Genomic DNA, 225,244 nt, shown 5'->3' on the forward strand with positions numbered 1-225,244 from the left:
CGGGCTGCACACGGCCCCGGGCGCCGCGCTCCCGGCCGTACGCCTGGAGAACGGTACGCTGCACGGTGAGTTGACCGGCGTCGCGGATGCCGCCGCGGCCGACGTCCTGCTCGTCCCGGCCGACGACGGCGGCCTGTACGCCGTGGCCGCCGACGCGGTGACCATCACCCCGCAGATCTCCCTGGACCCGACCCGGCCGCTCGCCACCCTCACCCTCGACGGCGCCCCCGGCCGCCGCGTCGGCGAGGCCGGACCCGCCGTGCGCCGGGCTCTGCGCGCCGCCGCCGGACTGCTCGCCTCCGAGCAACTGGGCCTCGCCGACTGGGCGTTGACCGAGACCGTGCGCTACCTGAAGGAGCGCAAGCAGTTCAACCGGCCGGTCGGCGGCTTCCAGGCGCTCAAGCACCGGCTCGCCCAGCTGTGGCTGGAGGTCGTGAACCTCCGGGCCGCGGCCCGGGCCGCGGCCGACGCGCTTGCCTCCGGCGAGGACACCGACGTCTCGGTCGCCGTCGCACAGGCGTACGCGGCGCCCGCCGCGGTCCACGCCGCCGAGGAGGCCGTGCAACTGCACGGCGGGATCGGCATGACCTGGGAACACCCGGCCCATCTGTACCTGAAGCGGGCCAAGGCCGACTCGATCGCCTACGGCACCGCGGGCGCGCACCGCTCGGCGCTGGCCGGACTGGTCGATCTTCAGGGGCCACTGAGTTAGCTGTCCTTCCCGGCGACCACAAGTGAACAGAGGGCGAACTCCCTTTCGGATGGGGCCTGTTGGCTGTGTGCGGAACGCATACTCCCTTCGGTCCCATCCGGTCCCTCAAGGGAGGCAGAGCATGGCCCTCACCACCCGTCGCAGAGCCCTCACCACCCTCGGCGCCGCCCTCGCCGGCGCGGTCGCCCTGCCCGCCGGCCAGGCCTGGGCGGGCGGCGGCCACCGCGGCCCGCGCCCGCTGTGGAACGCCCACGCACACAACGACTACGAGCACCCGCGTCCCCTGTTCGACGCCCTCGACCACCGCTTCGGCAGCGTCGAGGCCGACATCTTCCTCGTCGGCGACCAGCTCCTCGTCGCGCACGAGGCCGGCGAGCTGGACCCGAAGCGCACCCTCGAATCCCTCTACCTCGAACCGCTCTGCGCGGTCGTGAAGGCCAACCAGGGCTCCGTGTACCGCGGTTGGCGCCGACCGGTGCAGCTGCTCATCGACATCAAGACCGAGGGCTCCTCGACCTACGTCGAGCTCGACCGCCATCTGTGCCGCTACCCGCACCTGTTCACCACCTACGCGAACGGCCGCGTCCACCCCGGTCCGCTCACCGCCGTCATCTCCGGCGACCGTGCGGCCCGTATCCCCATGGAGGCCCAGACCGAGCGCCGCGCCTTCTACGACGGGCGGCTCGCTGATCTCGGCAGCGCGGCCCCGGCCTCCTTCATCTCGCTGATCAGCGACAACTGGACCAACAACTTCACCTGGCTGGGCAACGGGCCGTTCCCGGACGCCGAGCGGCAGAAACTGCGCGCCATCACCGCGCAGGCCCACGCGCGCGGCCAGCAGGTCCGGTTCTGGGCCACGCCCGACCTCGCAGGTCCGGCCCGGGACGCGCTGTGGACGGAACTGCTCGCGGGCGGCGTCGACTACCTCAACACCGACGACCTCGCCGGCCTGGAGGCCTTCCTCGACGCCCACCCCTCCGCGTAACACCACACGATCGGAGGACACGTCAGCCGCCCGGACGAACCCCCCGCTACGCCACACTTGCGGCCGAACGCCGCTCATGGGGCGTGGCGGAGGAGGTTCCCGATGGCCGTTTCCATCTCTGTGGTGCTGCTGCTCGTGATCATTGCCGTGATCTTCATGCGCCAAGGCGCGCTGAAGCTCTCGCACGCCCTGGTCTGCATGCTGCTCGGCTTCTACCTGGCCGGCACGAGCATGGCGCCCACCATCAGCAGCGGGCTCACCGCGACCGCCGACCTGGTGAGCGGTCTGCGGCCCTGAGGCCGGACGGCCGGGTCAGCCGTCCGAGAAGACGCCGATGCCGTTCGGTACGGGGCGCTCGGCGCCGCCGCTCGGGTGGTTGCGGACCGACACCGTGCTCGCGCCGGGCTCGCGGGTGACCATTTCCGTCGAGCCGCCGCCGTCCAGGCTGAATGCGTCGTACGACCCCAACTTCCGCATCACCGAGGCGACTTCGGCGATCGTAAGACCGCTGCGGTAGTCGGGGGCGCCGTCCGTGGCGAGGAGCAGCAGCCTGCGCCCGTCGTCGCTGAAGCCGACGGCGGTGCGCACCGCCGAGACCCGGTTGTCGAGCCCCGCGAGCGGCTGCCCCTTGCTCAGCACCGGATAACCGCCGAGCGCGAACCGGTACGGCACCGTCGACGCCGAGGCCGGCATCCGGTGCCATACCGTCACCCGGTCGCCCTTGGAGAGCTTTCGCAGCTGCCGGGCGCCCGCGTCACGGCCGAGCAGTACCGTGGTGCCCTTGGCGATCGGGCCGCTGCCCGGACGGCCGGAGGCGGACACGACCCGGCCGTCGCGGACGGTCACCTCGTAGGTGTCGTGGTCGCAGCCCGCGGCGCGGTCGGTGTCCGTGCCGCAGACGGCGCGGGCCCGCGAGACGCTGCCCCAGGCCCGGGTGAAGGCGCCGACGGAGTTCTCCGGCAGCGCGAACTGATTGAGGCCCCGCAGCGGCAGCCTCCCCTCCGGGGTGTGGACCGAGCCGGCGAGGCTGAGCCGGTCCAGGCGGGCCCGCCGGTCCTCGCCCACCCCGAAGACGTCCTCGGCGGTGGTGCCGGGCGGCAGTGCGGGACCGAAGCGCTGGCCGTCCGGCACGGCGGCCTTCAGGATCCGGCCGTGCGCGATCTCCGGACCGTCGGTCGCACCGGTGGCCTCGACGCCGGGGTGCTGGGCCTCGCTGATGTCGAAGAAGTCCCCGTTGACGCCCGCGACGGCGCCCGCCGCGGCGGCCATCCCGGAGACCGTCGCCCGGGCCGCGACCGCGCCCGGGTACAGCAGGTCCAGGTGCACACGCCGGTCGGTCAGGTCGACGGTGACCACATGGGCGTGCGTCAACCCCTTGGCCGCCGGGAGGTCGAACTGCCGGTAGCTGACCCCCGGCGCGATCCGCTTTCCCTCCGGTACGGCACTGGCCGGCGCCACCCCGGTCAGGGTCGCGCCGGCCAGCACACCGAAGGCCGTGAGAGCTGTGAGGAGCGATCTGCCCGTGGCCGGTCGCCGCTGACGTCGTGTCACCGTACCCCCTGATGTCTCGTCAATGTTCCGAGGACTCAGGGGCAGTGCAGCAGACGCGGGGGAACCGGCGGGGTGCCTAGGCGTCGACTACGCGAGAACGGGTGAGAAATCGCACCCCCTCGGGTGCCTCCAGCGAGAATCCGCTTCCCCGTCCTGGTACGACGTCCACGATCAGCCGGGTGTGGCTCCAGGCCGCGTACTGGCTGCGTGACATCCAGAAGGTCACCGGCTCGTCGACGCCGTCCACGTCCAGCTCGGCCAGCAGCACGTCCGAGCCGCCGGTGCGGAACTCGCCGTCCGGGTAGCACATGGGCGCGCTGCCGTCGCAGCAGCCGCCGGACTGGTGGAACATCAGCGGACCGTGCTCGGCACGCAGCCGGCGCACCAGCTCGGCGGCCTGCGGGGTGAGTTCGACGCGGGGGACTTCCTCTTCCATGGTCACCGTCCTGGAGAGCGGGGGCGTCGGCCGCGCTCCAGTCTCACGGCTGGTCGGCCGGGCGTCCAGCGCGCACCCTGTCGCACATCAGCAGGGCGTACGCGCCTGCGGACACCACCAGACCCACCGGGAGGGCGAGGTCGATGCCGCCCAGAGCGGCGGCCACCGGACCGGTGTAGACGGTGTCGACGCAGAGGGCGGAGGCGGCGACACCCAGCCCGAGGGCCAGCGCGCCGGACCATGCCGCGCTCGGCCCGGTGCTCGACGGCATCCCCGCCCTCCTCGACCTGTTCGACGCGCACTCGCTGCTGGCCAGCCGGCGGGCGCTGGAGCCGGCCGGCGTCGACGGGCCGCGCGAGTTCGCGCAGGGCTCCGAGATCGTCTGCGACGCCGAGGGCCGGCCCACCGGCCTGCTCCTGGAGGACGCGGCCTGCGAACTCGTCGAGGCCGTCGCCCCCCGGCTCACCGAGGCCGAGGTGCGGGAGCGGACCGCCGAGGTGCTGCGCGCCGTGGCCGCCGCCGGCCTCACCGGCGGGCACGCCATGGACGCGAACGGCGACAGCCTCGCCGTCTACGGCGCGCTGGAGGCCGAGGACGCGCTGCCGCTGCGGCTGCGGATCGCCCCCTGGTGCCGCCCGGAGGCCGACGACGACGCCGTGGCCGACCTCGTCCGGCAGCAGGGCACCGGCGGCGGGCTGTGGCGGGTGGCCGGCGTGAAGCTGTTCATGGACGGCACCATCGACAACGGCACCGCCTGGCTGGAGGCCCCCGACTGCCACGGCGAGTCCACGCACGCCTTCTGGCCCGACCCGCAGCGCTGCACCGAGGTGATCGGCGCGCTCCACCGGGCCGGCGTGCCCACCGCCACCCACGCGATCGGCGACGCGGCCGTACGCCATGTGCTCGACTCCGTCGAGAAGGCCCGCGCCGAGCACCCGCAGGCCGTCCGCCACCGGGTCGAGCACATCGAGACCGTGCCCGACGACACCGTACGGCGCTTCGCGGCACTCGGGGTGGCCGCCTCCATGCAGCCCACCCACTGCTGCGAGTTCACCCGGTCCGACCACACCGACAACTGGTCGCACCGGCTCGGCGAGGAGCGCGCCGCGCGCGCCTTCCGCTGCCGTGACCTGTGGGAGGCCGGAGCCCGGGTCGTCCTCGGCTCCGACTGGCCGATCGCGCCGTACCCGCCGCTCGAGGTGATGGCCGGCGCCCGGCACCGCCGCCCCGCCGACCTCTCCCGGCCGCCGCACGGCCCGGAGCAGGGCCTCACCGCCCTGCAGGCGCTCCAGGGCTTGATCGTCAACCCCGCCTGGGCCGCCGGGGAGGAGGACCTCGCGGGCCGGATCGCCGTCGGTCACCGCGCCGACCTCACCGTCCTGGCCGAGAACCCGCTTCAGGTGTCCGACACCGACCTGGCCGGACTGCCGATCCTGCTGACGGCGGTGGCCGGGCGGGTCACCTTCCGGGTGGCCCAGCTGTAACGCTGAGGCAGAGCAGCGGAGTTGGGCCGCCCTACCTGGCCTGACATACCGTCAGGGCTGCTTCTTGTGGTGGATGAACTCCACCCCGTTGATGATGACGCTGCCGCCCACCGGGCACCGGCCCCGATCCCGGTGGCCGTCCTTGCCGGGCTTCCGGCAGACGATGGACAGCCGCTCCACCGTGCCCCGGTCGTCGGCCCTGTCCGGGCGGATCTCGACCGAGCCCTCGCCGGTGGGGTCGAGGGCGTAGGTGACCAGGCTCCGCCTGCCCGCGAGCGTGACGGGCCCCAGCTCGCGGACGGCCCAGGCGCCGTCGGCGGCCTCGGGATACTGGGCCGTCAGCCAGCCCCGCATCGTCGGACGGTTGCGGCGCAGCCAGCGGCGCAGGTACAGGCCGGTCGGGACGGCGAACAGGAGGAGCAACGCGCCGCTCGCCGTGGGCAGCAGCCAGAACGGGATGCCGACCGAGCCCGTTCCGGCCACGCCGGTCGAGGCCGTGTTCAGACGCGGCGGGATGGTGCGCAGGCCGATAGCGGCGAGGTTCTGCGCCCAGGGCGTGCCCGTCCTGGCGTGCACCGAGAGCTGTCCGCTCAGCCGCACGGACGCCCTGCCCAGCCGGTACTTGTCGGCCTTCCAGCTGAGTTCGACGGTGACGTGGGCGGTGGCCCCGGGTTTCAGGTCCAGCTCCGTGGTGTCCGCCTTGGCCTTGATCGGGACCGGCGCGTCCGTGACCGTGAAGGCCACACCCGAGAGGTGCACGGGAACCCGGTGCAGCGTCGACCGCAGCGTGAGGGTGACCTCGGCCTTCTCGTCCCAGGGGGACAGCCGGGGCGCCCGCCGCGGCCAGCTCGCGATGACCCGGCCCGCGCGGTCCGGGGCGAGGGCGGCCAGCGCCGCGTACCGGAGCACGTCGTCGGCCAGTTGGGCGAGGTCGGGGTGGACGGCGGGGCTCCACGGAGCCGTGGCGACGGCCCCGGGGAAGGCGCTCTCCAGGAATCCCGACTGCCGTGCGCGGGTGTCGGCGCCGGCCGCCAGCGGATACGCGTGCACGGTGAGGGCGGTGTGCGCGGCCAGCTCCCCGGCCCGGCGGCGCAGTTTTGCCGACGGCTCCTCGCCGCCGGGGTCCCCGTACCCGAGGACGGCGAGCGCGGTGCGCGCGGGACGGTCGTCCTCCAGGCTGGTCAGCGCCGCGTCCAGCGCGGTGGCGAGGTCGATCCTGTCGTCCCCGGGCCCGGGCATCGCCAGCGAGCCCAGGTCCGCCCGGCCCAGCGGGCTGATCGTACGGCGGACCCGGTGGTCGAAGACGATCACGGTGATGTCGTCGGGCTTCGCGACCGCGTCAAGCAGGGTGCCGAGCTGGTCCCGGGTTTCGGCGAGCCGGGAGCCGTCGAGCGCCCCGGTGTCGAGCAGGACGACGTACCGCGTACGGATCCCGGTGACGCCGACCGCCTTGTAGAACTGTGCCGGGGTCAGCGGCTGGTCCCGGGCCTGCGCCGACGGCGCCGGGAGCGACAGGACGGCCAGCAGGGCGAGGAGGGCGGCCAGGGAGGACAGCAGGGCGGCCCTGATCGGTCTCATGGGCGGTGACCTTCGGTGTCGTGCGGATCGGGCTGCCAGGGGCGGCGTCCGTCCTGGGCGGCGCGCCGGGCCCTCAGTTCGGTGAGGCCGCGCAGCCAGCCCGAGGGGAATCCTGGGCGGCGCCGCGTCGCGACGGCCCGCGCCAGCTCGGGGTCGAGGCGGCGCAGGCGCCGCAGCAGCCAGTGGTTGCGGGGGACGGCGGCGATCAGGGCGAGGCCGACCTGATCGCGGTGCTCGAACAGTTCGGGCCGGTCCCACAGGTTCAGGAAGCCGGCCCAGTAGCGGGCGCCCTCCCGGTCGGGACTCGTCCGCGCGGCCCAGACGGGGGCGACGCCGAGCAGCGGGGACAGGACGTCGAGTCCGGCGCGGTTGGCCGGGTCCGCGGGGGCGAGCCCGCCGACGGTGTCGCGGAGGGCGGCATGTGCGGAGCCGGGCCGGGCGGTCGCCAGAAGCAGTAGGGGCCGCCAGGCGCCGTACAGGACCAGGTCGATCGTGCCGGTGCGTCCGGCGGTGCGCACCAGCGTGGGCAACGCCTCGTCCCCGCAGTGCCGTTGCACGTCGTCCAGCCAGGAGGGCGGGACGGGGCCCGCCCGTTCGGGCAGCAGCGCCCCGAACGCCTTCAGCCAGTCGGGGGCCGGAGCCCGTCCGGAGGTGCAGAGCCAGGCGAGCCAGTGCTCCAACGGTGCCCTGGGATGGGGGAGTTGCTGACGCAGCACCTGGTGGACGACAGCGGGGCGGGTCACCACGGTGCGGTGGAGTTCCGGGCAGGCGCCCGGCGCGGGCGGGCGCAGCGTGGTCAGCAGGGCTGCCTGCGTGCCCGGGGCGCGGTCCGGGGGGCAGTGTCTGAGGACGTCGTCGACATAGGAGTCCGCCTGCCGCAGCCGCTGGGCGACCTCCAGGTAGCTGCGTGCCAACTGGGCGCTGCCCGAGGCGAGTTCGGCACCGGCACCGGCGACGACGGCCTCCCTGGCCTCGGTCCAGCGGCGCGCGAGCTGCTCCGGGGAGGCCGCCTTCGCTTGGGTGAGCAGCGCCGCGCGAGCGGCCCTCCGGTGCTCCGGCGCGGCGAGCACGTCCACCGCGGCGAGCAGGCTCCGCTCGTCGTTCAGCTCCAACGGACCGGTCTCCCGGGCAAGTTGTGCGAGCAACGGGCCCGGTTCGCCGTGCCGCCGGTGCGCGTCGCGCAGCGCGGACAGATAGACGTCCCCGAGGGTGCCACGGCCGGGCTCGGGCCGGTCGGACCAGAGCACGTGCTGCTGGTGCGACTTGCCGACCCACTCGCCGAAGAAGAGCCGTACGTCGTGATCGGCGAGGTTGTCCGCCCAGGTGCTGGCCCTGAGGCTGGCCCGCGCCCCGTACGGCAGCAGCGCCACGATCGCGTCGAGGCAGTCGATGCGCTCGGCCAGCGGCAGCGCCCCCGCGCCGATGAGCGCGACCGGGCCGTCGAGCAGCAGGGCGGCGACGGCGGCGTACCAGTCGAAGCCGCGCGGGTCGGTGGCCAGGCGGTCGGCCAGGGCACGGGGGTCGAGGGCCGGAAGGTCCAGCGGGACGGCGTCGGCCGAGGGCAGCGGGAGCCCGATGGGGGCCACCTGGTCGTACAGGCCCCGGTAGCTGACGGCTGGGCCGGCGGCCTCCAGGAAGGGGAAGGTGAAGTAGCGGGTGGTGGTGATGCGCCTGCCGACCTCGTCCAGTTCCGGGGACCACTCCTTGACGGCGATGCCCGTCCAGTGCCCCTCGTCCGCGCCGCCGGACACGTCGAACGTCACCCAGGGCAGCGCGTCGGCCGCTTCGGCGCCCCCGCCCTGCGGGGTGCCCGGCGTCGCCTCGCGGATCAGGCGGTCGAACCGGGCGTCCTCGGCACGGTCCCGGCTGGAGCCGAGGATGTGGTAGTCGTGCCGCCGCTCGGGGAGTTTGCCGTGGAGCGCCCATTCCGCGTGGACCGTGGTCATGTGCCCCCCGCCGGTCCGTCGCCCCGGGCCGCTCCGGCCTCGGCCGGGTGGTACTGGGGCACCATGCGCTGCAGGGCGATGAAGGGCTCCAGCACGTTCACCGGGCGGATGCCGCTGCGGATTCCCCCCAGGGCATCGGTGTTGACGAAGTCGGACGAGCGGAACACCCCGTCGGGGCCGACGTGGAAGCCGATGGCGGAGGTGACGAAGTACCGGGTGCGCGCGGGGTCGAAGTGGTTCTCGATCAGATCGCACACGCGGCGTCCGGCGTTGCCGGCGAAGTGACGGGCGGCCCAGTGCAGGAAGTCCCGGGCGTGTTCGTCCTTCACACGCGGGAAGCGGTACCGGTCGTCACCCTGCGTGCCCCAGCGCGCCGCGCGGGCGGCCAGGAACACCTGGGGTGCGTCGAACTTGGTCACGCAGACCGCCAGGCAGTGCGGGAGATAGCGGCCGGTGACCCGGCCCGTCTCCTCCAGATGGGTGGTCAGACGCTGGATGAGCCCGAAGAGGTAGTCGGCGCTCGCGTGCGACGCCGCGTCTATGGGGTCGAAGAGATAGACCAGCGCGTCGGACTCGGCGAGGCGGGCGACGACCGGGTTGTCCGGGGCCACGCTCCGGTCGTGGAAGAACTCGCCGGGGACGTCCTGGACCTCCACGACGAAGTCGACGGTCCGGTTCACCGGGTGGCTCTGGCCGCCGGTGAACCGGAACCGCAGGGGTTGGCCGACCGCCTCGGTGGCGGACGGGAACTGACCGTCGTTCATCAGTCCGGTCTTGTGCCGCACCAGGAACTGCTCGGAGACACGGTCCGTGCCGCTGATCCGCCAAGTCCCGTACTCCGCCTGGGTGTCACCCACGACGTGCGCCAACGCGGCGAGGAGGGTCGTCTTGCCGCTGGCGGGAGCGCCCCACAGACCGATGCGCACCGGGGCGGACTGCTGCTCGTCCACGACCGGTTCCGGCTCCGCGGGTGCCGGTTCGGTGAGCACGTCCTCGCTGCGGGGGCGCGGAAGTGCGCGCGGGGACGATGAAGGGGCGGGCGCGGCCGACGGTTCGGGGGCCTGGGCCGGGACGGGTTCCGGTACGGGGGCAGGGGGCGCGGCCGGCTCTGGTAAGGGGGCCTGGGCGGGGGAGGGTTCCGGTGCGGGCGGGGGCGGGGGCGGCGGCGGGGCGTACCCGCGATTGCGGGCCAGGGCCACCTTGCCGCCCATGTTGAGGCTGCGGATCCGCGGGAGAGGCCGGTTCTTGGCCCGGAGCTGCTTGTAGGTGTGCGCGTACACGGTTTCGAGGTCGAGGAGCGCGGGCCCTTCCTCGATGCCGTCCCTGAGGAGAGTGATCAACTCGCCGGTGAACGCGGTGAAGTCCTCACCGGGCTCGGCCTTCGCCTTCTTCGTCTCGGCGACCGACGTCAGCAGGCAGGCACCGTCGATACGGGAGTGGTCGGCCAGCTGCTCCGCGACCGACTGGCCCCCGCTCATCCAGCCCTCCATCGCCCGCCCGCTCCAGCAGCAGTCGAGGATGACGACCTTGTGCCGGGCCCGCACCTCCGGTTCCAGGATCTCCCGGCGCACCCAGGCGAACGGCAGCGAGGTGGACTGGACGCGGTAGCTGTCGGAGCCGACCAGGGAGAGGTGCAGGTCGTTGTCCTGCGGATCGAGCAGGCCGTGACCGGCGTAGTAGACGAGGAGCGTGTCGGTGGCGCGCCGGGCCACGTTCGTGAGCATGTCCAGGACCCGGTTGGGGTTGTCCGGCTGCGGCACGGTCAGGCAGTGGCTCGGCGGCAGTCCCCATACATCGGGCGCGCACAGCAGATCGGCGAGCCCGGTCAGGTTCTTCTCGACGGCGGGCAGGGACTCCAGGGAGTTGTACCGGTGGACGCCGACGAGCAGGGCGTACGACTGCTGCGGATCGGCGAGCGTGGGCGTGCTCATGGACGGCCCGAGGCGTCCGGCCCCTCGGGCGCGTCGCTCAGGGCCGCGATCACGGCCCGTGCCGTCTCGGGATCGTCGCCGCTGACGGTCACCGTCACGGTGGTTCCGGCGCGCTGGATGCGCACCTCGGGGGCGCGCCGCCGGGTGTCCCGCCAGGTGCCGATGGCGACCAGCAGATTGCCCAGCGCCACCGCGTCGCCGAGCACGATGTTCAGCACCTCCAGCGCGCCGCTCATCTCCCCGGTGGGCCCGTCGGTGACGCGCTCGCCCAGTTCGAGGGTGGCGTGGTGGGTGACGTCCGGGTCCTGGATCAGCCAGCGGTGGAGCGAGGTGAGCTCGTCCGGGCTGCCGTCGCCGGCAACCGTCAGCGAGAGTTCCATGGTGCGTCCCCCGATTGGTGCGCCAAGTGCCAACTGCCGGCAGTAGGCGCCAATTGACGATGCGTAGGCAGATTGTGCAGCAGACGTATCGGCTCGCGCGACCGCTTCGCCCGATTCAGAACCGGACGGTCATGTCCACCGTGACGTCGTCACCCGCCGACAGGCCCTGCGGCCCGCGCACGGCGCTCTTGAGCGGCAGCAGATAGCTGCCGTCCTTGGGGAACAACGAGGTCGTGAAGGCGGTCCGGCCGATCCGGGCCTCGACGGGGATCACGCCCCAGCCGTAGCTGGCCGCCGCGGCGACCTGGCGGATGTCGTCGCACTCCGACTCCGGCAGAGGCACGAAGTAATACGGCGCCGGGCCCCGCCATTCGATCACGCGGCCGGTGAAGACGAGGTCCATGAGGCAGTCCGATCATCGAGGGGGTCCGGGGCGCGCTCAGCGTAGCGCCGGGGGATCGGGGGCCTGTTGGCGGGCGGTTTCGCGGCCGGCGGGCGATGCTGGGGAGCGAGCAGCCCTACGACGAGGCCAGGAGGCACGGCCGGTGATCGCCGTCGACCCGACGAACAGCGCCTCGGTCCTGGCCGCCTTCGGGGCCCTGGGGGTCCTGGTCGTGATCTTCGCCGAGTCGGGCCTCCTGGTCGTCGGCTTCTTCCTGCCCGGCGACGCCCTGCTCTTCCCGGCCGGTGTGCTGTGCGCGGGGAGCGTGCACCGGGCGCCGCGGCTGGAGCTGTGGCAGGTGCTGCTGTGCGCGGCCGTCGGCGCGGTGGCCGGCGGACAGGTGGGCTTCCTACTGGGCCGGCACGGCGGGCGGGCCCTGCTGGCGCGCACCTCCAGCCGGCGCGTGAAGGGGGCGGCGGTGCGCGCGGAGGAACTGCTGGCCCGCTACGGCTACGGCAAGGCTCTGGTCATCGGCCGCTTCGTGCCGCTGCTGCGGACCGTCCTGCACCCGGTGGCCGGTGTCCTCAGGGTACCTATGCGCACCTTCACCGTCTGGCAGACCGTGGGCGGCCTGCTGTGGACGCAGAGCCTGGTGCTGGCCGGCTACACGCTCGGTGCGTCCGTGCCGGGAATCGACGACTATCTGCTGCCGCTGGTCGCGGTGGTCGTGCTCCTCTTCTTCCTGCCCCTGCTGATCGAGGCTCGCCGATCGCGTCGCGAACGACGTAGATTTGGATCATGACTGACGACTGGCGGAAGGACCGGATCGGGGCCGCGCTGCGCGGTGAGAACCCGACCGTGCTGCGGCGGCTCGACTCCGGGTTCGCGGCGATCGGGGACGTTCAGTTCCTGCCGGGATACTCGGTGCTCCTCGTGGACGAGCCCGGTGTGGAACGCCTGTCCGATCTGCCGAAGGCCAAGCGGGCGGCGTTTCTCGCCGACATGGACCGGCTCGGCGAAGCGGTCGAGCGGGCCTGCCGGAGGCTGGACCCGGGATTCCGGCGGGTCAACCTGGAGATCCTGGGAAACACGGAACCGGTGCTGCACGCTCACGTCTGGCCGCGGTACGAGTGGGAGCCGGCCGACCTGGTGGGCCTGCCGGTGTGGCTCTACCCGCGCGACCGGTGGAGCGAGGAGCGGTTCCGGCTCGGCCCGGACCACGATGAGCTGCGAGCCGCGATCGGCGGCGAACTGGACCGGTTGCGCGCGGAGGCCTGACGGCCGGGGTCAGCGGCTTGGCGGACAGCGAAATCCAGAGGGCAGTCGAGGAATTCTCCGGTCCGGGCCACGACGACTCCGCGGTGCACCACCATGTCCCTTTGCGGCATGTCCACGACGGCCTGGGGCAGGCACTCGCCCCGCACGAGGACGAAGTCGGCCGGCGAACCGGCCCCGAAGTCGGCGTGCGGGAGGCCCATGACGTCCGCGCCCCCGTCGGCGACGACGCGGTAGCAGTCCGTCAGCTCCTCGTCGAGCCGTACGTCCGTCACCCACCCGAGCAGATGCGCTGTCGCCGAAGAGGGTGCGCAGGGCGACGGCCCTGCTGTCGCGCACGTGCAGCAGCGTGCTGGCCGCCGCGGCGTCCGCGTCGCCGACGGCGATGTGCCGGTACATCTCGGCGTGCTGGGCCCGCATGTGGGCGGGCTCCGCGTGCAGTCCGAACAGCAGCCGCAGGTGCCGGCTCAGCTGCTCCATCGTGCGCGCGAGCAGCGGGTTGCCCGCCATGGCGACGACGCCTTCGTGGAACGCCGTGTGCGCGGCCACCTCGCGCGTTCCCTCGTCCGCCGCTGCCGCCGACTCGGCCTGGCGCAGCGTCGCCTCCAGTGCGGCGAGCCCCTCGGGGTCGCCCGCCGCCGCGGCCCGCGCCGCGAGCCGCGAGGCCTGGACGGCCAGGGGCTCCCACACCTCGTACAGATGCTCCACGTCGGTGCGCTCCAGGCGCCGTACGCGTACGCCGCTGTGCGGGAGCAGTTCGAGCAGCCCCTCGGCGACCAGCGCGCGCAGCGCCTCGCGCACCGGTACGCGGGACATGCTCAGCTCCTCGGCGACCTCCCGCTCGACGAGGCGGGCGCCCTGCGTGTACCGCCGGTCGACGATGCGCTGGAGGACCTCCTCGTGCGCCCGCGCGCTGAGCGAGGCCGAGGCGGCCGAGCGGGTCCTGCCTGTGTCCGTCCTCTTCCGGCCCTCGCCCGGTCCGGGTCGAGAATACGACGGTCACCGTGCCCGTCTCGTCGGGCACGGTGACCGTGTTCTCACCTGCGTCAGGCGGCCGGTTCGGTCGCCTTCTCGGGGGCGGTGGCGGTGGCGGCGGCCGGGGCGGCAGCCGTCACCGTCGCCGTACGCGGACCGTGCCCGCCGCGCAGGCCGAAGCCGCTGATGACCGCGCAGAGGGCGAAGGCGGCGGCTCCGATCCAGAAGGTGAGGGTGAACCCGGATTCCGCGGGCAGTGCCGGGACGCCGGCAGGCAGGTGCTCGATGGTCTTCGAAGCCAGGATCGTGGTGACGATGGCGCTGCCGATGGCGCTGCCGGTGGAGCGGGAGATGGAGTTGATGCCGTTGGCGATGCCGCTCTGGTGGTGCGGGACGCTCGCCATGATGATGGCGGGCATGGCGGCGTAGCCGAAGCTGACGGCCGCGCCGACGACGATGCCGGCGCCGATCACCGAGGCGGTGTGGCCGTGGTCGAGCGCGAGCCAGCCGAAGCCCACGGCGCCGAGCGCGGCGGCCAGGGTCAGGGCCGTGCGCGGGCCGCGGTGGCGGACCAACTGGCCGCCGATGGGGGAGGCGAGCAGCGAGACGATCGCGCCGGGCAGCAGGAACTGCACGGAGGCGCGCAGGATGGACGCGTCGAAGCCGTAGCCGGTGAGGGCCTTGGGCATCTGGACGAGGTAGGAGATGCCGAGGAAGTTCGCGAACATGCCGAAGCCGACGAGGATGCCGGCCAGGTTGGCCATGAGCACCGGCCGGTGGACGAACATCCGCATGTCGACGAGGGGTTCGCGGACCTTCAGCTCGGTGACGACCCAGACGGCCGTCATGACCGCCGCGCCCGCGAAGCAGCCGAGCGTGCGGGCGGAGGTCCAGCCCCACTCGTGGCCCTGCGAGATCGGCAGCAGGAGCAGCAGGAGGGTGATGCCGAGGGTCAGCGCACCGAGGAAGTCGGTACGGCCGCCGGTCTTGTGGCGGGTCGCGGGGACCAGGAAGACCACCGCGAGCAGGGCGAGCGCGGCCAGGCCGGTGGCCATCCAGAAGGCGCTGCGGTAGTCGGCGTCGTGGCCCGAGGTGAGCAGGCCGGTGGCGACGAGCGCGAGGCCGCTGCCGAAGGCGAGGGTGCCGCTGACGAGCGACATGGCGCCGGGCAGCTTCTCGGGGCGGACCTCCTCGCGCAGCACGGACAGGGCCAGCGGGAAGATCGCCGTGGCGGATCCCTCCAGGACACGGCCCAGGATCAGCAGCGGAAGCGAGTGCGCGAGGGCGGCGATGACGGAGCCGACGACCATGACGCCGAGCACGCCCACGAGGGTGGGCTTCTTGCCGTGCTGGTCGCCGAAGCGGCCGAGCAGCGGGGTGAAGACGGCGGCGGAGAGCAGCGTGGCGGTGGTCACCCAGCTCACGTTGGCGGTCGAGGTGCCGAGGTCGGCGCGGATCAGGCCGAGGATCGGGACCGGCAGGGTCTGCATCATCGACACGACCATCGCGGCGAGGCTCAGCGCGAAGACGATGACGGTCTCACGTCTGCGACCGTCGGCGGGCGGAGGGGTGGGCTGGCTCATGAAAGGAGAAACCTTCTCGGTGCTTCAGGACGTAGATGTTTCATGTCATCAAGTACTCCGACCGACAGTAGACGAGATACTTAAGATGGTCAAACAAACAATTGAGGCCATGAAGCATCTTGTACGCTCGAGCCATGAGCACCACGGCCCCCGAGACCCCCACCAAGCTCCGGCTGCTGGAGCTGCTCGCCGCCATCGGTACGGCCCAGTGGCGTGACTTCGCCGCCGCGGCGGCCCACCACGGCCTGACGCCCACGCAGGCGAAGGTCCTCGCTCAGCTCGACCGCCCGCTGCCGATGCGCGCCCTCGCCACCCTGCTGGTGTGCGACGCGTCGAACGTCACCGGGATCGTGGACCGTCTGGAGGCCCGCGAGCTGGTGCGCCGCGAGCCCGACCCCGTGGACCGCCGGGTCAAGAACGTGGTGGCGACGGACCGCGGCCGGGAGCTGGTTCGCCGCGTCCGGGAAGAGATGCAGGCGAGCCACGGTGCGCTGGACACGCTCGACGCGGACGAGAGCGCGACTCTGTACGCCCTGCTGGAACGCCTGCGCCCGGGTCTCGGTGCCGGCACCCGGTCTGCTTCTCCGGCGCGCCCGCCCGGACGGTGAAGGCCGCGGTCCGACGTCCGCCTACGGTTCGCCGCTCCTATCAACCCGGAATGACGGGTAGGCATGAGAAGCCGTTGATGACAGGAGAAAGGCCATCTATGTTCGACGACCTGGACGTCCGCGAGCTGTCCCGGCGCTCGGGAGTCAAGTGGAGCCGAGTCGAGCCGGACGTGCTTCCGGCATGGATCGCGGAGATGGACTTCCCGCCCGCCCCGAGCGTGCGTGAGGCCTTGCTGCGGTGCGTGGACAACGACCTCGGCTATCCCTCCTGGGACGGAGGGGCTGTGGGAACCCCCCTGCGGGCCGCGTTCGCCGACCGCATGCGAGAACGCCACGGCTGGGTCCTCGACCCTTCTCACGTAAGGGAGTTCACCGACATCAACCAGGGCCTCCAGGCCGTGCTGTCCGTCGCCACGCGGCCGGGGGACGGTGTCGTGGTGCACACGCCCACCTACCCGCCGTTCCTGGAGACGATCGCGAGCATGGGGCGCCGCCTCCACTCGGTGCCGTACACGCCGGACGAGGACAGCTGGACGTTCGACGCCGAGCGCCTGGACCGGGAACTGCGGGAGCGGCCCGCCCGGGTGCTGCTGCTGGTCAACCCGCACAATCCGACGGGACGTGCGCTGCGCCGCGAAGAACTGGAGGCGCTGGCGGGGCTCGCGCTCCGCCACGACCTGCTGGTCATCGCGGACGAGATCCACTCCGAACTCGTCCACGCCCCCCACCGGCACCTCCCGTTCGCCTCGCTCTCGGCCGAGGTGGCCGCGCGCACGGTGACCCTGACCTCGGCCACGAAGGCGTTCAACGTGCCGGGGGTGCGCTGCTCCGTCGCCCATGTCGGCGCGACCGAGGTGCGCGAGGCGCTGGCGAACCCGAGCCACCTGTACGGCGAGCCGAACACCTTCGGCGTCGCGGCCACCCTGGCCGCCTGGCGGGAAGGGGAGGACTGGCTGTCCCAGCTGAGGCCGGTCCTGGCGCGCAACGCCGAACTCGTGCGCGAGGAACTGCCTCCCGGTGTGCGCTACCGGGTCCCGCAGGCCACGTTCCTCGCCTGGCTCGACTGCCGCGAACTGGGACTGGACACCGACCCGCACACCTTCTTCCTGGACAAGGCCCGGGTCCTGCTCAACGACGGCCGCGCGTTCGGACCGGGCGGCGAGGGCTTCGTACGGCTCAACTTCGCGACGTCGCAGGACATTCTGCGGGAGATACTGGGCCGGATCCGGGGAGCCTTGGAGTGAGAGGTCCCGGGGCGTGATGGCGATGCCCTGGACCGAGAATGGTCCGGAACCCCTTTACGGAATCGCTCGCTGAGCCTTCTGCCTCCCTCCGGCGTGACCACGCCGGAGGGAGGCTCGTCGCCGAGGGACCGCGCCGGCTCGGTGGCGTACAGGTCGACGGCCGATTCTGTGAGGTCCGCCAGGTTGCCCGCGGTGTATCGCCCCCGCCGCCAGCCCGTTCCCGGCAGCGGGATGAGCTGCTGACCGAGATCCGCGCGCTGCCCGGGCTCGGTCAGGCGGCGGGCTTGCCGGGCTGGTCGTGGGTGGAGCAGTGGATTCCGCCGCCGCCGGAGGCGATGGTGTCGATCTGCACCTGGACGATGTCCCGCTTGGGGAAGTGTTCCTGGAGGATGGCCTTCGCCCGGGCGTCCGCCTTCCGGTCGCCGAACCTGGGCAGGAAGACGGCGTCGTTGGCGATGTAGAAGTTGGCGTAGGTGGACACGAAGTCGTCGCCCTCGCCGGTGATCTTGTCGAGGTCGGGCTGCGGCAGGTCGATGATCTCGAAGCGTCGGCCCCGCGCGTCGGTCGCCTTGCTGAGCACCGAACGGGCCTGGTCGGACGAACGGGACCAGGAGTCCGGGGGAGTGCCGGGGAACGCCTGGTCGAGGAGGACCACGCCCGGCGCGGTGAACCGTACGAGGCTGTCCACGTGCGCGTCGGTGATGTCCTCGCCGCGGACACCCGCCAGCCAGATCACCTTCTCCACACCGAGGGTCTCGATGAGCTCGTCCTCGATCTGGTCCCGGCTCTTTCCGCGGTTGCGGTTGTCGTTGACGATCGAGCTCTCGGTGATGAGGAGGGTGCCCTCGCCGTCGGTCTCGAAGGAGCCGCCCTCGGCGACGAGCGGCGCCTGTACGCGGGGGATGCCGTACTTGCCGAGCAGCTTGCGACCCACCTGGGCGTCGTTGGCGTGCTCCTGCCTGTTGCCCCAGCCGCTGAAGTTGAAGTCGACGCCGACGACCTCGCCGCCCTCCTCGACGAAGACGGGGACGGTGTCGCGGGCCCACAGGTCGTCGACGGCGAGCGGGATGACCTCGACCTGCGATCCGCACGCCCGCTGGGCCGCCGCCTGTTGGTCGGGGCGGGCCGGCATCACGACCGCCTCGTACTCCCCGACGGCTCGTGCGATGCGGGCGATGTCCTTCCGTACGTAGGGCAGTTCGTCCTCCCAGACGGAGGCGAGGGCGGGCCAGCACATGAACGTACGGGTGTGGCTCTCCCACTCGGCGCCGAAGCGGCGCTCGCCGTCCGACGCCGCGCTGCGGGCGGAGGAGCTGTTCGTGCCACCGCTCACGGACTCCTCGGGACCGCAGGCGGTGGCGCCGAGGGCAAGGGCGCCGCCGATTCCGGCGAAGGCGCGCAGGGCGGTGCGGCGGGAGGGGGGAAAGTGGGACACGGTGTGCTCCGATCGTGTACTGGCGAGGCTATCCGGCGGTGGCGGCGGGCGGATCGCGGTGACGCTCGGCGGCGGAATCGCGGGCCTTGGCTTCACGGGTATGTCGGCCGTACGGACGGCTGAGTGGAGGCGTGAGCGGGGATGGCCGTGGACGCCACTGTGACACTGACCGAATTTTCAGTCAAATCGCTGGGCCACCGTGAGGCACGCCGTCGCGCAGCCGTACCCCCTCGACCTCCGCCGCGATCGCGCCCCGCATCAGCTCGCAGGCGTGGTCGACCGGCAGTACCCCGATGAGCCACCGGATGCTCAGGCCTTCCAGAAGGACGATGAGCCGCTCGGCCGCGGCGACGAGGGCCTTGTCAGGGGCGGTGGGGGCGACCTGGCCCAGGAGATCCGCGATCTCCCCGGCCCATTCGAGGCCCGCCCGTGCCAGCTCCTCCCGCAGCTCCGGTTCGAAGACGGCGCTGGCCCGCAGCTCGCCCCATGCCGTGCTGTTCTCGCGCACCTCCGGGGTGTCCTGGAGCTCGAGCAGCAGCCTGCGTTCGAGCTCGCGGAGCGGACTCCCGGGTCGCTGTGGGCCGGGTGGCCGGCCGCGGGCGTACCGCTCCGCCCGGTCGCCGATGAACCTCAGTGTGTGGCGCAGCAGGCCCGAGCGGTCGCCGAAGTGGTAGTAGACGAGCGCTTTGGAGACCCGTGCCTCGGCGGCCAGCTCCTCCAGTCGCAGCCCGCGCACCCCGCGGCGTGCGATCACCCGGGCAGCCGCTTCGAGGATCGCCTTCTTCCGGTCCTTCACCCTTTGTCCTCTTTCGCCCGGTACTCATCCATCGGGTCGTGTTGACTGAAACTTTAGTCAGCATGCACGATCGGGCGTAGGGCGTGCCGTGCGCCCATCGGCACAGTCGTCCCTCGCTCCGGCTGTTCGACCAGCCGATCCGTACCGCCGAAAGAGCCGCCCATGCCCACCACCCAGCCGCCCCGGGCTCAGCCGGTCCAACCGCCGCTGTCACCCGACGATCCCCGCGAGATCGGCGGCTACCGAGTCCACGCCCGGCTCGGCTCCGGCGGGATGGGCATCGTCTACCTCGCCCGTACTCCGGGCGGTCGGCCCATCGCCCTGAAGGTGGTCCGCGAGGACTTCGCCGCCGACCCGGAGTTCCGCAGCCGGTTCGCCCAGGAGGTCGCGAACGCACGCCGCATCCACGGCCTGTTCACCGCGCAGGTGGTGGACGCCGGCGTCGACGCCGCCGTCCCCTGGCTCGCCACCGCCTACGTACCGGGTCCTTCGCTCCAGCAGGTCGTCGAGTGGTACGGCCCCCTGCCCACGCGCACCGTGCTCCTGCTCGTAGCCGGGATCGCGGAGGCCCTCCAGGCCATCCATGCGGCGGGTGTGGTGCACCGCGACCTCAAGCCCGCGAACGTCCTCGTCGCCGAGGACGGCCCCCGCGTCATCGACTTCGGCATCGCGCGCGCGGCCGACGCCACCGGGCTCACCGGCACCGGTCTGCGGATCGGCACCGCCGCGTACATGGCGCCGGAGCAGGCGCTCGGGCAGGCCGTGACGCCCGCCACCGACGTCTTCGCGCTCGGTGCTCTCGCCGCCTACGTGGCCGGAGGTGTCCTGCCCTTCGGGGCGGGCCCCGAGTCCGCCGCCCTCTACCGAGTCGTCCACGAGCCGGCCGACCTCTCCCGCGTACCGGAGGAGCTGCGCGAGCTCCTGGGGCACTGTCTGGCCAAGCTGCCCGAGCGGCGACCCACCCCGGCCGAGCTGATCGCCACCGTGCGCGCGCACCCCGCCGTAGGTCCTTCGCCCGAGTTCGGCGAGGGCTGGCTGCCCGGGGCGGTCGGGCGGGAGGTCATGCGTCGGGCATCGGGCCCGTCCGCCCCCGAGCCCACGCTCCTCGACGGGCCGTCCGTGCACCACCGGCCCACACAGGCGTCCGCCCCGTCCGTCGCGCTGCCCGCGGAGCGGGGCGCCTCGGGCGCCGGTGCGCACGGCGGTCCGCCCGTACGGCGGGACCGCCGCAGGAATCGGCGCGGGCGTACGGCCGTGACGGCAGGAGCCGCCGCCCTCCTCGCCGCGCTCATGGCGGCGGCCGGAGCCGTGTACTGGCTGGACGATCCCGGCCGGCGCGGAGCGGAATCGGATGTCGCTTACACGCCGCGCTACGAGGACGTCGAACTGACCGCCCCCGACGACGGCTACGAGTTCGACCTGGATGCCGGGAAGGTGACGCCCGCCGAGACCGCCACGTGGTACCTCGCTCGCGACAAGGGCGAGTTCGTGCTGCCCGAGGACTCCGACGCCTTCATCGCCTCGGGATACGTGCTCAGTCCCGCCGACTGCGAGCGGGGGGTCGACACAGAGCCGGTGACGAGTCTGCCGTTCGACGAGCTGACCGACGAGCGGCCGTTCTGCGTGCGCAGTGCCGACGGCGAGCGGCTCGTCGTGGCGCGTGTGGTCGAGACGACTCCCGACGGCGGCCCGGTCACGGTGGTGCTGAGCCAGTACCGGAGGAACAGGTGAGCCGAGCGGGAGCCGGGTGGCTCTCCGGCGGTGGACGCCGTGGCGATCGCCCCGCCCGGTGGTCCGGATAGGGTTCGTGACATGGCGTCTCGCAGTACTCAGATCCTGGAAGCGGCTGCCCGGGTCATCGCCCGGCGTGGGGTCCGCGGGCTCCGCGTGGAGGAACTGGCCGAGGAGGCCGGAGTCTCCACCGGCCTGATCTACTACCACTTCAAGGACCGCACCGGAATCCTGCGCCACACGCTGGAGTTCATCAACGACCGCGCCGAGCGGTACACCACAGAGCGGGACCCCGACGCGGAACCGCTGGGCCCCCGCGAGGAGCTCGACCAGGTCCTGCTCCTGGAGCTCCAGGACACCCCTGAGGTGCGGGAGAACAGCACGGCCTGGGGTGAGCTGAGGGCGAGCGCCGTCTTCGACCCCGTCCTGCGCGAGGACCTCGCCCGGGCGACTCTGGTGTGGGTACAGGAGGTGGCCGCGCTCATGGGGCAGGTCCACCCCATGGCGCCGGCGGCCCGGCTCGCCTCGGCCGCCGAACGGCTCACCGCTCTGCTCGAGGGCCTGAGCATGCGCTGGCTGAGCGGCGGCCTCGCGATCGACCACGCGCGCACCCTCATGTCGGAGGCCATCGAGGTGGAGCTGGCCCGGCTGCGCCAGTCGTAGGCTCCCGCGGTCCGTTGCCCTGTGGACGTTCACCCGTCCCTGGGCGCGCCCGATCTATTGACTGAAATTTCAGTCAGTGCCACAGTGAGGTCATCGCAGGGCCTCGCCGGTCCGCTCGCACCCGATGTCGAGCCGTTCCCGCGAAAGCCCCCGACTCCCTCGCCCTCTCCCCGCCGCGCTCGCAGGGGAGGAAGGAAACACCCATGTACGTCACGCACGCGAGGCCGGCATGCCGCTGACTCCCACCGAGCGGGACCGCCTGCTGCTCTTCACCGCCGCCGAACTCGCCCGGACCCGCCACGCGCGCGGTCTGCGGCTCAATGTCCCCGAGGCGACCGCGCTCATCGCGGACACCGTCTGCGAGGCCGCCCGCGACGGCTTGCGCCTGGCCGAGGCGATCGAGCGGGGACGCACGGCCCTGGGCCCGGACGATGTGCTGCCCGGCGTCGTCGACGTCGTTACCGAGATCCAGGTCGAAGCCGTCTTCGACGACGGCTCGCGGCTCGCCGTCGTCGCCGAGCCGTTCGGGCCCCTGAACCGGAACGACGGCGCCCCCGGAGCCGTAGTGCCCGGCCCGGACGACCCTGCCGTGCCCGAGCCGCTCGTGACGCTCACCGTGCGCAACACGGCGACGGTCCCGGTCGGCGTGACCTCCCACTTCCACTTCTTCGAGGCCAACCCGCGCCTCGCCTTCGACCGCGCCGCCGCCTACGGCATGCGGCTGGCGGCCCCGGCCGGGTCGTCGACCCGCTTCGACGCGGGCCAGGCCGTCGACGTGGGTCTGGTCCCGATCGGCGGTTCACGCGTCGCCATCGGCTTCGCGGGCCTGGTCGACGGACCTCTCGACGCCCCCGGTGCCAGGGCCCGGGCCCTGGCACGGGCCGCTGCCTGCGGCTATCTCGGTGCTGAGCCGGCCAAGGAGACTTCGGAAGGGGTACGGGCATGAGCAGGCCGAACCGGCACGGCGACCACTGTGCTCCCGGGCGCAGCCGTCACATCGACCCCCACGAGTACGCCGCGGTGCATGGCCCGCGGGCCGGTGACCGGATCAGACTCGGTGACTCCGGGCTCGTCGTCCGCGTGGAGTCCGACTCCCAGAAGCCCGGCGACGAGTTCCTCGCCGGCTTCGCCAAGACCGCCCGCGACGGGCTGCATCTGAAAGCCGCCGCCGTCCGCGAGACCTGTGACGTGGTGATCACCAACGTGCTGGTGATCGACGCGGTGCTGGGCATCCGCAAGGTGTCGATCGGCATCCGCGAGGGCCGGATCCATGCCATCGGCCGGGCCGGCAATCCCGACACCCTCGACGGCGTCGACGTCGTCGTCGGCACGGGGACGACGATGATCCCGGGGGAGGGGCTCATCGCCACCGCCGGAGCCGTCGACACCCACGTCCACCTGCTGTCGCCCCGCATCATGGAGGCCTCGCTCGCCAGCGGCGTCACCACGGTCATCGGCCAGGAGGCAGGCCCGAGTTGGGGTGTGGGCGTGAACTCGCCCTGGGTGCTCGGGCACGCATTCAACGCCTTCGACGCCTGGCCGGTCAACATCGGCTTCCTCGCCCGGGGTTCGTCCTCGGACCCGGCCCCGTTGGTGGAGGCTCTCGCCGAGGGCGGCGCGTCCGGTTTCAAGGTCCACGAGGACATGGGCGCGCACACGCGGGCGTTGGACACGGCGCTGAGGGTGGCCGAGGAGCACGACGTCCAAGTGGCCCTGCACAGTGACGGGTTGAACGAGTGTCTGTCTGTCGAGGACACCCTGAGCGTTCTGGAAGGCCGCACCATCCATGCCTTCCACATCGAGGGCTGCGGCGGCGGACACGTACCCAACGTCCTGAAGATGGCGGGCGTGCCGAACGTCATCGGCTCCTCCACCAATCCGACCCTGCCGTTCGGCCGGGACGCGGTCGCCGAGCACTACGGCATGATCGTCTCCGTCCACGCACTCAAGACCGACCTGCCGGGCGACGCCGCCCTGGCGCGTGACCGGATCAGGGCCGGGACGATGGGCGCGGAGGACGTGCTGCACGACCTGGGCGCGATCGGCATCACCTCCTCCGACGCGCAGGGCATGGGACGTGCGGGGGAGACGATCCGGCGTACGTTCGCCATGGCCGGGAAGATGAAGGCCGAGCTGGGCCCGCTGGAGGACGACGGTCCGGGAGACGACAACGCGCGCGTGCTGCGCTACATGGCCAAGCTCACCATCAACCCGGCGATCGCCCACGGCCTCGCGCACGAGATCGGTTCGATCGAGGTCGGGAAGATGGCCGACATCGTGCTGTGGCGCCCGCCGTTCTTCGGAGCCAAGCCGCAGATGGTCATCAAGAACGGCTTCCCCGCCTATGGAGTGACGGGTGACCCCAACGCGGCCACCGACACCTGTGAACCCCTTGTCCTCGGCCCCCTGTTCGGCGCCCACGGCGCGACCCCGGCAGACCTCTCCGTGGCCTTCGTCAGCCGGGCCGCAGCCGAGTCCGGTTCCTTCGGCCGCCCGTACGACGCGATGGCCACCCGCCGTCGCCGGGTCGCCGTGCGCGGCACCCGCGGCATCGGCCCGGCCGACCTGCTGCTCAACTCGCGCATCGGGGACGTCCAGGTCGACGGCCACAGCGGCCTTGTCACGCTCGACGGGGCGCCTCTGCGTTCCGAGCCGGCGCAGGAGGTCTCCCTGAGCCGCCTCTACTTTCTCTGATCCTCCTGTTTTCTCTGACCCTCCTGGGCTTGCTCGCGCCCTAATTCTTGACTGAAAGTTCAGTCAAGACCATGATCCCTCTCCATCGATCGAGAAGAGACCCCGATGACCGCTTTCCGTATGCCCGCCGAGTGGTCCGAGCACGAGGGCTGCCTGATGGCCTGGCCGACCCGCGTGGACCTGTGGGACGGCGTCCTCGACGCCGTGAAGCGCGAGTACGCCGATGTCGCTCGCGCCATCGCCCGATTCGAGCCCGTCACCATGGTCGCCCCGCCCGGCTTCGGCGACGACGCCCGCGCCCACTGCGGCGATGACGTCACCGTCGTGGAGCTGCCCCTCGACGACTCCTGGTTCCGCGACTCCGCGCCGCTGTTCGTCCTCGACGGCGACGGGCGCCGGGCCGGCGTCGACTTCCGCTTCAACGCCTGGGGCCGCAAGCACCATCCCTACGACTCCGACGACCGCGTCAGCGCCCTGCTCCTGGAGCACCTCGGCGTCGACCGCATCGCCTCCGGCATGATCCTGGAGGGCGGAGCCATCACCGTCGACGGTGAAGGCACCCTCATCACCACCGAGCAGTGCCTCCTCCACCCCAACCGCAACCCGGACCTGACCCGGGAAGAGATCGAGGCCCAGCTGAAGGGGCAGCTCGGCGTCGAAAAGGTGATCTGGCTCCCGTACGGCGGACTGCTCGACACCGAGACCGACGGCCACGTCGACGGCGTCTGCGCCTTCGCCGCCCCCGGCAAGGTCGTCGTCTCCCTGCCCGAGGACCCCGAGCACCCCGACTACGCCCGGATGCGCGCCAACCGTGCCGTCCTGGAGTACTCGACCGACGCCCGGGGGCGTGCCCTGGAGATCGTCGACGTCCCCCAGACCGCCTTCGCCGAGGTCGCGGGCAACCGAGTCGAGGTCTCGTACCTGAACTACTACGTCGCCAACGGCGGAGTCGTCGTCCCGGTCGCCGGAGCCCCCCAGGACCCGGCCGCCCTCGAGGTGATCGCCGCCGCGTACCCCGACCGCAAGGTCGTCGGCGTGCCGGCTCCGGTGATCGCGTACGGCGGCGGCGGTGTCCACTGCATCACCCAGCAGATCCCGGTGGCCCGCCCCGGCGCGTGACCCAGCAGGAAGCCCCTCTGCAGCCCTCCGCCCTGCCGTACCGAAAGAGAGCGCGACGATGAGCACCGCACCACCCCCGCCCCGCGTCCCTGGACGCCGCCCTGGGAGGGCTGCCCTCGCGGCCCTCACCTCGGTCGCCGCCCTCACGGCAGTCACGGCCTGCGCCGGCCCGCCCCGCGGCGGCACCGGTGCCTCGTTCGTGCTCTCGGCCGGTACCCCCAAGCCCAGGGGAGACATCGACTCCTTCACGTGGGCCGTCTACGCCGAGCCGCCCACGCTCGACTACACCATGGCGTTCGACTACCCGCAGAACACCATCCTCTCCAACGTCTGCGAGAGCCTGATGCGCTGGACGCCCGGGCTGACCCTCGAACCCGCACTCGCCGAGAAGGCGACCAACCCCGACCCGACCACCTGGGTGTACGACCTGCGGCGCGGGGTGCGCTTCCACGACGGCCGGACGATGACCGCGGACGACGTCGTCTTCAGCCTCGACCGGCAGCGGGACCCGAAGAACGCTGCCGCCTGGGCGCAGAACTTCCAGAATGTCGCCTCCATCCGGAAGACCGGTCCCCTTCAGGTCACCGTCAAGCTGAAGAAGTCCGACTCGCAGTTCCCCCAGTACATGGCGACCGCCGCGGGCGTCGTCGCCTCCAGGACCGGGGTCACCGCGGCGGGAGCCGACTACGGCACCTCCGGCGGCCTCGCCTGCACCGGCCCGTTCACGCTCGGCGCCTGGCAGAAGGGGCAGTCGCTGGAACTCGACCGGTTCGACGGTTACTGGGGCACCCGCGCCAAGGCCGGGAAGGTCGTCTTCCGCTTCCTCACCGACCCCTCCGCCCGTACCAACGCCCTGCTCACCGGAGAGGCCGACGGGGGCTACCTCATCCCCACCGAGAGCTACGGGCGCCTCAAGGACAGCGGCGTCGGCACCCTTTACTTCGGCGAGGGCCTCAGCACCGTCAACCTCGGCATCACGAACATGAACGGCCCGCTCGGCGACGTACGCGTACGTCAGGCGCTCTCCCTCGCCCTGGACCGCGCCGGATTCGTGCAGGCCGGCCTTGGCGGCGCGGGGACCGCCACCAGCTCCCTCACCGCCCGCGCCGCATGGGCGGGCGCCTCACCCGAGGTCCGCAAGGCAGCGCTCGACGGACTGCCGCCCACGACCCGGAACGTCGAGCGGGCGAGAGCGCTCGTCAAGGAAGCCGGAGCCGCCGGCAAGACCCTCACCGTCGCCACCAGCTCCATCGGCCAGGACGTCTCCCTCCTCGCCACCGCCGTCCAGGCCGCCGGCAGCGAGATCGGGCTCAGGATCACCCTCAGGTCCGTCGCCCCCGACGCCTTCACGGCGCTCTTCACCGACCCAGGGGCGCGCGAGGGCATCGACATGTTCCCGCTCACCTACTACGACTCGATCACCGACCCGCTCGACCTCCTGACCAACTTCAGGACCGGTGCGTACCTCAACTTCGCCGGATACAGCGACAAGCGCTACGACGCACTGGTCGAGCGGGCCACCGCCACGTACGACAAGGACCGCCGCCTGCGCGTCGAGAGCGAACTCCAGCGGCACGCCGCGCAGCGGCTGCCCTGGATCCCGGTCGCGGAGTGGCCGACCGCCCTCTTCCTGAACAAGAGGATCACCGGCGCCCCCACCACGATCGCGTACATGTACTACCCGTGGGCCGCCGGCATCGGCGCCGCGGACGCGGGGAGCACGCCGTGAACGCCGTCGACTTCCTGAGATTCGCCGTACGGCGGGTCGCCGAGATGGCGGCCACCCTCCTTGTCGCCTCGTTCGTCGTCTTCGGTGCCATGTACCTGGCGCCCGGCAGCCCCGCGAGCTTCCTGCTCTCCGGCCGCTCCGCCTCACCCGAGGCGCTGGCCGCCGTCAACGCCCGCTACCACCTCGACGATCCGTTCGCAGCACGGTACCTGCGCTGGCTCGGCGACATGATCCAGGGCGACTTCGGCCGATCCCTCACCTACCGCACCGACGTCTTCCGCCTCCTGGCCGACCGGCTGCCCACCACACTGCTGCTGATCACCATGGCGCTGGCCGTGGTCGTCACCGTCGGCCTGCTGCTCGGCCGGACCGCCGCCGTACGCGGCGGCAGGACCGACTCCGCCGTCCTCCTCGCCACCACCCTCGCCGTCGGCACGCCGTCCTTCGTCGCCGCCGTCCTGCTCCAGGGGCTGTTCGCCGTCAGGCTCGGCTGGTTCCCCAGCAGCGGCGCCGGCGACGGATTCCTCGACAGGGTGTGGCATCTGACCCTGCCCGCGATCGCCCTCGCGCTCTACCTGATCGGCATGCTCGCCCGCGTCACCCGCACCGCCATGCTCGAGGCCCTCGACAGCGAACACGTGACCGTCGCGCGCAGCCGGGGCGTCCCGGAACGCCTGGTCATCCGCCGCCACGTCCTGCGCAACTCGCTCGGGACCGTGCTCACCACCGGCGGCCTGATCGTCTCCACCCTTCTGGTCTGCACGATCCTCGTCGAGACCGCCTTCAGCATCGGCGGCATCGGACAACTCCTCGAACTGTCCACCACCACCAAGGACTTCCCGACCGTCCAGGCCGTCTCCCTGATCATCGTGGCGCTGTTCATGGCCGTGAACCTGATCGTGGACCTCCTGCTGCCCCTGGTCGACCCCCGGATCACCCTCGGAACGAGAGGGGTCGCCGCATGACCGCCGTCCTCACCCGTCGCCCCGGCCTCTCCAGGATCCGAGCCGCCTCGGGCCGTTCACCGCTCAGCCTTGCCTGCCTGGGCTTCGTCGGACTCGTCGTCCTCGCGGCGCTGCTCGCGCCGTGGCTGGCGCCGCACGACCCCAACGCCGTCGACCTCGGCTCCTCGCTCGCCGGGACCTCCGCCGACCACCCGCTCGGCGCCGACACCGCAGGCCGCGACACCCTCTCCCGGCTGCTCCTCGGCGCCCGCACCTCCCTGCTCGGCCCGCTTGGTGTGATTGTCTTCTCCACCCTCGCGGGCGTCGCCGTCGGCACCACCGCGGCCTGGCGCGGCGGCTGGCTGGACTCCGTCCTGTCCCGCTCGACCGAACTCGTCTTCGCCTTCCCCGGGATGCTCCTCGCGATCCTTGTGGTCTCCGTGTACGGGGAGGGCCTGCTCGCCCCCGTCGTCGCGCTGGGTCTCGCGTACCTGCCCTACGTCAGCAGGCTCACCCGCTCGCTCGTCCTGGCGGAACGGGCCCGTCCGTACGTGAGCGCCTACCAGGTCCAGGGCCACTCGGCGCTCCAGATCTGCCTGCGCCACGTCCTGCCGGGCATCGCCCCCGTCGTCCTCGCCCAGTCCACCATCAACTTCGGCTACGCGCTCATGGACCTGGCCGGTCTGTCCTTCCTCGGCCTCGGCGTGCCCCCGCTCACGCCCGACTGGGGCCGCATGGTCTTCGACGGCCAGACCGCCATCCAGCACGGCTACCCGCTCTCCGCGATCCTGCCGTGCGTCCTCGTCGTCCTCACCGTCGTCGCGTTCAACGTGGTCGGAGAGCGCTGGGCCGACCGCGTCGCCAGGAGAGACCGATGACCACAACCGCCTCCCCGCCGCCGGCGCCCACGCTCGACATCCGGGGCCTGCGCCTGACCCTCCCCGGCACCGCCCGCCCCGTCCTCGACGGCGTCGACCTCACCGTCGGCCCGGGCGAGACGGTCGCCCTCGTCGGCGAGTCAGGCTCCGGGAAGTCCCTCACGTCACGCAGCGCGCTGGGTCTGCTGCCGCCCCGCGCCGCCGCCGAAGGCGCCGTTCTGGTCGAGGGCCACGACGTCCGCACCATGGACGCCGACCGGCTGCGCGCCCTGCGCGCGGGCACCGTCTCCATGATCTTCCAGGACCCGCGGGCCACCCTCAACCCGCTCCGCCGCATCGGCGACTTCCTCACCGAGGGCGTCCGCTCGACCGGGACCATGGACGCGCCGACGGCCACCGCCCGCGCCGTGGAGCTCCTCGGGGCCGTCGGCCTCGACGACACCGCCCTCGGGAAGTACCCGAGCCAGGTGTCCGGCGGCATGCTGCAACGCGTCGTGATCGCCGCGGCGCTCATGGGCGACCCCGTACTGCTCCTCGCCGACGAACCGACCACCGCGCTCGACGCCACCACCCAGGCCGAGGTGATCGCCCTCCTCGCCCGGCTCCGCGAGAGCTTCCGTACGGCCCTGCTGTTCGTCACCCACGACCTCGACCTCGCGGCGGCGATCAGCGACCGCGTGTACGTCATGTACGCCGGGCGGATCGCCGAGACCGGCCGCGCCGACGTCCTCTTCGCCCACCCCCGCCACCCGTACACCGCGGCCCTGCTCGCCTCCACACCCCGCCTCACGACCCCGGGCGGCCGGCTCTCCGCCATCCCCGGACAGCCGCCCGACCCGCGCACGCCCCTGACCGGCTGTGCCTTCGCCGCCCGCTGTCCCCTCGCGACCGGGATCTGCCGGGAAGCCGCCCCCGAAGCGCTGCCGGCCCCCGGCCGGCCCGAACACCTCGCCGCCTGCCACCACAGCGAACGGCTCGCGCGGGAAGGAGCGGTCAGCGATGCCTGAACCCCTGCTGCAAGCCGTCGGCCTGAGCCGTGCCTTCGAGGCCGTACGGGCCGTGGACGGCGTGTCGTTCACCCTGCCCGAGGGCGGCTCCCTCGGCATCGTCGGCGGCTCCGGCTCCGGCAAGACCACCACCGCCCGCATCGTGGTCGGCCTGGAGCGGGCCGACGCGGGAGAGGTCCGGATACGGGGCAGGGCTCGGCCCGCCCGGGCACGCGGCCGGCGGCAGCGCCTGGCCAGAGCCCGCGAGGTGCAGATGGTCTTCCAGGACCCCTACCTCTCCCTCGACCCCAGGACCAGCGTCGAACGGGTCCTGCGCGAGACCCTGCGCCTGCACTTCCCCGACCGCGACCCCGAGCCCCGCATCCGCGAACTCCTCGACCAGGTCGGCCTCGGCACCCGCGCCGCCGACGCCCTGCCCCGGCAGCTCTCCGGCGGCCAGCGCCAGCGCGTCGCCATCGCCCGCGCCCTCGCCGTGGAACCGGCCGTCCTCGTCCTCGACGAAGCGGTCGCCGCCCTCGACGTGTCCGTACAGGCCCAGATCCTCAACCTGCTCGCCGACATCCGCGCACAGACCGCGATCGGCTACCTCTTCATCACCCACGACCTCGGCGTGGTCCGGTGCGTCACCGACGAGGTCCTCGTCATGCACCACGGCCGCGTCGTCGAGGCCGGCGCCACCGCCGAGGTGCTCGCCGCGCCTGAGCACCCGTACACCCGGCTGCTCCTGGACTCCGTACCGCGCCCCGGCTGGAACCCGGACCGGATCGCGGAGGCCCGCCGGCAGCTCTCGTCCCCGCAGGCAACCCCCACACAGGAGGCATGAATGACCCGAGGACTGAACCGGCGAGGATTCCTCGCCGCCGCCGGCGCGACCGCCGCCGGCGCCGCCCTCGCCGCGACGACCCAGGACAGGGCCCGCGCCGCCGCGGGCACCTTCCGTGTCCCGGTCGAGGATGTCCGCCACACCCGCACCTGGATGGCCTGGCCGGACAGCACTTCCATATGGGTCGGCAAGCTGAGCGGTGTCCAGGCGGACATCGCCCTGATCGCCCGTACAATCGCCAAGTACGAACCGGTCGTCATGTGCGCCAACTCCGGCAGCGCCGCCAGGGCACGCTCCATGTGCGGCTCGTCGGTCACCGTCATCGACTCCATCCCCGTCGACGACTGCTGGATGCGCGACACCGGCCCCGTCTTCCGCACCGACGGCTACGGCGGCCTCGACGCCGTCGGCCTCAACTTCAACGGCTGGGGCAACAAGCAGACCCACGCCAGTGACGCCCTCGTCGCCGAGCGGATCGCCTCCTACGTCGGCGTCCCGTTCACCTACGCCGACCTCGTCGGGGAAGGCGGCGCCATCGAACAGGACGGCGCCGGAACCCTGATGGCCACCCGCAGCAGTCTGGTGAACCGCAACCGCAACCCCGGAGTGTCCGAGAGCCGGCTGGAAACCGCGATGTGCGACGCCTACGGCGCCACCAAGGTCATCTGGTTCGACGGCGTCTACGGCCAGGACATCACCGACGACCACGTCGACGCCACGTCCCGCTTCCTCGCCCCCGGCGAGGCCCTCGTCCAGATGCCCCTCTCCACCGACACCGACGCCTTCGCGCGCGACGCCCGCCAGCAGTACGGCATCCTGTCCGCCTCGACGACCGCCACGGGCCGGGCCATGGACGTGATGCGCCTCCAGGGCGCGGACTACAACAAGATCCGCTCCACCAACCGGAACTTCCTCGCCTCCTACGCCAACTTCTACCTCTGCAACGGCGCCGTCATCAGCGCCCAGTTCGGCGACACGACGGCGGACGAGGCGGCGAAGGCGACCCTGGCCCGCCTCTACCCGGACCGCGTCATCGAGCAGTTGAACATCGACCGCCTCGGCACGGGCGGCGGCGGCATCCACTGCGTCACCCAGCAGCAGCCCGCCGTGTGAGCAAGGGTGCCTGGAGAGAGCAACGTCCTTTCCAGGCACCCGACTCCGTCGAGGCGGGCAACCCTCAGCCCCGGATGCGGCTGATGCACTCCCTCAGAAATAAACACGTTCCAACCGTTCTCCTCAAAGCTCAACGTTTCTAGACTCCTGGCTGTTCGCGCTCGCTCATCTCTGTGAGGAGTAACGTTCATGCCCTTCAGGCCGCACCGCAGACGCGGACGCGCCGCCGTCGTCGCCCTCGCCGCCTGCACTCTCGCCGCCTCGGGACTGCTCGGCGCTCCGGCGCAGGCGGACGCCCCGGCGAAGGCACCACGTCCGGCCGTCTCATCGCCCGTGCCGGACATGTCGGAGCCGCACAAGGTCTCCTACGACGCGCACTCCATGACCATCGACGGCAAGCCGCTGTACATCTGGTCGGGCGAGTTCCACTACTGGCGTCTGCCCAGTCCGGACGCCTGGCGCGATGTCCTGCAGAAGATGAAGGCGGGCGGCTACAACGCCACCTCCATCTACTTCGACTGGGGCTTCCACTCCGCCAAGCCGGGCTCGTACGACTTCACCGGTGTGCGCGATGTCGACCGCCTGCTCGACATAGCCGCCGAGGTGGGCATCTACGTCATCGCCAGGCCCGGCCCCTATATCAACGCCGAGACCGACGGCGGGGGCTTCCCCGGCTACCTCACCACGCAGAAGGGGAAGGCGCGCTCCACGGCGCCGGACTACCTCAAGGCCGCCGACGAGTGGCTGTCCAGGATCGACCCGATCATCGCCCGCCACCAGCTCACCGAGGGCAAGGGGTCGGTGATCGCCTACCAGGTCGAGAACGAGTACTACGACGACAGCGAGGACGGGCACGCCTACATACGCCACCTCGCGGACCAGGCACGCGCCCACGGCATCACGGTGCCGCTGACCGGCAACCACAATGGCACGTTCGCCCAGGAACTCGATATCGACGGTAGCGACTCCTACCCGCAGGGCTTCAACTGCTCCCACCCCGACACCTGGCACAGGCTGCCGGACTTCTCGAGCGCCAAGAGACCGGACGAGCCCCTGTTCCTGGCCGAATTCCAGGGCGGATCCTTCGACCCCTGGGGCGGCCCCGGCTACGACAAGTGCCGGGAACTGACGAACGGTGAGTTCGACAAGGCCTCGTACGAGAACAACATCGCGTCCGGCGCCACCATGCAGAACTTCTACATGGCGTACGGCGGCACGTCCTGGGGCTGGCTGCCCTCGCCGGAGAACGTCTACAGCTCCTACGACTACGGCTCCCCGATCAGCGAGAACCGTCAGCTCACGGAGAAGTACCTGGTCAACAAGAGGCTCGGGTACTTCGTCCAGGCGGTGACCCCGCTCACCGACACCGAGCCGTACACCGCCGGCGCACCGGACAACACCGCGATCTCACGGCGCGACCGGCGCAACCCCGACACCGGCACCACGTTCACGGTCGTCCGCCACAAGGACGTCAACAACAAGGCCAAGGACACCATGCACCTGGCCCTCGGCTCGTACCCCTCCGTGCCGCAGGAGCCGGGGACCGCGCTGACCATCGACGCCCGCGACACCAAGATGCTCGTCGCCGACTACGCGATGGACCACCAGCAGCTGCGCTACTCGACCTCCGAGATCATGACGCACGGCACCTTCGGCGACCGTGACGTGGCACTGCTCTACGGCCGCCACGGCGAGGACGGCGAGAGCGTGCTGCACTACGACGCACGCCCGGAGGTCACCGTCCTCAGCGGCTCCGTCGAGCAGCACTGGGACTCCGACAAGGGAGACCTGCGCCTGAACTACCACCACGACGGTCTCGCCCAGGTCCTCGTCACCCCCGTGCACGGCACCCCGGTGCTGCTGCTCCTCGCCGACGACGCCACGGCCGACACGTACTGGCGGCTCGACACCCCCGAAGGACCGGTGCTGGCCTCCGGGCCGGAGCTGCTGCGCACTGCCGACTACGAGGACGGCGTGCTCCGGCTGACCGGTGACACCGACAAGGCGGCGAAGCTGCGGGTGCTCACGGGAACCCCGGCCACCTCGGTCACCTGGAACGGCAAGCCCGCCACCGGAGCGCTGGATTCCACCGGTGCCGCCCTGGACGGGCCGAAGCCCGTCCAGCTGCCGCAGATCGGGAGCTGGAAGTTCCAGAAGGAGACTCCCGAGGCGCAGCCCGGCTTCGACGACGCCGCCTGGCGCGCCGCGGACGGACCCTCGCCGGCAGCGGACCACTACGGCTTCCACACCGGCTCCGTCTGGTACCGCGGCCACTTCACGGCCACCGGTGACGAGAAGTCGGTGCGGCTCAACGTCTCCACCGGCAGGGCCGGTTCCTACCTCGTCTGGCTGGGCGGCCGTTTCCTGGGCAGCAGCCGTGCCGGGGAGCACACCTTCACCATTCCGAGCGGGGTCCTGAAGCCCGGCAAGGACAACGTCCTGGCGGTGCTCGCCGCAGACATGGCGCACCATGAGGACTGGTCCGCCGACGATGCTCACAAGGAACCCCGGGGTCTGACCGCAGCCGCTCTGATCGGCTCCGAACGGCAGATCGGATGGCGTCTGCAGGGGGCACTCGGCGGCGAGGACCTCGCCGACCCGGTGCGCGGACCGCTCAACACGGGCGGCCTGTACGGTGAACGCCACGGCATGCACCTGCCCGGCTACCCCGACTCCGGCTGGCAGAACACGGCGCTGCCCCATACCGACGACACCGCGGGAGTCTCCTGGTACCGCACTCACGTCGACCTCGACCTGCCCGCCGGGCAGGACGTGCCGATGGGGCTGCGGATCGACGACGACACCAAGCGTCACTACCGCGCCATGATCTACGTCAACGGCTGGATGGCCGGGCTCTACGTCAACGACCTCGGACCGCAGAAGTCCTTCCCGGTCCAGCCGGGAATGCTCAGGACGAACGGCCGTAACACCATCGCCGTCGCCGTGATCAACGAGGACGGCCAGGGCGGTGGACTCGGCAGGATCTCCCTGGAGTCCTACGGCAACCACACCACGCCCCTGCGCTACACCGATCTCGACTCCCCGTCCTACGCGCAGGTACCCCATCGCGACACCGTGGCGAGCGCGGACGTCCTGATCACCGCGCCCGACACTCTCACCCGCGGCGGCACCGGGAAGGTCACGGCCTCGTTCACCCCGCGTGCTTCGGCCGCCCATGACGCGACGCTCGCGCTGCGGCTGCCGCAGGGGTGGAAGGCAGAGCCGGACGCTTCGCAGAAGCTGGGTACCGTGCCCGCGGGCCAGACAGTGACGCGAACCTGGGAAATCACCGCTCCCACCGAGGCCGGCACACCGTGGACGACGGCGTTCTCCGCCACCGCGTCGTACACCTCCCGCGGACGGGAGTCCTCGGCGAGCGCGCCCGCGACGGTCCTCACGCCCCCCGCGCCGCCCAAGGCCGGGACGGACGAGGTGAGTTCGCTGGAATTCGATGCCGTCAACGGCTGGGGCCCGGTCGAGCGGAACACGTCGAACGGCGAGCAGGAGGCAGGCGACGGCAGGCCCATCACCATCGCCGGCACGACGTACGACACCGGCCTCGGCGTGCACGCGGACAGCACGGTGACCGTCTACCTGGGCGGATCGTGCACCCGCTTCACCGGTGTCGCCGGGGTGGACGACGAGATGGGGGGCGCCGGCAGCGTCGCCTTCTCCGTGCTGGCCGACGGCAAGGAACTGTTCACCACCGATGTCGTCAGGGGCCACCAGGCGGGAGTGCCCGTGGACGTGGACATCACCGGGGCGCGTGTCCTGGAGCTGCATGTCTCGAACGGCGGCGACGGCTACGGCGCCGACCACGCCGACTGGGCACGGGCCAGGGTGACCTGCGGCTGAGCATCTCCTGGTAGGCACAGTACGGGCGCCGGGCCGGCGGCTGCTACCCCCGCTCGCACGGGGGTGGCAGCCGCACGGTGACTTCAGGCGGCCAGCGCGGCGAGGACGGACTGCATCAGCGGCACCAGGTCGTCAGTTTCCGCAGCGGCCAGGGAGTCGAGTGCGCCTGCGTTCCGTGCCAGCAGCACACCCACGAACGCGGCGGCGGCCAGCTCTGCGCGCAGGCGGGGCTGGTCGACGCCCTCGCGAGTGAAGCGATCGTGCAGGGGGTCCACCAGACGAGCCTGAAGTTGGGCGCGGGCGGCCTGCTGGGCCACCGGGTCGTCGTGAGGCTGGACGGCGGACCGGAAGATCGGGCCTGTCCCGCGTCGGCCCACGCGGTCGAACAGGGTGCGCAGGCGATCCGCATCGAGCAGGTCGGGCGGGGCGTCGGTGCCGGTCTCGACCTGCAGCGCGGCGATGTACAGGCCGCTCTTGCCGCCGAAGTAGCGGGCGATGAGTGCCGGGTCGACGCCGGCTCGCTCGCCGATGTCGCGGATGGTGGTCCGCTCGTAGCCGCGCTCGGCGAAAAGCGCTCCGGCCGCCGTCAGGAGCAGCTCGCGGCTGCGGGCGGCATCCCGGGGGCGGTGCCGTGCGGGGCTCATCGGGTGACCTTCCTGGATTCGTCCGCGCCCACCCGTCGGGACGGAGAGACGGCGACCGGTTTCGACACGGCTGCGCGCTCGGCGTCGCCGATCCGGGGGCGTCCGGGCCGCAGCACCAGGATGGCCAGGATTGTCACAGCCCACACAGCGCACGAGAGCAACGCAGCCTCATGGTAGCCGCCGATCTCGGGCAACCGGTGCCCGGCAGCGGTGTGCGCCTGCAGCACGGTGGCGCTCAGCACGCTGCCGGTGGAGAAACCGACGTAGCGCAGCACCTGGTTGAAGCTCATCGCACTGCCCGTCTCGTGGGCGGGGACGCAGGTGGTGATCATGCCGGGCAACACGGCGAAGAGCAGGCCGACGCCGAAGCCGGCCACACCCATCACCCCGAAGAGCTCCCAGAGTTGGTCATGCGCGAGTGCGAAGCTCGCCACAGCGGCCAGGCCGACCAGGCACCCCACGGTAAGCACCAGAGCGGGCGACACCCGGCGGGCGAGCAGCGGAGCCGCGCGCCCGGCCGCGACGCAGGCGAGCGAGAACGGCAGCAGTACCAGTCCGGCAACCACGACCGAGGCCCCGAAGCCGTAGCCGGCGCCGGCCGGCGTCTGTACGAACCGCGTGACCAGCGACATGAGCAGGTACATCCCCACGCCGGCGGCCAGCCCGGTCGCGTTCGCGATCAGCATGGTGCGGTCCCGTACCAGCCGCAGATCCACCAGTGGGTGCTGCGTGCGCAGCTCGTGCCTGATCCACAAAGCCGCGAGCAACAACGCCGCTGCGGCCAGCGCGACAAGCTGCACCGATGCCCAGCCCCAGACTTCGCCCTCGCTCAACGTGAGCTGCAGCCCCGCCAGCGCGGCGCCGAGCAGCAGCGCGCCGGGGAGATCCAGCCGCGCCCGGGCGCGGCGCGGCGCCTGCGGCAGGACGACGGCCGCGCACACCAACACCAGTGCGGCGGCCGCCGCACCGAACCAGAACCCGCCCCGGACGCCGAAGGACTGCGCGATCAGCCCGGTGACCGGGTAGCCCAGCCCGACGCCGGCGACGGTGGTGATGGACAGCATCGCCACCGCGGGGCGGGCCCGCCCCGCGGGGAGAGCGTCGCGGGCCGTGGCGATGGCGAGCGGGGTCAGCCCGAGCCCCACCCCCTGCATCGCCCGCCCGGCGATCAGCCAGACGAATCCCAGCGGCAGCGCCGCCAGGACGCTGCCGGTCAGCACTGTGCCCAGGGCGCCGAGAATCACCCGGCGTCGGTGTGGACCGTCGCCCAGGCGGCCCATCGCCGGGGTCGCCACGGCGCCCACCAGCAGCGTCACAGTCAGCGACCACTGGGCATCGCTCAGAGAGACGTGGTCGGCGGCCGCGATCGTGGGCACCAGCGGCGCTCCCAGACTGCTGACGACGGCGACCAGCATGCCCAGGCACGTCAACACCGGGACCAGTGCCCGCGCCCGCCATGACTGCATCTCTTCGACCAGCAGCATCGCCCGCAGATCTCCTCTATGTCATCATGTGATGTCTTCAGATGATGACATAGGCCGCTGCCCGGATGCGAGGGCGGTGGGTGGGCTGCGGCTGATGGCCCGGGGCCAGGACCGGTGCCGCACGACGAGGACTACCCGACAGGCCAAAGCCGCCGAGGCAGCCTGGAGCGCAACGATGCGTCCAGGCAACCCGGCTTCAGGCTCTAGAAGAAGCCAAGTTTCTGAGGGCTGTAAGAACAAAGAATGTTCTTCGTCTGCTGATAGTGGTCCAGCATCATCTTGTGCGTCTCGCGGCCGATCCCGGACTGCTTGTAGCCGCCGAACGCCGCGTGCGCGGGGTAGGCGTGGTAGCAGTTGGTCCAGACGCGGCCCGCCTGGATCGCTCGGCCCGCGCGGTACGCGGTGGTCGCGTCCCGGGTCCACACGCCCGCGCCGAGGCCGTACAGCGTGTCGTTGGCGATCTTGATCGCGTCGGCGAAGTCGTCGAAGGAGGTCACCGAGACGACCGGGCCGAAGATCTCCTCCTGGAAGATCCGCATGCGGTTGTCGCCCTCGAAGATGGTCGGCTGGACGTAGTAGCCGCCCTTCAACTCGCCGTCGTACTCGACGCGTTCACCACCGGTCAGGACCTTCGCGCCCTCCTGGCGGCCGATGTCCAGGTAGGAAAGGATCTTCTCCAGCTGGTCGTTGGAGGCCTGCGCGCCGATCATCGTGTCGGTGTCGAGCGGGTGCCCCGGCTTGATCAGACGGGTGCGGGCGACCGCCGCCTCGAGGAACTCGGCGTAGTTGCCGCGCTGGATCAGCGCCCGGGACGGGCAGGTGCACACCTCGCCCTGGTTGAGCGCGAACATCGTGAAGCCTTCGAGGGCCTTGTCGCGGAAGTCGTCGTCGTGCGCCCACACGTCGTCGAAGAAGATGTTCGGGGACTTGCCGCCCAGTTCCAGCGTGACCGGCTTGATGTTCTCCGAGGCGTACTGCATGATCAACCGCCCGGTAGTGGTCTCCCCGGTGAACGCGACCTTCGCCACCCGCGGGCTGGAGGCCAGCGGCTTGCCCGCCTCCACACCGAAGCCGTTGACGATGTTCACCACGCCCGGCGGCAGCAGGTCCGCGATCAGGCTCATCCAGTAGTGGATGGACGCCGGCGTCTGCTCGGCGGGCTTGAGGATCACGGCGTTGCCCGCGGCCAGGGCGGGCGCCAGCTTCCACGCCGCCATCAGGATCGGGAAGTTCCACGGGATGATCTGCGCGACGACCCCAAGCGGCTCATGGAAGTGGTACGCCACCGTGTCGTCGTCGATCTCGCTCAGCGACCCCTCCTGCGCCCGGACTGCCCCCGCGAAGTAGCGGAAGTGGTCGATCGCCAGCGGGATGTCGGCGGCCAGCGTCTCCCGTACCGGCTTGCCGTTCTCCCAGCTCTCGGCCACCGCGAGGGATTCGAGGTGCGCCTCCATCCGGTCCGCGATCTTCAGCAGGACGTCGGAGCGCTCCGTCACCGAGGTACGGCCCCACCCGGGGGCCGCCGCGTGCGCCGCGTCCAGTGCTCGCTCGACGTCCTCCGCGGTGCCGCGCGCGATCTCGGTGAACGGCTGCCCGTTGACCGGCGACGGATTCTCGAAGTACTGCCCGCGGACCGGCGGCACGTACTCGCCGCCGATGAAGTGGTCGTAGCGCGCCTGGTAGGAGACGATCGCGCCCTCCGTGCCGGGCGCCGCGTAACGGGTCATGCTGGTCTGCCTCCCGGTGAAGCGCTGCCCGCCGTTGGGCAGCTCCCGGCGCGAGGCTAGGCGAGCGGACGTTGCAAGTACGTTGCGCCACGCGTCCGCAGCGATTTCCGGCGGGCCGGTACGGTCAGTTCGGCCTCCAGCGCCGCCAGCCGGGTTCTGACCGGTGCCGTGGGCCGCACCGCCGCGAGCGCCCGCCACACCTCGACGTCGTCCTCGCCCCAGGGCGCGTGCGCCCAGTCCGCCAGCAGGTCCGGATCGCGGTGGGCGATCAGCGCCGCCCGCAGGCCGTCGGCGAGACTCCGCCGCAGCCGTACCACCGCCGGGGCCTCTGAACCCGGCAGCAGCGGTCCGCTGTACGCCTCGGCAGCCGCCATGAGCGCGCCCACCTTCAGCCTCCGCTCCACCACGGTCGCGTCGCAGTCGACCGGGGCCGTCAGCCGGTACGGCCGTGAGGCGAGCAGCCCCGGTCCCAACAGTCGTCGCAGCCGGGCCAGCTCGGCGCGCAGCGTCACCGGCGTCACCGACTCCTGCGCGTACAGCGCGCACAGCAGCTCGTCGCCGGTCAGCCCCTCCGGATGACGGGTCAGGAGGACGAGGATCTCGCTGTGCCGGCGGCTGAGCCTGATCCGGCGTCCCTCCAGGCGCAGTTCCGCCTCGGCCCGACCCAGCGCGCTCAGCAGGCGGCTGTCCTCGGCGGGGCGCGGCGGGGCGAGCAGCGCGAGCTGCGACTCGGCGGCCCGCGCCACCGCCTGCACGAACCCCAGGCTGTGCGGGTGCGCCAGCCGGTCCCCGCCGGTGATGTCGACAGCGCCGAGGACCCGGCCGGTGCGCGGATCGTGGACCGGTGCCGCCGCACAGGTCCACGGCTGCACCCGGCGTATGAAGTGCTCCGCCGCGAACACCTGCACCGGCCGGTCCACGGCGACCGCCGTGCCCGGCGCGTTGGTGCCGACCGCGCTCTCCGCCCAGCGCGCCCCCGGCACGAAATTCATCCCGTCCGCCCGGCGCCGGGTCGCGGAGTGCCCCTCGACCCACAGCAGTCTGCCGTGCACGTCGCACATCGCGAGCAGATGCTCGCCGTCGGATGCGAACGTGCCCATCAGCTCCCTGACCAGCGGCATCACCCGGGCCAGCGGGTGCTCCGCGCGGTAGGTGCCGAGGTCGCTGTCCGACAGCTCCACGTTCGCCGTGCCGTCCGGCCCGACCCCGGCCCGCGCGCTGCGCCGCCACGACTCCGCCACCACCGACCGCACCGGGCGCGGCACCGTGCCCACCGTGGTGAACGTCTCGTGCGCCCGGCGCAGTACCCGGACCCGCTCGGCTGGGTCGGCACCCGGCTCCAGGGCCACCCACGGATCGGTCAACTCACCCTCCCCGGACGGTGGAACAACGCTGTCATGGCCGCGATACGGCGGTGACACGCCGGCCACCATCGTCACTCGCGGTGTTCGTGCGGACAACCGGTCGGACGTTCGACTAGGCGAAATTGACCAGTCTGATGTAGCGGACCCAGTCCCAGTTCGGGCCGGGATCCGTGTGGTCGGTGCCGGGCACCTGGTAGTGGCCGATGATGTGCTCCCTGTCTTTCGGGATCCCGTATTTGGCGCAGATCGCTGCGGTCAGCTTTGCGGACTGTTCGTAGAGGGCGTTGGTGAAGTAGGCGGGCTGGTCCACCCAGCCCTCGTGCTCGATGCCGATGCTGCGTGTGTTGTAGTCCCAGTTCCCGGCGTGCCAGGCGATGTCGGCCTCGCGCACGCACTGTGCGACATGACCGTCCGCCGAGCGGACCACATAGTGCGCGGACACCTGCTTCGCCGGATTCTGGAAGACGTCCAGCGTGTTGGCGTACGTCTCCTGCGTGACGTGGATGATCACCCGGTCGATGGCGTAACTGCCGGGGCGGCTGGACGCCGTGTAGTCGGAGGTGCTCGCCGGCTGCCATTCGGCCGGCGGGTAGTCGGCTGACTGGACCTGCGCACCGGCACGGGCCTCGGGAAGCAGCGCGTAGGGGACGGCGGCGAGGGCCGTGCCCTGCAGGAGCCGTCGTCGGCTCAGGTGGGGTCTTGCCCGGTCCTTGTCCATCGGCGGTGCCTTTCGGGAGGGATGGGGGTTGTCTCGGGTGGGTCAGGGCCGTGGGGCCCGTGCTGTCTCGCGCAGCAGGGTGTGCATGCCTCGGTCATGTCTCCCGCGCGGGCAGCCATGCCACTCCTTGCGGGGCTTGGCCACGCACGTGCAGTGGGTGTCGCACACGATGGCCAACGGTGATTCGACCGCCGGGGTTGCGAACTGGTACACCTCCAGCGCAGTGAACCTGCATGCGGCCCCCCGACAGGTGTCGGCCGAGTGTCACTCGATGTGTGCGATTCCCCTCGTTTCCAGCGCACTTCACCGGCACGACGGCCCGGCGATCGCGCCTCGTGTGCATCACGGTACGGCGTGTGCGGGTCGGGTAGAAGGATGCCGCCGTGGTTGCGTGGACAAGCCGCGCACTGTGGAAAACTCGGCCACCCGATCGAGTGAGTCCCCTACGGCAACAGGCCGTTGGGGCCCACCGCGCTCAACGGCCTTGGCGCGTGCGCGTCAGGCTTGCCCCGCCACCGCCGCCGGGTCGTCCAGAACCGCCCGCACTACCGAGTGCGCCGCGCCGAGCAGCGGGCCTTCCGGGCCCAGCCGGGAGACCGACACCGGGCACGGCGGTCCTGCCGTACGGCCCGTCAACTCGGCCTCCAGCGACGGCAGAAGCCAGGGCGAGAGGCCGGCGAGCGCGCCACCGAGGACGACCGACTCCGGGTCGAGCAGATTGACCGCTCCGGTCAGGGCGATGCCGAGCGCCGTACCGGCGTCCCGCAGGGCTTCCCGGACAGCCTCGTCGCCCGCTTCGGCACGCTCCGCGAGCAGACCGACCAGATCCTCGCGCGGTGCGAGCCCGGCGGCACGCAGCACTGCCTCCTCACCGGCGTACTGCTCCAGGCACCCGCGCCCGCCGCACGGGCACGGCGGGCCGTCCGGGCGCACCGGCACATGGCCCAGCTCACCCGCGAAGCCCCGCGTGCCGCGCAGCAGTTGCCCGTCCACCACTACCGCGGCACCGATGCCGATCTCGGCCGACACATGCAGGAAGTCGCGCGGGGTGCTCTCGCCGAGCCACAGCTCGGCCAGGGCGCCGAAGTTGGCCTCGTTGTCCACGGTCAGCGGCAGACCGTCCGGCAGCAGCGCGCCCAGGTCGGTGTCGTGCCAGTCGAGGTTCGGGGCGCGCACGACCGTACGGCCGTCCCGCGCCACCAGCCCGGGCACGGCGACCGCGAGCCCGGCGGGCCACAGCCCCTCCCGCTCCGCCTCCGCGACGACCCGGCGCACCAGCGCCGTCAGCTCCTCGATGACCGGGCCGGGAGCGCGGCCTCGGTTGGCACCGTGCCGCACGGCCCGTGCGCGCACCGTACCGCGCAGGTCGACCGCGCACACCGCGAGATGGTCGACGCCGACCTCCGCGCCGATCCCGGCCGGGCCACGCCCGCTCACCGCGAGCGCCGACCCGGGACGGCCCACCCGACCGGGCCGCTCGGGCCCCAGCTCCTCCAGCAGCCCCCAGCGGATCAGCTCGTCCACCAGGGTCGACACCGCGGCGCGCGTCAGCCCGATGTGCGAGGCGACCGCGGCCCGCGAGAGCGGACCCTCGGCACCGACGGCGTGCATCACCCGGGCCAGGTTGCGCCGGCGCATGCCCTGCTGGGTGTCCGGCAGGGCGCGGCCGGCACCCGACGGCCGGGTCTGGTGCAGCGGTGCGGTCATGCCTCCGTCAATCCTCGGTGTCCGCCGCTCAGCTCTGTCTGCGCGGCTGGGGATTCGTGCCCCGCTCCAGCAGCGGGGCCGCGTCGGAGAGTACCCCGGTGATCCGGGCCAGCGTCTCCTCGTCCCGCTCCACCGCCTCCAGCACCGGGCCCGCGGCCGTCTTCCAGCGCCGGGCCACCGCCGCGGGATCCTCGCCGGTCAGCAGGCCCGCCGCCTGCGCCGCGGCACCGAGGGCGACCAGTTCCTGGGCCTCCGGTACCTGCACCGGCCGCCCCGACAGCCGCCGCACGGTCTCCTGCCAGGCCCTGCCACGGGCTCCGCCGCCGATCAGCAGCAGCGGGGTGCTGCGGTCCGCGTCCGCGTCGAGTACCAGGTCGAGGGCGCCGAGCAGCGAGTGCACCGCGCCGTCGTAGGCGGCCTGCAGCAGCTGACCGGCCGTGGTGTCGTGGCGCAGCCCGTGCAGCAGACCGGAGGCGTTCGGCAGGTTCGGCGTGCGCTCGCCGTCCAGGTACGGCAGCAGGGTGACGGAGGCGCCGGGCTCGACGGCCTCGCGGTCCAGGCCCAGCAGAGCCGCCACCCGGTCGACGGCGAGCGTGCAGTTGAGGGTGCAGGCCAGCGGCAGCCAGTCCCGGTGCGCGTCGGCGAAGCCCGCCACCGTGCCCGTCGGGTCGGCCGGACGGTGCTTCGAGACGGCGTAGACGGTGCCCGAGGTGCCGAGGCTGAGCACCGCAGTGCCCGGCCGCAGGCCGAGTCCCAGTGCCGCCGCCGCGTTGTCGCCGGTGCCGGGCGCCACCAGGGTGCCCTTGGAGAACGGCAGATCGTGGCTGTCGCGCACCGTGCCCGCCACCTCGCCGGGCCGCACCACCCGCGGCAGCAGCGCCGGGTCGAGTCCGATGTGCGCGAGGATCTCCGCGTCGTACGACTCCGTCGCGGAGGCCCACCAGCCGGTGCCGGAGACGTCGCCGCGGTCCGTCGTGCCCTGCCCGGTGAGGCGTTCGGTGAGGTAGTCGTGGGGGAGCCGCACCGCCTTGGTCGCGCGGACCGCCTCCGGCTCGTGCTCGGCCAGCCACGCCCACTTCGTCACCGTGAACGACGCCCCGGGCACACTGCCGGTCCGCTCCGCCCAGGCCTTCGGGCCGCCCAGCTCCTCGACCAGACGGCGGGCCTGGGGCGCCGAACGGACGTCGTTCCACAGCAGCGCCGGCCGCACCGGCTCGCCGTGCTCGTCCAGGGTGACCAGACCGTGCTGCTGGCCGCCGACCGACACCGCCGCCGCCTCGTGCGCCGCGTCGCCGCACTGGCGCAGCGCCTCGCACAGTGCGTTCCACCACTGACGCGGATCGCTCTCCCGGCCGGCCCCCGTGGACACGGTGTGCGGCGCCTGGCCGCTCGCCACGACCTGCCCCGTGGAGGCGTCGACGACCAGCACCTTCGTGGACTGCGTGGACGAGTCCACACCGACGACGAGCGGACCCTCGGCTGCTGACATCGGGCTCTCCCTCTCACAGACACGTTGCCGTCAAGGACACCTTCCCTCTTCCCAGAGGTGCGTCCGCATACTAATTTGTAAACGGCCATGACGAAATAGTCGTACGCAGCAAGGAGCCGCGGCATGAGCTACCAGCCCACCCCCGATGACAGGTTCACCTTCGGCCTGTGGACCGTCGGCTGGCAGGGAAGGGACCCCTTCGGCGACGCGACCCGCCGCGCCCTCGACCCGGTCGAGACGGTGCGCCGTCTGGCCGAGCTGGGTGCCTACGGCGTGACCTTCCACGACGACGACCTGATCCCCTTCGGGTCCTCGGACACCGAGCGCGAGTCGCACGTCAAGCGCTTCCGCCAGGCTCTCGACGCGACCGGCATGACCGTCCCCATGGCCACCACCAACCTCTTCACGCACCCCGTCTTCAAGGACGGCGCGTTCACCGCCAACGACCGCGACGTGCGCCGCTACGCGCTGCGCAAGACGATCCGCAACATCGACCTCGCGGTCGAACTGGGCGCGAAGACCTATGTCGCCTGGGGAGGCCGCGAGGGCGCGGAATCAGGCGCCGCCAAGGACGTACGCGTCGCCCTCGACCGCATGAAGGAGGCCTTCGACCTGCTCGGCGAGTACGTCACCGCCCAGGGCTACGACCTCCGCTTCGCCATCGAGCCGAAGCCGAACGAGCCGCGCGGCGACATCCTGCTGCCCACCGTCGGCCATGCGCTCGCCTTCATCGAGCGCCTGGAGCGGCCGGAGCTGTACGGCGTCAACCCCGAGGTGGGTCACGAACAGATGGCCGGGCTGAACTTCCCGCACGGCATCGCGCAGGCCCTGTGGGCGGGCAAGCTCTTCCACATCGACCTCAACGGCCAGTCCGGCATCAAGTACGACCAGGACCTGCGGTTCGGCGCCGGCGATCTGCGGGCGGCGTTCTGGCTGGTCGACCTTCTGGAGAGCGCCGGTTACGAGGGTCCGCGCCACTTCGACTTCAAGCCCCCGCGGACCGAGGACCTGGACGGTGTGTGGGCGTCGGCGGCGGGCTGTATGCGCAACTACCTGATCCTGAAGGAGCGTTCGGCCGCCTTCCGCGCCGACCCGGAGGTCCGGGAGGCGCTGCGCGCCGCACGCCTGGACCAGCTCGCCCTGCCGACGGCGGCCGACGGCCTGCAGGCGCTGCTGGCCGACCGCGCGGCGTTCGAGGACTTCGACGTGGAGGCGGCCGGCGCGCGCGGGATGGGCTTCGAACGACTCGACCAGCTGGCCATGGATCATGTGCTGGGAGCGCGGGGCTGAGTGTCCCCCGCGCGCGTGGGAGAGCGGCTTGGGCATGGACCCAAGCCGCTCTCCTCGGCGCTCAGACAGCCGGATCAATCGCCCTGACGGGCGGTTTCACGGGTTCACAGGTCCTCGGGCAGCCGGACGTACACCAGCGTCGTCTTGATGCCGCTGTCCACCAGCCGGCCCTGGGCGTCGAATGCGCCCGGGCCGTCGGTCATCCCGAAGTCGTTGTCATTGATGACAGCCAGCGTGTCGTCGTCCACGCGCGCGACGCCCTCGATCTTCCCCGGCACCCCTTCCACCTGGCCCAGGTCGACGACGAGCCGCTTGGCCAGTACGGGGACGCCTGCGGCAGCCGGGTCGTCCAGCTGCTCCAGCGACGGCGAGGTCGTGTCGTCGTCCCAGGGGCCGCCGAGGATGCCGGAGCCGCGTCCCAGGCGTACAAGCTGCAGCCGAGCCGTCTTGTCGGTGCGCTCCTCCACCAGCAGCCGGTCGCCGCCCACGGCCACCACGGACGAGATCTTCAGCTCCGAGGTGTCGTTCGTGCTCGGGTCGACCACGTTCACCGGGTCGAACCGGTAGGCGTACTCGGCGGTGACGGCCTTCTCCCTCGGCGAGAAGCGAAGGAGACGCGTGTTGCGCGAGGCGTCCCCGGCGCCCGCGTCCGGCAGCGAGAGCGGGCTCTGCAACGCCAGCACCAGATCGCCGCCGGGAAGCTGCGCCAGCCCCTCGAAGCCGCGATTGGTCTTGCGGTGCAGCAGGACCGACGGCAGGGCCTCCACCACCGGGTAGTCGGCACCGGTGAGGTTCAGTCCCTCGGGCACATAGCGGGTGAGCACCGTCCCGCGCGCGGAGACGTGAACGAGCGAGGGACCGTACTCGTCCGCGAGCCAGAACGTCCCGTCCTCGGCGCGCACGATGCCCTCGGTGTCAAGGCCGTTCGGGTTGTACGAGAGCGCCGTCCCGGCGTCGTACGTGTACGGCGCCTCGTCGCGGCCCTTCTGGTCGGGCAGCCCGGTGACGGCCTTACCGGAGGACGTGGTCAGAGGGATCGCGTCGATGACCTGGACGCTGTCCCCGCAGACCCGGATCTTCACGATCGCGGGGTCGAATCCGGGCACCGGGAACGTCCGGCGCTTCTTGCCGTCCACCTTGATCTGCCCGTTGGGCCCGCGGTCGGTCACCGTCCAGTACTCGCCCTTGCGGCCGGCCGGGTAGATGTCGCTGCCGATGGCACCGAGGTCGATTCCGTGGTCGTCGTCCACGCTGCCCGGCAGCAGCGCGTTGCTGAAGGCATCGAGCGGGATGTCACCGAGGGTCGCGGTGCGGACGACACGGGCGTCCTCGGACGGTGCCGCCGCGGCCGTTCCCGCCACCACGAGGGCGGCGGCCAGGGCGAGCGGCAGGCCCGTGGCGACGGAACGGTGGACACGGCGTCGGCCGGTGACGTGCGAGGGCATCGGGCCTCCTGGGACCAAGTTCGCTGACTGCGCACACATTTGGGCCCCAGGAGGAATGCTGTGCGACGGTGCGGTGAACAATCGCCGTCCGTCGCCGGTCGGGTGTGCCGATGTTGTGTTGACGGCCTGTCAGGGGCCGCCCACCGTAGGCGCGGTGCTGGTGCTGGTGTCGGTTTCGGTGTCGAACCGTGCCGTCGTCAGTGCTGTCGCCGGGTCCCGGTCCGCGCCACCGGCCGGAACGAAGCAGCCGTCCTCTTCCCGGAAAGGCCACCAGCGGCCGTCCCGGTCGAGGCGCAGCTGAACCCCTTCGCCAGGAAGCGTCCACCGGTTGCCGCTCGCACGGAACGACGGCTGCTCGTCCGCCTCCCAGGCCGCGCCGAGCGCGTCACGCGCGCGTGCGAGTGCCGGACCCTCCACCTGCCATTCCTCGTCGAGCACGGCCAGCGCCGCCGCGCCTCCGGCACGCCACGCGCGGACCGCCGTGGCCAGCCCGTCACGGCCTCGCCCCGACCCATCGGCGAGCCGCTCGATGACGGGGGCGGGCGCCGCTCCGTCGGCCAGGCGGACGGCGTCCTGATCAGTATCCTGAGCAGCCGTCACATGCGCGCCGCCGCGCCCCTCCTGGCCGTCGTCGCGGAGAGCCTGCGCGAGCATCCGGTACGCCTGTGCGGCCGTTCGGCCGGCCAGGTACTCCAGCGCCGCGGGGTCGATCCCGGGCGCCGGTGCCGCCCCGGCGTCGTAGGCCGGCGGTCCGCCGGGTGCGTCAGAAAGGTCCGGCAGAGCAGGCAGCGGCGGCAGGATGTCCGAGGCCGACCAGACCTCGGCGGCGTCGACACCCACACTCCCACCTTCGGTCCCGGCCTCGGAGGGCTCGTCCCGGGGCGTGCTCCGCAGGTGCAGCTCCTCCAGGAAGGTGCCCTTGCCCCGGCCACGCAGCAACAGCAGCACGAACGGATCCTCGTCCAGGAGCCGGGCGACCTGGTGGCAGAGGGCTGCGGTGTGTCCGCAGTGGTCCCAGGTGCCGCAGTCGCACTCGGGCTCCAGCTCGCCCAAGCCCGGCAGCAGGTCGATCCCGCGCACAGCCGCGTCCTCGACCAGGTGCGGGGGCACCTCCCGGTCGAGGAGCGCAGCCAGGTGCCCGGCCTGCTCCACGGCCAGGTCCAGAAACCGGACCCACTCCTCCTGGGACAGTTCCGACACCAGGACGTCCGCGCGATGGGCCGCGCCGTCGCGGTCACGCACGACGGCCGTGACCCGGCCGGGCCGTACGGTCACCGCACCCACGCCGCCCGCGCGCGCGAGCCGGCGCCCCACCCTGACCGCTTCCGCGTCCAACGCCGCCTCCTCCAGGGCCCGCAGCCAGGCGCGACCCCACCAGCTCTGTGCGAAACCACGCCCCCGCGCGGGCGGGAGCGCGGCGAACGTGCGCTCGTCCTCAGGGCTGTGTGCGTGGTCGTAGCGGCTCATCGCGCCTCCCCGTGCAGTTCCACCAGTGCGGCCAGTTCGGCGTCCGTCAGCTCCGTCACAGCGGCCTCGCCGGAGCCGAGCACCGCCTCGGCCAGTCCCCGCTTGCGGTCCAGCATCTCCGCGATGCGGTCCTCCAGGGTTCCCTCGGCGATCAGCCGGTGCACCTGCACCGGCCTGGTCTGACCGATGCGGTACGCGCGGTCGGTGGCCTGCGCCTCGACCGCCGGGTTCCACCAGCGGTCGTAGTGCACGACGTGCTCCGCCCGGGTGAGGTTCAGCCCCGTCCCCGCGGCCTTCAGGGACAGCAGGAACACCGGCACCTCGCCGTCCTGGAACCGCTGCACCAGCGTTTCGCGCGCGGCGACCGGGGTTCCGCCGTGCAGCAGTAGCGATGACACCCCGCGGGCCGTCAGATGCCGTTCCAGGAGGCGTGCCATCCGCACGTACTGGGTGAAGACGAGCACACCGGCGCCCTCCGCGAGGATGGTGTCGAGGAGTTCGTCCAGCAGCTCCAGCTTCCCCGAGCGTCCGACCAGCCGCGCATCGTCCTCCTTGAGGAACTGCGCCGGGTGGTTGCAGATCTGCTTCAGACCGGTCAGCAACTGCACGATCAGACCCCGGCGCGCCATGTCGTCGGCATCCGCGATGCGTTCCATGGTCTCGCGGACCAACGCCTCGTACAGGCCCGTCTGTTCGCGCGTCAGCTCCACCGGATGATCGGTCTCGGTCTTCGGCGGCAGCTCGGGTGCGATCCCCGGGTCGGACTTGCGGCGCCGCAGCAGGAACGGCCGGACGAGGCGCGTGAGCCGCTCCGCGGCGGCCGGGTCCCCGCCCTCGGCCGGCTGCGCGTACCGCGCGCGGAAGGCACCGAGGCGGCCCAGCAGACCCGGCGTCGTCCAGTCGAGGATCGCCCACAGTTCGGTGAGGTTGTTCTCCACGGGAGTGCCGGTGAGCGCCACGCGCGCGCGTGTGCCGAGGGAACGCAGCGCCCGCGCGGTCGCCGAGTACGGGTTCTTCACGTGCTGCGCCTCGTCGGCGACGACCATGCCCCAGCGCACCCCGGCGAGCCGCTCGGCGTCCAGGCGCATCGTGCCGTACGTGGTCAGGACGAACTCTCCGTCCGCCACGGCACCGAGGCGGCGTCCCGGCCCGTGGAACCTGCGCACCCGCACTCCGGGGGCGAACTTCTCGATCTCCCTCTGCCAGTTGCCGAGCAGGGAGGCCGGGCAGACGACGAGCGTGGGACCGGCGGCCGAGGCGTCGGTCTGCCGGTGCAGGTGCAGCGAGATCAGCGTGACCGTCTTGCCGAGTCCCATGTCGTCGGCCAGGCAGCAGCCGAGACCGAGGGCCGTCGTCCGGGCCAGCCAGTCGAGGCCGCGCAGCTGGTAGTCCCGCAGCGTGGCCGCCAGGCCCGGCGGCGGTCCGACGGTCCGTGCCGGATCGGGATCCGTGAGCTGCGTCCGCAACTGTGCCAGCCACCCGGTGGGCCGTACGTCGACCCGCCGGCCGTCGACCTCGGCGGAGCCCGTCAGAGCCGCGGCCAGCGCCTCGACCGGGGCGACCGACCGGTCCTGCCGGGCGCGGGCGCGCTGCGCCTCCTGAGGGTCCACCAGCACCCATTGGTCGTGCAGCCGCACCAGGGGACGCTTGGACTCGGCCAAGCGGTCCAGCTCCGCCCGCGACAGCTCTCGGCCGCCGAGGGCGAACCACCAGCGGAACGTGACCGAGGAGTCCGCCGAGAGCAGCGACGGGGTTGGCGAGGCACCCGCGCGGGCGGTCGCACCGTCGTCCAGCGGGCCGACGGACGCGGAGGCGGTCAGGTCGCGGGACAGCTCCTTGGGCCAGTGCACGTCCGCGCCCGCCGCGGCCAGCGCCCGCGCGCCTTCGCCGAGGAGTTCGGTGATCTCGTCGTCGGCCAGGTCGACAGCGTCCGGGACAGCGGCTGTGAGCAAGGGCGACAGCGGCGGCCAGGCGCGGGCCGCGCGGCGCAGCGCCAGCAGCGCGTCGGCACGCGCGCGCGGGCCGAACTCCTCGTGCCTGGCTTCCGCTCCTGCCCACAGCTCCGCGGCGTCCATGACGTCCGCCGTCCCCCTCACGCCGTGCACCTGAAGCACCGCGCGGAACCGCAAGGACGCGGTGTCCTCGGCTCCGGCGTCCTGGAGACCTGGCGCCTCCACGCGCAGCGACAGCCGTACGCCCGCGTCGTGACCGGCGGCGATGTCGTCGGCCCAGGCCCGCTGACCGGGCAGGTGCTGCGGCTCAGGTGCCGCGTACGCGGGACCGCCGGTCACCAGCGGCGCGGCGGGGGAGCGGGGGAGTGCGTCGGCCACCGCGTCCAGGAAGTCGCGCAACAGCCTCTCGGGGTCGGGGAGCCTGGGCGGTCCGGGTGTGGCGACCGGTACGGCGTGCGCCTCCGGGGGCATGGCGGCGGCGAGTTCACGGAGCAGCTCTGTGTCGTGCGTGGACAGCGGCCCCACCCGCCACGCGTCGTGGTCACCCGGGGAGAGGCCGGGCAGGAGCAGGCCGCGTGCCAGGAAGTGCAGCGCCAGCAGGCCGGCCGTGCCCCAGAAGGCGATCGCCCGGTGAGCCTGCGAGTCCGCACGCGCGCGCGTGAGGAGCGGCAGAGCGGCACGCATCGGAAGCGACAGGGCAGGCACCCGTACGCGCTCGACGCCCCCGCCCTGCGCGGGTGCGACCGCCTCCAGCTCCGTCACGGAGCCTTGCGCGACGGCCGGGAGGGCTTCGCCGTCCGGACGCCAGAAGGCCATCCGGCCCGCACGGGCGGGGTCGGACGGGACGAACACGGCACAGCAGTGGGCCAGTTCGGACGGGTCGGAGGGTGGTGCCGGGGAGATTCGCTGCACAGCTCTGGGCACTCCTCAAATTTGACTACTCGGCTGGGTGGCCGAGGCTACAGCACGCCGAGGGCGAGCCATCGTGGTTATCGGGTGACTCGGGCCACTTCACAATCCGTTCGAAGCGTGGTCATGGTTGACCTGAACGGACAGGGGCCACTGGCCAGTAAGGAGCCCGTCTCAGGGATGTCTCAGGGTCTGAAGGCGGAACCGCCGCGAATGCGGGGCCGTTCTCAGATCAGAGAGCGGCAGTGGCCGTGAAGGAGGCGACGCTCATGTCGAAGTACGCGAAGATCGCCGCCGGTGGTGTGGCGGTCGGGATCGTCCTGTTGCTGATAGGGCTGCCCTGGTGGGTGGCATTCCTGATCGTGGTTGGAGTGCCGACGGCCGCGTACCTGACGCTGGACCCCTCGCAGCGGCGCAGGCTCCGCCGGGTCGGACGCAAGGAACTGGGCCGCTGAGAGCAGGGTGACGCCCGGCACGGGCCGTCAAGCGGTTGCGGGTGCCCGCGCGCCGGGCCGCCGGGGGCCGCGCCTCCGTCAGGGGCGCGGCCCGCACGGACTCAGATCGGCCGCACGGCCATCTTGTCGAGCGCTTCCAGGAGGCCCGGCAGTTCGGGACCCCTGCCCACGGGCAGGACCTCGCCGGGTTCCTCGTCGAGCAGGACGAACGCGATGTCGTCGGTGCGGGCCACCATCGACCAGCCGGGGCCGTCGGCGCGCAGCGTCCGCGCGTCGCCCGGCGCGAACGACGAGCGAACCCGGCCGACCGGCGGCGGCGTGTCGACGTAGGCACGTGCCTCCGTCAGCACACGCCGGACGCCCTGATGGCCACCGCTGCCCGGTGTGCTCTCGGAATCCTCCGGCGCGCTCGCGGCGGGCTCCGCCTGTGCTCCCGGCGTGGAGAACTCGGCGTCGTTGATCTGCTCCCGCCACGTAGCCCACTGCAGCGCGATCTCGTCCGCCCCGAGGCGCCGCTGCGCCGGGCCCCAGGAACTGGTGTCGGGCGGGCTCAGCGGCCGCCCCTCCGCCACTTCGGGCGCGGGGTCGTGCGGCGCGGGCACACCGGGGGCTGCGACGGCGACCGCCAGAGGCCAGCCCGGCAGGGCGGTCACGACCGCGCGCTCGTCCGGTGACAGCTCGTACTCCATGCCGCAGTCCCAGGACGCGATCGCCACGGCGACCAGCGAGACGTCGTCGATGACGACCGTCCAGCGAGCCCCCTCGCCGTCCTGGCCCAGCACCAAGCCGTACCCGTCGGCGTGGGGCGCGAGGCCCAGTGCCGCACAGGCCTCCGGATAGTCGTCGCCCAGCACGCTCGGAAACTGTGCCGGCGTCAGCAGTACCGCCGTGAGCACATACAGCGCATCGTCCGCGGCGGCGACGGCCTCATCGTCCGTTCCGGCCATCCCTGCCTCCCAGTGGTTCGGCCAACGGCGCGCACCCTAATGCGAGCGGAAGCCGCTTGTCACGACTCCGCACACTACCCGGACCTGCAGGTTTCCACCTGGACAGGGGCGAAACGACCTCGGTCTGCACGGGTCCTCCTCAGGTCGCGGGAAGCCCGGGCAGCTCACGGGCCACCGCTGTGCGCGCGCCGCCCTTCCCCCGCACGGGGATCGTCGCTGGTCGCTCGTCTGCCGCTGCTCAGCGTAGAGTTGGAGTTTCGGCGGCAGTAAGGGGGACGACACGTTGAAGCGCTTTGAGCGGCTCGAGCAGATCCGCCGGATGGACCCGGTGGCAGATTCACTGGAGATCTATCGGCTCAGCGCCACCTTCGAGTTCCCCTGGGACTACACGCGCGCCCTGGAACTGGCCCTGTACCGCACCTACGCCGTGCCGAGTATCGGGCGGCTGCTCGCGCAGACGGCGGAGATGACCGGGCGCACCCAGAAGCGTTACGACGACACCGCGCTGCTGCTCGACGCCGTCGTGGAGCACGGGTTCGCGTCGGAGCAGGGGCGGACCGCGATCCGTCGCATCAACCAGATGCACCGCAGCTATGACATCAGCGACGACGACATGCGGTACGTGCTGAGCACGTTCGTCGTGACGCCCAGGCGCTGGATCGACACCTACGGCTGGCGGCGCATGTCCCGGCATGAGGTGATCGCCGCCACCGAGCACTACCGCACGCTCGGCCGCCATATGGGCATCCCGGACATCCCCGAGACCTACGAGGAGTTCGAGGCACTTCTCGACGCCTACGAAGAGGAGAACTTCGGATGGGACGAGCAGGCGCGGGGGGTCTCCGACGCCACGCTCGACCTCATGGTGTCCTGGTACCCGCGTCCCCTGGCGCCGCTGCTGCGCACGGCCACACTCTCCCTGCTCGACGAGTCGCTGCTGCGCGCGTTCCGCTACCCGGCACCCCCGGCCACCACCTCCGCCCTCGTGCGCCGCGCCGTGCGGACGCGCGGCAGGCTGGTCCGGCTGCTGCCACCGCGCCGCACACCGCACTTCGCCCGCCAGAACTGGGAGATCAAGGGCTACCCGAACGGCTACCGGGTGGCCGATCTGGGCACCCGTCCGGTCCCCGGACTCCGCGGCTGCCCGGTTCGGCACCAGGGCGCCTCAGCCGCCGACGCCTCCTTCGAGTGAGGTGAGAGTGTCACGCAGCCAGGCCAGTTCGGCCCGGCTCGTGGCACGCGCGATGGTGAGGACGCCGCGCCGGAAGGGATCGTCCAGCTCCTCGGCGCGCAGGGGCCGGCCGCCGTCGTAGAAGAAGCTCGCCGGCTCCTCCAGGAAGGCCAGCCGACGCCGCAGTACGGCCGCCTGGGCGGCAGGATCCTCCAGGTGGCGCAGGAACGCGAGCAGCGTGAACCAGTGGTTCTCGTCGGTGATCTCGCGCTGCGCGGGCTCGGCGAGGCGGCGCCGCAACTCCCGCCTGCCCTGCTCGGTGAGGGTCAGGACGTGTCGCGGCGCGGCCACGGCGCCGGGTTCGGTGGTCCGGGCCAGCAGGCCCGCCTTCTCCAGCCGCTTGATGGCCGGGTACAGCGTGCTCTCGGCGACGGGTCGTACGTGGCCGGTGAGTGCGGCGATGTGCCTGCGCAGGACGTAGCCGTGTAGCGGTGCGTCGTACAGGAAGCCGAGGATGGCGAGTTCCAGCATGCCCGCATTCTCTCCCGGGACCGCGGTATCTCGGTGCATCTATATTTCGCTTCAGCTATACATCGCTCCCGAGGTATCTTGGGGCCGCCGTGAACGCCACGTCACCGCAGGCATCAGGAGGGCACGTTGCTGCAGGCCGAATTCGACGGCAGGGGAAGCCGGATCCGCTGGACCGAGGTACCGGGCGCGGAGCCCGTGCGTGTGTATCTGCACGGGCTCGGATCGATGTCCGCCGTCTATCACGCGCACATCGCGGCCCGCCCCGAACTGGCCGGCCGCCGCAGTCTGTTCGTGGACCTGCCCGGGCACGGCATCAGTGACCGGCCACAGCACTTCGGTTACACGCTGGAGGAGCACGCCGACGCCGCGGCGGTCGCCTTGGACGAGGCGGGAGTCACCGGCGCCGAGCTGATCGCGCACAGCATGGGCGGCGCCGTCGCCATCGTGCTCGCCCACCGGCGGCCCGACCTCGTCACCCGGCTGGTCCTCACCGAGGCCAACCTCGACGCGTGCCCGCCGCCGACCGCGGGCAGCAGCGGCATCGCCGCCTACGAAGAGGACGAGTTCGCCGAAAGCGCGTACGCGCGCGTGCTGGAGGCCGTCGGGCCGCTGTGGGCGGCCACGATGCGGCTTGCCGATCCGCGTGCCCTGCACCGCAGCGCCGTCGGTCTGCGGCGCGGCTCGGACCCCGTGATGCGCACGATCCTGGAGGGCCTGTCCGTCGACCGCCTCTATCTGCAGGGCGAGGACAGCGGCGAACTCCCAGGCAAGGAGCGCCTGGAGGCCGCCGGGGTGCGCGTGGTGACGGTCCCGGGCGCCGGGCACAACGTCATGTTCGACAATCCCGATGCCTTCGTGGCGGCCGTCGCCGGGCGGGAGTGACCCGGCCCGCTCGTCAGTCCTCGCGCACCGCGAGCGCGAGAAAACGGGCGTCCTCATCCACGTACGACGTCATGCGCCACCCGGAACGGGCCAGCAGCGGGCCGAGATTGGCCTCGGCCCGCAGGTCGTCCGGGGTGATCTGCCGCCCCTGACGCGCCGCCAGGGCTGCCCGGCCGATGGGATGGAACAGGGCGAGCATGCCACCCGGCCGCACCACGCGGGCCAGCTCCCGCAGGTTCTCCGCCGGTTGCGGCAGGTGTGAGATCAGTCCCGCGCCGAACACGGCGTCCAACGACCCCGACCGCAGCGGCAGCGCCGCGACGTCGGCGAGCAGCAGCTGCCCGTCGCGGTCCCTGCCCGCCCGCACGGCGGCCTGGAGCATCGCCGGGGTGAGGTCGGCGCCCACCACCACTCCGGAGGGCCCCACGGCGGCACGCAGTGGCGGCAGTGCCCGTCCCGTGCCACAGCCCGCGTCGAGCACGCGGTCGCCCGCCCTGAGTCCCAGGTCGTCGACGGCAGCCGCGTAGGCAGGGCCGTCGTCGGGGAACCTGCTGTCCCAGTCGGCCGCCCGCGCGGTGAAGAACTCCTGCACGTGTGTGTGGTCATCACTCATGTACCGCATGATCCCTCACCGGCATGAGGGACATTCCTGTGCGCATGTTCGAGCGGGACGCGATCGTTCTGTCGCATCTGCGCGTCATATTCCAACGTGTTTCGAAATACGCCTTCTTTGTGTGCCCTGTACCCCTAGCGTCCCGGGACCATGGGACACGTGGACCACGCGGGCGGCCAGTGGTGCGATGACGAAGCCGGACCCCTGGTGCGCCCGTACGCCATGACCGGCGGGCGGAGCCGGCCGGGACACACCGGGGTGTGCTTCGACCTCGTCGCATTCGTCACCCTCGACCCGGCCGCACCGGGGCTCTGCGAGGAAACCGCACTCGGCCCCGAACATCACAGGCTGATCGAACTGTGCCGCCAGGAGACGCAGTCCGTCGCCGAGCTGGCCGCGGACACGAAGCTCCCTGTCGGAGCGGTCAGGGTGCTCCTGGGCGACCTCGTGGAACTGGGCTGCGTGACTGTCAGCCGCCCGGTGCCTTCGGCACACCTGCCAGACGCGCGGATTCTGCGTGAGGTCATCGAGGGATTGCGAGCGCTGTAGATGAACCTTCAGAACCCGCCGGGCGAGCGTCACTCCGACACCGGCGACGAGGCGTCTGCCGCCCTGGCGCTGAAGATCGTGGTCGCCGGCGGATTCGGCGTCGGCAAGACGACCCTGGTCGGGGCCGTCAGCGAGATCAGGCCGCTGCGCACGGAGGAACTGCTCAGCGAGGAGGGCCGGTTGGTGGACGGCACGGACGGCGTGGCGCACAAGGTCACCACGAGCGTCGCCATGGACTTCGGACGCATCACCCTCCGCTCCGGGCTCTCCCTCTACCTTTTCGGCACACCGGGGCAGGAACGTTTCTGGTTCCTGTGGGACGAACTGTCGCAGGGAGCGCTCGGCGCTGTGGTGCTCGCGGACACCCGGCGGCTGGAGGACTGCTTCCCGGCGGTCGACTACTTCGAGCACCGGCGTATCCCGTTCGTGGTGGCCGTCAACTGCTTCGCGGGAGTCCACGCGTACGGCGCCCGCGACGTCTCCCAGGCCCTGGTCCTCGACAGGGGCACCCCCGTGGTGCTGTGCGACGCACGTGACCGGGACTCCGGCAAGGAAGTGCTGATCCGGCTCGTCGAGTATGCCGGGCGGACGCACACCGCCCGGCTCCTGGACTCGGCGGGCTGAGGTCCCTCACGCGGCCAGGTCTTTGACCGCCACCACCTTCTCGATGGAGGCGCGGACCAGCAGCTCGCCCGGAACGCCGTTGCGGGCGCCGTACTCGTCCGCGCGGTCCGCGCCCATGTAGCGTGCGGCGATCCGGGTGGCCCAAAGACGCACCTCGTCCAGGTCCTCCGACAGCTGGGCGCGTCCGCTCAGCACCACGAAGTGGAACGGCGGCCGGTCGTCGTCCACGCACAGCGCGATCCGTCCGTCCCGCGCGAGATTGCGCCCCTTCACGGTCTCCTTGCCGGTGTTGAAGACCAATTCGTCCCCGTCCACGAGGAACCAGATCGGGGCCACGTGCGGGCTCCCGTCGGCGCTCACCGTGGACAACTTGCCGGTTCGGGTCCCGTACGAGACGAACGCCCGCCATTCCTCATCGGTCATCTTCTGTGCCATACGCCCATCCTGCTTGCCCGGACGCCGGTCGTGGGGAAGGCTGGCGGGCAGATCCTCCGGTGAGGGGGAGACGTCACACGGGGAGACGGAAATGGCGCAGAACCAGGGACTCGGCTGGCTGCTGGACGACCTGACCCAGCGGGTGCACCATGTGCGGCACGCGCTGGTCCTGTCCAACGACGGGCTGGTCACGGGGGCCAGTACGGGCCTCCGCCGCGAGGACGCCGAGCACTTGGCCGCCGTGGCGTCCGGGCTGCACAGCCTCGCCAAGGGTTCGGGACGCCACTTCGGCGCGGGCCGGGTGCGCCAGACGATGATCGAGTACGACGACGCCGTGCTGTTCGTGACCGCGGCCGGCACCGGCAGCTGTCTGTGCGTGCTCAGCGGCGCGGAGGCGGACATCGGCCAGATCGCCTACGAGATGACCCTGCTCGTCAACCGAGTCGGCGAACACCTCGGCGTGGATGCCCGGCAACCCGAACGCGCTCCCATAACAGACTTCTGACCTGCGTATTTGCCTCGCCCCGCGAAGTTATCCACAGGCTTGCCACGAGATTCGCCGAACCGGCTACGGTTTTTGCACGGCGAGCGCACACGGCGTGAGTCAACCGACTCCACGGGGGAGTACGAACATGTCGGCAAGCACTTTCGACCCATCCCACTCCGTCACATGGGCGGCCGGCCACGCCGCACGTGAACTGGGAATCAAGCGAGGAGAGTTCGACCTCGCGGTCCTGCTCGGCCAGATCCGCACCGTGCCCGACGAGGGCGGAGGCGGGGGCCGCCGCGTTCAACGCGCGGAGATCGACCGGCTGCGCGCCCAGGACGGCTTCCCCGACGCCCTGCGCGAACGGGTGCGCATCGTCGGCACCGCCGAGGGCGCCGCGCTCATGGAGATTCCGGCAGGCAGGTTCACCCGGCTCGCCCGGTTGGGCCTGGTCGTGCCCGTCAAGTTCTACCGCAACCGCTACCGGGCCGTGGTCTGGCTCTATCTGGCCGAAGAACTACGAAACTTCACATCCGGCACCGAGAACGCGCCCCTGCTCAAGGGCCGTACGCCCGAGACGCTGCGCGGGCAGCTGGAAGCCGGAGTGGACCTGCGCGCACGCAACTGGCGGGGACGGCACCGGGGTTTCCTGCTGCGGCAGGCCGAGGACGCGTGGCAACGGGCCGGAGTCCTGGCCGCCTTTCTCGAACCCGTGGAGGTCGCCAATGTCGTCACGGACCCGTACGAGCGCGCCGGGTTGAACCGCTACCGGGCGGCTCCGCCCGCCCACGGCGGGCCAGGATCCCCGTCCGCGCAGCTCGCCGAGCAGATCATGACGGCCGCCGACCCCGACGAGATCGCGTGGCTGCGCAGCGAGCTGGCACAGGCGGTGGAGGAGGCACGGCTCTGTCGCCCCGCTCCGCGCCCGGCCTCTCGGCACAACGGCCCGGCCCCGCACGTGGCCCCACGCCACACCCGCCCCGTGACACACCCGACCACACGGCACGTCGAGCCCCTCCCGCAGTCGGCTCCACAGCCCGTCGCACCCCGGCACCACAAGCCGGAGTCCGGAGGGCCCCAGCGCCATCGCGGCCTGCGGACCTGGCTGCGCCGCAGAAGCCACAGGCCCGCAGAGGTCTGAACACCGGGCGCCCACCCGCTGTACGACCCCGCGCAGGGCGCTGACCGGGTCCGCTACAGCGCCCGGAACAGACCCTCCTGGACGACCGAGACGAGCAGACGACCCTGCAGGTCGTAGATGCGCCCGCGGGCCAGGCCGCGCCCGCCGGTGGCGATCGGGGACTCCTGGTCGTACAGGAACCACTCGTCCGCGCGGAACGGCCGGTGGAACCACATGGCGTGATCCAGCGACGCCAGGTCGAAGCTCCGTGGACCCCACAGCGGTTCGACCGGGATCCGCACCGCGTCCAGGAGCGTCATGTCACTGGCGTAGGTCAGCGCGCACGTGTGCACCAGCGGGTCGTCGCCGAGCGGGCCCACCGCGCGCATCCACACGGCGCTGCGCGGCTCGGCCCCATTGATCTCCTCGGCGTTCCAGCGCAGCCGGTCGACATAACGGATGTCGAAGGGCTGGCGGCGCGCCATCCGCTCCAACTGCTCCGGCAGCGCGCCCAGATGCTTGCGGATCTCCTCGGCCACCGTCGGCAGGGACTCCGGGTCCGGCACCTCACGGGCCGGCGGCAGCTGGTGCTCGAACGGTCCTTCCTCAGGCAGGTGAAAGGAGGCGGTCAGATTGAAGATCGTGCGGCCCTGCTGCACGGCCGTGACCCGGCGCGTAGTGAACGACCGTCCGTCGCGGACCCGCTCCACCTGGTACACGATCGGCACACCCGGCCGGCCCGGGCGCAGGAAGTACGCGTGCAGCGAGTGCACGGGGCGGTCGCCGTCGGTGGTACGCCCGGCGGCGACGAGCGCCTGGCCCGCCACCTGGCCGCCGAAGACCCGCTGCAAGGACTCCTGCGGGCTGCGGCCACGGAAGATGTTGACCTCGATCTGCTCCAGGTCGAGCAGGTCGACCAGTCTCTCGGCCGGGTTCGTCATCGGTGGGTCTCTCCTGTGCTCACAGCTGGCCGACGTCGGTGACGCGGACGACCGCACGGCCCTCGGCGTCGGAGGCCGCCAGGTCGATCTCCGCGCTGATGCCCCAGTCGTGGTCGCCGTTCGGGTCGTCGAAGATCTGGCGGACGCGCCACAGACCGTTCTCCGGCTCCTCCTTGATGACCAGCAGCTTGGGGCCGCGGGCGTCGGGGCCGGTGCCGAGATCCTCGTACTCGTCCCAGTACTTGTCCATCGCCTCGCCCCAGGCGTCGGCGTCCCAGCCGGACTCGGCGTCCATCTCGCCCAGTTCCTCGACCTGGTCCAGGGCCGCCAGCTCCACGCGACGGAACATCGCGTTGCGGACCAGGACCCGGAAGGCGCGCGCGTTGGTGGTGACCGGCTTGACCTCGTCGGCCTTCTCCCGGGCCTCCTCGGCCGTCATCTCCTCCGGGTTGGCCAGTTGCTCCCACTCGTCCAGGAGGCTGGAGTCCACCTGGCGCACCATCTCGCCGAGCCACTCGATCAGATCCTGCAGGTCCTCGGACTTCAGGTCGTCCGGGATGGTGTGGTCGAGGGTCTTGTAGGCGCTGGCGAGGTAGCGCAGCACGATGCCCTCGGTGCGGGCCAGCTCGTAGAAGGACACCAACTCCGTGAAGGACAGCGCCCGCTCGTACATGTCCCGGATGACCGACTTCGGCGACAGCGGATGGTCGCCCACCCAGGGGTGGCTCTTGCGGTAGGTGTTGTACGCGTGGAAGAGCAGCTCTTCCAGCGGCTTCGGGTAGGTGACGTCCTGGAGGCGCTCCATGCGCTCCTCGTACTCGACACCGTCCGCCTTCATCGCGGCGACGGCCTCGCCGCGCGCCTTGTTCTGCTGGGCGACGAGGATCTGCCGCGGGTCGTCCAGCGTGGACTCCACCACGGACACCATGTCCAGGGCGTAGGACGGCGACTCCGGGTCGAGGAGTTCGAACGCGGCGAGGGCGAACGTGGACAGGGGCTGGTTGAGCGCGAAGTCCTGCTGGAGGTCGACCGTGAGCCGGACGATACGGCCCTCGGCGTCCGGCTTGTCGAGCTTCTCCACGATCCCGCCGTCCAGCAGCGAGCGGTAGATCGCGATCGCGCGCCGGATGTGCCGCAGCTGCTGCCTGCGCGGCTCGTGGTTGTCCTCCAGGAGCCGGCGCATCGCCTCGAAGGCGTTGCCCGGCCGGGCGATCACCGACAGCAGCATCGTGTGCGTCACCCGGAAGCGCGAGGTCAGCGGCTCCGGTTCAGAGGTGATGAGCTTGTCGAAGGTGTTCTCCGTCCAGCCGACGAACCCCTCCGGCGCCTTCTTGCGCACCACCTTGCGGCGCTTCTTCGGGTCGTCGCCCGCCTTGGCGAGGGCCTTCTCGTTCTCGATGACGTGCTCGGGCGCCTGCGCGACGACAAGCCCCGCCGTGTCGAAGCCGGCCCGGCCGGCCCGGCCCGCGATCTGGTGGAACTCACGGGCCCGCAGCGTGCGCACCCGGCTGCCGTCGTACTTGGTCAGGGCCGTGAAAAGCACCGTCCGGATGGGCACGTTGACGCCCACGCCGAGCGTGTCCGTGCCGCAGATGACCTTCAGCAGACCGGCCTGCGCCAGCTTCTCCACCAGGCGCCGGTACTTCGGCAGCATGCCGGCGTGGTGGACGCCGATGCCGTGCCGGACGTAACGGGAGAGATTGCGGCCGAACTTGGTGGTGAAACGGAAGTTGCCGATCAGCTCGGCGATCTGGTCCTTCTCCTCCCGCGAGCACATGTTGATGCTCATCAGCGCCTGCGCCCGCTCCACGGCCTGCGCCTGCGTGAAGTGCACGATGTAGACGGGGGCCTGCTTGCTCGCCAGCAGGTCGGTGAGGGTCTCGGTGAGCGGGGTGAGCTGGTACTCGTACGACAGCGGCACCGGGCGGGTCGCCGAGCGGACCACCGAGGTGGGACGGCCGGTGCGGCGGGTGAGGTCCTTCTCGAAGAAGGACACGTCGCCCAGCGTCGCCGACATCAGGATGAACTGCGCCTGAGGGAGTTCCAGCAGCGGGATCTGCCAGGCCCACCCGCGGTCACCCTCCGCGTAGAAGTGGAACTCGTCCATCACGACCTGGCCGACGTCCGCGTCCTTGCCGTCGCGCAGCGCGATCGAGGCCAGCACCTCGGCGGTGCAGCAGATCACCGGCGCATCGGCGTTGACCGAGGCGTCGCCGGTGAGCATGCCGACGTTCTCGGTGCCGAAGAGCTTGCACAGCTCGAAGAACTTCTCCGACACCAGTGCCTTGATCGGGGCTGTGTAGAACGTGACCTCGTCCCGGGCCAGCGCGGCGAAGTGCGCGCCCGCGGCGATCATGCTCTTGCCGGAGCCCGTGGGCGTCGAAACGATCACGTTCGCCCCGGAGACCGCCTCGATCAGTGCCTCCTCCTGGTGGGGATAGAGGGTGAGGCCACGCTCCAGCGCCCACGACTCGAAGGCTTCGTACAGGGCGTCGGGGTCGGCGGTCGGCGGCAGCTGATCGATGAGGGTCACGGACCCATCTTGCCTGGCCTTGTCCCCGAGCGGGGAATCGGCTGTGGATCCGAAGATCACGGCCGCTACGCTGTGTCGCCGACGAAACGTCAGCGCACCGGGTCAACTGGACAGCGGCACACGAGGAATGGGGCGGGAAGCGGCCATGATGGGACCAGCACACTCACTGTCGGGGGCCGCCGCCTGGCTCGGCGTCGGAGCGGCAGCCGCGGCGGCCGGGCACGCGATGCCCTGGCCGGTCCTCCTCGTCGGCGCCCTGATCTGTGCCGGCGCCGCCCTCGCCCCGGATCTGGACCACAAGGCGGCCACCATCTCGCGTGCCTTCGGGCCCGTCTCCCGCTGGCTCTGCGAGATCGTCGACAAGCTGTCGTACGCCGCCTACAAGTCGACCAGGAAGAAGGGCGACCCGCGCCGCTCCGGCGGACACCGCACCCTGACCCACACCTGGCTGTGGGCGGTCCTCATCGGAGCGGGCTGCTCGGCAGCGGCCGTCACCGGTGGCCGGTGGGCGGTGCTGGCGATCCTCTTCGCGCACATGGTGCTCGCGATCGAGGGCCTGCTGTGGCGGGCGGCGCGCGGCTCCAGCAGCGATGTCCTGGTCTGGCTGCTCGCGGCGACCAGCGCGTGGATCCTCGCCGGGGTGCTGGACAAGCCGGGCAACGGCTCCGACTGGCTGTTCACCGCGCCCGGGCAGGAGTACCTGTGGCTGGGGCTGCCGGTCGTGCTGGGTGCGCTGGTGCACGACATCGGGGACGCGCTGACCGTCTCCGGCTGCCCGATCCTGTGGCCGATCCCCGTGGGCCGCAAGCGTTGGTACCCGGTGGGGCCGCCGAAGGCGATGCGGTTCCGGGCGGGCAGCTGGGTCGAGCTGAAGGTCCTGATGCCGGTGTTCATGCTGCTCGGGGGAGTGGGCTGCGCGGCGGCCCTCAACGTGATCTGACCCGCCGCTCGCGGCCGGGATGCACGGGCCGCTGCCGGCGTCGGCCGGGCAGCGCGGGCTGCCGCTCCTGCCCCTGGCCGTGCCCCGGCCGGTCAGGTCGTCTTGCCCGCGTCCGGCCCGCCGTACCGGCGCTCGAAGCGGGCGATGCGGCCCTCGGTGTCGACGGTGCGGGCCTTGCCCGTGTAGAAGGGGTGGCTCTCGGAGGAGATCTCCACGTCGATCACCGGGTAGGTCTGGCCGTCGTCCCACTCGATGGTCTGCTCGCTCTGTGCGGTGGACCGGGTCAGGAAGGCGTATCCGGCGGCGCGGTCGCGGAAGACCACGGCGTGGTAGCCGGGGTGCTTGTCCTGCTGCATGGCGGCTCCTCGCGTGAGGCGGTCGGGCAGGCGGCACCGGCATCCGGTTCAGCGGGTGCGGCCGGAGGCTCGGTGGGTTCAGCCGGAGAGGAAGTCCTCGTCCACGATGTGCATCGCGGCCTCCTCGGCGGACGCGGCGGCGCCGTCGATGCCGACGTCCGTGGCGACGAGGGCACTCTCCTCGTCCTCGTGCGCGCCCTCGTCCGGCGCGACCAGGCGACCGGAACGGAAGTGGCCGACTTCGTTGTCCAGAAGTTCCCCGTCGCTCTTCTGGCAGTCGCCGATGTCGTCGCCGTCGGGCGGAGCGAGGTCGGGCAGCTCTTCGGCGAGCCGCTGGTCCAGTGTCTCCCCGGCCTGGCGTTCGGCCGCCGTCACACCGCTGCGCTCCACCGCCCACGGCCGCTCGGGAGGGGACCAACCCCGGTCGAGGGGGTCGTCGACGCCGTCGTTCTCCAGGGTGTCCTCGACATCGAGTACACCCGAGTCCTCCCGGATCTCGGACGCATCGGGCTGGTAGACGTCGTCTCCCCATCCGTCGGCGTTGTCCACGGGTACCTCCAGGTGGTGAGGACGGCCTCGTACCTCCGCACGGGGAGGCGGGTCGTCAGCACGGTCGCCAGGGGTTGCACGCGCCGCGAACCCAAAGGTTCCCGGGCGTTCCCCGAGCCGGTGCCGCTTTCCAGCCTTCCACCCCGGTTCGGGACTGCGCAACGGCACGGGCCCTGGCCTGGGGCTGCACGCCCGCTCCGGGCCCCGGCGGCGGGTACCGCGCGGGCCGGAGCAGCAGGTACGGCCGGTGCGATGGGTCCGGCCGGTGTGGTGGGCACTGGCCCGCCCCCCGCCGTCACCGCCGCCCGCTCACCCGTGCCAAGAGCGCCACAGGGCTGCGTACGCGGCGTCCGCCGCCACCAGCTCCTCGTGACTGCCCAGCTCGCTGATGCGGCCGTTCTCCACGACGGCGATCACGTCGGCGTCGTGGGCGGTGTGCAGGCGGTGGGCGATGGCGACGACGGTGCGGCCGTCGAGAACGCGGGCCAGGGAGCGTTCCAGGTGGCGTGCCGCGCGCGGGTCGAGCAGCGAGGTCGCCTCGTCCAGGACCAGCGTGTGCGGGTCGGCCAGCACCAGCCGGGCCAGCGCGATCTGCTGGGCCTGCGCCGGGGTGAGCGCCAGTCCGCCGGAGCCGACCTCGGTGTCCAGGCCGTCGTCCAGCGCCCGCGCCCAGCCGTCCGCGTCGACCGCGCCCAGAGCCGCCCACAGCTCGGCGTCGGCCGCGTCGGTGCGGGCCAGCAGGAGGTTGTCGCGCAGGGAGCCGACGAAGACGTGGTGCTCCTGGTTGACGAGGGCGACGTGGGATCGGACGCGTTCCGCCGGCATCCGGGACAGCTCCGCGCCGCCCAGGGTGATCCGGCCGTCCCGGGGCGCGTAGATGCCGGCGAGCAGCCGGCCCAGCGTGGACTTGCCCGCGCCGGACGGGCCGACCAAGGCCATCCGGGTGCCGGGGGCGACCTCGAGGGACACCTCGCGCAGCACGTCGACGCCCTCGCGGTAGCCGAAGTGCACCCGGTCGGCGTGCACGTTCCGTCCGTCGGGCGACAGTGCACCGTCCCCGGCCTCCGGCTCGATGTCCCGCACACCGACCAGGCGGGCCAGCGAGACCTGGGCGACCTGCACCTCGTCGTACCAGCGCAGGATCAGGTTCACCGGCTCGACGAGCATCTGTGCGATCAGCGCGCCCGTCGTCAGCTGTCCGACCCCGATCCAGCCCTGCAGCACGAAGGAGCCGCCCACCATCAGGACCGAGCCGAGCACGAGGGCGTGGACGGCGCTGATCACCGGGAAGAGCACGGACCGCAGCCACAGGGTGTACCGCTCCCAGGCGGTCCACTCCTTGATCCGCCGCTCCGAGAGCGCGATGCGCCGGGCGCCGAGGCGGTGCGCCTCGATGGTGTGGCCGGCGTCCACGGTCTCGGCGAGCGCGGCGGCGACGGCGGCGTATCCGGCGGCCTCGGAGCGGTAGGCGGAGGGCGCCCGCTTGAAGTACCAGCGGCACCCGGCCACCAGCACCGGCACCGCGAGCAGCACGGCGGCGGCCAGCGGCGGCGCCGTCACGACCAGCCCGCCGAGCAGCAGCAGGGCCCACACGACACCGATCGCCAGCTGTGGCACGGCCTCCCGCATGGCGTTGGCGAGCCGGTCGATGTCGGTGGTGATGCGGGAGAGCAGGTCGCCGGTGCCCGCCCGCTCCAGCACGCCGGGCGGCAGCCCCACGGAGCGGACGAGGAAGTCCTCGCGCAGGTCGGCCAGCATCCGCTCGCCGAGCATCGCGCCGCGCAACCGTACCTGCCGGACGAACACCGCCTGCACGGCCAGGGCGAGTACGAACAGCCCGACGGTCAGGCCGAGATGAAGTTCCCGGGCGCCGTCGGAGACCCGTTCGACGAGGCCGCCGAGCAGATAGGGGCCCACCATCGAGGTGACCACGGCGACCGTGTTGACGCCGATGAGGAGCAGGAAGGCCCGGCGGTGCCGGCGGAACAGCTCGGCCACGTAGGCGCGCACGGTGGAGGCCGCGCCGACGGGCAGGGTGGTGGCGGTCGTCGGGGCCGCCGGGTCGTACGCCGGTGGCGCAACGCCGATCATGCGCTCTCCTCCATCTCTTCCAGCTTCTGCGGGGCGCCCACGAGAGCGTCGACCCCGGCCGCATTTCCTTCTGCACTGCTCAGTTCGTCGTCGGTCTCCCGTGTCACCACGGCCCGGTACCGCGGCTCGCCGTCGATCAGTTCGCGGTGCACGCCGACCGCCATGACCTCGCCCCCGTGGACGAGGGCGACCCGGTCCGCGCGGTCCAGCAGCAGGGGAGAGGAGGTGAACACCACCGTCGTCCGCCCCGAGCGCAGCCGCCGCAGCCCGTCCGCGATCCGTGCCTCGGTGTGCGAGTCGACCGCCGAGGTCGGCTCGTCCAGGACCAGCACCTCCGGGTCGGTGATCAGCGACCGGGCCAGCGCGAGCCGCTGCCGCTGGCCGCCCGACAGGGAACGGCCCCGCTCGGTGATGCGGGCGTCCATCGGGTCGGCGGCGTCCAGCGAGCCCTGCACGAGCGCGTCCAGGACGTCGTCGCACTGCGCGGCGGCCAGCGCGTCCGCGGCCGGTACGGCACCGGAGGCGGGCACGTCGAGCAGTTCGCGCAGGGTGCCGGACAACAGCACCGGATCCTTGTCCTGGACAAGGACCGCGGTGCGGGCACTGTCGAGGGGGAGTTCGTCGAGGGGGACGCCGCCGAGCAGCACCGAGGGACCCGGTACGGCGGGGTGGCCGCCCAGCCGTTCCGCGAGCCGTCCGGCCGCGTCCGGGTCGCCACAGACCACCGCGGTGAGCAGACCGCCGGGTGCGAGCAGACCGGTGGCCGGGTCGTACAGGTCCCCGCCCGGAACGTCGGCCTCACGCTCGGGGGAACCGTCGGCGGCCGTGGCCCGCTCCAGGGACAGTACGCGCGCGGTCCGCTTGGCCGAGGGACGTGAGAAGGAGTACGCCATCGCGATCTCCTCGAAGTGCCGCAGCGGGTAGCTGAGGATCATCACCGCGCTGTAGACGGTGACGAGTTCGCCGACCGTGATCCGGCCCTGGCGGGCCAGATGGACGCCGTACCAGACGACCGCGATCAGCAGCAGTCCGGGCAGCAGCACCTGGATGGCCGAGATCAGCGACCACATGCGGGCACTGCGCACGGCCGCGTGCCGTACCTCCTGCGAGGCGCGGCGGTAGCGGTCGAGGAACAGTTCCTCGCCGCCGATGCCGCGCAGCACCCGCAGCCCGGCGACGGTGTCGGAGGCCAGCTCGGTGGCCCGGCCGGCCTTCTCCCGCTGGATGTCGGCGCGGCGCGTCGCCCGGGGCAGCAGCGGCAGCACCGCGAGCGCGACGACGGGCAGGCCCACGGCGACGACCACGCCGAGGGCGGGCTGGTAGACGAGGAGGGCGACACAGACCACGACGACCGTCAGCGCGGCGGCGGTGAACCGGGAGACCGCTTCCACGAACCAGCCGATCTTCTCCACGTCACCGGTGGACACGGCCACCACCTCACCCGCCGCCACCCGCCGCGTCAGGGCAGAGCCCAGATGGGCCGCCTGGCGGGCCAACAGCTGCTGGACGCGGGCGGCGGCCGTGATCCAGTTCGTGACGGCGGTGCGGTGCAGGAAGGTGTCGCCGACGGCGATGCCCGCACCGCACAGCAGCATCAGACCACCCGTCAGGGCGAGGCGGGTGCCGGAGTGGTCGACGACCGCCTGGACGGCGAGGCCCACGCAGAAGGGCATGGAGGAGACGGAGACGAAGTGCAGCAGGCCCCAGGCGAGCGCCTTGAGCTGCCCGCCGAGCTGATTGCGCCCGAGCCACCACAGGAAGCGGGGACCCGAGCGCGTGTCCGGCACGCCCGGGTCGGAATACGGAAGGTCTTGAATCTGCATGACGTCCCAGCGGCTCGTGTCAGGGAAGGGGGAGATGAGGGTTGCGGCGGCAACGGGCCGTGAAAGGTTCGCGTCGCAGAGTGGTGAATCTCAAACGGTTTTTCTCCGGACGTCCGCGAAATCCACTGACTTCCGGCCAGGGCCGACGGAGGGTCATGTCACCCGGCACGGTGAATATCCGGAAGATTGCGTAAGCATCAGCCCGACGCGAGCGGTGTGCTCCCCGACCCGGGCACGAGGCTGCCGTACGACCGGGACGAGGGTGCCTACGCGCCCCCGCACGAGTGGGGTCAGGCACATCTGTACGACTTCGACTACGTCATCGCCGTCGACTGCAACCGCCTCGCGGGCACCCCGCCGCACGGCACCACCCTCGGCCTGCGCCAGCGTGGCTGACCGCCTGGCGGCGTCACTGCCCGTCCGTGCGGCCCTTGTCCGCCGGCGGCGCTCCCGCGGTGGCCGGCGGACCCACCACGTCCACGTCGCTCGCCCGGACGTAGGCGAGCCGGTGGCCGAACTGGATCTCGTAGTACCCCTCCCGGCCGCTGACGAAGGCCCCGGGAGAGTCGTCGTAGGACGACTTGGCGATGTAGGGACTGTCGAGGTGGGACTGCGTGACGTACCGCTGACCCGCCAGGAAGCGGTACGGGAGCGGAGACTCGGGGGTCGGATCCGACATCTCCTCCGGGAGGGCGTCCCGCTCCGGGATCGCACGCCCGAAGACCTTGACCTCGTCCAGACCCTCCTTCGGCGTCACCATCCGGCCGGCCGCACCGACGGCCGTCGGGTGCTTCCTGGGGTTCTTGAACCAGGCCTTCCGGCCCTGGAACCAGATCGCCGTCCAGTCGCCGCCGCGTTCGGCGACCGCGAAGGTCTGGCCGGCGGAGACGCGCGACCCCAGGTCGTTGACGTCATTCGTGGACGCATCGCCGTTCGGCTTGCGGCCCGGGTCCTGGATGAGCGGTGCGTCGTCGAACGGTTCGGTGTGCAGGCGGACGGCGCTGGAACCGTGAGCCGGACACGGCACACCGTCCGCGGCGCACCCCGTGAACTCGGGCTTGTGCTTGGCGAAGTCCGGAAGGATCGTCACCATGTCGCTGTTCGGGCCGGCCGTGGCCCGCAGCGGCGCGCCGAGCAGGTCGAAGTAGTGCCGCCAGTCCCAGAAGGGGCCGGGGTCGTCGTGCATGTCGGGGATGCTGCCGGCGGTCGGGGCCGGCACGTTGTCATGCCCGAAGATGTGCTGCCGGTCGAGCGGAATGCTGTACTTCTTGGCCAGGTAGCGCACGAGGCGCGCCGAGGCCTGGTACATCTGCTCCGTGTACCAGGTGCCCGGCTGTCTGAGAAACCCCTCGTGCTCGATGCCGATCGAACGGGCGTTCATGAATCTGCTGCCGGAGTGCCAGGCCGGGTCCTTGGTTTTGATGTGCTGGGTGACATGGCCGTCGCTGGAGCGGATCGAGTAGTGCCACGACGCCTCCGTCGGATCCTGCACGGTCTGGAACATGCTCTGCAGCGACGCCTCGGTGTCGTGGATGACGATGTACTCGATCCCCTGGTCCTGGGGCCGGTCGGCCAGATCGTGGTTGCCGTACCGGCCGTCGCCGATCTCCTCGTACGCCGCAGCGAGCCAGTCGCAGGACAGCTCGCGCGGGCACTCCACCTCCTTCGACCGTTGCGGACCCTGTGCCATGGCAATGCGTGGCTGCACACCGGGGCTGGGGGGCAGGGTGACGTGCTGCCCTTCGGCGGTGGTCCGGTGGGCTCCCCGCCGGATCACCGCGAAGACGTCGTTCGCGTAGGTCGCCGCTGATGTGGCATCAGGTGTGCCCGGGAAGCGCTCCACCGCCTCCCACCAGTCCCCCGGGTTGGCACTGAGGGGCTTGCCCAGCCGCCGCTGCGTGTCCGCCAGAAGTGCCGCGCCGCCCCGTACGTTGGCGGTGGCGTCGGTCCGCAGGCGCTCGGTCCGCTCCTCGATCAGCTGCGCGGCGCGCCGTAGGTCGGCCGGCGGGTCGGCGCTGCGGTGTGGGGCGTCGGTTTCGGCGTCTTCGTCGCCTGCGGCGGGTGCCCCCGAGGTCGCCTCGCGCTGCCCGGTGTTGCCGCCCTGCAGCGCCGCGGGACCAGGGGCCGGCGCCGGGGTATGGGCCCGGCCGGTGTCCACCAGGTGCATCGGTCCGTAGCCGCCGGCGACGCTGGGGGCGCCCGGATGGGCGTCCCATCGCGACTGCATGTAGGACACGCTCATGAGCACACTGCGCGGCACGTGATACTCCCTCGCGGCCTCCGCGAAGGCGTCCTGCAGACTCGGGTCCCGCCGGGGCTTGTCGCAGCCGGAGAGCGGGGCGATCAGCAGCGGCGCCAGCAGCGCCGCCGACCCGATCACACAGGTCTTCCAGCGACACCCGCGGGCGGACCCGATGACACGTGGGACAGCAGGTCTTCTCATCGCGCGCTCCAATCGTGCTCGTCGCAGCCAGGAGAAAGGCAGCTGGGACCCGGGCGGCCAGGAGAAAGGCAGCCAGGACAGGAGTTGCCGTTCACGTCACCCCCCGTACGTTTCCGGTCCCCGCGCGCCACGGCGCGTCGAGCGTCACCGAGCTGGACCAGCGCCACGGCCCAGGCCACCCGGTCGGCGGCAGCGACTCCGCCTCCCGGGTGGGGCAGCCGCGGGTCGGGCAGTCGCAGGTGGGGCAGTCAGGTGGGGCGGCCGGGCGCGGCCTCACTCCTGCACAGGGTTCACCCGCCAGTCGGGGTGGCCCGGCATGGGCGGGGTGTGCGGCCCGTACAGCCACGACGTCAGGAACGGGTCCAGGTCCTCGCCCGCGACCCGGGACGCGAGGGCGATGAACTCCCGGGTGCCCGCCGCACGGCCCCGGTACGTCGTCACCCAGGAGCGCTCGATCCGGTCGAAGGTCTCCTCGCCCACCTTCTCCCGCAGGGCGTACAGCACCAGCGCCGAGCCGTCGTAGCGCATCACCTTGAACAGGGTCGCTTCGGTGGGCTCGGCGGGCGCCCCGTCGTCGTGACGCCACCGGTCGTGCTGCTCGTACGCGTCTCGCATCGCGTCCTTGAGACTGACGCCGTCGTGCTCCTCGGAGTACAGACGCTCGTAGAAGCGGGCGTGTCCCTCGCTCAGCCACAGGTCGGACCAGCGCCGGATGGCGATGCTGTCACCCGTCCACTGGTGGGCCAGCTCGTGCACGAGATTGCGCTCGGCGTCGACCCGGCCGCCCAGCAGGTCGTCCTTCGGTACGACGGACAGCGACTGCGTCTCCAGCGCCACCGGCAGGTCGGTGTCCCCGACCAGCACGCCGTAGCGGTGGAACGGGTACGGGCCGAGCCGCCGTTGCAGCCAGTCCAGGTGCTCCGTGGTGAGCGAGCGGTATGCCTCGGTGTCCCCGACCAGCCCGTCCGGCACCACGTCCCGGACGGGCAGCCCGCGCGGGCCGTGGCGGTCGCGGAACGTGAACCTGCCGATCGCCAGCTGCACCAGCTGCGCGGCGATCGGCTGTTCGGAGTCGTACGTCCACCGGGTGCGTCCGCCGGGTCGCCGGACGGTGCCGACGAGTCGGCCGTTGGCCACCGCGCTGAGGCCCGCGGGGGTGGTGATGTGGAAGGTGACCGGCGCCCGCAGACTCGGGTGGTCGTTCGCCGGGAAGATCATTTTGGCGCCGTCGGGCTGGGCGCAGACCACGGTGCCATCGGGCGTGGGCACCCAGCCGTAGTCCTGGATCGCGTCGTGGCGGTGGCGTCGCTGGGTCGGGTCGGCGGTGTAGGCCACGCGCACGGTGAACGCGCTGCCGCGGGGGATAGGCCGGGCGGGAGTCACGACGAGTTCGTCGCCGTCGCGCACCGCGGTGGCCGGTGCCCCGTCGACTGTCACCCGGTGCAGCGTGTTCCCCGCGAAGTCGAGGTCGAAGCGGGACAGGGACTGCGTGGCGGTGGCGCTGATGGTGGCGCCGGCGTCGAAGGGTGTCCGAGGTGCCCGCCAGTCGAAGTCCAGTGTGTAACGGCGCACCGAGTAGCCGCCGTTGCCGGCGAGCGGCATCAGGGGGTCGCCGATGCCGCGTGCGCCGGGCGCCGGTGCCGGGCCCGGCACCGGCGAGGCGGTCGAGCCGGGAGCGGGTGAGCCGTGGCCTCCGTCCGGGCGCGGGTCGGAGAGAACGGCGGCACCGGTGAAGGCGAAGGCGACGGCACCGGCGAAGGCGAGGGCCGTGCGCCCGGGTCGGATGCCGACGGTCGTGATCTTCATGACCGCACTATGGCAGTAGAGTGTGCTTATAGCACTAAATGTCCCTACATAGTGCGTCCGCATGGGGCAATCCGGCCGGCGCCCGTGCACTCGATGCCGTGGCTCCATTCGCCCGGCGGCCGTCGTCCGATCTGTCCATTGCGGTGGATGGTCAACTCCCCGTAGAACACCGGCCATGAGAAGACGGATAGTCATGTCCATGCTTGCGGGAGTGACCCTCTTCGCGAGCACGCTCTTCGGTACCGGAGTCGTCGCCGCCCAAGCCGCCGACGTCCCGGCCGAGTTCGGCACCGACTGGCACGACCCGGTCACCGCCGCGCCGCCGGTAGACCGGCCGCACACCAAATCCTGCGAAGTCACCCTCGCCGACGCCCAGTTCCGCGACTTCACCCCCTACCGAGGCTCGTACATGCCGCCCCAGGGCTGCGGCGACCACTGGAGCAAGGTCGTTCTGCAGCTGGACGGCAAGGTGAAGGGCCGTCAGTACGACCGCCTCGGCTATCTGCACGTCGGCGGCGTCGAGATTCTGCGTACCTCCACGCCCGAGCCGTCCCCGGACGGCATCGCCTGGCACGTCGAGAAGGACGTCACCCGCTACAGCGACACCTTCCGCAGTGCCCAGGACGTCGAGATGCTCATCGGGAACGTCGTCAACGACACCTACACCGGCGTCATCGACGTACACGTCACCCTGACCTTCTACGCCGGCCGCCCGGAGACCCCGGCCCCCGACCGCGTCCTGACCCTCGCCGACACGCCCGACGGCACGACCCTCACCACCCCGCGCAACAGCGAGCGCATCGTCGCCGAGGTGTATGCCACCGGATCCGGCGGCGGCTGCGAGGAGTTCTGGTACATGACCGTCGCCGACCCGGCGTCGTACTCCTGCAAGGCCGACCACGGCCCCTACCGCGAGGTACAGATCAAGGTCGACGGCCAACTCGCCGGAATCGCCTCGCCGTTCCCGAACGTGTGGACCGGCGGCTGGTCCGATCCCTTCCTCTGGTACGTCATCCCAGCCCCGGGCGCCTTCGACGTCCGGCCCATCGAGTACGACCTCACGCCCTATGCCGGTTTGCTCGACGACGGCCGCCCGCACCGCGTCGAAGTCTCCGTCGTCGGCGTGCCCGCGGGCCAGGCGGGCTGGAGCGTCCCCGTGAACGTGCTGGTCTGGCAGGATGCGCACCGCGCCCAGGTCACCGGTGCCCTCACCGAGAACAAGGCGACCGACATCGCCAACTCCTCCACCTACACGCCCGGTTCGGAGAACCGCGTGGACACGCGGGCCGGGCACCGGCTCACCGTCGCCGGATACCTCGACACCTCGCACGGCCGCGTGACCACCACGGTCACCCGGACCCTCGCCAACACCTCCGCACACACCTGGACCGACGGCGAGAACACGGACGGACTCGACGCGACCTGGACCGACGACCAGAGAATCACCGTCGGCGGACAGGGGCCCGAGCGGACGACGCGCACGTTGCGGACGTACACGATGAGCGGCGCCACGACGGTCGGCACGGACAACCGGCTCCGCACCGCACTGACCCTCGGCGACCGGGCCGCGGTCGTGCAGCGCCAGGACGGCCGGCGCACCGCGTGGTCGCGGCTCGACGACACCTACAGCGGCGACGCCTCCTTCACGCTGAACGTCCCGCGCGACCAGCGTCACGCGGTCGGCACCTCGACGGAGCGCTACCGCCTGTATGGGACTGACGGCTGCTACGACCACACCCTGGCCACGGCTCAGGGAGTGCTCACCGAGGACCGCAGCCGCTGCTGAGTCCGGCAGACCGGCGCGGTTGTCCGGCTTGAGTGCGGCGCTCTCCGTTGCGTGGGGGGCGCCGCGCGGTTGTCAGCAGCGCTTGGGGACTTCCCCGTCGATCAGCGTGTCCAGCAGCACACCGAGCACCTCGCGCTCCTTTCCGGTCAGGGGCGCGAGTATCTCCTCGGCCGCCGACCGGCGGGCGCCGCGCAGCTCGCGCAGGGTCGCGCGCCCGTCGTCCGTCAGCTCGATCCGGGTCACCCGCCGGTTCGCCGGGTCCGCCACCCGGCGCACCTTGCCGCTCGCCTCCAGCCCGTCGACCAGCGTCGTCACCGCGCGGGGCACCACCTCCAGGCGCTCGGCGAGGTCGGCCATGCGCGGCGGTGAGCCGTAGTGCGCGAGAGTGCGCAGCAGCCGGGACTGGGCGGGCGTGACGCCCAGGTCGCGCTGCTCCAGGTGGTGCTTCTGGATGCGCTGCACCCGGCGGGTCAGCCGCAGCAACTGCTCGGCGAGCAGGCCGTCGGGATCGGGGGTGGTCATGCGGGAACAATATCAGGATGCAGTTCATTGTGAGTATAGGTAACAATGAGCTAAGATCCGTAAGTCATCGTCGGTCGGCCTCCGCGCCGGCGCCCGTTCACCACCGTAGGAGCCCATGCATCCCGACCGAGAACCCTCCTGGACCCCGCCTGCCGACGCCAAGGAACAGCCCCGGCAGGTGCGCCGCATCCTGAAGCTCTTCCGCCCCTACCGCGGGCGGCTCGCGATCGTCGGCCTGCTGGTCGGCGCCGCCTCGCTGGTCTCCGTGGCCACGCCGTTCCTGCTCAAGGAGACGCTCGACGTCGCGATTCCCGACGGCCGCACCGGCCTGCTGAGCCTGCTCGCGCTCGGCATGATCCTCAGCGCCGTCCTGACCAGCGTCTTCGGTGTGCTCCAGACGCTGATCTCGACCACCGTCGGCCAGCGTGTCATGCACGACCTGCGCACCGCCGTCTACGGCCGCCTGCAGCGCATGTCGCTCGCCTTCTTCACCCGCACCCGCACCGGCGAGGTGCAGTCCCGCATCGCCAACGACATCGGCGGCATGCAGGCCACCGTGACCTCCACCGCCACCTCCCTCGTCTCCAACGTCACCAGCGTCGTCGCCACGATCGTCGCGATGGTCGCCCTCGACTGGCGGCTCACGATCGTCTCGCTGGTCCTGCTGCCGGTGTTCGTGTGGATCAGCCGCCGGGTCGGCAACGAGCGCAAGAAGATAACCACTCAGCGCCAGAAGCAGATGGCCGCGATGGCCGCCACGGTCACCGAGTCGCTCTCGGTCAGCGGCATCCTGCTCGGCCGCACCATGGGCCGTTCCGACTCGCTCACCGCGTCCTTCGCCGAGGAGTCCGAGCGCCTGGTCGACCTCGAGGTGAGGGCGAACATGGCCGGCCGCTGGCGCATGGCCGTGATCACCATCGTCATGGCCGCGATGCCCGCCGTCATCTACTGGACCGCGGGCATCGCCCTCCAGCTCGGCGGTCCGCAGGTCTCCCTCGGCACGATCGTCGCCTTCGTCTCGCTCCAGCAGGGCCTGTTCCGCCCGGCCGTGAGCCTGCTCGCGACCGGCGTCCAGATCCAGACGTCGCTCGCGCTCTTCCAGCGCATCTTCGAGTACCTCGACCTGCCGATCGACATCACCGAGCGCGCCGAGCCCGTCCACCTCGACCAGGTCAAGGGCGAAGTCCGCTTCGAGGGCGTGGAGTTCCGCTACGAGACGGACGGCGAGGGTGGCAAGGACGGCGGCGGCGCCGCGGTCCGGCCCGTCCTCGACGGCATCGACGTCACCGTCCCTGCCGGCGGAAGCCTCGCGATCGTCGGCCCGACCGGCGCGGGCAAGTCCACGCTCGGCTATCTGGTGCCCCGCCTCTACGACGTCACCGGCGGCCGGGTCACCCTGGACGGCGTCGACGTCCGCGACCTCGACTTCGACACCCTCGCCCGCGCGGTCGGCGTCGTCTCCCAGGAGACGTACCTCTTCCACGCCTCGATCGCCGACAACCTCCGCTTCGCCAAGCCCGACGCCACCGACGAGGAACTGGAGGAGGCGGCACGGGCCGCCCAGATCCACGACCACATAGCGGGGCTGCCCGACGGCTACGACACCGTCGTCGGCGAGCGTGGTCACCGTTTCTCCGGCGGCGAGAAGCAGCGCCTGGCGATAGCCCGCACGATCCTGCGTGATCCGCCCGTGCTCATCCTCGACGAGGCGACCAGTGCGTTGGACACCCGCACGGAGGCCGCCGTGCAGCAGGCCATCGACGCGCTGTCGGCCAACCGGACGACCATCACCATCGCACACCGCCTGTCCACCGTCCGGGGCGCCGACCAGATCGTGGTCCTGGACTCCGGACGGGTCGCCGAACGCGGCTCGCACGAGGAACTGCTGGAACTGGACGGGCGGTACGCGGCCCTGGTGCGCCGGGACGCGCAACTGGAGCCGACCAGCTGAAGAGGGCCGACGAAGCGGTAGATGTATCAGATATGCCGGGTTTGTGAGGATATGCGTATTACCGTTCCCGCATGCTGACGAACACTCCGCCACGGAGCACGATTCGACTGACACGCCGGGGCAAGCTCGTCCTCGTCGTGGCCGGCGCCGTCCTGGCCGGCACCGCCGTGGCGGTGCCGCTGCTGACCCTGGGAGGCGGCGGCGACGAGGCGGTGCCGCCCGCCGCGCTCGTCATCCCCGAGGGCTGGCGTGCGAGCCAGATCTACGACGCCGTCGACAAGGCCCTCAAGCTGCCCCCGGGCAGCGCCCGCAAGTCCATCGGCAAGGCCGGCCTGAAACTGCCGAACGACGCCTCGGGCAACCCGGAGGGCTATCTCTTCCCGGCAACGTATCCGCTGCAGAAGGGCGTGACTCCCGAGTCGCTGCTGCGCTTCATGGTCGACACCGCCAACGAGAACTTCAACGGGGCACCGGTCGCGGCGGGAGCCCAGCGCAACTCCCTGAACGTCTATCAGGCCGTCACCATCGCCAGCATCGTCCAGGCCGAGGCCGCCACGAAGGCCGACATGGGGAAGGTGGCCCGGGTCGTCTTCAACCGGCTGGAGCGCGGCATGCCGCTCCAGATGGACTCCACCATCAACTACGTGCTGAACCGCAGCACGGTCCGCACCAGCGCGGACGAAACCCACATCGAGAGCCCCTACAACTCCTACCAGCGCATGGGTCTGCCGCCCACACCCATCGGCAACCCCGGCGCGGAGGCGATGCGCGCCGTGATCAATCCGCCGCCGGGCGACTGGCTGTACTTCGTCACGGTCAAGCCCGGCGACACCCGCTTCACCTCCGACTACGCGACGCACATGCGCAACGTGGCCGAGTTCAACGCCCTGCACCAGAGCGGCGGGCAGTCGCAGGGCACGAGCCAGAGCCCGCACACCGCGCAGAACTCCGCGCACATTCGGGCGCCGCAGGGCTCGCGCGTCCGCTGAGCCGACGGGGCGTCACGCGGCGACGGGTTGCTCGTCGGCCAGCAGCCGCCTGATGTCCCGTACGGCCGCGCGCCCGGCCCGGTTGGCACCGATGGTGCTGGCCGAGGGACCGTAGCCGACGAGGTGGATACGCGGATCGGCGACCGCGCGGGTCCCCTCGACGCGGATCCCGCCGCCCGGCTCGCGCAGCCGCATCGGCGTCAGATGGTCCAGCGCGGCCCGGAAACCGGTCGCCCAGAGGATGACATCGGCGTCGACGCGACGACCGTCGGCCCATTCCACGCCGTCCGGTGTGATCCGGTCGAACATCGGCTGTCGGTCCAGAACCCCGTCCGCCAGCCCCTGCCGGATGGCGTCGTTGAGCGGCAGCCCGGTGACCGAGACCACACTCCTGGGCGGCAGCCCCTGCCGTACGCGTTCCTCCACCAGCGCGACCGAGGCCCGGCCCGCCTCCTGGTCGAACTGCCCCTCGCGGAAGACCGGGGGCCGGCGGGTGACCCAGCTGGTGGCGGCAGCGTACGGGGCGAGCTCCAGCAGGTGCTGGGTGCCCGAGGCCCCGCCGCCCACGACCACGACCCGCTGTCCCGCGAACTCCTCGGGGCCGTTGTACTGCGCGGTGTGCAACTGCCGCCCCCGGAACGTCTCCTGGCCCGGATAACGCGGCCAGAACGGCCGGTCCCAGGTGCCCGTGGCGTTGATCAGCGCCCGCGTCGACCAGATGCCGTCCGAGGTCTCCACGAGCAGCCGCCCGCCGTCCCCCTCACGCACGGCCGTCACGTCCACGGGACGCCGTACCCGCAGGTCGAAGGTGCGCTCGTACCGGTCGAAATACTCGGCGATCACCTCCGCCGACGGCCGGGCCGGGTCGGCGTCCGTAAGTTCCATGCCGGGCAGCGCGTGCATCCCGTGCACCTTGCCGTACGTCAGCGACGGCCACCGGAACTGCCAGGCTCCGCCCGGACCGGGGGAGTGGTCCAGCACCACGAAGTCAGGGTCCGGCTCGAAGCCGGTGCGCCGTAGGTGATAGGCGCTGGACAGACCGGCCTGACCAGCGCCTATGACGACTACCTCGACCTCGCGCGTTTCGTTCACGCTTCTACCAACAGAGGGCTGCGCCGGGATCTTCCCGAGAGGCCGGAGCCTCCCGGGAGTCAGCGCCCGCCCGTCGCGAGCAGCGGAACCCCCGCCCGGTCCAGCAGCCCGCGTGCCGCCAGTTCGGGGATCTGGAGAGCACGAGGTGTTCGATGCCGAGCGCGTGGTACTACTCGACCCGGTCGGCGACCTCCGCGTGGCTGCTGACCAGAGCCGTGCCCGCGCCGCCGCGGACCAGGCCGACCCCCGCCGACAGGTTCGGGCAAATCTCCAGCCGGTCCCGCGAGCCCCCCCCCGTGCAGTTCCAGCATCCGCCGCTGACCCTCCGACTCGCTGCGGCCGAGCGTGGCCTGCGCGGCGGCGACGGTGTCGGCGTCGAGGTCGTCGAGCAGCCGGTCCGCTGTCGCCCAGGCCCCGACGGGGGAGTCCCGGTTGATCGTGTGCAGCCGGATGCCGAAGCGGACCGTCCGGCCCACCCGCTCTTCAGACGGTTTCGGCTGCCGTGTCGACGCCGAGCCTTTCGAGCAGTCCGGCGCGGAGTGCGGCGAACCGGGGGTCGGAGAGACCACGCGGCCGGTCGACGTCGATGCGCTGTTCGTGGGCGATACGGCCGCTGTCCATCACCAGGACGCGGTCGGCGAGCAGTACGGCCTCCTCGACGTCGTGCGTGCCGAGCAGGACGGCGCGGCCCCGGCGCCGCCACAACTCCCCGGCCAGCCGCTGGGCCTTGATCCGGGTGAGTGCGTCCAGGGCGCCGAACGGCTCGTCCAGCAACAGGAGATCGGGCCCCGGCACCACGGCGCTGGCCAGGGAGGCGCGCTGGGACTCGCCGCCGGAGAGGGTCCTCGTCCAGGCGTCGGCGCGGTGCCCGAGGCCGACTTCTTCCAACTCCTGCTGAACGCAACATGCGGCCGAAACCAGCCAGATGGGCACGGCCGGGGTCAACGGTGTCTCGCAGCGGACTTCTCGTCTCAGCAGCCGGCTGTGCCGCCGCATGTGAATCGTGCTGTATGGGTCAGGATGGGGGCATGCCCGATGCCTTCACCACCCGCATGCTGCACATCACCTCCGGTTCCCGGGAACGCGTCGTCGACCTCACCGGTGACTGCGAGGACTTCCTGCGCGAGGCGGCGGCCGGCCGCGACGGTCTGCTGAACGTGTTCGTCCCGCACGCGACCGCCGGAATCGCCATCATCGAGACCGGCTCCGGCAGCGACGACGACCTCCTCGCCACCCTGCACACCCTGCTCCCCGCCGACGACCGCTGGCAGCACCGCCACGGCAGCCCCGGCCACGGCCGCGACCACGTCCTCCCGGCGATCGTGCCCCCGCACGCCACTCTGCCGGTCATCGGCGGCCGACTGGAACTGGGCACCTGGCAGTCGGTGTGCCTGGTGGACACCAATAAGGACAATGCCAACCGTCAGGTTCGACTGAGCTTCATGGCCTGAGCAAGATCACCCTGGATGGGCCGCCAAATCTCCGTACCTTGCGTGCTCGAAACGGAGAAGTCTTGCGCGGTACGGACCTGAACATGATCGAACGCCCCTACGACGGATGCGGAAAGTGCCTGCTAGGAGTGCGGCGGCTGTCGCGGATGAAGCTCGCCACGTCGTCTCCGGAACGGCAGCGCGAGGACGTGCTTACCCCCGCGGCCTCCGTCGGGGGCCACATCATCGGCTGGGCCGACGACTGGGAGCTGTCGGGCGCGACCGACCCGATGACCCGGCCGAAGTCGGGCCCTTGGCTTCGCGATGAGAGGGGCCTCTACGACGGGTTGGTGGCTGCGCCGTGGACCGGCTCGGCCGCAACGTCGTGGACTGCCTCAACACCGGCTACAAGATGCGGGACGAGGGGAAGCTGCTCGTCACCTACGGCCATGACGGTCCGTCGGACCTGAACGATCAGGTGGACGAGAACCGCTTCACTATGGGGGCCTGGGGGGCGCAGATGGAGCTTCGTGCCATCCAGCGCCGAAACCGCAACGCTACGGAGAAGACGCGGGCAGCGGGACGCCCGAAGGGGAAGGCAGCGATCGGGCCAGATGGCGCAGCCGGGCCGTGTCCGCAGCCGTGGGGGCCCTGACGGGGCGGCCCGGCTGCCTTTCCGGCGCGTTCGCCGCCCGCGCCTTCTCGGGCATGAGGGCCCCCGGTGAAGCGATCTTCGATAGCCCCCGTCAGGGGGTTGGCGTTGCGAGCTCGCGTCTCTAACGTATAGCGGAACATGAGCCCCGCTCACATTAAAGGATCCATGCGATGACCATGGTTCAACCTCAGCACCGCAGACTCAGATCCCTCACGGTGGCGTCACTGCTCCTCGCCGTGATGGCCTTGGTGCTCGGTCCGAAGCCCAGCTCCGCGGCGGAGTCCAACTGGTGGGATCCGTCCGCGCGGCCCGCGCCCGACTCGCAGATCAACGTCACCGGTGAGCCCTTCAAGGGCACCGACGCCCAGGGGCGCGTCAGGGGCTTCATCGATGCCCACGACCACATCATGTCCAACGAGGGCTTCGGTGGCCGGCTGATCTGCGGCAAGCCGTTCTCGGAGCAGGGCGTCGCCGACGCGCTCAAGGACTGCCCCGAGCACTACCCCGACGGCTCGCTCGCCATCTTCGACTTCATCACCAAGGGCGGCGACGGCCGGCACGACCCGGTCGGCTGGCCCACGTTCAAGGACTGGCCCGCCCACGACTCGCTGACCCACCAGCAGAACTACTACGCCTGGATCGAGCGGGCATGGCGCGGCGGCCAGCGGGTGCTGGTCAACGACCTGGTCACCAACGGCGTGATCTGCTCGGTCTACTTCTTCAAGGACCGCAGCTGCGACGAGATGACCGCCATTCGTCTCGAGGCGAAGAAGACGTACGACATGCAGGCCTTCATCGACAAGATGTACGGCGGTCCGGGCAAGGGCTGGTTCCGGATCGTGACGGACAGCGCGCAGGCCCGAGAGGTCATCGAGCAGGGCAAGTTGGCCGTCGTTCTGGGCGTCGAGACCTCGGAGCCGTTCGGCTGCAAGCAGATCCTGGACATCGCGCAGTGCAGCAAGGAGGACATCGACCAGGGCCTGGACGAGCTGTACAAGCTGGGCGTGCGCAGCATGTTCCTGTGTCACAAGTTCGACAACGCCCTGTGCGGGGTGCGCTTCGACTCCGGCGCCCTCGGTACGGCCATCAACGTGGGCCAGTTCCTGTCGACCGGCACGTTCTGGAAGACGGAGACCTGCCGGGGCCCGCAGCACGACAACCCCATCGGCAACGCGGTGGCACCGCAGGCGCAGAAGCAGCTCCCGAAGGGCGTGGCCGTCCCCTCGTACGCCTCGGGCGCGCAGTGCAACACGCGCGGGCTGACCGACCTGGGTGCGTACGCGGTGCGCGGCATGATGAAACGCCACATGATGCTGGAGATCGACCACATGAGCGTCAAGGCCGCGGATCAGGCCTTCGACATCCTCGAGTCCGAGTCGTACCCGGGCGTCATCTCCTCGCACAGCTGGATGGACCTGGGCTGGACCGAACGGCTCTACAAGCTCGGCGGGTTCGCCGCCCAGTACATGAGCGGCTCCGAGGCGTTCAGCGCGGAGGCCAGACGCACGGAGGCGCTGCGCGAGAAGTACAAGGTCGGCTACGGCTACGGCACCGACATGAACGGTGTCGGAGGCTGGCCGGGCCCACGGGGCGGGGACACCCCGAACCCGGTGAAGTACCCCTTCCGCAGCACGGACGGCGGCTCGGTGATCGACAAGCAGACCACCGGCGACCGCACATGGGACTTCAACACCGACGGCGCCGCGCACTACGGCATGGTCCCCGACTGGATCGAGGACATCCGGATCGTCGGCGGCCAGCGGGTCGTGGACGACCTCTTCTCCGGCGCCGAGTCCTACCTTCGCACTTGGGGCAACACCGAGAGGCACAAGGCCGGGGAGAACCTTGCCTCGGGCGCAGCCGCCACGGCGTCCTCGTCGGAGTGGTGGAACCCGTTCGTCAGCTTCGCGCCCGGCAAGGCGGTGGACGGCGACACGGGCACCCGCTGGGCCAGCGAGTGGAACGACGACCAGTGGCTGCGGATCGATCTCGGATCCGCGAGGCCGGTCGGGCGCGTCACCCTCGACTGGGAGACGGCCTACGCGAAGTCGTACCGCGTCGAGCTGTCGGAAGACGGCACGAACTGGAAGACGGTGTGGTCCACAGCCTCCGGTGACGGCGGCCTGGACACGGCACGATTCGCCGGAACTCAGGCGCGCTACGTACGGATCAAGGGGCTGGAGCGCGGCACCCAGTGGGGCTACTCACTTCGCGAGGTCGGCGTCTACGCCGACTGAGGCACCGGTGAGGCGGTGTCCAGGGCCCGGGCCTGCCGGATCGGCTCTCCTGACCCGGCCGGCCCCTCCTGAGTACTCCTGGCACCTCTTAGGCCTTCCGGCTGGACGCCGACGACGTCCCCCGGCACGTGCACCGGAGTCGGCCGCTGACCCTGGAGCAGGCCGTCGTGATCGCGACCGACCTGCCCACCGAGGACCCCGGGGGTGAGGAGTACGTGGTCGAGGGCGGCCTGCGCTTCGGGGCGCCGTCGCTGACCGTCCGGTTCGACGACGGTGTCCGCGGCTTCGAGTGGGGTTCGGCTCGCACGCAGTCGAGGGTGACCTGCTCACGCTCTCCTTCACCGACGGTGTCCGCTCCCTCGGTCTCGACCTGCACTACCGGCTCCGGGACGGCCATGACCAGTCGCTGCGGTCGTGCTCGGCAGTCGGGGGGCTACAGCGCGCTGTTCCTCTGCTCCGCGGCCATGTCCGCACTGGGCGCGGCATTGGTCTGGAAGGTCAAAAGCGTCCGTCAGAGCTCAGCCGGGCGCTGGACCACAAACTGGTTGTCAGTCATTGGAGCCGGTCGTTCAGATAGCCGTTGAGGACTCGTTTGCACTCGGCGATCAGCTGGGGGTCGCCCTGCGGATCGGTGCGGAAGGCCAGTTTCAGCACGCTGTCCGCGCACTCCAGGGCCACCCGCACAGCGATCTCGAGTTCGGCGTTGTCCTGGACACCGGTCAGGGAGGCGGTCAGTGAGCGCAGCCGTCCGGCGACCGCGGTGTTGTTGTCCAGGGCCGGCTCCAGGATGTGGTCCTGTCCCGCCGCGCCGAAGTCGACCACGCCGAAACCGGTGATCGTCCGGCGCATGGCGACGAACTCGTCGACGGTCACATCCACGAGGCCCGGGATGCCGTCGGGCGCCTCGTGCTCCAGCCGGTCCGAGACCCGCTCCAGGAAGGACTCCAGATTGCGGGCGGCGAGCGCGCCGATCAGCCCCTCCCTGTCGGAGAAGAACTGGTAGAGGGTTCCGATGGGCACCTCGGCTCTGCGTGCAACCTCTTTGGTGGTCAGCGCGGCATAGCCGACCTCGTCCAGGAGTTCGGCGCAGGCGTCCAGCAGTCGTTCGAAGCGTTCGGCGCTGCGCTTCTGGACCGGCAGCCGACGCAGCGTCCCAGCGGTGCGGTCTTGATTCACGCTTCCATCATCCCATCGGGCGACTAACATGAGCACTACTCATGTTTTAGGGTTTGAGCCGCCCGCCGAGCACACGCGGATCCCGTACGCGGCCGAGGTGGCCGGCGCCGTCCGTCTCCTCCACGCCGCTCCTGCTCCTGTCCATGTGCCCTGTCCGCCGCTCATGCGCCGCGCTCCCGCTCCCGCCCAGTGTCGGCATGTCCCGCCCGCGGCGCGATTCGGGGCGGTCAGGCGCGAGGGGCGCCCCGTGATCCGGGAGGCGCAGCGCGTCGGCGTCAGGACCGGGTCCCCGGGTCGGTGTACCGCAGCAGGGCGCCCACGCCCTCGTACAGCATCAGCTCGCTCTCCGGCACGACGACCAGCTCGGCACGGGTGCCGACGAGGGCCCGGACGAGGGCCTCGTCGGCGCGTTCCTCGCGCGGGGCCCGCACGCCGAAGGACATCAGCTCCGCCTCGGTCAGGGCGAGCTGAGTGGGCTGGGAGCCCGCCCAGAGCCGCAGCGAAGACTCTGGCGGTCGGTTCAGCAGCAGTGCCGCGACCTGGCCACGTTGGAGGGCCGCGACGGTGGCGGCCAGCCCTTCCGTCATGGGTCCGTCCAGAGCACGCCGGCCGATGAAGGCGTCCACGAGTTCCCGGTCGTGCGCGGCCATGCGGCCGCGGAAGACGCCGTCGAGCTGCGGCTCCAACAGGGCGCGTCCGGTGTCGGTGGGAGTCCGGCCGCCCACGCGTACGACCTTGTCCCGCAGGGTGTGCGGCAGGCGGCGGATCAGTACGTTGCACGCCCACTCGTCCCCGCCCACCACGACGGCGTCGGCATGGGCGCGCCGCGCCCGTTCGTCCAACCGGTGACCGAGCCGGAGGGAGGCGTGGTGCCAGGTCGCCACCGCGACCCTGCGGTGCAGCCGCTCACCCGGGGTGACGGTGGACGTGGGCCAGGTGCCGGTCTCCGCCTCCAGAGTTACCCAGCCGTGGGTCTCGGCGGTCGGAAGGCCGCCGTAGTGGACGACTACGGCCATGTAGGGGATCTCCGGAAGGTGCTGGGTGACCAGGGGCATCGCGTCCGGCAGGGTGCTGTAGCGCGCGGAGTCGTGCTCGGGCGGCCTGGGAAGCTCCCCATCCAGGACGAGCGCGCCGTGGGCGGCGAAGATGACCTGACCGTGCACCCCCGGCACCTCTGTGTCGGCGCCGACCGCCTCCTCCAGTACGTTCAGCAGCGCCCGGTCCGAGCCCTGACGGGACAGACTCTCGCGCAGCCGTCGCCAGCGCAGCGCGATCGCCCGCTCGGGATGCTCGACGTTTCGGGAGGTGTCCAGGTACACGGAGGCGAACGGGCCCGGCTCCGTGTAGAGGGGTTCAAGGAACGACAACTTCATCGCCACTCCTCGTCGATGGTCTCCCTTCCCTTTAATGATGCGCGCCCCGGGGGCGATGGAGCTCGACGAGCGCAAAGCGGTGCGGAGGGTGGCGGCGACGGCCTATCGGTAGGGTCGGGGTTGTCTTAGCGGAGGTTGGCGGACACCAATAAGGACAATGCCAACCGTCAGGTTCGACTGAGCTTCATGGCCTGAGCCGGATCGTCCTGGATGTGGCCGCCAAAGCTCCGTACCTTGCGTGCTCGAAACGGAGAAGTCCTGCGCGGTACGGACCTGAACTTGATCGAATGCCCCTACGACGCTGCGGGGCCGGAGCGGCACCGCGCGGACGTGCTCACCGCCGCCGCATCCGTCAACGGCCACATCATCGGCTGGGCCGACGACCGGACGGAGGCGTGGGGCGCGCATATGGAACTGCGCGCCATCCAGCGCCGCAACCGCAACGTTACGGAGAAGACGCGGGCAGCGGGACGCCCGAAGGGCGCTAGAGGCGCTGCTCGCATGTGACGCCCGAGTGCTCGCTGTTCACGTCGTCGCCCCGATTCGGCGACCGAGCGCCGCTCAAAGGTACCCGGTTTGGAAGATCTCGTACGCGGATTCCGGCTGGCCTGCGAGGCTGCTGACCTGCGGGAGAGCGGCTGTTTCGCTCCGGTTCCCCGTGGCTCCCCGCTCAGCACCAGTCGATCGGGCACGCATGGGGCACGACGGTTCGACGCTTCCAAGGACACCGCGGCCTTCCGAGCCCATCGCGTCCGACCTCTGAGCCGCCTATGCTCGATCTGGTGATCAACTTGGGGGACGCGCGGAAGGCCCGTCTGTGGGAACAGCTGACGGGCTTTGCCGCACTCAGCGATGAGGAGTTGGACGACATCCTCGGGCATGTCAGGCACCGCATTGAGACTGCTCGGGAGAAGAGCGTGGACGTGCCTGAGGACCTGTTCGAGCGGGTGGAACGGCTGGGCGCCCGGCGTGGATGGCCACCAATGCGCTGATCTGAGCCCTGCCGCTGACCACAGGTCGGTTAAGCAGCTTTGGGCTGGAGTTGCCACGGGGCGAGAGATCGCGGCCCGTAGGCCTTCGGGGCGCCGGGTCTCAGGCCTGTGGCCTCATCCTTACCAGGTCGATCACGGGCAACTGTCGACGTCGACCAACCGGCCCGGCGCCTAGGTCGATCGTCCACTGAGGTCCGGCCTTGCTCGTCGCTGTTCGCGCTTGTTGCTGTCAGCCGTTGATGTCAGCCGCCGCAGGCCTTCTTGACAAGCGCTGCTTGCCCTGGCTTGCAGCACCGATGATGGCCCTTCGGCTACTCGTAGACGACGGCCGCGCTGAGCGCCCGCGCAAAAAACGTCCAGTCGCCTTCCGGTGGCATCTCTTCGCCGAGGTACCGGTACGAGCCGGGCGAATCCCTGATCCACGCGGCGAGCGCACCGAGGTAGTCCTCTACGGTGCGGTTCTCCCACTCCTCGCCCCGTCGGTGAAAGTCGTCGCAGAGGCTGTAGATCATGGCGGCAAGAGACTCCCGCGTCATGACTTCCTTGAAGGGATCGGGCGCATCGCTGGACATGGCTGGACACTAGCGTGTTGGGCAAGCAGGAGTCAGCAGAGTATCGGGGACCAGTTCTTCTGGAAGTGGTGCAGCCAGTCTCCTCAGACAACGGCCCAAGGCTGTTCAGCGACCGCCCCGTACTGTCCAAGCCCCTGCATCGGACACCTCTGCAAGCCCCCCTGAAGGCGCTCGGGCCAAGGCCGTACGACAGCTCGTAGAGCCAGACGAAGAGCGTGTCCGCCTCGCGGCCGAGTTGGAACGGCTGGACACCCACCTTCGCCCCCTGATCCTGGAGGCTGTCGCGGCAGGCGGCCCCTATCGCCACGTTGCCGAACTCACCGGCATCTCCCGTGCGACCGTGGCCCGTTGGGGCAGGAACGCGGAGCAGTGAAATTTAGGCCGCACCCGTCGACGCCGGGCGCGGCCCCGTCCGATTCGAAGGAGTCGAAGCCTTGTCGAATCGATCCGCCCTCATTGTCGCAGAAGAGCCCTGCACGACCTGTTCCGGGACCTGCTTAACCACCGATGGTGGTTCCGTGACCGGGAAGCCTGGAAAGTCCGTCCCCTGTTCCTGCTCTCGTTCACCTCGCGGCCGACGAGCGAAGCCCTCTCCACGCCACCTGAAGCTGCGGCACCCCGAGGGGCACGCGAGGGACACGGCGGACTGATCGAGCCCCGGAAAAGATCAAGGCCAGGCGGAGGATTGATCCTCTGACCTGGCCCTGAGTCATGTGGAGCGGGCGACGGGAATCGAACCCGCGTAGCTGGTTTGGAAGACTGCGTATGCGGATCCGTGCTCACCTGGCGCAATGTTGACCTGCGCGAAGGCAGGCGGCTCGCCGTTGTTCCCAGGCACAGCGCATCAGGCCGTGAAGTTTCTCTTGGTGCAGGCGTCGGTTTCGTCAGTCTCAAGATCCACGGCCACAGCAAGTGGCCAGACGAGTTCTCCAGAGCGCTTGCTCGGCTTCCAGGGGCAGACAGATGGACAGCGCGCCCCTGGTCCGCCATGCTGCCTTGGCGGTGACAGCCGACGCTGACTGCGTTGTGTGAGGGGCGGGGATCGATGGAGCAATCGCAGGTCGAGGCTATGTCGCCGGAGAGCATCCGTTACCGGTTGACGCGCCGCCAGCGCCTGCTGTCTGCGCTGCCCGCCATCGTCGTGATGGTCTTCCAGGTCTTGCTCTGGTTGGACGGGGGACCGTTTGGTCCTGTACTTGTCTCACTGCTCGTGTGGGGTGTCCTGTTGCCCGTGGCGCTGATCGCCTCGCCGCCCTTCGGGGTCACTCTCACGCCGTCGGCGGCCATCGTGCGCAACCTCCGCCGCAGGACCATCCCGTGGTCGAACGTCCAAGCCATCCAGATCGAGCCTCTCTTCGGAAGCCGGACCGTCATGATCTACGAGGCGTGCGGCCGCCGTACCCGCCTGCGGGCGCCGATCACCGGGTTCCTCAGCGGGGATCGCAGCTTCGAGGAGAAGTTCCACACCATCGGTAGGTGGTGGGTGGATCACCGCGGCCCGGACTGGGCTCCTGCCCCGCCGTCGGGGGTGCAGTGGGGTGGCCCACTGGCGTCCGACGGGAACCCTTACGCCCCTCCCGCGTAGTCAGAAGCTGATCCACGCACCCTCCGGGCTGCGGAGTTTCAATGACTGGGGCGAGCCATGGGGCGCCGGTCGGCAACGTTGGCCAACCAGCCGGTCTCCGTTGCCATTCGGCATTGGCCGGCACTGTCCGCATCTGTTGGTGTCAGCCGGTGGTGTCAGCCGACCGACTCCCACTTGACAGATGTCGACGCCTGTCAGCGTTGGTCAGCCTCGGCGGCCCACAAGCGGCCCCGTCAGTTCGGCTCTGGGGAGGCAGAGGCAGGATCGCCCACGCTGTCCACGTCATCCTTGTCGGACTCTGCCCGTATCGTGCACGCAAGCTCTGGATACACAATCGACAAAGGGGAGTGGGATGGACGAGTGGGTCCCCGTTGACTTGATACATCTGTCTGACGGACGAGACGTCTCCCTCGTCCTGCGTGCGGTTGAGGGCCACGAAGCCCGACGCGCCCAGGTTCGAGCCGAGTGCCTGATAACTACGGATTTCGTGAACGCCCGCTTGGAGACCAGCATCTGGCTTGATCACCTCGACGAGTGGGAGGAAGCACTGAGACGCCTCAGTGCTGGTGAAGACGCCAGCTGGCCACAAGGAAGCCGAGGGCTGGAGCTGTACTTTCACCCACACGAAGACGGCTGGCTCTCCATCTCGGTCCACGACCCCGACAGGTTGACTGTGGCCTTGGGACTCCAAGCAACGCCTGAGTGGATTGACGAGCACGAGGCAAACCTTCAGCGCCTACGTGACGCCTGCGGCGAGTCCTGAAGACGTCAGCCCTCCAGTTTGAGGTCTCGGACGGCGCGATGACGACCTCGACATCCGCCGCGTCGCTTGTGAGGACGCGGGACGTGCTCATGGGAGCCAGGGCGAGGATAGTTGCTTGAGGGGTCGTCATTGGTCACCGTCGGCCGGTGTTGAGCGGCCTCGGACGGCCCAGGGACGGCCCCGGCCCACCCCGCTACGATGCAGGTCATGGGGGGCTTCGGTTCTGCACCACTCATACGCGCCTGTTGGCTTTCATGGCTCGCGGTCGAGACCGTCGATCAGGCAGCGGTGGTGAAGGCCCTCGGCTTGACGGAGGTACGGGAGACGAGCTGGGCCGACGGCGTGGAACTCATCGACGAGGTGGCGCACGACGAGGAGGAGCCGTTCACCACCGTTGTGGTTACTCCGCCCATGCGAGGGTGGACCCTGGTCGTCGGACCGTACTTCGGCCTGGCCTATACACAGCGGACGGCGCACGTCACCGACCTGTGCCGAGATGTGAGCGCTCGCTTCGGCAAAGCTCAACTCTTCTTCCACAGTGAGCAGAACGACGGGGAGGCGTGGCTGATCGCCGAACGCGGACGGATCCTGAGGCGTTGGATCAGTGAGTCCCCGGAGCTCGCCTTGGGCGAGCCGTTCGGAGTGGAGCGAAAACTTCTCGATGCCTACGGGATCACGGGCAGGCCCGAGGATCTCGATGCGGACAGCGATCTGGCCGGCGGCTGGGCAGCAACGTGGGGGGATTGCTGGGCCACGACGGTCGCGGAGGAATCCAGCGTCGACCCCACCAGAGCCGCCTCCGACACCGGCTCGATCAGCAGCATGTTGGTGGCAGCCGCTCCGACTCTCGAGTAGGCGCACCGCCTGACAGCGAAGGGGACCACCGCTTTAGGAGTTCGGTCCACGTTCCCTACCCCCGGCCCGGATGACGCGCTTCGATCGCTTCCTCCACCATGGGCTGATCAGCCTTGCCTGCCTCAGGAGGGGTGGGGCGGCGCTGCTGGTGCTGAGGGGACGGGACAGCGCGCACGCGGCTACCGTGGCGCGGACCCTGCTTCGCCTGGAAGTCCGTACGTGTTGGAACACACTCTGGGCTTTGGTTTCCCCCCGGCAAGGGCACGTCGGGTACGACCGTGATCGGTGGCGCCACGTGAAGCACTGGGATGCAAAGCACGCGGCAGAGCAGGTTCGCGCGCTGACTTGGGCGAACGGCCGTGATGAGACCTGGTCGCGCCCGGCTGCTTTCACCATGGCTCCCCGCTGTTTCCCGGTTCCCCTCTCGTTCTGGTGCGGTTGTGGTGCGGTGCCGCATGCGCATCCGGTCGAAGGCACAGAGCAGGAGTGTCCGCGCCTCATGCCATGATCCTCGGGTGCTGCAGATCCCGGGATACGAAGGCGGCCCTCTGGTCGCGGGGAGCGCCTATCTGGACGACCCCTTGTTCTGGCCAGTGCACCTCGGTGCCTGTTTGCGCGGTCAGGACGCACAACGAGCCGCGTTCGGTGCCGACTGGGACGCGGCCATGGAGCTGTGCCGCGTGCTCTACGCCGACCATGAGTGGCCGGTGTTCAGTGTGCCTCTGCGTTCTGGCCACACCGTCTACGTCGTCTACCGCAACTTCGACGGTGACCGAGGGGTGGACTACCTGATACATCACCCGACTTGGCCCGCAGCGGAAACCCTCGCTGTGGACGACGGCCATTTCATGGGGCCCGGCACGGCCTGGCCGGAACTGTTGTCGGCTGCCCGACAGCCGGCGGCCGAGGGCGTTGGCGATATCGACGCCCGACTCCTGCTGCTCTTCCCGACGCTCGGTGATGCGTGGCTGCCCGACGACGCGGCGGCACCCCTCACTGCCGCGCTTGCCGCTCTCACCGTCATCGAAGAGCCCGTCGAAGTAGCGAGGATGCTCCTGGAGAACCAGGGCCAATGGGAGCCTGCACACTGGAGGTTGGCCGACGGCGTCTGGATCAACGACGGCGGGCACTCCTGCCGAAACCCTCGCAACGCCTTCGCGCTGCCCGAAGGGCGCCTGCGGGAGATCAGCAACTCATTGAACGACGAGGAGCGACAGCCGCACCGGGCATCCAACTGAAGCTCTCAAGGCTGTCGACGCTGGTGCGCGGGCCTGTTGGTTTCCTGGTGTTCCCCGTGACTCCCTGCACCACCCGGCACGCATCTGGCACGACCTGTTCGTCCCGAACGAAGAAGTTGTGAGCCCCGCCTCGCCCACAGGTCAGTCAGAAGCTCTCTCGCGAGGTAGGTGTGTGAGTTACGATCAGCAGATCGCGGGCTGTGCTGAGCCGAACTCGGCACCGTCGGAGTACCTGTGCCAATCACCGAGGCCCGGGGCGCAGTAGACGCCGTTGTCTGCCGCGACTTCTGCGCGGGCGCGCCACGTGTTCTCTCCGTTGGTGTAGATGTACGTCCACGGGGAGTAGTAGTCCTGGCTCTGGTTCGCGTACTGCCAAAGGCCCCAGCCCACCGTGCCGTTCCAGCCGAAGGGCCCGGCGAGGACCTGGGCCGAAGGGTGTTTGGCGCGGTATCCAGAGGACCACTGCCAGTGGACACGGACGTTGTGACAGTTGTCGTACTGCTGCTCGACCTGGCCGACGTACTCGTTGTTGATGGTGATGTTCCCGGGCAGCCCGATGTTGATGACCGAGCACGCGGCCGGTGTCACCGAGTTCGAGGTCACTGCCTGCGCCGGGGCCACGGCCAGGCCTGACAGTAACGCCGCAGCCGCGACGGCGACCGCCTCACGCTTACGGATCACGGAATCCCCCTGCCGTCACTGCTGTGGCCCGGCTCCTCGCCGGCGAGTCGGAGGCGTGAGTGCAGTTCGAGGCGGGCCAACAGCGTTTCGGTGGATCTTCCATCGCGAAGAGGACACCCTCTGGCTCTGCCGCCGCCCGGCTGTCCGGGAGTTGGTCGCCGAACGAAGGCACTCCCAGGCCCAGGCCCAGGTACAGGCCAGGGCCCAGACGAGCCCGCCCCCTCAACCGGCCTCACCCGCTCCAGGCCGCCGCGCACAGCGCACGGTCGACCTCGTCGGTGTAGTGGGCCGCGGCCAGCCAGGCGCGGGCGAACCGGTCCGGGTCCGCCGGGAGCAGGCGGCCGAAGGCATCGCGGGAGCGCTCCGCCGCGGCCCCCTGGAGTTCGTCCAGGATGTCCCCCGCCGTGGCGAGACCGTGCTGCCGCAGCCGTCGGGCGTCGGCGGACGTACGGCCGGGGAAGGACAGCATCCGTCGGCCGCCCGAGGCCGCCTGGTGGACGCGGCGGCGCAGCAGGTGCACGGGGGCCTCGTCCGGTGTGGGAACGGCCGGCGCCGCTGCCGGGGAGGCGTGTGCCGCGGGCAGGTCGGCGTGCTGGAGCCGGTCCAGGCCGACGTCGACGCGGGAGCCGGGGTCGGTGGGGTGCTCGGTCGCCAGGAGCAGCGCCCGGGGGTGTGGGCCCGGAGTGAGCCGGGCGACGACCCGGAGCCGGCTGCCGCGAACGGCGGCCAGCAGACGCAGGTTCTCCCGGTGGGGGAGCGCGGGATGGTCGTGGGCGGCGGTCAGCCGCAGTACGACGCCTCCGCAGTCGGACAGAAGACAGTCGCCCGTCGCCTCACGGACCGGGCCCGCGAGGGTGACCTCGAGGAAGAGCAGCTCGTGGCCGCCGCTCAGCGCACGGCCGACCTGCTCGGCGACGGGCTCCCCCCACAGCCGGTCCAACGGCTCCTCGCGCCATCCGGCACCGGACGCGCGGACCGCCCGTACTCCGGCGCCCGCGCCGAGCCGCCCCGCCGGGGAGACGGTGGCCCCCGACACCGCGAGGCCCGCCCGGGACAGTTCCCGGTGGGGCAGGGCGGTGTCGCCGACGCGTACGGCCCGGTCGGCCGCGCCCACCGCCCGTCCGGCACCGCCGGGGGCCACGTCGGACACCTGGTACAGGCGGCCTTCGGCGTCGGCGGCCCAGGTGACGGCCCCCGCGTAACCGCTCGCGGTGAGCACCGGCTCGGAGAACAGGCCGTACAGCCGCAGCGAGCCGTCCGGGAGGTACGGCTGCCGTACGGTGCCGCGCAGCCCGGCGAGTTCAGTGCCTTCGGCACGCGGGATGCGATGGGCCAGGGACAGGACGTCGCGGAGCGCGGCGACGAGGTCGGCGAGCCGGTAGGCCGGGTCGGCCGAGCGGGCCGCGCGCAGTGCGGTGACCGTGGACACGGCCGAGGCGGCGGCCCTGGGCAAGTCCGCGAGCCTGGCGGTGTGCGCGGCGCGCAGCAACTCCGCCTGGAGCACGGCCCCGGATCCGTCCGTGCCGGCTTCGAGCACGGCGGTCGCCGCGGCCTGCAGAGCGCGGGCGGCGGCGAGTTGCCCGGGGGTCGCTGTCTCGGGCTCGGCGACCGCGCTCGCCTCTGCTGAACTGGCAGCCGATTCCCTGGAGTTGGTGGCGTCATCGGCTTCCGCGATCGGTGCCGCCGAGGCCGCCGCCGCGCGATGCAGGCAGTGCGGGGCCAGCAGACAGCCGCACCGGATGGCGTCCGCGCTGGTCACCGCGCCGCCAGGGGCGTGCAGTTCGACGTCCGTGCTGTCGTCGACGGCGATGCGCGCGGTGTCGCCGTCGCGGACGACCGGGCGGTCCGCCAGCTTGGCGACACCCGCGTCCAGCCGCTTGCGCAGGCGAGACGAGAGCGCGGCGACGAGCTCGGCGGTCACGGCCGGGGCGACCGGAGGCAGATCCCCGCATACATGATCCTCGCCCACACGTTCCTCGCCCACACGTTCCTGGCCCACACGTTCCTGGCCCACACGTTCCTGGCCGACACGATCCTCGCTCATGCGATCTTCTCCCCTACCCAACGGGCGAGTTCGAGCGGACTGAGGGCTGCGACCGGCATCCCCGCGGCGACCAACTGGCCCGCGACACCGGTGGCGTACCGGGGGCGGCCGGCGTCGTCCAGGCTCGCGCAGCCCAGCACGTGGCAGCCGGCCCCGACCAGTGCGCGCACCTCGGCTAGCAGCCCGCCGATCGGGTAGCCCTCCTCGAAGTCGCTGACGACCACGACCAGTGTGCGCGCGGGCACGGTGACCAGTTCGCGCGCATGCCGCAGCCCGGCCGCGATGTGGGTGCCGCCGCCGACGCTGACCTCCAGCAGCAGCGACAAGGGATCCTCGACATGGTCGGTCAGGTCGATGACCTCGGTGGAGAAGGCCAGGAAGTGCGTGGACAGGGTGGGCACCCCGGCCAGTACGGAGGCCGTGAGCGCCGCCCAGACCGTGGATGCCTCCATGGATCCCGACACGTCGGTGACCAGGATGAGCCGCCAGTCGGCCACCCGGCGCGCCCGGGTACGGAAGACGGGCCGCTCGGGAACGACCTGGACGGTGCCGTCCGGCAGTCGGCGCGCGGTCGCGAGGTTGGCCCGCAGCGTGCGCGGCAGGTCGAGGCCACCGCCCGGACGCCGGCTGGGGCGCGGCAGCGCGGTGCCGTGCAGAGCCGGGCGCAGCCGGGTGGCCAGCTGCCGGGTGAGCGCGTCCACCAGGCGCCGGACCAGCGGACGCAGCGCCGCCAGCCGTGCCTCCGGCAGCCCGCCCGCGTGTCGGAGCACCGAGCGGAGCAGGTCGACGGAGGGCCGTACGCTGTCCGGATCGAGTGCCTCGAACACGTCCTGCCGGCCCGTCGCGGCGGCTGCCGCCAGCACCTCCTCCCGGATGCCCGGCCCGAACAGCGCCGCCAGTTCCTCGGACCACTCCCGCACCCCGGGGTACGACGCCTCGCGCCCGCCGCCGCGCCCCGCACCGGTGAGATCGCCACGGCTGCCCTCACCGCGCCCGCTGCCGTACAGCTCGTCCAGCGCGGTCGCCAAGGGCCGGGCCCAGGCGGGCAGTTGATCGGTGCGACGGCCCAGCACCAGGCGCCAGCGTTCGGCGGGCGCGAGCCGGTGCTCCGTGCCGGACGAAGGGGCCGCGACCTCGTCTCCCGAGCCCACGGCGTCGGCGCCGGAAGTGAGCGAAGTTTTCGCGGCGTACCCGCGTGCTGCCTCCTCGGCAGACCCGGACGACGGAAGCAGCCCCAACGCCCCGAGGACCTCCCGGGCCGCGAGGTCGGCGCGGGTCCACTCGGCCAGCGCGCCGGGATCGACGGCGCCGGTGTCGCCCAGCCGGCCCGTGCCCAACTGGCCCTCGTCCGGCCGGCCCTTGCCCAGGCGCTCCTCCACGGCGGCCAGGAGCCGCTCGCGGGCGGCCGGACTGAGCGTGTCGAAGCCGCCGCGCAGGGCCGGCAGCCGGTCCAGGAAGTCCCTGTCGGACAGCTGGGACACCCGGTCCAGCAGTGGCTCCAGCGCGGGCGGTGCCGACTCCAACAGGGGCCCGGCCGCCGTCAGCAGACCGGTCAGGCGCGCGGTCAGCGCCGACCGGGACTCGGGGCCGGCGGCGCCGTCCACCCACGAGCCGACCCGGTCGCCGAACTCCTGGGGCTCCTCCTGCCCCAGCAGCACGCGTACGGCCCCGGCGGCCCCGCGCATCAGCGGGGAGCCGTCGGCGGCCAGCCGGGCCAGCGCGTCCGTGAGCCGGATGCCGCCCGACACGTCCGCGCGGTGGGCGAGTTCCAGCAGGGCGTGGGCGTCCGAGGGGTCCTCGGAGCCGGTCAGCCCGTCCACCTGGCGCACGGCCGCGGCGGTGAGCAGCCCGGCGACGGCCGCCGCCCGCTCCGTACGGCTTTCGTCGGCGCCCAGCCCGGCGATGTGCCCGGTCCGCAGCCGGTCCAACAGGGCCAGTCCGGCGAGGAGTTCGGACAGCGTGGCCGAGCCCGGAAGCACCTCGGCGGTGTCGTCCAGCCGCTCGTCGCTGAGGCCGGGCAGACCGCACTCCGCGGCCTCCGCCAACCCCTGCAGGGCCTGTGCCGCCGTGGGCCCGCCGTCGTTCCGCTCCCCGCGCCTCCGCTCACGCAGCAGACCCTCGGCCGCCTGGGCGGGGGTGACCCCGCGGACCCCGGCGGCGGTCAGCATGGCCGCCGTGGCCGGCGTCCAGCGCACCTCCCAGCGGGAGGTCAGTGCCTCGGCGCCGCCCGCACCGGCGACCGCCTTGGGCTCGGCGTACGGCACCCCGCACACCGTCAGGCGGCGCAGCAGGAGTTCGCGGCGGCGGTCCAGATCGGAGCGGAGCGGGTCGAGCCGTAGGTCGCGTGCCATGCCGGGGCCGCCGTCGGCCGGGCCGGGCAGGTTCAGCGCGGCCAACTCGGCCTCCACCGCCGGGGCCAGGCCGCTGCGCGGCGCGTTCGGCGCGGGCCTGCCCGCCCGCGTGCCGACCAGCACCTGCTCCATCGCCCTGGCGACGGCCCGGCCCCGCCCGTACGGCTCGCCCTGTGCCAGCACGGTCTGCACCGCCTCGACCAGCTCGCCCCGGCCCGCCGCGGGCAGCCCCCGCAGCCGGGCCAGATCACCGGCCAGCCGGACGATCTCCCGCGCGTCGGCGGGCCCGGACGGATGGCCCAGTGCCCGCAGCTCCGCACACACCCGTACGGCGGCCCGGGTCAGCGCCTCCGCCAGCGCGGCGGGATCCCCGGCCGCGTCCAGCACCATGTGCTGCCACTCCGGGTCACGGATCCCGGCGGGGTAGCCGGAGCGCTCGTCCAGCAGGGCGTAGGTGTAGGGGATCAGGGAGGTCGTCCACGCCGAGGCGGGCCGGGCACCCGCCGCCTCATCGGCCGGTGCCAGCAGTGCCGGGGCATGGAAGGCGCCGACGAGTACGGCGGCCCGCTCGCCGTCGGCCGTGGCGGCGGCCAGACACGAGCGCATCCAGCGCTCCCGCCGCAGATCCAGCTCCGGCACTCCGCCCGCGGCGACCGTGTCCGCGCGCAGGGCCCACCCCGTGAGCAGCGCGGCCCGCCGCAGCGCCTCCGGCGCGGAACCGGGGGCCGTGGCCTCGACCAGCCGGTCCCACAGGTCGTCACCGGGACGGCCGGTGAGCCGGGAACGGAGCGCGCCGCCGAGTCCGGCCGCGGTGGAATCGCCGGGCAGACCTGAGCCGCCGGACGCCCGCGAGGCCGACACACTGCCCACGTTTGTACCGGGCACGCCCGCGCTTGTACCGGGCACGCCCGCGCTTGTACCGGGCACGCCCGCGCTTGTACCAGGCAGGTCGGAGCCGGGCACCCCCGGCCTGTCGGCGTCGTTGCCGCCCCCCGTCCTGCCGTCCCCCGTACTGCCCTCCCCCGTCCTGCCGTCCTGCCCGCTGGGCCCCGGCGAATCCGCACCCCAGCCCCGGTCCGCCAGCGGCAGATCGCAGGCGATCACCCGCACCCCGTGCCGCGCGGCCCAGCGCACCGCGACCAGTTCCGGGGAGAAGTCGGCGAACGGGTAGAACGCCGGGCCACCGGCCCCGTCGGTGGGCGCGGCGGCGAGGGCGACCGGCGCCCGGGTCTCCTCGTGGGCGAGCCAGGGCAGCCAGTCCTGCAGTTCGGCGGGGAGTTCGACCAACAGCACGTCCGGCTCGGCCGCGTCCAGCAGTGCGGGCACGGCGGCGGCCAGGGACGGCGCGTGGTGCCGTACGCCGATGAGGTAGGGCGCCGCAGGGTCGGTCAGGGCCGCCAGGGCCGCTTCGGGAGAGGCGTGGGGCACGGTCGTCAGCCCTCCAGGACCGTGCGCAGGTCCCACAGGGTGCGCCAGGTGGCGGAGCCCTGCTCGGCACGGCGCCGGACCGGACCGTCCCAGTAGCCGCGCAGCCGTGCCGCGTCCGCCGGGTCGTCCTTGCGTACGACACCGAGGAGATGACCCGGCAGCAGCCCGAGGACATCGCGGTCCCCGGGGAAGTAGGCCGTGGCCAGCCCCAGCGCACCCGCCACGGACACGGCCTCGGCGGTGCTCATCACGGTGGACGGCCGCTCCACCTCCCAGCCCTCCGCCGACCGCCCCTCCCGCAGATCCCGGAAGGCGGTGACCAGGGCCTCCAGTACGGTGTCGTCTACCTGGAAGGGCGCCCCGGCCCGCTCCACCGACGCCCTCGCCTGGCTGCGCACCAGCGCGGTCTCGGCGTCGAGATCGGAAATCGGGCCCACCGTCTCGAAGTTGAAGCGGCGCTTGAGCGCGGCCGACATCTCCGACACACCCTTGTCGCGCAGGTTGGCGGTGGCGATGAGGCTGAAACCGGGTGCCGCGTGTGCCAACGCGTCCTCGCTGCCCGCCAGTTCGGGTATGGCGATCCGCCGCTCCGACAGCAACGACACGAGGGAGTCCTGCACTTCGGGCAGGCAGCGCGTGACCTCCTCGACGCGGGCGACCGCTCCCCGGGTCATCGCGGTGAGCACCGGCGACGGCACGAGCGCCTTCCGACTGGGCCCCTGGGCGAGCAACAGGGCATAGTTCCAGCCGTACTTGAGCTGATCCTCGGTCGTCCCGGCGGTCCCCTGCACGACCAGGCCGCTGGTGCCGCACACGGCCGCCGACAGCAGCTCGGAGAGCATCGACTTGGCGGTGCCCGGCTCGCCGACGAGCAGCAGGCCCCGCTCACCGGCGAGCGTGACGACACACCGCTCGACCAGTGCCCGGTCGCCGACGAACTTGCCCTCCACCACCAGCCGGCGCGGCACTCCGGCAGGGGCCTCCGCCTCGTCGGGCAGCCTCAGCGCCTGGCCGCCGCTGCCCATGACGAACGTGACGACGGCACGGGGCGTGAGCCGCCACGCGGGCGGCCGGGGCCCGGAGTCGTACGCGGCGAGAAACGCCAGCTCGGTGGCGTAACGGTCCTCGGGCGGGACGATCTGCCGGGTTGCGTCGGGGACGAGGACGGTGGTCATCGGGGGGTGCCCTTCGGAGTCGTACGAACAAAGGTCGAGGAAGCGGGGGTCACCGGCGCCGCCCCCTGCGCGTCGCGCGTGTGGTCAGCTCCTCGTACGCCGGGGCGTCGCCCGACCGCACCCGGTCCCAGGCGCGCGTGAACAGCTCGGGCACCGGGAGCAGCGGTATCGCGCGACCGTGGTCGTGCACCGGGTAGAGGCCTTCCTTCCACGTCTCCACCGGCAGCGCGGGCGACTTGAGGTCGCGCCAGCCGCAGGGCAGGAACAACGTCCGCCCGGCGCGCGGCCGTTTGGCCTCCACCACCAGGTCGGTCGCCGCCAGTTCGGCGCGGGCCTTCTTGATGCGGGCGGGCTTCCAGCCGGTCCACTGGGCGCAGTTGCGGTCCGTGGGGTCCGGCAGGGCCAGCAGCTGGAGGTAGAGCGCCGCCGCGTCCTGACCCAGGCCGAGCGTCGTGGCCGCCTCGGAGACGAGCGCGGGTACGGTGACGGTCGGGTCCTGGGCGTACCCCGAAGGTCCCTCGGCGCCGGCCGCGACCGCCCGGGCCAGCTCCTCGCCGAGGAGGGTGCGCAGCGCCCGCAGACCGTGGCCGCGCGCGGGGCCGGTCAGGCCTTCGAGGAGGCCGAACGCGGGGTCGTCGGGGCCGGAGAGCGCGGCCGGCCGGACCAGGACCCCTTCCGTGTCGCGGTACCAGGGACGCAGCGCGATCGCCTCACCGACCCGGGTCAGACCGTGCGCGTCGCCGCCCCCGGTCTCGGGCAGCCCGTACGCCTTGCGGAGTTCCACCGCGGTGGAGTCGCCCTTCTCCGTCCAGTCGACGTCCAGGCTGAGCAGCAGCTCCGGGTCGGTCATCCGGCGGCGCACGGCGGCCAGGCCCTCCGGCAGCCGGGCGCGCAGCGGATGGCCGTACGGCAGGACGTAGGCCAGTGCCGCGAGGGCGTGCACCACGCCCCCCAGTTCGTACCGGCTGGGCACCGCCTCGGGGTCCTTCGGAACGAGCATGCCCTTCTCGTCGGGCCGAAGGACCGTCGTGCGGTTCAGCCACGGCGTGCGGGACGGGTTGAGCACGGTCTCGGCGGCCCCGGCGCCGAAGCCTGCCAGCTCGGCGCCGAGATCCTCGGGCACGCGGACCAACGAGCCGAGCCGTTCGGCCCACACCCGCCCCGCGGCAGCCGTGTCCGGGCCCTCGGTCCACAGTGCGGCCGGGTCGGCCGGCAGCAGCGCGCCGAGCAGCGCCGTCCGCTCCGCAGGGCCGAGGGCGTTGACCCGGGCGGTGCCGAACTCGCACTGCCGGGGCTTCAGCCCCATCGTGGTCAGACCCTCCGCCTCGGGCGAGGGCAGGAGCCCGCCGAGCAGCACGGCGGCCTGGAGGGGGCCGAGTCCGCCACCGGTCGCGGTCACCAGCTCCTCGACGGCCGCGGCCTGCCACGGGGCAGCCCCCTTGCCCCGGATCAGCCGCGCGACCGTGGCCAGGTCCTCGGCCGAGACGGTCGCCGGGTACCGGACCTCCTCGGCCAGCGTGAAGTGGGCGACCGCGCCGAACGCGCCGGACGGGTCGTGATCCAGGGCCAGCCAGTTCAGCGTGCCCCGCTGCCCGTCGACGCTCTTGCAGCCGAGGATCACCACTGTGCGGCCGTCGCGGCGCAGCACCTGCCCGGCGCGCTGCTGCTTGTCGGACCGCTCGCTCAGCACGACCTCCCGGAGCGTGCCGTCGGCCGAGACGAGCGGCCCTTCGGTGAGCGCCTCGAACAGCAGGAGCAGCGGCTCCCGTTGGACATCGGCCAGAGCGGGCGAGGCGGCCCGGTGGGCGAGAGCCCGCAGCGCGCCCAGGACGGGGGTCCACACGACGCCGATCCCGGGAACGGTGTGCTCCTCGCTGCGCCAGCCGTCGCCGAGGGCGCCGAGTCGCTCCAGGCCAGGCAGCGGCTTGCCCTCGGCGGGCCTGCCGGACAGGACGTGGTTCACCGCGCGGATCTGGCGCAGCGCGCTCCACTGCTCCTGCTGCCACCAGCCGTGCACGCCCACGATGCCGTTGAGGGCCGCGAGCACGGTGCGGTCCTCGCCGTGTTCGGGGCGGTAGTCGTCGAACATGTGCACGTTCCGGGGGCGTTGGCGCTCCCGGTCCTGAGGCGCAGTCGCGAACGTCGTGGCCGACTCGCCGATGCGCAGCGCCGAGCGGACCAGCGAGGCGACGCCGGTGATCAGTCGGCCGTCGGTGAGACCCGGCAGGGCGCGGGCCACCGCGCCCACGACGACCTCGTCCGCCGGGGGTACGGCGGCCTTGGCGGCCTTGTCCGACCCGGCGCGTTCGAGCGCCTCCTGGCGTCCGGCCAGCGCGGTCGCGGTGACCCGCAGCACCTCTGCCGCCTGCTCGTCGGTCAGGGCGCGCAGCACGGCCGAGCCCTGCTCGTCGCGCGGGCGCAGGGCATGCCAGAAGGGCAGCGGGGGTACGAGCCGGGTCCCGGCGGCGAACTCGCCCCCGGGGCTGTTCGGCAGCACCCGGCCGAGTTCGCCGTGCGCGGAGGTGTCGTCGTCCGCGAACACCCCCACCTGCCGGAACAGTTGGGTGACGACGGGCTCGGCGCCCCCGGGCAGCCGCAGCGCGCCCAGCGGAACCGCGCCCGCGCGGCTGCCCTGGAAGACCGGCACCGACACCGTCCGCCCGTCGGGCGTCCCGGCGGTCCGGTGCGCCTTGAGGCCCTCGCCCTCCGTGCGCACCCATCGGCCGAGCACCGTACCGTCGGTACCGAACGGGCTGTCCTCCAGGCCCGGTTGCAGGGGCAGCACCTCGCACTGGCCGGGCAGCAGCTCGGCGTCCTCACGAATGCCGGCGCGCAGCAGCGCGGGCAGGGAAGCCCGCCCGTGAGTGCCTGTGGCCGGGTCGTGTTCGAGCCACATCGTCTGCCGTCCCTGCCTGCCCTGACGCCAGTACGTGGTGCCGTCGCCGATGACCGGGCGGGCCGGCGGCAGGACCGTGTCACCGGCGTGCAGGGTGCGGCCACCGGTGGCCCGGCCGCCGCCGGGCAGCGGGATCGACGGAACGACCGGCTCGTGGTCGGACCACCAGAACGGGAGCTGCTCGCCGCCCAGCTCGAACACCTCGGCGGGCCGGGCCGACCAGTAGCCGTGCTGCTTGCTGCCCTGCCGCCACATCACCAGCAACTCCCCGTCCACGTACCGGAACCGGGGGCGCTGCCGGCGGTCCAGCTCCTGGGGCAGGCGCAGGTCGTGGTCGAGGAGCACCTCGCGTGGGCCGACGACGATCGCCCTGCGCCGGCGGGCCAGGATCAGGGCGGGCCAGGACTCGTGGACCGTGAGCGAGTCCTCGGTGCCCTTGCCGACCTCGGCGTCGAGCCGCCGCACCGCCTCGTCCAGGGCGGGCCAGCCCAGCTCGTCCAGGATTCCGGCGCGCAGGGTGCGGCCGAGCAGCGGTGCCGTCTCGCGGCGGGCGACCCGGGCGACCGCGTCCGGATTGACCTCGGAGGCGATCACCCGGAAGGGACGCAGCCGGTCGAGGGCCGTGCGGGCACCGGGCAGCCCCACCGCGCGCGTGACGTCGTCAGCGGCCTCGTCCAGCCACTCGCCGAGCACACCCCGAAGGACGGGGTGCGCGGCGACGGCGGTCAGCAGTTCGCCGCTCCGCTGGTCGCCGCCGACCGTTTCCACGGCCTGGTGCAGCAGGCCCCGAAAGCGCGGGTCGGCCGCGACGGCCGTCAGGTCGCGCACGCCGGCCCGGGTGTCCTTCAGCCAGTGGGCCAGCGGCAGGAACACCCGGACGTCCGCGCCCGGAACGGCCAGCGGGACGCCCTCGGCCACACACAGGTCCAGCAGGTCGAGGTCGGCCCCGGCGTGCCAGCGCCCGGTGAACAGGTCGACCGGACGGACGGCGGCCCGCAGCCGCGCGGCCATGCGCTCGACCAGCGCCAGCGTGGCCGGTGAGCGGCGGGAGAACGAGCCGCCGTGCTTGCGGAAGGACGCCCAGCGGCCCAGCCACTCGCCGGGGTCGACGCCGTACTCGCGCGCCGCCTCCTGGTCGGTCAGCAGCCGCTCGGCCCCGCACTCCGCGAGCAGCGTCAGCCACAACTCGTCGTCCTCGACCTCCCGGCCCAGACCGGCCGGCATGATCTCCAACAGGCGTGCCCGGACGGCCGGCTGACGCTCGGTGAGGACGGGCAGGACCGCGCGGTAGGCGGTCCAGAAGGACGCGGGCGCGCGGACCGCCGCGGGGGAGGCGATCAGGTCGGCGACCAGCGCGCACTCCTCGGTGACCCGGTCCAAACCGGCGGCCTTGATCAGCCCGCGCGCGTCCTGCGGCAGCGAGGCGTACGGCGGCATCCCGGCCGCGCAGCGCTCCACCGTCAGCTGCCGGAACTGCGCCCAGGCGGCGGCCGGGTCGAGCCTGCCGGCCAGGTCCTTCACGTGCTCCTTCAGCGCCTTGACGGTCAGCGCCCCGGCGAAGGCGAACTCCAGGAACACCGCACGCTGCCGCTCTTCGTCCACCGTGAGCGCGTGCACCCGCTCGGCCTCGCGGGCCTTGCCGAAGAACGCGGCGGCGTACGTGGTGTTCTCGTGCTCCAGGAAGACGCGCGCTGCCTGCTCGTAGAACGTCGGCAGGAAGTGCGGCACGGCCCGGCCGAGCTTCTCGCCGAGCGCCTCGAAGCCCTCCTTGGCGCTGCCCGGCTTGGACTTGGCCTGCCGGGCGAGCCGCTCGACGTCCTTGACCAGGGCCAGCGCGTGGTGTCCGTTCGCCGGGTCGTTCACCAGCGCCCACGCCGGGAAGCCCAGCGTCTCCCGGCGCACCTGCCCGACCTGGGGCGTCTGGGGTTCGCGGGCCAGACCCAGGAACTCCAGCGCCAGGTCCTCGGCCTCGCCGAGCGTGCCCGGCACCAGCCGGACCACCTGTCGGCCGTCCAGGGCGGGGTGGGTGTAGCTGCGGACGGTGAGCACATCGGCGTCCTCGCGCGCGGTGCTGCCCGGCGGCAGGACGGCGCCCGCGTCCAGGAGGGCGGCGACGGTGGCCTCGTCGTACCGCGTGGTGTCACTCATGCCGCCCGCTCCTCGTCCTCGATGTCCCGGCCGGCGTACAGCGCCGCCGCCATGCGCATGCCTTCCGACCAGGCGACCGGGCCGACCTGACCGAGCTTCAGGACGCGGCCGTCCGGGCCGGTCCACACCAGCGGGCCGGTCTCGGTCTGCGCGTAGCCGTCGTAGTCACCGATCCACACGCGGGCCTCCACCCCGCGGCCGTCCTCCAGGACGGCACACACGGCGTACCCGCCGCGCACGCGGTAGCCCAGCTGGGTGGCCCGGCCGTGCAGGAAGCGCAGCTCCTTGAAGGAGCCGCCCGCGTACTCCTCCACCTGGGTCGCCTCGGCGTCGAGGCCGGCCGGGCGGTGCCAGACCTCGCGGAAGAGCTGCTGGGCGCGCTGCTCGACGCCCAGTTCCACGGCGAACTCCCGCAGTTCCGCCAGGTCTTCGAGGAGGACCGGGTGCGGGATGCGGACCAGGCCGGGGGTGATGCGGACGGTGTCGCCGTCGAGGTCGACGAGGCCGAGGCCGCGCTCGGAGCCGGCGTCCCGCAGGAAACCGGCGACCTCACCGTCGGCGCCGGTGACCACGAGATCGCGCAGTGCGGCCTGCCAGGCGGGGTCCGGCCACACGCGGGCGACGACGGAGAACGGCACGGGCAGCGAACGGACCATCCACCGCTCGACATCGGCCAGGCACTGCCGCTCGTGCCGCTCCAGCCACTCGACGAGCTGCCTGAGGCCCACGACCGCCGGATCGTCGGCGATCTTCGGCGGCACGGACTTCAGCCGCCGCCCGGCCGCGTTGCGGCACACCACCTTCCCGCCGTCGAGGGCGACCTCGTAGTCGCCCGCCGACACCCACCCCATACGTGCCTCCCCGCACCCGCAGTGATCAAGTGACGGGAACTCTAGGGGGGACCACTGACAACGCCCTCCGGCGACCGGAGGGCGTTGTGGAAAGCCGAAGAGCTGGAAGAAGCTGTAAAGCTGTGGAAAAGCGGAGGATCAGCGCTCGGCGCCCTTGTCCTGCTTCTCCTGCTTCTCCTGCTTCAGGTTCTTGAGCCGCGCCGCTTCCTTGCGGACCTCGGCCTGCGTCGCGCGCTCCTTCTCCAGCCACTCGGGCCGCTCCTGCTTGAGCGTCTCGATCTGCTCGGTGGTCAGCGCCTCGGTGACCCCGCCGCGGGCGAGGCCCGCGATGGACACGCCGAGCTTGGCGGCGACCACCGGACGCGGGTGGGGGCCGTTCGCTCGCAGCTCGCGCAGCCACTCCGGCGGGTTGGCCTGGAGCTCGTTCAGCTCGGCGCGCGAGACCACACCCTCCTGGAACTCGGCAGGGGTGGCGGGGAGGTACACACCCAGCTTCTTCGCCGCGGTCGCGGGCTTCATCGTCTGGGGGCTCTGCTGCGGACTCATGAGGTCAAGGGTATCGGCCGTGTACGGGAGGGCTGACCACGGCCGGTAACCTGGCCTGGTGACAGGCTCGCAGGAAACACCGTCGTTCCGGCTCGCGTACGTCCCCGGAGTGACGCCCGCGAAGTGGGTGCGGATCTGGAACGAGCGGCTGCCAGACACCCCGCTCACCCTCCTCCAGGTCCCTGCCGCCGAGGCGCCCGAGCTGCTGCGCGCGGGCGAGGCCGACGCGGGCTTCGTACGGCTGCCCGTGGACCGTTCGTTCTTCAGCGCCATCCCGCTCTACACCGAGACCACGGTCGTCGTCGTTCCCAAGGACCACGTGATCACGGCGGCGGACGAGGTGACCCTGGACGACCTCGCCGACGAGGTGCTCTTCCACCCGCTGGACGACGTCTTCGACTGGGACAGCCCGCCCGGCGAGCCCGCCTTCGAACGCCCCGCGACGACGGCGGACGCCATCGAGCTGGTGGCGGCGGGCGTCGGCCTCCTGGTCGTCCCGCAGTCGCTGGCCCGCCTGTACCACCGCAAGGACCTGACCTACCGTCCCGTCGTCGACGCCCCCGAGTCGGGCATCGCCCTGTCCTGGCCGGAGGAGGCCACCACCGACCTGGTGGAGGACTTCATCGGCATCGTCCGGGGCCGCACGGTCAACAGCACACGGGGCCGTACGGCGGCGAAGGCGGAGGCCGAGCCCAAGCGGACGCGGCCCGAGCAGGGGGGTGCTCGGCAGAAGCAGGCGCCCGCGAAGCCGACGGGCGGCAAGCCGGCGGGCCAGAAGTCCGCGGGCCGTACCGCCCGGGGCCGCGCGGGCTCCGGGGGCGCGGCCAAGCCGGCCAAGCGGGGGAAGCCGCGCCGGAGGTCGTGACCCGCGGTCCGGCCCCCTCAGGAATCGCGCCGGAGCCTCTCGTCCGAGCCGCCCTCCTCGCAACCCCGTCCGACCGGCACACCGACCCCGGCGGCCTCCGGCTCGGGACGCACGTGGCGCTCCCGTAGATCCGCGATCGCCAGTGTCAGTGCGATCATGATGATCCCCACGGCGGTCAGCAATCCGAGCTGGATCGCCACGGCGGAATGCCCGTGGCTGGCCTGGTGCGCGAAGTACACCGCGCCCACCACGGCGATCCCGGCCGCCGAGCCGACGCGCTGGCCCGTCTGCAGCACTCCGCCGGCCGCACCGGCACGCTTGACGGGGACGCGGGTGAGGGTGAGCGTCGTGTTGGGGGAGACCGTCAGGCCGGAGCCGATCCCCCCGATGAGCAGCGGCAGCGCCGAGGCCCACCCCACGCCGCGCCCGGGCACCAGCTGCACCGCCACGACCACCCCGAGCAGCCCCAGCGCCACCCCGCCGAGACCGATGACGACCAGCTTGCGGCCGAAACGGGTCACGAGCCGGCCCCCGGCGGCTGCGCCGATCGCCGAGGCGGCGGCGAAGGGCAGGACCGTGAGCCCTGCCTCCAGCGCGCTGTAGCCGACCGTGTTCTGCAGGAACAGCGACAGGACGAAGAAGACGGTGGTGAAGCCCGCGAAGTAGGTCAGGCTGATCAGCGCACCGAGCGTGAAGGACCGCAGGGAGAACAGGCGCAGGTCGAGCAGGGGAGCCCGCCCGTGCCGTTCCTCTCGCCGCTCCCACGCCCAGAAGGCGGCCAGCAGCAGTGCGGCCACCGGCAGCAGCGCCCACTTCTCCCGCCCGTGCCACTGCTGCTCCTGCACCAGCGGCAGCATGAGCGCGAGCACGCCGGAGCCGAGGAGCAGCACCCCGAACAGGTCGAACTCCTCCCGCCTGCGGGTCTGCGCCGGGAACCGGGGCAGCAGCCGCAGCCCCGCCACGAACGTGGCCACCCCGAGGGGCAGGTTGACGTAGAACACCCAGCGCCAGCCGTCGCCGGTGCCGAACGCCTCGATGAGCACGCCGCCCACGAGCGGGCCGACCGCCGTGGAGACACCGATGACGCTGCCCAGCAGGCCGAAGGCGCGGGCCCGCTCCCGGTCCTGGAACATCTGCTGGATCAGCCCCGTGGTCTGGGGGGCGATCATCCCCGCCGCCGCTCCCTGGAACAGCCGGAACAGCACCAGCCAGGAGGCGCCGGGGGCGAGTCCGCATGCCGCCGAGGCCACGGTGAACAGGGCGAGCCCGGCGAGGAAGGCCTCGCGCCGCCCGCGCATGTCGCCGAGCCGGCCTGCCGGTACCAGGGCCAGCCCGAAGGTCAGGGAGTAACCGGAGACGACCCATGACAGGTCGGCCCCGCTCGCCTCCAGTCCGCGCTCCATCGACGGCAGCGCCACGTTCACGATCGAGGTGTCCAGCAGCGACATGAAGCCTGCCGTCAGACAGACCCCGAGCGCTTTCCATCGCCGGTCGTCACCGGCCGGCCGGTGCTGGACTGTGGTCATGTGCACACGCTAAGTGGCCTTCGGGGTAGCCGCATTCGCGGACGTGACCGAGGAGTCCCCGGCGGGTCAGCCACCGGACCCCGTGTGGAAGGCGCCGGCGTCAGGTGCGGGTCGCCCGGCCGACGGACTCGACCAGGGGCAGCAGCCGGTACGGGACCCGTTCGCGCAGGGCCACCTCGGTGCGGGTGCGCACCACGCCCGGCAGGCTGATCAGCTTCTGGATCACGTCCTCCAGATGGGCGGCGTCCCGCCCCACCACCCGGGCCAGCAGGTCTCCGCCACCCGTGATCGAGAAGGCCTCCACGATCTCCGGTACGGAGGCCAGCGCGTTCCCGACGTCGTCGAGATGGCCCTGGGTGACCTCGATGTGCACGAACGCCAGGACCGGATGGCCGAGGGCGGCGGGCGACAGGGAGGGGCCCGTGCCGGTGATCACGCCGTCGCGCTCCATGCGGTCCAGCCGGGCCTGGAGCGTGCCGCGGGCGACACCGAGGATCCGGGCGTACTCGCGCACGCTGGTGCGCGGCTGCTCCAGCAGCAGCCGCAGGATGCGGGTGTCGAGTTCATCCACGCTCATGACATCACGACTGTACCAATGGCCCAGCAGCCCCCGCAGCGCGTGTGCCGCCCGACCTGGTCCGTTGGCATTCCGGGGCGCTTCGCTGCGGGAAGCGAGCTGTGCCAATGGCTCAGTGATACGAGCCACGCTTGAGCCAGTGCCCTTTGTGATGCTCTCATGGGGGTGTCGATGGCGCTGCGGGGATCCCGCGGCGCCTTTTCCATGCCGGTCCCATGCCGGTGCTCCAAGGGGAGGGCAGCAGTGCTGAAGAGGGTGTTCGTGGCTCCGGACCCGGGACGGGCGCGGCTGCGCTTCGCCGCGCGGGCCGTCCTCGGCATCGGGCTGGCGGTCATGGTCTGCTTCCTGGCCGGACACTCCCTCGTCGGTGCGGTCACCGGCGGTCTCGCCGCGCTGCTCACCCTGTTCACCGTGGCGGATCCGACCGTGCGTGGCCAGGCGGTGACCACCGCACTGCTGCCCGCCGTCGGCGTTCCTGTGCTCGCCGCCGCGGCCGGACTGCACGACGTTCCCGTGGCGCGGGACCTGGTCTTCCTGGCCGTCGTCGGCGCCGGCGTGTACGCGCGCCGTTGGGGGCCGCGCGGGCACAGCCTCGGCGTGTTCGCCTTCATGACCTACTTCGTCGCCCAGTTCCTGCACGCCACCCCCGAGCGGCTGCCCGAGCTGTACGTCTCCGTCCTGCTGTCCGTGCTCAGCGCCGCGGCGGTGCGCTTCGGCCTGTGGTGCTACGAGCGCCGGCTGCCCGTGCCCTCCGTACCCGCCCCGCCCGCGGGCAGCGGCTTCGCCCGCGTGACCACCCGGCAGGCCGTCCAGGCGACCGCGGGCGCGGGCTTCGCGCTCGTCGTGGGCCAGCTGGTGTCCGGACAGCGCTGGTACTGGGCCGTCGGCGCCACCTGGTGGATCTTCGTCAACACCGCCTCGCGCGGGGAGACCCTCGTGCGCGGCTTCCGCCGGGTCCTCGGCACGATGATCGGCATCTCACTGGGCTTCCTCGTCGCCATCCCCGTGCACGGGGCGCCCGTGCCCAGCGTCGTCCTCGTCGCGGTCGCGGTCTTCGGGATCTTCTACTCGGCCGCCGTCTCCTACACGTGGATGATGCTCTGGGTGACCGTGCTCGCCGAGATGCTCTACGGCCTTCTCGGCGTCCTGAACCCCGGCCTGCTCGCCCTGCGCCTCGCCGAGACCGAAGTGGGCGCGGTGGGTGCCGCGCTCGCCGTGCTGTTCGTGCTGCCGGTCACCACGCACGCCACCACCGACGCCTGGATCCAGCGCGCCCTGCGCTGCGTCCACGCCTGCACCGCGGAGGCCGCGGCCCGCCTCGCCGGCTCGCCCACGGCCGACCCGGCGCCGCTCGTCGCCGAGCTGGAGCTGCTGCTCGGCCGGGTCCGGCTCTCGGTCGCCCCGCTGGTGCACCCGCTCAACCCGATGCTCGGCCGCAAGTGGCGCGCCCGCCGGGTGCTCGATCGGCTCGACGACTGCGCCCGGGAGATCCGCGGCCTGGTCGCCGTCGCCGCCGACCCCGAGGCCTCGCACGACGCCCGCCTCGCCGCCGCCTGCTGGCGTGTGGAGGCCGCCGTCGAGGCGCTCACCCAGGGCCGCCACGTCACCTTCGTCCCGGAGCCGCCCGCCGAGCCCGCCCTGGCCCACCTGCACGGCGTGGAGCGCGCGCTGGCCGACCTGGCCGAGCCGCTGCGGGCGCCGACGGGTTCGCGGCTGGTGGGGGCCTGAGCGGCGGCACTCCGCGCCCTTTGCCGGACGCGGGCCCGGAAAGGGCATGCGGCCAGGTCTCCTGAGCACGAGTGAAGAACCGCCCGCCATCCCCATCCTTGGTCTAGACCGCCGTTGATCGACTGCTACCGTCGGCCCCGGACGGCTCGACCGAGGCCCGACCGAGAGGGGACAGCGGTGGCAGAGGGCGGCAGCCCGGGCAGGCGCCGGGCGTTCATCGGCTCGTTCACCGCGGCGGGCGGACCCGGTGTGGTGACCGCGCACGTCCGGCCGTACGACGGCGCCCTCAGCCTCGTCGCCGCCGTGAACCACCTGCCCGACCCCTCGTATCTCGCCCTGTCGCCGGACGGGGGCACGCTCTACGCGGTCAGCGAGACGGCCGAGGGCGCCGTCGCCGCCTACCGGGTGCACGGTGAGAAGCCGGAACCCGCCGGTCCGCCCGTGCTGGTCGACGGCAGCGGGCCGACCCACCTCAGCGTGTACGCCGGGCACGTCCTGACCGCCAACTACGGCTCCGGCAGCGTCACCGCCGTGCCCCTGCGCTCCGACGGCACGCTCGCCGCCGCCCCCTCCGGGGTGCTCCGGCACACCGGCTCCGGCCTGCACGACCGGCGGCAGCGCGGCCCGCACGCCCACCAGGTGCAGCCCGACCCCAGCGGCCGCTGGGCCGTCAGCGTCGACCTGGGCACGGACTCGGTGCGGGTCTGCACGCTGGACGGCGGCAGCCCGGTACTGCACCGCGAGTTCGCGCTCCGCCCCGGCTCCGGCCCCCGCCACCTGGTCTTCCATCCCGACGGCGCACACGCCTACGTCGTCAACGAACTCACCCCCACGGTCACCGTCTGCCGCTGGGACGCCGTCGGCGGCTCCCTGAAGCCGCTGGCCGAGGTGCCGGTCCTGCCGGGCGCCCCCGCCGGCGACGCCTACCCCTCGGGGATCGTCGTCTCGCCCGACGGCCGCTTCGTGTGGACCGCCACGCGCGGCGAGGACGTCCTGTCCGTGTTCGCCGTCACGGGGGCCCAGGGGGACGGGCTCCGGCTGACCGGCACGGTGCCGTGCGGCGGCCACTGGCCGCGTGCGCTGGCCGGGTACGACGGCTTCCTGTACGCGGCCAACGAACGCTCCGGCGACGTGACCTGGTTCGCCGTGGACGAGACGTCGGGGCTGCCGCGCTACGAGGGTCACGTGGAGGTCCCCGCGGCCTCCTGTGTCGTCTTCGGCTGAGCTGCCCGAACCGGTCGCCCGGGGACGCCGAAGGGCCCGCTCCAGCGGCTGGAGCGGGCCCTTTCTCGTGCGGGTGTACCGGTGCCGCGCCGCGTCAGCGGACGGACGTTCCCTGCGCCTGCGGCGGGGCGATGCCCAGCGCGGTTGTGTACTTGGCGAGGGCGAGCTTGCCGATCGCCGGGTACGCGCCGAGCGCCTCGGCGGTGGCGCAGCCCGCCTCCTCGGCAGCCGCCGCCAGCAGCCCGGGGTCGATCTCCGGGCCGATCAGGTACGGCGCCAGGGCCAGCTGCTGCGAGCCCGAGGAACGCAGCTGCTCGGCGACGGAGGCGATCGAACCCTCCTGGTCCAGGGCCGCCGCCATGACCGGCACGGCCAGGCGCGCGGCGAGCAGCATGCCGGTGATCCCGGCCGCCTGCACGGCCTCCTCGCCGCCCACGGAGGCCAGGATGATGCCGTCCGCGGCGGTGGCCACGGTGAACAGGCGGGCGCGGTCGGCGCGGGCGAGGCTCGCCTCGGACAGGCGCACATGCAGCGCCTCGGCGAGCAGCGGGTGCGGGCCGAGGGCGTCGGTCAGGTCGGCGGCGACCCGGCTGTCCATCACCGACTGGCGGACCTGCCGCAGCAGGGCGCTGTCCGGGCCGGCCAGCAGCGGAACGACGACGGCGACCGGGCCGTCGGGCTCCTTGACGTCGAGGCCGGCGGCCAGGGCCTGCTCGTAGCGGGCGGTGCGCTCCTCGGCGGCGTGCGCCAGCACGGACCGCAGCGAGGGGAACTCGGTGTCGTCCCCGTCCAGGTAACCGATGCGGGCGTCCAGGCCGGGCAGCTCGGAGCGGGCGATGCTCACGACCTCCTCGGCGAGAGCGCGCGTGGCGGTGCTGGGCACGCCGGGCACCGCGAGAACGAGGGCGGGCGCGCCCTCAGGAGCCACCAGCGGTTCCGGGCGGCGGTGCCGTCCGGGCTGGCGGGGTCGCGGCATTCGTACTGGCAGGCCGGACGCGGGCCCAGTGGGGGAGCTCATGGCGCCGCATGTTACTAACTTCCTGGGCTCTGCTGTTCGGGGAGGGTGCAGGTGAGCGGTTTCCGTCCGGTTTTGTCTGATGAGTTACGTACGCGTGACACGTGAGGCAGGCACATGCCGGGCACATCGCCGACACTTGCCTGATACAAGCCGTACGTTGGCCGGATACGTGACGGCAAAGGCGGTCAATCCCCTTTTGTGATGACCGTGTAGAACAGGGACGGTTCACCCGGCAGAGTGAGCCGGCCGGCCGCCAGGTCGGTCGCGATGCGCACCGCGCCGTGCAGAGGGTCTCCTTCGGCCGCAACCCGCCGGGCGTGTGGCAGCCGCGCCGCCAACTCCTTGCCGAGCGGTACGAGGACGGGGTCGCCCAGCTTGAACAGACCACCGGTGAGGGCCACTTCGGGTGCGCCGGAGGCCGGGCACACGGCGGCGGCGGACTCGGCCATGTTGCGGGCCGCTCCGCGCAGGATGCCGGCGGCGACCGGGTCGTGCGCGGCACAGTCGGCCACCCGCGGTGCGAAGGAGGCGAGGACCGCGGGCCGGTCGGAGCGGGGGTAGAGCAGGCCGGGCAGCGTGTGCGCCGGTCCGAACTGCTCGTCCATGCAGGCCAGCAGCGGGCCGGAGCCGCCCTCCCGGCCGTCGTGGGCGCGCAGCGCCGCCTCCAGGCCGGCCCGGCCGATCCAGGCACCGCCGCCGCAGTCGCCCAGCAGGTGTCCCCAGCCGTCCGCCCGCCGCCAACTGGTCAGATCGGTGCCGATCGCGATCAGTCCGGTGCCCGCGGCGAGTACGGCACCGGGGCGCGCCCCCAGGGCGCCGACGTACGCGGTGACGGCGTCGGCGGCGAGCGCCACCCGGCGTACGCCCAGCTCCCGGGCAAGGGCGCCCGGCAGTTCATCGCGCAGGGCGTCGCCCAGGGAGGCGAAACCGGCGGCGCCGATGACGGCCGTGCCCAGCTCGTCCACCCCCGCCTCGGTGGCCAAAGACCTGGCCAGCGGCAGGAGTTGCGCCATCAGATGAACGGGGTCGATCCCGCGCGCACCTGTGCGCACCGGCTCTCCAGTCTCCCGCGCGGCCGACGGCCCCCGACCGACGGCGCCGACGAGGACCCGGAGGCCGGAGCCCCCGGAGTCGACGGCGAGATAACCGGGGACGGTCACGGCAGACGCCACTCCACCGGCTGTCCGCCCTGCTGGATCAGCAGGTCGTTCGCCCGGCTGAACGGACGCGAGCCGAAGAACCCGCGGTCGGCCGACATGGGCGAGGGATGCGCCGACTCCACGGCGGGCAGAGCGCCCAGCAGCGGCCGGAGATTGCGGGCGTCCCGGCCCCACAGGACGGACACGAGCGGCTTGCCACGCCCGGCCAGGGCCCGTATCGCCTGCTCGGTGACCTCCTCCCAGCCCTTGCCGCGATGGGCGCCCGGACTGCGCGGGGCGGTGGTCAGCGCCCTGTTGAGCAGCAGCACACCCTGCTGCGTCCACGGGGTCAGGTCGCCGGTCGACGGCTGGGGCAGGCCCAGGTCGGTGTTCAGCTCGCGGAAGATGTTGATCAGGCTCGGCGGCAGTGGGCGGACCTCGGGCGCGACCGAGAACGAGAGCCCCACCGCGTGGCCCGGAGTCGGGTACGGGTCCTGACCGACGATCAGAACCCGTACGTCGTCGAAGGGTTGTTGGAAGGCCCGCAGGACGTTCGGTCCGGCCGGGAGGTAGGTGCGTCCCGCGGAGATCTCCGCGCGCAGGAAGTCGCCCATCTCGGCGATCCGTCCGGCGACGGGTTCCAGGGCCTTCGCCCAGCCCGGTTCGACGATTTCATGCAAGGGTCGTGGTGCCACGGCCGTCACCCTACTGCCGTACGGCGGCCGGAGATCAACCGGTGGCCAGGACCGGCGTCGCACACCACGCTCTCAGGACGCTCTCAGGCGACCACCGCCGCCCGCACGCACAGCACGTCCGGCAGATGCGCGGCCAGCTGCTGCCAGCTGTCGCCGTCGTCGGCCGAGGCGAACACCTCGCCGTTGCGGTTGCCGAAGTACACCCCGGCCGGATCGGCGTCGTCGGTGCACAGCGCGTCGCGCAGCACCGTGCCGTAATGGTCCTCGGACGGCAGCCCCTTGGACAGTGGCTCCCAGCTCTCGGCCGCGTCCGCCGTGCGGAAGATCCGGCAGCGGTGCCCGGCCGGCACCCGGTCGGCGTCGGCGTTGATCGGGAAGACGTACGCCGTGCCGCCCCGGTGCGGATGCGTGGCGGCGGCGAAGCCGAACGTCGAGGGCAGGCCCGCGCCGATGTCGCTCCAGTGCGCACCCGCGTCGTCGCTGCGGTACACGCCCCAGTGGTTCTGCAGATACAGCCGGTCCGGATCGCCCGCGTCCTTGGCGATCTTGTGCACGCACTGGCCGAACTCCGGGTTCGGGTCGGGCAGGAACACCGCCGACACACCGGAGTTGGACGGCGCCCAGCTCGCGCCGCCGTCAGTGGTGCGGAACACCCCGGCGGCGGAGACGGCCACGGTGACCGCCCGCGGGTCGCGCGCGTCCGTGATCACCGTGTGCAGGCCCTCACCACCGCCGCCCGGCACCCACTGCGAGCGGGTGGGGTGCTCCCACAGCGGCCGTACCAGCTCGAAGCTCTCCCCGCGGTCCTCCGAGCGGTACAGCGCGGCCGGTTCCGTGCCCGCGTACACCACGTCCGGCTCGGCGGCGGCCGGGTGCAGCTGCCAGACCCGCTCCAGCGAAGCTCCGGTGTCCTGCGGGAACTTGACGGCCGGCTGGGCCGGCTCCGTCCAGGTGCGGCCGAGGTCGTCGGAGTGGAACACCGACGGTCCCCAGTGCGCGCTGTCCCCGCCGGCCAGCAGCCGTGGCCGCTCGCCCCGCGTGTCGATCGCGACCGAGTAGACGGCCTGGGCGTTGAAATACGGGCTTTCGTCGAACTCCCAGGCGCCACCGCGCCGCCGCCCGATGAACAGGCCTTTGCGGGTGCCCACGGTGAGCAGTACCTCGGTCATGCCGATCACCTCCGGGACGTCTTTGTCCGGGTAGTCGTCAGATATCGGCCAGTCTGCACCCCGCCACTGACAGTCTCCCCGGTGCGGCACGTTCCCGCAGGTCACAGCGGTGTCGTCGGTCCGTCGCGAAGATCGGCCGGGTCCGTTGCGGGATGTGCCTGCGCGAAGCGGGTGTCTCGTGCGACCGTCGAGGTGACGGCTCGTCGTGAGCAGGGGGGCGGACTTTTCCGTACGGGAGTGCGTCCCGGCCTGTCGGTGTGCTCGTGGGGGAGGATGCCTTGAAGGCGTTCCGTGGTCCGAAGGTGTGGCTGTGGCGCTGGCGGCGCAATCCGCTGAAGCGGCGGGCCGACGTGCTGGAGGGCTGGGTGGTGCTCGGGGTCTGGCTGTTGACCGTCTTGACCGGGGTGCTGGGCGGCTTGGCGGCGGACCGGTCGGTGGAGCACGGGCTGGCCCGGGAACGCGCGACCTGGCGGCCCGCTCCCGCACGCGTGGTGGCGCAGGCCCCCGGCGCGCCCCGCGGGCGCAGCCACGCCCCCGCGGCCGACGGGGTCTGGGCCAGGGTGCGCTGGACCCTGGCCGACGGCTCGGTGCACACCGGCGAGGTCCGTGTCGCGCCCGGCAGCCCGGCCGGCACCCGGGTCACCGTCTGGACCGACCCGCAGGGCCACCTCGTCACCCGCCCGGTCGACGCCTCCGGGGCCGCCTTCCGGGCCGGCCTGATCGGCGTCCTCGTCGGGGTGAGCACCGCCGCCGTCCCCTTCGTCGGCGGCCTGGTCCTGCGCGGCCGGATGGAGCGCCGCCGCCTGGACCGGTGGGAGACGGAATGGGCCCGGTGGGGGCCGCAGTGGAGGCGGATGGTGTAGCGGGCAGCCCTTCCCTACGGCCGGTGAGTCCTTCTCACCGGCCGCTCAGCCTCGGGAACGTCCTAGCCCGACATCACCTCCCGGCACGTCCTCAGCAGTGCCTCGTCCTTCAGGATGTCCTCGCTCCCGTACCCGCCCTCGCGGGCCGTGTGCCGGCGCACGGTGGTCAGTTCCCTTGCCACCAGGTCCCGTAACGGCAGGGCCGCCGGGCCCATGGCGGCCAGGCACCGGGCGATCGGGCCACGGGTGTGCGGGTGCTCCGACCAGGCGGCCCGGAACACGGGGAGCACCGGGCCCGGATCCCCGTCGATGTGCCACAGGGCGCACGCGGCCGATGTGCGCTCCCGCACCCGCAGCCCCGACCGGGCGATCCGGCGCAGCTCCGGCAGAGCAGGGCGCGCGGCGGGCCCGAGCCTGCCCAGGTGCCGCGCGGCCAGGCGGCGGTTCTCCGGTTCCCCCTGCCGTAACTCCCGCAGCAGGACCGGGAGTACGACTGCCGTGTCCCTTTCCGCCGACCACAGCGCGGCCGCCGCGGCGGCGGCGTGGCGGGTGTGCAGCAACTCCCGCAGGCGCGGTATCGCGTGTGCGGTGGCGCCGAGCGCCTCCAGCGTCCTGATCACGTCCGGGACGAGCGCCGCCGAACCGTCCCCTCCTTCGGGCAGCAGCCGCAGTACCTCCGGGACCGCCTCCGTGTCGTGGATGGTCCTGAGCGCCGACAGCAGGGGAGCGGCGAGTTCGGCCGCGGCGGGGGAGGCCGGCGGTATCCGGCCGAGCCGCCGTCGCAACGCGGGGGCGAGCGGGGCCGCGGCCCGGCCCAGGTGGGCGAGTTCGAAGCCCAGGCCGGCGGGGGCCGCCGGGGAGGCCAGGAGTTGGGCCAGGACCGGGACCGCGCGTGGATCACCGGTCCTGGCCAGGGCCTTGAGCGGACCGCCCAGCGTCGGGCAGGTGCGCTCCCAGCGGTGCGTCCACAGATCGGGCCGGTCTCTCACCAGCGCGTACAGGTCGTTCGCGGCCGGTGCGGCCAGGGCGTACAGCTCCGACAGCACCGAAACCGCCGCGTCCCGTAACCGGTCGTGCTCCGACGCCAGTTGGGCACCGGTCAGGGCGACGGGCCTGGTGTAGTCGGCGCGCCACGCGCGGAACAGGCCCGCCGACATCCACACGGCGTTGCACCGGTCCACCGGGTCGGGGCTGGTCAACTGCCCGGTGAGCAGGGCGATCCGGTCGCCGATCCGGTCGCCGAGCGCGGTGTGCAGCGTGCGCAGCAGACGCGAGCCCTGCTCGTCGGAGGGGCGCAGGCGCCGTATCCGCCCCACGAGGGTGTCCGAGTCGGCCCCGTCCGAGGGGTACGGGATGCGGGCGCGCTGGGCGGACCTGTCCCGCAGCAGCCGTACGGCCGTCGGCACCAGGTCGGCCGGGATCCGCCCGGGCGCGGTGAGCGCGAGCTGGCCGAGTGCCGCGAGCCGCGGTGCCGGGGCGTACGGCGGTGCGCTCTGCGCGGTCAGGAGGTCCGCAGCGGCCTCGGCGTGCCCCGGGTGCCGGCGGGCGAACAGGCCGAGGGCGTCGGTGAGGGCGAGCAGGACGCAGTCGTCGCGCTCGGCGTGGAACCTGCGGCGCAGCAGCGCCAGGATCCGTCCGGGCTCGTCCAGGAACCGCACCAGAGCCCCCGCCGCGGCCCGGCGCACTCCCGGGTCGGGGTCCTCGGCGAGGGGCACGAACAGTTCGGCGTCCGCGCACACGGCCGAGCGCGCCTCAGGGTTCCCGCCCGCGCTGTCCGTGCCGATGCTGACCAGAAGTTCGACTATCCCGCCCCGGTCCGGCACCGTCTCGCGCGCCGCGAGCGAGAACAGGAAGGGCACGCAGGCAGGCGTCGCGTCGTACACCTTCCCCTGGTGGTGCAGCGCGCCGTACAGGCCGTCGAGCGCGGTCTCCCGCTCGGCGGCGTCCGCGGAGGCCAGTGCCCGCAGCCATCCGGGCACGTCCTCCGCGCTGCCGTACGCGTGCCGTAGCGAGGCCCAGTCGACCTCGTCGATCCCCGTGAACACGTTGTCCTCCCCCGGGCGAGTGCCACCCTGATCGCGAGTCTGCACCACGGCACTGACAACGATGCGGAATCGTGTGCTGACTGTGTGCGATCCGTCGGCTGTCACCAGCCACGGGCACACCACCGGGGGGAGAGACGGGCGAGAGGCGGGGGAGGCTTCAGTTCCGGTCGGGCAGAGCCCGCTCCAGGATGGCGTCGAGGTTCGTCGCGGCGGGCAGGGTGCCGAACGCGTGGCCCCAGTCACCGCCCAGCCTGCTCGCGCAGAAGGCGTCCGCGACCGGGTGCGGGGCGTGCCGGACCAGCAGCGAGGCCTGGAGGGCGAGGGCCATCCGCTCGACCAACCGCCGCGCGCCCACCTGGTCGGTTTCGGCCAACTGCGCCTTCAGTCCGGCCACGGTCGCGTCCAGCCGGGCGTCCGCGCCGCGCGCGAGGGCGAGTTCGGCGAACAGGGCCTCGGCGGTCTCCGGTTCCCGGCCGAGGGCGCGCAGCACGTCGAGCGCGTTGACGTTGCCCGAGCCCTCCCAGATCGACAGCAGGGGGGCCTCCCGGTAGTGGCGGGGCATGCCGGAGTCCTCGACGTACCCGTTGCCGCCCAGGCACTCCAGCGCCTCGGCGGTGAACGCCGGGCCCCGCTTGGTCACCCAGTACTTGCCGACCGCGGTGGCGATCCGCCGGAACGCCCGCTCCCCGGCGTCCCCGCGTACCGCCCGGTCGGCCGCGCCGGCCAGCCGCAGGGTCAGCGTCGTCGCCGCCTCCGACTCCAGCGCCAGGTCGGCCAGGACGTTGCGCAGGAGCGGCTGGTCGAGGAGCCGCGCGCCGAACGCGCTGCGGTGGCGTGCGTGGTGCCCGGCCTCGACGAGCGTCTTGCGCATCAGCGTGGCCGAGGACATCACACAGTCCAGTCGGGTGCAGTTGACCATCTCGATGATGGTCTTCACGCCCCGACCCTCCGGCCCCACCAGCCACGCCACGGTCCGGTCGAACTCCGGCTCGGAGGAGGCGTTGGACCGGTTGCCGAGCTTGTCCTTCAGCCGCTGGATGCGGAAGGTGTTGCGGCTGCCGTCCGGCAGCACGCGCGGCACCAGGAAGCAGGACAGGCCGCCCGGAGCCTGCGCGAGCACCAGGAAGACGTCGGACATCGGCGCGGAGGTGAACCACTTGTGCCCGCGCAGCGTGTACACACCCGGCTCGCCGGTGGGCGTGGCCTCGGTGGTGTTGGTGCGCACGTCCGAGCCGCCCTGCTTCTCGGTCATGCCCATCCCGGCGATCAGGCCCGGCTTCTCGGCCGGGACGCGCAGCCCCGGTTCGTACACGCGGCTGGTGAGCAGCGGTTCGTACACCTTGGCGAGATCCGGCTGGGCGCGCAGGGCGGGGACGGCGGCGTACGTCATGGACGTCGGGCAGCCGTGCCCGGCCTCGGTGTGCCCCCACACCAGCCCGCCCGCGGTACGGGCCACGTGCGCGCCGGGCCGCTCGTCCGCCCAGGGGGCGCCCGCCAGGCCCTCGGCGACCGCCGTGCGCATCAGGTGGTGCCAGCTGGGGTGGAAGTCGACCTCGTCGATCCGGTTGCCGTAGCGGTCGTGGGTGCGCAGCTCCGGTTCGTGCCGGTTGGCCTGCTCGCCCCACTCCTGTGCCTCCTCGCCGCCGGCCCGCAGACCCAGTCGGCGGATGTCGTCCTCGGCCCAGCCGGCGCCCTCCCGGCGCAGGCCCTCCAGTAGCGCCGGGTCGTCGGAGGCGTCGTACGGCGCCAGGGGCGGGGCCTGATTGGTGACGTCGTGCGTGGCGTGCTGCGGCTGAAGCTGCGACTGCGCGGGTATCGAGACCATACGGCCATGTTGCACTCATCCTGCGGTCGTAGCAATGATGCAACATGAAGGCGCACGTACAGTACGTGCCCATGCGCATGAACGTGTCTGCCGAGCCTGGGGAGGCCGGCCTGCGACCGCTGTCCGCGCGGTCCGTCGTGCTGAGCCTGCTCCTCGGCGCGCATCCGCCGGAGCTTCCGGTGAAGGACCTGGTCCGGCTGGTGGAGCCCTTCGGCGTCGGCGGCTCCACACTGCGGGCCGCCCTGAGCCGGATGGTGGCCGCCGGAGACCTCAGGCGCACGGACGCCGTCTACGGGCTCAGCGACCGGCTGCTGGCCCGGCAGCGCCGCCAGGACGACGCGGTGCGTCCGCGCACGCGCGCGTGGGACGGCGACTGGGAGATGCTGGTGATCACGGCGACGGGCCGCGGCCCCGCAGAACGCGCCGAGCTGCGCGCCCGGTTGGCCGCCCTGCGGCTGGCCGAACTCCGCGAGGGCGTCTGGCTGCGGCCGGCCAACCTCGGCCGGCCGCTGCCGGGCGAACTCCGCCGCGTGGCCAAGACGTACACGGCCCGCCCGGACGAGCCCCCGCAGGACCTGGTCGCCCGCCTGTGGCCGCTCGACGACTGGGCGGCCACCGCCCGGACCCTGCTCGCGCGAGCGGCCGGTGCCCGCCACCCGGCCGACCGCCTCACCGCCTTCGCCGCGGCCGTACGCCACCTGCTCACCGACCCCGTTCTGCCGCCGGAACTCCTGCCCCCCGAATGGCCGGGAGAGGCGCTGCGCACCGCGTACGGCGCGTACCAGCGGGAGTTGGCGGCCTCGGTGGGGCGGCGCGAGCACCTGGGCTGACGTCCCCGGCCGGACGGACCGGGGGTCCCAGGCAGACCGGGGTCCTAGACGGACCGGTGGTACTGGTCCGGCACCCGGATCTCGCCGCCCAGATCCCGTGCCGCATGCCGGGCCCAGGACGGATTGCGCAGCAACTCCCGGCCCAGGAGCACGGCGTCGGCCTCGCCGTTGGCCACGATCTTCTGGGCGTGGTCGGCCTCGGTGATCAGGCCCACCGCGGCCACCGGCAGCGAGGTCTCGGCCTTCACGCGGGCGGCGAACGGGACCTGATACCCGGGACCGGTCGGGATGCGGACGTCGGAGACGTTGCCACCCGTGGACACGTCGAGCAGGTCGACTCCGTGGGCCCGCAGATCGTGGGCGAAGCGGACCGTGTCGTCCGGGGTCCAGCCGCCCTCCTCCAGCCAGTCGGTCGCCGAGATGCGGAAGAACAGCGGCTTGTCGTCGGGCCACACCGCCCGGACAGCGTCGACGACTTCGAGGGCGAACCGGGTGCGGTTGTCGTACGAGCCGCCGTAGGCGTCGGTGCGGTGGTTGGAGTGCGGGGAGAGGAACTCGTTGATCAGATAGCCATGGGCGCCGTGGATCTCGGCGATCTCGAATCCGGCGGCGAGCGCCCGGCGCGCGGCCTCGGCGAACTGGCCGATGACCTCCCGGATCTGATCGATCGTCAATTCGGCGGGCACGGGGTGGAGTTCGTCGAAGGCCGCCGGGCTCGGTGCGAGCGGCTGCCAGCCGTGCGCCTCCGGTCCGACCGGCGCGCCGCCCTTCCAAGGCCGCTCGGTCGAGGCCTTCCGGCCGCCGTGCGCGAGCTGGATCCCGGGCACGGTGCCGTGCGCCGCGAGGAAACGGGTGATCCGGCGGAACGCCTCCGTCTGGGTGTCGTTCCACAACCCGAGGTCGTACGGCGAGATCCGGCCCTCCGGGGAGACCGCCGTGGCCTCCACGATGATCAGCCCGGTGCCGCCCGTGGCGCGCGCCGCGTAGTGCGCGAAGTGCCAGTCGTGCGGGACACCGGCCTGCGGGCCGACCGGCTCGGCCGAGTACTGGCACATCGGAGGCATCCACACCCGGTTCGGGATGGTCACCTCACGCAGGGTGATGGGCTCGAAGAGGGCACTCACGGCGAACTCCATTCGTCACGGGGCCGTAGGTCTGTTCGTACGATAGACCTCGTAGTACGAGAGGTGTCAAACTACGACGGTTCTCGTACAATGCGGGGAGGTGATGAAGAATGGTGGGCGGACGAGGAAAGGGGAGTCGCCGTGACCGAAGTGACAGGCGCCGCCGCGCCCGGCCGCACGCTTCCGCATCCGGAGCGGGCGGAGATCCGGCTGGAGGCCGTGCTGCACGCCCTCTCCGACCCGATGCGGCTGTGCATCGTGCGTGAACTCGCCGTCGACGGCGGTGAGTTGTCCTGCTCGGACTTCGTGCTGCCGGTGACGAAGTCCACCACCACGCACCACTTCCGGGTGCTGCGCGAGAGCGGGGTCATCCGGCAGGTCTACCGCGGCACGGCCAAGATGAACTGCTTGCGCCGGGACGATCTGGACGACCTCTTCCCGGGCCTTCTGGCCAGCCTCCTCACCGCCGCCGACCGCCAGTCCGCCCGCCTCGGCGACGACGGGCAGCCCGGTGTGTGACGCGGTCCGGCCGGTCCGCTAGGCGGGCCGCGCCGCCCCGAGAAGTGCGTCCCAGTCCGCGAGTTTGACCACGCCCCGCCCCAGCCGCGCGCCCAGTTCCGCCTCCGCCCGTTCGATCGCCTGCCAGCCCGTCCACGGCACCGGCTCGACGCCCGCCGCCCGCAGGACCGCGACCGGGTCCTCCGGTACCTGCCGGGAGGCGAGCGCGGGTGCGTCCGCGAGCAGGGCGGTCGCCGTCTCCTTGCCGCAGGGCCGGTTGGTGCCGATGACACCCGTCGGGCCGCGCTTGATCCACCCGGCGACGTACTCGCCCGGGGAGACGACGCCCTCGCGGACGACCCTTCCTTCCAGGTTCGGCACGGTGCCCGTGGCCGGGTCGAACGGCAGCCCCTCCAGCGGCACTCCGCGATAGCCCACCGAGCGCAGCACCAACTGCGCCGGTACGTCCTCGTATTGGCCCGTTCCCGTGACGCCGCCCTGCTCGTCCGGAGCGGTCCGTTCGAACCGTACGGCGCCCACCCGGCCTTTGTCCTCGAGCACTTCCACAGGGCGCAGGAAGAACCGCAGATGGATACGGCGGGGCGCGGCGGCGGTCGGCCGGTCCGCCCAGCCGTGCACGACGTCCACATTGCGGCGCCGCACGGCGGGCAGCGCGGCGAGATCCGTGGTGTCCAGCGCCAACTCGGCCGGATCCACAATGACTTCGGTGTCCGGCAGGACGCCCAGCTCACGCAGCTCCTTGGTCGTGAAGCGGGCCTGCGAGGGGCCGCGCCGACCCACCATGTGCACGTCGGTGACCCCGCTGGCCGTCAGAGTGTCCAGCGCGCCCTGCGGCATGTCCGTCGGGCGCAGCTCCGCGGCGCCCCGGGCCAGCATGCGTGTGACGTCCACCGCCACGTTGCCCACCCCTATGACCACCGCCGAGCGCACCCCGTTCAGGAAGCCGGTGTCGCGCGCGTCCGGATGCGCGCTGTACCAGGACACGAACTCCGTCGCCGACCAGCTGCCCGGCAGATCCTCGCCGGGAATCCCGAGCCGGCGGTCGGTGGCGGCGCCCACGCAGTACACCACCGCGTGGTACATGCTGCGCAGCCGCTCCACGGGCAGCCCGCCGGGGCCGCCCACCAGGACGCCGCCCAGGAATCGCACCCGCTCGTGTTCCAGTACCGTGCGCAGGTTGCCCTGCAGGGATTTGATCTTCTCGTGGTCGGGGGCGACGCCGTACCGCACCAGGCCGTACGGGCACGGCAGCCGGTCCAGGACGTCGACGCGCACGTCCGGGTCCTGCTGGACAAGGCTCTGGGCGGTGTAGCACCCGCTCGGCCCGGAACCGACGACGGCGACACGCAGCACAGCGGTACTCCCTGCCCGGAGGAGGTGGTGTGCGGACGGCTCCAGCATGGCACCACCGGCGCCGCAGCGGCAGAGGCCGGTGGGGTGATCGGGACGCGTGTCCCGTTCGTATGGGACGTGATCGCGCGGTTACGTTGCGTGTGTGCTAGAGGCATCCTTTCTCAATCTCTCCGATCGGCATGCCGAGGACGGCGCGGTGTCCGTCCGGCCCGCGTGGGAGGTGCAGGAGCACGGCGGCGCGACGTCCTGGCTGTATGTCCGGCTGGCCTTCCCCGACGGCGCCTGGGTCGACGTCCTGGCCGTGGTCAGCGAGGGGTGCGTGTCCATCGAGGACATCAAGGCGCAGCCCGCCCTGTCCCTGGCCGACCTGACCGCGCTCGCCGACTGGATCGAGGAGCCGCTGTTCGAGGCGTGCGCTGCGGCGGAGAAGCCGTACGACGACGAGGGGTGCCCGCCCGCGCGGGGTGGCGAGGAGGGCGCCGCCCGCGTGGGACCGCGGCGCGCCCGTCCTGCCTGGCCGCGGGGCATCGACGGATGCCGGCTGGTCGCGGAGGAGTACCGCGCCGCGCAGGAGGAGGGCGGCGACCCGGTCCTCGCGGTGATGTGCGCGACCGGGCACAGCCGGCGCCGGTCCCTCGGGATGATCGCCCAGGCGCGTGACGCCGGATTCCTGACGCCTCGCCATGCACGCGGCTGAGTGCGGGACTTCAATGAATCGGAAACGTGTCCCGGTTTCCGCCGACGCTCAGGGAGCGCTAGGGCGGTCCTCCACCGGACCCTCCGTCGCGAAGAACCGCGACAGGTCCTGTTCCGGCGCCCCGCTGCCCGGATCGCTCCCCGGTGGCATGCCCAGATCCCAGTCGAGCCGGTACCGCTTGAACAGCTCGGCGCGCAGCACCGGAACGGTCATCGGCGCCCCCGGCACCAGCGCCGAGTACACCGCTCCCATCAACAGCGCCCGCAGTATGGGGTAGTCGGCCGCGATGTCCTGGGAGCCGTACCGGGCGACGGTGTCGCTCAGCAGTTCGCCCAGCCGGCGCTGCTCCGGGCACTGCACCAAGCCCTCTGCCTGGAGCAGCCCGGCCATGTGCTGGCGCATCAGCACGGGACGGTCGTGGGCCAGGCCCAGGACGGCGTCGATGGCCCGCGCCATCCGCTCCCGGCCGTCCTCGGTGCGCGGCTCCCGCTCCAGTGCCTCCTCCAGCGTGCGGTGCATCAGCCGGTGCACGGCGGACTGCACCAAGTGGCGCTTGCCGGGGAAGTAGTACGACACCAGCCCCCGCGCCGAGCCCGCCCGGTCGGCGATGTCGCCCAGGGTCGTGGCCTCGAACCCCCGCTCGCCGACGAGTTCGACGGCTGCCTGCAACAGCCGCTCCCGGGAACGTCGCCGCAACTCTTCATTGACCGAGGCGCTTCGCGGGGACATCCTGTAACTCCTGCGTTGACTGGCTGCCAGCCAACTATACTCAACGCGGGGGTCGCTGCCCGTGGGCGCGCGGCCCGCTCGGAGCTGCCGTCCGTCTGGGGCGACGCGGGGGATCGTCTCAGGCGGACGGCCATGTGAAAGGCGTACAGCCGCCAACTGCCGTCAGTCGACGAGGTCCAGCACCGGCAACAGCCCGTCCGGGCGCTGGGTGACCGGCAGATGGTCCACGAAGTGCACCCCACAGCCGAGTGCCGCGGCCCCGCCGTCCGCCACCCTGTTGTCCCCGACCATCAGCACCTGCCGAGGCTCGGCGCCCAGCGCCTCGCACGCGACCGAGAACAGCCGCGGATCCGGCTTCTGCACACCGTGTTCGTACGACAGCACGTAGGCGTCCACGTACGTGTCGAGGCCGTGCTCGCGGAACACCGGGCGCAGGTCCCAGCCGATGTTGCTGACCACACCGACGCCGACCCCGCGCTCGCGCAGCGTGCGCAGCACTTTTTCCGCGTCCGGGTACGGGCTCCAGGCGGCGGGCGACATGTGCCGGTCGTACAGCGTGTCGTGCAGGCCCGGGTCGGGCAGCGGTACCAGGCGGGACAGACCCGTGTAGGCGGCCCGGTGCTGCTCCATGCTCTGGTCCCGCACCGCCCACAGCCCGGTCAGCTCCGCCGGCACCTCGACCGGTTCCGCTCCGCCGGCCAGCGCGCCCGCCACCTCCAAAGCCCTTGCCTTCTCGGCCAGTTCGGGCTCGGGCAGGGTGTACCCGGTCTCGTCCAGCGCGCCACGCAGCCAGGACTCGGTCGACTCGATGCGGAACAGCGTCCCGGAGAAGTCGAACAGCACTCCACGCATCTCTGACATGCCGGGGACTCTACCGGCCGCCGCCGGCGGCTAAGGGCTCAGCCCAGCGCCCGGAGCCCGGGGACGAACGCCACCAGGACCGGGAGTGCCGGCACCAGCGCGGCCACGGCCGTGAGCCGCAGCCGGTGCAGCGCCGGGAGCCGGTCGGGCGGTGTCAGCAACCGGTCCACGCGCTGCGGCACATGCGCCTGCGGGGTCGGGGACGGCCCGAACACCCCGCGCTCCTCGTTGAGTTCGACCAGCGCCAGCGCGGTCGTCAGCCGGCCGAAGCGCCGCGAGGCCGTGTCGTCGGCGGCAAGTTCGACCAGCCGGTGCATCTCGGCCCGGAACGCCGCGAACACCGGCACCTGCGGGAAGCCGTCCGCCAGCGCGTCCGAGCAGTGCAGCAGCCAGTCGTGCCGGGCCTGCGCGTGTCCCTGCTCGTGCGCGAGCAGCGCGTCGAGTTGACGCCCCTTCAGGCGGCGCAGCGCGGCCGTGGTGATGACGAGCTGGGGCGCGGCACCGGGCATCCACCACGCGTCGGGCCGCTCGCCCTCCAGCACCACCAGCCGGCCGCTCACCTGGTCCTCGCCCGGCAACAGCGGTACACGCACGAGGAGTTCGGCCCGCCGCACCCGCCGTCGCCCCCGCGCCCGTACGACCTCGCGCACCAGCATCGCCAGGCTCCACAGCCCGCCGCAGGCGAGCGTCACCGCGGTCGCCGCCGCCCAAGGGCCCGCCGCGCCGAGGGCGTACGCGTCCACCACCGCGTGCGGAGCCGAGGCGAACACATGCCCGCGCACGGCCTGCCAGGCCGCCGCCGCGCTGAGCGTCATCGACAGCGCGCAGCACAGCAGAACGGCCGCCACCACGCACTGCCACGCCCACAGGGCGACGACCGGCTCTCGGTCCGGCCAGTCGGCCCGGGCGAGCCAACGCGGGGCGAGGACGGCGGTCAGGGCGCCGAGCAGCAACAGTGCCACGGGGACCATCATGGGCAGCACCCTATGAGGGCGATGCCGTGAACGGGTACGGTCCATGGCGGTGAAGTGACGGAGACAACGCTCGCGCGTCCTGTCACTCGGCGCGGTCACATCGTCAGCAGCATCGTCACCATGCCGATTCCCATCGACAACCGGCACGCCCGCGCCAGTTCCGGCCGATCCCCCCACCCTACGGCTTCCGCGCCGCCGGCCGTGGCGGCGGCGGGCACCAGGCGGGCGCCGGAGCGCAGCACGTAGCCGGTGAAGTACAGCAGGAGCGCCCCGGTCAGCAGCGGCACCCCGGAACCGCCGTGCGCGTGGTGCGCGGATGCAGCGGAAGCGGGGGAGGCGGCCATGGTGAGCGACATGTAGACCATCGCCGACGCGCCCATCAGGTGGTGGAGATGGTGCCGGTCGCCGCGCACGATCCACAGAGCGTGCAGCGCCGCCATGCCGAACACGGCTGCGTACAGCGGCCAGGCCCAGCCCGGCGGGGTGAACGCCGTGGCGGGCACCGCCATCACGGCCATGCCGAAGCCCATGAGCGCCTCGCCGCCGGCCGACCGGCGCTGCTCCTCGACCCCGCTGCGCATCCGCACCAGGCAGTAGGCCCCGGTCGCCGCGCACAGCGCGACCAGCAGCCAGGCCGCCGACGTCGGTCCGTGCACGCGTACCTCCCCGGCTCGACGGTCGGTCGAGGGAAGCGATGCCCACGGCACGCGGCGCGCACGCGAGCGCAAGGGTGTACACGGGGAGCACTCGACGGAGCGCACCCGGTGAGGGCGGAGGAGGGCCTGAGCGGCGGTCCGGCTCAGCCCTCCTCGCCGGCCTTGTACACCCCGAACGTCGCGCCCTGCGCGTCGCGCAGCACCGCGATGCGCCGACCGCCCGGCATGGAAGCGGGAGGAACGACGACGGAGCCGCCCGCCCCCACCGCGACCTCGGCCGTCGCGTCCACGTCGTCCACCGCGAAGTACGGCATCCAGTGCGCCGGCACATCCTGCGGGAAGCGGTCGCCCATGTCGGCCATACCGCCGAAGTCGTCGCCGCCGATGCCCCACTGCGTGTACCACTGCGAGGCGTTGACGCTCCAGCCGAAGACCGTGGTGTAGAAGTCCCGGGCCCGGTCGGTCTGCCGCGTCGCCAGCTCCACCCAGCCCAGCGTGCCCGGCGCGTTGAACAGCCCGGCGCCCGGGAAGGAGCGCGCCTGCCACAGCTGGAAGGCCGCGCCCGTCGGGTCGAGGGCCACCGCGAAGCGGCCCACGTCGAAGACGTCCATCGGGCCGAGGACCACCGTGCCGCCGGCCTCCTCCACCTTCCGGGCCGCCGCGTCGGCGTCCGGCACCGCGAAGGACACGTTCCACGCCACCGGCTGGGACTCCTGGTACAGCGGGGTCAGCGCGGCCACGGCCGCGTCCCCGAGGTGCGCCATCGTGTAGCCGCCCGCCTCCGGCCGTGGGTCCGTCTCCGGGCGCCAGCCGAACAGTTCGGCGTAGAACCGCTTGGCCCCCTCCAGATCAGTGGTCCCCAGCTCGGTCCAGCAGGGGCCGCCGGTCACCGGCTTGTCGAACTTCATGTCAGCTCCTTCCGAGCCCGGCTGCCGCGCGCGCCAGGGGGCGTCCCAGGGGTGTTCTGATCTCCTTCGCACGCTAGCCGCCGTCACTGACAGCGGCCATCCGGGAAGCGAAGGGGACCCGTCCGGGAAGCGAAGGGACGCATCCGTGATGCATTCGCCGAGCTGTGGCCGACCAGTGTCGCGCTGGTGACGTGGGCGCGATCGAGGAGCCGCAATACGTCGTCAGCGCAGTCGCTCGCCAGACCACCGCCCGCGCATCTCAACTCCCGGCGGTGGTCAAGTCCTCGGGGTGATTCGTACTCGCGATTCCCGCGGGGAGCCGGAAGTTCGAATCCTCCCGTCCCGACCGATCAGCGTCTCCATAGGAATGCGGCGACGCCGGTCACTGTGCTGGACAGGAACGCTACGAACCGCACGGGGATCCGATTAGAAGTGACGCGGAAGCCGCCGATGCGAAGTTCGAAGTAGGGCCTGATACGCGTCGTCTGTGGCATCTGTGTACCTCCCCGCCTGAGGGGCTGGTGATGCGGAGGCCTGCGTATATCGATTCTGCGCCCTGATAGTCCACTACCGACTGCGCGACACAGCCCGCCGCGGAGGAAGGCGCCTGAGCAGTTTTCTGCGGCGCGTGTTTCCGCAGGCCGTCAGACACCCGGGCGGTAGCGGATGGGGTGATCTTGAGGTACCTCGACGACAACAATTCTGAGTCCGTCCGGGTCCTCGATCCACATCTCGACCAGGCCCCACGGCTCCCGCACCGGCGGCCGTACGATCGGCACGCCGTTGCCGCGCAGTTCGTCGTGGGCGGCGGCCACGTCCTCGACCTGCATCCACAGCCGTACGGCGGGCGGGGGCGGGGCCCCGGCGCGTCCCCGTCCCGAGACCTCCAGGAAGCCCCCACCGAGGAAGTACACGGTCCCGCGCTCAGGACCCGTGCCGAACTCACGGTAGACGGACAGGCCCAGCTGCTCGCCGTAGAAGGCCCGGGACCGTTCGGGGTCGGTGGGGGTGAGGAGGGTCCGGCTGCTGAGTACGTGCACCATGGCGGCGGAGCCTAGCGGCAGGGATACCCTCGACCCTGGCTCAGCCACGCCCGAGAATCGGAGACCGCCCATGGAGACCGCCGCCGGACTCAGCTTCCGTGACGCCACCGACGCCGATGTCGACGCCCTGGTGGCCCTGGTCGAGTCGGCGTACCGAGGGGACGCCAGCCGGGCCGGGTGGACCACGGAGGCGGACATCCTGGAGGGGCAGCGCACCGACCCCGAGGGCGTGCTGGAGGTGATCAAGTCGCCGGACAGCAGGCTGCTGACCGTCGAGCGCGACGGCCGGATCGTCGCCTGCTGCCAGCTCGAACACCGCGGCGACCACGCCTACTTCGGCATGTTCGCGGTCAGCCCCACCCTTCAGGGCGCCGGGCTCGGCAAGACCGTGATCGCGGAGGCCGAGCGGCACGCCCGCGAGGCCTGGGGCGCCACCGAGATGCACATGACGGTGATCTCGGTCCGCGACGACCTGATCGCCTGGTACGAGCGCCGCGGCTACCGCCGTACGGGACGGATGACGCCGTTCCCGTACGGCGACGAGCGCTTCGGCATCCCGCGCCGTGCCGACCTGCGGTTCGAGCTGCTGGTCAAGCCGCTGGTCAAGCCGCTGGTGTGACGCTCATGCGGGACACCGGGTGCCGGGTCACGCGGTGAAGCGGGCCGTGCGCTTGATCTCCGGGTAGTCGGTCGTCGCGCCGTCCAGCTGGAGGGCGCGGACCAGCCGCAGGTCGTCCTGTGTGTTGACCACCCAGCCGATGACCCTCAGGTCCGCCCGGCGCGCGTGCTCCACGATCTCCAGGGTCAGCCGGCGGATGTCGAGCACGAGGGTCGCGGCGCCCACCGCCCGCGCGCGCTCCACGACATCCGTGCCGTAGCGGCCGGCGACCAGAGCGGTGCGCACCCCCGGCACCAGCTGGGCGATCTCGGCGATCGCCGCATCGTGGAACGACAGCACCTCGACGCGTGAGACGAGGTCCCGGCGCCGCATGACCTCGGCCAGCGCCCGGGCTGCCGCCACGTCCTTGATCTCGGCCTGCAGCGGCGTCTTCACGGCGTCCAGCACTTCTTCGAACACCGGCACGCGCTCCCCGCGGCCCGCGTCCAGGGCGCGCAGCTCGGCCAGGGTCTTCTCGGCGATCGGACCGGTGCCGTCGGTCGTGCGGTCCACTTCCGCGTCGTGCATGACGACCAGGGCGCCGTCCTTGCTGAGGTGCAGATCGAGTTCGATGACATCGAGGCCGGCCTGCTGCGCGGCGACGAAGGAACGGAGGGTGTTCTCGGGCTCGACACCCATGACCCCGCGATGACCGATGGTAAGGAAGTTCAAGGTTCGACTCGCTTCCGTCGACGGCGGCTCGGCGACGCGCGGACCGGACGACGTCGCCGTCCACGCGGCAAGCTCGCAGCCTAACCGCCGGGTCCGGCGATGAACCCGCACGTGCGCGGGGGATCGCGGCGCGCCGTCGGCGAAACCTGGCCTGGACCCGCTCTCGCATGTCACCCGGGCGTGGGCGCGTCCTCCGCGGGTTGACCGGCCTGAGTCTGGCTGGATCCGATCGGTGCCCGCTTCCGGGCACACAGGCCCGTCTCGCGCCCACTGTAGGCCCGCCTCGGCGACGAAAGTGACCGCCGTCACGGTTTGGCGCAGGAAAAACAGCGGTGACCGAGGCAGCGGACAGAATAATTTCCCGGTCCCCCTCTTGCTGGCTGAAAGGCGCTATGCATACGGTGTCCTTACGCGAGGTTCTCCCGTGGAGGATGGGATATGACGGAAATTCTTGTGCAGGCGGCTACGGAGGGTCAGATTCCTTCCTCGACCAGGGTGGTCGAGCACCCGGCCTGGCCGGTGCTCAAGGATGCCGTGGAGCAGATCCGGCCATGGCAGTCCAAGGACGGGTCGATCGACTTCGACGCCGAGGGCGCCCCGGCCAAGGCCGACGCCGAGGCCGCCGTACGCCGTGTCGCGGACGCGGTCGAGCAGCTCTCCCCGCTGCTCCCGCACGACGTCGCCTACCACGAGGCTCTGGTGAAGGACCTGGGCCGCTGGGCCGAGGGCGGCTTCCAGGTGCCGGACTTCCTCGACTCGCTGCTGGCCTTCCAGCCCGCCGCGAACCGCCAGGACGGCCTGCAGCACCTGGTCGTCTTCCCGATGTACACGCAGAACGGCAACCTCGACCGCAACTTTGAGGCGGTCGTGCTGCGCATGGTCTGGCCGGAGTGGCTGGCCGAGCTGGAGCGCACCCGTTACGACAACCCGCTGTTCTGCGGCATCACCTTCGAGGACTTCACGGCCGGGTACGACACCAACTCCGCCGTCCTGTTCCCGGAGACCATCGCCGTGCGCGAGGCGCCGGAACGATTCTCCTGGGGTGGCATCTTCTGCGACCGCGAGGCCGCCCGCTTCCGCCGGGTGACCGACGCCGCCGTCGACATCCTGGGCCTTGAGCTGCCCGAGGACATCGCCGCGATGGTCCACGACCAGAAGCGCTGCGAAGAGGCCTTCGTCCTGTGGGACATGGTCCACGACCGCACCCACAGCCACGGCGATCTGCCGTTCGACCCGTTCATGATCAAGCAGCGCCAGCCGTTCTGGATGTACGGCCTGGAGGAGCTGCGCTGTGACCTCACCGCCTTCAAGGAGGCCGTGAAGCTTCAGGCGGACGGCGTCCCGCAGGCCCGTGACGTGCAGTACGCGGTGCTCTTCGACCGCATGTTCCGCTTCCCGCTCACCGGCGACCGCAACCGCAACTACGACGGCGTCGGCGGCCAGCTGCTCTTCGCCTACCTGCACAAGCACGACGTCATCCGCTGGACCGACAACAAGCTCTCCATCGACTGGGAGCGCGCCCCGCAGGTCACCAACCAGCTGTGCGCCGAGATCGAGAAGCTGTACCGGGACGGCATCGACCGCCCCAAGCTCGTGCACTGGTTCGCGGGCTACGAGCTCGTCTCCACCTACCTCGCCCCGCACCCCGGCTCCAAGTGGGCCAAGGGTCCCGACGCCCTGGACCTGACCCAGCCGCCGCGCAAGCTCGTGGACGACGTGCTTCCGGACGAGTTTCCGCTGAGCATGTTCTTTGAGGCCCTGTCCAAGAAGCTGAAGAATGTGATCGCCTCCACCAAGGGCATCACGGCTGACAGCGCCGAGCGGCTCGCCGCGTGAGCGACCGCGTCCACAACACGGCTTCGAAGGGGAAGATCATGGGGAACGGGGCCACGGGCAACAATGGGCCTCTCAGCGGCGCGGTGATCGCGGTCGCCGGAGCGGGCGGACCCGCGGGGCGTGCTGCACTCATCCGGCTCGCCGAGGCGGGTGCGACGGTCGTCGGCTCGGACAACAACCCCGAGCGTCTGGCGGAGGCCGTGGACGCGGCCCGCTACGCGCGCGGCGGTGCCACGGTCACGGGTGAGACGGTCGACCTGCTCGACCTCGACTCGACCCGTGCCTGGGCCGAGCGTGTCGAGAAGGAGTACGGCCGCGTCGACGGCGTGGTCCATCTCGTCGGCGGCTGGCGCGGCAGCGCGACCTTCGCCGAGACCGACCTCGCCGACTGGGAGCTGCTGGAGAAGCTGCTCATCCGCACCGTCCAGCACACCTCCCTGGCGTTCTACGACGCCCTGGAGCGCAGCGACCGCGGTCGCTACCTGCTGATCAGCGCGGCCGGCGCCTCCAAGCCCACCGCGGGCAACGCGGCGTACTCCGCCGCCAAGGCCGCGGCCGAGGCCTGGACGCTCGCGATGGCGGACGGCTTCCGCAAGGCGGGCGGCGAGGAGGGCCCCCGCGCGGCGGCTGCCGTCCTGGTGGTGAAGGCGCTGGTGCACGACGCGATGCGCGCCGAACGCCCCAACGCGAAGTTCGCGGGCTTCACGGACGTCAAGGACCTGGCCGAGGCCATCGAGGGCGTGTGGAGCAAGTCCGCCGCCGAAGTGAACGGAAACCGTCTGTGGCTGACCGAGAAGCCGTGAACCCTCCCAAGACCGACGCGCGTCGTCACCACGACCCGCAGGTCCGCGGTTTCGCCAGTGACAACTACGCCGGGGCGCATCCGGAGGTGATGGCCGCCCTGGCCCTGGCCAACGGCGGCCATCAGGTGGCGTACGGCGAGGACGACTACACCGAGAACCTCCAGCGGATCATCCGCAGCCACTTCGGGGCCACCGCGGAGGCCTTCCCGGTCTTCAACGGCACCGGCGCGAACGTCGTCGCGCTCCAGGCGGTCACCGACCGCTGGGGCGCGGTGATCTGCGCCGAGAGCGCGCACATCAACGTCGACGAGGGCGGCGCTCCCGAGCGCATGGGCGGTCTGAAGCTGCTCACCGTGCCCACGCCCGACGGCAAGCTCACGCCCGAGCTGATCGACCGGCAGGCCTGGGGCTGGGAGGACGAGCACCGCGCCATGCCGCAGGTCGTCTCGATCACCCAGAGCACGGAGCTGGGCACGCTCTACACGCCGGACGAGATCCGGGCGATCGTCGAGCACGCCCACGCGCACGGCATGAAGGTGCACCTGGACGGCTCGCGGATATCCAACGCCGCCGCCTCCCTGAACGTGCCCATGCGGACGTTCACCAACGCGGTCGGCGTCGACATCCTCTCCCTGGGCGGGACGAAGAACGGCGCCCTGTTCGGTGAGGCGGTCGTCGTCCTCAACCCGGACGCCGTAGGGCGGATGAAGCACCTGCGGAAGCTGTCGATGCAGCTCGCCTCCAAGATGCGCTTCGTGTCGGTGCAGTTGGAGGCCCTGCTCGCCAGGGACCTGTGGCTGCGCAACGCCCGGCACGCCAACGAGATGGCCCAGCGGCTGGCCGAGGGCGTGCGGGCCGTGCACGGGGTGGAGATCCTCTACCCGGTACAGGCCAACGGCGTCTTCGCCAAGCTTCCGAACGACGTGAGCGAACGGCTGCAGCAGCGGTTCCGGTTCTACTTCTGGGACGAGGCCGCCGGAGTGGTGCGCTGGATGTGCTCCTTCGACACCACGGAGGAGGACGTCGACGCGTTCGTGGCGGCGCTCAAGGAGGAGATGGCGCGCTGACCCCAGCTGATGCATAGGTATGCGGTCATCTGAAAAGTCATTGACCGTCGGGTGATCGCATTCCTATGCTCTGCGGACATGGAGCCGATCCAGAAAACCGCAGACCTTTCGGCATACTTGGCTGCCGACGAGGTCATCGACCACCATCATCCCGTCGTCCGGGAGACGGCCGCCCGCTTGGCCAAGGACGCCGTCGACTCGTATGGGTATGCGCGCGCGGCCTATGAATTCGTGCGCGACACCATCCCGCACTCCCAGGACTCCGGTGACCTCCGTGTCACCTGGCGGGCCTCGGACGTACTGAGCCTGGGCACCGGCATCTGTTACGCCAAGGCCCACGCCCTGGCCGCCCTGCTGCGAGCCGAGGACATCCCGACCGCCCTGTGCTACCAGCGCCTCACGAACGACGACGACGGCGGCAGTCACGCCGTCCACGGGCTGGTCGCCGTGCGCTTCAACGGAGCCTGGCACCGGCAGGACGTGCGCGGCAACAAGCCCGGCATCGACGCCCAGTTCTCCCTGGACGGCGAGCGGCTGGCCTGGATCCCCGACCCGGTGTCCGGTGAGCTGGACTACCCGGACCTGTACGCCGAGCCGCACCCGGTCGTCCTCGGCGCGCTCAAGGCGGCCCCGGACCGGCCGCACCTGTCGAGGACGCTGCCCGACTCCCTCTGACGCTCAACTCGGGGCACCCCGCCTGGCCGTCGCTCCGTCGCACTCGCTAATCTTCCCGGCCATGAGCAACGGGGGAGCAGCGGAAGACGGGACCGCCGGGCAGGACGCCCGCGCGCAGGACACCGGCCGGGACGACGACCGCGCCGACCAGAACGACGCCGGTGCCGAAGCCGGCGGCCAAGAAGGAGCCGAGCCCGGTGGGCCCGGTGGCCGGCTCACCTGGCTTCGGCGGCACCGGCTTCTCGCCTCAGCCGTGGGGCTGGCCCTCGTCGCCGGTGCCGTCGCGGTGCCGCTCGCGCTCACCGGCGACGACTCCTGCAAGGAACTCCCCGCCGCCACACGGGCGTTGGCACCAAACCCGGCGGCGGCCACCCGCGCCCTCGACCCCGGCGACGACATGTCCCGCCTCGACGCGGCGCGCGCACTCCTGCCGACCGGCGAGCTGTGCGGCGACGGCGGCCGGGTGCTCGGTCAGGTGGTGGACGCCGCCACCCGGGCGACAGCCCCGGGCAGGCCCCACACCCTGGCGCAGGCGCGCGCGGTCTACCTCGTCGCCGTGGTGTACGACGAGGGCCATGTGCCGTCCGGTGCGGCGCCGGGACTGGCCCGCATGTTCGCCGGGTACGTCGTCGACACCAATCGCTTCATCGTGCCCGAGGACAATGCGAACACCCCTGCGGTCCCCGGCTCGTTGGCCGCCCCGGACTCGTCGGGGGAGTCCAGCTTCGGCCGTTTCCTCGCCCCCGGCGACGCGCACCCGGACTTCGGCTTCACCTACTCCCGCACGCTGCAGCTCGAAACGGGGCTGCTCTTCCAGCACCTGGCCGAGGACCCCGAGGCGTTCGCGACCCTCTACGACGCGGAGCGGGCCTACTTCGCCTACTACCTGGAGCGGCTGACCCGTCAGGGCGGCGACCCGGACTTCCACGCCGACAAGAAGTGGAAAGAGGACAAGGCCACCATGGGGCCGGACGAAGACCTCGACGACATCGTCCGCCACATCGGCGCGCTCATGGGCGTCAGGGCGAACGGCGCCCGCGACGGCGGCATTTCCGACCTCGGCTCCTTCGACGCGACCGTTCGCAGCCACACCCGGGGCGCCTACCCGGCGGCGCCCCGGCAGCTGACCAGCCGCCCGCCCATGAGTGGCATCGCCGCCCGGCCGGTGAGCGGAGCGCTGCGCGGGGATCCGATGGACGGGCGCCGGCAGCTCTTCACCGTGCTGGACGCCTGGGCCGAGGCCCGCGGCGTTCCGGCCGAGCGGGTGGCGGCCCTGCACCAGTGGCTCGACGACGCGTACGTGAACGGCCTCCGGTACGGGGTGTTCTGACGGACCCGGTCAGCCGTTCAGCCGCAGCCCGGAGCAGCCGCGCCGCCGCACCTGGTCCTCGGCGAAGGCCTGCAGCAGCCGGCGCTTCTCCCGCCGCTCGGCGGCCGGGACCTTCTCGTTGTCTCCGGCGTCGACGGCGAAGTTGGCGGCCTCGCCGTCGCATCGGGCGCTCGCGGTCAGGCTGCGGAGCACGCCGGATTGCGAGACCAGGCGGTTGCTCCAGTCGCCGTACCAGGCGGCGAACAACATGCTCTTCTCGTCCCCGGAGTTGGCGTCGCCGCTCGTGAGATCGCAACGCCCGGCCGGTGCCGCGTCGTTCATCAGCACCTCCACGCTCCACGCGGAGGCCTGGGGCAGTCCCGCGCGGGCCACCCAGCCGCAGGCGGTGCCGGCGGCCTCGGTGACCGGGACCGCCTGCGGTTCGTCCTCGGGGCCCGTCGGTGCGCTGTCGCCCGTCGGCACCGTCAGCGGCTGCGCGCCGCAACCGAGGTGGTCCGAGGCGGAGTTGACCAGCGGGACGACGGTTTCGTACGCGGCGTGCGTGGTGCGCGCGGTGGCGTCGCCGAGGACGGTGTCCACCAGCAGCCTGCGCGGCCGGCCCTCGGCGTCCTTGCCCAGGTCCGGGCAACGCAACAGGAAATGGAGGTCGCCGAAACTGTCCTGGAACCCGGGCAGGCCTCGTGGCAGCGCCCGCAGCCGGGAAAATCCCTTCTCCGGGAAGTCGAACAGGAACTCGCTGTCCTGATCGTCCCGCCGGGTGTAGGCGGCCATCCGCACCACCAGCGTGTAGTCCCCGTGGCCCTCGAAGCGCAGGCTGCAGCCGTAGTCGCCGAGTTCGCGGTGGGACGTCGTCTCCGCCTTCGTGAAGTGACCGCCGCCCTTTGCGAGTTGACGCACCGGACCGGAGGGCAGCACCCCGTCGCAGGCCGTGCGCACCAGCCACCAGTCCTTGACGTACGGAGCGGCGAACCAGCCGCCCAGAGCCAGGACGGCCAGCACCGCAACCGTCACCTTCATCCAGCGCCGCATCGCTCCGCCCCCGTAGCCGCACGCGTCCCCGGAGAGCCGTGCCGCTCTCCCGTTACGAACGCGAACCCTACCGGCCGGTGCGCGCCGGCCGGTTGCGGGGTGCCGGGCCGCGGGGTGTCAGTGCGCCTCGGCCGCGCGCAGCTGCTCCACCGTCGGCGCCGTGCCACCCAGGTGGGAGGGCAGCCACCAGAAGTCCTCCGGGCCCTTGGGGAGACCGGGGTAGGCGCGCTGGGCCGCCTCCAGGAGCTCCTGGACGCGCTCGCGCAGCCGGCGGGTGATCGCGCCGGCGTACTGGTCGCGCGGGGCCTCGACCGGCTCGCCCACGCGGATGGTGATCGGCAGGTGGCTGCGCTTGAAGTTGCGAGGGTGCCCCTTGGTCCACAGCCGCTGCGTGCCCCACACCGCCATCGGGATGAGCGGCACGCCCGCTTCCTGGGCCAGGCGGGCCGCGCCCGACTTGAAGCTCTTCAGGGTGAACGACTGCGAGATCGTGGCCTCCGGGAACACCCCGACGACCTCGCCGGAGCGCAGCGAGTCCAGCGCGTGGGCGTAGGCCGCCTCGCCCTGATTGCGGTCCACCGGGATGTGCTTCATGCCGCGCATCAGCGGCCCGGACACCTTGTGCCGGAAGACGGACTCCTTCGCCATGAAGCGCACCAGACGCTTCTGCGGGAGGGCCGCCAGGCCGTCGAAGATGAAGTCCAGGTAGCTGATGTGATTGCTCACCAGGACGGCGCCGCCCGAGCGCGGGATGTTCTGCGACCCCTGGCAGTCGATCTTCAGGTCCCAGACCTTGAACATCGTCTTGGTGAAAGCGACGACGGGACGGTAGACCAGTTCTGCCATGGGCGGGACGAACCCTTTCTGCTCTGCTCGGGAAAGGGGCTCCCGGCGGGAAAGTTACGCAGCCGTAGGTTTACGGCGTCTCGCAGATCGTGCCCGAAGAATGGACAGGTGGCCAGTCCTGGTGCCTCGCGGCGGCGAGATCCTCGTCACGTCGGCCTAAATTGCGCCAGTGATCTTTAGGCCGTCTTTACGGCGCGCGGAATCATTTCAGTCTCGTGAATCCTTGTGATGAACCGGAGTGTTGTGATGAAACCGGAGTGCTGCACAGGGAGTAGCGCCGGACATGGAGCGGAGCGGGAGAGTGCGGGTGCGCGGGCACGACGACGACAGGCGGTTCGGGGCGGCCGAGCTGGGCGGTGAACTGGGTGAGCGGGCCACCCTCGTGCAGTTCTCCAGCGCCTTCTGCACCCCCTGCCGGGCCACCCGGCGCATCCTCGGCGAGGTGGCCGGAATGGTCCCCGGCGTCGCGCACGTCGAGATCGACGCCGAGGCCCACCTCGACCTCGTACGCGAGCTGGAGATCCTGAAGACGCCCACCGTGCTGGTTCTCGACGCGGTCGGCCGGGTGGTGCGCCGCGCCACCGGACAGCCACGCAAGGCCGACGTCATCGCGGCGCTCGGGGAGGCGGTGTGAGGGAGTCTCAGGAGGCCGTGAGGTATCTCCCGGTCCCCTGAACGACCTTGACTGCACCCACCATCTTTCGCCAGCCTGACCCAATGCCGATCGAACTCCTTCTCTTCGGGCGGGTCCACGTCGACCTGGTCCGCACCGCGAGCGCGCGGTGTCCTGGGTGCTGACCCCCTCCGACCCCGCTCACCGCCCCCCGCAGAAGGACACCCCCGTGACGGCCACGCCCGCCCTCGGCGCCTACCAGCTCGCCTCGCCCGACCTCTTGCGCTCCGCCTTCCGCCGGCACGCCGCCGGGGTCGCGGTGATCACCGCGCGCGGCGACCGGGGTCCGGTCGGCTTCACCGCCACCTCCCTGACCTCGGTCTCCGTCGAGCCCCCGCTCCTCTCCTTCGGCATCAGCACGAGCGCCTCCAGCTGGCCCGCGATCGCCGAGACGGAGCACGTCGGCATCCACGTACTCGGCGAGCACCAGAGCGAGCTGGCCGCCACCTTCGCCCGCAGCGGCGCCGACCGCTTCGGCGCGCCCACCGCCTGGCACGAGGGCCCGGAAGGCGTACCCGTCCTGGAAGACGTACTGGCCTGGCTGGTCTGCCGGATCGTCGGCCGCGTCCCGGCCGGTGACCACCGGATCGTGCTCGCCGAACTGGTCCTCGGCGACCCGACGGGCGCCGGCCGCCCCCTCCTCTATCACCAGGGCCGCTTCAACGGCCTGCGGGATTGATCACGCCCGCTCGCCTCTGCGAAGCCGTCGAGTTCCGGTTACGCTGCGTTGCGAAGGTCACAGTTCAAAGCGCTTGCTTAGCGGGCATGAACTGGGTGTACTGACGAGTAATATTTCGGTCGGAGCGCGCGGACGCCCCAGATCGGGATCGGCCGCTTCAGGCGCCTATGCTGCCTGCAAGAGGCAGCCAGGAAATGACGATGCAGTAGGAGAGCCGGCGTGAGCTTGAGGATCGTTGTCACTGTGAAGTACGTGCCCGACGCCACTGGCGACCGGCACTTCGCCGATGACCTGACCGTCGACCGTGACGACGTGGACGGTCTCCTCTCCGAGCTGGATGAGTACGCGGTCGAGCAGGCGCTGCAGATCGCCGAGAACTCGGACGACGACGTCGAGGTCACCGTCCTGACGGTCGGCCCGGAGGACGCGAAGGACGCGCTGCGCAAGGCGCTGTCCATGGGCGCCGACAAGGCCATTCACGTCGAGGACGACGACCTGCACGGCACGGACGTCATCGGCACCTCGCTGGTGCTGGCCAAGGCCATCGAGAAGGCCGGTTTCGACCTGGTCGTCTCCGGCATGGCCTCCACCGACGGTACCGCCGGTGTGGTCCCCGCGCTGGTCGCCGAGCGTCTCGGTGTCCCGCAGGTCACCCTGCTGTCCGAGGTCTCCGTCGAGGACGGCACGGTCAAGGGCCGCCGCGACGGCGACGCCGCGAGCGAGCAGCTCGAGGCGCAGCTCCCCGCCGTGGTCTCCGTGACCGACCAGTCGGGCGAGGCCCGTTACCCGTCCTTCAAGGGCATCATGGCGGCCAAGAAGAAGCCGGTGGAGTCCTGGGACCTGGAGGACCTGGAGATCGACGCCGAAGAGGTCGGTCTGGACGGCGCGCTCACCAAGGTCGAGGACGCGGCCCCGCGTCCGGCCCGCACGGCCGGCACCATCGTCAAGGACGAGGGCGAGGGCGGCAAGCAGCTCGCTGAGTTCCTCGCGAGCCAGAAGTTCATCTAAGGGCTCGCCCCCGCTGACCGCCCCTCAACTTCGTTACGCAGGAGAGCAATCCCATGGCTGAAGTCCTCGTCTACGTCGACCACGTGGACGGTGCCGTCCGCAAGCCCACCCTGGAGCTGCTGACCCTGGCCCGCCGCCTCGGCGAGCCGGTCGCCGTCGCGCTGGGCAACGGCGCCGCCGACACCGCCGCGACCCTCGCCGAGCACGGCGCGGTCAAGGTCCTCACCCACGAGGCGTCCGAGTACGCCGACTACCTGGTCGTCCCGAAGGTCGACGCCCTCCAGGCCGCCGTCGAGGCCGTCTCCCCGGCCGCCGTGCTGGTCCCGTCCTCCGCCGAGGGTAAGGAGATCGCCGCCCGTCTGGCGCTGCGCATCGGCTCGGGCATCATCACCGACGCCGTCGACCTCGAGGCCGGCGACGAGGGCCCGGTGGCCACCCAGTCGGTGTTCGCCGCGTCCTTCACCACCAAGTCCCGTGTCATCAAGGGCACCCCGGTCATCACGGTCAAGCCGAACTCGGCCGCCGTCGAGGCCGCCCCGGCCGCCGGTGCGGTCGAGGCTCTCGCCGTGACCTTCTCCGACAAGGCGACCGGCACCAAGGTCACCGCCCGCACGCCGCGTGAGTCGACCGGCCGCCCGGAGCTGACCGAGGCCGCGATCGTGGTCTCCGGTGGCCGTGGCGTCAACGGTGCCGAGAACTTCGCGATCATCGAGGCCCTCGCCGACTCCCTCGGTGCGGCCGTCGGCGCCTCGCGTGCCGCGGTGGACGCGGGCTGGTACCCGCACACCAACCAGGTCGGCCAGACCGGTAAGTCGGTCTCGCCGCAGCTGTACGTCGCCAACGGCATCTCCGGCGCCATCCAGCACCGCGCCGGTATGCAGACCTCGAAGACCATCGTGGCCGTCAACAAGGACCCCGAGGCCCCGATCTTCGAGCTGGTCGATTACGGCATCGTCGGCGACCTGTTCGACGTCGTCCCGCAGCTGACCGAGGAGATCAACGCCCGCAAGGGCTGACCCCCTCCACGCCCCTCCATGGCGTACGAGGCCCCCGTGACCGACGCGGTCATGGGGGCCTCGGTGCATTCTGATGGCATCCCGGTGGGTGTTGACCTGCGGGAACCACCCCGGATAACTTCATTCTACGGATTGTTGATTCCGCACAGTGGAAAATTGGAGGGTGTGGGATGGGTCAGCAGGAGAAGGTGGCGACAAGCCTCGCGGGCGCCGTGAGCGAGGAGATCAGCGCCTCCCTCACGCCGGTCGACGCGGAACTGGAGCGCCGCTACCCCGGCGACCCCGGCACCAGGCAGCCCGTCCACACCGTGTACGTACCCGGGGACGTCTTCGCCGCCGACACCATCCGCTCCTGGGGCGACCAGGCCCTCGCGTCCCTCGACGAACACGCCCCGGACGCCGCCTCCTTCGCGGCCGTCCTCGGCCTGTCCGACGACCTCGCCGAGCCCGTGTACTCCCGGGTGCGCGCCAAGCTGGAGCGCGAGCCGGTCGAAGACCTGCGCGTCGACTTCGAGGACGGCTACGGCCCCCGCCCCGACGCCGAGGAGGACGCGGCGGCGGCCCGCGCGGCCCGCCTGATCGCCGAGGCCTACGAGAACGGCACGGCGGCCCCGTACATGGGCATCCGCATGAAGTGCATGGAGGCCGCGGTCCGCGACCGGGGCATCCGCACCCTGGACGTCTTCCTCACCGGCCTGATGGAGGCCGGCGGCCTGCCCGAGGGGCTGGTGCTGACCCTGCCGAAGGTGACGTACCCCGAGCAGGTGAGCGCCTTCGTGCGGCTCCTGGACGCCTTCGAGAAGGCCCACGGGCTCGACGCCGGCCGGCTCGGCTTCGAGATCCAGATCGAGACCAGCCAGTCGATCCTCGCCACCGACGGCACCGCCGCCGTCGCCCGGATGATCCAGGCCGCCGAGGGCCGCGCCACCGGGCTGCACTACGGCACCTTCGACTACAGCGCCTGCCTCGGCGTCTCCGCCGCCTACCAGGCCAGCGACCACCCCGCCGCCGACCACGCCAAGGCGGTCATGCAGGTCGCCGCCGCGGGCACCGGCGTCCGCGTCTCGGACGGCTCCACCAACGTCCTGCCGGTCGGCCCGACCGAGAAGGTCCACGCCGCCTGGCGGCTGCACTACGGCCTCACCCGCCGAGCCCTGGCCCGCGCCTACTACCAGGGCTGGGACATGCACCCCGGCCACATCCCGACCCGCTACGCCGCCGTCTTCGCCTTCTACCGCGAGGGCTTCGAGCAGGCCGCCGGCCGCCTCGCCCGCTACGCCAACCGCGCGGGCGGCGACGTCATGGACGAGCCCGCCACCGCCAAGGCGCTCAGCGGCTACCTGCTGCGCGGCCTGGACTGCGGCGCCCTCGACATCGCCGAGGTCGCCCGGCTCTCCGGCCTGACCCGCGCCGACCTGGAGGGCTTCGCGGCACCCCGGCGCGGCGACCTGACGGCCTCGGCGAAGTAGCGGCGTCCGACGACGGGACGAGCCGCCCCCGGCGCCCGCGGAGGAGGGCGACGGGGGCGGCTGTGCGTCCGGGCAGCGGCCACTTCGGTGGCGTCCGGTGCCGGCCGGGGCCGCAGGCGGCTGACTGGATGAACCTCCGGGCGACATCGCTCCCGCGACCCCGCGCTCGACGGCACGACGCGATCAGGCGCTGATCATGGGGCACATTCCCCCCACAGAAAGGCTGACGTCCCCGATGCGCCGTTCCCTGCTCGTCGCCTGTACCGCGGCGACCGCTCTTCTCGCCCCCCTTCCCCTGGCCACGGCCACGCCGCACCCAGGCGGCGGCTCGGACGAGCCCTGGGTGGTGCGCACCGCCGTACTGCGCGCCGACGCCAAGGAGTTCGCATCCCTGTGCCGTACGCAGCAGGAAGGCGTACCGGAGCACCGTACGTTCCGGCTCTTCCCCCACACCCGAGGCATCACCGCGGTGCGGGACTACTACCACAAGGACGCGGACGGCACCGTCTACTGGGACGGGCACGACCCGAAGAAGCCCGAGGACACGGTGTCCCTGTCCATCATCGGAGCCTGCACGCGCGGCGGCGGCCACGTCACCCTCGACGGCATCATCGAGGTCGGCACCAGGGACTACGTGTTCACCCCCCTGCCCAAGCGCCCGGGCGAGTACCGCCTGCAGGAGATCGACACGCTGAAGCTGCCGCCGAGCGGGGAGCCCGGCGACACCGTGACCCTGCCCGAGCGAGCCGGCCGTCCCGGGCACGCGGAGAAGACGCCCAGGGCCGACAACAACAACCCGGTCGCGATCGACGTCCTCGTCCCCTACACCCCCGCGGCCGTCACCGAGCTCGGCGGGGTGCCGGAGGTGCAGGCCCGGATCCGCTACGGAGTGAGCCAGCTCAACAAGGCTTTCGCCACCAGTCATGTGCCGGCCAGCGTGCACGTCGTCCACTCGTACCAGACGTCCCCGTCCGGGGTTGCCGACGAGGACGCCGGCACCGTGCTCGACAAGCTCAACAAAAGAGCCGACCTGACGCTCGGCGCCCCCGCCCACGCCTTCCGGGACGACTACGGCGCCGACCTGGTGGCCCTGCTCGCCTCCATCCCCATCCAGAACAGCTCCGGCTCGGCCGATCTGCCGATTCCCGTGACCTCGGGTACCAGCGAGAGCGCCTACTCGGTCACGAGCGTCCTGTCGGTGAAGGACTGGGACAACCTGGGCCACGAGATCGGCCACAACCTGGGCATGCGGCACGACCGGAAGACCGTGGCGAACAACGGGGAGACGCCGCCGGGCCCGAACGACACCAACTTCGGCTGGATCACGTCCGACAACAAGTACCACACGCTGATGGCCTACAACACGCCCTGCCTGCCCAGCTGCAAGGTCATCAACCAGTACTCCAACACCGTCAACACGACGACCGACGGCAAGGCCCTCGGTGACGCGAAGAACAACAACGCCGGCATCGCCCAGCTCGCCACCCCGCTCGTGTCCGCCTACCGCGCCTCGAAGGCGACCAACCGGCACACCCTCACGATGTCCGTCTCCCCGGCAGGCGGCGGCACCATCACGGTCAGCGAGTTCGGCCCCTACGACCCCGGCACGCAGGTGACCCTGACCGCCCACCCGGCGGCCGGCTACGTGTTCGCGGGCTGGGAGGTCGACGGCGTGAAGCAGACCGACGCCACGGCCGAGTACCAGATCACCATGGACAAGAACCGCAGCGTCGTCGCGCTCTTCAACAAGGCTCCTTGAGCCCATGCCCGCCCCGCCACCCCTGACTGAGCGCGGGCCTCGCCGGTCAGGCCCCGGGCCCAGGGCGCCGACGGCCGCCCCCGGCGCCGGGCGGGGTGTGCGGCCGGCCATGTGCGTACGGCTCCAGACCCGACGCCGTCACCCACGCGTGCTCCGCGAAGAGCCGGGTGCCCCGAGCGCACAGCCCGGCATCGGCGCGGGCCCGCGCGCAGAACTCCTCGGGAGTCACGCCGAACAGCCGCCTCAACAGAGCCGATTTCATGAGGAGTTCGGACAGCAATGCGTGCTGGCCGGGATGCGGGCGCGGCACGCCGGCGCCGTTGTGCAGCACCCCGTGCCGGTTGACGTACGCGTACGCGCCGGGGAGCGCCGAGCCGTCCGGCAGCTCGATCCGCACGTCCGGCGCGGGCAGCCAGGCCCGCCAGAAGTTCACCTCGCTGGCGTCGATCACGGCCAGTTGCGGCGCGTCCAGCCAGATGAGGAACAACTCCCCTAACGCGCGCGGGGACTTGACCGGCGAGGCAGAGACATAGCCCATGCGGCTGACGTGCGCGGAGACGCCCACGTCGATCCCGGTCAGCCGGACCCGCACCATGGGAATGGGGGAGTCGATCCCGAACTCGTCCAGCTTGTGCCGCAGTTGGCCGGGGCAGGCGTTGGAGCCGACGGCAAGGACCGGTACCCGGTCGTCGTACACCAGCCGGTCCAGCGGCAGCATCCGGTCGCCGTGCAGCAGCCCGGAGCCGGCGGGCCAGGCGCCCGGGTAGCTCAGCGGATGGTCGCGGGGGGCCTCGGCGAGGCCGAGTTCCACCAGGGTGCGGCCGGCGTCGTCGGTCACGGGCGGCTCAGTCCGCGGGCGGCAGCTCGCCCGAGCCGCGGGTGATGAGCCGGGTCGGCAGCTCGATGCGCTCCGGCGCGACGAGGGTGCCGTCCAGCTGGCGGAAGAGGCGCTCGGCGGCGGTACGGCCGAGGGCCGCGGCGTCCTGGGCGACCACCGTCACGCCCGGCTGGAGCAGGTCGGCCAGCTCGATGTCGTCGAAGCCGACGAGGGCGACATGGCGGGCCTGCTCGGCGAGCACCCGGATCACGGTGACCGTGACCCGGTTGTTGCCCGTGAAGACCGCGGTGACGGGGTCCGGGCCGGAGAGCATCTCCTCGGCCGCGCGGCGCACCCGCTCCGGATTTGTCGCCCCGAGGGACATCCAGCGCTCCTCGACGGCTATACCGGCGTCCTCCATGGCGGCCCGGTAGCCGCGCAGCCGCTCGGCCGCGGTGTGGATGCGGGGCATGTCGCCGATGAAGCCGATCCGGCGGTGGCCGTGCGCGATCAGGTGGGCGACGCCGTCGCGGGCGCCGCCGTAGTTGTCGGACAGGACGACATCGGCGTCGATCTTCCCGGCCGGGCGGTCCACGAACACGGTCGCCACGCCCGCCCTGATCTCCGGCTCCAGATAGCGGTGGTCGTCCCCGGCCGGGATCACCACCAGCCCGTCCACGCGCCGCGCGCACAGGGCCAGCGCCAGCTCCTGCTCGCGCTCCGGGTCCTCGGCGCTGGAGCCGTTGATCAGCAGGGCGCCGTGGGCGCGGGCCACCTCCTCCACGGCGCGGCTGAGGGGGCCGTAGAACGGGTCGGCGAGGTCCTCGAGGACAAGCCCGATGCTCGCCGTACGGCCCTTGCGCAGCACCCGTGCGCTGTCGTTGCGGCGGAAGCCGAGGGCGTCGATCGCCTCCTGCACCCGGCGCTCGGTGTCCGGGGTGACGCCGGGCTCGCCGTTCACCACGCGGGACACCGTCTTCAGGCCCACCCCGGCCCGGGCGGCCACGTCCTTCATGGTCGGACGGTTGCCGTAGCGGCTTGCGGGGAGGCGGTCTGCGCGGCGGGTGGTCTCGGGCACGAGCGGCGTCCTGTCCTGTGGTCCGTGGTGGCGGCCGGAATCGACCCGGGTGGTGCGCCGATCCTGGGCTTGTATGAGGATGTGGCGTCGAGCATAGGGCCTGGACAACGTTGTCAGGAGCAGGAGACACTGTCCACCGCTGTCTCGGTCCCGCGCCCCCACCGCGACCGGCCTGCGGCGTTCTCTTGTTTCGCGCGTACTCACGGTTCAACGGGGAGATCTGACTCTGATGCACACCGACCTCGTGGCGGCCCTGGACATCGGCGGCACCAAGATCGCCGGCGCTCTGGTGGACGGCCACGGACGGATCCAGGCGCGGGCGCAGTGCCCGACGCCCGCGCGGCAGGACGGCGAAACGGTCATGCTGGCCGTCGAGGAGGTGCTCGGCGAACTCGCCGGATCGCCCCTGTGGGGACACGCCGGCTCCGTCGGGATCGGCAGCGCGGGCCCGGTGGATGCCGCGGCGGGCACCGTGAGCCCGGTCAACGTGCCGGGCTGGCGCGACTTCCCGCTGGTCGAGCGGGTGCGTGCGGCCACCGGAGGGCTGCCGGTCTCGCTGATCGGCGACGGGGTGGCGATCACCGCCGCCGAGCACTGGCAGGGCGCCGCCCGCGGACACGACAACGCGCTGTGCATGGTGGTCTCCACCGGCGTCGGCGGCGGCCTGGTCCTGAACGGGCGGCTGCACCCCGGCCCGACGGGCAACGCCGGGCACATCGGCCACATCAGCGTCGACCTCGACGGCGACCCGTGTCCCTGCGGCTCGCGCGGCTGCGTCGAGCGCATCGCCAGCGGTCCCAACATCGCCCGCCGCGCCCTGGAGCAGGGCTGGCGGCCCGGTCCCGACGGCGACACCTCGGCCGCCGCGGTGGCCGCCGCCGCGCGCGCGGGCGATCCGGTCGCCGTGGCCTCCTTCGAGCGGGCCGCCCAGGCGCTGGCCGCCGGGATCGCGGCCACCGCGACCCTGGTCGAGATCGACATCGCGGTGATCGGCGGGGGCGTCGGCAAGGCCGGCGACATCCTCCTCACGCCGCTGCGCAAGGCCCTCGCCGAGTACGCGACCCTGTCCTTCGTCCAGCGGCTGACGGTCGTGCCCGCGCAGACGGGTACGGACGCGGGCCTGGTGGGCGCGGCTGCGGCGGCCTTGCACGTCGCTGCCCCAACTGCCGTGTGAAAAGCGGTGGTTGACGCTCCATTCGGCGGTTGGCGTTCCGTTGGCCGGCTGTTGGAGCCGTTGGCCCGCTGTTGGAGCCGCCCCGGACGATCCCTCATGTGCGGCGAACGCTGCACATTGAGGGAGGGAACGGAACATGAACGCAGGCAGCATCGTGCGCCGGGCGGCCGTCGGGGCCGGCACGCTGGCCGGAGTCGCCACGCTGGTGCTGGGCGGCAGCGGGATCGCCTCCGCCGAGACCGCGCGGTACACCGTCTGGAGCAACGGCTGCTCGGGCACCCTGATGACCCAGTACGTCTCGGGCGGCGGGGGCTGGCAGGTCCGGAACTACGTGAACAACAGCGGTGGCAGCACAACCTGTTCGGGCTGGATCGACTGGGCCTCGCAGGGTGACACCAACCACTTCGACGGTCTGCAGAACCGGATCTGGGTCGACCCGTGGAACACCCAGGAGTCCACCTACATCCCGGACAACGACCCGGCACTGGCCCGCGTCTGCGTGCAGGCCGACGGCGACAACACCGCGCGCTGCACCGCGTGGTGGTAGGCCACTGACGGCCACCGCGTGATCGTCGAGGGTGGTGAACCCCCGACGATCACGCGGTGACGTCGGTCAGGACCCGCCGCTCAGCACGTGAGCTTCGCGTCCGCCCAGTCCGCGTGGTCGTAGTCGATGCCGTCGCCGCCGTCGGTGACGACGAGCCGGACGACCTGAGCTCCGCTCACGTCGGCCGACACGGCCTGGGCGGGCGTCGCGTGGGTGAGCACGCCTGTCGAGGCGGCCGTCCTGCCGTCCGCCTGGATCTCGAAGGCGACGGAACCCCGGATGCCGGTCTCGTCGTCGAGACCCACCCGGGCCGTGACCGTCGAGCACTTGCCGCCGGTGTAGAACTCGACGGCGCTCTCGGCGTGTACGCCAAGCCCCTTGCCGTACACGGCTCCGCCGAGGGTGATCGGACGCCCGTCGCCCGCGGCGCTCTCGCCGTTGCTGGTGTCACGCTCCACCGGCCCCCAGCCGTTGCTCGCCCCCGACAGCCAGGGCAGGTCGCTCAGGTACGACGTCCCGGCGGGCGGCGACACCACCACGGACGCGGTCAGCGGCAGGGCGGCGGTGACACGTGCGCCGGAGGGCGAGCGGTAACGCGCCTGGAGCGTAAGGTCGTAGGAGCCGGGCGGAGTGCCCGCCGGAGCGGTCACGCGCCAGCCGGTGCGCAGGGTCGCGCCGGTCGCCAGGGCAGCGGTGGTGGTCGCCGAGGAGGCCTGCACGCTCCACCCGTCGGGGCCGGACAGCGACACGGACACCCGGCGTGCGGCGGTGCGGCCGAGGTCGGTGACCGTGGTGGTCAGCGTGGCCGGGGTGCCGGCCTCCACCAACGGTCGGCCGTCCAGGCCGAGTTCGGCGGCAGGCGGGTAGCCGGCCCAGTGCGGGTCGGCCGAGACGCGCAGCAGGACGGTGCCATGGGCGGGGACTGTCGCCGCGATGGTGCCCGCGGTGTTGTATGTACGGTGCTGCCACAGGTCGCGCAGGGTGTACCCGGCGGCGTCGGGCAGGCCGACCGCACCGGCGGTCGTGGCGATGCGCTGCGCGGTGCCGGACTCGTTGAACAGGGCGACGGCGCGACTGCCGTCCTTCATCTCCTTGGCGATCACCCAGCGCCCGCCCTCGTCGGAGACCACCGTGCCCTGCTTGCCGAGCGGGTCCTGGTCGACGCCGATGACCTCCTTGTTGCCGAGGATGCCGAAGGTCGCCTGGGACGCCTTGCGCAGGTCGGTGCCGATGAGCAGTGGTGCGGCCATGACCGACCAGAGGGAGAAGTGGGAGCGGTACTCGGTGTCCGTCATGCCTCCGTTGCCGACCTCCAGCATGTCGGGGTCGTTCCAGTGGCCGGGGCCGGCGTACTGCGCGAGCGGGAGGTTCTGCTTCAGGATCGACAGCATCGAGGACCAGTTGTCGCTGATGTCCCCGGTGGTGCGCCACAGATGGCCGACGTCCGAGGCCCACTGCCAGGGCTTGTTCTCGCCCCATTCACAGATGCTGTAGACGATGGGCCGGCCGGTCGCCTTGAGTGCGTCACGCATGGTCTTGTAGCGCGACTGGGCGTCCACGCCGAGGTTGTTGCAGTTGTCGTACTTGAGGTAGTCCACGCCCCAGTCGGCGAACTGCTGTGCGTCGCTGTACTCGTGGCCCAGGGCGCCCGGGAAGCCAGCGCCGTCGCAGGTCTTGACGCCGGCGCTGGTGTAGATGCCGAGCTTGAGGCCCTTGGCGTGGACGTAGTCCGCAACGGCCTTGATCCCGCCGGGGAAACGGACCGGGTCGGGTACGAGTTTCCCGTCGGCGTCCCGGTTCGGCAGGGCCCAGCAGTCGTCGAGGTTGACGTACTGATAGCCCGCGTCCTTCAGCCCCTTGGACACGAAGAGGTCGGCGATGCCCTCGACCATGGCCTCGTTGAAGTCGGCCCGGCAGTGCGTGGAGTTCCAGTTGTTGAAGCCCATCGGCGGGGTGAGGGCGAGGCCGTCGGCCAGGGACGGGGCGACGGGACCGTGCGCGGGGGCCGCGACGGCGGGCGCGGTGAGGCCCGCCGCGCACAGCAGTGCGGCAGCGAGCGCGCCGATCGCTCCTCGGCGTCTTGTGGTGGTTGTGCGGGTGTGAGGGGGACGCATGGTTGACGTTCCTCCGACTCGCGAGAGGTGGGAAGACGGCAGGGCCGCGCGGACGGCGGGCCCATGGGTGCAAGTACGCGCCATCGGTGCGCGATTACGTTAGAACATGTCCATCTCTGTTGGAAGAGGTGCGTTGTTGGGAAGCATGGCGATCTGCGTGACCCCCCGCCGGTTCCGCAGTTGATCAGCACATGAAGAAGCGCAGCATGCTCGCCATCGCCAGCCTTGCCACCGGCTTCGTCGTGGCCGCCCTCACCCCGTCCCACGCGGCCGGCCAGGGCCCCCTCGGCGACCTCGACGTCTCGGACACGGTCGGCCAGGTCGACCACCTCGTCAGCCAGGACAGCCTGTCCGTGGACCACGACGCCCTCGGCGGGGAGTAGGGCCCCGGGCCGGGAGCGTTACGCGCCGAGTGCCGGTGCCCCTCCGCACAGGGGCATCGGCACTCCCGTGTGCGCACCCTCAACGGGATGTGGTTTCCGTGGCAGGGTGGAGCGGGCAAGCCACAGGGGGCCAACAGAAGAGGGGGAGTCCGTGACCGTCGTCTGGATCAACGGCGCGTTCGGTGCGGGGAAGACCACGACCGCACGGGAACTGATCGAACTGATCCCGCACAGCACGTTCTTCGACCCCGAGGTCATCGGCGGAGCGCTCGGACACCTGCTCCCGCCCAAACGCCTCGCCGAGGTCAGCGACTTCCAGGACCTGCCGATCTGGCGCCGGCTCGTGATCGACACGGCGGCGGCGATGCTCGCCGAGCTGGGCGGGACCCTGGTGGTCCCGATGACCCTGCTCCGCCAGGAGTACCGCGACGAGATATTCGGGGGCCTTGCCGCCCGCCGGATCACGGTACGACACCTGCTGCTCGCCCCGGCTGAAACGATCCTGCGCGAGCGCATAGCCGGGCGTGAGGTCCCGGCCGACCTGCCCGACGGCGAGCTGCGGGTGCGCCAGTGGTCGTACGACCACATCGAGCCCTACCGCGCCGCCCTCGCCTCCTGGCTCACCGCCGACGCGCACGTCGTCGACACCAGCGCCCTCACCCCGTACGAGACCGCCGTCCGGATCGCCGGGGCCGTCGACTCCGGTGCCGTGCCGCCCTGCGACATCGTGCAGACCGCCGAGCCCACCGCCGAGACCGTCGCCGCCGGGGTGCTGCTCTTCGACGAACAGGACCGGGTGCTGCTGGTGGATCCCACCTACAAGCCCGGCTGGGAGTTCCCCGGCGGTGTGGTCGAGCGCGGGGAGGCTCCGGCCCGCGCGGGGATGCGTGAGGTCGCGGAGGAGACCGGGATACGGCTGCGGGAGGTGCCGCCGCTGCTCGTCGTGGACTGGGAGCGGCCCGCGCCCCCCGGCTACGGCGGCCTGCGGATGCTCTTCGACGGCGGCCGGCTGGACTCCGCCGAGGCCGCGAGGGTGCTGCTGCCGGGCCCGGAGCTGCGCGACTGGCGTTTCGTGACCGAGCAGGAGGCCGCCGCGATGCTGCCGCCTGTCCGGTTCGAGCGGCTGCGCTGGGCGCTGCGGGCCCGGGAGCGTGGAACCGCGCTCTATCTGGAGGCCGGTGTGCCGGTGGGCGGGCAGGCCGCCTGAGGCGTGATCAGCGTACGGCGGCCACCTCGCGCAGTGCGGCCCGGGCGTCGCTCAGCACCGGCTCGCCGTGCCCGAAGCACGCCACCTCCGCTTCGAGGTCCGCCAACCGGCGCAGGGAGGAGAGGAGTTGCGGCTTGTCCAGGTTGAACACGCCCGGCATCACCGCTCCGTCGACCGGCGAGGCCGCGACCGTGTCGCCCGTGAACAGCACCCCGTCGTCGGGCAGGAAGAGCGCGATGCTGCCGTCCGTGTGGCCCGGGACATGGATCACCCGGGCGCCACCGCCGAAGCCGAGCACCTCACCGTCGGACACCGGGGTGACGTGCCGCGGCCGTACCGGCTCACCGACGGGCAGGTGCCGCGCCGCCTGCGCGTGAAGCGGCAGCTCCCATTCCTCGAACAGCGGGGGCGGGCCCGGGCGTTCGTCCCTGACGAACGGGGCGTCCAGGTCATGCGCCAGCACCTCGGCCCCGCTCAGCGCGGCGAACTCGCCCGCCCCGCCCGCGTGATCCTCGTGGAAATGGGTCAGCACGATCCGCCGTACGTCCCCGGGGGCGTGGCCGAGCGCGGTGACGGCGGCGGCGATGGCCCGGCCGGCGCCGAGCGTGCCCGCGTCGATCAGCGTCAACTCCGTGTCGTCGCGCCAGAGATAGGCCTGGCCGACCGGGAAGCGCAGGAGATGGAGGCGGGGCAGCAGTTCGATGACGTCCATGCCCCGACCGTAGGCAGGGCCCCCGCCGCACGGCGAGGGCCCTCTGCCTGAGGCAGAAGCGTTCAGCTCGCCGCGTAGTTGCGCAGGAACAGCGCCTCGGCGACCGACAGACGCTCCAGCTCCTCCGGGGACACGCTCTCGTTGACCGCGTGGATCTGCGCCTCGGGCTCGCTCAGGCCGATGAGCAGGATCTCCGCCTGCGGGTAGAGGCCGGCGAGGGTGTTGCACAGCGGGATGGAGCCGCCCTCACCGGCGTACTGCATGGTCTCGCCCGGGTAGGCCACCGCCATCGCGTCGGCCATCGCCTGGTAGGCCGGGCTGGAGGCGTCGGCGCGGAAGGCCTGGCCCTGGCCGACCTGCTCGGTGGTGACCCGGGCGCCCCAGGGGGTGTGCGCCTCGAGGTGCGCCTGGAGCAGCTTGGTCGCGTCCGTGGCGTCCACGCCCGGCGGCACCCGCAGGCTGATCAGCGCGCGGGCGTTCGCGTGCACGGACGGGGTGGCGCCGACCACCGGCGGGCAGTCGATGCCGAGCACGGTGACGGCCGGGCGGGCCCAGAGGCGGTCCGCGACCGAGCTGTCGCCTATGAGCCCCACGCCGTCGAGCACCTTGGCGTCCGCGCGGAACTGCTCCTCGGTGTACTCCAGGCCGTCCCACGTCCCCGTGGCGTCCAGCCCGTCGACCGTCGTCGAGCCGTCCTCGGCGCGCAGCGAGTCCAGCACGCGGATCAGCGCGGCGAGCGCGTCCGGGGCGGCGCCGCCGAACTGGCCGGAGTGCAGGTTGCCGGCGAGGGTGTCGATGCGGACCCGGACCAGGGTCATACCGCGCAGGGTGGTGGTCACCGTCGGCAGGCCGACGCGGAAGTTGCCCGCGTCGCCGATCACGATGGTGTCGGCCTCCAGCAGCTCCGGGTGCTGCTCGGCGTACCGCTCCAGGCCGCCGGTGCCCTGCTCCTCCGAGCCTTCGGCGATCACCTTGACGTTCACCGGGACGCCGCCGTTCGCCTTCAGGGCGCGCAGCGCGACCAGGTGCATGATCACGCCGCCCTTGCAGTCGGCGGCCCCACGGCCGTACCAGCGGCCGTCGCGCTCGGTCAGCTCGAACGGCGGGGTGGTCCAGGCGGCCTCGTCCAGCGGCGGCTGCACGTCATAGTGCGCGTAGAGAAGAACCGTTTTGGCGCCCTCCGGGCCCGGCAGGTAGCCGTACACCGACTGCGTGCCGTCGGGGGTGTCGAGGAGGGCCACGTCCTGGAAGCCCTCGGTGCGCAGCGCGTCGGCGACCCAGTTCGCGGCGCCCTCACTCTCGCTCTTCGGGAACTGCGCGAAGTCCGCCACCGACTTGAAGGCGACCAGCTCGGTCAGCTCCGCCTTGGCCCGGGGCATCAGCGAGGCGACGGTCTCGGCGACCGGATTCGACGACATGGGAACGCTCCTCGTAGGTGCGACGTTGAACTGCTGGGTACACCGATCCTCCCACAACGACCTGCGTGGACGGCCGCCGTAGGATGCGGGGGACAGGTTGGGCAGCGGCTTGATCGGAGCAGTAGACCATCGTGAGCGGCGAGAACTGGTCGGCGGACGACGCGCAGCAGGTGTGGGACGTCGTCGTGGTGGGCGCGGGACCGGCGGGGGCCTCGGCCGCGTACGCGGCGGCTGTGACCGGACGGCGTGTCCTGTTGCTGGAGAAGGCCGAGCTGCCCCGTTACAAGACGTGCGGCGGCGGCATCATCGGCCCCTCGCGCGACGCCCTGCCGCCCGGCTTCGAGCTGCCCTTCCAGGACCGCGCGCACGCGGTCACCTTCTCGAACAACGGGCGCTTCACCCGGACCCGCCGCTCCAAGCAGATGCTGTTCGGGCTGATCAACCGGCCCGAGTTCGACCAGCAGCTGGTCGAGCACGCACAGAAGGCCGGCGCCGAGCTGCGTACGGGCGTCACGGTGCAGCGGGTCGAGCAGCACGGCTCGGCGGTGCCCGACCGGCGCACCGTCGCCGTGATCCTCCAGGGCGGCGAGACCGTGCTGGCCCGCGCGGTCGTCGGCGCCGACGGCAGCGCCAGCCGCATAGGCGCCCACGTCGGTGTGAAGCTGGACCACGTGGATCTCGGCCTGGAGGCGGAGATCCCGGTGCCGGAGACCGTCGCCGAGGACTGGAAGGGCCGGGCCCTCATCGACTGGGGCCCGATTCCCGGCAGTTACGGCTGGGTCTTCCCGAAGGGCGACACCCTGACGGTCGGCGTGATCTCCGCGCGGGGCGAAGGCGCGGCCACCAAGCGCTACTTGGAGGACCTGGTCGGGCGGCTCGGGCTCGCCGGGTTCGAACCGAGCGTCTCCTCCGGCCACCTGACCCGTTGCCGGGCCGACGACTCGCCGCTGTCCCGCGGCCGGGTGCTGGTGTGCGGGGACGCGGCCGGCCTGCTGGAGCCGTGGACCCGCGAAGGTATTTCCTACGCGCTGCGCTCGGGGCGGCTGGCGGGGGAGTGGGCGGTGCGGATCGCCGAGGCGCACGACGCGGTCGACGCCCGTCGCCAGGCCCTGAACTACGCCTTCGCGATCAAGGCGGGGCTCGGCGTCGAGATGAGCGTCGGCAAGCACCTGCTGGCCGCGTTCGAGCGCCGCCCCGGTTTCTTCCACGCTGCCCTCACCGGGTTCCGCCCGGCGTGGCGGGCGTTCCGGGAGATCACCCAGGGCTCCACCACGCTGGCCGAGATCGTCCGGTCCCGTCCGTTGGCCCAGCGCGCCCTGACCGCGCTGGACCGGGGGCGCTCCGTCTCCGTGGAGGACCCGGCTCCTGCGGAGGACCCGGTCACTTCGTGACGGTGATCCGGAAGACGGGGTGGTCGCCGGCCGCCGCGACGATCTCCTCGTCGGAGGATGTGGCCGTCACGCCCTGGAAGTACTGGTTGACCTCCCAGCCCCACTTCTCCAGGTAGGTCCGCAGGATCGGGAGCTTCTCCGCGTCGGGAAGCTCCACCGCGGTGAACGTGCGCACCTTCCGGCCCACCCGCAGCTCGCCGCCGGCGGCGGCGCGCATGTTGCGCACCCACTGGGAGTGGCCGCGCGCCGAGACGAGGTACTGCTCGCCCTCGTACGTGTGCGGGTTGACCGGGATGCGCTGCATCTGCCCGCTCTTGCGCCCGCGCACCGACAGCTCCGCGCTGCCCGCGAGGCTGATCCCGTGCCGGGCGAGCCAGCCGATGATCCCGTTCAGCCGCACCTCCATCGGGCTGCCCTTGCGGTAGTAGGGCGAAGAGGAAGCGGACGAAGAAGAAGACGCAGACGACATGGTGACCCCCACGGTTTGGGAGAGCGGTGCTCTCGCTTGACTTCAGTGTGGGGGATACGGGTGCTCCAAAGCAAGAGCACTGCTCTTGATTGTGTGCGCTGCTCTGTCTGCGTGGCACACTGCTGCCATGAGCACCGCACAAGGCGCCCGCGCGCGGGCCAGGATCGAAGTCACCGCTGCCATCAAGGACGAAGCGCGCCGACAGCTCGCGGCCGAGGGCGCGGCCAAGCTCTCGCTACGGGCCGTCGCCCGCGAGCTGGGCATGGTCTCCTCGGCGCTCTACCGCTACTTCCCCAGCCGTGACGAACTGCTGACCGCCCTGATCATCGACGCCTACGACTCCCTCGGCGAGGCGGCAGAGGCAGCCCACCTGAAGAGTGCCGACGCGGACCACGTGCGGCGCTGGACCGCCGTGTGCGAGGCGGTGCGCGACTGGGCCCTCACCCACCCGCACGAGTACGCCCTGATCTACGGATCGCCCGTGCCCGGCTACTCCGCCCCCGAGACCACCGTCCCGTCCGCCGCCCGCGTCGGCCTGCTCTTCATCGGCATCGTCCGCGACGCCCACCAGGGTCCCGGCCTCGCCGACCTCCCCCTCCCCGCCGAACTGCGCCCCGAGGCCGAACGCATGGCGGCGGACCTCACCCCCGATCTGCCCCCCGAGGCGGCTGCCGCGCTGGTGGCGGCCTGGGCCCAGCTGTTCGGACTCGTCGGATTCGAGCTGTTCGGGCAGTTCAACCGGGTGGTGGAGGACCGGGAGACCTTCTTCCGGCACGCGGCGATCCGGCTGGCACATGGGGTGGGGCTGCGCTGACGGCGCGGCAGGGTGCCGTACTTCGTGCTGCCGTACTCCCCGGGGAGTACTGGTGATCACCTCGCCCGGCTGACGACCTCGGCGCCCGTCGGCGTCTAGCGTGGCGGTCATGGATGAGCAGCACGGAGGAGGGCCCTCGCGCTGGTGGCGGTACGGACCCCCGTGGTGGCAGCGCGCCGGCGGCCCCGAGGCGCACCGCACGCGCCTGCCGTGGCGCTCCACCGCGCTGCTCACCGCGTTCGTGCTGATCGGCTCGAACTTTGCCGCGCATGCCCAGCCGCACCGCCAGCCCCTCGACCCCTACGCGCGCGTGCTGCTGCTCCTGGCCTCGCTGGTGCTGCTGTGGCGGCACCGCCACCCCGTCCTCGCCGTCTACGCCACGTGCGCCGCGACCCTGGTCTACCTGGCTGCCGGCTACCCTTACGGCCCGGTCTTCCTGGCCGTCGCCGTCGGCTGCTTCAGCGCCGTCGTCGCCGGGCACCGGCGGGCCGCCTGGACGGCGGTCGGCCTGCTGTGGGCCGGGCACGCCCTGGTCGCGCTCTGGCTCTACCGCTGGCTGCCACCCGCGGGGGACCAGGGGGCGAGCATCATCCAGGAGCTCGGCGTCGCCACCTGGGTTCTGGCCATCGCGACGGTCTCCGAGCTGGCCCGGGTGCGGCGCGAGCAGTGGGCGCGGGAGCGCGCGGACCGCGCGCAGGCGGCCCGGCGGCGGGCGGACGAGGAACGGCTGCGGATAGCCCGCGAACTGCACGACGTCCTCGCCCACAGCATCTCGGTCATCAACGTCCAGGCGGGTATGGGGCTCGCACTCCTCGACAGCGACCCCGAGCAGGCGCGCGCCGCGCTCACCACCATCAAGGCCGCCAGCAAGGAGGCGCTCGGCGAGGTGCGCCAAGTCCTCGACACCCTGCGCGCCCCGGGTGCCGCCCCGCGTACTCCCGCGCCGGGCCTGGACCGGCTGCCGGAACTCGTGGAACAGGCCGCGTCCGCCGGGCTGAGTGTCGACATCGAGGGCGAGCCGCCGCGGCTGGCGCCCGGTGCCGACCTTGCCGCCTTCCGGATCGTGCAGGAGGCCCTCACCAACGTCGTACGGCACTCCGGATCGCGCCACGCGCGCGTACGCTTCGCCCACGACGCGGGCGCCCTGCGGCTGTGGATCGACGATGACGGGCCCGCGACCGGCGCGGACGCCGGCGGCAGCGGGAACGGGCTGGCGGGGATGCGGGAGCGGGCCGCGGCGCTGGGTGGCACCATCGAGGCGGGCCCGCGCCCCGACGGCGGCTTCCGGGTGCTCGCCGTACTGCCGCTGCACACCAGGGAGGACCGGTGATCCGGGTACTGCTCGCCGACGACCAGTCGCTCGTGCGGGCCGGTTTCAGGGCGCTGCTCGACGCGCAGCCCGACATCGAGGTGGCGGGCGAGGCGGCGGACGGCGACGAAGCGCTGCGCAAGGTGAGCGAACTGCGGCCCGACGTCGTCCTGATGGACATCCGCATGCCCCTGCTGGACGGTCTGGCCGCGACCCGGCGGATCACCGGGGACGCGGAGCTGAAGGACGTGAAGGTGGTCATGCTGACCACCTTCGAACTGGACGAGTACGTCTTCGAGGCGATCCGTTCGGGCGCCTCCGGTTTCCTGGTGAAGGACACCGAGCCGGACGAACTCCTGCGTGCCGTAAGGGCGGTGGTGGAGGGTGACGCGCTGCTGTCGCCGAGTGTCACGCGCCGTCTGATCGCCGAGTTCGCGGCCCGTTCCAAGGAACCCGCCGCCGCGGACGCCCTGGCCCAACTCACCGAGCGGGAACGGGAGGTGATGGCGCTGGTCGGCATCGGCCTGTCCAACGAGGAGATCGCCCGGCGCCTCGTGGTCAGCCCGCTCACCGCCAAGACCCACGTCAGCCGCACGATGGTGAAACTGGGCGCCCGGGACCGCGCCCAACTCGTCGTCCTGGCCTACGAGTCGGGGTTGGTGCGGCCGGGCTGGCTGGGCTGAGCGGCCCGCCGGAAGCGGACCAGCACACGCACCACCCGGGCCACGAAGACCACCGGCGCGGCCGTCAGGCCGAGCCGCAGCAGGGCGGCGCCGAGCAGCCGCGGCAGGTCGAACAGCAGCGCCGGCCCGGCGACGGCACCGAACACCACGGCCGCCGCGAAGGCCGCGCTGACCAGCGCGTACCCGACCTCCACCATGGCCGCATCCTGCTCGGCCTTGGTGCGCCGTCCCCCATGTCCCTCGTATTCGTACATACCGTCAGTCTCACAGACGTGCGCCCGGCGGGACAGCCAACTCCCGCCGGGCGCACGTACGGAGGCGGTCGCCCTTTCAGCGGCGGCTCACCTCCGGGGCGCTTCAGCCGGTGCCCCTTCGGTTCGCTCGCCCCGATCAGTCGCGGACCGGTACACGGTCCGCGTCCGCCTCCTCCACGGTGGACCTGGCGACGACGATCGTCTGGTGGCTGCGGCGGGTGCGCAGCCCGGTGAGGGTGATCAGCAGGCCGGCCAGGGCGATGCCCGTGACGACCATGAAGCCGGGCCGGTAGCTGTCGAGGACGGCCTGCGGGGTGGCGTGCGCGGGGGCCTGCGCGGTCACCACGGCCGTCACCGCGGCGAGGAAGATCGCCCCGCCCACCTGGATCGAGGTGTTGAGCAGCCCGGAGACCATGCCCTGCTCGTGGTCCTCGACCCCGTTGGTGGCCTGGATGTTGAGCGACGGGAAGACCAGCGCGCAGGCGGCGCCGATCAGCAGCATCGACGGCAGGATGACGTCCGCGTACACCGGGTCGAGGTCGATGCGCAGGAACAGCGCGTACCCGAGGGCCATCAGCGCGAACCCGGTCGCGATCAGCCGCTGCGTGCCGAACCGGTCCACGATCGCGCCGACCTTCGTCGACGACACGGCCACCAGCGTGCCCGCCGGCAGGAAGGCGAGGGCCGTGTGCAGCGCCGACCAGCCGAGCAGGGACTGCATGTAGAGCGTGGTCAGGAACTGGAAGCCGACGTACGACCCGAAGAAGGCCACCGCGCCGAGCTGGGCGCGGATCTGGTTGCCGGAGCGCAGCACCCCGAGCCGGATCAGCGGGCTCGGCGAGCGCCGCTCGACCAGGACGAACGCGGTCAGCAGCGCGGCGACCGCGAGGAACGACAGCAGGGTGCGGGCCGAGGCCCAGCCGGCCTGAGGCGCCTGGACGACGGTGAAGACCAGCAGCAGCATGGCCGCGGTGCCGAGGACGGCGCCGGGGATGTCGTAGCCGTCGTGATTCTCCTCGCGGGCGCTGCGCGGCAGCAGCTTCACACCCACGAGCAGCGCGATCAGGGCGATGGGCCCGGGCAGCAGCATGGTGAAGCGCCAGCTCACCTCGGTGAGCAGGCCGGAGAGCACCAGGCCCATCGAGAATCCGGTGGCGGCGCAGGTGGTGTAGATGGAGAGTGCGCGGTTGCGCAGCGGGCCCTCCGGGAACGTGGTCGTGATGATCGACAGACCCGCCGGTGCGGTGAAGGCCGCGCTCAGCCCCTTGATGAAGCGGCTCGCGATCAGCAGCGGACCCGAGTCCACGACGCCGCCGAGCAGCGAGGCCAGCGCGAAGACGCCGAGGGCGACGAGGAACACCTGGCGCCGCCCCAGCAGGTCGGCGGTGCGTCCGCCGAGCAGGAGCAGACCGCCGTATCCCAGGATGTAGCCGCTGACGATCCATTGCAGCGTCGACGTGGACAGATGGAGATCGGAGCCGATGGACGGCAGTGCGACGCCGACCATCGAGACGTCGAGCGCGTCCAGGAACATCGCGGCGCACAGCACCAGAAGGGTGCCCCACAGCCGGGGAGTCCAGCGAACCGCCTGCGAAGGGACCGCGGGGGAGGTGAGCGGAGAGGTCATGCCCAAGACACTACATGCGCATGCATCGAATGCAAACGCATTTAATTCTGATGCAATGAATTCGCTTCTCTGCTACGGTGCGCTCATGGCGGCGAAGAAGGCCCAAGTGACGGCCGATCAGGCGCTCGTGGAGCAGTGGCGGGACATCCTGGACCTGCACGCCCGCACCCAGTGCGAGTTGGACCGGGCGCTCGGCGGACACGGCCTGTGCGCCAGCGACTTCGAGGTGCTCGACGTGCTCGCCGAGGGCGTGACGGCGGACGGCACCTGCGCCTATCGCGTGCAGGAGATCTCCGAGCGGGTCCACCTCAGCCAGAGCGCGCTCTCCCGGCTGATCGGCCGCCTGGAGAACGACGGTCTGGTCGAGCGGGCCATGTGCCCGGAGGACCGGCGCGGGGTGCGCGTGGCGCTCACGGCGAAAGGGCGCGCGTTGCACGGCGAGGTACGGCCCGTGCAACGCGCGGTGCTGGCCCGGATGCTGGCGAACTGACGCCCCGTCGAGCCCTCGGTCCGACGAAGCAACTCGGCTAACCGATAGCGCCCTTCTCCCGCCACAGCGTCTCCAGTGAACGGTCGCCGGACACCTGCGGCACCGGCACCCGGTTCCACAGCGCCAGGTACAACTCGTGGGCGGGCCCTGACAGTTCGGCGTCGGCCGCGCCGGACGCGTCCCGCGAGGTCACCGGCGGCTCCGTGCTCAGCCGTACGGTCCACACCGCGTCCGCGCCTCCGTCCTCCGCGCGCACCCGCAGCACCCTCGGCTCCTGCGCACGCAACCGGCTCCTGCTGCGGGCGTGGAAGCCGTGCAGCAGCTCGTCGATGCCGTCCACCGCGAAGTCCGTGGCGACCGGGGCGGCCGTGCCGCCCCGCGCGGCCTCGGCGTCGTACCGGTGCACGGCCGTCTCGTGCGCCTGCCGCCGGGTCCAGAACGTCAGCGGCGAAGGGCAGGGCGCAGGATGGAAGGTCCAGCACTCCAGGTCGGCGGGCGCGGTGGCCAGGGTGTCCACCAGCAGACGGTGGCTGTCCCGGTACCAGGCCACCAGCTCGGCGCCGTCCAGGTCCGGGCCGTCCGTGAGGGGGCGCGGGGCGGTGTGCGCGTCGGCGACGAGGGCGGCGGCCCACCGATGCACCGCGCCCGTGTGCCGCAACAGGTCCCGGACATGCCACTCAGGGCAGGTCGGCACCTTGGCATCGGTACCGGCCTGCTCGGCGGCTGCCGCCAGCAGGCGGCCCTCTTGGTCCAGCGTCTCAAGGTACTCAGCATTCTCCATGCGGGTGAGTCTGCCGGATGGAGCCCGCTGGAAGGCACGCCATTTGTCCCTGGGGACACGACGTTCCCCCGTCCTCAACCGCTCATCACCCGCCGAGTCGACACCCCGATGACCGCGGCCACGGCGGCCAGTACGGCGACGCTCGTGAGCGCGGCGGGCAGGGAGAACCAGTCGGCCATGAACCCGATCGCGGGCGGCCCGAGCAGCATGCCGCCGTAGCCCAGGGTGGAGGCCACGGCGACACCGGAAGCGCCGGTCAGGGCGCCGGCCCGTTCCACGGCGACCGGGAAGAGGTTGGCGAGGCCGAGTCCGGTGACGGCGAAGCCCAGCAGCGCCGCCCACGCGGACGGCGCGAGCGAGCCGAGCAGCATCCCCGCCGCCGCGGTGGTGCCGCCGGCGATCACGGTCCGTGCGCGGCCGAGGCGCTCCAGCAGGGCCGTCCCGGTCAGCCGGCCGGCGGTCATGGCGAGCGCGAAGCATGCGTACCCGGCCGCCGCCACGCCCGACGAGGCCGCCAGGTCCTGCTGGAGGTGGAGGGCGCCCCAGTCGGCCATGGCCCCCTCGCCGTAGGCCGTGCACAGCGCGATCAGCCCGAACACCATGACCAGCCCCCGGGTACGGCCGTCCGCCCGGCGCGCCCGACCGCCCGCCTCCGCCAGTTCACGCTCCGGTGGCACGGGAGGCTCGTGCCGCAGCAGGGTCCGCCCGGCGACGGCCGTGACCACCAGCCCGATGAGGGTGAGACCGAGCAGATGCCGCGCTGGGGAGACCGCACCGGCGACCAGCCCGCCGAGGCCCGCGCCGACCATCCCGCCGAGGCTGAACGCCGCGTGGAAACTCGGCATGATCGGCCTGCGCAGCGCGGCCACCAGATCGACGGCGGCGCTGTTGAAAGCCACGTTCACGCCGCCGTACCCAGCCCCGAAGAGCAGCAGGACGGCGCCGAGCGCCGCTGCGGAGTGGGTGAGCGGGGGCAGCGCGACACTCAGCGCGAGCACCACCATGCACACGACGGTCACCGGATGGCTGCCGTAGCGGCGGCACAGCCGCCCGGTGAGCGTCATGGTGAGCACCGCACCCGCGGACACCCCGAGCAGCGCGAGCCCGAGGGCGCCGGCGGAGGCGTGCGTCTGGTGCTTGATGTCAGGGATACGGACGACCCACCCGGCGAAGATGAAGCCGTCCAGGGCGAAGAAGGCGGTGATCGCAGCGCGCAGACGAGCAAGGTCGGTGCCCGGCACGACGCTGTGCGGTCGGGTTTTGTTTATTAGCGGCACAAAGTCAGCGTAGAGATGTCCGCCGACGGCCGCAAGGGAGTTGATGGCTGCCGGGGGCGACCGCACGGCCGTCGCCTTCATGACGAGCTGCGGTTCGCGCTCGGAGCCGGGACACCTGTGCGGGTCATGAACGCACAGCGGATACAAGTCGGTTAATGCTTGCTCACGAGCTGGTTGCAGAGGGATGAGCAGGCCATGATGGGCCCATGACGTTGGCCTCGCGCGCGCTCGCGCTACTGGCGACCTGGCCGGACCTGAGACCGGCCGTGCCCAGCTGCGGCCGGGGGCAGGCGGTGAGTTCGCCGCAGGGCGAGATCGCCCACTTCCACTCGGACCGTGATGTGGATCTGCGGCTGACCACCCGGGCCGTCCGGCGGTTCGCCAAGGATCTCAAGGCCTCGGGCGCGATCCGGATCGTGCCGGGGTCGCAGTGGGTGACCCTGCGGCTCGACGCCGCGAGCGACGTCGATCTGCTGCTCACCCTCGTCAGCGTGGCCCTCCAGGCGCAGCAGGCCTGGCCCGACCCCGGGGACCGTAAGCCGGTCGGCTGCAACGACCAGCGGGGCGCGGGGTTCGTGAAGGCGGACCTCGGGGGCATCTGACACCGGCGGGCGTCAGACCGTCAACACCTGAACGCCCGCTTCCTCGAAGCGGCGTACCTGGTCCTGCCCCACCGCCTTGTCCGTCACCAGCGTGTCGACCAGATCGGCCCCGCAGATCCGGGCGAACGCCCGCTGGCCCAGCTTGCTCGAGTCCGCGGCGACCACCACCCGCTCGGCGCGTTCGCACAGCAGCCGGTTGATCGCGGCCTCCGCCTCGTCGTGCGCCGCCGCGCCGTGCGTGACGTCGAAGGCGACGACGCCCAGGACCGCCACGTCGAGCGTGACCTGGCTCAACACCCCGTCCGCCAGCGGGCCGATGAGCTCGTACGACTGCGGGCGCGCCACCCCGCCCGTCACCACGATCTTGAACTGCGGGCGTACGGCAAGCTCGTTGGCGATGTTGAGCGCGTTCGTGACGATCGTCAGCGCCGGAGTGCCGCTGCTCAGGTCGCCGCGTACGGCGAGCGCGCGGGCCACCTCCGTGGTGGTCGTGCCGCCGGTCAGCCCGACCGCCTCGCCCGGCGCGACGAGATCGGCGACGGCCTTGGCGATGCGCTGCTTCTCGGAGGCGCGACGGGCCGTCTTGTAGCGCAGCGGCAGTTCGTACGAGACCCCGTGCACCACGGCCCCGCCCCGGGTGCGCACCAGCATCTGCTGCTCGGCGAGCTGGTCGAAGTCCCGGCGGATCGTCGCCGCCGACACCTCCAGCTCGGTCGCGGCCTCCTCGACCTCCAGCCGGCCGCGCTCCACGAGCAGTTCCAGCAACGCCTTCCAGCGGGCGTCCCGGGACATCCGCAGCCTCCGCTCCCGATCGCTCTGCGACCGCGTCTCCGGTCGTTCCGTTCTTCGATCGCTCTTCGATCGTTCTTCGATCTCACGGCGACCCTAGCGCACCCCACGTTGAGCGTGGATGCTTGATTGTGCTCGAAAGCTCGCTATATCTTGCAGGAACAATCAGCTAGCTAGGGAAGGGTGTGGCATGAGCCATGTCGAGGACGAGCTGAACAGCCAGCCCGAGTGCTGGACGCGCGCGGCCGAGGCGGCCGGACAACACGCGGGGGCGCTCCCGGCGCCGGGCGAGCGCGTCGCGTTCGTCGGGTGCGGGACGTCGTACTTCATGGCGCAGGCGGCGGCCGTGCTGCGCGAGAGCGCCGGACTGGGGGAGAGCGACGCGTTCGCGGCGTCCGAGTTCCCGCGCGGACGGTCGTACGACCGTGTCGTCGCCCTCACCCGCTCCGGCACCACCACCGAAGTGCTCGACCTGCTGGGTGAATTGACTGGGACAACGCGGACCACGGCCGTCACCGCCGACCCGGCCACCCCCGTGATGACCGCCGCCGACGACCTCGTCGTCCTGGACTTCGCCGACGAACGCTCCGTCGTCCAGACCCGCTTCGCCACCACCGCGTTCACCCTCCTGCGCGCCCATCTCGGCCTGCACCCCGACACCGCCGTGGCCGACGCCCGCACGGCCCTGTCGGCGCCGCTGCCCGAAGGGCTGGTCGACTGCACGCAGTTCACCTTCCTGGGCCGTGGCTGGACCGTCGGACTGGCCAGCGAAGCCGGGTTGAAGATGCGCGAGGCCTCGCTGTCCTGGACCGAGGCCTACCCGGCGATGGAGTACCGGCACGGCCCGATCAGCATCACCACCGACGGCACGGCGACCTGGATGCTCGGCGAGGCACCCGACGGTCTCGCTGAACAGGTCCTCGGCACCGGCGGGCTGTGGGTCGCCGACGGGCTCGACCCGCTCGCCGAACTCGTCCGCGTCCAGCGGCTCGCGGTCGCGGTCGCCGCCGCCCGAGGCCTCGACCCGGACCAGCCGCGCCACCTGACCCGCTCCGTGATCCTCACCCCCTGACCGGCGCCTCAGGACGCCTTACGTCAGGACGCCTTACGTCAGGACGTTCTACGAAGGGACAACCCAGCTGTGCCCCTCACGACCACCGGCGAACTGGTCACCCGCGCCGCCGAGGCCCGCTCCGCCGTCGCCGCCTTCAACGTCGTCACCCTGGAACACATCGAGGCCGTCATCGCCGGCGCCGAGGCGACCGCGGTGCCCGTCGTCCTCCAAATCAGCGAGAACGCCGTCAAGTTCCGCTACGGGCGGCTCCTGCCGCTGGCCCGCGCCGCGGTCGCCGCGGCAGAACGGGCCGACGTACCCGTCGCGTTGCACCTCGACCATGTGCAGAGCGACGACCTGCTGCGCCAGGCAGCCGGCGCCGGATTCAGCTCGGTGATGTACGACGCGGCCCGCCTGTCGTACACCGAGAACCTCGCCGCGACCCGCGCCGCCGCCGACTGGGCCCATGCCCAAGGTCTGTGGATCGAGGCCGAGTTGGGCCAGATCGGCGGCAAGGCCGGCCAGCCCCGGCTGGACGCGCACGCGCCGGGCGCCCGCACCGACCCCGACCAGGCCCGCGACTTCGTCCGCGGCTCCGGCGTCGACGCCCTGGCCGTCGCCATCGGCAGCACGCACGCCATGACGACCCGCACCGCGGCCCTCGACCACGGCCTTCTCAAGCGGCTGTCCGCCGCGCTGCCCGTGCCGCTCGTCCTGCACGGCTCCTCCGGCGTACCGGACGACGGCCTGGTGGACGCGGTCGCGGGCGGCATCGCCAAGGTCAACGTAGGCACCGCCCTGAACGCGGCGATGACCGCGGCGATCCGCGAGTTCCTCGCGGCCCACCCCGAGGCCGTCGACTCCCGCAAGTACCTGGGCGTCGGCCGGGAGGCGATGGCGGGGGAGGTGATCCGCATCATCGGCGTACTGGGCCGTACGTCCGCCTAGTCCATGGCCGTACGCCCGTATGAGCCCGGGGCGTTGGGCGCTAGCTCTTCTTGACGGCCTTCAACACCACGAACTTCGGGTCGCCTGCGACCAGTTGGCTGTTCCCGAAGAGCCGCTTCAGCTTCACGTGGTAGCCCAGGTGCCGGTTGCCGATCACCCACAGCTCGCCACCCGGCCGCAGCGCGCGCTTCGCCCCGGTGAACATCCGCCACGCCGTGGCGTCGGTGGTCGCCTGGTGGGAGTGGAAGGGCGGATTGTTCAGCACCACGTCCACACTGCCGGGCGCCACTCCCGCCAGCCCGTCCCCGACCCGGAACTCGGCGTGCCCCGGCACCCCGTTGGCCTTGTACGTGGCCTCCGCCGAGGCCACCGCCTGGAACGACTCGTCCACGAACAGCACTTCGGCGGCGGGGTCGGCGAGGGCCACCGCCGTACCGACGACGCCGTTCCCGCACCCCAGGTCCACCACCCGCGCGGCGCCCGGCGCGGGCAGGTGACCGAGGAAGAACCGGGTGCCGATGTCCAGCCGGTCGGCGCAGAACACGCCCGCGTGGTTGACGACCGTGCGGCCCGAGGCCGGTCCGATGCCGTCCGGGAGCGCGTAGCTGTACGGCCACGGGTTCGCGGGCCGCTCCAGCGACGGGTCCGGGGTGCAGAAGATGAGCCGCGCCTTCTGCTGCGCGAGCGAGGTCCGCGTCGGCCCGAGAATCCGCTCGAACAGCTGAAGCGTGGAGGTGTGGATCTCCTTCACCATCCCGGTGCCCACCACGACCGTGCCCGCGTGCACGGCGGGCGCCAGCCGCAGCAACTGGTCCTCCAGCAGCGCGAGACTCTTCGGCACCCGCACCAGCAGCACGTCCACCCGCTCCGGCGGCGGATCCTGGGTGGTGAGCAGCTGTACGACACCGGGCTCGACACCCGCCCGGGCCAGGTTCGCCCGGGTTGCCTCCTGGCTCAGGAAGGAGTCGGTGATCTGCGTCGGATGGTGCTCGGCGAGCGCTGTGGCCAGGGCGCCCCAGCGGTCCCCGACCACCACGACCGAGCCGGTGAGCGGCACCCCCTCCTCGGCCAGGTGCCGCAGCAGGTACGCGTCGGAGGCGTCCCAGGCGCGCAGCCGGTCACGCGGGTCCTCGGGGAAGCGGGACAGCTCGAACTCGCCCCACGGTGTCGTCATACGGTCGTTCATCGTGCGTCCAGGCTAGCGGAGCCGCAGCTCAGCCGGGGTGGGGCTGCCGTGCGGCAGGATGGGGCACATGGACGTGGAACTCTTTCCCCGGGCGCGCGCCGAGGTCGCGCCGGGCGCCGTGCACGTCCCGGACTGGCTGGACGACGACCGCCGGCGCTCCCTGCTCGCCGCCTGCCGGGACTGGGCGCGGCCACCGGCCGGACTCCGCACGGTCCGCACCCCGGGCGGCGGCACGATGACCGCCCGCCAGGTCTGCCTGGGCTGGCACTGGTACCCGTACGCCTACGCCCGCACGGTGGTCGACGGCGACGGCACCCCGGTGAAGCCCTTCCCGGCCTGGCTCGGCGAACTGGGCCGCCGCGCGGTCGCCGACGCGCTCGGGCCGGAGGCGGTCCCCGCCGAGCCGTACGACGTCGCGCTGATCAACTTCTACGACGGCGACGCCCGCATGGGCATGCATCGCGACGGCGACGAGAAGTCGGCCGCGCCGGTGGTGTCGCTGAGCCTCGGCGACAGCTGCGTGTTCCGCTTCGGGAACACCGAGACGCGCGCGAAGCCGTACACCGACGTGGAGCTGCGCAGCGGCGACCTGTTCGTCTTCGGAAGGCCGTCCCGCCTCGCCTACCACGGGGTGCCGCGCGTGCACCCCGGCACGGCGCCGCCCGAGCTGGGTCTTACGGGGCGGCTGAACATCACGCTGCGGGTGAGCGGCCTGTAGACCGCGGCATGCCACGACCGGAGCGGATCATGGGAGACTCGCCCTCATGAGCGGCAAGGCGGACCCCCGGAAGTCGGGGGAAGGGACCACCTCCAGGGCACGGCTGGACCGGGGGCGCGGTGCGCTCGGACCCGCGCTGGAGCTGGTGCACACCGGGCGGGCGCCGACGCGGGCCGTGCTCACCGCCGAACTCGGCGTCACGCGGGCGACGGCCGGGGCGGTGGCCGCCGAACTGGAGGCGCTGGGCCTGATCCGGGTCGACGCCCGGCCCGGCGCGGGGGCCGGATCCCAGGGGCGCCCCTCGCACCGGCTGGAGGTCGCCGAGGACGGGCCGGTGGTGCTCGCCGCGCAGGTGCACGCCGACGGCTTCCGGGCCGCGCTGGTCGGCCTCGGCGGGCGGATCGTGGCGACCGCGCCCGGCTGTGAGACCGTCGACGCCGACCCGGCGAAGGTGCTCGGCTCCGTGGTCGAGGCGGGCGCGGACCTGCTGCGGACCACCGGCCGCCGGTGCGTGGGCGCCGGCCTCGCCGTCCCGTCCGCCGTCGCCGAACCCGACGGCCTCGCCCTCAACCCCCTCCACCTGGCCTGGTCCGTGGGCGCCCCGGTGCGCCGGATCTTCGCGGAGTGCGTGTGGGCCGCCGGGATCACCGGCCCCGCCTTCGCGGGCAACGACGTGAACCTCGCCGCGCTCGCCGAACACCGGCACGGCGCGGGCCGGGGTGCCCGGGACCTGCTGTGCGTGGCCACCGGGCACCGGGGAGTCGGCGGCGCCCTGGTCCTCGACGGCCGCCTGCACACCGGGAGTTCGGGCCTCGCCCTGGAGGTCGGTCACCTGACCGTCAACCCCGAGGGCCGCCCGTGTCACTGCGGCAGCCGCGGCTGCCTGGACGTCGAGGCGGACCCGCTGGCCCTGCTCATCGAGGCGGGCCGCGAACCCGGCCCCGAGGTCTCCCTGCTCCAGCAGGCCAACGACCTGCTGCGCACCCAGTACGCCGACCGGGCCGTCCGCACGGCCGCCGAGGCCCTGATCGACCGCCTCGGCCTCGGCCTCGCCGGCCTGGTCAACATCCTCAACCCCGACCGGATCATCCTGGGCGGTCTGCACCGCACCCTGCTCGACGCCGACCCCGGCCGGCTCCGCGCGGTCGTCGCCGACCGAAGCCTGTGGGGCCAGAGCGGCGGCGTACCGATTCTGCCCTGCACCCTGGACCACAACAGCCTGGTCGGCGCGGCCGAACTGGCCTGGCAGCCGGTGCTGGACGACCCGCTGGGCGCACTGCGGTGACGGCCTCCTAGGCGGCGCGGGCCACGCGGCGGGGCCGGGCGGCCAGTTCGCCGCCGCAGTTCGGGCAGATCTGCTCCATGGCCGCGCCGCAGGCGACGCAGAAGGTGCACTCGTACGAGCAGATGCGGGCCGGACCGTCGGCCGGCAGCTCGGCGGTTTCACAGCGCTCGCAGCGGTCGCGCATCTCCAGGGCCATGTGTGCTCGTCTCCTCGGTTCGGGAGGGTCTGTCGGCTCCCTCCATCTCCATCTCCGTCTCCATCCTCCGGACGGCGGCCGGGGCGGCCAGCCGTCCCGAGGACAGAGTTCCGTACGATCGGGCCACCGCCACAGCCCCCGCCGGGAACAGGCGGTCACCGCCAGTCGGCCCCGAACGCCCGCGCCGGATGCTCCGTGAGGATGCGGTGCACCAGGTCACGGCCCACCGCCTCCTCCAGCCGGGGCCGTACCCGGCGCAGCAGGTACGGCATTCCGGGGCCGCCGTCGACCGAGCGGGCGCCCGCGACCACCGTGTCCCCGCCCAGCAGCAGCCGGTCCCCGAACCCCGCCTCCGCGAGGGCGCGTACGGCTTCGGGCATCTGCCAGTCGGTGGTGTGATGGGCGCGGGACGGCCCGTCGAAGGCCAGCCAGCAGCCGGACGCGGCGGCCTGACGGTGCACCACGGGGTCGGGAGAGCGGTTCAGGTGTCCCAGGACCACCCGCTCGCCGGGCACGCCCAACTCGCCGCACAGCAGGTCGAGCACGTCCAGCGCACCGGTGCCCAGCTCCAGGTGGACGGCGATGGCCGCACCGGTGGCGTGGTGCGCCTCGGCCGCCGCGGTCATGGTCCAGCGGGCGTGCGCGTCGAGGGCGTGGAAGCCGCCCGCCACCTTGATCAACCCGGCGCGCACGCCCGTCGTGCCGATGCCCTCGGTCAGCTCAGAGACGAAGACGTCGGCGAGCCGGCCGCGCAGTCCCGCGAGCAACTCCTCGCTGTACTGGGCGGCTTGGTGCAGGCCCGTCGCGCAGACCACGTGCACTCCGCCTGCCCGGGACAGCCCCGGCAGGTCCACCGCCCGCCGCCCCATGCCGTACGGGGTCCACTGCACGACGGCCGCTCCGCCCGCCGCCCGGAACGCGGCCAGCTCGGCCCGCGCGGCACGGAGGTCGTTCAGCTCCTGCCCCGGCAGCCGCGGGCTGCGCAAGAAGAGATGGTCGTGCGCGTCGCACACGCCCAGCTCCTCGGGGGGCAGGTCACCGAGGACCGTACGGACGGTTCTCACCACTGCCGCCCGCGCGGCAGCTCACCGCGTTCCGGCGCCGACAGGTGCAGCACCTCGAAGACGTCGCCCTCGGCCTTGGGAATCCCGTCTTCCCCGTGCTCCCAGCGCTCCCAGAGCGAGAAGTGGACCAGCTCCCAAGCGCGCGTGTCCACGACGGACGCCGCCAGCACCGCACCGTCCTCCGCGGCCAGCCGCCCGGTCTCGGCCACCGCGTCCGCCATGAACGCGGCCAACTCGACGCCTTCCGGGACCGGTTGACGCCGTCGCACGGCAAAGGCGGCGGAGGACCCGGCGGCGGTGCCCTCCTCGAACGCCAGCCCCGTCCACTGCCGTATCTCCGGCCGTCCGAAGTCGTTGACGGGCCCCTGGAAGGTGCCTCCCCAGAGGAAGCTGTTCATGCCCTCCATGGTGTTCCAGAGGTAGAACGGCCCGTACTGGTTCACCGGCGAGCCGTGAAACCCGCGCTCGCGCAGGATGTACGTCTTGATGCCGAGGCCGTCCCAGTCGTCCAGCAGATGCGCGACGCGGGCGACGCGGGAGCGGATGGTGCCCATGTCGTAGTCGGCGGGCAAGGTGAACTCGTACTGCATGGCGTGCATGTCGCGATTCCTGTCTGTGTCTCGGGTCTCAGGTCTCAGGTCTCAGGCGGGGTAGTCGTTCACGTGCGCGTCCCACTCGGTGGTGGTGCCGTCCTCGGCGGCCTCCACGACCGCGAGGTGGGTCATGAAGGTGCGGGGCGCCGCCCCGTGCCAGTGCCATTCGTCGGGCTCGATCCACACGGTGTCGCCCGCGCGGATCTCCTCCACGTCCCCGTCCTTGCGCTGGACCAGCCCCTCGCCCTCCAGCACGTGCAGCACCTGGCCGTGCGGGTGCCGGTGCCAGGCGGTGTGGGCGCCCGGCGCGAAGTGGACGTTGAACATGCGCAGCCGGGACGGGGCGGCGGGGGCGGCTATCTCGTCCAGCCAGACCGTGCCGGTGAAGTTCTCCGCCGGACCCTGCAAGGTGTCGGGCCGCCGTCGGGTGATGTGCACGAAGTCACTGCTCCTGTCAGGGAGTTCGGAAGGACGGGGAGTTGGGGCGGTTCAGGAAGCCTGGGGTGCGAGGAGGGAGAGCAGGCCGCGGACGCCCGCGTCGAACGCGGCGGGGGAGCCGGACGCACGGGCCAGCACATAACCGCCCTGCACGGTCGCGAGGACGGCCGCGGCGATCTCCTCGCCGTCCAGCCCGGGAGCGAACTGCCCCTCACGCTTGCCCTCTTCGACGAGCTCGGCGATCCGTGCCCGGATGGCGGCGATCGTCTCGTCGACCGGCGCGCGCAGCTCGTCGCTCGCGATCACGTCCGGGTCCATGGTCAGCCGGCCGACCGGGCAGCCGCGCAGCACGTCACGCTCGCGCAGCAGATACGCCTCGATGCGCTCGTACGGCGTGCCCGGCCCGTCGAGGAGCCTCTCGGCGGTGGCCCGCAGCTCCTCGGCGGTGCGCCGGATCGCGGCCAGGGCGAGCTCCGGCTTGCCCTTGAAGTGGTGGTACATGCTGCCCTGACCGGCCCCGGCGCGTTCCAGGATCGCCTTGGGGCTCGTGCCCACGTAACCGCGCTCCCACAGCAGTTCGCGCGTGGACTCGATCAGTCGTTCCGAGGTGCTCATGCGATCACTGTACATACTAGTAGTTACAGTCCGCCAGCCCTTTCCATACGCCGGCCCTTTCCGTACGCCGGCCCTTTCCGTACGCCACCCCTGCCGGGAGCAGCCGTGAGCCCCGTACGTACTCCCCGGGAAGTACCCCCACTGCCGCCGGCCGCACGACGACCCGGAGGCCCTCCCGGAGGGAGTCTCGGGACATCACCCGAAGACCCACCCCTGCGACGACGGAGATGAACCGACATGCAGACTCTGGCGAACTGGGACGGCGGACCCGGCCCGTGGATCCTGTTCTTCCCGCTGATCTGGGCGGTTGTCGTGATCGGCGCCGTCACCTTCCTGCGCCGTACCGTCTGGCGCGGACGCGGCGGACCCTGGCGGCCGGTCGAGGGCGGACGCCCGGCCGGCGACTCGCCGCTCGCGGTGCTCGGCCGCCGCTTCGCCGCCGGTGAGATCGACGAGGACGAGTACTGGCGTCGGCTCTCCGTCCTGGAGGAGCAGTTCGGCCGTGGGGTCAAGGGCGGTGCGGCATGAGCGCATCCACGACCACGACCACGACCGCACTGCGTACGGCCGCCCGCGTGACCGGCGCGGTCAAGGTGTACGGCGGTGGCGACACCGCCGTACGCGCCCTGGACGGCGTGGACGTCGACTTCCCCGCCGGACGCTTCACCGCGATCATGGGCCCCTCGGGCTCCGGCAAGTCCACCCTGATGCACTGCGCGGCCGGCCTCGACACGCTCACCTCGGGCGCCGCGTACATCGGCGACACCGAGCTGGGCGCGCTGGACGACCGCCGGCTCACCCTGCTGCGCCGCGACCGGGTCGGCTTCGTCTTCCAGGCCTTCAACCTGGTGCCGACGCTGACCGTCGCGGAGAACATCACTTTGCCCCTGGACCTCGCCGGAAGGCGGGGCGACCAGGAGTGGATCGACGCGCTCGTGGACGTCGTCGGACTGCGCGAGCGACTGCACCACCGGCCCTCCGAGCTCTCCGGTGGACAGCAGCAACGCGTAGCGGTGGCACGGGCGTTCGCAGGCCGCCCGGACGTCGTCTTCGCCGACGAGCCGACCGGCAACCTCGACTCCCGCTCCGGCGGGGAGGTCCTCGGACTCCTCGGGCGGGCCGTACGGCAGATGGACCGTACGGTCGTCATGGTCACCCACGACCCGGTGGCCGCCGCCCACGCCGACGAGGTGGTCTTCCTCGCCGACGGGCGCCTGGTCGACCGGATGGCGTCCCCGACCGCCGACAAGGTCCTGGACCGCATGAAGGCCTTGGAGGTGCGGTCGTGAACGCCTCGCTGCGGCTCAGCCTCAACTCCTTGCGCACGCACCGGCGTCGCTTCGCCGGCACGTTCTTCGCCGTGTTCCTCGGCGTCGCCTTCCTCGCCGGCACGCTCGTCATGGGCGACACGCTGCGCGCGAGCTTCGACTCCATGTTTGGCGAGGCCGCGAGCGGTACCGACGCGGTCGTACGGGGCGCCGACGCCATCACCACGCCCGGCGAGGCCCAGGGCGTACGCAGCCCCGTCGACGTCGGGCTGGTGAAGACCGTCGAGAAGGTGCCCGGTGTGGCCGCCGCGGCCCCGAACATCCAGGGCGCCGGTCAACTCGTCGGCTCCGACGGCAAACCCGTCGGCGGCCAGGGACCGCCCACCCTCGCCGGGAACTGGATCACCGACCCGAAGCTCAACCCGTACCGGCTCGCCGAGGGCCGCATCCCCGCCCGGTCCGGTGAGGTCGTGGTGAATCGGGGAGCGGCGAAGAAGGGCGGCCTGAAGATCGGCGACACCACCACGCTGCGCACCCCGGATCCGGTGAAGGTGACGATCGTCGGGCTCGCCACCTTCGGCGGCCAGGACGGCATGGCCCAGGTGACGTTCACCGGCATGACCCGCGCCGACGCCGAGAAGTACCTCACCGCGCGGCCCGGCCAGGCCGTGAGCGTCCAGGTACGGGCCGAGCCCGGAGTGAGTCAGCGGGAGCTGGTCCGGCGGCTGACTCCGGTGCTCCCCAAGGGGGTCGAGGCGATCACCGGTCAGCAATCCGCGCAGGAGAACACCGACATGGTCTCCAGCCAGTTCCTGACCATCTTCACGACCTTCCTGCTCGTGTTCTCCGGTGTCGCGCTGCTCGTCGCGACCTTCTCCATCCACAACACGTTCGCGATCGTGGTCGCCCAGCGCACCCGGGAGAACGCCCTGTTGCGCGCCCTCGGGGCCTCCCGCCGGCAGGTCACCGCCGCCGCCCTCGCCGAAGCGGCCGGTGTCGCCGTCACGGCCTCCCTGGCCGGACTCGCGGGCGGCATCGGCATCGCCGCCGGGCTCCAGGCACTGTTCCCGGCGATCGGATTCCCCTTCCCCGACGGCGACTTGGTGATCAAGACGTTGTCCATGGCGCTGCCGCTCGCCGTCGGCATCGTGGTCTGCCTCGGCTCCGCGCTGCTGCCCGCCGTACGCGCGGGACGTACCGCCCCGCTGGCCGCGCTGCGTGAGACGGCCGTCGACGGCTCGGGTGCGTCCCGGCTCCGCTCGATCGCCGGTACGGTCCTCGTCGCACTGGCGATGGCGACGGCCCTCACCGGCGTCCTCGTCTCACCGTCCGTATGGCTGGCCGGACTTGGCGCACTGCTCGCCCTGGTGTCCTTCGTGATCCTCGGCCCGGTCGCCGCCACCGCGGCCGTACGGCTGCTCGGCGACCCGCTCGACCGGCTGCGCGGCGTCACCGGCGGCCTCGCCCGGCGCAACGCCCTGCGCAGCCCCAAGCGGACCGCCGCCACCGCGAGCGCCCTGATGATCGGCGTGGCCGTCGTCTCGCTGTTCACCGTGTTCGGCGCCTCGCTGAAGGCCACGATGGACCAGACGGTGTCGCGGTCCTTCGCGGGCGACGTGGCCGTCAGCACCCCGTCCTTCGGTGCGGGCGGCAGCGGGCTCAGCCCACGGCTCGCCCCGGCCCTGCAGCGGCTGCCCGAGGTGGACACCGCCGTCGGACTCGGCCGTGGGGTCGCCGAAGTCGACGGAAAGGGGAGGGCGTTGACGGTCACCGACCCGGCCGCGCTCGGCCGCACCTTCGACCTCGGCACGGTCACCGGCTCCCTGCGCGACCTCGGCGCCGACGGCATCGCCGTCACGCACGCGGAGGCCGAGCGGCAGCACCTGCACACCGGAGGCATTGCCCGGCTCACGTTCACCGACGGCAGGACGCAGAACTTCACCGTACGAGCGGTCTACGGCCGGTCCGAACTCGCCGGTGAGTACGTCATCACCCGCGCCGCCTGGGCGCCGCACCGCACCCAGGACTCCGACACGCTCGTCGCCGTCACCTTCAAACACGGCGTGAGCACCGACGCGGGCAAGGCGGCGGTGAAACAGGTCGCCGCGCGGTTCGGCGAACCCGAGGTGCAGACCCGCCACGAGTACGCGCAGTCCTCGGCCGCCGGCCTCGACATGATGCTGACGCTCGTCTACGCGCTGCTCGTCCTCGCGGTCGTCATCGCCCTGCTCGGCATCGCCAACACGCTGACCTTGGCGATCCACGAGCGGACCCGGGAGCTGGGGCTGCTGCGGGCCGTCGGTCAGACCCGTGCCCAACTGCGGGCCATGGTCCGCTGGGAGTCGGTCCTGGTCGCCGCCTTCGGCACGGCGGGCGGGCTCGGCCTCGGCGCCTTCCTCGGCTGGGTGCTGGTGAAGGCCTCCGACGGCGCGAGCGACACCGCGTTCGCCTTCGCCCTGCCGCCCGCACGGCTCGTGGTCGTGGCCCTGGTGGGCCTGGCGGCCGGCGCCCTCGCGGGCCTGCGCCCGGCGCGCCGGGCAGCCCGCCTGGACGTCCTGCGCGCGATCGCCATGGAGTGAGGAACGCGGGAGGACGCCGTCCGGCAGGCCGTCCGCCTGCCGGTGGAGGCTCACCGCCCGGTCAGCCGGGGACGGCCGACCGGGCGGGAGTCGGTGTGGCCTCCGCGGGGACCACGGCCGGGGCGGGGGCCGTGACGGAGGCGTGGACGACGGCGCGGGCCGGTGCGGTGGCCGTGACGGGGGCCGGCGCCGGCTGGACGTCCACGAAGTGCGGCGTGGACGGCTGCTCCGGCGTGCGGCGCGGTGTCCGTGCCGGGTGCGGGCGCACCGGTGTCGAGGCGGGCAGCGTGAACCACACGACCTTCCCGCTGTCGCCGTCCGGGCGCGCGCCCCAGCTCTCGCTCAGCGCGGCCACCATCGCCAGGCCCCGCCCGCAGGTGGCCAGTGGGGCGACGTCGGCCGCATCCGTGGCCTCGGCCACGTCCTCGACCTCGGCCACCACCGGCAGCCGCGGATCGTTGTCGCGCACCGACACGGTGAGCCGGTCCGGCAGCAGCTCCAGCTCGACGGTGCACGACTTGTCGGGTCGGGCGTGCCGGTGGACGTTGCTGAGCAGCTCGGTCACACCGAGCGCGGCCCGGTCTATCAAGGGTTCCAGATGCCAGTAGCGCAACTGCGCAGATACGATTCTGCGGACCTGGCCGATCCGCGACGGCAGGGCTTGGAGCTCCACCGTGCAGTGCCTGCTTGGGTGACTGATCACGGCTGCGACTCCCCGATGTGAGGTCCGGAGGGACCGGAGGAACACGGAGAACAACGGATCCAGCAGGGTGCCCGCGTCCAGCCGGCCGCCTGCTGTCGTGGCCGGCGGGCTGGTTCGCAGCGTTATCGCCGGTAAACCCAGAGTGACGTAGGACCAGCGTGACGCAGCGGATGCACTCCCGCAACTCGCCGCGACCGGCGCCCCCGAAAGGGCCGCGCCACCTGGCCGCCGCGCCCCTAGGTTCAGCTGCTGCGACTCTCGGCTCGACTGCTGTGACCCTCAGCCGCCGCGCCGGGCGGCCCGACGTACCGCCTCGATGAAGCTCCGTGCCGCGGGCGGGCCGGGCTTTCCCGGAGCGGGGTCCTGGTCACCCATTGTCAGCAGGTAACGCTTGCCGTTGAGATCGGCCAACGCCCGGTCCTCCGGCGCGTACCAGGGCTTGGAGGCGCGTACCGCCTGCACCGGCGCGCTGTCGATCTCGCTGCCGTAGCTGGTCAGCAACTCCAGCCTGCCGTCGCTGATCCGGACCTGCCCGGCCCGGGTGAGCGAGCGCAGCCGTTTCCCGATCCGCACGCCCTTGGCCGTGAACTCCGGCTCCGCCATTTCTCGCCGCCCCCTTGCGCGTGATCCCCGTGAGCGCCCCCGTCCGGGACGAGCGTCCCATGCCTTGCAGTCTGCCCGCGTGTGGCCGGGAGCACCAGTGCGCACGGAGTGCGTGCGCCCGGCGCCCGGAGCGATCGCGCCGTGCGACCCGTGCGCTTGGCACATGCGGGCAACAGCCCGTCTTTGGGAGGCTCAAAGATGCGTTTATGCAGGTGGGATGCGGTGTGGAAGGTGCCTATCATCGAGGTGTCGGCTGCGCGAGGCGTCGTCGGCGCCCAGCGTAAGGAGCCCCGCCGTGAGTACGATCCAGAAGTCCCGGACCGGCGCCACCCTCGATGTCGACCGCAGCGATGCCGCCTACCGCGACTGGCTGAAAGACGCCGTCCGCAAGGTGCAGGCGGACGCCAACCGCTCCGCGGACACGCACCTGCTGCGCTTCCCGCTGCCCGAACGGTGGGGCATCGACCTCTACCTGAAGGACGAGTCCACGCACCCCACCGGCAGCCTCAAGCACCGGCTCGCCCGCTCGCTCTTCCTCTACGGCCTCTGCAACGGCTGGATCCGCCCGGACCGCCCGGTGATCGAGGCGTCCAGCGGTTCGACGGCCGTCTCCGAGGCGTACTTCGCCAAGCTGATCGGCGTGCCCTTCATCGCGGTCATGCCCCGCACGACCAGCGCCGAGAAGTGCCGCCTGATCGAGTTCCACGGCGGACAGTGCCACTTCGTGGACGACTCCCGGAAGATGTACGAGGAGTCCGCCCGCCTCGCGGCGGAGACCGGCGGCCACTACATGGACCAGTTCACCTACGCCGAGCGGGCCACCGACTGGCGCGGCAACAACAACATCGCCGAATCCATCTTCCGCCAGCTGGAGTTGGAGCGGTTCCCGGAGCCCGCGTGGATCGTCGCCACGGCCGGCACCGGCGGCACCTCGGCGACCCTCGCCCGCTACGTCCACTACATGCAGTACGACACCCGTATCTGCGTCGCCGACCCGGAGCACTCCTGCTTCTTCGAGGGCTGGACCACCGGCGACCCGGACGTCACCTGCGACTGCGCCTCCCGCATCGAGGGCATCGGCCGGCCGCGCATGGAACCGAGCTTCGTGCCCGGCGCGATCGACCGCATGATGAAGGTGCCGGACGCGGCCAGTGTCGCCGCCGTACGCGCCCTGGAGCGTGCCATCGGCCGCAAGGCGGGCGGATCCACCGGCACCGGCCTGTGGAGCGCGCTGAAGATCGTCTCCGAGATGGTCGCCGCGGGCCGCAGAGGCAGCGTGGTCACCCTGCTCTGCGACCCGGGCGACCGGTACCTCGACAAGTACTACTCGGACGCCTGGCTCGCGGAGCAGGGCCTGGACATCACGCCGTACGCGGAGGCGATCGAGTCCCTGCTCGAGACCGGGGTGTGGCCGAACTGACGCGCCCCGCGCGTCGTCCTCTCCTCGGCCTAGTCGCGCAGCCGTCGGTCCAGCGCGCCGACGGCCTGGCGGAAGGCGCGGCCGACGCCCGGCCGGGCGAGGCGGCACACCAGGCGGAACGGAGCCGTACCGTCGAGCGCGAAGGTCATCCGCACGCGCGTCCCGGTGCCCGCCGGAGCCAGCTGCCACTCCTCGACCCAGGCGCGGGCTCCCGGCGCGTTGGTCACATCGACGCGGTACGTGTACACCTCGGGCGCCTTCGCGACCAGCACCGTCTCCTCGAAGCGGGTGCCACCGCGCAGCCTGACCTCGCGACCGCCCTCGGTGGGCCGGGCCGAGGACACCGCCGAGAACCACTCCGGCCAGCCACCGACATCCTCGGCGAGGGCGTGGAAGACGGCGCCCGGGCTGGCGGCGATGTCCCGGGTGAACACGAGCCGCACGGGTGCGGCCCGGACGAAGTCGGTCCCGACCGCGCGCAGTCGACGAGCCATCGAGAAGAACCCCCTCGTGTAGTCGTCGAGTTGACGTACCGTACCGCCAGAGCCTAGCTGACGTGTCGTCAGATGTCCTCGTCGTCCTCGGTCTCGCCCACCACCACCAGCTGCCGCAGGTGCTCGGAGATCTCCGCCCGCGCCTCGGCGGGCAGCCCCGCGTCGGTCACCAGCGTGTCCACCTGCTCCAGCGCGGCGAACGAACTGAGGCCCACCGTGCCCCACTTGGTGTGGTCCGCCACCACCACGACCCGGCGCGCCGAGTGCACCAGCCGCCGGTTGGTCTCGGCCTCCGCGAGGTTCGGTGTGGAGAGGCCGGCCTCGACCGATATCCCGTGCACCCCGAGGAAGAGCAGGTCGAAGTGGAGCGCGGCGATCGTCTGGTCGGCCACCGGCCCCACCAGCGAGTCGGACGGGGTGCGCACCCCGCCGGTCAGCACGACCGTGGCCGCGCCCGGCCGCTGCCCCGAGGAGCGCTGCGCCGCGTGGAAGACGTCCGCGACCCGCACCGAGTTCGTCACCACGGTCAGATCCGGCACCTCCAGCAGGTGGTGCGCGAGCGCGTACGTCGTCGTACCGCCGGACAGGGCGATCGCCGTACCCGGCGTGACCAGCTGGGCGGCGGCGCGCGCGATGTCCTCCTTGGCCGTCGGCTCCAGACCCGACTTGGCCTCGAAGCCCGGCTCGTGGGTGCTCGCCTCGACCACCGGCACCGCGCCGCCGTGCACCTTCTCCAGCATGCCCTGGCGGGCCAGCGCGTCCAGATCACGGCGCACGGTCATGTCCGACACGCCGAGCTTGCGGGTCAGTTCGTTGACCCGGACGCCGCCGCGGCGCCGGACCTCGTCCAGGATCAGGGCGCGGCGCTGCTCCGCGAGGAGGTTCTGATTCTCGCTCACGTACGCTCCGGTCCTTTCGCCGTCAACCGTCCGACATGTCCGGCGCACCTGCGCCGACCAGGTTCTTCCATCCGCCCACGGTGCGTCGGCGTCCCATCCTTTCACGGGTCGGTACCGGTTGCGCCACCATCCGTGACGATGCGCACATGCCGACCCGATGACAGGTTCCCAGCCCGCTGTCACACGGATCGGGGAGATTCCGTGACGAGAGGTGCACAGCGGTCCGTCACACGCCATCCTTGTGGGCACGCACACAGGCCGCAGGCCGCGTCACGGGGGAAGTGCGAGAACAGTGGAACGTGCACAGGAACGAACCGTCTTGGAGCACGCGGACAGCGCCGCCGCAAAGGATTCGGACAGCGCCGCCGCCCGGCCGGGGGAACCGGAGACCGACCTGGAACTCCTGGTCCACGGGGTCGGCGGCACCACGCCCGAGAAGATGCTCGACGATCCGCGCACCGTCCGGATCACCGGCGACGACACGGCCGCCGTCTTCCGGCGCGCCGCGGACGTCGGCGCCGAAGCGGGGGACCGGCCTCGGAGCGAGCCGGTGCAGGAGGCGTACGTCTGGTGCAACCTCACCTCCGGTGACGGCGGCCGCGCGCTGTGGCTGTTGCTGCTGCCGTTCATGGTGGTCAACCTCGCGCACTGGATGCGCCCGGCCGCGCCGGGCCGGCAACGTACCGTCCGGCTGTACGGCCTCCTGGTGCGCCTGGCCGCGCTCACCCTGACCGTGCTGCTGGTGGCCGCCGTCTGCGAGGTCGCCGTGGACCTGGTGGCCTGGCAGTGCGCGGGCGTGCGCGCCTGCTCCCGCCGCCACTCCTGGCTGGGCTTCCTCTCGCCCGGCACGTCCGGCGGCTGGTGGACCGCGCCCGGCCGCCGGCTCGCCCTCGCCGCGCTGGCCCCGGCCGCGCTCACCGGCCTGCTCTGGTACCTGTCGCACCGCACCTGGAGCGACTACGAGTCCCACCGGCCGATGACCCGCGAACCCGAACCGACCCGCGAACCCGAACCGACCCGCGAGCCTGAACCGACCCATGAGCCTGAACCGCAGACCGACAGCAGCGCCCTGGCCCGGCCCGGTTTCTGGTACGGGCGCCGCCTCGTGGCCCGGCTGCGCGCCGCGCACACCGCCGCGGGCCTGCTGACCGTCGCCGCCGCCGTCGCGACACCGGCGGCCCGCTTCGACCACCGCCCCGGCGGCCCCGCGGCCCTGAACGTCCTGAGCTGGCTACTGACCGCGGCCCTGTGCGGCGGCGCGGTCGCCGTCGTGGGCGCGGTCTGCAGCCGGGGCCGCAGCGAGGAGCACCTCGACCACACGCTGGACCGGCACCTCGTACGGGGTCTGCCGCTCGCCGGGCTCGCTCTGCTGCTGCTCACGCTGCTGTACGCCTGCTGGCCCCGGCCCGGCTGGCGGTCCGCCGGGCGCCTGCCCTCGGACCCGGCCTTCGGCGGCCTGATGCTGGCCCAGGGGCTGCTCGTCCTCGCTCTGGCCGCCGTCGCCCACGACCTGTACCGCCGCCGCCCCGACCCGCGCACCGGGATGCGCGGCCTCGGCGGACCCGCGGTCGCCCTGCTCGGCTGCGCGCTCGGCGGAGTGATGTGCGGCGGGGTGGCCCAGCGCGTCGCCGACTGGCTGGACGGCACCCGCGCCTCCCTCGCCGGGCCGCCGGTGCTGCTGACCTGGCAGGCGTCCGCGCTCCCACCGTTGCTCGCGGTCCTGCTGGTCCTGGCCGCCGGACTCGCCGTACACACCGCCCGGCTCAGCCGCGCCGAAGGCGCGCGGTTGCACCACGAGCACCCCGGCGAGCCCGAGGACCACGCCCGCAGCCGCGCCATCGCCCACGTCCGTGCGATGGCCGGCCTCACGGACCGAACGCCTCTCATCGTTGCCGTCCTCTGTGTCACCACCCTGGTCCTGGGCGCCGCAGCGCTGGCCGGGGCCGCGGCCACCGGAAAGACCCCCGACGGGGCGACGCGCCGCGCGTACGACGCCGTCCAGGCCGCGGCCGAGACCTCACAGGCACTCGGCTCCTGGCTGATCGGGCTCGGCTTCCTGACGTTCGTCACCTGGGGCCGCCGCGCCTACAAGGACGCCTCCGCCCGGCGCACCATCGGCATCCTCTGGGACGTCGGCACCTTCTGGCCGCGCGCCGCCCACCCCTTCGCGCCGCCCTGCTACGCCGAGCGCGCGGTACCGGACCTGACCTGGCGGATGGCGACCTGGACCCGGCGCACCGGAGGCCGCCTGGTCCTGTCCGGGCACTCCCAGGGCAGCGTCCTGGCCGCCGCTGCCGCCTGGCAGCTGCCGCCCGAGACCCGCGGGCGCGTCGCCCTGCTGACCTACGGCTCCCCGCTGGAGCGCCTGTACGGCCGCTGGTTCCCGGCCCACTTCGGGCCGCCCGCGCTGGCCGCCCTGCACCGCGACGTCGCCTGCTGGCGCAACCTCTACCGGCTCACCGACCCGATCGGCGGCCCGGTCCGGGTGCGCGACACCACCGGCCCCGACGTGGACCACGAGCCCCTGCGGGACCCCCTGGCCTACGGCCGCACGCCCGAACACCCGCTCCCGGCCCCGATCCTCGGCCACTCCGACTACCCGGCGGACCCGGTCTTCGCCCGCGAACGCGCACGCCTGCTGGCCCGCCTGCACCCGGAACTGCCGGAACAGCGCCCGGAACCGGAGCGAGCGGGCCAAGTCGGCTCCGGGTAGGGCACCTCCGGGTAAGGCATCTCCGGATGAGGCCACCGCGCCCGCTGCTCGGCGTACCGGCGGTCAGGGCAGCTCCGGCAGGTCCTCCGCGAACAGGAGGGTCAGGTCGTCCGTGGTCGGGTCGTCCACCTGGGCGACCCGGCTCGCGTGCCGCTCCACCATCGCCTCGAAGGTCTGACGCGCGGTCCGGCCGTTGCCGAACGCCGGGCCCTTCGGGATCGCCGTGAAGTACTTCAGCAGTCCCTCGGACGCGCCCGGCGCCAGCCGGTACTCGTGCTCGTCGGCCTGCTGCTCCACGATCCTGAGCAGTTCCTCGGGGCCGTAGTCGCCGAAGGTGATCGTCCGTGAGAAGCGGGAGGCCACGCCGGGGTTGATGGACAGGAAGCGTTCCATCTCCGCCGTGTACCCGGCGACGATCACCACCACCGCGTCCCGGTGGTCCTCCATCAGCTTCACCAGCGTGTCGATGGCCTCCTTGCCGAAGTCCCGCCCGGCGTCCTCCGGGGACAGCGCGTACGCCTCGTCGATGAACAGCACACCGCCGCGCGCCCGTTCGAACGCCTCCTGAGTACGGATCGCCGTGGAGCCGATGTGCTCGCCGACCAGGTCGACCCGTGACACCTCGACGAGGTGGCCCTTCTCCAGCACCCCGAGGGAGGCGAGGATCTCGCCGTAGAGCCGGGCGACCGTCGTCTTGCCCGTGCCGGGGGAGCCGGTGAAGACCAGGTGCCGCTTGACCGAGGCCGCCTTCAGGCCCGCCTGCTGCCGGCGCCGGCCCACCTCGATCATGTCGGTCAGAGCCCGCACCTCGCGCTTGACGCTCTCCAGGCCGACCAGCGCGTCGAGTTCACCGAGCACGGCCTTCGACGTCCGGGCCGGCTTCTCCGGCTCCGCCGCGGAGACGAGCGGCTCCTGCTCGGTGGTGCGCTGCCCGGGAATCGCGCCTAGCAGCCCGGGGGACTGGGACGTCGTCTGTACGGCCGTCTCGTGCACCGCGGGCGGCTTGAACCCGCCGCTCTCGTCGCTGGTGCAGTCCTCCACCACCGGTCCCGTCCCGGAACCCGCGTCCGGCCCCGCGTCGGCGAACTCGTAACCACCGCGCGCGCACCGCTCCGTACGGCACTTGCGCAGGGTCGCCCGGCAGCCGTCGATCACATGGAAGCCGTAGCCGTCGCTGCCGCTGACCCGGCAGCCCAGGAAACTGCCCCGGCCGCCGGCGGACACGTAGAAACCGGCCTCCAAGGGGGACTCGACCGTGCAGCGCTCGATGGTCGGGTCGGCGCCCTTGGTGACGATCACGCCGGTCTGGGTGCCGTCCAGGGTGCAGTTGCTGAGCGTGCCCCCACTGCCGTGGTCGCGGAACCAGGCGCCCGTGGCCGCCTCCCGGATGCGGCAGTCGTCGAGCTGCGCGGTCGCCCCGTCGCTCACCGACACCGCCGTGTTGCGCACCTGCGACAGGTCGCTGTCCACGACGTCCGCGCGCGAGCCGCGGTCCAGCACGAACAGCGCGTCCGGCACGTCGTGCACCCGGCAGGAGTCGAGGACCGCGGTGGCACCGTCGCTCACCCACACCGCCGGGTAGTCGCCGGTGCTGTCGAAGATCTCGCACTGGTTGGCGTCCACCCGGGTGCCCGGGTCCCACACCGACAGGCCGTTGCGGCCGAACTGACGGACCGTCGTGCGGGTCAGCGTGAGCACCGAACGCGAGCGCAGGTCGACCGCGTTCTCCGGGATGTCGTGGATCCGGCAGTCGGCGAGCGTGAGCACCGCGTCCGTGTCCAGCGTGACCCCGTCGGCCGCGGTGCGGTGCACATCACAGTCCGTCAGGTGCGCGCTGGCCCGCTGGGTCACCTGCACACCGGCGCCCCGGACCTCGTACACCTCGCAACCCACCGCCTCCAGCGCGGAGTTCTCGCCGGTCACGGACACGCCGGTGCCGGAGGCGTGGTGCACCCGGCAGCGCTCCAGGCGCGGGTGGGCGCCGCCGCGCACCGCCACGCCCGCCTGCCCGGCGGCGACGACCTCGCACTCCTCGAACACCCCGCCACCGCCGTCGAGCACGGCGATGCCGATGCCGGCCGGGTTGTCCACGCTGCAGCGCCGCACGGTCGGCCGGGCCCCGCCGCGCACCTCGATGCCCGTGGCGGACCGGGTGACGATCCGCAGGCCCGTCAGCTCGGGCGCGCCCTCCTCGACCAGCAGGGCGGGCGCTGCCGCGTCCTGGCCCTCGACGTGCAGGTCGTGCACCACGGCCGAGGCGCGCAGGGTCAGCGGCACCCCGTCCACGGGAGCGATCCGCACCGAGCCCGGCGCGCCCTCGGGAGCGCGCAGCGTCACCGCGCGCTGGATCACCAGGTTCTCCCGGTAGGTGCCGGGGGCGATGGTGAGGACGTCGCCGTCGGTGGCGGCCTCCAGGGCGGCGGCGAGCGATGCGTACTCACCCGTGCGGCGCCGCCACCGCGAGGTACCGCTATGCGTCACCTGGACCGTGCCCTGTGCCATGGCGTTGCTGTGCCCCCACCTCGTCGTACTGATGGCTCCATCGCGCCCACGAAACCGGCAGGCCCCTGCGGCTCATCGCCCGTGGGCCGTCACCGAAAGCGCTTCGGCCGGTCCACCGTAGCGTGCGCGCGAGGCATGGGTTGACCAGAGCCGGAAGGCGGTCAGCTGCCGGTGCCTGCCTTGCCCCAGTCCGGACCCGCTCGGTCCCAGGCCTGGTCCCAACGCGCGTACCGGCGGCGGACCATGCGCCACACGGTCACGCGCCGCCCGCCCTCGACCAGGCCCGCGGTGATCAGAGCCGCGCCGAGGCCGGCGAGCACCGCGTGTGCCGTCGCCGTCGCGGAGTCCAGCGGGCGGGTCGTTATTCGGCCGTGCCCGTCCGTCCACAGTCTGAAATGGTCGCCGTGTTGCGGGAACTTGAGGTGGGTCAGGGCCCGGCCGTGCCACCGGGTGCCGTCCGGTGCCGTCCAGTCGGCGACGACGCGGCGCCGGGACGCGTGCACCGCGGAGGTGTCGGGATCGGTCTCCGGCGGGGCTTCCCCCAGGTCACGCACCACGGTGGCCGTGACGAGGTGGCGGGAGTGCTGCTGCTCCCGAGCGGACCGCTGCAGAGAGTCCTGCGCCGCGGCGCCGACCAGACTGCCGATCACCGGCGCGGCCACGGTGATCAGCACCAGTGCTACGAGGGCCACCCACGCCTCGGCCACATCCGTCGCACGGCGCAGCGGATTGTGCCGCCAGCGCCACAGTCCCGTCAGTGCCCGCACGTACCCCACCCCCTTCCGCACCGTCACAACCCCCGGCGCGGTCAATCGCCCCCAGCCCGGTCCAGGAGAGGGCGACTACGCGTCCGACCGGGACCCTCACGAATTTCTCACACGTCCCAACGACCGGGTCCCGGCCCCTGGTTCCCCGTTCGCCCATCGAGTTGCGGAATGCGGGCGTGGCCGCGGAAAGCCGGCGTGATCGCGCCGGTGCTCGTGCTCCGGCCCCCTCCCGTCAGGACACCGTGCGGTCCTCGAGCCCTACTGGAGCACCCGCACCGGATCGCCGACCCGGACCGTGCCGGGGGACACGGGCACCAGGCTCTGCCCGAAGATCAGCCGCTGGTTGATGTTGCGGTGTCGTGCGAGCGTGCGCAGGGGTTCCCGGCCGCGTACCGCGGAATCCTGGTCGGTGGTGGTCACGACGCAGCGCGCGGTCGACTTGGCGATCCGGAAGACCACCTCGCCGACGGCGATGCGTGACCAGTGGTCCTCCGCCCAGGGCTCGGTGCCCCCGATGACCAGGTTCGGCCGGAAACGGTTCATGGGCAGCGGGCCCTCGGCCGCGTTCCTGCCCTCGGCTATCAGGGAGTTCAGGGCGGCCAGCGAGGCGAGCGTGGTCACGTGCAACGGGCAGCCGTCGGCGAAACTGACCGTCTCGCCGGGCAATGCGTAGCGGGGATCGACCGGGCGGCGGGTGGCCGGATCGTCCATGTGGATCAGGCGGACCTCCGCCCCCAGATAGTCGCTGCACCACGCGGAGGCGGCCTCCGCGGCCGGCACCGCCTCCACCTTCGTACCGAAGATGTTCACCTGCACCGTCGGACCGGGCGCCGGCTCCCGGACGATCAGCGGCCGGCAACCGGGCGCCGACAGACTGATGCCGCCGCCGGGCCGTGGCTCGGCGGCGGCGAGCGCGAGACGCGGCTGCTCGCGCTGTGTGACGACCATTCCCCCGTTGTCGATCAGCGTCCAGCGCCGGTCCCCGGCCAGGCCCCAGGGCTCCACCACGGCCTCCCGGAGCGCGAGGCCCCGGAACGCCTTGACCGGATGGACATGGATCGACTGCAGTTTCGCGTTCCCCATGCCGCCATCGTGCCAGGTGGCACCGACAGCCCGGGGTCCCCGTCAGTAGCCGCGGTACTGCTGGTTGTTGTACGGGTCCTGGTACTGGGGCTGCACGGGGCGCGGCGCGGCGGGGCGCATGGCCTCGTACCCGGTGCCCGTCGTCATCGGACCCGCCGCCATCGGGCGCTGCTGCGGGGCCTGTGGGCCGGGGTAGCCGCGCGGCGCGCTCGCCTGCTGCGGGATGTACGCCGTGGGCGCCTGCTGCAGCGGGGCGGGCTGCGCCTGCTGCGGGTAGCCGTAGGCCGGGGCCTGCGGCATCGGGGCCGCCGGGAGCGCGGGGAGCGCCGACGGCAGCGCGGGCAGGTTGCTGCCCGAGTCGTAGACGGCGGGGACCCGGATCGGGGCGATCTGGGGGGTGCCCCGCTCGGCCACGAGCGAGTCGTAGATGGGGGTGTCCGGGAAGGAGGCGGAGTAGTAGCCGCCACCATAAGTGGAGCGGGGGGAGGTCATGGCACATAAGTTAAGCCCACGATGTGCTGGTTGGGGAGACCGATAAGAGGGTTGTTTTCCGTGTCGGCAGTGCCTTGAGATCCCCAATACGAGCGAACTTTCCCAAAAGGGGCGCCGGTCAACGTTTGGATCGTGTAAATGGCGAGTTCCTGTTGGGTTACCGTCGGTTGACCGGCGATCTTCCTGTGCCGTTCATGGGAGTTCGTCGTACCCGGGAATAGGTTGAGCGGGCAGAGATGGCCTGGGACCGCCGCGGGTGTACCCGGCGCTGACAGGATGGGGGCGGACATGTCAATGCCGAAGGGCTCCAATACGCCGGTGCCGGGCACGGCCCTGCGCGTCGAACTGGGCTGGCGCTCCGGACCCGGCGTGCCCGACGCCGATGCCTCGGCGCTGCTGCTCGCCACCGGAAAAGTCCGCTCGGACGGCGACTTCGTCTTCTACAACCAGCCCGCGCACCTCTCCGGCGCGGTGCGCCACGAGGGCAAGCGGGCCGCGGGGGACCGGGTCACCGACACCCTTTCCGTGGACCTCGCGCGCGTGGAGGCAGCCATCGAGCGGGTCGTCCTCGCGGCCTCCGCCGACGGCGGGACCTTCGGCCAGGTCCCCGGCCTGTACATCGAGGTGACCGACGCGGCCGACGGCACGGTGGTCGCCCGCTTCGACAGCCCGGGCGCCACAGTGGAGACGGCTTTTGTTCTCGGAGAGTTCTACCGCCGTCAGGGCGGCTGGAAGTTCCGTGCCGTGGGCCAGGGCTACAGCAGCGGACTCGAGGGTCTGGCAACCGACTTCGGGATCACCGTGGACGAGCCGCAGCACGCGGCACCGTCGCCCGTGTCGCCCGCCACGCCGCCCGTCCCGTCCGCCACGCCGCCCGTCCCGTCCGCCGCGCTACCTGCCGTACCGCCCGTACCGACAGTCCTGCCTGCGGCGCCTCCGGCGCCCATGCAGCCCCCGGCCGCTCACCTGCCCCCTCCGCCTCCCGGCGCGACGGCCGTCCCGCTGCCGCCCCCACCCCCGTCCACGCCGCCGGTCCGCCTCTCCAAGGTCACCCTCACCAAGGCGGCCCCCTCGGTGTCGCTCGCCAAGCAGGGCGGCACGTCCGGAGCCATGCGGGTCAACCTCAACTGGCAGATGCGCAAACAGCTCCCGGGCTGGGGCGGACGCCGGGGCGCCGGGCAGGGGAACCTCGACCTCGACCTGTGCGCCCTGTACGAACTCGCCGACGGCCGCAAGGGAGTCGTCCAGGCCCTGGGCAACGCGTTCGGTTCGCTGCACCGGCCGCCGTACATCCACCTCGACGGCGACGACCGTACCGGCGCCGTGACGAGCGGTGAGAACCTCACCATCAACCTCGACCACAAACAGGACTTCCGGCGCATCCTGGTCTTCGTCACCATCTACGAAGGTGCCGCCTCCTTCGCCGACCTGCACGCCACCGTCACCCTCCAGCCCCAGCACGGCGCCGCCATCGACTTCTCGCTGGACGAGTGCACGGTCCCCTCCACGGTGTGCGCGCTCGCCCTGATCACCAACACGGGCGGCGACCTCGTCGTCCAGCGCGAGGCGCGCTACCTGGTACCCGAGCGTGGGGTGAGCCCGCAGCGGACCATGGACCGCGCCTACGGGTGGGGCATGAACTGGACACCTGGACGCAAGTAGCCCGATCGGCTCTCGACCGGCTCAGCTCTCGTCGGGCACGGCGTCGGGACGGGCGTACGTACGGCCCTTCCAGGCCGCCCCGCGCCCCCGGTAGTGCTGCACGGCGGAGTCGACCGTCATGAGGAGGTAGAGGAACGCGGTGAACGGCAGCAGCGGTGCGAGCCACAGTGGCTGCCGGTAGTAACGGAGCATCGGGACGTACGTCCCCGTCATCACCGTCCACGCAGCCGCGCCCACGACCGCCGTCGCTGTACTGCCCGTGACCACGCCCGTCACCACGGCCGCGGGCGGCACCAGGTAGACCAGCGCCAGCCCGGCGACCGTACCGAGCAGCAGCAGGGGGTTGTGCCGCAGCTGGGCGTACGCGCTGCGCGAGACCATCCGCCACAGATCGCCCAGCCGCGGATACGGTCGCACGCTGTCCACCCGGTCGGCCAGCCCCAGCCACACGTGCCCGCCGACGCCCTTCACCGCGCGCGCGAGCGCCACGTCGTCGATGACGGCGTGCCGGATGGCGTCCGGGATCCGCGCCCGCTCGGCCATGTCCGCGCGCAGCAGCACACAGCCGCCCGCGGCTGCCGCCGTGCGCGAGCCCTTCCGCCCGATCCGGCGGAACGGATACAGCTGCGCGAAGAAATACACGAACGCGGGAACGACGAGCCGCTCCCACAGGCTCTCCACCCGCAGTCGCGCCATCTGCGACACGACGTCGAAGCCACCGTTGCGGGCCGCGGCCACCAGCTCGCGCAGGCTGTCCGGCGCGTGCGCGATGTCCGCGTCCGTCAGGAGCAGATATTCGGGCTCACGCGCGCGTGCGAGGCCGATGCCGTGCCGCACCGCCCACAGCTTGCCCGTCCAGCCCGCGGGCGGCTCACCGGGGGAGTCCACCGTCAGCGGCAGCCCGCCGTGCCGCCGGGACAGCTCACGGGCCAGCTTCCCGGTGCCGTCCGTGCTCCCGTCGTCCACCAGGAAGACCTCCGCCCGCCCCGGATAGTCCTGCGCCAGCAGCGACGGCAGGCTCACGGAGAGCACGGCGGCTTCGTCGCGGGCCGGGACGACCACACAGACCGACGGCCACGCCTGCGGGTCCCGGCGCGGCGGCAGCCGTACGTCCGTGCGCCAGAAGAACCCCTGACACAGCAGCAGCCAGCACCAGGCGGCGAGCGAGACGAGCGATACGACGGTCATCCACGTGTGGGCGCTCACGGGCGCAGTCTGCCCCACCGGAGGGGCTCGCAAGGGCCCATCGTCTATCGTTGCCGGGTGAAGATCGCGCTCATGGACTCCGGAATCGGCCTGCTGGCGGCCACTGTCGCGGTACGGCGCCTGCGGCCCGACGCGGATCTCGTCCTCTCCCTGGACCCCGACGGCATGCCCTGGGGGCCCCGCACCTCCGAGGACCTCACCGCGCGTGCCCTGGCCGTCGCCGAGGCCGCCGCGGCCCGTCGGCCCGACGCCCTGATCATCGGCTGCAACACGGCCACCGTGCACGCCCTGCCCGCCGTGCGCGCCCGCCTGGAGCCCGGCATCCCGGTGATCGGCACGGTCCCGGCCATCAAGCCGGCCGCGGCCGGCGGCGGACCCGTCGCGATCTGGGCGACCCCCGCCACCACCGGCAGCCCCTACCAGCGCGGTCTCATCGAAGAATTCGCCGACGGGGTCAAGGTCACCGAAGTCCCCTGCTGGGGCCTCGCCGAGGCCGTCGAGCACGCGGACGAGGCGGCCATCGAGGCCGCGGTCGCCGCGGCGGCCGAGCTGACCCCGGACGATGTAACGACCGTCGTCCTGGGCTGCACCCATTACGAACTGGTGGCGGAACGTATCCGCACCGCTGTGCAGCGCCCCGGCGCCGCCCCGCTCGTTCTGCACGGCTCCGCCGGCGCGGTCGCCGCCCAGGCCCTGCGCCGCATCGGCGAACAGCCCGCCCCCGACGCCCCTGCCGACGGCACCGTGACGGTGCTGCTGAGCGGGCGGGAGGGCGAGCTGCCCGAGCCGGCGCTGCACTACGCCGAAGGACGGCTGCTGACCGCCGCCGGCCCGGTGGCCGACCGGGCGTGAACCGGCGGGCGACCTCGCTGGGCCGCCCGGAGCAGTCACCCTGTGCGAGCGGGTACCCGCGCAGGGAAACGTGAGTAACCTCGTAAACATGAGGGACCACCCCCATGCCAAGGACGCTGCGTGCGTCTGGACCGGACGCGCCACCAACCGGGTCCAGTGGCTGCTGGCGCTGGTCGGCGCGGCCTGCATGGCCCTCGGCATCGAGCTGGCCGTGGACTCGGCCTGGACCTCGGGCATCGCCCCGCTGGTGATGTCCGTCGTGGGTTGCATCGCGGCCGGTCTGCTGGTCCTCTTCGGCACACTCGCCTTCGTGCACGTCGACCTCAGGCTCGACGAGGAGTCCCTCGAAGTGCGCTGCGGCCACATCGGGGTGCCGCGCCGTCGCATCCCGCTCTCCCAGGTCGCCGGCGCCGACTTCACGGCACTCGTCACCCCGCGTCACTGGGGCGGCTGGGGCTACCGGTGGCGTCCCGAGAAGGGCACCGCGGTCGTCGTCCGGCGCGGCGAGGGCATCGTGCTGCGCCTGTGGGACGGCCACACCTTCACGATCACCGTCGACAACGCCGAATCGGCGGTACGGGCCATCAGGGCCCGGCTGCGGACGATCACGCCGGGCCCAGCAAGCTGAATCACCGCTCAGGTCCCACGCCCGCCTCAGGCAGGGCTCACCCCTGGGGCTCCACGCCCTCCCCCGCCCACGGGCGCGCGGTCGCCCACCCCGCCAGAAGTCCCGCCCCCGCCGTCACCGTGGGGAAGCTCAGCGCGTTGCCGACCGAGGCGAGCGCGGCCAGCGCCGTCAGCGCCGCGCCCGCCGAGAGGGCGACCGGGGTGGAGCGCGCGGTGCGCCACAGGGCGTAGAGGACCCAGCCGAACGCTGCCGCGAGCAGGAGCACCCCGACGAGCCCCTGCTCGGCCGCCTGCTGGAGCGGGGCCGAGTGCGGCCTGCCGTCGGGCGGCAGCGCCTGCGACGCGGTGCGGCTCAGCTCGCCGAAGCGTCCGGGACCGGCACCCAGGACGGCGTCCCGGTCCGCGAGCCGCAGCGCGTCGTGCCAGAGCTGCACGCGGTGCACGGTGAACCGGCCGCCGAGCGCATCGGCGAGACCGCCGGGCAGGACGTCGGCGGCAACCGCCCAGGTGGTCCCCGCCACCAGGGCCGCGGCCACGGCCAGGCCCGCGACACCGGCGCCCCGGTGGGGCATCGAGCCCGCGGCGAGCGAGCACAGCAGGACGACGGCACTGGCTGCGCACCCGGCCGTCGACCCGACCACGGCCCCCGTCAGCGTGATCCCGGCCGCGAGCACCCGCAGCCCGAGCCGCAGCACCGGCACGGGCGTCGCCCACGCGGCGCAGCACGCGGAACCCGTGGCCAGCCCCAGCAGGGCCCCGGTGGCACCGGCGTGCCCGAGCGGCGCGGCGGAGCGCAGACCGGGGGAGAGATCGGGGACGGACACGGCGAGGGCGAGCCCGGCCACGGCGCCGACGCCGGGCGCCACCACCGGCAGCAGCGCCCCGGAGATCCGGCCCGAGGCATAGCCGGCGGCCACGGCGAGCACCGCGAGCAGCACGCCCTCGGGGCGCCCGTCGTGAGCCGCCGCGGTGATCAGCGACCACCCCGCGCAGGACCCGAGCAGGATCATGCCGACCCCGTCAGAAACGTTTCTCCTGCTACCGTCCACGTCCACCCCGCCCGCGGACCTCATCCCCGTAGAACCCAACCCGCCCGCTCCCCTGACGACCCACCCGCCGCCCTCGTACTCCGGTCTCCCGGCCTGTGCAGCCCCTCGGTCGCGCACCGGGTCCGGCCGCAGCGCCGAGGCTCGGCCACACCGTAACGGCTGATGACCGATTTGTGGACGAGTTGCACAGGAAGGTCGTGATTCCCGCCCAGTTGCGGGACGTGTGGTGCCCCTGGGGCACACGTACGGGTGCTCGCGCCGAAGGCCCTGGTGGCGGGTACCGGCCTCCGGGCACCGCTGTCGGCGGCCTGGTCACGCGCCGTACACTCCCCGGGTGACCGTCACCGCAACTTCCCTGGACCAGTCGGACCAGCTCCAGTCGCAGCCCGCGCCCGGCGCGCGCGGCAGCCGTCTGGTGCGCCGGCTGGCCCCGGCCGCCCTCTCCGCGCTCTGCGGAGTGCTGCTCTACCTCAGCTTCCCGCCGCGCATCCTGTGGTGGCTGGCCGTGCCCGCCTTCGCCGGCTTCGCCTGGCTGCTGCGCGGACGCACGTGGAAGGCGGCGCTCGGCCTCGGCTACCTCTTCGGGCTCGGCTTCCTGCTGCCGCTGCTGGTGTGGACCGGCGTGGAGGTCGGTCCCGGCCCCTGGCTCGCCCTGGCCGCCATCGAGGCGGTCTTCGTCGCCCTGGTCGCGGTCGGCATCTCCGCGGTGGCCAAGCTGCCGGCCTGGCCGGTGTGGGCCGCCGCCGTCTGGATAGCCGGTGAGGCGGTACGCGCGCGCGCACCGTTCCGCGGTTTCCCCTGGGGCAAGATCGCCTTCGGACAGGCGGACGGTGTCTTCCTGCCGCTGGCCGCCGTGGGCGGCACGCCGGTGCTCGGCTTCGCGGTCGTCCTGTGCGGGTTCGGTCTGTGCGAGGCCGTGCGGCTGATCGTGGAGCGGCGACGCGGCCTGGACGTCCGGCGCGCGACCGCTGCCGCCGCGCTGCTCAGCGTGGCCGTGCCGGTGGCGGGCGCGGTCGCCGCCAGGTCGCTGGTGAGTGACAAGGCGGAGGACGGCACCGCGACCGTCGCTGTCATCCAGGGCAACGTGCCGCGCTCCGGGCTGGAGTTCAGCGCCCAGCGGCGGGCCGTCCTCGACTACCACGCGCGCGAGACCCTCAAGCTCGCCGCCGCGATCAAGGCGGGCAAGGTCCCGAAGCCCGACTACGTGCTGTGGCCGGAGAACTCCTCCGACATCGACCCCTACACCAACTTCGACGCGGCTGCCGTCATCGACGGTGCCGCCAAGGCCGTCGGGGCGCCCGTCTCGGTCGGCGGCGTGGTGGAGAAGGGCGGTAAGCTGCTCAACGAGCAGATCCTGTGGTACCCGGGCCAGGGACCGACCCAGACCTACGACAAGCGGCAGATCCAGCCGTTCGGTGAGTACCTCCCGCTGCGCGGGCTCGTCGGCGCGATCAACAAGAACTGGACCAGCATGGTCCGCCAGGACTTCAGCCGGGGCAGCACGCCGGGCGTGTTCGACATCGACGGCGCCAAGGTCGGCCTTGCGACCTGCTACGAGGCCGCCTTCGACTGGGCCGTTCGGGACACCGTCACGCACGGCGCGGAGATGATCTCCGTGCCGAGCAACAACGCGACCTTCGACCGCAGCGAGATGACCTACCAGCAGCTCGCCATGTCCCGTGTCCGCGCCGTCGAGCACAGCCGGACCGTCACCGTGCCGGTGACCAGCGGGGTCAGCGCGATCATCATGCCGGACGGGAAGATCACCCAGAAGACAGGCATGTTCGTGCCCGCCTACCTCGTCCAGAAGGTGCCGCTGCGCACCTCCAAGACGCCCGCGACGCAGCTGGGCATCCTGCCGGAGATGGCCCTGGTGCTGGTCGCCGCGGGCGGTATCGGCTGGGCGATCGGGTCCGGAGTGCGCGGTCGGCGCGCCGGTGGCGCGTAGCCGTACGACCGCTGTACGCCCCCTGGACCGGCGAGAAGGCCGCGGACCGGCCCGATAGGGTCGGCCGCATGCCTACTCCTGACTTCATCCGCACCATCAGGGCCTCGGCGGGCCATCAGCTGCTCTGGCTCCCCGGGGTCACCGCGATCGTCTTCGACGACGAGGGCCGGGTGCTGCTGGGGCGGCGGTCCGACACCGGCCAGTGGGCGGTGATCGGGGGCATCCCGGAGCCGGGCGAGCAGCCCGCGGCCTGCGCGGTGCGGGAGGTCTTCGAGGAGACGGCGGTGCGCTGCGTCGCCGAGGAGGTCGTCCTCGTCCAGGCTTCCCCGGAACCGGTCACCTACGGCAACGGGGACGTCTGCCAGTACATGGACATCACCTTCCGCTGCCGGGCCGTGGGCGGCGAGGCGCGGGTGAACGACGACGAGTCGCTGGAGGTGGGGTGGTTCGAGGTGGACGCGCTGCCCGACCTCAACGAGTTCGGACTCTTCCGGATCAAGCAGGCCCTGGCCGAGGCACCCACATGGTTTGACCCTATGAGCCTCGACTGAAGTATGGCTGTTCACCACATGTGGTGAGGGCTGGGGTCCGGCCTAGGGTCGGCACATGACCTCGTCCAGCCCTCCGCTCGCCGCCCAGCCGCACACCCAGCCCGTCCCGCTCGACCTCGGCGGCCGGACCGCCCTCGTCACGGGTGCCGCGAGCGGCATCGGCCGCGCCTGTGCGCTGCGGCTCGCCGCCGCGGGCGCCCGGGTGAGAGCCGTCGACCGGGACGCGGCGGGCCTGGCCGAGCTGGCGGAACTCGCCCGGCGGGACGGCGACCTCGCGGGCACGGTCGTGCCGCACGCCCTGGACCTCACCGATCTCGACGCCGCCGAACGCGCCGCCGCCGGCACCGACGTCCTGGTCAACAACGCCGGCCTCCAACTGGTGCGCCCCATCGAGGAGTTCCCGCCCGACGTCTTCCACACGGTGCTGACCGTGATGCTGGAGGCGCCGTTCCGGCTCATCCGCGGCGCGCTTCCGCACATGTACGTGCAGGGCTGGGGCCGGATCGTCAATGTGTCTTCCGTCCATGGACTGCGCGCCTCGGCCTTCAAGTCCGCGTATGTGGCCGCCAAACATGGTCTCGAGGGCCTGTCCAAGACGGCCGCGCTGGAGGGCGCGGCCCATGGTGTGACCTCCAACTGTGTGAACCCGGCCTATGTGCGCACCCCCCTGGTCGAGAAGCAGATCGCCGACCAGGCCCGGGCGCATGGCATTCCGGAGGAGCGGGTGGTGTCGGAGGTGCTGCTGAAGGACAGCGCCGTACGGCGGCTCCTCGAACCGGGGGAGGTCGCCGAGGCCGTCGCGTATCTGTGCAGCCCCCAGGCATCCTTCGTCACCGGGACCTCACTGGTTCTCGACGGCGGGTGGACAGCGCACTGAACCCGCTGAGCCCGCCTGCGGCGCCGGGCGCGGAAGTTGTCCACAGGCCCGAACGGCCGGGCCACCGATGCGGAATCCTGTGACCATGTCTCGCGATCACGTCCAGCCGGCCGAGCGTCCCGCCGACCACGCCGACGCCCCGTACCTCGCACTGCTGGCCCGTGACGCCTCCGTGGAGGCGTACGAGCAGCCGGTGCTGCTCGCCCGCGCCGAGGGTCTCCCGGCCGAGCGGATAGCCGCACTGGAACAGGCCAAGCTGCTCGCCCTGCGCGTCCGGTCGGAGCTGGAGGGACGGCGGCGGCGCGAGGCGGAGCTGTCCGCGCTGTTCGAGACCGCCCACGACCTCGCCGGTCTGCGGGACCTGGACGCCGTCCTCCAGGCGATCGTGCAGCGCGCCCGCTCGCTGCTCGGCACGGACGTCGCCTACCTCAGCCTCAACGACCCCGCGCGCGGCGACACCTACATGCGAGTCACCGAGGGCTCCGTAGCCGCCCGCTTCCAGCAACTGCGCCTCGGCATGGGGGAGGGACTCGGCGGACTGGTCGCCCAGACCGCGCGGCCGTACGTCACCGACGACTACTTCCAGGACGACCGCTTCCAGCACACCCTCGCCATCGACTCCGGCGTCCGCGACGAGGGCCTGGTCGCCATCCTTGGTGTGCCGCTGATGCTGGGCCCGCACGTCATCGGCGTCCTTTACGCCGCCGACCGCCGCGCCCGCGTCTTCGAGCGCGAGCAGATCGCCCTGCTCGGCTCCTTCGCCGCGCTTGCCGCCGCCGCCATCGACACCGCCAACCTGCTCACCGAGACGCGCGCGGCCCTGTCCGGCCTGGAGCGGGCCAACGAGATCATCCGGGACCGCAGCGCCGTCATCGAGCGCGCCTCCGAGGTCCACGACCGGCTCGCCGAACTCGTCCTGCGCGGCGGCGGGGTCTACGACGTGGCCGCCTCCGTCTCCCAAGTCCTGGACGGCACGGTCGAGTTCGCAGAAAACGGTACGACACCCGCCGACGCGCTGGAGGCTTCGCGTGCCGAGGGACACGCTGTGCGGCACGGGAGCGACTGGGTCGCCGCGGTGGCCGCGGGCGGTGAACTCCTCGGCGCGCTCGTGCTGCGCGGGCACCCGGGCCTCGACCCGGTCGACCAGCGCACGCTGGAACGCGCGGCGATGGTCACCTCGCTGCTCCTGCTCGCCCGCCGCTTTGCGGCCGAGGCCGAGCAGCGCGTACGGGGCGAACTGCTGGACGACCTCCTCGACGCCCGCGACCGGGATCCGCGCCTGCTGCGCGAACGCGCCGCCCGCCTCGACGCGAACCTGGACGCCACCCACGTCGTCCTCGCCGCGCGCCTGGACGGCCCGTCCGCCGACGCCGACGAGGAGGCCGCCGCACGCCGCCGCCTGTGGTCGGCCGCCTCCCACCTCGCCGCCACCCGGCACGGCCTGGCCGCCTCCCGCGACGGCGGCACGGTCCTGCTGCTACCGCTGGCCTGCGGCGACACCGCCGCCGACGTGGCCCGCCGCACCGCCCGCCAGCTGGGCACGGCCGTCCACCAGCCGGTCACCGTCGGCGCCTCCGCACCCGTCGCCGACCTGGCCGCCCACCCCGACGCCGTGACCGCCGGCTACGCCGAGGGCCGCCGCTGCCTGGACGCGCTGCGCCTGCTGGGCCGCGCGGGCGACGGCGCGGCGGCCGAGGACTTCGGCTTCCTCGGCCTCCTTCTCGCGGGCGAACGGGACGTGGGCGGATTCGTCCAGCGCACCATCGGCGCGATCACGTCCTACGACGAGCGACGCGGCACGGAGCTGCTGCGCACGCTCGACGCGTACTTCGCCTGCGGGATGAGCCCGGCCCGAACCAAGGACGAGCTGCACGTCCACGTGAACACCGTCGCCCAGCGGCTGGAACGGGTAGGCCGTCTCCTGGGCGAGGACTGGCAGACCCCGGCGCGCACCCTGGAGATCCAACTGGCCCTGCGACTGCACCGGTTGTCGGCGCCGGAACAGCACTGACCCCCGTAGGCGAGCGCCGTACGGGGGGTCAGTGGGGGTGCTGCCGGTCAGACTGTCCGTGCCCCGGCGGTCGCGTTGCCCGCCGTGGCGCCCTCGCCGTCACCGGCTGCCGTCACCTCCGCGAGGTCCCGGTGCCGCGTCTCCCGGGCCACGCCCACGGCGAACAGAGTGAGCACCGCGGCGGCGATCACGTAAAGGGCGATCGGGGTGGAGCTGCCGTAGTCGGCGAGCAACGCGGTGGCGATGAGCGGGGCGGGCGCGCCCGCGGCCACGGAGGCGAACTGGGCGCCGATGGAGGCGCCGGAGTACCGCATCCGGGTCGCGAACATCTCGGCGAAGAAGGCGGCCTGCGGGGCGTACATCGCACCGTGCAGCACCAGTCCGACAGTCACCGCGAGCACCAGGTACCCGAACGACCCGGTGTCCACGAGCGAGAAGAACGGGAACATCCACAGACCGACACCGGCCGCGCCGAACAGGTACACCGGCCGCCGCCCGACCCTGTCGGAGAGCGCCCCCCAGGCCGGGATCACGGCGAAGTGCACGGCGGAGCCGATGAGTACGGCGTTGAGCGCGGTCTGCTTGGAGACGTCGGCCGAATCCGTGGCGTAGACGAGGATGAAGGCGGTGATGACGTAGTAGCTGATGTTCTCCGCCATCCGCGCGCCCATTGCGACGAGCACGTCCCGCCAGTGGTGGCGCAGCACGGAGACGAGCGGCAGTGTCTCTGTGCCATCGGTCGCCCGCCGGGACTCGGCGCGTTCCAACGCCTCCTTGAAGACCGGGGATTCGTCGACGGAGAGACGAACCCACAGACCGATCAGCACCAGCACACCGGAGAGCAGGAACGGGACCCGCCAGCCCCAGGTGTCGAAGGCGTCGTCCGAGAGCACCGCGGTGAGCAGTGAGAGCACACCGGTCGCGAGCAACTGCCCCGCCGGCGCACCGGTCTGCGGCCACGAGGCCCAGAAACCGCGCCGCCGCGCGTCCCCGTGCTCGGACACCAGCAGCACGGCCCCGCCCCACTCGCCGCCGAGCGCGAACCCCTGGACGAGCCGCAGCGTGGTGAGCAGCACGGGCGCGGCGGTGCCGACGGTCGCGTGCGTGGGCAACAGCCCGATGGCGAAGGTGGCCCCGCCCATCAGCAGCAGACTCAGCACCAGCAACTTCTTGCGCCCCAGCCGGTCGCCGTAGTGCCCGAACACGAGCGTCCCCAGCGGCCGGGCCGCGAACCCGACGGCGTACGTCAGAAACGACAGCAGCGTGCCGACCAGCGGATCGGAGCCCGGAAAGAACAGCTTGTTGAACACCAGCGCGGCGGCGGAGCCGTACAGGAAGAAGTCGTACCACTCGATGGTGGTGCCGATGAGGCTGGCGGCGACGATGCGCTTGAGGTTCACGGGTGGTGGGGGAGCGGTGGTTCCGGAGGCCATGTGCGCCACTTCCTCGTGTGCGGTGGGGACGGGTACGTGTCGGCACACGGTAGAAACACGCAGGTCAGGCGCACATGTGGTGGGGCAACATAGTTCGCGGGTTGGCTATGCGTGCGGCCACCATGCCGGCTCACGGAAGGGCGGTTCAGGGGCTCGAAGAGGTCGAAACGAGTGCTGTCCGGGACGCACGGTTCGGGGTGATTTGACGGTGCGGTGCTGACTCCCGTGCTGGTTTGGTGCTGACTAAAAGCCCACGTCATCACCCGTGTTCACCCCTCCCGTGCTGACTTGGTGCTGACTACGCTCCGTTGAACTCGGACATCTTGGGGCTGATCGAGACAGGGCCGTTGCGCGGTAGGCGACCTGGCACCGGTCACGCCCCCGGCCGGATCGCCGTGGACTTGGCGGTGATGCTGGCCGACGGCGGCGAGGCGATCGCCGACCTGGCCCTGCTGCGCGATCAGGCCGAGGTGTTCGGCCCCATCGCGTCCAATCCCACCGCATGGCGACTGCTGGCGGGCATCGATCTGGCCGCACTCGGCGCTCTGCGCGCAGCCCGTGCCACCGCCCGCGAGGTCGCCTGGCTGCAAGCCGACGAGAAGCGGGAGGCAACACCAGCCTCCCGCGCAGGCGGCCGCGAACTGCCGGGCCTGGTCCTGGACATCGACGCCACCCTGGTCACCTGCCACTCCGAGAAGGAGAACGCGGCGCCGACCTACAAACACGGCTTCGGCTACCACCCGCTGCTGTGCTTCCTCGACAACACCGGCGAGGCCCTGGCCGGCCTGCTGCGGCCCAGCAACGCCGCGGCCAACACCGCCGAGGACCACATCACCGTGCTCGACGCCGCGCTCGCCCAGCTTCCCGATGTCCACCGCCACGGCACCGACATCCTCATCCGTGCGGACAGCGCTGGATCCGCCAAAGCGTTCCTGGCCCACATCCGCGGCCTGCGCTCGCGCGGGATCCACACCTCCTTCTCCGTCGGATGGTCCATCACCGAACCAGTCCGCCGAGCGATACGCCAGCTGCCCGACCAGGTCTGGCACCCCGCCCTCGAACAGGACGGCACCCTGCGACAAGGCGCCCACGTCGCCGAGCTCACCGGCCTCGTCGACCTGCCGGGCCTGCCCGAGGACACGCGGATCATCGTCCGCCGCGAGCGCCCGCATCCCGGCGCCCAGCTGTCCCTGTTCGATCTCGACGAGGGCATGCGCCACCAGGTCTTCCTCACCGACACCGCCTACGGCGAAGGCTCATTGCAGCACCTGGAAGTCCGCCACCGCGCGCACGCTCGCGTCGAGGACCGCATCCGCTGCGGCAAGACCACCGGCTTCGGCCGCTTCCCCTCCCGACACTTCCAGGTCAACCAAGCGTGGCTGGAGCTGTCCCTGACCGCCCTCGACCTGCTCGCCTGGACACGCATCCTGCTACTGGAAGGCGAACTGGCAGCCGCCGAGCCGAAGAAGCTCCGCTACCGGCTGCTGCACGCCGCTGCCCGTATCACCCGCGGCGGGCGCCGCATGCACCTGCGGATCGCCGCGACCTGGCCCTGGCGATACGAGCTGACCAGCGCATTCGCCCGCCTAGCGGCGCTGCCACGGCCAGCCACCTGAACCTCGGCACCGTCCCTACACACCCACGACCGAGGAACCCTGGAGAACCCGACCCGCGCGTCGGACCTCAACCATGCCCGCCCGGCTGCCGACAACCAAAACCCCACTTCGCGGCCATCACACCAGCTCAGCCACCCGAAACGAAACGCGGAGGCTAGTGCTCTGACCGGGAAGGTTCGCCGGGTCGGCGGTTCCAGCGGTTGGATGTCCGGAGACGTCCGATCCGACCGTTGGGGGTGTGGTGGCTGAGCCTGTCCGTGTACGCAGGTTGACCGACCGAGAGGGGCAGAAGCTGCAGCAGATCGTGCGCTGGGGCAGCACCAGTTCGGTGCGGCCGGCGCGCGATGATGCTGCTGGCCTCGGCCGGCGGGAACCGGGTCCCGGTGATCGCGAAGCTGGTCCAGGCCGACGAGGACACCGTCCGCGACGTCATCCACCGGTTCAACGAGATCGGCCTGGCCTGCCTGGACCCTCGCTGGGCGGGAGGCCGTCCCCGCCTGCTCAGTCCTGACGACGAGGATTTCGTCGTCCAGACGGCCACCACCCGCCCGGCCAAACTCAGCCAGCCCTTCACCCGCTGGTCCATCCGCAAACTCGCCGCCTACCTGCGGAAAGTCCACGGCCGAGTGATCCGGATCGGCCGCGAGGCATTACGGTGCCTGCTCGCCCGCCGCGGCATCACCTTCCAACGCACCAAGACCTGGAAGGAGTCGCCCGATCCCGAGCGCGACGCCAAGCTGAACCGCATCGAGGAGGTGCTGGAACGCGTCCCGGACCGCGTGTTCGCGTTCGACGAGTTCGGCCCGCTCGGCATCCGTCCCACCGCCGGGGCCGGCTGGGCTTCCGCCGGTCACCCCGAGCGCCTTCCCGCGACCTACCACCGCACCCACGGGGTGCGGTACTTCCATGGCTGCTATTCCGTCGGCGACGACCGACTGTGGGGCGTCAACCGCCGCAAGAAGGGTGCGGTGAACACCCTGGCCGCACTGAGGTCGATCCGGGCCGCGCGCCCGGACGGCGCCCCGATCTACGTCATCCTGGACAACCTGTCCGCCCACAAGGGTGACAAGATCCGTCGCTGGGCGAAGAAGAACCGCGTCGAGTTGTGCTTCACCCCGACCTACGCCTCCTGGGCCAACCCGATCGAAGCCCATTTCGGGCCACTGCGGCAGTTCACGATCGCCAACTCCAACCACCGCAACCACAGCGTGCAGACCCTGGCCCTGCACGCCTACCTGCGCTGGCGCAACACCAACGCCCGCCACCCTGACGTCCTCGCGGCGCAGCGTCGCGAACGCGCCCGCATCCGCAGCGAGAAGGGCATCCGTTGGGGTGGACGCCCGCTCCCTGCCGCAGCCTGACCAAGCGACCGAGCCGAGAGCGTCAGCCCCTCACACCACGCGCGATTCGGTACAGCACGTTCGGACGCAGTGGCCCTTCGGCCGCGGTGGGGTCGTCGAAATCGTCAGCCGGGTCGCGGGTCATGCCGATCCGGCGCATCACTGCTTGGGAGCGGAGGTTGGTAGCAGTCGTCACTGCAAGGATCTCGGAGAGTTCAAGCGTTTCGAAGCCGAAGGCGAGGCCAGCCAGGGCGGCCTCGGTGGCGTAACCGTGGCCCCATGCCGAGCGAGCGAGTCTCCAAACCGATCTCTACCCCCGTGAACGGCATGCCATCATCCACCTGGTCCAAGCCCGCGAAGCCGATGAACTCGCCCGTGGCCTGCAATTGAACTGCCCACCATCCGTAGCCTCGCTGGTCGAACTCGGCGTGGAACTGCGCCACGGAGGCATCGCTCTGTTCACGGGTGAGCAGGTCGCCCAAGTGCTCCCGAACCTCGGGATCAGCATTCATCGCCGCCCACGGTTCAAGGTCGGAGTCTTGCCACCGACGGAGCACGAGGCGATCGGTACGCAGTTCAGCCATGCTGCCCAGCCAACGTGGGCGCCGCCCCCAAGGCAACCCCTTTTCTTCGGGACTGCTGCCGTCGCTCAAAAGGAGAATGCACGGCTGGCTCCAAGACTGACGAAGCGACCACCGGCCCGGCGAACCTTCCCGGTCAGAGCACTAGCCCGAATTGGCTGCGTGGCGGTTGCCTCCACGCCCAACTGCCCACGCGCACAGCGGCGAGGACCGTCACCGGCCGGGCCCGCTCCGCCGATCACTCCCGTGCCTGGGCGTCCGTGGCGTGCACCGGCACCTTCTTGAAGAGGTCACGGGCCGTGTTCTTGGTCGGCCGCACGTACCGCTCGCGAGGCATGCGTGAGCCCTTCTTCCAGCGGCCTGCCTCTTCCAGCTCCTCGTCCGTCGCGCCGCTCATACCGAGGTCGGTGGCGCCGCCGGCACGAAGGCCGTGCGAGGATACGGGGCGCCCGTCGCTCCTGAGCCCGGCCGTGGCGAACCAGTACTTCACCCGGTCGTTTACGGTCTGCGGGCGTAGGTAGATGCCGCGCTTGGTGGCCCCGCCCCCCTTCGTGGCCCGTGTCTCCGGTGTCGCGACCTTGCCGCTTCGCAGGATCTCGCGCCACACCGGCCCAGTGGTGATGCCCTGCTCGGCCAGCCAGTCGACGTACCGGCGCAGGCGGAAGACGAGGCGCAGGTCTTCCCGGTCGTGGAGGGTGATCGTCTGCTCCTCGCCCTTGTGGGTCTTGTCCTCGGCGAGCCAGACGAACACGCGGTCGTCGATGATCGTCAGGTCCTCGAGGTCCAGGTCGACGTCTTCGATACTGCGCCCGAGGAACCGGTACCCGAAGGCGAACATCGCCGAGTCGCGCCAGCCGATCGGCCGGTCATCCGCCTCCGCCTTCTCCAGCATCGGGACCAGGTACGGCAGCGTGATCGGGAACGCTTCCTTCCTGCGCAGCGCCCGCTTGTTCTTCTTCCGGTACTGCCCCAGGAGCAGCAAAAACAGGCTGTTGTCCGGCTTCTTCCCGGGCGGCATGGACGTCCGGATCAGGGACATGTAATGCCGGATCGTCGTGACCTTGAGGCCCTTCGCCATCAGGTGCCAGCCGTACTCCGTGTACGTTGCCGTCGTGCAGGGCTTCGCCACGCGCCCCTGTTCCGCACACCACGCCTCGAACAACCGCATCGCCGTACGCCGCTGCGGCGACCCCTCCCGCTCCGCCTCCTTGAGGGCCTGGGCGGTCTCCTCGCTGACGTACAGGTCCCGTTCCGTGTACGTCGTGCGCGGTTCGTCGCTGGTCGGGATCTCCTCGCCCGGCATCAGCACCGTGTGCGCGTCGACGAGGGGACGGGCAGCCGGCGCAGCGCGCACCAGCTCCCCATCCTCGACGAGTTCGGCGTCGACGATCTTGTCGTCCTGGTCGTGCAGCGTCATGCCGGTGACGCGTCCTTGCTCGGTGTGGGCCGGTAGCAGCCCAAGAAGGCAGACAGCATGTCGATCTGCTGATCAGTGGTCATATCGGCGGAAGCCTTGCCCTCGACGAGTTGCCGGGCCAGGTGGAGGACGATGCCGGCTCCCGGCATGTCCCGGTTGTAGAGCAGGACCTTGGCGTTCTGGTCCCGCGGGATGCGGGGCGGCAGATGCCCGATGTTGTGGGCGGCCAGAACCTCCTCGAGGTCCTGCACGATGCGGACTCCTGCCCGCTGCTTCCCCATCACCCGCAACAGCTCGTGTACTCCGGCGACGTGAAAGGTCCCCGACGTCATGATCAGCTTGCGGTAGTTTTCCCAACGGGTATCGGTCATCGCTCAATCCTTAGTGGTGTGCCAGCCTCAGGATGGTCTGGATGTGCTGCCCACTTCCGCGCAAGCTCCTGCAGCCCCGCGAGGTGCTCCTCCATCGCCGTCTGATCACCGCGGTGCACCGCGTCGACGACGTCCTGGTAGTTGGCCTGGGCCGCGCGGTACTGCTCGCGGTAGGTGTTCGTGACCGGGGTGCTGTCTTCCGTTGGGTACGACTCGCGCAGCTTCTCGGCGTGCCGCTCCTGGACGAACTCGTACCAGCGCGCAGCATCCTGCTCGGTGACGGTCTCAGCGCTCGTCATCACGCACTCCTTCTACGGGTGCGGGCAGGCGCCACGGGGAAGTCGGGACCGTGTGGCGTAGCGCTGGTTCATTCATCGTCTCTGCGCGCGAGGATTTCGGAGATGGTGACGGACGGCTCCCAGCGCCACTCTCTCTTGAATGAGGGGTGCCGCTCCCAGATGTTGGCCATGCGGAGCAGCGGCTCGCATTCAGCTCCGTCGATGGGGCATGCCTTCACGGCGATCGTCTCGCCGTTCTCCTCAGCGGGCTGGAGCACTGGCTTGTGGTTCGCGACGGTCCACCGCAGGTAGCCGGTGAAGTCGAGGACGTGGGCCGGGTCGTTCAGCACGACGAAGGCGGCCCGCTCCCGGGTGCCCGCATCAAAGTTGGGTCCCTCCGGTCCGGCGAGGATGAGCGTCTCGAACTCATCGTCGGCGCCGCCTGCCCCCTGGTACCAGACCGCCGGCCATTCGCCGTCAAGGTTCGGCTGCACCGCGTGGCCGATCTTGCTCTCCTCGGTGATGCGCCTGGCGAGGAAGTCGTGCACTTCTTGCAGCATGCCCACTGCTGGCCCCTCCCGGTGTCGGATGGCGGGAAAGATTTCAGATGGCACGTCGCTGACCAGGGCACTGAAATCTTTCGCGAGGTGACCTACACGATGACGTATTCGGCGAAGAACTCGCCGATCTCGTCCAGGGTCCAGCGGGCCTGCTGCTCGACGTGCTTGCCGCGGTGGGCGACGTTGAAGCCCTTGTACCCGGCAACGTGCATGGAGAACTTTTCCCGGATCGTCAAGAACAGGCGTTCCACCTGGGGTTTGTCAGTGGCTTTGAGTTTGCGGGCGTCCTGCAGATCGATCTTCCACTTACGGCAGGCTCGTTTGACGACATCGGACTTGTACGGTTTGCCGTGGTCATAGAGCAGGGTCTCGGGGTAGACGACCGGCCGGGCGGCGGCCTCGGCAAGGCGTTCGTCGACACTGAGGTGGCGCTCGTAGGGGATGCGCAGCATCTGTTAGCGCAGAGCGTCGGCCCACTTCGGGCGCATGGGCTCGGGCGTCATGATGTCGGCGAGCAGCAGGCCGATGTCGATGGCCTTGGTGCCCAGCGGGGTGAGCCGCCAGGCGAGGATGGAGCGGGTGGCGACGTCAATGGCGACGGTGAGTTCGATGTTGTAGGTGTCGTTCGTCGCCGGGTCGTAGGCCAGGACGTCAAGCGGGGTGGTGTCGAGCATGACGACTTGGCCGGGTCGGTGGGCGATGACGTGGCCGAAGGTCCGGTCGGGCTGGCCTGCGTCCGAGATCCGCTGGTAGGCGGGGTCGGAGGGGCTGCGGTGCAGCAGGAGCTTGACCACGCGGCGGAACGTGTCTGGTTTGGGCAGCGGGACGGCGCCGGCGCCGTGGTCTGCGTCCAGCCGGTTCTGGCAGCGGCGCTGGAAGCGGGTGGAGACGCTAGAGGAACTGTCGAGGCGCTCGACACTGGCCTGTTCGCGGATCGCGGTGATCACCCGTTCGTCGATGTTGCGCAGCGGGTTCTTCAGCCGGGCCTTGCGTCCGTCGACCAGCCCCCACAGGCCCTTCTCCTCCCACGCCTCGAGCAGCTGCCAGATGCGGCGCTCGGTCAGGCCCAGCTCGCCGGCCTTGGTCACGACGCGCCCGGTCAGAGGGATGCCGGGGTCGTATTGCGGGCGGGGCTCACCGGGTGCGGCGTCGAACTCTGAGCCCGAGCGGTAGCCGGTGGTGGCCTCCTGCAGCTGGGCTTCGAGTTCCAGGGCGTCGTCACGGGCCTGCTTGTCCTTCAGGGTCGCCAGCACACCGCCGGGGTCCAGGCCTGCGGCGGCGTTGTCGACGGTCTCGGGCGGCCCGGCCAGGGCTCGGAAGGAGGGATCGGTCAGCAGGACGCTGAGCATGATCGTCTGATGGTGTCCGGAGATTGAGCGCAGCCGCACGAGTGCACCGGTGAGGCCGGTGACCTGGTGCTGTTCTTCCTCGAACTCGATCCAGTCTTCGGCTGCGATGCGGTAGCGCTGGTCCATCAGGTGTGCTCCGGGTCGGGTGCGGCCCACACGATGGTGTGGTCGCGCAGCGGGCGGGTGACGTCGAACAGCAGACGGTGATGCCACATGAGGTGGTAGGTGACGGCCCGCTCGATGTCCGGCTCGGGCCACAGGGACAGCAGTTCGGCGATGCTGAGGGGCTGCCGGGCGCGGAAGAGCAGGACGGGGGCGACGGGGGCTGCGGCGTTCAAGGGTCTGCGGTAGCCGGCGAGCCATTCGACGGTGGCCCACAGTTGTGGATCAGGCTCGCCCACCATCTGGTAGTCCCAGCCGAGTTGCCGGCAGGCGGCCTGAGTCCGGGCGGCTTGGAGGCGCACTCGGGGCTTGTCGATCTGTTCGGGGTTCTTGACGTCCAGCAGCAGGACGGAGCCGTCGGTGCGGCGGACGAACAGGTCGGGGTAGTGGCTCCACGTCGTCTCGCCGTCGACGCCTTCGAAGATGAACGGCTGGGCCGAGAAGCAGGCGACCTTCGTGTCGAAGTCGAGGAGCTTCATCCAGCGGGCTTCCAGATAGCTCTCGTAGTCCAGCACGGTGTCGCTGCTGGCCGCCCAGTAGGAGCCGGGAGTGTGCTGCTGGCCTTCGTAGGCAGGGAAGTTCCGGGCGGGTAGGCAGGTCTCGAAGCGCATGTCGTGGGCCTGGTCGGCGGGCATCAGCCGCTCAGTGCCGCTGGCGTCGTAGAAGTGCAGGTAGAGCTGATGGGAGGCTTGCCGTAGGGGCCGCAGGGTCTGTGGTCTTCTCTGGGTCATGCCCCTCCTGTCGCATCGGGCACGTCGTGTTGAAGGAGGCTGTGTCCGAAGGAAGTCAGGCAGGCGGTGACGGTGGCGGGGATCCAGGCGGCGAAGCGTCGCCAGCCCTCCCGGACCGACGCGGTGCTCGCCTGCGGCCACAGCTCGGCGGCGTAGGCGGGCGCTTCGCGTACATCGCCGCCGGTGAAGTGCTGCCACACCCAGGCCGCGGCGTGACGCCGCCGCTGAAGGGTGACGTCGTGCTCCAGCGGCCGGCACACCGGATACAGGACGGCGTGCGGCACCGCGGTCAGCGCAGCCAGCATCTCCCGCCGGGCGGCGTAGTCGACCCAGCCCCGCTCCTTCAGGCGTGCGCCGAGCCGTTCGATGTCCGCCCAGAAGGCCCGCGGGTCACCGATGCGCTGGACGAGGGTGTTGGTGACGCGGGCTGCCCGCTGGGGGCTCATGTTCAAGTCGGCGGCGGCCCGCTGCCAGCTCGCCGCGCCCCCGAGCCGCACCAGCGCCACAGCGGCCAGGCACCGGCCGCTGACCGAGGCGGTGCCTGGCAGGTGAGAGGCGATCAGGTCGGTGTAGTCACCGGCATCGACCAGATGCGGCACATGCCGGGCGGTGATCCGCACCCGGGGGGCGGGGCGCAGGGCCAGCACGCCGGCGACCCGCGAAGAGGGCGACCGGGCCGCCCGGACCAGCGCGTCCAGGCAGGCCGGAGGGGACAGGGGCCGCAGCGGGTCGCTCTTGCCGGGGTCGCGGCGCTGGCTCGCCGCGCGCCGTGTCCAGTCGGCCAGCACCTGCCCGGCGGCCTTGCGGTCATGGGCGAACAGCACCGTGGCGCTCAACGCGAGCACACTCGCGGCGTGAGCCGCGCTGGCAGGGATGGCCCCTAGCTGGGTCCCCGCGCCTCCCCGCCGTGCCCGCTCGCGCACCCCCAGGTCGGCTAAGAAGCCCTCCGCCAGGCCCTCGGCTTCGGATAAGGCAGCGCAAGAGGAGAGGTCGTCGGCGGAGGCCACCAGACGGATCACCCCCGTCGTGAACCGCAGCGCGGCGAAGAACTCGGCCGGTTCCACCGTTTGACCCGCGACCTGAGTATCGCCGCCGTCGGCGACGGCCAGCACGCGCTGCTGCAGGTCCGCGAGCGCGGCGGGCATCGGCGCCGCGGGGAGGTCCTGGAGCCGCTGCTCGCACAGTCCGGCCTTACGCTGCGGTTCCGCCGGGCGCCGGTTGCAGCACTGCACCAGGTCGGTCACCATCTGGCGGGTGATCAGGCCCCTGGGGTGACCGTTGTGGCTGCGGCCCACCCGCGCCCCGCAGCGGTGGCACTTATCCACTAACAGCACCCGGTGCACCGGGCAGACCGCGGCGACGCCCAGACGCCACCACAACGGCCACACCGGCCGCTCGGCCAGGCACTTCGGGCACGCGCGGCTGGAGGTGAACAGCGCCCACTCACGGCGCACCACCGGCGCCAGCGAGGCGTCGACCGCCGGATTCCAGCCGGCGAAGTCCAGCACCGTACCGCGGTAGCGGGTCAACTGCATCGCCCGCAGGGTGCGCGCATCCAACCCCGTGGCCGCCTCGGCCCCGGCAAGGCTACGGCGCGTCAGCGCAATGCCGAACAACGGCGGCCATACCCCTGAGCCCGGCCGGCACTCCAGCCCGATGGCCTGCGCGGCACGCCCCGGGGAGAGCTCCCAGTCCACCGATGCTCTCGCCAGCCAGGACGCGAACGACTCACCGGCCTGCGGTACCAGCACCGCGGGCAGCCGCCGCGGCCGTCCGCCCTCCCGCACGCACCCCTCCACACCCACCGTTTGTAGGAGATCTCCTACAAACCTGGGACCGTACTACGGTTTCCTCTGTGGCGAACAGCGATTCCGGCCGTATCCCGGCCCAGCGGCTGGCCTTCGCGACCCGGCTGCGGGCCCTGCGCCGACGCGCGGGACTGACCCAGACCGCGGCGGCCCAGGCCGCTGGCATGGACCGCTCCTTCTACGCGGAGGTCGAGGCCGCCGTCCACAGCCTGTCCGTCGACCGGATCCCGGCCCTCGCCCAGGCCCTGGGCGTCCAGCCGTACGAGCTGTTCCAGGACCACGCCGAGGAGTAGAACTCACGTGTCCACACCGGTCACGCTCTCCGACGGCACCCACTTGTCCTACCGTGACCCGATCACCAGAGCCTGCAGGCTCAGCGTGCTCGGGAGAATCCTGGGCTCCCACAACATGAGCGCCACCGCCCAAGAGCTGCTGGAGATACGCAGCCGCGTCAGGATGCGCCGTTACCTGACGGCGTACCGGTCCCCCGATCCAAGAGCTGCCAGGTGCCCGGCTGCACCGCTTCCTCGACGATGTCTTCGGCCCCGGCGAGTTCGCCACGCTCACGCGGTCCCGCCGGACACTGACACCCGAGCATCATCCCGGCCCCTCCAGCAGCAACTTCATATCGCGAAGACCCTTCCCCTCCCGGCGACCGCTGCGCCTGCCGCCGTCCCGGACCGACCAGGCCGAACAGGATCCCCATGCCGCAGCCGCATTCGACAGGTGAGGACGGCCCGCAGCCGACACGGACGACGCCCCGCAGGCTGCCCGTCGTCCCGCTTCCGCAGCCCGGCGAATCGCTGTTCAGCTGGGTCGATCACCTGGCCACCGCATACGAGACGGACCGTACCCAGACCATGGCCCGGCTCGGACTGGAGCCTGCGACCGCACACGCAGCCCGGCTCGCCCGCCACACCGCCGAACTCCCGCTCGCCTCCGCCCTCCCTCTGCTCGCCGCAACCGGCCTCGACCCCCAGCAGCTGCGTGCCATGACTCTCTTCGGCATCGTCAAACGCAGCGAGGGCAGGGTGCCGCGCCATCCCGACTTCCGCTGGGCCCCGGAAGAGACCTGGGCATTTTGCCCCCCGTGCCTGAAACCTCCAGGGCGATGGCCCCTGTGGTGGTACCACTCCTGGGCGGTGATGTGCCCCACACATGACTGCTACACCGCGTCCTACTGCCCGGACTGCGGCTCACCGTTCTCCCCCTCCCTCCTGCGCGGTGACGCCCCGGGCACATGCCCCGGATTCCTGCGGCGCGACGACGACGTTCTCCTGCCGCCGGGCCGGCGGCGCGCCAAACGCAAACGCTGTGGCCGGCCCCTGTGGGAGATCGAAACGCCGCCCGTCACCGACCCCGCCGTGCGCTCCATCCATCAACGCCTGGTCCGGCTCGACGCCGAGGACACGGCCGCTCACGCCGACCTTGAGCAGTGGTACCACGACCTGCGGACCTTGAGGATCCTCCTCGAAGAACCTCACGCGCTGCGTGTCCAGGTCTTCACCAGCGCCGACCCTGCCCTCCGGCAGCGCTTCGACGGCGACGAAGTCTCCATGCGCTGGGACCACTTTGACGACGCCGACTGCATCGTCGGCTGGCAGCGCTCCGACTGCGGCTTCCTCTACCCCTGGCGCCGCACGTCACCGAGCAGCTCCAGGCAGCAACGCGATCCGGTCACCGCGGCCGCCAAGCTCACCGTCATCAGCGAGGTCCTCGACAGCCCGGACCCTGCCGGTGCCGCCCGGCGCGTCTTCCGCGCCCCTCACCCAGCGACACTCCGCGATTTCGACCACAGCCTGCCCCCGTACATGCACCGGGCCAGCCCCCACCTGCACGAACTGCTCAGCCAGGCCCTCGACGGGCAGGCCTTCGCCGAACTCTCTGCAACCTGAGCATTCCCGCAAGCGCAACGGCGAGCAGGGACCAGCCGGACGCCTTCTTGGGGCAACAGCGGTCGTCCCTGCCCCGTGGCGGAGCCATCGGCGCAACCGCCCGGGCCGGCGCCGCGCCGCGCATTGCAGTCCTGCTAGCTGTCTGCGGCGGAGACGGGGAAGAAGCCGTGCCGGCCCGGGCCGGTGCCGGTGAACCGGTAGCTGCGGGCTTCGGAGAGCACGTCGATGGGCGGGTCGCCGTTCTCGATGATGACCGCCTGTCCGGGAAAGTCGAGCATGTCCCGGTAGAAGTGGTCCACCACGTGCGAGGTCAGGTCGACGTCCTCGCCAACGGGGTCGTCAGCAATGGGGTCCCGGTAGGTCACCACGGGCGAGTCGAGGACGATGAAGCCCGGATGCGGCCTGTCGTTACCGAGGCAGAACTGGGCCAGCGCGGTGGTGAACGCCGAGTGCAGGACCGAGCGGACGCCCTTGCCCCGGCTGGCTCGGGGACGGCCCCCCGCACGGACGTCCATGGCGTACTGGTCGTACTCCGCGAACTCCACCGAGGGGACCTTCCACGCTTCCAGCGTGCTCCGGAGCATGTCGTCGAAAGACGACAGGATCCGGTTGGGAACGTACTCGGCGGGCCGCTGCCCCGGTCCGACCGTTTCGCCGTCCAGCCGTGAGCGCCGCTCCTCCAGTTCGTCGATCCGCACGTGGAGCTCCAAGCTCCGCTCGATCTCCGAACGCACCTGCAGGTGCTCCTCCATGCGCTCCCGCAGCGGCGCCAGCTCGCCTTCCGTCGCGCGGATCTCCGCATCCATGCGGGCCGTCTCCTGCAACAAGGACGTCCGCCGCGCTCCGAGTGTGCCGAACTGGGCACGCAGGTCTTCGATCGTGGGCAGCAAATCGGCCAGCAGGGCACTGGTCTTCGCGGTCTCGTTCTGCACCGCGAGGTGCAGCTGAGTCGTCTCGTGCTCGCCGTGCCCGGGATGCTGGTGTTCGGGCTCGGCACCGCAGAAGACACACGTGCCCACGCGGAAGTAGCCCAGAAGGCTGCCCGCCTCGGTCACCATCTCCAGACGGGCAAGGTCGGAGCGGTACTGCTCCTCCAGCAGCCCGAACCGGGAAACCAGGTCACCCACTTCCGCCAGGCGCGACTCCACCGCGGATAGCTCCTCCGCCGCCCTCATCCGGGCGGTGACCGCCGCGAGGTGACGGTCGGTGATCACCCGCAGGGTGGTGGAGTGCTCGTCGATGGACGCCTGCAGGCGCGCCTGACGGTCCCGCAGCTCCCTCACGTTCTCGTTCGTGGTCAGCTTGCTCTGCAGATCGAGGATGATCTGATCGAGCAAGGCGATCTTCCCCTTGTTGACGCGGCGCTGCCCGGCGTTGAGACCGGTGTCGATGTCCGGGTCGCTGCCCCCGGTTAAGAGAAGCCGCATGACCGAGGCCGCCACGGTCTTCCCGCTCGCGGCGGACGAATGCAGGACCGGGGACAGGGGGTCGACCATACGGGTCTCGGGAATCACGCAGAGGTGCACGAGATCGCGCAGGGCCAGGCCGCGGCTGCCGCCCGCCTCGTTCTTGCGGATCCTCAAATCCGCCAGCCCCAGCTCGCCCAGCAGGAACAGCGACAGGCTGTTCTTGCTACGTGCCGTGTGAGCCGCGGTCACCTGCGTATCGGCGAAACCGGTGACCAGATCCCTCAGATCGTCCCGGTAGATGTGGATGGTGTTGCTGCGCGGTGCGCGCATCAGGGTCAACGCAGCCCCGCCCGGAAGCCGCAGACCCAGCAGGATCTGGCTGTAGCCTTCGGCCTCCGGGACCTCGGGCGTTCGGGTGCCCCCGAGCATGTAGTCGATGGACTCGACGATGAACGACTTGCCGGTGTCCGAGGCCCCGTAGATCACCGTCAGTGCCGGATCGAACTCCACGCTCGCGGTGGGCTTGCCCATGCCCGCGTAGGTGAGATGCACCAGTCGCAGATCATGCACGGTCGGCACCGCCCCGTGCGAGTCCGGCGAACGCGCGGTCGACGATCCCCTTTGTCGCAGCACGGGAGTCCGACCGCGCCGCGAACTGATGGACCGCCCACTCGGCGCGCTCCCGCAGCGACTCGACGTAGGGCGCCTCCAGGACGTCGACGAAGACCGGCCCCCGGTCGGTGGCCGCGTACATCAAGCCCTTGCTGCGGTCCACGATGCCCGCAAGGCCAGCCCTGATCAGCACCAGGAGCGCCTCTTCCAGCACGGCTCGCTTCATCCCGAGCTCTCCCGCGCGTCCCGGCAGGTCGGGATGAAGACTGGGAGGCCCGTCGTATTCGCCACTGTGGAGCAGCACGTGGTCCAAAGCGACCAGCTGCGCAAGATCCATCGGTTCGGGGTGGCTCTCAGCCAGGAGCACGAGGGCGCGTACGCCGACCTCAAGAGGGCTGTTGAGCGGGGTCACTTCTCTCCCTCCCTGCACCATGTCAGACGCTCCTCGTTCGCCAAGTGATGGCATACCCCTTTTCGGGCCTTCGGCTCCACGAAGGGAACCAGGGCCGTCGGGGTCAGCTGGACGGTCCCGGCAGCCTCCATGACGGCACCATGCCGCTCCCAGCCGTCCGGATACGAACGGGCGGCCACCTCCACGACGATGTCGTACACGTCCTGCTTCACCCGCTCGAAGTACGCCGGTTTGGTGGCGTCGCGGGCGAACACGCGCAGGGCCTCGGCCGCGTAGAAGGCCACGCGCTGCCGCTTGAGGTGCTCGTCCGCCTCCTGCACGCTCGGCACGTGCTCCAGGCTGTCGATCGTGCCGGGATAGCGCTCGCGGTAGACGTCGACCAGTCGCTGGACATAGCGGGTTTCGTCCGCGCTGTGCTGGGGCGGCGGAACCATCTCCATAGGTCCCTGATCGAACGGGGCAAAGGGAAAGCGGTCCGCCCAGTACGGGGTCGTCTTGTGCAGTTCAAGCATCTCGTCCAGGTCGACGCACTCGAACATGGCGAAGTCCGTGGCCGCAGCCAGATCCCGGACGGCACTTCGCTGGTCATCAGTGAGGCGTGTCACGAGCTTGTCCTTGGTCGTTGCCAGCTCCTGCAGGAACTTGGCCCGGCACTCGGTCGGCTTCGCGAACTGGCGAGGCAGGCTGCGTGAGATGATCGGCGCGACGAACACATACCGGGTGGGGACGGTGAACTCGCCGGCCGCGGCCGCCACGAACATCTTGCGCATCTCCTGGGCTGCGGTCGCCCAGGTCACGGCAGCTGCGTACCGCTTGCACTGATAGTTGTGCCACGGTCCCTCCAGCCTTTCCCGCGACAGGTAGCCGGCCACGTCGATACCGTGGTCTCCAGAGCCGCCATGCCGTTCGACCAGCACGTACTTGGCGCCCAGAGCCGGCACCCACTCCTTAACGAACTCTTCGAACTGGTCCGGGTCGTAGAAGGTGACCATCTGCTTGGGTGACGGCATCGGCGCCATACGCAGCGTAGGGGGCAGCACTGTCAGCGGTGGCGGCTGTGCGCACCCCGGCCCCTCGTTGCGCGAATCTGGCAACCCGTCATCCCCCTGTTGCGCCAGGCGACATCAACCACTATCACTCCTGAGCAGACGCGATTTATACCCGTGGCCCCTGTGCCCAAACGACCGGGAAGGACGCTGTCGCAAAGCAGGCTCCAGGGGGCCCGGACAAGGGCGGACGCTGGTGGAGGACCCGCGCTGCCGCCAGGAACGGCTCGTTTCCCGTGTGTCGCCTAGTGCTGTCCCCGGTGGCAGGACAGGTCTATCCGTCTGCCCTGCCCGTTGCTGCCGCTGAGCACCGGATACGGCGTTTCGACGGCGGGCGCTGGCGGCCTCGGGGAACATTGGTACAGCGGTTGGCGCTGAGAACGATCACGGGCTTCTAGCACGCTGGCCGGGGGCTGCGATGGGCTTCGTGGAAAGGTCGCCGAGCGAACGTCGGTGCGCCCTACGGTCCGGTTGTGCCGGTTGAGTTTCTGACTGATGAGCAGGCTGCGGCGTACGGGAAGTTCGCCGAGGAGCCGACCCGCCCCGAACTGGAGCGGTTCTTCTTCCTGGACGACGTCGACCGCGATCTGATCGCGCTGCGACGCTCCGCGCACCACCAGCTCGGCTTCGCCCTCCAGATGTGCACGGTGCGCTACATCGGCCGGTTCCTCCCGGACGACCCGCTCGACGCGCCGTGGCCGGTGGTCGAGCACCTGGCCGCGCAGCTCGGCATCGAGGACCCGTCGGTGGTGAAGCGCTACACCGAGCGGCCGAAGACGGCGTACGAGCACGCTTGGGAGATCCGGGACGCCTACGAGTACCACGAGTACGAGGACCCGGAGTGGTCCCGGCGGTTCCGCACCTTCCTGCACGGCCGGGCGTGGACGCACGCCGAGGGCCCGAAAGCGCTGTTCGACCACGCGGTGGGCTGGCTGCGCCGTAACCGGGTGCTGCTGCCGGGGGTGAGCGTGCTGGCCCGGCAGGTGTCGGAGGTGCGGAAGGTCGCAGACAAGCGGCTGCACGCCACCATCGCGGGCGCCGCCCGGCGGGCGGACCCGGCGCTGCCCGGAGATCTGGTGGCGACGCTGAAGACGCCGGAGGGCTCCCGTTTCTCGGAGCTGGAGCGGCTGCGCCGGCCGCCGACGCGGACGACGGGCACGGCGTTCGCCCGCGCGCTGGAGCGGGTGGACGAGATCGGCGCGTACCGGCTCGGGCGGCTGAAGCTGTCGCAGATCCCGCCGAACCGGATGTCGGCGCTGGCCCGGTACGCGCTGGGGTCGAAGGCGCCGCTGCTGGAGCGGGCGGCGGAGCCCAAGCGTACGGCGATGCTCACCGCGGTGATGCGGCACCTGGAGGCGAAGGCGATCGACGAGGCCCTGGACCTGTTCCAGATCCTCATGGCCACCCGGCTGCTGAACGCGGCGAAGCGAAGACGGAGAAGGAACGGCTGTCCACGCTGCCGCAGTTGGAGAAGGCGTCGCGGGTGCTCGCGCGGGCGGCGACGGTGCTGTTCGAGGAGCTGGAGCTGATCGAGGAGCACGGCGCGGACGTGGACGTGGCCGCGCTGTGGGCGGCGCTGGAGGAGGTCGCGCCGCGCGCCGCCGTGATGACCGCGGCGGCCACGGTGGTCTCGCTGGTACCCGAGGACGAGGGATCGGCCGAGGTCGCGATGCGGGCCGCGCTCGCGAACCGGTACGCCACAGTGCGCCCGTTCCTGTCGCTGCTGGGTGAGTCGAAGGCGCTGGACGCGGCGAGCGCCGGCAAGCGGGTCCTGGCCGGAGTCCGCGGACTTCTGGCGCTGGTGCGGCGGAAGGTAGGCGTCAAGCCGCTGCTGCCGCGTGAGGTGGACGACAAGCTCGTGCCGCCTGCGTGGCGCAAGGCGGTGTACGCCAACCCCGATCTGCCGCAGGGCGCGGTGGACCGGGACGCGTACGTGGTGTGCGTGCTGGAGCAGCTGCACCGAGCCTTGAACAACCGGGACGTCTTCGCCTCGCCCTCGCACCGCTGGTCCAACCCGCGCGCCCGACTGCTGGACGGGCCCGACTGGGACGCGGTCGAGGAGGACGTGCTGGCCGGGCTGAGCCTGGGCATGCCCGTCACCGAGCACCTGGCGGAGCTGGTGCGGGGCCTGGACGCCGGATGGAAGCAGCTCGCAGAACGCCTGGAAGAGGCGGGGCCGGCGGCGAAGGTCTCCATCGAGGTCTAGGACGACGGGCGGGTGAAGCTGAACATCGACAAGCTCGGCGCGCTCGGCGAGCCGAAGTCCCTGACCTGGCTGCGCAAGCGGGTCGAGAAGATGCTCCCGAAGATCGACCTGCCGGACCTGCTGTTCGAGGTGAACGCCTGGACCGGCTTCCTCGACGCGTTCGTGCACCTCGGCGACGGCACCACCCGCATGAAGGACCTGTCCACCTCGGTGGTCGCGCTACTGGTCTCCGAGGCGTGCAACATCGGCTTGGCCCCGGTGGTGAACCCCGGCTACGAGGCCTTGACCCGGTCCCGGCTCGTGCACGTCGACCAGTACTACCTGCGCGCCGACACCATCGCCGCGGCGAACGCCGCGCTGATCGGCGCCCAGGCCCAGGTGCCCCTGGTGAAGTTCTGGGGCGACGGGCTGCTCGCCTCGGTGGACGGACTGCGGTTCGTCGTCCCCGTCCGCACCATCAACGCGGCGCCGTCGCCGAAGTACTTCGGGTTCAAGCGGGGCATCACCTGGCTCAACGCCGTCAACGACCAGGTCGCGGGCATCGGGCAGATGGTCGTCCCTGGCACCCCGCGCGACTCCCTGCACATCCTGGACGCGCTGCTGAACCTGGACGGCGGCGTGAAGCCGGAGATGGTGGCCACCGACAATGCCTCCTACTCCGACATGGTGTTCGGCCTGTTCAAGATCCTCGGCTACAACTTCAGCCCGCGGTTCCGCGACCTGGACGACCAGCGGTTCTGGCGAGCCACGATGCCCGGCGTCGAGACCGGCACGTACGGGGCGGTGGAGGACCTGGCCCGCAACCGTGTGAACCTGCACAAGGTGATCACGCACTGGCCCGACATGCTGAAGGTCGCCGGTTCCCTGGTCACCAACCAGGTCCGCTCCTACGACCTGCTGCGCATGTTCGGCCGCGACGGCCGCCCGACTCCGCTGGGCGCGGCGTTCGCAGAGTACGGGCGGATCGCGAAGACCGAGCACCTGCTGCGGGTGGTCGACCCGGTGGACGACACCTACCGCAGGCAGATGAACCGGCAGCTCACCGTGCAGGAGTCCCGCCACAAGCTTGCCCGGGACGTGTGCCACGGCAAGCGCGGCACCATCCACCAGGCGTACCGGGACGGCATGGAGGACCAGCTTGGCGCGCTCGGCCTGGTCCTCAACGCCATCGTGCTCTGGACCACGAAGTACATCGACGCCGCTGTCGCCCAGCTCCGCGCCGAGGGCCACGAGCTGCGGGATGAGGACATCGCCCGGCTCTCCCCGCTCAAGCACCGCAACCTGAACCTGCTCGGCCGTTACAGCTTCACCGCCTCCACCCCGGCCGCCGGCGCCCTGCGCCCACTGCGCGACCCGGACGCGCCAGAGCTGGACGAGGATGACGACGGGGGCGAGCCGGACTAGTCGTGGCCGACCAGCGCGGTGATGAGCTTGCGAGCCCTCGCCTTGGTCAGCCGCTTCGCGGCCGTCGCGCACCGCTGCCGGGGAGCGCGCGGGGCGATGTCGCTGCCCTTGATCACCTTGGCGAACTCGGCGTCGAACCGCTCCTTGCCGACCTTCTCCGCGAGCGTGGTCAGGTACTTCACCTGCGCCTCGGTGACTGGCTCCGTCTTCGCCTGCTTCCGCCGCTCCTGCGCAGGGGCGTAGATCTGCTTGTAGTGCTCCTTGCGGGCCGCCTCCGACTCCGGACTGCGGCAGGTGATGTGCACGGACTCGTACCAGGTCTGGGTGCCGGGCTTGCCGGTCACCGCCTCCCACAGCGCGTCCGCCGTTCGGCGAGTACTCCACGCACGAGCTCGGCAGTCAGCCAGCGGCGTACGACCCGAAGCTGGATGTGGATTTCACGCAGCTGCGTGACCAGGACCCTGCCGCAGCGGGCTTCAGCCAGGCCGCATTGGCTGTGTCGGTTTCTGAGGGAGTCGTTTCGTCGTGACATCGGGAGTCGTTTCTCGGGGAGCGGCGTGATCAATGTCAGTGGCTTTTGGTGTCGCTCGTGTGCTGTGGGGTCGCCCGCTTGGTCGCGATGAGAACTGGAATATCCCGTTGGGCGGGCAGCGCGCCGCCGAGGCCGACACGGCCTTCGCCGACCTGCGATTCACGTGCTCGGGAACAGGGGCCCGCCCGCCATGAGACCGCCGTCGACCACGAGAATGTGCCCGGTGACGTAGCTCGCCTTGTCCGAACCCAGGTACTGGACAGCCTCGGCGATCTCCTCCGGGGTGCCTGCCCGGTGCATAGGCAGCACCGAATCGACCGCGTCACGCGCCGTGTCGTCGCCGGTGAACCGCTCGTACATAGCGGTCCGGGTGTAGCCGGGCGCGACCGCATTGACCCGGATACTGTGGGCGGCGCCTTCGAGTGCGGCCGCCTTGGTGATGCCGACGACGGCGTGCTTGCTGCCGACGTACAAGGTCACCCCGGGGTAACCCATCACGCCCAAGGTGGAGCTGACGTTGACGATGCTGCCGCCGCCCTCTTCCCTCATGACCCGGAACTCGTGCTTCAAGCACAGCAGCGTTCCCTTGACATTGGTATCGAAGGTGGCCTGGTAAGCCTCATCGGTCACCTCGGTGAGAGGGCCGGGTGTTCCCTCCGTGCCGGCGTTGTTGACAGCGACATCGATCCGCCCGAACCGCGCGACCGCACGGTCGACGAGGTCCTTCACATCGGCGTCGAAACGGACGTCGGCACGCACGAACTCCGCCGGGGCACCGAGGCTGGCCAGCTCCCCGGCAAACTGCTCACCCACGTCCTCGTGGCGCCCGGAGACCACAAGGTTCGCGCCTTGACGTGCGTAAGCCAAGGCGGTGGCGCGGCCGATACCGGTGAGCGCGCCCGTGATGAGGACGACGGGATCCGACACGTCGAGGGTCCTTCCTGCAACCACTCAGGTGAACGACGGGCAAGCGGTTCGGAATCCGCACGACACTGGGTTCCTCTTCCGGCCGGGGCGTATCCAACCGGTACGCCCGCACGGAAGGTGTCCCAGCCGGACGACAGCCGCATCGGACCCGACCGCCGTATCCATCGAACGGCGGCACTCGATGGCCCGTATGGCCCAGGGACGGCAGTCGGGACAGACGACCCGAGAGCGGTCACGCAGGCGGGAGGCGAACGCCGCAAGCCCCCTGGTGACATCAAAACAAGCTGACATCGCAAACTCGCTCAGCGAGTGACTCCCACGGTCACATCGAAACGACTTCCGCGGTCACGTACAAAGCCACCGCATGAAGGCCGGGGGCAGGTCGGCATCATGATGGCCATGGACGATGTGCGCGGCGTCCGGTGACCGCGACGCTGGATGGGACGCGGACGACGAGTACGAGTGGGTGCGGTGAACGTGGCCAGGCGCCCGGGCGGGGCCGTCACGCTCGCCGGCCGGGTACCCGGGAGTCTGCGCCGCCGTCAGGGGCTCACCACCTCCCGCAGAACAATGTAGGGATCTCTTTCACGGCGCCTCCGTTCCTGGTGCCCGATCGCAGCCTCGTTCCGGCCCACCTGCGCGTTCTCGAACGCCCCTGCCGGCTGGATCTGGTCCCGACGGAGTAGCCGGGCGGGCGCCTGGCGCATTCCGAGCCTAGAAAGAGACAGGGAGCTCAAGGCGATGGAGGGAGAGGCTTGGGATGCGGCTCGTCGTGGACCTCACCCGCTGCCAGGCGTACGCGCAGTGCGTGTTTCTCGCACCGGAGATGTTCGAGCTGCATGGCGAGGAAGCGCTTTTGTACCGCCAGGAAGTCCCGGACGAGCAGCTGGAGCGCGTGCGCCAGGCCGCTGCGGCGTGCCCGGTCCAGGCGATCCTCGTGGGAGAGGCGGTGAGCGCCCGTGCCCGGTGACCTTCGGGAGGGCCCCATCGTCATCGTCGGCGCGTCGCTGGCCGGGTTGCGGGCTTCCGAGAAGCTGCGCGAGGAGGGTTTCACCGGCTCGCTGACCGTGGTCGGGGACGAGCCCCATCCGCCCTATGACAGGCCGCCGCTGTCCAAGCAGGTTTTGCTCGGCATGTCGGCGGCGGACACCACCGGGCTGCCGATGCGCCGCGACCCGGACGCCGACTGGCGGCTCGGAGTGCGTGCCACGGGGCTCGACCCGGTCGGCCGTCAGGTCCTGTTGGCCGACGGCGAGTCCCTGCCCTACGACCGGCTGCTGATCGCCACCGGAACCCGGGCGCGCCCCTGGCCCCAACCGGAGCAGGCTGCCCTGGACGGAGTCTTCACCCTGCGCACGCGTGAGGACGCCGGGTGCCTGGCCGAGCGGCTGGCCGCCGGGCCGCGCCGGGTGCTGGTCATCGGCGCTGGCTTCACCGGTTCGGAGATCGCCTCGGCCTGCCGGGAGCGGGGCATCGAGGTCACGGTCGCAGAACGTGGTACCGCACCGCTGGTAGGCGCCCTCGGCGGCACGCTGGCGAGGCTCGCGGCCGGCCTGCAGCGGGCCCACGGCGTGGACCTGCGCTGCGGAGTGACGGTCACCGCGCTGTGCGGGAACGACGGCGGGCGGTTCACCGGAGCCGATCTCTCCGACGGCAGCCACATCGACGCGGACGTGTGCGTCATCGCCATGGGTGCGGTCCGCAACGTCGAGTGGCTGGCGGATTCCGGGCTGGCGGCGGGCCCGCACGGGGTCGCCTGTGATGCGGGGTGCCGCGCCTTCGACATGTACGGGATCGTCACCGACGACGTCTTCGTGGCAGGTGACGTCTCCCGCTTCCCCCACCCGCTCTTCGACTACCAGATGCTCTCCTTGGAGCACTGGGGCAACGCGGTCGCGCAGGCCGAGGTGGCGGCCCACAACATGATCAGTCCCGGGCCGCCGAGGCGCCCCCACCTCGCGGTTCCGGTCTTCTGGTCGAGTCAGTTCGGGGTCAACATCAAGTCCGTGGGCGTCCCCACCTACTCCGACCAGGTGGTCATCGCCCAGGGCTCACTCAGTGAACGCCGTCTGGTGGCGGTCTACGGCTACCGGGGCCGCATCACTGCCGCCGTCACCGTCAACATGGCCAAGTGGCTGGAGTACTACCAGGGCCTGATCGAGGCCGCCGCCCCGTTCCCGCCCGCGCCCGGCGCGGCCGACGGCCATCCGCTGGTGACCGAATTCGCGCTTCCCTCCGACGTG

197 protein-coding genes and 8 pseudogenes (2 of these 205 only partly in view) are annotated in these 225,244 nt (G+C 71.8%); 95 read left to right on the forward strand and 110 right to left on the reverse strand.

Annotated elements, in window-relative coordinates:
• From ACWD3E_RS19220 to ACWD3E_RS19230, 3 genes are all read left to right on the forward strand, one after another.
• Window positions 1-712, forward strand: partial view of an acyl-CoA dehydrogenase family protein gene (locus tag ACWD3E_RS19220; RefSeq protein WP_451388740.1) — the 3' portion only. 377 nt of this gene lie to the left of the window's left edge; the window shows 712 of its 1,089 coding nt (coding positions 378-1,089); its start codon lies off the left edge, out of view; the stop codon is at window positions 710-712.
• Window positions 713-833: 121 nt separating this feature from the next.
• On the forward strand, window positions 834-1,697 hold the full coding sequence (locus ACWD3E_RS19225; RefSeq protein ID WP_451388741.1) for a phosphatidylinositol-specific phospholipase C/glycerophosphodiester phosphodiesterase family protein: 864 nt from the start codon (window positions 834-836) through the stop codon (window positions 1,695-1,697).
• 102 nt (window positions 1,698-1,799) lie between these two features.
• Window positions 1,800-1,994, forward strand: coding sequence for a hypothetical protein (locus ACWD3E_RS19230; RefSeq protein WP_451352232.1), 195 nt, complete (start codon window positions 1,800-1,802; stop codon window positions 1,992-1,994).
• Between the two features lie 15 nt (window positions 1,995-2,009).
• Here the strand turns inward: ACWD3E_RS19230 and ACWD3E_RS19235 are convergent, their stop codons facing one another.
• The 3 genes from ACWD3E_RS19235 to ACWD3E_RS19245 form a co-directional block, all read right to left on the reverse strand.
• Window positions 2,010-3,248 (reverse strand): phosphodiester glycosidase family protein, encoded by a 1,239-nt coding sequence (locus ACWD3E_RS19235; protein WP_451388742.1) that lies wholly within the window; start codon window positions 3,246-3,248, stop codon window positions 2,010-2,012.
• Window positions 3,249-3,324: 76 nt separating this feature from the next.
• The gene (locus ACWD3E_RS19240) at window positions 3,325-3,684 is read right to left on the reverse strand and encodes a DUF779 domain-containing protein (protein WP_451388743.1); all 360 of its coding nucleotides are present in this window, start codon (window positions 3,682-3,684) and stop codon (window positions 3,325-3,327) included.
• Window positions 3,685-3,727: 43 nt separating this feature from the next.
• Window positions 3,728-3,955 (reverse strand): hypothetical protein, encoded by a 228-nt coding sequence (locus tag ACWD3E_RS19245; protein ID WP_451388997.1) that lies wholly within the window; start codon window positions 3,953-3,955, stop codon window positions 3,728-3,730.
• Between ACWD3E_RS19245 and ACWD3E_RS19250 the strand changes: the two are divergent.
• Window positions 3,927-5,168: pseudogene (locus tag ACWD3E_RS19250) on the forward strand (amidohydrolase); the annotation flags it as partial. The gene ACWD3E_RS19245 and the pseudogene ACWD3E_RS19250 overlap by 29 nt on opposite strands.
• Window positions 5,169-5,219: 51 nt before the next feature.
• Here ACWD3E_RS19250 and ACWD3E_RS19255 read toward each other — a convergent pair.
• From ACWD3E_RS19255 to ACWD3E_RS19275, 5 genes are all read right to left on the reverse strand, one after another.
• On the reverse strand, window positions 5,220-6,746 hold the full coding sequence (locus ACWD3E_RS19255) for a hypothetical protein (protein WP_451388744.1): 1,527 nt from the start codon (window positions 6,744-6,746) through the stop codon (window positions 5,220-5,222).
• On the reverse strand, window positions 6,743-8,692 hold the full coding sequence (locus tag ACWD3E_RS19260) for a hypothetical protein (protein ID WP_451388745.1): 1,950 nt from the start codon (window positions 8,690-8,692) through the stop codon (window positions 6,743-6,745). Before ACWD3E_RS19260 ends, ACWD3E_RS19255 begins: the two co-directional genes overlap by 4 nt.
• A complete protein-coding gene (locus tag ACWD3E_RS19265; RefSeq protein WP_451388746.1) occupies window positions 8,689-10,623 on the reverse strand; it encodes a caspase, EACC1-associated type in 1,935 nt (644 codons plus the stop codon). The genes ACWD3E_RS19260 and ACWD3E_RS19265 overlap by 4 nt, the downstream gene beginning before the upstream one ends.
• Window positions 10,620-11,003, reverse strand: a complete 384-nt coding sequence (locus ACWD3E_RS19270) for an effector-associated constant component EACC1 (protein ID WP_451388747.1) — start codon at window positions 11,001-11,003, stop codon at window positions 10,620-10,622. The genes ACWD3E_RS19265 and ACWD3E_RS19270 overlap by 4 nt, the downstream gene beginning before the upstream one ends.
• Window positions 11,004-11,118: 115 nt before the next feature.
• Window positions 11,119-11,406, reverse strand: a complete 288-nt coding sequence (locus ACWD3E_RS19275; RefSeq protein WP_451388748.1) for a DUF1905 domain-containing protein — start codon at window positions 11,404-11,406, stop codon at window positions 11,119-11,121.
• A gap of 142 nt (window positions 11,407-11,548) precedes the next feature.
• On the opposite strand from ACWD3E_RS19275, the gene ACWD3E_RS19280 reads away from it, so the two are divergent.
• Both ACWD3E_RS19280 and ACWD3E_RS19285 read left to right on the forward strand, forming a co-directional pair.
• Window positions 11,549-12,187, forward strand: coding sequence for a DedA family protein (locus tag ACWD3E_RS19280; RefSeq protein WP_451388749.1), 639 nt, complete (start codon window positions 11,549-11,551; stop codon window positions 12,185-12,187).
• Window positions 12,184-12,663, forward strand: coding sequence for an HIT family protein (locus ACWD3E_RS19285; protein ID WP_451388750.1), 480 nt, complete (start codon window positions 12,184-12,186; stop codon window positions 12,661-12,663). Before ACWD3E_RS19280 ends, ACWD3E_RS19285 begins: the two co-directional genes overlap by 4 nt.
• A 50-nt stretch (window positions 12,664-12,713) precedes the next feature.
• Here the strand turns inward: ACWD3E_RS19285 and ACWD3E_RS19290 are convergent.
• The 3 genes and pseudogenes from ACWD3E_RS19290 to ACWD3E_RS19300 form a co-directional block, all read right to left on the reverse strand.
• Window positions 12,714-12,953: pseudogene (locus tag ACWD3E_RS19290) on the reverse strand (cytosine deaminase); the annotation flags it as partial.
• Window positions 12,952-13,650 (reverse strand): annotated as a pseudogene (locus ACWD3E_RS19295) (GntR family transcriptional regulator); the annotation flags it as partial. The pseudogenes ACWD3E_RS19295 and ACWD3E_RS19290, both read right to left, overlap by 2 nt.
• Window positions 13,651-13,706: 56 nt before the next feature.
• A complete protein-coding gene (locus ACWD3E_RS19300) occupies window positions 13,707-15,218 on the reverse strand; it encodes an MFS transporter (protein ID WP_451388751.1) in 1,512 nt (503 codons plus the stop codon).
• 134 nt (window positions 15,219-15,352) lie between these two features.
• Here ACWD3E_RS19300 and ACWD3E_RS19305 point away from each other — a divergent pair, with 134 nt between their 5' ends.
• Window positions 15,353-15,826: a MarR family winged helix-turn-helix transcriptional regulator gene (locus tag ACWD3E_RS19305; protein WP_451388752.1), complete on the forward strand. Its 474-nt coding sequence runs from the start codon at window positions 15,353-15,355 to the stop codon at window positions 15,824-15,826.
• A 98-nt stretch (window positions 15,827-15,924) separates the two neighbouring features.
• Complete coding sequence (locus ACWD3E_RS19310; protein WP_451388753.1) at window positions 15,925-17,070, forward strand: MalY/PatB family protein; 1,146 nt, start codon at window positions 15,925-15,927, stop codon at window positions 17,068-17,070.
• Window positions 17,071-17,341: 271 nt separating this feature from the next.
• Here the strand turns inward: ACWD3E_RS19310 and ACWD3E_RS19315 are convergent, their stop codons facing one another.
• On the reverse strand, window positions 17,342-18,505 hold the full coding sequence (locus ACWD3E_RS19315; RefSeq protein WP_451388754.1) for an agmatine deiminase family protein: 1,164 nt from the start codon (window positions 18,503-18,505) through the stop codon (window positions 17,342-17,344).
• A gap of 181 nt (window positions 18,506-18,686) precedes the next feature.
• Window positions 18,687-19,301, reverse strand: a complete 615-nt coding sequence (locus tag ACWD3E_RS19320) for a TetR/AcrR family transcriptional regulator (RefSeq protein WP_451388755.1) — start codon at window positions 19,299-19,301, stop codon at window positions 18,687-18,689.
• 162 nt (window positions 19,302-19,463) lie between these two features.
• On the opposite strand from ACWD3E_RS19320, the gene ACWD3E_RS19325 reads away from it, so the two are divergent.
• The 12 genes from ACWD3E_RS19325 (at window position 19,464) to ACWD3E_RS19380 (ending at window position 35,857) form a co-directional block, all read left to right on the forward strand.
• Window positions 19,464-21,032 carry a serine/threonine-protein kinase gene (locus ACWD3E_RS19325; RefSeq protein WP_451388756.1) on the forward strand — a complete coding sequence of 523 codons (1,569 nt, stop codon included), beginning with the start codon at window positions 19,464-19,466 and terminating at the stop codon, window positions 21,030-21,032.
• Between the two features lie 81 nt (window positions 21,033-21,113).
• Complete coding sequence (locus tag ACWD3E_RS19330; RefSeq protein ID WP_451388757.1) at window positions 21,114-21,695, forward strand: TetR/AcrR family transcriptional regulator; 582 nt, start codon at window positions 21,114-21,116, stop codon at window positions 21,693-21,695.
• A gap of 229 nt (window positions 21,696-21,924) precedes the next feature.
• Window positions 21,925-22,641, forward strand: coding sequence for an urease subunit gamma (gene ureA, locus ACWD3E_RS19335; protein WP_451388758.1), 717 nt, complete (start codon window positions 21,925-21,927; stop codon window positions 22,639-22,641).
• On the forward strand, window positions 22,638-24,389 hold the full coding sequence (locus tag ACWD3E_RS19340; RefSeq protein WP_451388759.1) for an urease subunit alpha: 1,752 nt from the start codon (window positions 22,638-22,640) through the stop codon (window positions 24,387-24,389). The genes ureA and ACWD3E_RS19340 overlap by 4 nt, the downstream gene beginning before the upstream one ends.
• Window positions 24,390-24,494: 105 nt before the next feature.
• Window positions 24,495-25,508, forward strand: coding sequence for an agmatine deiminase family protein (locus ACWD3E_RS19345; RefSeq protein ID WP_451388760.1), 1,014 nt, complete (start codon window positions 24,495-24,497; stop codon window positions 25,506-25,508).
• A 58-nt stretch (window positions 25,509-25,566) separates the two neighbouring features.
• Entirely contained in the window at window positions 25,567-27,237 is a 1,671-nt protein-coding gene (locus ACWD3E_RS19350) for an ABC transporter substrate-binding protein (RefSeq protein ID WP_451388761.1), read from the forward strand.
• The gene (locus ACWD3E_RS19355) at window positions 27,234-28,202 is read left to right on the forward strand and encodes an ABC transporter permease (RefSeq protein ID WP_451388762.1); all 969 of its coding nucleotides are present in this window, start codon (window positions 27,234-27,236) and stop codon (window positions 28,200-28,202) included. The genes ACWD3E_RS19350 and ACWD3E_RS19355 overlap by 4 nt, the downstream gene beginning before the upstream one ends.
• On the forward strand, window positions 28,199-29,059 hold the full coding sequence (locus ACWD3E_RS19360) for an ABC transporter permease (RefSeq protein ID WP_451388763.1): 861 nt from the start codon (window positions 28,199-28,201) through the stop codon (window positions 29,057-29,059). The genes ACWD3E_RS19355 and ACWD3E_RS19360 overlap by 4 nt, the downstream gene beginning before the upstream one ends.
• Complete coding sequence (locus ACWD3E_RS19365) at window positions 29,056-30,066, forward strand: ABC transporter ATP-binding protein (protein WP_451388764.1); 1,011 nt, start codon at window positions 29,056-29,058, stop codon at window positions 30,064-30,066. Before ACWD3E_RS19360 ends, ACWD3E_RS19365 begins: the two co-directional genes overlap by 4 nt.
• A complete protein-coding gene (locus ACWD3E_RS19370; protein ID WP_451388765.1) occupies window positions 30,059-30,889 on the forward strand; it encodes an ABC transporter ATP-binding protein in 831 nt (276 codons plus the stop codon). The genes ACWD3E_RS19365 and ACWD3E_RS19370 overlap by 8 nt, the downstream gene beginning before the upstream one ends.
• Window positions 30,890-32,002 (forward strand): agmatine deiminase family protein, encoded by a 1,113-nt coding sequence (locus ACWD3E_RS19375; RefSeq protein WP_451388766.1) that lies wholly within the window; start codon window positions 30,890-30,892, stop codon window positions 32,000-32,002.
• Between the two features lie 189 nt (window positions 32,003-32,191).
• Window positions 32,192-35,857 (forward strand): beta-galactosidase, encoded by a 3,666-nt coding sequence (locus ACWD3E_RS19380; protein ID WP_451388767.1) that lies wholly within the window; start codon window positions 32,192-32,194, stop codon window positions 35,855-35,857.
• A gap of 83 nt (window positions 35,858-35,940) precedes the next feature.
• Here ACWD3E_RS19380 and ACWD3E_RS19385 read toward each other — a convergent pair whose 3' ends face one another.
• The 7 genes from ACWD3E_RS19385 to xylB all read right to left on the reverse strand — a co-directional run bounded on the left by ACWD3E_RS19385 (window position 35,941) and on the right by xylB (window position 44,990).
• Entirely contained in the window at window positions 35,941-36,501 is a 561-nt protein-coding gene (locus ACWD3E_RS19385; protein WP_451388768.1) for a TetR family transcriptional regulator, read from the reverse strand.
• Window positions 36,498-37,916, reverse strand: coding sequence for an MFS transporter (locus ACWD3E_RS19390; protein ID WP_451388769.1), 1,419 nt, complete (start codon window positions 37,914-37,916; stop codon window positions 36,498-36,500). Before ACWD3E_RS19390 ends, ACWD3E_RS19385 begins: the two co-directional genes overlap by 4 nt.
• A gap of 272 nt (window positions 37,917-38,188) precedes the next feature.
• Window positions 38,189-39,712, reverse strand: coding sequence for an aldehyde dehydrogenase (gene adh, locus ACWD3E_RS19395; RefSeq protein WP_451388770.1), 1,524 nt, complete (start codon window positions 39,710-39,712; stop codon window positions 38,189-38,191).
• 56 nt (window positions 39,713-39,768) lie between these two features.
• A complete protein-coding gene (locus tag ACWD3E_RS19400; RefSeq protein ID WP_451388771.1) occupies window positions 39,769-41,076 on the reverse strand; it encodes a GAF domain-containing protein in 1,308 nt (435 codons plus the stop codon).
• A gap of 112 nt (window positions 41,077-41,188) precedes the next feature.
• The gene (locus tag ACWD3E_RS19405; RefSeq protein WP_451388772.1) at window positions 41,189-41,794 is read right to left on the reverse strand and encodes an N-acetylmuramoyl-L-alanine amidase; all 606 of its coding nucleotides are present in this window, start codon (window positions 41,792-41,794) and stop codon (window positions 41,189-41,191) included.
• A 498-nt stretch (window positions 41,795-42,292) separates the two neighbouring features.
• Window positions 42,293-43,501, reverse strand: a complete 1,209-nt coding sequence (locus tag ACWD3E_RS19410; protein ID WP_451388773.1) for an ROK family protein — start codon at window positions 43,499-43,501, stop codon at window positions 42,293-42,295.
• A gap of 28 nt (window positions 43,502-43,529) precedes the next feature.
• Entirely contained in the window at window positions 43,530-44,990 is a 1,461-nt protein-coding gene (gene xylB / locus ACWD3E_RS19415; protein WP_451388774.1) for a xylulokinase, read from the reverse strand.
• 123 nt (window positions 44,991-45,113) lie between these two features.
• On the opposite strand from xylB, the gene xylA reads away from it, so the two are divergent.
• Window positions 45,114-46,280: a xylose isomerase gene (gene xylA, locus ACWD3E_RS19420; RefSeq protein WP_451388775.1), complete on the forward strand. Its 1,167-nt coding sequence runs from the start codon at window positions 45,114-45,116 to the stop codon at window positions 46,278-46,280.
• Between the two features lie 104 nt (window positions 46,281-46,384).
• Here the strand turns inward: xylA and ACWD3E_RS19425 are convergent, their stop codons facing one another.
• From ACWD3E_RS19425 to ACWD3E_RS19435, 3 genes are all read right to left on the reverse strand, one after another.
• Window positions 46,385-47,725 (reverse strand): esterase-like activity of phytase family protein, encoded by a 1,341-nt coding sequence (locus tag ACWD3E_RS19425; protein ID WP_451388776.1) that lies wholly within the window; start codon window positions 47,723-47,725, stop codon window positions 46,385-46,387.
• Between the two features lie 129 nt (window positions 47,726-47,854).
• Window positions 47,855-49,192 carry an SWIM zinc finger family protein gene (locus ACWD3E_RS19430; RefSeq protein ID WP_451388777.1) on the reverse strand — a complete coding sequence of 446 codons (1,338 nt, stop codon included), beginning with the start codon at window positions 49,190-49,192 and terminating at the stop codon, window positions 47,855-47,857.
• Complete coding sequence (locus ACWD3E_RS19435) at window positions 49,189-52,056, reverse strand: SNF2-related protein (RefSeq protein ID WP_451388778.1); 2,868 nt, start codon at window positions 52,054-52,056, stop codon at window positions 49,189-49,191. The genes ACWD3E_RS19430 and ACWD3E_RS19435 overlap by 4 nt, the downstream gene beginning before the upstream one ends.
• 266 nt (window positions 52,057-52,322) lie before the next feature.
• Here ACWD3E_RS19435 and ACWD3E_RS19440 point away from each other — a divergent pair, with 266 nt between their 5' ends.
• Window positions 52,323-52,508 (forward strand): hypothetical protein, encoded by a 186-nt coding sequence (locus ACWD3E_RS19440; RefSeq protein ID WP_451388779.1) that lies wholly within the window; start codon window positions 52,323-52,325, stop codon window positions 52,506-52,508.
• 101 nt (window positions 52,509-52,609) lie between these two features.
• On the opposite strand, the gene ACWD3E_RS19445 is transcribed toward ACWD3E_RS19440, so the two are convergent.
• Window positions 52,610-53,455: a hypothetical protein gene (locus ACWD3E_RS19445; RefSeq protein WP_451388780.1), complete on the reverse strand. Its 846-nt coding sequence runs from the start codon at window positions 53,453-53,455 to the stop codon at window positions 52,610-52,612.
• Window positions 53,456-53,738: 283 nt separating this feature from the next.
• On the opposite strand from ACWD3E_RS19445, the gene ACWD3E_RS19450 reads away from it, so the two are divergent.
• The gene (locus tag ACWD3E_RS19450; RefSeq protein ID WP_451388781.1) at window positions 53,739-54,647 is read left to right on the forward strand and encodes an oxygenase MpaB family protein; all 909 of its coding nucleotides are present in this window, start codon (window positions 53,739-53,741) and stop codon (window positions 54,645-54,647) included.
• On the opposite strand, the gene ACWD3E_RS19455 is transcribed toward ACWD3E_RS19450, so the two are convergent.
• Window positions 54,621-55,157, reverse strand: a complete 537-nt coding sequence (locus ACWD3E_RS19455) for a PadR family transcriptional regulator (protein ID WP_451388782.1) — start codon at window positions 55,155-55,157, stop codon at window positions 54,621-54,623. The two genes, ACWD3E_RS19450 and ACWD3E_RS19455, sit on opposite strands and share 27 nt — an antisense overlap.
• Window positions 55,158-55,283: 126 nt before the next feature.
• On the opposite strand from ACWD3E_RS19455, the gene ACWD3E_RS19460 reads away from it, so the two are divergent.
• A complete protein-coding gene (locus ACWD3E_RS19460) occupies window positions 55,284-56,039 on the forward strand; it encodes an alpha/beta fold hydrolase (RefSeq protein ID WP_451388783.1) in 756 nt (251 codons plus the stop codon).
• 13 nt (window positions 56,040-56,052) lie between these two features.
• Here the strand turns inward: ACWD3E_RS19460 and ACWD3E_RS19465 are convergent, their stop codons facing one another.
• Window positions 56,053-56,652, reverse strand: a complete 600-nt coding sequence (locus ACWD3E_RS19465; RefSeq protein ID WP_451388784.1) for a class I SAM-dependent methyltransferase — start codon at window positions 56,650-56,652, stop codon at window positions 56,053-56,055.
• 150 nt (window positions 56,653-56,802) lie between these two features.
• Between ACWD3E_RS19465 and ACWD3E_RS19470 the strand changes: the two genes are divergently transcribed.
• Together ACWD3E_RS19470 and ACWD3E_RS19475 are read left to right on the forward strand one after the other, a co-directional pair.
• On the forward strand, window positions 56,803-57,201 hold the full coding sequence (locus tag ACWD3E_RS19470; RefSeq protein ID WP_451388785.1) for a DUF742 domain-containing protein: 399 nt from the start codon (window positions 56,803-56,805) through the stop codon (window positions 57,199-57,201).
• Window positions 57,202-57,825 carry a GTP-binding protein gene (locus ACWD3E_RS19475; protein ID WP_451388786.1) on the forward strand — a complete coding sequence of 208 codons (624 nt, stop codon included), beginning with the start codon at window positions 57,202-57,204 and terminating at the stop codon, window positions 57,823-57,825.
• A 6-nt stretch (window positions 57,826-57,831) separates the two neighbouring features.
• On the opposite strand, the gene ACWD3E_RS19480 is transcribed toward ACWD3E_RS19475, so the two are convergent.
• Window positions 57,832-58,260: a PPOX class F420-dependent oxidoreductase gene (locus ACWD3E_RS19480; protein WP_451388787.1), complete on the reverse strand. Its 429-nt coding sequence runs from the start codon at window positions 58,258-58,260 to the stop codon at window positions 57,832-57,834.
• Window positions 58,261-58,351: 91 nt separating this feature from the next.
• Here ACWD3E_RS19480 and ACWD3E_RS19485 point away from each other — a divergent pair, with 91 nt between their 5' ends.
• Both ACWD3E_RS19485 and ACWD3E_RS19490 read left to right on the forward strand, forming a co-directional pair.
• Window positions 58,352-58,765 (forward strand): roadblock/LC7 domain-containing protein, encoded by a 414-nt coding sequence (locus ACWD3E_RS19485; protein WP_451388788.1) that lies wholly within the window; start codon window positions 58,352-58,354, stop codon window positions 58,763-58,765.
• A 127-nt stretch (window positions 58,766-58,892) separates the two neighbouring features.
• Window positions 58,893-59,888 (forward strand): DUF6397 family protein, encoded by a 996-nt coding sequence (locus ACWD3E_RS19490; protein ID WP_451388789.1) that lies wholly within the window; start codon window positions 58,893-58,895, stop codon window positions 59,886-59,888.
• Between the two features lie 53 nt (window positions 59,889-59,941).
• On the opposite strand, the gene ACWD3E_RS19495 is transcribed toward ACWD3E_RS19490, so the two are convergent.
• Both ACWD3E_RS19495 and ACWD3E_RS19500 read right to left on the reverse strand, forming a co-directional pair.
• A complete protein-coding gene (locus tag ACWD3E_RS19495) occupies window positions 59,942-60,808 on the reverse strand; it encodes an acyl-CoA thioesterase (protein ID WP_451388790.1) in 867 nt (288 codons plus the stop codon).
• A gap of 19 nt (window positions 60,809-60,827) precedes the next feature.
• Window positions 60,828-63,341, reverse strand: coding sequence for a DEAD/DEAH box helicase (locus ACWD3E_RS19500; protein WP_451388791.1), 2,514 nt, complete (start codon window positions 63,339-63,341; stop codon window positions 60,828-60,830).
• 145 nt (window positions 63,342-63,486) lie between these two features.
• Between ACWD3E_RS19500 and ACWD3E_RS19505 the strand changes: the two genes are divergently transcribed.
• The gene (locus ACWD3E_RS19505) at window positions 63,487-64,281 is read left to right on the forward strand and encodes a metal-dependent hydrolase (protein ID WP_451388792.1); all 795 of its coding nucleotides are present in this window, start codon (window positions 63,487-63,489) and stop codon (window positions 64,279-64,281) included.
• 92 nt (window positions 64,282-64,373) lie between these two features.
• Here ACWD3E_RS19505 and ACWD3E_RS19510 read toward each other — a convergent pair whose 3' ends face one another.
• The 4 genes from ACWD3E_RS19510 to ACWD3E_RS19525 all read right to left on the reverse strand — a co-directional run bounded on the left by ACWD3E_RS19510 (window position 64,374) and on the right by ACWD3E_RS19525 (window position 69,100).
• The gene (locus ACWD3E_RS19510) at window positions 64,374-64,637 is read right to left on the reverse strand and encodes a type B 50S ribosomal protein L31 (RefSeq protein WP_451388793.1); all 264 of its coding nucleotides are present in this window, start codon (window positions 64,635-64,637) and stop codon (window positions 64,374-64,376) included.
• 78 nt (window positions 64,638-64,715) lie between these two features.
• Entirely contained in the window at window positions 64,716-65,186 is a 471-nt protein-coding gene (locus ACWD3E_RS19515; protein ID WP_451388794.1) for a DUF5709 domain-containing protein, read from the reverse strand.
• A gap of 309 nt (window positions 65,187-65,495) precedes the next feature.
• Complete coding sequence (locus ACWD3E_RS19520) at window positions 65,496-67,277, reverse strand: ABC transporter ATP-binding protein (RefSeq protein WP_451388795.1); 1,782 nt, start codon at window positions 67,275-67,277, stop codon at window positions 65,496-65,498.
• Window positions 67,274-69,100, reverse strand: coding sequence for an ABC transporter transmembrane domain-containing protein (locus tag ACWD3E_RS19525; protein WP_451388796.1), 1,827 nt, complete (start codon window positions 69,098-69,100; stop codon window positions 67,274-67,276). The genes ACWD3E_RS19520 and ACWD3E_RS19525 overlap by 4 nt, the downstream gene beginning before the upstream one ends.
• Before the next feature lie 186 nt (window positions 69,101-69,286).
• On the opposite strand from ACWD3E_RS19525, the gene ACWD3E_RS19530 reads away from it, so the two are divergent.
• A complete protein-coding gene (locus ACWD3E_RS19530) occupies window positions 69,287-69,496 on the forward strand; it encodes a hypothetical protein (RefSeq protein ID WP_451388797.1) in 210 nt (69 codons plus the stop codon).
• A 13-nt stretch (window positions 69,497-69,509) separates the two neighbouring features.
• Here ACWD3E_RS19530 and ACWD3E_RS19535 read toward each other — a convergent pair whose 3' ends face one another.
• Entirely contained in the window at window positions 69,510-71,543 is a 2,034-nt protein-coding gene (locus ACWD3E_RS19535; RefSeq protein ID WP_451388798.1) for an N-acetylmuramoyl-L-alanine amidase, read from the reverse strand.
• A 273-nt stretch (window positions 71,544-71,816) separates the two neighbouring features.
• Window positions 71,817-73,349: a M1 family metallopeptidase gene (locus tag ACWD3E_RS19540; RefSeq protein WP_451388799.1), complete on the reverse strand. Its 1,533-nt coding sequence runs from the start codon at window positions 73,347-73,349 to the stop codon at window positions 71,817-71,819.
• Window positions 73,350-73,524: 175 nt separating this feature from the next.
• Here ACWD3E_RS19540 and ACWD3E_RS19545 point away from each other — a divergent pair, with 175 nt between their 5' ends.
• Window positions 73,525-75,135: a peptide-N4-asparagine amidase gene (locus ACWD3E_RS19545; protein WP_451388800.1), complete on the forward strand. Its 1,611-nt coding sequence runs from the start codon at window positions 73,525-73,527 to the stop codon at window positions 75,133-75,135.
• A gap of 72 nt (window positions 75,136-75,207) precedes the next feature.
• Here the strand turns inward: ACWD3E_RS19545 and ACWD3E_RS19550 are convergent, their stop codons facing one another.
• A complete protein-coding gene (locus ACWD3E_RS19550; protein WP_451388801.1) occupies window positions 75,208-75,657 on the reverse strand; it encodes a MarR family winged helix-turn-helix transcriptional regulator in 450 nt (149 codons plus the stop codon).
• Between the two features lie 115 nt (window positions 75,658-75,772).
• Here ACWD3E_RS19550 and ACWD3E_RS19555 point away from each other — a divergent pair, with 115 nt between their 5' ends.
• Both ACWD3E_RS19555 and mltG read left to right on the forward strand, forming a co-directional pair.
• Window positions 75,773-77,608: an ABC transporter ATP-binding protein gene (locus tag ACWD3E_RS19555; RefSeq protein ID WP_451388802.1), complete on the forward strand. Its 1,836-nt coding sequence runs from the start codon at window positions 75,773-75,775 to the stop codon at window positions 77,606-77,608.
• Between the two features lie 71 nt (window positions 77,609-77,679).
• Entirely contained in the window at window positions 77,680-78,597 is a 918-nt protein-coding gene (gene mltG / locus ACWD3E_RS19560; protein ID WP_451388803.1) for an endolytic transglycosylase MltG, read from the forward strand.
• A 12-nt stretch (window positions 78,598-78,609) separates the two neighbouring features.
• On the opposite strand, the gene ACWD3E_RS19565 is transcribed toward mltG, so the two are convergent.
• The 3 genes and pseudogenes from ACWD3E_RS19565 to ACWD3E_RS19575 form a co-directional block, all read right to left on the reverse strand.
• Window positions 78,610-79,689, reverse strand: a complete 1,080-nt coding sequence (locus tag ACWD3E_RS19565) for an NAD(P)-binding domain-containing protein (protein ID WP_451388804.1) — start codon at window positions 79,687-79,689, stop codon at window positions 78,610-78,612.
• A 59-nt stretch (window positions 79,690-79,748) separates the two neighbouring features.
• Window positions 79,749-80,171: pseudogene (locus ACWD3E_RS19570) on the reverse strand (LLM class flavin-dependent oxidoreductase); the annotation flags it as partial.
• Between the two features lies 1 nt (window position 80,172).
• Window positions 80,173-80,685 carry an ATP-binding cassette domain-containing protein gene (locus ACWD3E_RS19575; RefSeq protein WP_451388805.1) on the reverse strand — a complete coding sequence of 171 codons (513 nt, stop codon included), beginning with the start codon at window positions 80,683-80,685 and terminating at the stop codon, window positions 80,173-80,175.
• 32 nt (window positions 80,686-80,717) lie between these two features.
• On the opposite strand from ACWD3E_RS19575, the gene ACWD3E_RS19580 reads away from it, so the two are divergent.
• The 3 genes from ACWD3E_RS19580 to ACWD3E_RS19590 all read left to right on the forward strand — a co-directional run bounded on the left by ACWD3E_RS19580 (window position 80,718) and on the right by ACWD3E_RS19590 (window position 84,011).
• The gene (locus ACWD3E_RS19580) at window positions 80,718-81,140 is read left to right on the forward strand and encodes a secondary thiamine-phosphate synthase enzyme YjbQ (RefSeq protein WP_451388806.1); all 423 of its coding nucleotides are present in this window, start codon (window positions 80,718-80,720) and stop codon (window positions 81,138-81,140) included.
• Window positions 81,141-81,480: 340 nt separating this feature from the next.
• Window positions 81,481-81,774: a recombinase family protein gene (locus tag ACWD3E_RS19585; protein ID WP_451388807.1), complete on the forward strand. Its 294-nt coding sequence runs from the start codon at window positions 81,481-81,483 to the stop codon at window positions 81,772-81,774.
• 170 nt (window positions 81,775-81,944) lie between these two features.
• Entirely contained in the window at window positions 81,945-84,011 is a 2,067-nt protein-coding gene (locus tag ACWD3E_RS19590) for a discoidin domain-containing protein (RefSeq protein WP_451388808.1), read from the forward strand.
• 552 nt (window positions 84,012-84,563) lie between these two features.
• On the opposite strand, the gene ACWD3E_RS19595 is transcribed toward ACWD3E_RS19590, so the two are convergent.
• On the reverse strand, window positions 84,564-85,187 hold the full coding sequence (locus ACWD3E_RS19595; protein ID WP_451388809.1) for a TetR family transcriptional regulator: 624 nt from the start codon (window positions 85,185-85,187) through the stop codon (window positions 84,564-84,566).
• A gap of 275 nt (window positions 85,188-85,462) precedes the next feature.
• On the reverse strand, window positions 85,463-86,560 hold the full coding sequence (locus ACWD3E_RS19600) for a baeRF2 domain-containing protein (protein ID WP_451388810.1): 1,098 nt from the start codon (window positions 86,558-86,560) through the stop codon (window positions 85,463-85,465).
• Between the two features lie 234 nt (window positions 86,561-86,794).
• Between ACWD3E_RS19600 and ACWD3E_RS19605 the strand changes: the two genes are divergently transcribed.
• Together ACWD3E_RS19605 and ACWD3E_RS19610 are read left to right on the forward strand one after the other, a co-directional pair.
• Window positions 86,795-87,067, forward strand: coding sequence for a hypothetical protein (locus ACWD3E_RS19605; RefSeq protein ID WP_451388811.1), 273 nt, complete (start codon window positions 86,795-86,797; stop codon window positions 87,065-87,067).
• 263 nt (window positions 87,068-87,330) lie between these two features.
• Window positions 87,331-87,552: a hypothetical protein gene (locus tag ACWD3E_RS19610; RefSeq protein ID WP_451388812.1), complete on the forward strand. Its 222-nt coding sequence runs from the start codon at window positions 87,331-87,333 to the stop codon at window positions 87,550-87,552.
• A gap of 311 nt (window positions 87,553-87,863) precedes the next feature.
• Here ACWD3E_RS19610 and ACWD3E_RS19615 read toward each other — a convergent pair whose 3' ends face one another.
• Window positions 87,864-88,124 (reverse strand): DUF7660 family protein, encoded by a 261-nt coding sequence (locus tag ACWD3E_RS19615; RefSeq protein WP_451388813.1) that lies wholly within the window; start codon window positions 88,122-88,124, stop codon window positions 87,864-87,866.
• Between the two features lie 1,045 nt (window positions 88,125-89,169).
• Between ACWD3E_RS19615 and ACWD3E_RS19620 the strand changes: the two genes are divergently transcribed.
• The 4 genes from ACWD3E_RS19620 to ACWD3E_RS19635 all read left to right on the forward strand — a co-directional run bounded on the left by ACWD3E_RS19620 (window position 89,170) and on the right by ACWD3E_RS19635 (window position 92,565).
• Window positions 89,170-89,709, forward strand: a complete 540-nt coding sequence (locus ACWD3E_RS19620) for a hypothetical protein (RefSeq protein ID WP_451388814.1) — start codon at window positions 89,170-89,172, stop codon at window positions 89,707-89,709.
• Between the two features lie 352 nt (window positions 89,710-90,061).
• Window positions 90,062-90,472: a DUF5959 family protein gene (locus ACWD3E_RS19625; RefSeq protein WP_451388815.1), complete on the forward strand. Its 411-nt coding sequence runs from the start codon at window positions 90,062-90,064 to the stop codon at window positions 90,470-90,472.
• A 207-nt stretch (window positions 90,473-90,679) separates the two neighbouring features.
• Window positions 90,680-91,327 carry a hypothetical protein gene (locus ACWD3E_RS19630; protein WP_451388816.1) on the forward strand — a complete coding sequence of 216 codons (648 nt, stop codon included), beginning with the start codon at window positions 90,680-90,682 and terminating at the stop codon, window positions 91,325-91,327.
• 515 nt (window positions 91,328-91,842) lie between these two features.
• Window positions 91,843-92,565 (forward strand): hypothetical protein, encoded by a 723-nt coding sequence (locus ACWD3E_RS19635; protein ID WP_451388817.1) that lies wholly within the window; start codon window positions 91,843-91,845, stop codon window positions 92,563-92,565.
• 183 nt (window positions 92,566-92,748) lie between these two features.
• Here the strand turns inward: ACWD3E_RS19635 and ACWD3E_RS19640 are convergent, their stop codons facing one another.
• The 7 genes from ACWD3E_RS19640 to ACWD3E_RS19670 all read right to left on the reverse strand — a co-directional run bounded on the left by ACWD3E_RS19640 (window position 92,749) and on the right by ACWD3E_RS19670 (window position 106,685).
• A complete protein-coding gene (locus ACWD3E_RS19640) occupies window positions 92,749-93,246 on the reverse strand; it encodes a hypothetical protein (RefSeq protein WP_451388818.1) in 498 nt (165 codons plus the stop codon).
• A 232-nt stretch (window positions 93,247-93,478) separates the two neighbouring features.
• Window positions 93,479-95,290, reverse strand: coding sequence for a hypothetical protein (locus ACWD3E_RS19645; protein WP_451388819.1), 1,812 nt, complete (start codon window positions 95,288-95,290; stop codon window positions 93,479-93,481).
• Window positions 95,287-99,069, reverse strand: coding sequence for a vWA domain-containing protein (locus ACWD3E_RS19650; protein WP_451388820.1), 3,783 nt, complete (start codon window positions 99,067-99,069; stop codon window positions 95,287-95,289). Before ACWD3E_RS19650 ends, ACWD3E_RS19645 begins: the two co-directional genes overlap by 4 nt.
• A gap of 5 nt (window positions 99,070-99,074) precedes the next feature.
• Window positions 99,075-100,244, reverse strand: coding sequence for an ATP-binding protein (locus ACWD3E_RS19655; protein ID WP_451388821.1), 1,170 nt, complete (start codon window positions 100,242-100,244; stop codon window positions 99,075-99,077).
• 49 nt (window positions 100,245-100,293) lie between these two features.
• Window positions 100,294-105,288 (reverse strand): hypothetical protein, encoded by a 4,995-nt coding sequence (locus tag ACWD3E_RS19660; protein WP_451388822.1) that lies wholly within the window; start codon window positions 105,286-105,288, stop codon window positions 100,294-100,296.
• Complete coding sequence (locus ACWD3E_RS19665) at window positions 105,285-106,139, reverse strand: DUF4132 domain-containing protein (RefSeq protein ID WP_451388823.1); 855 nt, start codon at window positions 106,137-106,139, stop codon at window positions 105,285-105,287. Before ACWD3E_RS19665 ends, ACWD3E_RS19660 begins: the two co-directional genes overlap by 4 nt.
• A 138-nt stretch (window positions 106,140-106,277) precedes the next feature.
• The gene (locus tag ACWD3E_RS19670; protein WP_451388824.1) at window positions 106,278-106,685 is read right to left on the reverse strand and encodes a DUF5997 family protein; all 408 of its coding nucleotides are present in this window, start codon (window positions 106,683-106,685) and stop codon (window positions 106,278-106,280) included.
• Window positions 106,686-106,743: 58 nt separating this feature from the next.
• Between ACWD3E_RS19670 and ACWD3E_RS19675 the strand changes: the two genes are divergently transcribed.
• Window positions 106,744-107,550, forward strand: coding sequence for a LysR family substrate-binding domain-containing protein (locus ACWD3E_RS19675; RefSeq protein WP_451388825.1), 807 nt, complete (start codon window positions 106,744-106,746; stop codon window positions 107,548-107,550).
• A 17-nt stretch (window positions 107,551-107,567) separates the two neighbouring features.
• On the opposite strand, the gene ACWD3E_RS19680 is transcribed toward ACWD3E_RS19675, so the two are convergent.
• Window positions 107,568-109,076, reverse strand: a complete 1,509-nt coding sequence (locus ACWD3E_RS19680; protein WP_451388826.1) for an MFS transporter — start codon at window positions 109,074-109,076, stop codon at window positions 107,568-107,570.
• A 100-nt stretch (window positions 109,077-109,176) separates the two neighbouring features.
• The gene (locus ACWD3E_RS19685; protein ID WP_451388827.1) at window positions 109,177-109,653 is read right to left on the reverse strand and encodes an Lrp/AsnC family transcriptional regulator; all 477 of its coding nucleotides are present in this window, start codon (window positions 109,651-109,653) and stop codon (window positions 109,177-109,179) included.
• 243 nt (window positions 109,654-109,896) lie between these two features.
• Here ACWD3E_RS19685 and ACWD3E_RS19690 point away from each other — a divergent pair, with 243 nt between their 5' ends.
• Both ACWD3E_RS19690 and ACWD3E_RS19695 read left to right on the forward strand, forming a co-directional pair.
• Window positions 109,897-111,381, forward strand: a complete 1,485-nt coding sequence (locus ACWD3E_RS19690; RefSeq protein WP_451388828.1) for an FUSC family protein — start codon at window positions 109,897-109,899, stop codon at window positions 111,379-111,381.
• A 177-nt stretch (window positions 111,382-111,558) separates the two neighbouring features.
• Complete coding sequence (locus ACWD3E_RS19695; RefSeq protein WP_451388829.1) at window positions 111,559-112,605, forward strand: lactonase family protein; 1,047 nt, start codon at window positions 111,559-111,561, stop codon at window positions 112,603-112,605.
• A gap of 94 nt (window positions 112,606-112,699) precedes the next feature.
• Here the strand turns inward: ACWD3E_RS19695 and ACWD3E_RS19700 are convergent, their stop codons facing one another.
• The 4 genes from ACWD3E_RS19700 to ACWD3E_RS19715 form a co-directional block, all read right to left on the reverse strand.
• A complete protein-coding gene (locus tag ACWD3E_RS19700; protein ID WP_451388830.1) occupies window positions 112,700-113,623 on the reverse strand; it encodes a sirohydrochlorin chelatase in 924 nt (307 codons plus the stop codon).
• Window positions 113,624-113,808: 185 nt separating this feature from the next.
• Complete coding sequence (locus tag ACWD3E_RS19705; RefSeq protein WP_451388831.1) at window positions 113,809-114,783, reverse strand: N-acetylglucosamine kinase; 975 nt, start codon at window positions 114,781-114,783, stop codon at window positions 113,809-113,811.
• Window positions 114,780-115,457 (reverse strand): uracil-DNA glycosylase, encoded by a 678-nt coding sequence (locus ACWD3E_RS19710; protein ID WP_451388832.1) that lies wholly within the window; start codon window positions 115,455-115,457, stop codon window positions 114,780-114,782. The genes ACWD3E_RS19705 and ACWD3E_RS19710 overlap by 4 nt, the downstream gene beginning before the upstream one ends.
• Window positions 115,458-115,540: 83 nt before the next feature.
• A complete protein-coding gene (locus tag ACWD3E_RS19715; RefSeq protein ID WP_451388833.1) occupies window positions 115,541-116,626 on the reverse strand; it encodes a WD40/YVTN/BNR-like repeat-containing protein in 1,086 nt (361 codons plus the stop codon).
• A 278-nt stretch (window positions 116,627-116,904) separates the two neighbouring features.
• Between ACWD3E_RS19715 and ACWD3E_RS19720 the strand changes: the two genes are divergently transcribed.
• A complete protein-coding gene (locus tag ACWD3E_RS19720; RefSeq protein ID WP_451388834.1) occupies window positions 116,905-117,489 on the forward strand; it encodes an Rv1733c family protein in 585 nt (194 codons plus the stop codon).
• Window positions 117,490-117,551: 62 nt separating this feature from the next.
• On the opposite strand, the gene ACWD3E_RS19725 is transcribed toward ACWD3E_RS19720, so the two are convergent.
• Window positions 117,552-119,534, reverse strand: a complete 1,983-nt coding sequence (locus ACWD3E_RS19725) for a HEAT repeat domain-containing protein (RefSeq protein WP_451388835.1) — start codon at window positions 119,532-119,534, stop codon at window positions 117,552-117,554.
• A 157-nt stretch (window positions 119,535-119,691) separates the two neighbouring features.
• Window positions 119,692-121,359, reverse strand: a complete 1,668-nt coding sequence (locus tag ACWD3E_RS19730; RefSeq protein WP_451388836.1) for a DNA alkylation response protein — start codon at window positions 121,357-121,359, stop codon at window positions 119,692-119,694.
• Window positions 121,360-121,430: 71 nt separating this feature from the next.
• Between ACWD3E_RS19730 and ACWD3E_RS19735 the strand changes: the two genes are divergently transcribed.
• Window positions 121,431-122,189: a PaaX family transcriptional regulator C-terminal domain-containing protein gene (locus tag ACWD3E_RS19735; protein ID WP_451388837.1), complete on the forward strand. Its 759-nt coding sequence runs from the start codon at window positions 121,431-121,433 to the stop codon at window positions 122,187-122,189.
• Between the two features lie 44 nt (window positions 122,190-122,233).
• Here ACWD3E_RS19735 and ACWD3E_RS19740 read toward each other — a convergent pair whose 3' ends face one another.
• Complete coding sequence (locus ACWD3E_RS19740) at window positions 122,234-123,313, reverse strand: NADH:flavin oxidoreductase/NADH oxidase (protein WP_451388838.1); 1,080 nt, start codon at window positions 123,311-123,313, stop codon at window positions 122,234-122,236.
• A gap of 150 nt (window positions 123,314-123,463) precedes the next feature.
• On the opposite strand from ACWD3E_RS19740, the gene ACWD3E_RS19745 reads away from it, so the two are divergent.
• A complete protein-coding gene (locus tag ACWD3E_RS19745) occupies window positions 123,464-123,832 on the forward strand; it encodes an ArsR/SmtB family transcription factor (RefSeq protein WP_451388989.1) in 369 nt (122 codons plus the stop codon).
• Between the two features lie 18 nt (window positions 123,833-123,850).
• Here the strand turns inward: ACWD3E_RS19745 and ACWD3E_RS19750 are convergent, their stop codons facing one another.
• On the reverse strand, window positions 123,851-125,185 hold the full coding sequence (locus ACWD3E_RS19750) for an FAD-dependent oxidoreductase (protein WP_451388839.1): 1,335 nt from the start codon (window positions 125,183-125,185) through the stop codon (window positions 123,851-123,853).
• Between the two features lie 196 nt (window positions 125,186-125,381).
• On the opposite strand from ACWD3E_RS19750, the gene ACWD3E_RS19755 reads away from it, so the two are divergent.
• Entirely contained in the window at window positions 125,382-125,882 is a 501-nt protein-coding gene (locus ACWD3E_RS19755) for a DUF6214 family protein (RefSeq protein WP_451388840.1), read from the forward strand.
• A 48-nt stretch (window positions 125,883-125,930) separates the two neighbouring features.
• On the opposite strand, the gene ACWD3E_RS19760 is transcribed toward ACWD3E_RS19755, so the two are convergent.
• The 6 genes from ACWD3E_RS19760 to ACWD3E_RS19785 form a co-directional block, all read right to left on the reverse strand.
• The gene (locus tag ACWD3E_RS19760) at window positions 125,931-126,611 is read right to left on the reverse strand and encodes a TetR/AcrR family transcriptional regulator (protein ID WP_451388841.1); all 681 of its coding nucleotides are present in this window, start codon (window positions 126,609-126,611) and stop codon (window positions 125,931-125,933) included.
• Window positions 126,612-126,773: 162 nt separating this feature from the next.
• Window positions 126,774-127,463 (reverse strand): HAD family hydrolase, encoded by a 690-nt coding sequence (locus tag ACWD3E_RS19765; protein ID WP_451388990.1) that lies wholly within the window; start codon window positions 127,461-127,463, stop codon window positions 126,774-126,776.
• A 47-nt stretch (window positions 127,464-127,510) separates the two neighbouring features.
• Window positions 127,511-128,446, reverse strand: coding sequence for a M56 family metallopeptidase (locus ACWD3E_RS19770; RefSeq protein ID WP_451388842.1), 936 nt, complete (start codon window positions 128,444-128,446; stop codon window positions 127,511-127,513).
• Between the two features lie 95 nt (window positions 128,447-128,541).
• Complete coding sequence (locus ACWD3E_RS19775) at window positions 128,542-129,102, reverse strand: DUF5134 domain-containing protein (RefSeq protein ID WP_451388843.1); 561 nt, start codon at window positions 129,100-129,102, stop codon at window positions 128,542-128,544.
• A gap of 143 nt (window positions 129,103-129,245) precedes the next feature.
• Window positions 129,246-130,010: a VOC family protein gene (locus tag ACWD3E_RS19780; RefSeq protein ID WP_451388844.1), complete on the reverse strand. Its 765-nt coding sequence runs from the start codon at window positions 130,008-130,010 to the stop codon at window positions 129,246-129,248.
• Window positions 130,011-130,654: 644 nt separating this feature from the next.
• On the reverse strand, window positions 130,655-131,053 hold the full coding sequence (locus ACWD3E_RS19785; RefSeq protein WP_451388845.1) for a VOC family protein: 399 nt from the start codon (window positions 131,051-131,053) through the stop codon (window positions 130,655-130,657).
• A 70-nt stretch (window positions 131,054-131,123) separates the two neighbouring features.
• Here ACWD3E_RS19785 and ACWD3E_RS19790 point away from each other — a divergent pair, with 70 nt between their 5' ends.
• On the forward strand, window positions 131,124-131,672 hold the full coding sequence (locus ACWD3E_RS19790; RefSeq protein WP_451388846.1) for a GNAT family N-acetyltransferase: 549 nt from the start codon (window positions 131,124-131,126) through the stop codon (window positions 131,670-131,672).
• 27 nt (window positions 131,673-131,699) lie between these two features.
• Here ACWD3E_RS19790 and ACWD3E_RS19795 read toward each other — a convergent pair whose 3' ends face one another.
• Window positions 131,700-132,383: a glycerophosphodiester phosphodiesterase gene (locus tag ACWD3E_RS19795; RefSeq protein WP_451388847.1), complete on the reverse strand. Its 684-nt coding sequence runs from the start codon at window positions 132,381-132,383 to the stop codon at window positions 131,700-131,702.
• Window positions 132,384-132,821: 438 nt separating this feature from the next.
• Between ACWD3E_RS19795 and ACWD3E_RS19800 the strand changes: the two genes are divergently transcribed.
• The 5 genes from ACWD3E_RS19800 (at window position 132,822) to ACWD3E_RS19820 (ending at window position 138,094) form a co-directional block, all read left to right on the forward strand.
• Window positions 132,822-134,219 carry a DUF6421 family protein gene (locus ACWD3E_RS19800; protein WP_451388848.1) on the forward strand — a complete coding sequence of 466 codons (1,398 nt, stop codon included), beginning with the start codon at window positions 132,822-132,824 and terminating at the stop codon, window positions 134,217-134,219.
• A gap of 38 nt (window positions 134,220-134,257) precedes the next feature.
• A complete protein-coding gene (locus ACWD3E_RS19805; RefSeq protein WP_451388849.1) occupies window positions 134,258-135,022 on the forward strand; it encodes an SDR family NAD(P)-dependent oxidoreductase in 765 nt (254 codons plus the stop codon).
• Window positions 135,019-136,089 (forward strand): threonine aldolase family protein, encoded by a 1,071-nt coding sequence (locus ACWD3E_RS19810; protein WP_451388850.1) that lies wholly within the window; start codon window positions 135,019-135,021, stop codon window positions 136,087-136,089. Before ACWD3E_RS19805 ends, ACWD3E_RS19810 begins: the two co-directional genes overlap by 4 nt.
• A gap of 78 nt (window positions 136,090-136,167) precedes the next feature.
• A complete protein-coding gene (locus ACWD3E_RS19815; protein ID WP_451388851.1) occupies window positions 136,168-136,764 on the forward strand; it encodes a transglutaminase domain-containing protein in 597 nt (198 codons plus the stop codon).
• A 61-nt stretch (window positions 136,765-136,825) separates the two neighbouring features.
• Complete coding sequence (locus ACWD3E_RS19820; protein ID WP_451388852.1) at window positions 136,826-138,094, forward strand: hypothetical protein; 1,269 nt, start codon at window positions 136,826-136,828, stop codon at window positions 138,092-138,094.
• Window positions 138,095-138,103: 9 nt separating this feature from the next.
• Here the strand turns inward: ACWD3E_RS19820 and ACWD3E_RS19825 are convergent, their stop codons facing one another.
• Together ACWD3E_RS19825 and ACWD3E_RS19830 are read right to left on the reverse strand one after the other, a co-directional pair.
• The gene (locus tag ACWD3E_RS19825) at window positions 138,104-139,123 is read right to left on the reverse strand and encodes a hypothetical protein (protein WP_451388853.1); all 1,020 of its coding nucleotides are present in this window, start codon (window positions 139,121-139,123) and stop codon (window positions 138,104-138,106) included.
• Between the two features lie 117 nt (window positions 139,124-139,240).
• Window positions 139,241-139,969: a lysophospholipid acyltransferase family protein gene (locus tag ACWD3E_RS19830; RefSeq protein WP_451388854.1), complete on the reverse strand. Its 729-nt coding sequence runs from the start codon at window positions 139,967-139,969 to the stop codon at window positions 139,241-139,243.
• Window positions 139,970-140,252: 283 nt separating this feature from the next.
• On the opposite strand from ACWD3E_RS19830, the gene ACWD3E_RS19835 reads away from it, so the two are divergent.
• The 7 genes from ACWD3E_RS19835 to ACWD3E_RS19865 all read left to right on the forward strand — a co-directional run bounded on the left by ACWD3E_RS19835 (window position 140,253) and on the right by ACWD3E_RS19865 (window position 146,573).
• Window positions 140,253-140,603: a thioredoxin family protein gene (locus ACWD3E_RS19835; RefSeq protein ID WP_451388855.1), complete on the forward strand. Its 351-nt coding sequence runs from the start codon at window positions 140,253-140,255 to the stop codon at window positions 140,601-140,603.
• A gap of 83 nt (window positions 140,604-140,686) precedes the next feature.
• Complete coding sequence (locus ACWD3E_RS19840; RefSeq protein WP_451353558.1) at window positions 140,687-140,767, forward strand: putative leader peptide; 81 nt, start codon at window positions 140,687-140,689, stop codon at window positions 140,765-140,767.
• Between the two features lie 44 nt (window positions 140,768-140,811).
• Window positions 140,812-141,321 (forward strand): flavin reductase family protein, encoded by a 510-nt coding sequence (locus ACWD3E_RS19845; protein ID WP_451388856.1) that lies wholly within the window; start codon window positions 140,812-140,814, stop codon window positions 141,319-141,321.
• A gap of 219 nt (window positions 141,322-141,540) precedes the next feature.
• Entirely contained in the window at window positions 141,541-142,329 is a 789-nt protein-coding gene (locus ACWD3E_RS19850) for an electron transfer flavoprotein subunit beta/FixA family protein (protein WP_451353488.1), read from the forward strand.
• A gap of 53 nt (window positions 142,330-142,382) precedes the next feature.
• A complete protein-coding gene (locus tag ACWD3E_RS19855; protein WP_451388857.1) occupies window positions 142,383-143,345 on the forward strand; it encodes an electron transfer flavoprotein subunit alpha/FixB family protein in 963 nt (320 codons plus the stop codon).
• A gap of 170 nt (window positions 143,346-143,515) precedes the next feature.
• A complete protein-coding gene (locus tag ACWD3E_RS19860; RefSeq protein WP_451388858.1) occupies window positions 143,516-144,814 on the forward strand; it encodes a DUF6986 family protein in 1,299 nt (432 codons plus the stop codon).
• Window positions 144,815-145,049: 235 nt separating this feature from the next.
• Window positions 145,050-146,573 (forward strand): InlB B-repeat-containing protein, encoded by a 1,524-nt coding sequence (locus ACWD3E_RS19865; RefSeq protein ID WP_451388859.1) that lies wholly within the window; start codon window positions 145,050-145,052, stop codon window positions 146,571-146,573.
• Window positions 146,574-146,619: 46 nt separating this feature from the next.
• Here the strand turns inward: ACWD3E_RS19865 and ACWD3E_RS19870 are convergent, their stop codons facing one another.
• Window positions 146,620-147,411 carry a hypothetical protein gene (locus tag ACWD3E_RS19870; protein ID WP_451388860.1) on the reverse strand — a complete coding sequence of 264 codons (792 nt, stop codon included), beginning with the start codon at window positions 147,409-147,411 and terminating at the stop codon, window positions 146,620-146,622.
• A gap of 7 nt (window positions 147,412-147,418) precedes the next feature.
• The gene (locus ACWD3E_RS19875; RefSeq protein WP_451388861.1) at window positions 147,419-148,468 is read right to left on the reverse strand and encodes a LacI family DNA-binding transcriptional regulator; all 1,050 of its coding nucleotides are present in this window, start codon (window positions 148,466-148,468) and stop codon (window positions 147,419-147,421) included.
• Between the two features lie 229 nt (window positions 148,469-148,697).
• Between ACWD3E_RS19875 and ACWD3E_RS19880 the strand changes: the two genes are divergently transcribed.
• Together ACWD3E_RS19880 and ACWD3E_RS19885 are read left to right on the forward strand one after the other, a co-directional pair.
• A complete protein-coding gene (locus ACWD3E_RS19880) occupies window positions 148,698-149,642 on the forward strand; it encodes an ROK family protein (RefSeq protein ID WP_451388862.1) in 945 nt (314 codons plus the stop codon).
• A gap of 136 nt (window positions 149,643-149,778) precedes the next feature.
• On the forward strand, window positions 149,779-150,189 hold the full coding sequence (locus ACWD3E_RS19885) for a hypothetical protein (RefSeq protein WP_451388863.1): 411 nt from the start codon (window positions 149,779-149,781) through the stop codon (window positions 150,187-150,189).
• An 80-nt stretch (window positions 150,190-150,269) separates the two neighbouring features.
• Here the strand turns inward: ACWD3E_RS19885 and ACWD3E_RS19890 are convergent, their stop codons facing one another.
• Window positions 150,270-152,303, reverse strand: coding sequence for an NPCBM/NEW2 domain-containing protein (locus ACWD3E_RS19890; protein WP_451388864.1), 2,034 nt, complete (start codon window positions 152,301-152,303; stop codon window positions 150,270-150,272).
• A 191-nt stretch (window positions 152,304-152,494) separates the two neighbouring features.
• Here ACWD3E_RS19890 and ACWD3E_RS19895 point away from each other — a divergent pair, with 191 nt between their 5' ends.
• Together ACWD3E_RS19895 and ACWD3E_RS19900 are read left to right on the forward strand one after the other, a co-directional pair.
• Window positions 152,495-152,686, forward strand: a complete 192-nt coding sequence (locus ACWD3E_RS19895; protein WP_451388865.1) for a hypothetical protein — start codon at window positions 152,495-152,497, stop codon at window positions 152,684-152,686.
• Between the two features lie 151 nt (window positions 152,687-152,837).
• The gene (locus ACWD3E_RS19900) at window positions 152,838-153,893 is read left to right on the forward strand and encodes an NUDIX hydrolase (RefSeq protein WP_451388866.1); all 1,056 of its coding nucleotides are present in this window, start codon (window positions 152,838-152,840) and stop codon (window positions 153,891-153,893) included.
• A gap of 7 nt (window positions 153,894-153,900) precedes the next feature.
• Here the strand turns inward: ACWD3E_RS19900 and ACWD3E_RS19905 are convergent, their stop codons facing one another.
• A complete protein-coding gene (locus tag ACWD3E_RS19905; RefSeq protein ID WP_451388867.1) occupies window positions 153,901-154,605 on the reverse strand; it encodes an MBL fold metallo-hydrolase in 705 nt (234 codons plus the stop codon).
• Window positions 154,606-154,667: 62 nt separating this feature from the next.
• The gene (locus tag ACWD3E_RS19910; protein WP_451388868.1) at window positions 154,668-156,023 is read right to left on the reverse strand and encodes a M20/M25/M40 family metallo-hydrolase; all 1,356 of its coding nucleotides are present in this window, start codon (window positions 156,021-156,023) and stop codon (window positions 154,668-154,670) included.
• Window positions 156,024-156,154: 131 nt separating this feature from the next.
• Here ACWD3E_RS19910 and ACWD3E_RS19915 point away from each other — a divergent pair, with 131 nt between their 5' ends.
• Window positions 156,155-157,414 (forward strand): geranylgeranyl reductase family protein, encoded by a 1,260-nt coding sequence (locus tag ACWD3E_RS19915; RefSeq protein WP_451388869.1) that lies wholly within the window; start codon window positions 156,155-156,157, stop codon window positions 157,412-157,414.
• Here the strand turns inward: ACWD3E_RS19915 and ACWD3E_RS19920 are convergent.
• Complete coding sequence (locus tag ACWD3E_RS19920) at window positions 157,404-157,883, reverse strand: nitroreductase family deazaflavin-dependent oxidoreductase (RefSeq protein WP_451388870.1); 480 nt, start codon at window positions 157,881-157,883, stop codon at window positions 157,404-157,406. The genes ACWD3E_RS19915 and ACWD3E_RS19920 overlap by 11 nt on opposite strands.
• A gap of 127 nt (window positions 157,884-158,010) precedes the next feature.
• Between ACWD3E_RS19920 and ACWD3E_RS19925 the strand changes: the two genes are divergently transcribed.
• The 3 genes from ACWD3E_RS19925 to ACWD3E_RS19935 all read left to right on the forward strand — a co-directional run bounded on the left by ACWD3E_RS19925 (window position 158,011) and on the right by ACWD3E_RS19935 (window position 160,689).
• Window positions 158,011-158,697 (forward strand): TetR/AcrR family transcriptional regulator, encoded by a 687-nt coding sequence (locus ACWD3E_RS19925; RefSeq protein ID WP_451388871.1) that lies wholly within the window; start codon window positions 158,011-158,013, stop codon window positions 158,695-158,697.
• A gap of 109 nt (window positions 158,698-158,806) precedes the next feature.
• Window positions 158,807-160,027 (forward strand): sensor histidine kinase, encoded by a 1,221-nt coding sequence (locus ACWD3E_RS19930; protein ID WP_451388872.1) that lies wholly within the window; start codon window positions 158,807-158,809, stop codon window positions 160,025-160,027.
• Entirely contained in the window at window positions 160,024-160,689 is a 666-nt protein-coding gene (locus ACWD3E_RS19935) for a response regulator (protein ID WP_451388873.1), read from the forward strand. The genes ACWD3E_RS19930 and ACWD3E_RS19935 overlap by 4 nt, the downstream gene beginning before the upstream one ends.
• Here the strand turns inward: ACWD3E_RS19935 and ACWD3E_RS19940 are convergent.
• Together ACWD3E_RS19940 and ACWD3E_RS19945 are read right to left on the reverse strand one after the other, a co-directional pair.
• Window positions 160,650-160,943, reverse strand: a complete 294-nt coding sequence (locus tag ACWD3E_RS19940) for a DUF6332 family protein (RefSeq protein ID WP_451388874.1) — start codon at window positions 160,941-160,943, stop codon at window positions 160,650-160,652. The two genes, ACWD3E_RS19935 and ACWD3E_RS19940, sit on opposite strands and share 40 nt — an antisense overlap.
• 136 nt (window positions 160,944-161,079) lie before the next feature.
• Window positions 161,080-162,570 (reverse strand): MFS transporter, encoded by a 1,491-nt coding sequence (locus ACWD3E_RS19945; protein ID WP_451388875.1) that lies wholly within the window; start codon window positions 162,568-162,570, stop codon window positions 161,080-161,082.
• Between the two features lie 85 nt (window positions 162,571-162,655).
• Between ACWD3E_RS19945 and ACWD3E_RS19950 the strand changes: the two genes are divergently transcribed.
• The gene (locus ACWD3E_RS19950) at window positions 162,656-163,060 is read left to right on the forward strand and encodes a MarR family winged helix-turn-helix transcriptional regulator (RefSeq protein WP_451388876.1); all 405 of its coding nucleotides are present in this window, start codon (window positions 162,656-162,658) and stop codon (window positions 163,058-163,060) included.
• Window positions 163,061-163,097: 37 nt separating this feature from the next.
• Here the strand turns inward: ACWD3E_RS19950 and ACWD3E_RS19955 are convergent, their stop codons facing one another.
• Together ACWD3E_RS19955 and ACWD3E_RS19960 are read right to left on the reverse strand one after the other, a co-directional pair.
• Window positions 163,098-163,841 (reverse strand): maleylpyruvate isomerase family mycothiol-dependent enzyme, encoded by a 744-nt coding sequence (locus ACWD3E_RS19955; RefSeq protein ID WP_451388877.1) that lies wholly within the window; start codon window positions 163,839-163,841, stop codon window positions 163,098-163,100.
• A 74-nt stretch (window positions 163,842-163,915) separates the two neighbouring features.
• On the reverse strand, window positions 163,916-165,082 hold the full coding sequence (locus tag ACWD3E_RS19960) for an MFS transporter (protein ID WP_451388878.1): 1,167 nt from the start codon (window positions 165,080-165,082) through the stop codon (window positions 163,916-163,918).
• 242 nt (window positions 165,083-165,324) lie between these two features.
• On the opposite strand from ACWD3E_RS19960, the gene ACWD3E_RS19965 reads away from it, so the two are divergent.
• Window positions 165,325-165,720 (forward strand): luciferase domain-containing protein, encoded by a 396-nt coding sequence (locus ACWD3E_RS19965; RefSeq protein WP_451388879.1) that lies wholly within the window; start codon window positions 165,325-165,327, stop codon window positions 165,718-165,720.
• A gap of 12 nt (window positions 165,721-165,732) precedes the next feature.
• Here the strand turns inward: ACWD3E_RS19965 and ACWD3E_RS19970 are convergent, their stop codons facing one another.
• Window positions 165,733-166,512, reverse strand: coding sequence for a DeoR/GlpR family DNA-binding transcription regulator (locus ACWD3E_RS19970; RefSeq protein ID WP_451388880.1), 780 nt, complete (start codon window positions 166,510-166,512; stop codon window positions 165,733-165,735).
• 187 nt (window positions 166,513-166,699) lie between these two features.
• Between ACWD3E_RS19970 and ACWD3E_RS19975 the strand changes: the two genes are divergently transcribed.
• On the forward strand, window positions 166,700-167,581 hold the full coding sequence (locus tag ACWD3E_RS19975) for an SIS domain-containing protein (RefSeq protein ID WP_451388881.1): 882 nt from the start codon (window positions 166,700-166,702) through the stop codon (window positions 167,579-167,581).
• Between the two features lie 69 nt (window positions 167,582-167,650).
• A complete protein-coding gene (locus tag ACWD3E_RS19980; RefSeq protein WP_451388882.1) occupies window positions 167,651-168,511 on the forward strand; it encodes a class II fructose-bisphosphate aldolase in 861 nt (286 codons plus the stop codon).
• 40 nt (window positions 168,512-168,551) lie between these two features.
• Here ACWD3E_RS19980 and ACWD3E_RS19985 read toward each other — a convergent pair whose 3' ends face one another.
• Window positions 168,552-169,685, reverse strand: coding sequence for a methyltransferase (locus ACWD3E_RS19985; RefSeq protein WP_451388991.1), 1,134 nt, complete (start codon window positions 169,683-169,685; stop codon window positions 168,552-168,554).
• 79 nt (window positions 169,686-169,764) lie between these two features.
• Between ACWD3E_RS19985 and ACWD3E_RS19990 the strand changes: the two genes are divergently transcribed.
• On the forward strand, window positions 169,765-170,415 hold the full coding sequence (locus ACWD3E_RS19990) for an alpha-ketoglutarate-dependent dioxygenase AlkB family protein (RefSeq protein ID WP_451388883.1): 651 nt from the start codon (window positions 169,765-169,767) through the stop codon (window positions 170,413-170,415).
• A gap of 46 nt (window positions 170,416-170,461) precedes the next feature.
• Entirely contained in the window at window positions 170,462-171,700 is a 1,239-nt protein-coding gene (locus tag ACWD3E_RS19995; protein WP_451388884.1) for an ROK family protein, read from the forward strand.
• A 7-nt stretch (window positions 171,701-171,707) separates the two neighbouring features.
• Here ACWD3E_RS19995 and ACWD3E_RS20000 read toward each other — a convergent pair whose 3' ends face one another.
• From ACWD3E_RS20000 to ACWD3E_RS20020, 5 genes are all read right to left on the reverse strand, one after another.
• A complete protein-coding gene (locus ACWD3E_RS20000; RefSeq protein ID WP_451388885.1) occupies window positions 171,708-171,896 on the reverse strand; it encodes a DUF1272 domain-containing protein in 189 nt (62 codons plus the stop codon).
• Window positions 171,897-172,051: 155 nt separating this feature from the next.
• Complete coding sequence (locus ACWD3E_RS20005) at window positions 172,052-172,960, reverse strand: phosphotriesterase family protein (protein ID WP_451388886.1); 909 nt, start codon at window positions 172,958-172,960, stop codon at window positions 172,052-172,054.
• Entirely contained in the window at window positions 172,957-173,559 is a 603-nt protein-coding gene (locus ACWD3E_RS20010; protein WP_451388887.1) for a DUF4865 family protein, read from the reverse strand. Before ACWD3E_RS20010 ends, ACWD3E_RS20005 begins: the two co-directional genes overlap by 4 nt.
• A 42-nt stretch (window positions 173,560-173,601) precedes the next feature.
• On the reverse strand, window positions 173,602-173,991 hold the full coding sequence (locus ACWD3E_RS20015; RefSeq protein ID WP_451388888.1) for a (R)-mandelonitrile lyase: 390 nt from the start codon (window positions 173,989-173,991) through the stop codon (window positions 173,602-173,604).
• Between the two features lie 51 nt (window positions 173,992-174,042).
• Window positions 174,043-174,606, reverse strand: coding sequence for a TetR/AcrR family transcriptional regulator (locus ACWD3E_RS20020; RefSeq protein ID WP_451388889.1), 564 nt, complete (start codon window positions 174,604-174,606; stop codon window positions 174,043-174,045).
• A 237-nt stretch (window positions 174,607-174,843) separates the two neighbouring features.
• Between ACWD3E_RS20020 and ACWD3E_RS20025 the strand changes: the two genes are divergently transcribed.
• From ACWD3E_RS20025 to ACWD3E_RS20035, 3 genes are read left to right on the forward strand one after another with little or no spacing between them, the layout of a single operon-like run.
• Window positions 174,844-175,134, forward strand: a complete 291-nt coding sequence (locus ACWD3E_RS20025; RefSeq protein WP_451388890.1) for an SHOCT domain-containing protein — start codon at window positions 174,844-174,846, stop codon at window positions 175,132-175,134.
• The gene (locus ACWD3E_RS20030; RefSeq protein WP_451388891.1) at window positions 175,131-175,895 is read left to right on the forward strand and encodes an ABC transporter ATP-binding protein; all 765 of its coding nucleotides are present in this window, start codon (window positions 175,131-175,133) and stop codon (window positions 175,893-175,895) included. The genes ACWD3E_RS20025 and ACWD3E_RS20030 overlap by 4 nt, the downstream gene beginning before the upstream one ends.
• Window positions 175,892-178,453, forward strand: a complete 2,562-nt coding sequence (locus ACWD3E_RS20035; protein ID WP_451388892.1) for an ABC transporter permease — start codon at window positions 175,892-175,894, stop codon at window positions 178,451-178,453. Before ACWD3E_RS20030 ends, ACWD3E_RS20035 begins: the two co-directional genes overlap by 4 nt.
• 61 nt (window positions 178,454-178,514) lie before the next feature.
• On the opposite strand, the gene ACWD3E_RS20040 is transcribed toward ACWD3E_RS20035, so the two are convergent.
• The gene (locus ACWD3E_RS20040; protein ID WP_451388893.1) at window positions 178,515-179,156 is read right to left on the reverse strand and encodes an ATP-binding protein; all 642 of its coding nucleotides are present in this window, start codon (window positions 179,154-179,156) and stop codon (window positions 178,515-178,517) included.
• 279 nt (window positions 179,157-179,435) lie between these two features.
• Window positions 179,436-179,759 (reverse strand): hypothetical protein, encoded by a 324-nt coding sequence (locus ACWD3E_RS20045; RefSeq protein ID WP_451388894.1) that lies wholly within the window; start codon window positions 179,757-179,759, stop codon window positions 179,436-179,438.
• A 295-nt stretch (window positions 179,760-180,054) separates the two neighbouring features.
• Here ACWD3E_RS20045 and ACWD3E_RS20050 point away from each other — a divergent pair, with 295 nt between their 5' ends.
• Window positions 180,055-181,179, forward strand: coding sequence for a PLP-dependent cysteine synthase family protein (locus tag ACWD3E_RS20050; RefSeq protein ID WP_451388895.1), 1,125 nt, complete (start codon window positions 180,055-180,057; stop codon window positions 181,177-181,179).
• Between the two features lie 29 nt (window positions 181,180-181,208).
• Here ACWD3E_RS20050 and ACWD3E_RS20055 read toward each other — a convergent pair whose 3' ends face one another.
• Both ACWD3E_RS20055 and ACWD3E_RS20060 read right to left on the reverse strand, forming a co-directional pair.
• The gene (locus ACWD3E_RS20055; protein WP_451388896.1) at window positions 181,209-181,673 is read right to left on the reverse strand and encodes an SRPBCC family protein; all 465 of its coding nucleotides are present in this window, start codon (window positions 181,671-181,673) and stop codon (window positions 181,209-181,211) included.
• Between the two features lie 68 nt (window positions 181,674-181,741).
• Window positions 181,742-182,572, reverse strand: coding sequence for a DeoR/GlpR family DNA-binding transcription regulator (locus ACWD3E_RS20060; protein ID WP_451388897.1), 831 nt, complete (start codon window positions 182,570-182,572; stop codon window positions 181,742-181,744).
• Window positions 182,573-182,891: 319 nt separating this feature from the next.
• On the opposite strand from ACWD3E_RS20060, the gene ACWD3E_RS20065 reads away from it, so the two are divergent.
• A complete protein-coding gene (locus tag ACWD3E_RS20065; protein WP_451388898.1) occupies window positions 182,892-185,285 on the forward strand; it encodes a hypothetical protein in 2,394 nt (797 codons plus the stop codon).
• Window positions 185,286-185,348: 63 nt separating this feature from the next.
• On the opposite strand, the gene ACWD3E_RS20070 is transcribed toward ACWD3E_RS20065, so the two are convergent.
• The 4 genes from ACWD3E_RS20070 to ACWD3E_RS20085 all read right to left on the reverse strand — a co-directional run bounded on the left by ACWD3E_RS20070 (window position 185,349) and on the right by ACWD3E_RS20085 (window position 190,129).
• Window positions 185,349-187,787, reverse strand: coding sequence for a right-handed parallel beta-helix repeat-containing protein (locus tag ACWD3E_RS20070; RefSeq protein WP_451388899.1), 2,439 nt, complete (start codon window positions 187,785-187,787; stop codon window positions 185,349-185,351).
• A gap of 161 nt (window positions 187,788-187,948) precedes the next feature.
• Entirely contained in the window at window positions 187,949-188,554 is a 606-nt protein-coding gene (locus ACWD3E_RS20075) for an Rv1733c family protein (protein ID WP_451388900.1), read from the reverse strand.
• 258 nt (window positions 188,555-188,812) lie between these two features.
• On the reverse strand, window positions 188,813-189,637 hold the full coding sequence (locus tag ACWD3E_RS20080) for an MOSC domain-containing protein (RefSeq protein WP_451388901.1): 825 nt from the start codon (window positions 189,635-189,637) through the stop codon (window positions 188,813-188,815).
• 42 nt (window positions 189,638-189,679) lie between these two features.
• Entirely contained in the window at window positions 189,680-190,129 is a 450-nt protein-coding gene (locus tag ACWD3E_RS20085; protein ID WP_451388902.1) for a DUF6643 family protein, read from the reverse strand.
• A gap of 294 nt (window positions 190,130-190,423) precedes the next feature.
• On the opposite strand from ACWD3E_RS20085, the gene ACWD3E_RS20090 reads away from it, so the two are divergent.
• The gene (locus ACWD3E_RS20090; RefSeq protein WP_451388992.1) at window positions 190,424-191,791 is read left to right on the forward strand and encodes a TerD family protein; all 1,368 of its coding nucleotides are present in this window, start codon (window positions 190,424-190,426) and stop codon (window positions 191,789-191,791) included.
• Between the two features lie 21 nt (window positions 191,792-191,812).
• Here the strand turns inward: ACWD3E_RS20090 and ACWD3E_RS20095 are convergent, their stop codons facing one another.
• Complete coding sequence (locus ACWD3E_RS20095) at window positions 191,813-192,979, reverse strand: glycosyltransferase (protein WP_451388993.1); 1,167 nt, start codon at window positions 192,977-192,979, stop codon at window positions 191,813-191,815.
• A 75-nt stretch (window positions 192,980-193,054) separates the two neighbouring features.
• Here ACWD3E_RS20095 and ACWD3E_RS20100 point away from each other — a divergent pair, with 75 nt between their 5' ends.
• Window positions 193,055-193,849 (forward strand): glutamate racemase, encoded by a 795-nt coding sequence (locus ACWD3E_RS20100; RefSeq protein ID WP_451388903.1) that lies wholly within the window; start codon window positions 193,055-193,057, stop codon window positions 193,847-193,849.
• Between the two features lie 88 nt (window positions 193,850-193,937).
• Entirely contained in the window at window positions 193,938-194,477 is a 540-nt protein-coding gene (locus ACWD3E_RS20105) for a hypothetical protein (protein WP_451388904.1), read from the forward strand.
• Between the two features lie 37 nt (window positions 194,478-194,514).
• Here ACWD3E_RS20105 and ACWD3E_RS20110 read toward each other — a convergent pair whose 3' ends face one another.
• Window positions 194,515-195,486 carry an O-antigen ligase family protein gene (locus tag ACWD3E_RS20110; protein WP_451388905.1) on the reverse strand — a complete coding sequence of 324 codons (972 nt, stop codon included), beginning with the start codon at window positions 195,484-195,486 and terminating at the stop codon, window positions 194,515-194,517.
• 373 nt (window positions 195,487-195,859) lie between these two features.
• Here ACWD3E_RS20110 and lnt point away from each other — a divergent pair, with 373 nt between their 5' ends.
• From lnt to ACWD3E_RS20130, 4 genes are all read left to right on the forward strand, one after another.
• Window positions 195,860-197,473, forward strand: a complete 1,614-nt coding sequence (gene lnt / locus ACWD3E_RS20115) for an apolipoprotein N-acyltransferase (RefSeq protein ID WP_451388906.1) — start codon at window positions 195,860-195,862, stop codon at window positions 197,471-197,473.
• Between the two features lie 68 nt (window positions 197,474-197,541).
• Window positions 197,542-198,024, forward strand: a complete 483-nt coding sequence (locus ACWD3E_RS20120; protein WP_451388907.1) for an NUDIX hydrolase — start codon at window positions 197,542-197,544, stop codon at window positions 198,022-198,024.
• 55 nt (window positions 198,025-198,079) lie between these two features.
• On the forward strand, window positions 198,080-198,901 hold the full coding sequence (locus ACWD3E_RS20125; protein ID WP_451388908.1) for a 3-hydroxybutyrate dehydrogenase: 822 nt from the start codon (window positions 198,080-198,082) through the stop codon (window positions 198,899-198,901).
• A gap of 85 nt (window positions 198,902-198,986) precedes the next feature.
• Window positions 198,987-200,912, forward strand: coding sequence for a helix-turn-helix domain-containing protein (locus tag ACWD3E_RS20130; RefSeq protein ID WP_451388909.1), 1,926 nt, complete (start codon window positions 198,987-198,989; stop codon window positions 200,910-200,912).
• A gap of 47 nt (window positions 200,913-200,959) precedes the next feature.
• On the opposite strand, the gene ACWD3E_RS20135 is transcribed toward ACWD3E_RS20130, so the two are convergent.
• The gene (locus ACWD3E_RS20135) at window positions 200,960-202,345 is read right to left on the reverse strand and encodes an MFS transporter (protein ID WP_451388910.1); all 1,386 of its coding nucleotides are present in this window, start codon (window positions 202,343-202,345) and stop codon (window positions 200,960-200,962) included.
• Between the two features lie 356 nt (window positions 202,346-202,701).
• Here ACWD3E_RS20135 and ACWD3E_RS20140 point away from each other — a divergent pair.
• A pseudogene (locus ACWD3E_RS20140) lies at window positions 202,702-203,961 on the forward strand (IS1380 family transposase); the annotation flags it as partial.
• 241 nt (window positions 203,962-204,202) lie between these two features.
• Window positions 204,203-205,322, forward strand: a pseudogene (locus tag ACWD3E_RS20145) (IS630 family transposase).
• 22 nt (window positions 205,323-205,344) lie between these two features.
• On the opposite strand, the pseudogene ACWD3E_RS20150 reads toward ACWD3E_RS20145, so the two are convergent.
• The 9 genes and pseudogenes from ACWD3E_RS20150 to ACWD3E_RS20190 form a co-directional block, all read right to left on the reverse strand.
• Window positions 205,345-205,885: pseudogene (locus ACWD3E_RS20150) on the reverse strand (GNAT family N-acetyltransferase).
• Window positions 205,886-206,120: 235 nt separating this feature from the next.
• Window positions 206,121-207,299, reverse strand: coding sequence for a hypothetical protein (locus tag ACWD3E_RS20155; protein ID WP_451388911.1), 1,179 nt, complete (start codon window positions 207,297-207,299; stop codon window positions 206,121-206,123).
• Entirely contained in the window at window positions 207,296-207,670 is a 375-nt protein-coding gene (locus ACWD3E_RS20160; RefSeq protein WP_451388912.1) for a hypothetical protein, read from the reverse strand. Before ACWD3E_RS20160 ends, ACWD3E_RS20155 begins: the two co-directional genes overlap by 4 nt.
• Complete coding sequence (locus ACWD3E_RS20165; protein WP_451388913.1) at window positions 207,667-207,969, reverse strand: hypothetical protein; 303 nt, start codon at window positions 207,967-207,969, stop codon at window positions 207,667-207,669. Before ACWD3E_RS20165 ends, ACWD3E_RS20160 begins: the two co-directional genes overlap by 4 nt.
• Window positions 207,970-208,037: 68 nt before the next feature.
• A complete protein-coding gene (locus tag ACWD3E_RS20170; RefSeq protein ID WP_451388914.1) occupies window positions 208,038-208,508 on the reverse strand; it encodes a DUF6221 family protein in 471 nt (156 codons plus the stop codon).
• 92 nt (window positions 208,509-208,600) lie between these two features.
• Complete coding sequence (locus ACWD3E_RS20175; RefSeq protein ID WP_451388915.1) at window positions 208,601-208,960, reverse strand: hypothetical protein; 360 nt, start codon at window positions 208,958-208,960, stop codon at window positions 208,601-208,603.
• Between the two features lie 3 nt (window positions 208,961-208,963).
• Window positions 208,964-209,983: a hypothetical protein gene (locus ACWD3E_RS20180; protein ID WP_451388916.1), complete on the reverse strand. Its 1,020-nt coding sequence runs from the start codon at window positions 209,981-209,983 to the stop codon at window positions 208,964-208,966.
• A complete protein-coding gene (locus tag ACWD3E_RS20185; RefSeq protein WP_451388917.1) occupies window positions 209,983-210,750 on the reverse strand; it encodes a TnsA-like heteromeric transposase endonuclease subunit in 768 nt (255 codons plus the stop codon). Before ACWD3E_RS20185 ends, ACWD3E_RS20180 begins: the two co-directional genes overlap by 1 nt.
• Complete coding sequence (locus ACWD3E_RS20190; RefSeq protein ID WP_451388918.1) at window positions 210,747-212,537, reverse strand: TniQ family protein; 1,791 nt, start codon at window positions 212,535-212,537, stop codon at window positions 210,747-210,749. The genes ACWD3E_RS20185 and ACWD3E_RS20190 overlap by 4 nt, the downstream gene beginning before the upstream one ends.
• 68 nt (window positions 212,538-212,605) lie before the next feature.
• Here ACWD3E_RS20190 and ACWD3E_RS20195 point away from each other — a divergent pair, with 68 nt between their 5' ends.
• Complete coding sequence (locus tag ACWD3E_RS20195) at window positions 212,606-212,851, forward strand: helix-turn-helix domain-containing protein (RefSeq protein ID WP_451388919.1); 246 nt, start codon at window positions 212,606-212,608, stop codon at window positions 212,849-212,851.
• Window positions 212,852-213,262: 411 nt separating this feature from the next.
• Window positions 213,263-214,453: a TniQ family protein gene (locus tag ACWD3E_RS20200; RefSeq protein WP_451388920.1), complete on the forward strand. Its 1,191-nt coding sequence runs from the start codon at window positions 213,263-213,265 to the stop codon at window positions 214,451-214,453.
• Window positions 214,454-214,587: 134 nt separating this feature from the next.
• On the opposite strand, the gene ACWD3E_RS20205 is transcribed toward ACWD3E_RS20200, so the two are convergent.
• Genes ACWD3E_RS20205 through ACWD3E_RS20215 form a run of 3 tightly spaced genes read right to left on the reverse strand, consistent with a single transcriptional unit; the run spans window position 214,588 to window position 217,896 of the window.
• Window positions 214,588-216,432: a hypothetical protein gene (locus ACWD3E_RS20205; protein WP_451388921.1), complete on the reverse strand. Its 1,845-nt coding sequence runs from the start codon at window positions 216,430-216,432 to the stop codon at window positions 214,588-214,590.
• Window positions 216,425-216,886 (reverse strand): ABC-three component system middle component 2, encoded by a 462-nt coding sequence (locus ACWD3E_RS20210; protein ID WP_451388922.1) that lies wholly within the window; start codon window positions 216,884-216,886, stop codon window positions 216,425-216,427. Before ACWD3E_RS20210 ends, ACWD3E_RS20205 begins: the two co-directional genes overlap by 8 nt.
• Window positions 216,883-217,896, reverse strand: a complete 1,014-nt coding sequence (locus tag ACWD3E_RS20215) for an ABC-three component system protein (RefSeq protein ID WP_451388923.1) — start codon at window positions 217,894-217,896, stop codon at window positions 216,883-216,885. The genes ACWD3E_RS20210 and ACWD3E_RS20215 overlap by 4 nt, the downstream gene beginning before the upstream one ends.
• Before the next feature lie 509 nt (window positions 217,897-218,405).
• Between ACWD3E_RS20215 and ACWD3E_RS20220 the strand changes: the two are divergent.
• Window positions 218,406-221,542 (forward strand): annotated as a pseudogene (locus tag ACWD3E_RS20220) (Tn3 family transposase).
• Here the strand turns inward: ACWD3E_RS20220 and ACWD3E_RS20225 are convergent.
• Together ACWD3E_RS20225 and ACWD3E_RS20230 are read right to left on the reverse strand one after the other, a co-directional pair.
• Window positions 221,539-221,886 (reverse strand): hypothetical protein, encoded by a 348-nt coding sequence (locus ACWD3E_RS20225; protein ID WP_451388924.1) that lies wholly within the window; start codon window positions 221,884-221,886, stop codon window positions 221,539-221,541. The pseudogene ACWD3E_RS20220 and the gene ACWD3E_RS20225 overlap by 4 nt on opposite strands.
• A 347-nt stretch (window positions 221,887-222,233) precedes the next feature.
• On the reverse strand, window positions 222,234-223,001 hold the full coding sequence (locus tag ACWD3E_RS20230; RefSeq protein ID WP_451388925.1) for an SDR family NAD(P)-dependent oxidoreductase: 768 nt from the start codon (window positions 222,999-223,001) through the stop codon (window positions 222,234-222,236).
• 760 nt (window positions 223,002-223,761) lie between these two features.
• On the opposite strand from ACWD3E_RS20230, the gene ACWD3E_RS20235 reads away from it, so the two are divergent.
• The gene (locus ACWD3E_RS20235; protein ID WP_451388926.1) at window positions 223,762-223,971 is read left to right on the forward strand and encodes a ferredoxin; all 210 of its coding nucleotides are present in this window, start codon (window positions 223,762-223,764) and stop codon (window positions 223,969-223,971) included.
• A protein-coding gene (locus tag ACWD3E_RS20240) for an NAD(P)/FAD-dependent oxidoreductase (RefSeq protein ID WP_451388927.1) crosses the window boundary here: on the forward strand, window positions 223,961-225,244 show its 5' portion. It continues 93 nt past the right edge of the window; only the first 1,284 of its 1,377 coding nucleotides appear in the window; it begins with the start codon at window positions 223,961-223,963; its stop codon lies beyond the right edge, outside the window. Before ACWD3E_RS20235 ends, ACWD3E_RS20240 begins: the two co-directional genes overlap by 11 nt.

It is taken from the genome of Streptomyces sp. NPDC002676 (assembly GCF_053592455.1).

Excerpts from the sequence above, each read along its gene's own strand:
- ACWD3E_RS20080 (WP_451388901.1), bottom strand. The coding sequence starts at position 189,637 with ATGGGGAACGCGAAACTGCAGTCGATCCATGTCCATCCGGTCAAGGCG.
- ACWD3E_RS19485 (WP_451388788.1), top strand. The coding sequence starts at position 58,352 with ATGGCGCAGAACCAGGGACTCGGCTGGCTGCTGGACGACCTGACCCAG.
- ACWD3E_RS19240 (WP_451388743.1), bottom strand. The coding sequence starts at position 3,684 with ATGGAAGAGGAAGTCCCCCGCGTCGAACTCACCCCGCAGGCCGCCGAG.
- ACWD3E_RS19620 (WP_451388814.1), top strand. The coding sequence starts at position 89,170 with ATGGAGCAATCGCAGGTCGAGGCTATGTCGCCGGAGAGCATCCGTTAC.
- ACWD3E_RS19730 (WP_451388836.1), bottom strand. The coding sequence starts at position 121,359 with ATGGTCTCGATACCCGCGCAGTCGCAGCTTCAGCCGCAGCACGCCACG.
- ACWD3E_RS19890 (WP_451388864.1), bottom strand. The coding sequence starts at position 152,303 with ATGCGTCCCCCTCACACCCGCACAACCACCACAAGACGCCGAGGAGCG.
- ACWD3E_RS19230 (WP_451352232.1), top strand. The coding sequence starts at position 1,800 with ATGGCCGTTTCCATCTCTGTGGTGCTGCTGCTCGTGATCATTGCCGTG.
- ACWD3E_RS19470 (WP_451388785.1), top strand. The coding sequence starts at position 56,803 with ATGGGACACGTGGACCACGCGGGCGGCCAGTGGTGCGATGACGAAGCC.
- ACWD3E_RS20160 (WP_451388912.1), bottom strand. The coding sequence starts at position 207,670 with ATGACCGATACCCGTTGGGAAAACTACCGCAAGCTGATCATGACGTCG.
- ACWD3E_RS19330 (WP_451388757.1), top strand. The coding sequence starts at position 21,114 with ATGGCGTCTCGCAGTACTCAGATCCTGGAAGCGGCTGCCCGGGTCATC.
- ACWD3E_RS19545 (WP_451388800.1), top strand. The coding sequence starts at position 73,525 with ATGAGAAGACGGATAGTCATGTCCATGCTTGCGGGAGTGACCCTCTTC.
- ACWD3E_RS19350 (WP_451388761.1), top strand. The coding sequence starts at position 25,567 with ATGAGCACCGCACCACCCCCGCCCCGCGTCCCTGGACGCCGCCCTGGG.
- ACWD3E_RS19815 (WP_451388851.1), top strand. The coding sequence starts at position 136,168 with ATGGAGCCGATCCAGAAAACCGCAGACCTTTCGGCATACTTGGCTGCC.
- ACWD3E_RS19440 (WP_451388779.1), top strand. The coding sequence starts at position 52,323 with ATGTCGAAGTACGCGAAGATCGCCGCCGGTGGTGTGGCGGTCGGGATC.
- ACWD3E_RS19580 (WP_451388806.1), top strand. The coding sequence starts at position 80,718 with ATGCCCGATGCCTTCACCACCCGCATGCTGCACATCACCTCCGGTTCC.
- ACWD3E_RS20085 (WP_451388902.1), bottom strand. The coding sequence starts at position 190,129 with ATGACCTCCCCCCGCTCCACTTATGGTGGCGGCTACTACTCCGCCTCC.
- ACWD3E_RS19255 (WP_451388744.1), bottom strand. The coding sequence starts at position 6,746 with ATGAGACCGATCAGGGCCGCCCTGCTGTCCTCCCTGGCCGCCCTCCTC.
- ACWD3E_RS19715 (WP_451388833.1), bottom strand. The coding sequence starts at position 116,626 with ATGACCGAGGTACTGCTCACCGTGGGCACCCGCAAAGGCCTGTTCATC.
- ACWD3E_RS19785 (WP_451388845.1), bottom strand. The coding sequence starts at position 131,053 with ATGGTGCACGTACTCAGCAGCCGGACCCTCCTCACCCCCACCGACCCC.
- ACWD3E_RS20130 (WP_451388909.1), top strand. The coding sequence starts at position 198,987 with ATGTCTCGCGATCACGTCCAGCCGGCCGAGCGTCCCGCCGACCACGCC.
- ACWD3E_RS20235 (WP_451388926.1), top strand. The coding sequence starts at position 223,762 with ATGCGGCTCGTCGTGGACCTCACCCGCTGCCAGGCGTACGCGCAGTGC.
- ACWD3E_RS19930 (WP_451388872.1), top strand. The coding sequence starts at position 158,807 with ATGGATGAGCAGCACGGAGGAGGGCCCTCGCGCTGGTGGCGGTACGGA.
- ACWD3E_RS19645 (WP_451388819.1), bottom strand. The coding sequence starts at position 95,290 with ATGAGCGAGGATCGTGTCGGCCAGGAACGTGTGGGCCAGGAACGTGTG.
- ACWD3E_RS19735 (WP_451388837.1), top strand. The coding sequence starts at position 121,431 with ATGCGCATGAACGTGTCTGCCGAGCCTGGGGAGGCCGGCCTGCGACCG.
- ACWD3E_RS19630 (WP_451388816.1), top strand. The coding sequence starts at position 90,680 with ATGGGGGGCTTCGGTTCTGCACCACTCATACGCGCCTGTTGGCTTTCA.
- ACWD3E_RS19475 (WP_451388786.1), top strand. The coding sequence starts at position 57,202 with ATGAACCTTCAGAACCCGCCGGGCGAGCGTCACTCCGACACCGGCGAC.
- ACWD3E_RS19490 (WP_451388789.1), top strand. The coding sequence starts at position 58,893 with ATGTCGGCAAGCACTTTCGACCCATCCCACTCCGTCACATGGGCGGCC.
- ACWD3E_RS19285 (WP_451388750.1), top strand. The coding sequence starts at position 12,184 with ATGACTGACGACTGGCGGAAGGACCGGATCGGGGCCGCGCTGCGCGGT.
- ACWD3E_RS20020 (WP_451388889.1), bottom strand. The coding sequence starts at position 174,606 with ATGAGCACCTCGGAACGACTGATCGAGTCCACGCGCGAACTGCTGTGG.
- ACWD3E_RS19495 (WP_451388790.1), bottom strand. The coding sequence starts at position 60,808 with ATGACGAACCCGGCCGAGAGACTGGTCGACCTGCTCGACCTGGAGCAG.
- ACWD3E_RS19990 (WP_451388883.1), top strand. The coding sequence starts at position 169,765 with ATGGACGTGGAACTCTTTCCCCGGGCGCGCGCCGAGGTCGCGCCGGGC.
- xylA (WP_451388775.1), top strand. The coding sequence starts at position 45,114 with ATGAGCTACCAGCCCACCCCCGATGACAGGTTCACCTTCGGCCTGTGG.
- ACWD3E_RS19965 (WP_451388879.1), top strand. The coding sequence starts at position 165,325 with ATGACGTTGGCCTCGCGCGCGCTCGCGCTACTGGCGACCTGGCCGGAC.
- ACWD3E_RS20185 (WP_451388917.1), bottom strand. The coding sequence starts at position 210,750 with ATGACCCAGAGAAGACCACAGACCCTGCGGCCCCTACGGCAAGCCTCC.
- ACWD3E_RS19600 (WP_451388810.1), bottom strand. The coding sequence starts at position 86,560 with ATGAAGTTGTCGTTCCTTGAACCCCTCTACACGGAGCCGGGCCCGTTC.
- ACWD3E_RS19765 (WP_451388990.1), bottom strand. The coding sequence starts at position 127,463 with ATGCGTGGAGTGCTGTTCGACTTCTCCGGGACGCTGTTCCGCATCGAG.
- ACWD3E_RS19380 (WP_451388767.1), top strand. The coding sequence starts at position 32,192 with ATGCCCTTCAGGCCGCACCGCAGACGCGGACGCGCCGCCGTCGTCGCC.
- ACWD3E_RS19270 (WP_451388747.1), bottom strand. The coding sequence starts at position 11,003 with ATGGAACTCTCGCTGACGGTTGCCGGCGACGGCAGCCCGGACGAGCTC.
- ACWD3E_RS19985 (WP_451388991.1), bottom strand. The coding sequence starts at position 169,685 with ATGACGACACCGTGGGGCGAGTTCGAGCTGTCCCGCTTCCCCGAGGAC.
- ACWD3E_RS20055 (WP_451388896.1), bottom strand. The coding sequence starts at position 181,673 with ATGGCTCGTCGACTGCGCGCGGTCGGGACCGACTTCGTCCGGGCCGCA.
- ACWD3E_RS19465 (WP_451388784.1), bottom strand. The coding sequence starts at position 56,652 with ATGAGTGATGACCACACACACGTGCAGGAGTTCTTCACCGCGCGGGCG.
- ACWD3E_RS19430 (WP_451388777.1), bottom strand. The coding sequence starts at position 49,192 with ATGAGCCGCTACGACCACGCACACAGCCCTGAGGACGAGCGCACGTTC.
- ACWD3E_RS19590 (WP_451388808.1), top strand. The coding sequence starts at position 81,945 with ATGACCATGGTTCAACCTCAGCACCGCAGACTCAGATCCCTCACGGTG.
- ACWD3E_RS19805 (WP_451388849.1), top strand. The coding sequence starts at position 134,258 with ATGGGGAACGGGGCCACGGGCAACAATGGGCCTCTCAGCGGCGCGGTG.
- ACWD3E_RS19325 (WP_451388756.1), top strand. The coding sequence starts at position 19,464 with ATGCCCACCACCCAGCCGCCCCGGGCTCAGCCGGTCCAACCGCCGCTG.
- ACWD3E_RS19615 (WP_451388813.1), bottom strand. The coding sequence starts at position 88,124 with ATGTCCAGCGATGCGCCCGATCCCTTCAAGGAAGTCATGACGCGGGAG.
- ACWD3E_RS19905 (WP_451388867.1), bottom strand. The coding sequence starts at position 154,605 with ATGGACGTCATCGAACTGCTGCCCCGCCTCCATCTCCTGCGCTTCCCG.
- adh (WP_451388770.1), bottom strand. The coding sequence starts at position 39,712 with ATGACCCGTTACGCGGCGCCCGGCACGGAGGGCGCGATCGTCTCCTAC.
- ACWD3E_RS20010 (WP_451388887.1), bottom strand. The coding sequence starts at position 173,559 with ATGCACGCCATGCAGTACGAGTTCACCTTGCCCGCCGACTACGACATG.
- ACWD3E_RS19860 (WP_451388858.1), top strand. The coding sequence starts at position 143,516 with ATGGGTCAGCAGGAGAAGGTGGCGACAAGCCTCGCGGGCGCCGTGAGC.
- ACWD3E_RS19970 (WP_451388880.1), bottom strand. The coding sequence starts at position 166,512 with ATGTCCCGGGACGCCCGCTGGAAGGCGTTGCTGGAACTGCTCGTGGAG.
- ACWD3E_RS19370 (WP_451388765.1), top strand. The coding sequence starts at position 30,059 with ATGCCTGAACCCCTGCTGCAAGCCGTCGGCCTGAGCCGTGCCTTCGAG.
- ACWD3E_RS19445 (WP_451388780.1), bottom strand. The coding sequence starts at position 53,455 with ATGGCCGGAACGGACGATGAGGCCGTCGCCGCCGCGGACGATGCGCTG.
- ACWD3E_RS19610 (WP_451388812.1), top strand. The coding sequence starts at position 87,331 with ATGCTCGATCTGGTGATCAACTTGGGGGACGCGCGGAAGGCCCGTCTG.
- ACWD3E_RS19780 (WP_451388844.1), bottom strand. The coding sequence starts at position 130,010 with ATGAAGTTCGACAAGCCGGTGACCGGCGGCCCCTGCTGGACCGAGCTG.
- ACWD3E_RS19525 (WP_451388796.1), bottom strand. The coding sequence starts at position 69,100 with ATGCAGATTCAAGACCTTCCGTATTCCGACCCGGGCGTGCCGGACACG.
- ACWD3E_RS19385 (WP_451388768.1), bottom strand. The coding sequence starts at position 36,501 with ATGAGCCCCGCACGGCACCGCCCCCGGGATGCCGCCCGCAGCCGCGAG.
- ACWD3E_RS19910 (WP_451388868.1), bottom strand. The coding sequence starts at position 156,023 with ATGTCGTCGAATCCGGTCGCCGAGACCGTCGCCTCGCTGATGCCCCGG.
- ACWD3E_RS20120 (WP_451388907.1), top strand. The coding sequence starts at position 197,542 with ATGCCTACTCCTGACTTCATCCGCACCATCAGGGCCTCGGCGGGCCAT.
- ACWD3E_RS20175 (WP_451388915.1), bottom strand. The coding sequence starts at position 208,960 with ATGCTGCGCATCCCCTACGAGCGCCACCTCAGTGTCGACGAACGCCTT.
- ACWD3E_RS20000 (WP_451388885.1), bottom strand. The coding sequence starts at position 171,896 with ATGGCCCTGGAGATGCGCGACCGCTGCGAGCGCTGTGAAACCGCCGAG.
- ACWD3E_RS19655 (WP_451388821.1), bottom strand. The coding sequence starts at position 100,244 with ATGACCACCGTCCTCGTCCCCGACGCAACCCGGCAGATCGTCCCGCCC.
- ACWD3E_RS19550 (WP_451388801.1), bottom strand. The coding sequence starts at position 75,657 with ATGACCACCCCCGATCCCGACGGCCTGCTCGCCGAGCAGTTGCTGCGG.
- ACWD3E_RS20070 (WP_451388899.1), bottom strand. The coding sequence starts at position 187,787 with ATGGCACAGGGCACGGTCCAGGTGACGCATAGCGGTACCTCGCGGTGG.
- ACWD3E_RS19310 (WP_451388753.1), top strand. The coding sequence starts at position 15,925 with ATGTTCGACGACCTGGACGTCCGCGAGCTGTCCCGGCGCTCGGGAGTC.
- ACWD3E_RS19955 (WP_451388877.1), bottom strand. The coding sequence starts at position 163,841 with ATGGAGAATGCTGAGTACCTTGAGACGCTGGACCAAGAGGGCCGCCTG.
- ACWD3E_RS19835 (WP_451388855.1), top strand. The coding sequence starts at position 140,253 with ATGGAGCGGAGCGGGAGAGTGCGGGTGCGCGGGCACGACGACGACAGG.
- ACWD3E_RS20095 (WP_451388993.1), bottom strand. The coding sequence starts at position 192,979 with ATGACCGTCGTATCGCTCGTCTCGCTCGCCGCCTGGTGCTGGCTGCTG.
- ACWD3E_RS20030 (WP_451388891.1), top strand. The coding sequence starts at position 175,131 with ATGAGCGCATCCACGACCACGACCACGACCGCACTGCGTACGGCCGCC.
- ACWD3E_RS19885 (WP_451388863.1), top strand. The coding sequence starts at position 149,779 with ATGAACGCAGGCAGCATCGTGCGCCGGGCGGCCGTCGGGGCCGGCACG.
- ACWD3E_RS20025 (WP_451388890.1), top strand. The coding sequence starts at position 174,844 with ATGCAGACTCTGGCGAACTGGGACGGCGGACCCGGCCCGTGGATCCTG.
- ACWD3E_RS19855 (WP_451388857.1), top strand. The coding sequence starts at position 142,383 with ATGGCTGAAGTCCTCGTCTACGTCGACCACGTGGACGGTGCCGTCCGC.
- ACWD3E_RS19510 (WP_451388793.1), bottom strand. The coding sequence starts at position 64,637 with ATGCAGCAGGACAAGCACCCCGGCTACCACGCCGTGGTCTTCCGCGAC.
- ACWD3E_RS19575 (WP_451388805.1), bottom strand. The coding sequence starts at position 80,685 with ATGCGGCGGCACAGCCGGCTGCTGAGACGAGAAGTCCGCTGCGAGACA.
- ACWD3E_RS19670 (WP_451388824.1), bottom strand. The coding sequence starts at position 106,685 with ATGAGTCCGCAGCAGAGCCCCCAGACGATGAAGCCCGCGACCGCGGCG.
- ACWD3E_RS20105 (WP_451388904.1), top strand. The coding sequence starts at position 193,938 with ATGAGGGACCACCCCCATGCCAAGGACGCTGCGTGCGTCTGGACCGGA.
- ACWD3E_RS19625 (WP_451388815.1), top strand. The coding sequence starts at position 90,062 with ATGGACGAGTGGGTCCCCGTTGACTTGATACATCTGTCTGACGGACGA.
- ACWD3E_RS19940 (WP_451388874.1), bottom strand. The coding sequence starts at position 160,943 with ATGTACGAATACGAGGGACATGGGGGACGGCGCACCAAGGCCGAGCAG.
- ACWD3E_RS19345 (WP_451388760.1), top strand. The coding sequence starts at position 24,495 with ATGACCGCTTTCCGTATGCCCGCCGAGTGGTCCGAGCACGAGGGCTGC.
- ACWD3E_RS19700 (WP_451388830.1), bottom strand. The coding sequence starts at position 113,623 with ATGAGCTCCCCCACTGGGCCCGCGTCCGGCCTGCCAGTACGAATGCCG.
- ACWD3E_RS19660 (WP_451388822.1), bottom strand. The coding sequence starts at position 105,288 with ATGAGTGACACCACGCGGTACGACGAGGCCACCGTCGCCGCCCTCCTG.
- ACWD3E_RS19410 (WP_451388773.1), bottom strand. The coding sequence starts at position 43,501 with ATGACCGCACCGCTGCACCAGACCCGGCCGTCGGGTGCCGGCCGCGCC.
- ACWD3E_RS19790 (WP_451388846.1), top strand. The coding sequence starts at position 131,124 with ATGGAGACCGCCGCCGGACTCAGCTTCCGTGACGCCACCGACGCCGAT.
- ACWD3E_RS19300 (WP_451388751.1), bottom strand. The coding sequence starts at position 15,218 with ATGAGCCAGCCCACCCCTCCGCCCGCCGACGGTCGCAGACGTGAGACC.
- ACWD3E_RS20090 (WP_451388992.1), top strand. The coding sequence starts at position 190,424 with ATGCCGAAGGGCTCCAATACGCCGGTGCCGGGCACGGCCCTGCGCGTC.
- ACWD3E_RS19260 (WP_451388745.1), bottom strand. The coding sequence starts at position 8,692 with ATGACCACGGTCCACGCGGAATGGGCGCTCCACGGCAAACTCCCCGAG.
- ACWD3E_RS19830 (WP_451388854.1), bottom strand. The coding sequence starts at position 139,969 with ATGGCAGAACTGGTCTACCGTCCCGTCGTCGCTTTCACCAAGACGATG.
- ACWD3E_RS19340 (WP_451388759.1), top strand. The coding sequence starts at position 22,638 with ATGAGCAGGCCGAACCGGCACGGCGACCACTGTGCTCCCGGGCGCAGC.
- ACWD3E_RS19865 (WP_451388859.1), top strand. The coding sequence starts at position 145,050 with ATGCGCCGTTCCCTGCTCGTCGCCTGTACCGCGGCGACCGCTCTTCTC.
- ACWD3E_RS19895 (WP_451388865.1), top strand. The coding sequence starts at position 152,495 with ATGAAGAAGCGCAGCATGCTCGCCATCGCCAGCCTTGCCACCGGCTTC.
- ACWD3E_RS19840 (WP_451353558.1), top strand. The coding sequence starts at position 140,687 with ATGCCGATCGAACTCCTTCTCTTCGGGCGGGTCCACGTCGACCTGGTC.
- ACWD3E_RS19995 (WP_451388884.1), top strand. The coding sequence starts at position 170,462 with ATGAGCGGCAAGGCGGACCCCCGGAAGTCGGGGGAAGGGACCACCTCC.
- ACWD3E_RS19770 (WP_451388842.1), bottom strand. The coding sequence starts at position 128,446 with ATGATGGTCCCCGTGGCACTGTTGCTGCTCGGCGCCCTGACCGCCGTC.
- ACWD3E_RS19800 (WP_451388848.1), top strand. The coding sequence starts at position 132,822 with ATGACGGAAATTCTTGTGCAGGCGGCTACGGAGGGTCAGATTCCTTCC.
- ACWD3E_RS20200 (WP_451388920.1), top strand. The coding sequence starts at position 213,263 with ATGCCGCAGCCGCATTCGACAGGTGAGGACGGCCCGCAGCCGACACGG.
- ACWD3E_RS19425 (WP_451388776.1), bottom strand. The coding sequence starts at position 47,725 with ATGCCCTCGCACGTCACCGGCCGACGCCGTGTCCACCGTTCCGTCGCC.
- ACWD3E_RS20125 (WP_451388908.1), top strand. The coding sequence starts at position 198,080 with ATGACCTCGTCCAGCCCTCCGCTCGCCGCCCAGCCGCACACCCAGCCC.
- ACWD3E_RS19680 (WP_451388826.1), bottom strand. The coding sequence starts at position 109,076 with ATGACCACAGTCCAGCACCGGCCGGCCGGTGACGACCGGCGATGGAAA.
- ACWD3E_RS19305 (WP_451388752.1), top strand. The coding sequence starts at position 15,353 with ATGAGCACCACGGCCCCCGAGACCCCCACCAAGCTCCGGCTGCTGGAG.
- ACWD3E_RS20170 (WP_451388914.1), bottom strand. The coding sequence starts at position 208,508 with ATGCTGCAAGAAGTGCACGACTTCCTCGCCAGGCGCATCACCGAGGAG.
- ACWD3E_RS19265 (WP_451388746.1), bottom strand. The coding sequence starts at position 10,623 with ATGAGCACGCCCACGCTCGCCGATCCGCAGCAGTCGTACGCCCTGCTC.
- ACWD3E_RS20155 (WP_451388911.1), bottom strand. The coding sequence starts at position 207,299 with ATGACGCTGCACGACCAGGACGACAAGATCGTCGACGCCGAACTCGTC.
- ACWD3E_RS19480 (WP_451388787.1), bottom strand. The coding sequence starts at position 58,260 with ATGGCACAGAAGATGACCGATGAGGAATGGCGGGCGTTCGTCTCGTAC.
- ACWD3E_RS19760 (WP_451388841.1), bottom strand. The coding sequence starts at position 126,611 with ATGTCCCCGCGAAGCGCCTCGGTCAATGAAGAGTTGCGGCGACGTTCC.
- ACWD3E_RS19245 (WP_451388997.1), bottom strand. The coding sequence starts at position 3,955 with ATGCCGTCGAGCACCGGGCCGAGCGCGGCATGGTCCGGCGCGCTGGCC.
- ACWD3E_RS20215 (WP_451388923.1), bottom strand. The coding sequence starts at position 217,896 with ATGCCGTCACCCAAGCAGATGGTCACCTTCTACGACCCGGACCAGTTC.
- ACWD3E_RS19925 (WP_451388871.1), top strand. The coding sequence starts at position 158,011 with ATGAGCACCGCACAAGGCGCCCGCGCGCGGGCCAGGATCGAAGTCACC.
- ACWD3E_RS19825 (WP_451388853.1), bottom strand. The coding sequence starts at position 139,123 with ATGCGGCGCTGGATGAAGGTGACGGTTGCGGTGCTGGCCGTCCTGGCT.
- ACWD3E_RS19945 (WP_451388875.1), bottom strand. The coding sequence starts at position 162,570 with ATGACCTCTCCGCTCACCTCCCCCGCGGTCCCTTCGCAGGCGGTTCGC.
- ACWD3E_RS19820 (WP_451388852.1), top strand. The coding sequence starts at position 136,826 with ATGAGCAACGGGGGAGCAGCGGAAGACGGGACCGCCGGGCAGGACGCC.
- ACWD3E_RS19375 (WP_451388766.1), top strand. The coding sequence starts at position 30,890 with ATGACCCGAGGACTGAACCGGCGAGGATTCCTCGCCGCCGCCGGCGCG.
- ACWD3E_RS20045 (WP_451388894.1), bottom strand. The coding sequence starts at position 179,759 with ATGGCGGAGCCGGAGTTCACGGCCAAGGGCGTGCGGATCGGGAAACGG.
- ACWD3E_RS19920 (WP_451388870.1), bottom strand. The coding sequence starts at position 157,883 with ATGTCGTCTGCGTCTTCTTCTTCGTCCGCTTCCTCTTCGCCCTACTAC.
- ACWD3E_RS19950 (WP_451388876.1), top strand. The coding sequence starts at position 162,656 with ATGGCGGCGAAGAAGGCCCAAGTGACGGCCGATCAGGCGCTCGTGGAG.
- ACWD3E_RS19665 (WP_451388823.1), bottom strand. The coding sequence starts at position 106,139 with ATGGGGTGGGTGTCGGCGGGCGACTACGAGGTCGCCCTCGACGGCGGG.
- xylB (WP_451388774.1), bottom strand. The coding sequence starts at position 44,990 with ATGTCAGCAGCCGAGGGTCCGCTCGTCGTCGGTGTGGACTCGTCCACG.
- ACWD3E_RS19505 (WP_451388792.1), top strand. The coding sequence starts at position 63,487 with ATGATGGGACCAGCACACTCACTGTCGGGGGCCGCCGCCTGGCTCGGC.
- ACWD3E_RS19540 (WP_451388799.1), bottom strand. The coding sequence starts at position 73,349 with ATGAAGATCACGACCGTCGGCATCCGACCCGGGCGCACGGCCCTCGCC.
- ACWD3E_RS19390 (WP_451388769.1), bottom strand. The coding sequence starts at position 37,916 with ATGCTGGTCGCCGTCGTCAGCAGTCTGGGAGCGCCGCTGGTGCCCACG.
- ureA (WP_451388758.1), top strand. The coding sequence starts at position 21,925 with ATGCCGCTGACTCCCACCGAGCGGGACCGCCTGCTGCTCTTCACCGCC.
- ACWD3E_RS19685 (WP_451388827.1), bottom strand. The coding sequence starts at position 109,653 with ATGAGCGTGGATGAACTCGACACCCGCATCCTGCGGCTGCTGCTGGAG.
- ACWD3E_RS20165 (WP_451388913.1), bottom strand. The coding sequence starts at position 207,969 with ATGACGAGCGCTGAGACCGTCACCGAGCAGGATGCTGCGCGCTGGTAC.
- ACWD3E_RS19225 (WP_451388741.1), top strand. The coding sequence starts at position 834 with ATGGCCCTCACCACCCGTCGCAGAGCCCTCACCACCCTCGGCGCCGCC.
- ACWD3E_RS19365 (WP_451388764.1), top strand. The coding sequence starts at position 29,056 with ATGACCACAACCGCCTCCCCGCCGCCGGCGCCCACGCTCGACATCCGG.
- mltG (WP_451388803.1), top strand. The coding sequence starts at position 77,680 with ATGCTGACGAACACTCCGCCACGGAGCACGATTCGACTGACACGCCGG.
- ACWD3E_RS19535 (WP_451388798.1), bottom strand. The coding sequence starts at position 71,543 with ATGAGAAGACCTGCTGTCCCACGTGTCATCGGGTCCGCCCGCGGGTGT.
- ACWD3E_RS20110 (WP_451388905.1), bottom strand. The coding sequence starts at position 195,486 with ATGATCCTGCTCGGGTCCTGCGCGGGGTGGTCGCTGATCACCGCGGCG.
- ACWD3E_RS20135 (WP_451388910.1), bottom strand. The coding sequence starts at position 202,345 with ATGGCCTCCGGAACCACCGCTCCCCCACCACCCGTGAACCTCAAGCGC.
- ACWD3E_RS19880 (WP_451388862.1), top strand. The coding sequence starts at position 148,698 with ATGCACACCGACCTCGTGGCGGCCCTGGACATCGGCGGCACCAAGATC.
- ACWD3E_RS19360 (WP_451388763.1), top strand. The coding sequence starts at position 28,199 with ATGACCGCCGTCCTCACCCGTCGCCCCGGCCTCTCCAGGATCCGAGCC.
- ACWD3E_RS19455 (WP_451388782.1), bottom strand. The coding sequence starts at position 55,157 with ATGCTGGAACTCGCCATCCTCGGCTTCCTGTACGACGCACCGCTACAC.
- ACWD3E_RS19975 (WP_451388881.1), top strand. The coding sequence starts at position 166,700 with ATGAGCCATGTCGAGGACGAGCTGAACAGCCAGCCCGAGTGCTGGACG.
- ACWD3E_RS19555 (WP_451388802.1), top strand. The coding sequence starts at position 75,773 with ATGCATCCCGACCGAGAACCCTCCTGGACCCCGCCTGCCGACGCCAAG.
- ACWD3E_RS19275 (WP_451388748.1), bottom strand. The coding sequence starts at position 11,406 with ATGGACCTCGTCTTCACCGGCCGCGTGATCGAATGGCGGGGCCCGGCG.
- ACWD3E_RS19520 (WP_451388795.1), bottom strand. The coding sequence starts at position 67,277 with ATGATCGGCGTTGCGCCACCGGCGTACGACCCGGCGGCCCCGACGACC.
- ACWD3E_RS19405 (WP_451388772.1), bottom strand. The coding sequence starts at position 41,794 with ATGGACAAGGACCGGGCAAGACCCCACCTGAGCCGACGACGGCTCCTG.
- ACWD3E_RS20180 (WP_451388916.1), bottom strand. The coding sequence starts at position 209,983 with ATGGACCAGCGCTACCGCATCGCAGCCGAAGACTGGATCGAGTTCGAG.